This is a genomic window from Actinosynnema sp. NPDC023587, assembly GCF_040640215.1.
Classification (GTDB): Bacteria; Actinomycetota; Actinomycetes; order Mycobacteriales; family Pseudonocardiaceae; genus Actinosynnema.
In genome coordinates this window covers 1-230,686 of the sequence record NZ_JBFABG010000011.1, presented here as the reverse complement: position 1 = coordinate 230,686, position 230,686 = coordinate 1, and the positions used below count along the sequence as shown (strand labels likewise).

Sequence of the window (230,686 nt, the reverse complement as noted above, 5' to 3'; positions counted from 1 at the left end):
GTTCCAGGGCGTCGTCGGAGCGGCGGGCGTCCTTCGTGCCCCGCTGGAACGCCGACAGGTCCTCCCGGACCCGTTCGGCGGACTGCTCGACGTCGCCCTCGGCGAGCGGTTCGGGCGTGGGGTGGAAATCGTTGCGCACCAACTGCGGCGCGAGGTTCTGCTGTCTGCGTCGGCGGGGCAGCTCCGGCCGGTCCCCGACGCCGGCGGCCGGGTCGTCCGCCGGCCAGTCGGTCGTCCGCTTGCGCTGCGGGAGGTGGAGGTCGCCGCTGTGCTGCGGCAGGTCGGCGTCGTCGTCCGCCCGGTCGGCCGGGCGCTCCTTCGGCCGGCTCGCGGGCCGGCCGTTCGGCCGGTCCCCGGGCCGGTCCTCCGGCCGGTCGATCAGTCGGTCGTCCGCTGGAAGGGAATTCTGGTTGGCCGCGGCCTCGGCCTGCGCCCAGAAGCCTTCCAGGTCTCGGGAAGTATCGGGAAACCTGGCGTCTCGCACTGAGTCGTCGCCCTGCTCCGGGATCACGTGGTCGTCTGGGAAGGTGCGGCGCGGCAGCTCCCGGGTCTCGGCCGGTTCGACGGCGGAGTTGGGCCCCGCCACGATCGCGGACGGGATGAGCACCAGGGCCAGCGTGCCACCGTAGGGCGAGTCGCGCAGCTCGACGTGGATGCCCCGGCGAGCGGCCAGCCGGGCGACCACGAACAGGCCCAGCCGGGACTCGCCGCGCAGCCGCATGGCGTCGAACTCGGGTGGATCGGCGAGCATCGCGTTGTGCTGCTCGCGGTCTTCGGGGTTGATGCCCAGGCCGTGGTCCTCGATCTCGACCACGACGCCCTGCGGCACCTCGCTCGCGTGCACCTGGACCTGGGAGCGCGGCGAGGAGAACGCGGTCGCGTTGTCCACCAGCTCGGCCACCAGGTGGATGGTGTCGGCGACGGCCGCGCCCACCAGCGCGGTCTCCGGCACCGGGTTCACCTTGACCCGGACGTACTGCTCCGTCTCGGCCACCGCCGCGCGCAGCACGTCCAGCAGCCGCACCGGTTTGCGCCACTGCCGCCCCGGCTGCTCGCCCGCGAGGATGATCAGGTTCTCCGCGTTGCGCCGGGCCCGGGTCGCCAGGTGGTCGAGCTGGAACAGCGCGTCGAGCTGCTCGGGGTTCTCCTCCTCGCGCTCCAGCTTGTCCAGGATCTTGAGCTGGCGGTGCACCAGGCCCTGGTTGCGGTGCGCGATGTCGAGGAAGACCCGGTTCACGCCCTCGCGCGCCTGGCTCTCCTTCACCGCGGCGGCGACGGCGGTGTACTGGGCGGCGTTGAACGCGTCGGCCACCTGGCCGATCTCGTCGCTGCCGTAGTCCAGCGGCGGCACCTCGACCTCGACGTCCACGTGCTTGCCCTCGCGCAGCCGGTTCACGATGTCGGGCAGCCGCTCGTGCGCCAGGTTCAGCGAGTCCTTCTTCAGCGCGGCGAGCCGGGTGATCAGCGCCCGGTTGACCAGCCGGTTGGAGATGCGGACCGCGAACACGATGCCGCCGAGCACCACGACCAGCGCGACGAGCGCGCCGATCAGGACGGTGACGAACCGGTTGTTGCCGCGTTCCAGGCCGACGTCGGCGGCGCTGGAGGCCTGGTCGGTGGCGAGGTCCACGAGACGTTCGGACACCGGTCCGGCGGCGGACTGCCACTCCTCCAGCGCGACGGTCGCGTCGGGGGTGGCGATCAGCTCGTTCTCCAGGCCGGAGAGCGTGCGCCAGGTGTCCGACTCGACCAGCGCCCGGTAGTCGTGGCGGACCTGCTCGTCGGCGTAGGGCGTGGTGGTGGCGAGCTGGGAGCGGTAGGAACCGACCAGGTGCACGAACTCCAGCAGGTCCTCGGCGGACGGCCGGCCGGAGGTGAGCGCGCCGGAGGCGATGGACGAGGCGCGGGACATCCAGTCGGCGGCCCGGAACAGGTCCGTCGCGTTGAGACCGCCCTGGGAGGCCACCGCGTCCGGGACGACCCGGGCCTGCGTGCCGAACAGCGCGGTGCCCGCGTCGACCACGCTGTTGTAGTAGCGGTAGACCGCGGCCTTCTCGGTCTTGCCGGACTCGACGCCGGCCCGGCGCTGCGGCAGCTCGCCGATCAGCGCGTTCAACTCCGCGATCTTGGTGATGACCTCGTCCGGGGCGTTGCCGGAAGCCTCGTCGAACGCGGCCCTCATGGTGCGGGTCGTCTCGTCGACCACGCGCTGCTGCTCGTGCAGGGCGCTCAGGTCCGGGTTGCGCCGGCTCAGGGCCGTCATCGCGAGCTGGCGCTCCCGCTGGATGGCGACGAACGCGTTGACCGCGGGGATGGAGGCGCTCTTGACGCTGACCGCCACGGCACGGGTGTAGAAGCCGTCGAACACGGTGTAAGACGAGAACGCCAACCACATCACCAGCAGAACCACGCTCGGCACCACCACCACGCCGGTGAGCCGAGAGCGGATCGTCTTCTGGTTGGTCTCCGCCTTGTTCTTCTGCTTCACAGTGCTCCGCAGCCTCGTGAACTTGGTCCGCCTGGTCGGCGCAGCACTAGGAGCGCTGCCTCCTCTTCACCCGATCGGCCACGGAACGGTAACACTAGAAGATCATCATTACGAAGAGACAGCGATCACTTGCACGGCGCAACGGTGAGGTTACCCAGTCGAGTGATGCCCCGAACAGGGGGCCGATGTGAACTTTGCAGCGATCGACCCCCCGCGTTTCACCTGTTGGGCACGGCGATCACCTGATAAGCGGTCGTCGGGGTAGGCGGTGTGCTGAACCGCGCGTTGGGCAGGTACAGCCGATTGCCGAACGCGGCCACCGTGGTCGGTACGTCAAATCGTGGATCGGTGATCTTCGTCACCAGCTTTCCGCTGGTCCCGGCCCTGTTCAAGGTGAAAACGGCCACCGAGTCGAGCGCGTTCTGCACGACGTAGAGCGTGCGTCCGCGCACCAGCAGGCCGTCACCGGCGGTGAGCACCTCGCCGCCGAGGTCGACGACCTCCGTGACCCCGTCGACGGTCCGGTGCAACTGCCCGGTGCTGCTCTGCACCACGAGCAGGGCTTTCCGGTCCGGGGTCTCGGCGATCCCGTTGCCGTTGAAGCCGGGCGTGGGCACGAAATCGCCGGTCAGCGGCACCGTCGAGAAGGTGTCGGGCAGCTTCCCGTGCCGACCGAACGCGATCTTGTAGAGCACCGGTTTGCTGGAATCGGTGAAGTACGCGGCGTCGTCGGTGATCACCACGTCGTTGACGAAGGCACCGGACTCCGCGAATTGGTAGGACTTGAGGATCGCTCCATTCCGGGAGTCCACGACCCGGGCGTCGCCGGCCGTTCCGCCGGCCACGAACAGCCGTCCCCGGTCGTCGATCTTCAATCCGACCGAGGGCGTGCCGGGCCCTTGGCTGAACACCTCGCCCCGGCCGGTCCTGAGGTTCAGCCGGAACAGGTCGCCGTCGGCGAGGGAACCGAGGTACGCGGTGGGCGTGTCGCCGATGGCGATGCCTTCGGGGCGGAAGCCGTCGGGCAACGAGAACTCGGTGGGGAACGGGTGTGCTCTCTCAGCGGTGGCGGGCGCGGCGGTGACGAGCGAAAGCCCGACCACCACCGCGACCAGCACACCGGACATGCGAGCCATGACCAACTCCTTACGTTGTCCGTTTCGCGAGTCTTCCGCTGATGGACCTCGTCGGGAAGCATCCACAGTCAACGGAGGAGACCGCCGCCGCTCCGGTCGCAATACCACCGCACGAAGTGGTATTGCCCTTTCCCGGGCGATGCGCACCGAATGCGGAATAGCCGGGCGAACCGTTCCGCGCGCTCCGGAGAGCGTCCACAGAGGACGTGACGAGCGCGAGCGGGTCAGGGGATGGCCAGACCGGCGTCCCGCAACGACTCCTCGACCCGCAGGCGTTCGATCTCGCGGTCGAGGCCCTCCGGGACGACGTCGAGCCGGTGGGTCACCCCGACCGCCGCGCAGGCCAGGGTCAGCAGGACGTCGTACGCCTGCCGCACCCCCGCGCGGCGGGCGTGCGGCGTGCCCGGCTCGACCTGCGCGAGCGCCCGGCGCACCCGTCCGAGGTCGGCCGCCGGCCGCTCGACGGGGAGTCCCTGCGGCGCGGGGCGTTCCCGGCGCGGTCGGCGCAGGTGCCCGGGGATGCGGAGCGCAGCCCAGCAGAGCGCGGACGGCGCGAGCGCGGCGACCGCGTACAGCGCCACGGTGGTCCACGGCGCGGAGGCCATGGACCCAGTATCACCCCGACCGCAGGGCCGGTACAGGTCGACGCGGGCACCGAGTTCCACCAGTTCCACGCCCGACACCCACGCCCGACACCCACGCCCGACAGCAGGTCGAGCCGTGGTGCCGGCATCCGCAGCGGGCCGCGCACCGGCGGCACGCGCGTCTCCCCCGTCGTCCGGGTGATCAAGTTTCGTCCGATCGTGTTCGCGGGAAAGCACGAATGCCCTCACCGGAGGAGCCTGGGACTCATCCGCGCCGCCGTGGCCGGGCGGCGGCCCGCTCCGCGCACCGGCTCACGCACCGAGGGAGGACCAGTGACGATCAGCACCCACGTGCTCGACGCCGGGCGCGGCCGGCCCGCCCCGGGCCTGCGGGTCCGGCTGGAGCACGGCGGCGCGACCGTCGCGGAGGGCACCACCGGGCCGGACGGCCGGATCGCGGGCTGGCCGTGCGACACCGCCGGGGTCTACCGGCTGGTGTTCGACACCGGCGAGGTGGCCCCGTTCTTCCCGGAGGTGGTGCTGACCTTCCGGGTCACCGAGCCCGGCGAGCACCACCACGTGCCGCTGCTGCTGTCCCCGTTCGCGTACTCCACCTACCGAGGCGGCTGATGGACTTCCTCCGACCCGACACCCTCGCCGAGGCGCTGGCGCTCAAGGCCGACCGGCCCTCGGCCCTGCCGCTCGCGGGCGGTACGGACGTGATGGTGGAGCTCAACTTCGACCACCGCCGCCCGGACGCGCTGCTGGACCTGACCCGGATCGCCGAGCTGCGCGAGTGGTCGGTGTCCGGCGGCGTGGTGCGCCTGGGCGCGGGGGTGCCGTACAGCCGCGTCGTCGCCGAGCTCGGCGACCGGCTGCCGGGGCTGGCGATGGCGTCCCGCACGGTCGGCTCGCCGCAGATCCGCAACCGCGGCACGGTCGGCGGCAACCTCGGCGCGGCCTCGCCCGCCGGCGACGCCCACCCCGTGCTGCTGGCCTCCGACGCCGTGGTCGAAGCCGTGTCCGCGCGCGGCTCGCGGATGATCCCGGCCACCGCCTTCTACCTCGGGGTCAAGCGCAACGCGCTGGCACCGGACGAGTTGATCGCGGCCGTCCACCTGCCCGTGACCGGTGCCCCGCAGCAGTTCGCCAAGGTGGGCACGCGCAACGCGATGGTGATCGCGGTGTGCTCCTTCGCGGTCGCGCTGCACCCCGGCGAGGGCCGGGTCGGGGCGGCCGTGGGCAGTGCCGCGCCGACGCCGCGCCGGGCCGTCGAGGCCGAGGAGTTCCTCTCCGGCGAGCTGACCGCGACCGACCAGTGGCGAGCGCCGACGCCGCTGCGGGACTCGGTGGCCCAGCGGTTCGGGGAGCTCGTCGCGCTGGCCGCGAGCCCGGTCGACGACGTGCGCGGGACCGCCGCGTACCGCAAGCACGCCCTGTCCGTGCTGGCCCGCCGCACGCTGGGCTGGGCGTGGCGGGACTACACCCGGGAAGGTCGCCTGAGGTCATGCGCGTGCACCTGACGGTCAACGGGGAGCGGCTCCGGGCCGACGACGTCTGGGAGGGCGAGAGCCTGCTGTTCGTGCTGCGCGAGCGGCTCGGCCTGCCCGGTTCCAAGAACGCCTGCGAGCAGGGCGAGTGCGGCTCGTGCACGGTCTACCTGGACGGCGTCCCGGTGTGCGCCTGCCTGGTCGCCGCCGGCCAGGCGCAGGACCGCGAGGTGCGCACGGTCGAGGGTCTCGCCCGGGGCGCGGAGCTGGACCCCGTGCAGGAGGCGTTCGTCGAGGCGGGCGCGGTGCAGTGCGGGTTCTGCACGCCCGGCCTGGTGGTCGCCGCGCACGACCTGCTGACCCGGGTGCCGGAGCCGAGTGACCCGGAGATCCGGGAGGCGCTCGCCGGGAACCTGTGCCGCTGCACCGGGTACGAGAAGATCCTGGACGCGGTGCGGCTCGCGGCCCGCAAGGCGCGGCGGTGACGCCCGCCGTGGTCGACGAACCGCGCGGCGCGGACCTGGCCCGCGCGCTGCGGGCCGCGAACACCCGACTGGAGGAGGCCCGATGAGCTTGGCCCCGGCCGTCCTCACCTCCTCAGTGTCCGGCGGCATCGGCACGAGCCCGCAGCGCCCCGACGGCACCCTGAAGGTGCGCGGCGAGTACGCCTACGCCTCAGACCTGTGGCACGAGGACATGATCTGGGGCGCGACCCTGCGCAGCCCGCACCCGCACGCCCGGATCGTCTCGGTGGACCTGTCCGGGGCGCTGGCGGTGCCCGGGGTGCACGCGGTGCTGACCCACCAGGACGTGCCGGGGCGCAACCTGTACGGCCTGGAGCGCCAGGACCAGCCGGTGCTGGCCGTGGACGTCGTGCGCTACCAGGGCGAACCGGTCGCGCTGGTCGGCGCGGACCACCCGGAGACGGCGTTGCGCGCGGTGAAGCGCATCAAGGTCGAGTACGAGGTGCGCACGCCGGTCGTGGACATGGAGACCGCGCTGGAGGACACCCCGCTGCACCCCGGCGGGAACCTCGTGCGGCACGTGCCGGTCCGGCGCGGCGACACCTCGGCGACGGCGGACGTCGTCGTCACCGGCCGGTACGAGGTCGGGATGCAGGACCAGGCATTCCTCGGGCCGGAGTCCGGGTTGGCGGTGCCCGCCGAGGACGGCGGCGTGGACCTGTACGTCGCCACCCAGTGGCTGCACGTCGACCAGGCGCAGGTGGCGTCCGCGCTGGGGGTGCCGGTCGAGCGGGTGCGGTTGACGCTGTCCGGTGTCGGCGGGGCGTTCGGCGGGCGCGAGGACCTGTCGATGCAGGTGCACGCGTGCCTGCTCGCGCTGCACACCGGCAAGCCGACCAAGATGGTCTACAACCGCGAGGAGTCGTTCTACGGGCACGTCCACCGGCACCCGGCGGTGCTGTACTACGAGCACGGCGCGGACCGCACCGGGAAACTGGTGTACGTCAAGGCGAAGGTGTACCTCGACGGCGGCGCGTACACGTCCAGCACGCCCGCCGTGGTGGCGAACGCGGCGACGCTCGGCGTCGGCCCGTACGACGTGCCCAACGTGGAGATCGACGCGTGGGGCGTGTTCACCAACAACCCCCCGTGCGGCGCGATGCGCGGGTTCGGGGCGGTGCAGGCGGCTTTCGCCTACGAGTCCCAGATGGACGGGCTGGCCGAGGCGCTGGGCGTCGACCCGGTCGACGTGCGGATCGCGAACGCGATGGCGGAGGGCTCGGTGTTGCCGACCGGGCAGGTGGTCGACTCGCCCGCACCCGTGGCGCGGTTGCTGGAACTGGTGCGGGACCGGCCGTTGCCGCCGCCGGCGTCCGTCCTGGACCTGCGGGACATGCCCGGTGGCGTCGGCAACACCACGCACGGCGAAGGCGTCGTGCGCGGCGTCGGGTTCGCCGTGGGGATGAAGAACATCTGCTTCTCCGAGGGCTACGACGACTACTCCACGGCCCGCGTGCGGCTCCAGGTCGTCAACGGCGAACCCGCCGCGCTCGCGCACGTCGCGGCGTGCGAGGTCGGCCAGGGGCTGGTGACCGTCGTGCAGCAGATCGTGCGCACCGAACTGGGCGTCGGACGGGTGACGATCCTGCCCATGGACACCAGCATCGGCAACGGCGGTTCCACCTCGGCGTCCCGGCAGACCTACGTCACCGGCGGCGCGGTGAAGGCCGCGTGCGCGGCGGTGCGGGACAGGCTCGCCGAGCTGGCCGGCGGGCGGGACACCACCGACCTCGTCGCGGTCCTCGGCGACCAGGTGGTCGACGAGACCGCGGAGTGGCGGCACCGGGCGACCGAGCCGATCGACCCGGTGACCGGCCAGGGCAACGCGCACGTCCAGTACGGGTTCGCCGCGCACCGCGCGGTGGTCGACGTGGACGTGGAGCTCGGGCTGGTGAAGGTGGTCGGGCTGGACTGCGCGCAGGACGTCGGCAAGGCGCTCAACCCGCAGGCCGTGCTGGGCCAGATCCAGGGCGGCTCGGCGCAGGGCCTCGGCCTGGCCGTGATGGAGGAGATCCGGACCGAGGACGGGCGGGTGCGCAACCCGTCGTTCACCGACTACCTGATCCCGACCGCGCTCGACGTGCCGCCCATGGGCATCGACGTGCTGGAGCTGGCCGACCCGCACGCCCCGTACGGTGTGCGGGGTGTGGGCGAGCCGCCCACCATCTCGTCCACCCCGGCGGTCGTGGCGGCCATCCGCGCCGCCACCGGCCTCGCCCTGACCCGCGTGCCGGTCCGGCCGGAGCACCTCACCGGCACCTGAGCCGGTACGTCCGAGGAGCAACGACCGTGACCACGTCCCCCGACCACGCCTGGCTGATGGCGTCCATCGACCTGGCCACCCGCAACGTCGCCGCCGGCGGCGGCCCGTTCGGCGCGGTGATCGTCCGGGCCGGTGAGGTGATCGCCACCGGCACCAACCAGGTCACGTCCGCGGTCGACCCGACCGCGCACGCCGAGGTGGTCGCGATCCGCGCGGCCTGCCGGGAGATCGGCGACTTCAAGCTGGTCGGCTGCGTGCTGGTGGCGTCCTGCGAGCCGTGCCCGCTGTGCCTGGCCGCCGCGCTGTGGGCGCGGGTGGACCGGGTCGTCTACGCCGCCGACCGGGACGACGCCGCAGCGGCAGGGTTCGACGACCGCGAGTTCCACGAGCTGTTCGGCAAGCCCCGCGCGGAGTGGAGCCTGCCGGTGGAGCAGGTGACGACCGACCAGGACAACGCGCCGTTCTCGGCGTGGCTGTCCCGGCCCGATCGGGTCGACTACTAGCAACCGGATCTCGTGGTGGGCTGGGCGGTTCGGGGTAGCGGCTGAGTGCGCGGCCCCGGTCGCCTGGGTCCGGGGTGGATGTCCGCGTGACGACCAAGTCCCTCACCCAGCGTCCCGCGACCGCTCGGCCTCGGCGGGGCGTTCGTCCGGGCAGCGATCTCCTCGTACCGCGACATCCGGGTTCAGCCGGCCCGAGGCGCGCAGGTGGTCGGGTGACGACTCGTGCGGTTTTCGGGCCGGCGGCACGGAGTAACCCCCGGCCCCGGTGCCCGCCGTGGCGAGGTCACGGTCTTCGGCTGGAGTACCGGGTTCCGACACTTCTCGGGTCCGGCCCGGCCATTCGGTGGCTTGCCCTCGTGGCCCGCACAGCGCGAAGCTGCTGTGGTCCGTGGAAAAACGGCCGGACGGGGCGGACACGTGGACGAACTGGAAACCCTCGACGATCTCCGTGCCCGCCACGGGCCGATCTTCCGGCGCGGGCCGGGCGTGCTCTACGTGGGCGAACCGGCTGAGGCGAAAGCCGTTCTGGCCGACACCGGGTCGCGCTACCGGGAGCACTCGGACTTCTTCCAGACCGGCAAGGGCCTCTTCGGGCCGCGTTCGGCGCAGCAGGAGGTCGGCCGGGCGGCGCGGAACCTGCTGCGCGACCACTGGACCGCCCGGTCGGACCGGCTGGCGGCGATCGTCGCGCGGGAGATCGGGCCGGACAGCCGATGGCCGGACGCGGGGAACCTGTTGCTGTACACGTGTTTCCGCGACGTGCTGGTACCGGAAGGCGAACTGCGCCGACTCGTCGACCAGGTGGTCCGGCACGCGGTGCTGGCCGGCGCGCGAGAACGGCGGCCGGTGCTGTTGCGGGCCGCGCTGCGGTACAGGGTCCGCCGCGCGCTGGTGGCCGAGCTGTCCCGCCGGCGCACCCGGGACGTGCGGGCACCGGCCGACCTGCTGGACGTCCTCGCCGCCGCCGCGCCGGACGACTCCTCGCGGACGGCGCTGGTGCGGTTGGCGGAGGTGTTCCTGTCGTTCCTGTTCGCGGTCGTGGGTTCGACGGGGTTCCTGCTGGGCTGGTCGGTCTACCTGCGGGCCACCGCACCCGGAGCGGGCGGCGACCTGGCCGGTGTGGTGCGCGAGGCGTTGCGGCTCCGGCCGGTGGCCTGGAACTTCGGCCGTTTCCCCGCCGAACCCCACCGGCTGGCCGGAACCGAGGTGACGACCTCCGACGAGGTCGTGGTGTGCAGCTACCTCGTGCACCGGGACAGCCGCTTCTGGCCCGACGCCGACGAGTTCCGCCCGCAGCGGTGGTCGGCCGGCATGCCGCCGGGCGGTGCGGAGGCGTACATCCCGTTCGGCTGGGGCACCCACACCTGCGTGGCGGCGGGCTTCGCCGTGCAGGTGGTCGAGGACGTGCTGGGGCTGCTGCCCCCGGCCGGGCAGTGGCGGGTCGAGGCCCGCCGGCACCGGCCGCACGTCGCGGCGGCGCTCGCACCACCGACCTTCACCCTGCGCACGAACGGTGCCCGCACGGGAGAGGGAGGTGAACATGGCCAGGATCATCCACGCCGCACTGGTGGCGCTCAACATCCGCAAGAGTGATGCCGAGTACCGCTGGTACGTCTACCACCACATCTGACCGGTCGGGGTGGGGAGCGTGGCCACACGCTCCCCACCCCCTTGGGGAGGCACACGATGACCGGTCGCGACGACCCGGACCTGCTGGCGAACCTGCGCGCCCCCAACGCCGAGCACGACGGGGTGTTCTGGCACGGCGACCGGCGGCTGATGGTGTTCGACGCCGACGCGGCGAGCCGGGCCAACGCCGAGAACTTCGCCGACCTGACGCTGCCCGACCGGTTCGTCGACCGGATTCGCGGCCGGCGCAGCCCGGTCGTGTCGTGGCGGCAGGTGCGTTCGCTGTGGCTGGCCCGGATGCGGGTGCTCAGCGGGGAGGACCAGTTGCGCGCGCTGGCCGACCGCATGGCCGGGGTGCTGGCCGGCCGCCGTGACCAGCACGTGGATTTCGGGTGGCTGTCCCACGAGGTGGTGTTCCGCTCCCTGGTCCCCGCGGTGCTCGACGGACTGTCCACTTCGGACCAGGCCTGGCTCGCCCGTGACGCGATCGCGAAGCTGACCCGGCTGGACGCGGGCCCCGGTGGCCAGACCCGCCGGCAGCGGTGGCAGGCCGTCGTCGCCCAGGTGCACACCGGTCGGGTGGTGCGCAAGGAGATCCGCCGCCGGGCGCGCGGCGGGCGCACCCGCGACGACCTCACCCAGCCGATCGTGGACCGCCTGCTGCCCTCCCTCGGCCCGGACCGGGCGGTGGAGGCGGTGACGACGGTCCTGACCGCGATCGCCGGGCCACCCGGTGCGGTGGCCGGCTGCCTGATGTACGAACTGGCGAAGCGCCCCGAGTGGGCGGCCACCCTGACCGAGGAGTTCGCGGCCGGTTCCGCCGAGCGGCTCTACCGGACCGGCACCAGGTCCGCGCCGATCGCGCACCAGTTCGTGAAGGAGGTCCTGCGGATGTGGTCGGCACCGCTGCTGATGACCCGCAGCGCCCGGGTGCCCCTGACGGTCCGCGCGCACCGGCTCGCGGTGGGCCGGCACTACCTGGTGAGCCCCTACCTGGTCAACCACGACGAGCGGCACTGGTCCGACCCGGACACGTTCGACCCGCACCGGTGGTCGGCCGGGGCGGCCCGGCGTCCGCCCGGCGGGCACTACTACGTGCCGTTCGGGTGGGCACCCACCGCGTGCATCGGTGCCGGGCTGGGAAGTGCCCAGCTCGTGCTGCTGACTCATCTGCTGTGCACCCGCTTCCGGCTGGAGTCGCGCGCGCCCGATGCCGCCCGGGTCGTGCTGGGGGCGGTGCCGCGTCCTCTGGACTTCGACGGGTGGGTCCGGTCGCGCGGCCCCTCCGAAGCAGACGCCGGGTAACGGCGATGATCGCCGTGCACGGGCGTCACCCCGCCTGTGGAACGCCCTGCGCCGGCCTCTGTGATGTGCGCAATGCGGGTAAACGACCGTATGAGTCCACTTGATACCGTCCCCGGCATGAGATTTGGGGGGATTGTTTTCGCACTGGTGGTGCTGGCCGCGTGCTCGCCCGCACCCGCCGCTTCGCCGACGACGCCGCCGTCGAGCTCCTCCGCGACGGCCACCACGACCACCACGTCCGCCGCGCCCGACATCGCCGCCGTGCAGCGGCGCGTCACCGCGGGCCGGGTGCCGGACGACCTGATCGGCAGGCTCGGCTTCCGGTTCGACACCGACAAGATGGAGATGGGCAAGTACACGACCGTGGCGTGCCCGGAGGACCTGGCCACGGACGGTGCGATGTCCACCATCCGGGACTACTACCGGTGGACCGGCCCGGCGGAGAACTCGGTGCTCGTCCAACGGGTGTTCTGGTACAAGCGCGCGGCGGCGGCGGCCGAGACGGTGGAGCTGGCCAAGCAGTCGCTGAACTGCGGCACGTTCACCATCGGCGACTCCTCGTTCACCGTGGACGGTGAACTCGCCCTGCCGCCGCTCGGCGGTGACGCGCAGTTCGCGGTGTGCTACGAGGTGGGCCGCATGATCGACTGCGAACTCGTGCTCAGCAAAGGCGACCTGTTGACCACCGTGGCGTACTCCGGCCCGAGCCGCGACACCGCCGCCGCCCACCTGGAAGAGGTCGGTCGCACCGTCGCGGGTCTGCTCAAGCCCTAGCAACAGTCCGGAGGTGGGCGGCGGGGGACGCTCTCGGCGGCTGTGCCCGGCTGGGCAGCCGAACCCGATCACGGCACGCGTCACGGACCTCCCAGCAGACCCCGTTCGTACGCCGCCGCCACCGCCGACGCGCGGTCCTTCACGCCGAGCTTCGCGTAGACGTGCACCAGGTGCGTCTTCACCGTCGCCTCGCTGATGAACAGCCGCGCCGCCGCCTCGCGGTTCGCGCAGCCGCGCGCGATCAGGCCGAGCACCTCGATCTCCCGCTCGCTCAACGGTTCCGCCGCCGGCGTCCGCACCTGCCCGACCAGTTTCGTGGCCACCGACGGCGACAGCACGGCCTCACCGCGCGCGGCCGACCGCACGGCCCGGAACAGCTCGTCGCGCGGCGTGTCCTTGAGCAGGTAGCCGGTCGCGCCGGCCTTGATCGCGGGCAGCACGTCGCTGTCCGTGTCGTAGGTGGTGAGCACCAGCACCCGGGCCGGGAAGTCGCGCAGCCGCCCGATCGCCGTCACCCCGTCCACGCCCGGCATCCGCAGGTCCATCAGCACGACGTCGGGGTTCTCGGCGCGCACCACCGCCTCGGCTTCCGCGCCGTCGGCCGCCTCGCCGACCACGTCCACGTCGCCGGCCGCCGCGAGCATGCCGCGCAACCCGTCGCGGACCACCGGGTGGTCGTCGACGATCACCACGCGGATCACCGGGTCACCTCCGCCGGGATCGCGGGCACCGACGCCGACACCGCCGTGCCCCCGCCGGGCTCCGACTCGACCGCCAGCGAACCCGCCAGCCGGGACACCCGCTGCCGCATCCCCACCAGGCCGTAGCCGGCGGTCCGGTCGCCGGGGTCGAAGCCGGCACCGTCGTCGCGCACGTCCAGCGTCACCACGTCCTCCATGTAGGACAACGTGAGCCCCACCCGCTTCGCGGACGCGTGCTTGGCCACGTTGGACAGCGCCTCCTGCGCCGTGCGCAACAGCGCCACCTCGACCTCGGGGTGCAGCGGGCGCGCCGCGCCGGTCGTGGCCACGGCGGCGGGCACGCCCGTCTGGTCCGTCCAGCCCGCCGCGACCTCGGCGAGCGCGTCCGGCAGGTTCGCGTCCTCCAGCGGGGGCGGGCGCAGGGCGTGCACCGAGCGGCGCGCCTCGGCGAGGTTCTCCCGGGCCAGCCGCAGCGCGGTGTCCACCCGCCGGGACGGCTCGTCCACGGCCTGGAGCTGGGTGATGATGCCGGTCAACCCCTGGGCCAGCGTGTCGTGGATCTCCCCGGCCAGCCGCTGCCGCTCGTCCAGCACGCCCGCCTCCCGCGCCTGGATCAGCAACTGGGCGTGCAGACCGGCGTTCTCCTCCATCATCGCCGCCATCTCCACGACCATCTCCTTGCGCCGCCGCGACTGCTCGGAGGTGATGAACCCGAGCAGGGTGAAGGTCATCGCGACGGTCACGATGAACAGGGTGATCACGCCGTAGACCAGGATCGCCAGCGGGTCGGCCGGCGGCAGTCCGCCGTAGAGCGACGCGGAGGCGATCAGCGCGTTGAGCAGCACCCCGACGAACTTCAGCCGGCCGCGCAGGCAGTCGATCGCGTACACGTACCCGGCGAAGGAGTAGAACCCGTACATCGGGTCGCGCAGGCCCAGCACCGCGTAGAAGACCAGGATGCCGGCGAAGAACACCAGCATCAGCCCGGAGCGCTGCCGCCACGCGGGGTGCAGCGTGTGCCACCACATCATCCAGCAGAACGCGCCCGCGACGACCACCAGCGTCACCAGGCGGCGCTCCGCCGGTTCCGGGACGGCGAGCACGGAGATCAGCGTCGGCAGCAGCAGCGCGCAGTACGGGATCAGGTTCGCGAGGACGCCCAAGCGCCGTTCCCACACGTCGAGCCGGTCTTCCACGATGCCCACCCACTCCCCGCGCGGAACGGCCGCTACTCCCAGCGGAACGACTTCGCCGCGACGGTACCCGCCACCAGTGCGGTCACCGCGAGGATGGCCAGGTGCACGGCGCTCGGCGCGGTGCCCAGCCACGCGTCCTGCAACGCGCCCACCCCCGGCGGCAGGTGCTCGCCGATGCGGACCAGGAGGTCGGGCATCAGGAACCTCGGCAGGTAGGCCCCGCCGAAGAACATGACCAGCATGAACACCACCGTCGCCCAGCCGCCGGCGGACGCCGCCGACGGTGCCCAGGCCGCGACCAGCAGGCCGAGCGCGGACAGCGACAGCATCCCGAGCAGGCTCGCGGCGAGGAACCCGAGCGGGCTGTGCGGCAGGTCGATGTCGAACACCGCCTTGCCCACCACCATCAGCAGCCCGATCGACAGCACGCCCGCCATGAGGTTCACCGCGACCTGTGCGACGAGCAGGCGCGCCGGGTGGACCGGCGTGGTGGAGAACCGGCGCAGCACGCCCTTCTCGCGGTACGAGGCGATTGCGGCGGGCAGCCGGTTGAGGCCCAGGAACGCCAGCGCCATCACGACGAGCGTGGAGACGTAGGCGTCGATGAACCGCAGTCCGCCGAAGTTCGGGTCGGGCGTGCGCAGCGCCGGGAGCGCGCCGAGCACCAGCAGCAGCGCGGTCGGGAAGAAGACCGCGAACACCACCATCGTGGGCTCGCGCAGGAACAGCTTCCACTCGGTCGAGATGATCTTCGTCATGGCGGTCACCCCGAAAGCGCTTTGCCGGTCAGTCGGATGAAGGCGTCGTCCAGCCCGGCCTGCTCGATGCGCAGGTCGGCGGCGACGATCTGGTTGCGCGCCAGCGCGGACGTGACCGCGTGCACCAGGTTCCCGGTGCCGGTGACCACGATCTGCGGCCCGCGCCGGTCGACCGCGGAGACCTCGGGCAGCACGTCGAGCAGCGCCGTGTCGAGGGGGGAGGTCGGCCGGAACCGCACGGTCTGCTCGCCGCCCAGCCGCGCGACCAGCCCGGCCGGGCTGTCCAGCGCGACCAGCCGCCCGGCGTCGATCAGCGCGAGCCGGTCGCACAACCGCTCGGCCTCTTCCATGAAGTGCGTGACCAGGACGACCGTCACGCCGGACTCGCGGACCCGCTCGACCAGGCTCCAGGTGTCCCGCCGGGCCTGCGGGTCGAGGCCGGTGGTCAGCTCGTCGAGCACGGCGATCTTCGGCTGCCCCACCAGGGCGAGCGCGATGGAGACGCGCTGCTTCTGCCCGCCGGACAGCTTCCGGTACTGGGTGCCGGCCCGGTCGGCGATCCCGAGCAGGCCGAGCAGCTCCCGCCAGTCGGCGGGCCGGCGGTAGAACGAGGCGTAGAGCTCCAGCACCTCCCCCACCCGGATGCGGTCGGGCAGCTCGCTCTGCTGCAACTGCGCCCCGAGGATCTCCTTGACCCGCGCCCGGTCCCGCCGGGGGTCGAGCCCTGCGACCCGGATCGTCCCCGAATCCGCCGCGCGCAACCCCTCGACGCATTCGACGGTCGTCGTCTTGCCCGCCCCGTTCGGGCCGAGGATGCCGAAGATCTCCCCCTCGTCGACGGTGAACGACACCCCGTCCACCGCGACCTTCTCGTCGTAGGACTTGACGAGGTCGACCACCTCGATGACTGCCATGCGCCCAGGCTCGCGGGTTCACCCGGTCGGGGGATCACACAGCGGGCCAGACCCCGGGTCAACCGATCGGTTGACCGGCGGTCAACCGCCGGTCAGGCCGGGCCGCTGCCCAGCCCGTACAGCGTCTGCTCCAGCAACGCCCGGAGCACGTTCTCGCCCTGCTCCGCGTCCCCCGGTCGCACCGTCCGCGCCGCGGTCTCCACCGACCCGTGGATGAGCAGCGCCCGCAGGCCCGGTTGCGGCACCCCGGCCTCGACCAGCACGCCCACCAGCGGCGCGAGCAGCTTCTCGTGCTCGGCGCGGATCTGGCGGCGGCTCGCCTCGGGCAGGGCGTGCACCGAGAGCGCCACCACCGCGCCGTGGCTGCCGTCGACGATGATCTCCAGCACGGTTCTCAGGTACGCCTCGACCTTGGCCGGCACGCTGTCGACCGCGTGCACCGCCTCGGCCAGACGACGGGCCTGATCAGGCAGTTCGTCGGTCACGATGGCCGCGACGAGTTCCTCGCGCGACCGGAAGTACTCGTAGAGCGACGGGCGGGACAGCCCGACCCGGCGGGCCAGGGCGGCCAGCGTCAGGGCGTCGGGCCCCTCCTGCGCCACGATCGCGCGGCCGGCGGCGAGCAGGTCGCGCAGCCGGTTCGCGCGGTGTTGCGCGACCGTGTCGGCGCTGATCCTCGGCACCCGTCGATGGTAGCCCCTTGCTTTCCCGACGCCGCGTTGGAATAGTTCCCTACGTAGCGTCGGGAACCTGGAGGCACCGCATGTTCGTCGCGACCAACCGCCTGTTCGTGCCGGAAGACCGCGCCGAGGAGTTCGAGGTGCACTTCCGCGAGAACATGCGCACCTACCTGCCGGGCGTCCCCGGTCTGCGCCGCAGCACGCTGCTCCGGCCCACCCGTCCGGACCAGCCCTACGTCTCGATGAACGAGTTCGATACCGAGGAGGACTTCCGGGCGTGGGTCCGCTCCGACTCGTTCAAGGAAGCGCACAAGCGCAACGCGGGCATCGCCCGGCACGTCACCGGCAACGCCGTCGAGACGTTCCAGCCGACCGAGGACCTCGTTCTCATCGCCTCCTGACGCCGATCACGGGATCGAGATCGCCCTCATCCGGGCGATCTCGTCCGATTGGGTCGCGACGACGTCGTTGGCCATCTCCTCGACGCGCACGTCCGCACCCGCCGACAACAGGTCGACCGCCATCTTCAGCGCCCCGTCGTGGTGCGCGATCATCAAGTCCAGGAACAGCCGGTCGAAGTCCGCGCCGGTCGCGGCGGTCAGCGCCGCCAGTTGCTCGGCGGTCGCCATCCCGGGCATCGACCCGTGGTCCACGTCCGGCAGGTTCCCGTCGTGGCCGTGCGCCGGCGCGTTCTCGGCGAACTGGCGCTGCCACTGCTCCATCGCGCCGATCTCCGGCCCCTGGGTGTCGTGGATGCGCGACGCCAGGCCCTTCACCGTCTCGTCCCGCGCCCGCTCCGGGGCCAGCGCCGACATGTCCAGAGCCTGCCGGTGGTGCACGATCATGCTCGCCACGTACGTCAGGTCCGCCTCGTTGGGTGCCACCCAGCGGTCCGTGCCGACGTCGCCGGGTGCCATCGTCTCGGCCTGCTCACCGGGACCCTTGGGCACGATGACCGGCGGTGCGCCTTCCGGTTGCGCCGTGCACGCGGCCAGAAAAGCGGCGAAGACCGCGAGGAACAAGATCCGCATACGACACAACCCCCTCGATCCGGCAGGACCGCGGCCAGACTTCCCACCAGCCGGAACAACCACCTTACCGACGAACGGGGCTGGTGGTTAGCCTTGCGAAGGGGCAATACTGCGGTCACTGCTACAGGTTGGAAGGGGAGACCTGAAGTGACTGCACGCGATTCGGCGCGACGGCGGAGAACCGTCGCGGCCATGGGGGCGTTCGCACTCGCGCTCTCGACCCTGGCGTGGGTACCGCAGGCGGCGGCGGAACCCGACGCGGACGCAGACCTGGCCGGGCTGTCGGAAGCCCAGCTCGTCGCACCCGAACAGCCGGGCACGGGCCTTCCGGGTGTGGACGAGATCCGCAACAGCCGCAACGTGAAGCACCTCGCGAACCTGCCGAAGCCGGCCCCGTTCACCGAGTCCTCCACGTGGACGGACCTCGCCTTCCAGGGCGGCTACGCCTTCGACGGGAACTACGACGGGTTCGTCGTCTACGACATCCGCGACCCGCGCAAGCCGAAGATCGTGAGCACCGTGCTCTGCCCCGGCTCGCAGAACGACATCTCGGTCCGCGGCAACCTGCTCTTCCTCTCGACGGACTCCTCCCGCAGCGACAACTCGTGCTCCAGCACGCCGCTGCCGGCCACCAACAAGAACGCCTGGGAAGGCGTCAAGGTCTTCGACATCAGCGACAAGCGCAACCCGCGCTACATCGCGGCCGTCGAGACCAAGTGCGGTTCCCACACCCACACGCTGGTGCCGGACAAGAAGGGCAAGGACGTCTATTTGTACGTGTCGTCCTACAGCCCGAACGCCACCTTCCCGGACTGCCAGCCGCCGCACGACCTGATCTCGATCGTCAAGGTGCCGTTGAAGAACCCGGCGGCGGCCAGTCTCCTCTCGGAGAGGGTGCTGTTCCCGGACGGCGGCAACGCCGGCAAGCCCGGCTCCGTGCCGGACGGCTACGTCACCGCGACGTCGGGCTGCCACGACATCACCGTGTACCCGTCCAAGGACCTCGCGGCGGGCGCGTGCATGGGCGACGGCGTCCTGTGGGACATCTCCGACCGGGAGAGGCCCCGCGAGATCAGCCGCGTGCAGGACGACAAGAACTTCGCGTTCTGGCACTCGGCGACGTTCAACAACGCCGGCACCAAGGTCGTCTTCACCGACGAGCTCGGCGGCGGCGGCGCGGCGACCTGCAACGAGACCATCGGCAAGACCCGGGGCGCGGACGGCATCTACGACATCACCGGTCGTGGTGACCGGCGCGAGCTGGAGTTCCGGTCCTACTACAAGATCTCCCGGACGCAGGGCGACACCGAGAACTGCGTGGCGCACAACGGTTCGCTGATCCCCGTGCAGGGGCGCGACATCATGGTGCAGGCGTGGTACCAGGGCGGCATCTCGATCTGGGACTTCACCGACTCCCGCAACCCCAAGGAGATCGGCTGGTTCGAGCGCGGCCCGCTGCCGAACGGCAAGGGCGGCGGCGCGTGGTCGTCGTACTACTACAACGGCTACATCTACTCCTCGGACCTCGCGAAGGGCTTCGACGTCCTGGAGATCCGGGACCCGCGCGTGCTCACCGCGAAGTTCATCCGCGTGGGTGAGCTGAACGTGCAGACCCAGGGCCACTACCGGGAGCTGTTCCCGAGGTAGTCCCGGCGGTCGCGGAGGGCCTGTCCGGCACGCCCGGTCAGGCCCTCCCCCACCGGGCCGGGCCCGACCCCGCGTGATCACCGAGCGGTGTCAGTCCTCGACCACCATCAGCCTGCTCGCCACGAGGTCCAGCGCCACCGCCGTGCCCGGCGGGAAGTCCGCGGCCCGGCTGGACGGCTGGTCCACGCGCACCACCTGCTCACCGCCGGCCAGGCGCACCGACAGGCGGGTCACCGGCCCCAGGAAGCTCTGGGTGAGGACGCTGCCCACCAGCGCGCCGTTGTCCTGGCCGCTGTGCTGCGCGATGCCGATGTCCTCCGGCCGCACGATGACCTGCACGTCCGCCCCGGCCGCGATGCCCTCGGCCGCGCCGGTCGCCAGCCGGTACGCGCCCAGCCGCACGCCACCGGCCTCGGCGGTGCCGGAGACCGCGTTGGTCACGCCCACGAACCGCGCCACGAACGCCGACGCGGGCTGCCGGTAGACCACGGCGGGCGTGTCCAACTGCTCCAGCCGCCCCTGCGACATCACGCCGACCCGGTCGGAGACGGCCAGCGCCTCCTCCTGGTCGTGCGTGACGAACAGCGTGGTCGTGCCCAGTTCGGTCTGGATGCGCCGGATCTCCTCCCGCAGCGCCACCCGGACCTTGGCGTCCAGCGCGGACAGCGGCTCGTCCAGCAGCAGCACGCGCGGCTGGATCGCCAGCGCCCTCGCCAGCGCGACCCGCTGCTGCTGACCGCCGGAGAGCTGGTGCGGGTACCGCTTGCCCAGGTGCTCCAGCCCGACCAGCTCCAGCAACTCGGCGGTGCGCCGGGCGCGCCCGGGTGCCTTGCGCAGCCGCAGGCCGAACGCGACGTTCTGCGCGGCGGTCAGGTTCGGGAACAGGCTGTAGGACTGGAACACCATGCCCATGTCCCGCTTGTTCGCGGGCACGCCGGTGATGTCGCGCCCGTCCACCCGGACGACCCCGTCGTCGGCGGTCTCGAACCCGGCCACGATGCGCAGCGCGGTGGTCTTGCCGCAGCCGCTCGGGCCGAGCAGGCTGACCAGCTCGCCCCGCGCCAGGTCGAGGTCCAGGCCGGCCAGCGCGGGCTGCCCGCCGAAGGACTTGCGCAGCCCGTGCAACTCCAGGTAACCCATCTCAGCCTTCCTCCTCGGCGGTGTTCCGCCGCCGCCCGCCGACGAACGAGAGCAGGAACAGCAGCACGAACGCGAACAGCAGGCTCAGCAGCGACACCGCGATGGACACGCCCGCGTTCCGCTTGCCCAGCAGGTTCACCCGCACCTGCACCGTGTCGAAGTTCAGCAGGGACGCGATGGTGAACTCGCCCAGCACCAGCGCGACCGACAGCAGCGCCGCGCCGAGCAGCGCGGTCCGGATGTTGGGCACCACGACCCGGAGCAGCACCGTGCCCCAGGACGCGCCGAGGCCGCGCGCCGCCTCGGCCAGCGTCTTGAGGTCGATGGCGGACAGTCCCGCGTCGATCGCCCGGTACGCGAAGGGCAGCACCAGCACCGCGTAGGCGAAGGTGAGCGTCAGCGGCGAGTCGCCCAGGAAGTAGTCCACCCAGGCGTAGAGCGGGGCCAGGCCGACCACCAGCACGATGGCCGGGATCGTGATCGGCAGCAGGCACAGGAACTCCACCGGGCGGCGCAGCTTCGGCAGCCGCAGCCGGACCCACGTCATCGTCGGCACCAGCAGGACCAGCATCACCAGCGAACTGGCCACCGCGAGCTGCACGGACACCAGGACCGACTCGACCAGGTCCGGGTCGGAGACGATGCCCGACCACGAGTCGAGGCCGCGCTCGCCGTTCCGGCCGCGCGTGGAGAACTCCGCCATCGCCAGCAGCGGCACCAGGAAGAACGTCCCGAGCACGCCGAGCACCAGCCACCGCACGACCTTCACCGCCATCGCGCGAACCTCCGTTGCAGCAGCGCGTAGAGGCCCATGGCCACCGCGACCACGACGACCATGCCCAGCCCCAGCGCCTTGCCGAGGTTCTCCCGGCCCAGCAGGACTTCCCCGGTCAGCGCGCCGCGGATGTGCAGCGGCACGATGGGGCTGCCCTGCGAGACCAGGGCGGCGGCCGTGGCGTAGGCGGAGAAGGCGTTGGCGAACAGCAACAGCAGCGCGCCGAGGAACGCGGGCAGCAGGATCGGCCCGCCGACGTGCCGCCAGTAGGTCCACGCGGTGCCGCCGAGGCTGTCCACCGCTTCCCTCCACTGTGGACGGAGTCCGTCCAGGGCGGGCAGGAACACGATGAGCATCAACGGGATCTGGAAGAACGTGTAGACCAGCGTCAGGCCGGGCAGCTCGAACAGCCACGCGCCGCCCGCGAACAGGTCGACCCCGAACCGGTCGTCGAGGAACCGCGTGACGAACCCCTGGAACCCCACGGTGGCCAGGAACGCGAAGGCCAGCGGCACGCCGCCGAACTGCGCCAGCACACCGGAACCCGCCACGACGACCCGCCGCAGCAGCCCGGTCGGCTCGCCCACCGCCACCGCCCACGACAGCAGGGCCCCGAGCACCGCGCCCAGCAGCGCGGTCAGCGCCGAGAGCTCGACGCTGCGCAGGAACGCCTGGAGGTAGACGCCTTCACCGAGGGCCACCAGGTTCGCCGCGGTGAACGCGCCGTTCGCGTCCTGGAACGCGCCGGCGAGCACCAGGACCGTCGGGTACACCAGGAAGACGCCGACGTAGACCAGGAACGGCACGACGACGAGCCAGGCGAGCCACGGCTTGGCGGCGGGACCCCGGCCGGGCGCGGCGGTGGGGCCGCCCCCGGCCGGGGAGGTGACGGGTGCGACCACCGGTCAGCCCACCGCCTGGGCCCACGTCTCGGAGAGCACCTTCTTGGCCGCGTCCGCCTGGTCCTGGGTCAGGAACACCGCGTCGCCCCCGGTCTCGGGCAGCTTGGCGTTCGCCTCCGCGTCCACCTCGCCGGACTTGGTCAGCGCCTCCAGCCGCACCGGCCGGGACAGGCCCTTGAGGTAGAGGTTCTGGCCCTTGTCGGAGAAGAGGAACTCCTGCCACAGCCGGGCGGCGGCCGGGTGCGGGGCGTCCTTGTTGACGGCCTGGTTGTAGTACGCGCCGACCTGCGCGCCCGGCGGCACCACGACCTTCCAGTCCGCCTTGCCGGCGAGCTTCGCGGTCTGCGCGGCGTTGGTGTAGTCCCAGTCGACGACCACCGGCGTCTGGCCGGATTCGATGGTCGCGGGCGACGGGTCGACCGGCAGGAAGTTGCCGGCGGCCTTGAGCTGCTTGAAGAACTCCACGCCGGGCTTGACGTCGTCGGCGGAGCCGCCGTTGCCCAGCGCGGCCATCACGACGCCGGAGAACGCCGCGCCGGCCTGCGTCGGGTCGCCGTTGAGCGCGACCTTGCCCTGGTACTCGGGCTTGAGCAGGTCCTTGACCGAGGTCGGGGCGGGCACCTTGCCGGCGTCGTAGCCGATCGACATGAAGCCGCCGTAGTCGCCGCAGTAGAGGCCGTCGGGGTCCTTGAGCTCGGCGGGGATGTCGTCCCAGCTCCGCACCCGGTAGGGCGCGAAGAGGTCCTTGCTCGCCACGGCCACGTTCAGGCCGAGGTCGAACACGTCCGGCGCGCGGTCACCGCCCTTGAGCTGGTTGGCGGCGTTGATCTCCTCCTGGCTGGAGGCGTCGGGCTGCGCGGAGTCGACCTCGATGCCGTACTCGGCCTCGAACGCCTCGATGATCTCGCCGTAGTTGGCCCAGTCCGGGGGCAGCGCGATGACGTTGAGCCTGCCCTCCTTCTTCGCGGCCTCGACGAGCGCGTCGAAGCCGCCGAGGTCGGCGGCGGACTTGGCGGTGGCGGCGGAGGAGTTGTCCGCCGCGCCCTCCTTGGCGGGCGGTGCGCCGCACGCGGCGACCAGCGCCAGCGCGATCGCGCCGACACCGACCGCGCGGAGGACTCGGGTGTGGGTCACGGGTCGAACCTTCCTCGTGGGCAAGGGGTTTCCGATCGACCGGAACGTTCGGACGTGCGGAGGATTCGTGACGTTCCGCGTGCTTGTCAAGCTGACCGGCCCCGGTGAGACCCGTTCGACCAGCCGGGTGAATTCCCGGTGGTTCCCCCGTGTCCGGGGCATTGACAGGTGGTCTACAAGAGCGCGGCCGAACGCCCGCCGGTCGACCCGTGGACCGGTCGGGGCGACGGCGGCGCGGCGGTCACGCCGAGTTCCGCGGTCGCGCCAGGGACGTCCCGGTGTCGCCCGGTCGCCGTACTATAGGTAGTAGAGCTACATGTAGGGGGACGACATGTCGAGGAAACTGCTGGTCTGGCTGCACGTCATCACCTCCACGGGCTGGATGTGCATGGCGTTGGCGTTGTTCGTGGTGGTGACCCACGCCCTCGGCGTGACCGGCCCGGCCCGGACCGCCACGTTCGACGTGGCGGTGCTGATCGACACCGACGTGCTCCAGTTCATGGCGACCACCTCGGCGTTCACCGGCCTGGTGCTGTCCGGCCTGACGCCGTGGGGCTACTTCCGCCACTGGTGGGTGGCGGCGAAGTTCGTGATCACCTTCAGCCAACTCTCCGTCGGGATCTTCGTGCTCAGCCCGCAACTCCACCAGGACGGCTCGTCGGTGCTGATGCGGGTGGGTTCGCTGCTGATGGCGGGTGCGCTCGCGGGCCAGGTGTGGTTATCGGTGGCGAAGCCGTTCAAGCGGACGCCTTGGGCGCGGCCGGGCAAGCCGCCCACCGCACCGGGGTGGGCTTTCATGGCGTGCGTGGCGGTGCCCGCCGTCGACTACCTCGTGGGCGAATTCCTGTTTGGACAGAACATTCCGTTGCTGTCCATGGTGATCGTGGTGGTGCACCCGGTCGTCCGGGCGGTGTCGCGTCGTCGACAGGCGTCGATCCGGGCGGCGCGGGCCCCGGCCGGCGGCGGACGATGACCGGCTCGCGGGCCGTGCGCCGGGCGAGCGGCACCCCTACCCGGTCGGTCCCGGGCGCTCGCGGTGTGGTGCCCGGCGGGCCACCGCCACGGCCTCGACCTCGACCAACTGGTCCCGGTACCCGAGCGCGGCGACGCCCAGCAGCGTGCTCGGCGGCCGGTGCCCGTCGAACCGGTCCCGGACCACCTCCCACACCGCGACCAGGTCGTCCTGCCTGCCCGACGCCACGTAGACCGTGGTCCTGACCACCTCGGCCAGACCGGAGCCCGAAGCCGCCAGCGCCTTCTCCAGGTTGGTCATCACCTGGTGCGCCTGCCCCACCGGGTCACCCGGGCACACGGTGCCCCCCTCCTCGTCCAGCGGGCACGCGCCCGCCGTGAGGATCAGGCGGGTGGGCATCTCGATCGACGCCGCGTAGGCGTACTCGACGACCTCGGACAGGCTGGGGACGGGGACGAACCGCACGTTCTCCGACACCGGCCGAACGTAGCGGACTTCCCGGCGTCCGCCATCTGGTTTTGCCGCCGACGGGCACCGGCCTGCCCGGAGACAGGTCGGTGCGGCACCCGCTGAACGGTCCGCGAGGTGCCGCACCGGTGATCGGCCTGTCCGCACCGACAGGCCGCCCCGTCCTCAGGTGGCGATGTGCCAGCTTCGGGCGTGCTCGTACTGGCTGTGCAGGCGGCTGTAAGGACCTTCCGCGGCGAGGAGGTCGCGCGGCCGGCCCACTTCGGCGACCCGTCCCCCGTCCAGCGCCACCACGAAGTCCGCCGCCGCCAGGGTGGCCGGTCGGTGGGCGATCACGACCACCGTGCGCTCCGGGTCCTGGCCCAGCGCCTCGATCGCCGCGCTGATCGCGCCCTCGTTCTCCGGGTCGAGCGCCGAACCCGCCTCGTCCAGCAGCACGATCCGCGCCCGCTTCAGGAACGCGCGCGCGATCGACACCCGCTGCCGCTCACCGCCCGACAGTTGCGCGCCGCCCTCGCCGACCCGCGTCCGCCAGCCCTGCGGCAGGCGGTGCACGACCTCGTCCAGCCGGGCCGAGCGCGCCGCCTCCGCCAGTTCCTCGGGCGTGGCGTCCGGGCGGGCGATGCGGACGTTCTCCTCGATCGTCGTGTCGAACAGGTACACGTCCTGGAACACGATCGCGATCTGGTCCAGCAGCACCGCGTGGTCCAGGTCGCGCACGTCGACCCCGCCGACCTTCACGCTCCCGCCGTCCACGTCGAAGAACCGGGCCACCAGGCGGGTCACCGTCGTCTTCCCCGAGCCGGACGGCCCGACCAGCGCGGTCGTCGTCCCGCGCCGGCACACGAACGACACGTCGGTCAGCGCGGGCGTGCTCCCGTAGGAGTACGACACCCCGGCGAACTCGACCGTCGAGTCCTCGACCTTCCGGACCGGCCGCGCGCTGTGCGGCAGCGCGGGCGAGTGCAGGATGTTCTCCACCCGGGTCACCGAGTTGTCCATGGCGTGCAACGTCCCCAGCAGCTCGGTCAGCGTGCCCAGCGGCTCCAGGAACCGCACCGCGAGCACGAGCAGCGCGACCGTGTCCGCCACCGCGAGGCTGCCGTTGAGCAGGAACTGGGCACCCAGCACCAGCACCCCGGCGAACCCGGCCATCACCACGGCCGCGTAGGTCAGGTCGGGGAACAGCGCCTTGCGCAGCCCCCGCCGGTACCGGTGGCGGTGGTCGGCCAGCGCGTCCCGCATCCGGACGCTGCCGGTGGAGCCGTGGCCGGCCGCCCGCAGCACGGGCTGCGCCTGGCCGAGCTCGATGGCCCGACCGGCGATCTCGACGGCGGCCTCCTCCAGGTCGCGGTCCGCCTCGGCGGTGACCCGGCCCGCGCGGCGCAGCGCTAGCAGCGCGACCGGCAGGATCGCCAGGAACAGCAGCGCGAGCCGCCAGTCCACGAAGAACGTGACGACGATGATGGTGCTCGGCACCAGCAGGCCGGTGATCGCGGGCGGGCCGAAGGTGGCGGCCAGGTGGGCGACGGCACCGGCCGACGTGGTGACCGTGCGGGACAGCCGCGCCTTCCGGTCGCCGGTGAACCACCCGAGCGGCAGCGTGGCCACGTGCCGCATCAGGTGGTGCCGCAACTGCTCGGCCAGTTCCGTGCTCGCGGCGAACCCGACGGGCGTGGCCACCACCTTGAGCACCCCGTACACCACCGCGCCGATCGCGCCGGCGATCAGCCACGGCTTCGCGGCGGCGAAATCGGGTTCGGCCCGCAACAGCGCCCGCAGGACGGGCACCAGGAGGCCCAGCAGCAGCCCCTGGAGGACGGCCAGCGCGACGTGCAGCGCGGTGAGCCGGACCAGCACGCCGGGGTGCGGCCACAGCCGGTAGAAGTGGCGGATCATGCCGCGGGGTCTCCGTTCTGCTGGGCGCGCCACATGCGGGCGAACAGGCCGTCGCGGGCCAGGAGTTCGGCGTGCGTGCCGGACTCGGCGACCCGGCCGCCGTCGAGCACCACGATGCGGTCGGCCGAGGCGATGGTGTGCAGCCGGTGCGCGATCACGATCACCGTCTTGCCCGCGATGAGCTCGGACAGGGCTCCCTGCACGGCGGACTCGCTGTCCGGGTCGAGCGCGGCGGTCGCCTCGTCCAGCACGACGACGGGCGCGCCGGAGAGGATCGCGCGGGCGATGGTGAGCCGCTGGCGCTCGCCGCCGGACAGGCCGCCGGTCCCGCCGCCCAACACCGTGTCGTAGCCCAGCGGGAGCTGTTCGAGCACGTGGTGGATCTGGGCCGCCTTCGCCGCGCGGCGGACCTCCTCGTCGGTGGCCCCGGGCCGGCCGACGCGGATGTTCTCGGTGACCGTGTCGCGCAGCAGCACGACGTCCTGGAACACCAGGGACATCGTGGAGAGCAGCCGCTCGGAGGCGATGTCCCGGACGTCGACCCCGCCGATGCGCACCGCGCCGCCGGTCACGTCGTAGAACCGGGGCAGCAGGCTGGCCAGGGTGGACTTGCCCGCGCCGGACGGGCCCACCAAGGCGGTCACCGTGCCGGGCGCGCACACCACGCTCACGTCCTCCAGCGCGTTGGTCACGCCGTCGTAGGAGAACGTCACGCGGTCGAGCTCGACGCCGTGCCCCGTCGGCACGAGCGGCGTGGCGGGCTCGGGCAGTGCCTCGCGCGCCAACAGGGTTTCGATCCGCCCGGCGGCAAGGCGCGCCTTGCGCAGGCCCTGGGCACCCTGGACGACCGGCAGGAACGAGGTGGGCAGCCCGACCCCGACCACCAGGAACGGCAGCAGGTCGGGCATCGTCAGCTCGCCCGAGCCGACGAACACCAGGCCGACCGCGAGCACCACGGCCAGCACGGTGGTCTCCGCGCCCAGCAGGTTCGACAGCGCCGAGCTGACCTTCGTCTCGGACACCCAGACCTTGAGCGCCCTGGTGTGCTCGCTCACCGCCGTGGCGAAGCGGTCCATGATCCGGCCGCCGACGCCGAAGGTCTTGACCACGGTGATGCCGTCGGCGTACTCGACGCTCGCGGTGCTGATCCGACCCTCGGCGGCGATCAGCCGGGACATGTGCTCGGGCATGGAGCGCATCGCGAACCGGTAGGCGACGATCGACAGCAGCGGCACGGCGATCGTCACCAGCGCCATCCGCCAGTCCACCAGGGCCAGGTAGCCGATGCCGACGACCAGCGCGGTCGCGCCGGCGGTCAGCTCGCCCAGGGCGTGGGCGATCAACTGGTGCATGTCCTCCAGGTCGTCGGTCATCGCCTTCTTGACCTCGCCGGAGCCCGACGAGCGGAACCAGCCGAGCGGGACCACGCCGAGCCGGCGCACGATCCGCACGCGGATGTCGCGCAGGGCGTCGGCGTCGGCCTGGTGCCCGAGGTGGGAGGACCACCCGAGCAGCGCCAGGCGCAGCAGCGCGCCGATCGCGCCGACCGCCACCCACGTCCACACGGTGCCGGCGACCGCCGCGGGCGACGGCACGGCGAGCACCGCGCGGGCGATCTCGGCGATCGCGATGTACGGGGCGAAGCCCGCCGCGGCGGCCACCGCGGAGAGCACGCCGCAGGTGATCAGCTTGGGGCGCACCGGGTGCAGCAGGCGGGCCGCGGAGCCGACGCCGGCGAGCCGGGGCGCGTCCTCCTGCCCGGGGCTCCCGGCCCGCTCGGGCACGGGTCCTTCCGGCGCGGCGGGCGCGTCCGCCCGGATCGTGTTCGTCGTCATCAGCATTCCTCGTCACTTTCCGACTGGAAATCACCATACTGACCGACGGTCAGTCACACCAGAAGGGTAGGCTACCCTAACGACTGACCGTCAGTCAGCCCGTGGTGAGCGGTGTGGGGGAAAGGCAGGGTGTGCGGTGGACGGTGTGGTTTTACACCGAGAGGTGGAGTTCGGGGACGGTGACGAGCACCCGGCAGATCCGGCCGGCCTCGGTCAGCATCCGGTCCCTCTCGTCCGGGAAGTGCACGACGTGGTCGGAGATCCCGTGCATCGCGTGGTACAGCACGACCGCCGTCGCGCGGGGGTCGGGCAGCGCCGCCCGGACCTCCCCCAGGAGGTCGGCCAGCGCGTCCACGGCGAGGTTCGGCGTCGACTGCTCGGGCCGCGCGGAGTTGTGGAACAGCAGGTCGTGCAGCCGGACGTCGGCCAGGTACTCGGTGATCCCCGCGAGGAACCAGCGCTCGACCCGCTCCACCGGGTCCCCCGCGCCGCGCGCGGCTTCCCGCTGCGCGTCCACGAAGCGGTGCACGTAGCGGTCCCGCAGGCCGCTCACCAGTTCGTTCTTGTTGGCGAAGTGCAGGTAGAAGGTGCCCTTCGCGACCCCGGCACCGGACGTGACGTCGTCCACGGTCAGCGAGTCGACGCCGGCCCGGAGGACGAGTGCCTCGGCCGCGTCGAGCAGGTCGCTGCGCCGCTCCGCGCCCGGTTTCGTCCGTGCCACCCGATTCCCCTCCGTCACCGCCCAGCCTACCGCTCCCCCACCGGCACGTCGGTCGCCCGCCCGTCCACCACCCGGTCGAGGAGCGGCCGGGGATGAGCAGGATCGGGCACGACGGTCTCAACCGCCGGCAGCGCCTCGGCGTGATCGCCGCCCTCTACCTGGTGGCCGACATCGGCTACTCGTACCTGTTCATCACGCTGGCCACCGTCCTGCTCGACCGGGGGGTCGCGCTGGGCACGGTCGCGCTGGTGAACCTGCTGGGGATGTTCTACTTCGGCCGGTTCCTGGTCGGGCCGGTGATCGACCGGATCGGCTCGGCCCGGCACGGGCACTACCGGAGCTGGCTGCTGTCCACCCAGGTGCTGCTGATCCTCGCGCTGGTCGCGCTGGCCGCCGTGGACCCGTCGGCGAACCTGCCGGTGCTGGTGGTGCTGGTGGTCGTGGTGCTCGTGCTCTCGGTGTTCCACGACACCGCCCTCAACGGGCTGGCGGTGCGCATCCTGAAGCCGGCGGACCACGGGCACGCCACCGGCATCCAGATGGCCGCCGCGAGCATGTCGCTGATCATCGGCTCCGGCGGCGCGCTGCTGCTGTACGGGAAGTGGGGCTGGGGACCGACGACGCTGTGCGTGGCCGCCGTCTACCTGATCCCGTTCGCGGTGCTGGCCAGGCTGGTCGAACCGGCCGGGCCGGAGCGCGCGCCGGGCACCTCGCTGCCGCTCTCGGAGCTGGTCAGCTTCCTCGGGCACCGGCGCACCCTGCTGTGGACGGTGGTCGCGGTGCCGGCGTTCCTGCTGGGCGACTGGCTGGTGAGCGCCCCGATGGCGGCGATGCTGCTCGACGCCGGGTGGACCACCGAGCGGATCGGGCTGGTCATGTTCACCTTCGCGGTCGTGGCCATGCTCCTCTCCTCGCTGGTGACCGGGGCGGCCATCACCCGGTGGGGCCGGTGGAAGCCGGCGGTGGTGATCGCCGCGCTGTCGACCGCGTCGATCGCGGGCGCGCTGCCGGTGGCCTCGGGCAGCCGGGACGACTGGCCGACGATCGTCGCGCTGGTCGCCATGTCGGCCTGCTACGGCGCGAAGATGACGTGGATCGCCACCGTGTCGCTGGGGCTGGCGCGCCCGGCGACGGCGGCCACGGACTACACGGTGGCGATGGCCATGACCGGCGCGGGCAAGGTCGCGCTGACCTCCGCCGGCCTCTTCTTCGCCGGTGTGATCGGCTACCCCACGCTGGTCTGGCTCGCGATCGCCTTCGCGGCGGTCGGCCTGCTGCCCGCCCTGGTGATCCGGGTGCGCCCGCAGGAGCACCCGGACGACCTGGCCGAAAGTGCGACCACCGATGCACATCGCGCGGTCTAAGCCTCTTGTACTGGAATGGGCGGCCGACTGTAATGGTGTTCCGACGGTAATTCCCGGACACCTCACCACATACTTCGTCCGCCTTTTCCCGCAGGCCCTTCCCGGTTGAAGGCGTTACCGAGAGGACAGTTGATGACGGAGTCGAGTGCGACGCGGATCGACGCGCGCCGGACGTTGATGAACGCGCTGTTCGGCACGATGATCACCCAGGTGGTCGGGGTGACCGCGCGGCTGGGGCTGGCCGACGCGATCGGGAACGACGGGCGGTCGGCCGACGACCTCGCCGAGCAGTTCGACATCGACCCGGAACGGCTCAACCGGCTGCTCCGCGCGCTGGCCTGCCTGGGCCTGTGCACCGAGCCGAAGCAGGGCACGTTCCTGCTCACCGAGGCGGGTGCCCTGCTGCGCGAGGACAACCCGCAATCGCTGCTGTCCCTCGCGCGACTGCTGACCGACAAATCCATGCAGGACGCGTGGCTGCACCTGGAAACCGGAATCCGCACCGGCCGCCCGGCGTTCACCGAGGTGTTCGGGGTGCCGGTGTTCGAGTACATGGCGGACCGGCCGGAATTGTCCGCGGTGTTCAACGCGGCGATGAGCCAGCGCACGAAGGGCGACGGCGTGGCCACGGCTCTGCCCGAGCACTACGACTTCACGACGTTCGCGAGCGTGACCGACGTGGGCGGCGGCGACGGCACGTTGCTCGCCTCCGTGCTGGAGCACCACCCCGCCCTCCGAGGCGTCGTGTTCGACACCCCGGAGGGTGTGGCGCAGGCGGCGCGGACCCTGGACGCCGCGGGCCTGGCGGGGCGCTGCGAGGTCGTGGCGGGCGACTTCTTCGATTCCGTCCCGTCCGGTTCGGACCTGCACCTGATCAAGAGTGTGATGCACAACTGGGACGACGACCAGGCGGTGCGCATCCTCACCCGCTGCCGCGAGGCGCTGCCCGACCACGGCCGGCTGCTGATCGTCGAACCGGTCCTGCCCGACACCGTCGACCCGAACGGCGACGCGCGCGAGGACCCGTACCTCAGCGACCTGAACATGCTGGTGCTGGTCGGCGGGAAGGAGCGCACCCAGGCCGATTTCGAGAAGCTCTGCGCCCGCGCCGGGTTCGAGGTGACCCGGGTGGTGGAACTGCCCCCGCACGTCGACTTCAGCGCGATCGAGGCGAAGCCCGCCTGACCGGCGGGACCGCGCGGCGCAGCCACTCGGGCGCGCCGCGCGGTCCCGGTCGGCTCAGTCGTTGCCCTCCTCCAGGGCGGCGTGGTCGAGGAGCGCGTCGTCGGCCACCTGGCCGCGCGAGGCGATGGCCTCCGCACCGCCCTCGGGCAGCGCGCCGATCAGCTCGGTCCGGGGCACCTCCGCCACGCTGATCAGCGTGGACTGCCGGCTGCCGACCATGCCGAGCCCGGCGTACTGCTCCAGCTTGGCGCGCGAGTCGGCGATGTCGAGGTTGCGCATCGTGAGCTGGCCGATCCGGTCGACCGGGCCGAAGGCCGAGTCCTCGGTCCGCTCCATCGACAACTTGTCCGGGTGGTAGCTGAACGCCGGACCGGTGGTGTCGAGGATCGAGTAGTCGTCGCCCCGGCGCAGCCTCAGCGTCACCTCGCCGGTGATCGCCATGCCGACCCAGCGTTGCAGCGACTCGCGCAGCATCAGCGACTGCGGGTCCAGCCAGCGGCCCTCGTACAGCAGCCGGCCGAGCTTGCGGCCCTCGTTGTGGTACGAGGCCAGGGTGTCCTCGTTGTGGATGGCGTTGACCAGCCGCTCGTAGGCGATGTTCAGCAGCGCCAGGCCCGGGGCCTCGTAGATGCCTCGGCTCTTGGCCTCGATGACCCGGTTCTCGATCTGGTCGGACATGCCCAGGCCGTGCCGGCCGCCGATGGCGTTGACCTCCAGCACCAGGTCGACCGGGGAGTCGAACTCCCGGCCGTTGACGGTGACCGGGCGGCCCTGCTCGTAGCCGATCGTCACGTCCTCGACGGGGATCTCGACCTCGGGGTCCCAGAACCGCACGCCCATGATCGGGTCCACGATCTCGATGCCCGCGCCGAGGTGCTCCAGCGCCTTGGCCTCGTGCGTCGCGCCCCAGATGTTGGCGTCGGTGGAGTACGCCTTCGCGGTGCTCGACCGGTACGGCAGGTCGCGGGCGAGCAGCCACTCGGACATCTCCGTGCGACCGCCGAGCTCACCGACGAAGTCGGCGTCCAGCCACGGCTTGTAGATCCGCAGCGAGGGGTTGGCCAGCAGGCCGTAGCGGTAGAACCGCTCGATGTCGTTGCCCTTGTAGGTGGAGCCGTCGCCCCAGATCTGGACGTCGTCGTCGAGCATGGCGCGCACCAGCATGGTGCCCGTCACGGCCCGGCCGAGCGGCGTGGTGTTGAAGTAGGCCCGACCCCCGGAGCGGATGTGGAACGCGCCGCAGGCCAGCGCGGCGAGGCCCTCCTCCACGAGGGCCGCGCGGCAGTCGACCAGCCGGGCGAGTTCCGCGCCGTAGGTCGTGGCCCGTCCCGGGACGGAGGCGATGTCGGGCTCGTCGTACTGCCCGATGTCCGCCGTGTACGTGCAGGGCACCGCGCCCTTCTCACGCATCCACGCGACCGCGACCGAGGTGTCGAGACCACCGGAGAAGGCGATGCCGACGCGTTCGCCGGCGGGGAGGGAAGTAAGCACCTTGGACACGGGAAGAAGTATGCACGAGGGTGCATGACGATTCACAACCGGGTCGGTGACATCACACCGGCACGCGCCGGGGTGATGCCACCAGGCCGTCACCGCCGCCTGGCCGTCACCGCCGCCGACCGGTCACTCCGGGCTCACGGCCTTGCCCTTGCCGATGGCGAACGCGCCGACCACGGTCACCAGCGACAGGATCGCGGCCATCAGGAACGCCGTGTGCATGCCGCCCATGTCGGCAGCGGTGCCCGGCCCGCCGGCCTCCGCCAACGCCGCCGTGCGGGCGCTCATCACGCTCACCAGCAGCGCCACGCCCGCTGCGGCGGCCAACTGCTGGGTGGTGCTGAAGATCGCGCTGCCGTGCGAGTAGAGCCGGGCGGGCAGCGCGCCCAGGCCGGAGGAGAACAGCGGCGTGAAGGAGAACGCCAGGCCCAGGCTCAACGCCAGGTGGAACACCAGGACCTGGGCGGTCGGCGTCGACGCGTCGAACGTGGCGGCGAACCACAGCGACCCGCTGGTCGCCACGGTGCCGACGACCAGCAGCAGGCGCGGCCCCACCCGGTCGTAGAGCCGGCCGACCACCGGCGACAGCAGCCCCATCAGCAGACCGCCCGGCAGCAGCAGGAGGCCGGTGGCCAGCGGTTCGAGCTTCAGCACGTTCTGCAGGTAGATCGGCAGGATGGTGGCCACGCCCAGCAGCAGCGCCATCATCACCATCATCAGGCCACTGCTCAGCGTGAACGTGCGGAAGCCGAACGTCCGCAGGTCCAGCAGCGCGCGTTCGTGGCGCTGCAAGGAGATCTGGCGGAACACGAACAGCCCGATGCCCAGCACACCGGCCGCGAGCGAGCCCCACGTGGTGACCGACGAGGAACCGCCGGCGTGGCCGATGCCGGACAGCCCGTAGACCAGGCCGCCGAAGCCGATCACCGAGAGCACCACGGACACGACGTCGAGCGGCGTGTCGCGGGTCTCCCCGACCCGGGTCACCCGGCGCAGGCCCAGGACCAGCGTCGCCACCGAGATCGGCAGCACCACCCAGAACATCGCCCGCCAGCCGAACAGGTCGAGCACCACGCCGGAGACCGTCGGGCCGATGGCGGGCGCGACCGAGATCACGATCGAGATGTTGCCCATCAGGGCACCGCGCCGGGCCGCCGGCACGAGCGTCATCACCGTCGTCATCAGCAGCGGGAGCATGATCGCGGTGCCGCACGCCTGCACGACGCGACCGGCGAGCAGCACCACGAAGCCCGGGGCCAGCGCGGCGATCAGGGTGCCCGTGCTGAACAGGCTCATCGCGACGCCGTAGAGCACCCGCGTGGGCACGCGCTGGATCAGGTAGCCGGTGATCGGGATGACCACGGACATGGTGAGCAGGAACCCGGCGGTGAGCCACTGCCCGACCGCCGCGGTGACGTCCAGTTCGGTCAGCAGGACCGGGAGCGCGACGCCCATGATCGTCTCGTTGAGGACGACGACGAACGTGGCGACGAGCAGCACGGCGATCACGGTGCGGTCACCGCGGCCGAGTGCGGGCGGCGACGACACGGCGTCGGCCACACCTGCGGAAGTCATGCGAAATCCCCCAGAGGAAAAACGGGCGCGAGGCAAGGACTACAACGCCCTGAACGTCCCCACCCTACCCGCGCGACGGGCGCGATCCACCTTGTTATCCGCTGTGGAGGCCCATTTCACGCCGGGCGCGAACGCGCCTGAACCGGCCCCGCGCGACAGTGCCCCGCGCGGTGCGCCGGCCCGGCGTCCCGGGGTGCCCGGCGGGGGTTCCACCAGCCGCGATGCGCCGAGCAGCGGAATGAGCCGCCGACTGCGGCGGACAGCGGCCACCGTCCCCACCGGACAATTCCCGGCGTTCCGCACCGGGCGACCGCCCGCCGTGACTCCGCCGTGGACCGTCCACAGCGACAAAATGCCGGCGGAGGTTCACCTGGTGTACCTCCGCACCCCGCCGGGCCGTCATCGGTCGCACCGGGACGGGGTGCCACGCGGTGTGGCACTACCCGATGGTGCGAATATCGCCGATACCTTGACGCGCATTGCCTTTTCGGCCACCCGCCCGCCGGCCGATCCCCGCCCCGCGTCGCCGGACGATCCCGTCGACGCCATTCCGGACATCGGCATCGCACCGGCCCCCCGGCCCCCCGGCCCTGGACTCCGCGCACCGCGCGAACACCTCGGCCGGACCGGGCGACGCCGACCCGAACCGGCGCGGAGATCACCGAGCCGCCGCCGGCCCTGACGGCGTCGCCCGCGCAATCCCCCTCGACCCGAATATTCCGCCTGAGAGGTCATCGGCAGGCCCTTTTCTAACCTCAACGGCGCATTGCCCGGACAACGCGCGCCGGTATGGTGTTCGGAGTGGCGGACCGCCTTTCTCTACCCACTCTCGTCGTGGTGCTCACCGCACTGCTGGCCGGTGCCGGATGCGTTTCGACGACTCCGGAGAACCGCAATTCACCCGATCCCCCGGCGCGGGCGGACGGCGGACTCGTCTACCAGCTCCAGAATTACTCCGACGGGCGGCTGGACACATTGGCCGACACCTCCTCGCGGTTCGTCGTGGTCGACTTGGCGCGGGACGCCGGGCACGGCTACTTCGCGGCCGACGAGATCGCCCGGCTGCGGCGGTCCGGGAAAACGGTGCTCGCCTACTTCGAAATCGGCTCGATCGAGTCGTTCCGGCCGGACTTCGCCGCGGTGGCCGCCGACCGGGCCGGGCTGCTGCTCAACGAGTGGGCCGACTGGCCCGGTGAGCACTTCGTCCGCTACTGGGAGCCGAGCTGGTGGACCCTGGCCGTCCGGCCCCGGCTGGACCGCGCGCTCGACGCCGGGTTCGACGGCGTCTACCTCGACACACCCCTGGCGTACGAGGAGATCGACCTCGACCTGGTCGGCGGTCTCGACCGGCCGGAGCTCGCCCGCCGCATGGTCGACCTGATCGCCCGGATCAGCGAGTACGCCAAGCGCCCCGACCCCGCGTTCCGGGTGTTCCCGCAGAACTCGCCGGAGCTGCGCGAGTACCCGGGCTACCTCGCCGCGGTCGACGGCATCGGGGTCGAGGAGCTGTTCTTCCAGGCCACCGACAAACCCTGTTCGGCGGACTACTGCGACACGAACCTGGCCGCCACCCGCGCGCTGCGCGAGGCCGGCAAGACGGTGCTGGCGGTGGACTACGCGACGAATCCGCACAACGTCGCGACAGCCTGCCGGCGGTACCGCGAAGAGGGGTTCGAGGGATACGTCACGGTGCGCGCGCTGGACCGGATCAGCACGCCGTGCCGGTGACCGTGGAGAGAACCGACCAGGCAAGGAGCCGAATGTGACGAACGGGTCGCGCGAACCGCGGCGGATCGGGATAGTCGGAATGGGCTACGTCGGCCTCACCCTGGCCGCCGCGATGGCCCGGCGCGGGTACGAGGTGCACGGCGTCGACAGCCAGGCCGCGGTGCTGGACTCGCTGGCCCGGGGACGCCCGCACATCTTCGAACCGGGCGTCGAGGAGGTCTTCGGCGAGTGGGTCGGCAAGCGCATCTTCCTGTCCCCGGAGCTGCCCGACAACGGCGTGGACGCGGCGGTCATCTGCGTCTCCACACCGGTGGAGCAGGCCGGGCACCGGCCGTACCTGGACAACCTGGCCGCCGCCGCCGAGCACATCGCCAAGCGGTGCTCGCCGGAGACGCTGGTGGTGGTGCGCAGCACGGTCCCGGTCGGCGCGACCCGGTCGGTGGTGCTGCCGCGCCTGGTCGACGCGTGGGGCTCGGCGCGCCTGGTGATGGCACCGGAGCGCACGATCCAGGGCCAGGCGCTGCGGGAGCTGGTCGAGCTGCCGCAGGTCGTGGGCGGGTTGGACGAGGACAGCCTGGCGCTGGGCGTCGCGCTGTTCGGCGGGCTGGCGAGCCAGGTCGTGCCGGTGTCGGACCTGGAGACCGCCGAGCTGGTCAAGCTGACCAACAACTGCCACACCGACGTCATCTACTCGTTCGGCAACGAGGTGGCCAGGCTGGCCGAGCGGTTCGGGCTGGACCCGCTGGAGGTCATCCGGGCGACCAACCTGGACTACCCGCGGCCCGACATCGCCAAGCCCGGCTACGTCGGCGGCGGCTGCCTGTCCAAGGACCCGTACATCCTGCTGTCCGCCGGGGCGGACGCGGGCTACGTCCCGCCGCTCATCCAGGCGGCGCGGCAGGTCAACGAGGACACACCGGTGCACGTCGCGGACCGGGTCGTCGAGCTGCTCGAAGAGCCCCGCGGCAAGACGCTGCTGGTGCTCGGCTGGGCCTACAAGGGCTGGCCCCCCACCGACGACATGCGCGGCACGCCGATCGCGTCGATGATGCCGGCGTTCACGGCCGCCGGCGTGCGGGTGATCGGCCACGACCCGCTGGTGGGCCCGGAGGTCATCCGGGCGCACGGCGGTGAGCCGGTCGACCTGCACGACGGGTTCACCGCGGCCGACGCGGTGCTGGTGATCACCGACCACCCCGAGTACCGCGAGCTGGACGTGGACGCGGTGCTGCCGGGCTCGAACGTGCGGCTGGTCTACGACTCGTGGCGGGTGCTGGACGGCGAGCGGGTGGCCGGGCACGGCGTCCGCTACGCGGGCCTGGGCTACCTGCGGGCCGCGCGGTGAAGGCGCTGATCCTGGGCGGCGCGGGCTTCATCGGCCTGCACCTGGCCCGCCGACTGCTCGACGACGGCCACCAGGTCGGCATCGTGGACGACTTCTCGCGCGGTCGCGACGACCCGGACCTGGCGGCGCTGGGCGTGCCGGTGTTCTCGGCCGACCTGACCGACCCGGCCGCGCTGGACGAGCTGCCCCGCGACGCCGACCACGTCTACCTGCTGGCGGCGGTGGTCGGCGTGCGCAACGTCGAGCGCGACCCGGAGCGGGTGATCCGGGTCAACACGCTGGCCGTGCTCAACACGCTGGCGTGGCTCGAACCGCACCAGAAGCTGTTCTTCGCCTCCACCAGCGAGGCGTACGCGGGCGGGGTGACCCGGGGCGTCGTGCCGGTGCCCACGCCGGAGGACGTGCCGCTGCTGGTGGAGGACGTCACCGCGCCGCGCTTCGCCTACGGCATCAGCAAGATGCTGGGCGAGGCGGCGGTGGTGCACACCGCGCGGGCCAAGGGCTTCCCGGCGGTGGTGGGCCGGTTCCACAACGTCTACGGCCCCCGGATGGGCGCGGACCACGTGATCCCGGAGCTGTGCCTGCGGGCGATCCGGCGCGAGGACCCGTTCCGGGTCTACGGTTCCGACCAGTTCCGGGCGTTCTGCCACGTGGACGACGCGGTCGAGGCGATGGTGCGGCTGATGGCGTCGGAGGAGGCCGTGGGCCGGATCGTGCACATCGGCAACGACTCGGTCGAGACCAACATCGGCGAGCTGACCGAGCTGGTGCTCAAGATCGCCGGGCACGACCCGGTGCCGGACCGGGTGCCCGCGCCGCACGGCTCGGTGCGCCGCAGGTGCCCGGACCTGGCGGTGCTGCGGGAGCTGACCGGCTTCGAGCCGGCGGTGTCCCTGGAGGACGGCGTCCGTCGGACCTTCGCGTGGTACCAGGAGCACGCGGGGTGAGCCACGGGCGGTTGGAACGGGCGGTGGCAGCCGTTCCAACCGCTCGCGGTCGTCAGCCGGCCGACGACCAGAGGTCGCGGACCGAGGCCCGCAGATCCCGTCGCGGCGACCAGTCCAGGCTCAGCCGGGCGCGGGTGAGGTCGGCCGCGATCCAGCCCACCGCACCGGATCGCGCGGGCACCGGGTCGGACTCGACGATCCGCCCGGTGAACCCGGCGGCCTCGGCGAGCAGGCCGACCGCTTCCCGGACCGGGACGGCCACCCCGCTGCCCACGTTGAGCACCGGGTCCGGCCGGACCGCCGACAGCGCGGCCTTGGCGACCGCGTCCGCGACGTCCCGCACGTCCACGAAGTCCCGGTAGGCCCCGAGCGGGCCGAGCCGGATCTCCCGGCCGGGCACGCCCAGCGCCGACCGGACGGCACTGGCCGCCCGGCCCAGGACGGTCCCGTCCGGCAGTCCCGCGCCGATCGGGTTGAACACCCGCAGCACCACGGCGTCCAGCCGTCCCGCGCCGACGGCGGCGCGCACGAGCGCCGTACCCGCCAGCTTGGTGATGCCGTACGCCGCGACCGGGTTGGCGGGCATGTCCTCGGTGACGGCCACGCCCTCGGGCACGACGCCGTACTCCGCCGCCGACCCGAGCACGACCAACCGGGCGGCCGGTGCCGCGACCGGGAGGACGTCGAGCAGGCGCGCCGTGGCCGTGACGTTGGCCGCCACGAGTTCGGCGAGGGTCCCGTCGAGCCGACCGGCACAGTTGACCACCACGTCCGGCGAGGTGGTGGTCAACAGGTCGGCCAGCTCGTCGGGGCCGCCGGTGACGAGGTCGTGGCGCACCCAGCCCGCCGCGTCCGGAGCCGACCGCCCGACCCTGACGACCGCCGCGCCGCCGGGGTGGGAGGTCAGGGCTGCGGCCACTTCGCGCCCGAGGTACCCGGACGCGCCGAACAGCAGCACCTTGCGCACCGTCACGACACGGCTCCGAGCGGGGTCTTGTCCCGCGCGCCGGGCAGCAGCACCGATCGCACCTCCCCGAAGCACCTGTTGGCCTCGTCGTAGTCGTCCGGGCGTCCGATGTCGAGCCAGTAGCCGCCGAACTCGAACGCGGCCGGGGCCTCGCCGCGCTCCAGCAGGTCGAGCACCAGGTCGTCCAAGCCGAACGGGACGTCGGCCGGGTACGGTTCCAGCGTTTCGCGCGCCATCGCGTAGACGCCCATGCTGACCCCGTAGGACAGCTCGGGCTTCTCCACGAAGTGGACGATCCGGCCGTGCTCGGTCTCCAGCGTGCCGAAGTCGATCTTCACCTTGCGCCGGTAGGTGGCCACGGTCAGCGGGGCTCCGCTGGACATGTGGTGGGCGAGCAGCGCGAGGTAGTCGAGATCGGTCAGCACGTCCCCGTTCATCACCAGGAACTGCTCGGGCAGCCGGTCCAGGAAGTTGAGCAGCGGGCCGATCGTGGACAGCGGTTTGTCCTCCTCCGCGTAGTCGACCTCGATCTCCCAGCGCGAGCCGTCGCCCACGAACGCCCGGATCAGCGACCCGAGGTGGCCGATGGCGAGCGTCACGCGGTCGAACGAGTGGGCGCGCAGTTGTTGCAGGATGATGTCCAGGATCGCGTACTCCTCGCCGATCGGGACCAAGGGCTTCGGCAACGCCGTGGTGTAGGGCCGTAGTCGCACTCCCTGACCACCGGCGAGTATCACCGCGTGCATTCGAGGTTCCCTTCTGTCAACGGTAGTGCCGTACTTGCCCGACGCTCCGGCGGAGCGCCGCGAGCAGGAGGATCGCCAAGGCCGCGCAGCAGCCCAGGAACACCGGCACGTCGCCGTACCGGGCCGGGCCGCCGGCGGTGACCTCCACCAGCACGACGTCCACCGGCAGCACGAGGGCCAGGCAGGCGGTCGCCCAGCCGGTGCCGCCGGTGCGGATCAGCACGAAACCGAGGAAGAACGCGCCGCCCAGCACGACGTGCGCGTCGATCAGCAACGCGCCGTGGACGGTCAGCGCGCCACCGGAGCGCAGCGCGGCCAGCAGCACCAGGGCCAGCCCGCCGAGCACCAGCAGGCAGGTGGCGAGCTCGCGCAGCAGCAGCCGCCACATCGCCCGGTCGAACAGGGCGGGTGACGCGCAGCGCCGCAGCAGCCCGCCGGCCTGGTCGAACAGCCGGTGCACCCGCCACTCGACCGCGCCCATGCCGACCACCAGCGGTGTCACGCCGACCGCGAGGTCGACCGGGCCCATCACGTACCGGACGTCGGTGTGCAGCAGGAAAGCCGCGCACAGCGCCGCGTAGACCGTGGTGGGCAGCGCGCCGAGCGCCAGCACGCGGGCCGGCGGGACCTTGCCGGGATCGCGGCCGGAGACCCGGCTCGTCCGGTACGCGGCGGTGAGCGCGAGCGACACCGAGACCACGCCGGCCAGCAGCACCGGCGGCACCAGCTCGTCGGCGTAGCCCGAGATCAGGTGCATCAGCCCGGCCAGCGCGGCGGGCAGCATGGCCACCAGCAGCCGGAGTTCCCGGCGGTGGAACAGCAGGATGCCGGAGGCGACCTGGAAACCGGTCTGCGCCAGCACGAACAGCACCAGCTCGACCCCGCCGCCGTACCACCGCAGGATCAGCAGCGCCCCGGCGAGGGCCAGCGCGAAACCGCCGCCGCCGAGCAGCACCAGCGTGCGCGCGGCCAGCTTGCCCGCGCCCGCGCCGGTCAGCCGGTGGGCCACCCAACTGCTGCCCGCGCCCCACACCCACCCGGCGGTCGTGGCGAAGACCAGGCCCCGCAGCATGTCCGGCCCGCCGAGGACGGCGTACACCGCCGGGTAGACGGCGCTGGGCATCAGGTAGAGCAGGCCGTGCATCACGTCCGCCCACCACGGCCGGGTCGGCGCGGGCGGTTCCGGCGCGGTGTCCGGGACCGGCGTGAGCCGCGCGTAGACGTGCTGGGCGAGCTCGAACACGTCGGCCATCCCGTACTGCTCGGACGCGCCCTCGTCGGTCACCCCCTGGCTCTCCAGGACCGCCGCCACCTGGAGCTCGTCCACGGGGTCGGGCAGCAGCGGCCGGATGTTCCCGACCAGGTCGTCCAGCGTCATCCCGACCCCCCGGTGAGCACCAGTTCCGCGTACCGGGCCTGGTAGCTGTCGTTCCAGCGCTGGAGGGTGAAGTGCTCCAGCACGCGTTGCCGCGCCAGGTCGCCCAGCCGCCGCCGCAGGCCGCTGTCGGCGAGCAGCCGGACGCAGGCGCGGGCGACCGCCTCGTGGTCGCGCGGCGGCACGACGAAACCCGCGTCCCCGACCGCCTCCGGCACTCCCCCGACGTTCGTGCAGACCGGCGGCCGGCCGGTGGACATCGCCTCCACCAACGAGAACGGGAACCCCTCCGAGATGCTGGTCAGCGCCACCACGTGACCGGCGTGGTAGGCGTCGACCTGGTTGGGCACCCGGCCCTCGAACACCGCCGAGCCGGTCAGCCCGAGCTCCTCGACCAGGCGGACGCAGCCCGCGTGGTAGGACTCGTTGGCGACGGTCACCGGGCCGAACATGCGCAGCCGGGCGTCCGGCACCTCGGCGCGGACCAGCCGGAACGCCCGGATCAGCGTGTGCAGGTCCTTGAGCGGGTCGATGCGGCCCACGAACACGATGGTCGGCACGTCCGGTTCCCCCGCCGCCTGCGGGAAGTCCTCCGGGTCGATGCCGTTGTACATGGTCCGCATCCGCGCCTCGTCGGCCCCGTTGCGCAACTGCCACCGCCGGTTGTAGCCCGAGTGCGGCGCGAGCATGTCGCAGCTCAGGTAGGCCGCGCCGGCCAACGCGCGGTGGAAGCCGAGCAGGATCTTCTTGACCCGCTGCGGCATCTCCTCCTTCACCGCGGCCAGGTAGCGCTCCCGGAGGTAGACGCCGTGCTCCGACATGAGCATGGGTGTCCCGTGGGCCCACTTCGCCGCCAGGCCGACCAGCGCGCTGAGCCCGTTCATCGCGAGGTGGCACACGTCGACCCTGATCGGCGGGTGGAACAGCGGCCGGAGCATGTGCTCCAGCAGGTCGGCCACCACGACTGCGTCCTGGAGCGGCAGCGGTTCCCCGTACGCCTCGGCGGTCACGTCGACGATCCGGGACACGGCTTCGTTCGACACCAGGGCCGGGCCGACGTCCGCCGAGCGCGCGGCGTCGAACATGGCGCGCAACGCGGCCAGGAACGCTTTCGCCGTGGTGTCGGCGTGCGGGATGAAGGAACGCAGGAACGCGTCGTGGATCTCGGCGAAGCCCTTCGGTTTCCGGCGCCCGCGGCGCCGGCGTCTCCCCCACAGCGGCAGGCTCACCACCTCCACCAGGTTCGCCGGCGCGGACCAGGTCGGGCGTTCGGTGCCGTCGACGGTCAGCGCGACGACGGTGAACGCGTGTTCGGGCATGCCGCGCACGAGCTGGTCGCACCACAGGCTCACGCCGCCCGGGTGGAAGGGGTAGGTGCCCTCCGCGACGAGCGCGATGCGGGTCCGGGTGTCCGGCAGGTGTCTCGTCGTGGTGCGCGGCCGGAGCTGGTACGTGGTCATGCGGCGGGTCTCGTCTTCAGCACGACCCGCTCGCCGCCGGTCAGCCCGACCCGGGAGACGGTGTCCGCACCGTAGGTCTCCGCCTCGTCGGCCGAGCTCTGGTCGGCTTCGGTCGCGGCCCTGGTCTCCAGACCGGTCACGAACAGCGCGCCGGACTTGGCGGGCGTGTAGGAGACCGTCCCCGCGACCCGGTTCCACACCGCGTCGTGCCGCGCGGCGAGCTCGGCGTGGTGCGCGGTCCGCGCCTCCACGTACCGGGCCAGCGTCAGCCAGTCGGGGTTCTTCAGCGGCAGGGCGAAGTGGGCCGCGTACTTCGCGACCGTCGCCTCCACCCAGTCGAACGTCAGGCTGTGGCCGGGCCGGTACTCGCGCACGTTGCCCTGGTGCAGGGTGTGCGCGTACACCGACCCGTTCATCAGGTGCAGGGCGGCGATCTCCGCCTCGGTCTCGATGATCTCCTCGTAGGTCAGGTCCCGGTCGCCGTGCTCCGGGTCGGTGCCCGCGCGGCCGTACGCGGCGTTGAACAGCGCCGTCTGCTCCTCGGGGTCGGTCGCCTCGAACGCGATCGAGGTCGGCCAGTCGGGCACCACGAACACCTCGGCGCGCAACGGGTGCGGGATGCCGCAGTTGGAGCAGGACGGGCGGTGCCCGGCGAAGGACATGTTGCCCTGCACGTAGCGCACGCCGAGGTCGCGCGCGGCGTCGAGCAGGGCCTGGTTCGACCCGCCGAGCCCGAAGTCCGTCGGCGGGCCCGTCACGTCGGCCCGGTCCGGGTGGTAGACCCCCAGCCCGGAGTACTCCGGGGTCTTGAGCACGGTCGGCGGCACCGGGAGCCCGGCCGCCGCCGCGAACTCCAGGTTCCGCTCGATCTCGGCCCGGTTGACCGCGTAGGTGGTGTCGTTCATCTGCGGGTGGTTCGCGGTGTGGTTGATCCACCGGAACTCGTCGACCAGCGAGCGGGAGCAGCCGCTGAGCGAATCCGGGCTGCCGGTGTCCTCGCACGTCGCGGGCGCGCCGGCGTCCAGGCGGCTCCCGTTGTAGGGCAGGTTGAGCTTGAAACCGGCCGCCTGCGGGAACTTCTCGGCCAGCGCGCGCTGCCCGGCGGCGGCGGCCACGGCGTCGCGGCCGTCGAGCCGGTACAGGCCGGTGCGACCGTCCGGGTAGCGCCGCATGGTCACGTTGAACCAGTCGTCGACGTCCACCGAGAACCAGTGCCGCTGCTCGCCGAGCAGCACGCCCCGGGTCGCCCAGCGGAGCAGGCCCCGGCCCAGCAGCAGTTCGGGCACCGAGCCCACGCCGGTGGAGAACGTGAGCGCGAGCCGCTCCCGGCCGTCCGGCGCGCGGACGAGCACCGCGACCGTGTCGTCCCCGGCGGTCAGCAGGGGTTGCGCGGCGCAGCCGGGTGCCACGCCGGTCCGGTACAGGTAGGACCCGGTGAGCGGGATGCGCAGGTCGGGGTTGAGGTAGTCGAACACCTCGCGCCCGACGGCGGTCCGGGTGAGCGGCACGGGGTCCGCCTCCACCGTGACCTCGCCGCGAGCGCGCAGGCAGGAGTCCTCGGGGGAGGTGCCCGGTGCGGTGTTCAGCGCGACCTGCCGGACCCGGTAGGTCCGCTCGTAGTCCCACAGGGCGTTCCACTGCGGGCCGTCGAGCGCCGGCGTGAACTCGCCGTTCGGCTCGGCGCGCAGCAACGCGTTGCTGGTCAACAGGATCGCGTTGTACCGCCCGGTGCCGTCCGGGGTGGTCAGCCGTTCGGCCGTCACCGGCTCGGTGCCCGCGAACAGCACGTCGTAGGGCGTGCCGAAGCGGTCCAGCACCGAACGCCAGGTGTCCAGCCCGAAATCCGCGGGCCCGGTGGCGATGACGAGCTGCCGCAACGCCACCAGTTCGCCCCGGCGCGCGACACCGCTGTCCGCGACCCGCACCGGGACCTCCTCCTTGACGGCGACGGGAACCGGTACGGGCACCGGTTCCGCCCCGCCCGCACCGTCGTCGATGGCCGGACTCGTCAGGGTGATCGCGCCGATCAGCAGCGCGACGACCATCAGCAGCGGTACGTGCGGAGCGGAACCGGACCGTAATCGGCTCATCGGCGCGGGACCGCCGTGGCCACGACCCGACCGCCCGCGGTGAGCGGTACCCGGGTGATGTGGTCCGTGCCGTACCTGTCGGTCTCACCCGACGGCGCGGTCGCGCCGGTCAGGAACAGCGAACCGGTGGTGGCCGCGGTGAAGGTGATGGTGTTGTCGGCCTTGTTCCACACCGGGTCCCGCTTCGCGCCGAGCTCGGCGAAGTGGTCGTTGCGCGCCTTCACGTACTTCGCCAGCGCCGGCCAGTCCGGGTTGCGCAGCGGCACCTGGTAGCGCTCGCTGTACTTGGCCACCACGACCTTCAGCCAGTCGAAGGTCAGGCTGCGGCCGGACGTGTGCTGCCGCAGGTTGCCCTGGTGCAGGGTGTGCGCGTAGGCCGAACCGGACATCACGTGGTGCAGCGCCACTTCCGCCTCGTAGTCGACCATCTCGTCGTAGGTGAGGTCGTGGTCGTGGAAGGGGAACCGGCCGTTGGGCCCGTAGTAGCTGTTGTAGAACAACGTCTGCTCGGCGGGCGCGGTGGTGTGGTAGCCGATGTTGGTCGGCCAGTCCGGCACGACGAGGATCTCCGGGCGCAGCGGGTGCTTGACGCCGCAGTTGAAGCACGTCGGGACGTGGCTGGGGAAGGACATGTTGCCGTGCAGGTACCGCACGCCCACGTCGAACGCCGCGTCGAGCATGGCCTTGTTCGACTTGGTGAGGCCGAAGTCCGTCGGCGGGTCGGTGTCCGGGGCGTCGGGGTCCGGGTTGTACACGCCCAGACCCGAGTAGGCGGGCGTCTTGAGCACGTCGGTCGGCGTGGTCAGACCCATCCGGCGGCCGATGGTGAGGTTGTCGGCGATCTCCGCGCGGCTGGTCGGGTAGTCGGTGAAGTTGAGCTCCGGGTGGTTCACCGTGTGGTTGAGCCAGCGGAAGTTGCGGGACAGGCAGCGCGAGTAGCTGGTCAGCGCGTCCGGCGTGTCGGAGTTGGAGCAGCGCGAGGCAGCTTCCTCGTCGATGCCGCTCGCGTTGTAGGGCAGGTTGAGGGTGAAGCCCGCGGCGAGCGGTGCGCGGCGCAGCGAGCGTTGCTGGGCCTCGGCGGACGCGGCGTCGGTCCCGCTCATCCGGAAACCGGGGTCGGTCTCCAGCCGCCCGTCGGGGTGGAGGTGGTCGGTGGAGTTGAACCAGTCGTCGACGTCGACGTTGATCCAGTGCCGGAACTCGCCGACCAGCACGCCCCGGGTCGCCCAGCGCAGCAGGCCGTAGCCGAGGATGTCGGTCTGCGCCAGGTACTGGTCCGAGGTGAAGGTCAGGGCGGCGCGCTCCCGCCCGTCGGTCGACGTGCTCGTGACGCCGACGACGTAGTCGCCGATCTTGAGCAGCGGTTCCGCCGCGCACCCCGGGGCCAGCGTCGAGCGGTACACGTAGGAGTCGGTGATCGGGACGGTCGCGGTCGACTTGAGGTAGTCGAACACCCGGCCGCCCGCGCCGGTCAGCTTGGCGGTGAACTTCTCCGCCGAGCCGCCCTCCACGCCGGGGCGCAGGCAGTAGTCCTCCGGGAACGTGCCCCAGGAGGTGAACAGCGAGACCTGGCGGACCCGGAAGGCCGCCTCGTAGCCCCACAGGGTCTGCCACTCGGTGGTGTCGAACGCGCTGAGGTAGTTGCCGGAGGACCCGTCCGGGTACAGCAGGGCGTTGTCGGTGAGCAGGATCGCGTTGTAGCGGCCGGTGCCGTCCGGGTTGACCAGCCGGGCGGCGGTCAGCGGCTCGGACCTGGCCAGCAGGACGTCGTAGGGGGAACCCGCCCGGTCGAGCACGGCCTTCCAGGTGGGCAGCCCGAAGTCGGTGGCGTCCAGGCCGATCACCAGCGGGCGCAGCGCGACCTTGTCGGCGGGGAGGAGGGCCGGGGCGTGGGCGGCGGGCAGCGGGCCGTCCAGCTCGGTGGTGGGGGTGGGACGGGCCGGCTTCGGGCGCGCCGGCTCGCCGAGCACGAGGCCGTGCCGGTGGTGGTGCCCTTCGGCCGCGACCGCGACCCCGGCGGTCGGGACCAGCCCGGCGGCCAAGACGACGAGCGTCGCCAGAAATGGCCCCACCCGCTTCGAACCAACAGTATTCGAAACCAAGGCATAACCCTTTCAGGTAGCACGGAATCCCGCACCGTTGCGGTTTGCCAGAAGGTCACGAGGACCCACTCGACCATCTTCTCCGGCCAACCCGCGCAGCGTGGGGGGCCAACACCGGATGTACTCCGGCGACCTTTTATGATCAACTCGGCCGCCACATTTCCGGCCCCGGCCGGGGCGGACAGGCTCCCTTCCGGGCACCTCCGCCGCACCTCGTCCGAGGAACCCGGGACATACCTCGAATAATGTAGACAGCGCCCTTCGGGCACGGGTACCGCGATTCGTGCGAAACACTTTTTGCCCAGGAGTAGCCGACCGAGCGCCGAATGGCTCACGCCACAAGAACCGCCCGGTCGTCGTCCGACGTTTTAGCCGGGTCGGCCGGAATAACCCGGCCACCTGGCCGGCCACCCCTCAAAGTGAGCGTCCCTCTACCGTTTCGGTCCGTTCTGGTACGGAAAAGACCACGATCACCGCGCCGCACAACACGGGTCCGCGCCGACCTCCGGGACCGGCCCGTCTCAATCGGCGGACCCGCCCCGCGCCGGCGTCGCGGCGCATCCGGGCGGCCGGCACCCGCGACTTGGGCCGAACGGTGGACGGGCGGTGACCGCACGATGAGGGGAAACCGGGTGCCGCTACCATTTCCGGTGATCAACAGGCTGTTCCGACCACGTTCACCACCGTTGCCGGTGACGAAGCGTAGTCGATTTTCACGACAGAGCGTAGTGCCGACCGAGATCAGCGCGCCTCCGCCCGGTGCCGGGGCGAGTGCGCGCGAGGGGGACTTCCAGGTGACGTACGCAGCCGAGATCAGCCGGGCCAACCCGGCCTGCATCGTGTTCCTCGTCGACCAGTCCGCGTCGATGAGCGACCCGATCGGGGGCGGTGCGCCGCAGCGCAAGTCCGAGGTGGTCGCCGACGCCATCAACCGGCTGCTCGCCGAGCTCAGCGTGAAGTGCGCGAAGGAGGAGGGCGTCCGCGACTACTTCCACCTCGCCGCCATCGGCTACGGGCACACCGTCGGCTCGGCCTTCACCGGGCCGCTCGCCGGCCGGGAACTGGTGCCGTTGAGCCAGGTGGCGGACCGGCCGGCCCGGGTGGAGAAGCGGGTGAAGAAGGTACCGGACGGGGCGGGCGGGCTCGTCGAGACGACCACCGGCTTCCCGGTCTGGGTGGACCCGGTGGCCCACGGCGCGACCCCGATGTGCCGGGCGCTGGCACGCGCCGAGGCACTGGTGTCGGACTGGGTGGGCCGACACCCCGACTGCTTCCCGCCGATCGTGCTCAACCTGACCGACGGCGAATCCACCGACGGCGATCCGACCAGTGCCGCCTGGTCCGTTCAGACCCACGTCAGCGCCGACGGCGCGGCGCTGCTGTTCAACCTCCACGTCTCCGCGACCAACTCGGTCCCGGTCACATTCCCGACGTCGGACGCCGCACTTCCCGACTCCTACGCGCGCACGCTGTTCGGCATGTCCAGCGTCCTGCCGCCGCACATGCGCTTCTACGCGTTGCAACAAGGGGTCGCGGCCACCGAAACGACCCGGGGGTTCGTCTACAACGCCGACATCACCTCGATCGTCCAATTCCTGGACATCGGCACCCGCGCCACGGACCTGCGCTGACCAGCGGTATGTACACCTCCTCCCTCCGGGCACCCAAACAGGGCAACTCACCGCGGGAATGCGAGGACGCCCACCTCGTCCTGCCCCGGTGCGAACCCGACGACTGGCTCACCGGACCGGTGTGCGCGGCGGTGGCGGACGGCGCGTCGGAGAGCCTGCTGGCGGGTGAGTGGGCGACCCTGCTGGCGACGTCCGCCACCGGTGCCGCGCGGGAGGACGAGGACGTGCTCCGGGACGGGGAGCGCTTCGCGGCGGCCCTGGTCGACGCCGGGGAGGCGTGGCGGGAGTGGCTGGTCGGGTACGTGGCCGCGCGGGAGGCCGACGACCGCCCGATCGCCTGGTACGAGCAACCCAAGCTGGATCGCGGACCGCACTCGACGGTGCTCGCCGCGCGGTTCGCCGGCGGGCCGTCCGCGACGACCCGGTGGGACGCCGCCGCCCTGGGCGACAGTTGCCTGTTCCACATCCGGGACGACCGGCTGCTGCGCGCGTTCCCGGTCGAGTCGTCGGCGGCTTTCGACAACTCGCCGGGGCTGGTCAACGCGTTCGAGCGGGACCTCGCGCTGCTGGCGCGGCACGTGCGCACCGCGTCGGGCGAAGCGGAGCAGGGCGACCAGGTCTTCCTGTGCACCGACGCGCTCGCCGCGTGGTTCCTGCACGAGACCGAGCGCGGGCAACGGCCCTGGCAGGTGCTGGGCGAGTTCACCCCCCACGGCGACCTCGACGGTTTCTCGGCGTGGTTGGAGCGGGTGCGCGCGGAGGGGGCGATGCGCAATGACGACGTCACCGTCGTCCACGTGGACCTCGGCTGAGGAACCGGGCCGCGCCTTCCCGTCCGGTGCGACCTACGTCGAGGCGTTGCAGACCACCGCGCTGTGCTTCCGGGGCACCGACCTGGCCGGCGCGGAGGTCCGCGTCGACGCGCTGGGCCGCCCGCGCGCGATCTCCGGGAACTTCGCCGGCGTCTTCTCGGTGACCGCCGCCGGGGGAACCCGTTACGCCGTCAAGTGCTTCACCCGCGAGGTGCGCGAGCAGGCGGCCCGGTACCGCGCCATCGGCGACCACCTGGCCCGCCTGGACGACGGGTGGACGGTCGGTTTCGACTACCTCGACCACGGCGTCATGGTCGAGGGCACCTGGTACCCGGTGCTGCGGATGGAATGGGTGGAGGGCCTGGGCCTGATCCGCTGGATCGAGCGGAACGCCGCCGACCCGGTGGCGCTGTCGGGGGTGGCCGACCGGTTCGCGGCCCTGGTGGCGGACCTCGCGGCGGCGGGCGTCGGGCACGGCGACCTCCAGCACGGCAACATCCTCGTGGACGGGGACGGCGCGCTGCGGCTGGTCGACTACGACGGCGTGTACGTGCCGGCGCTGGCCGGTCTGCCGGCGGTCGAGACCGGGCACCGCAACTACCAGTCGCCCGACCGGACGGCCGCCGACTTCGGCCCGGAGATCGACCGGTTCTCGTCCTGGGTGGTCTACCTGTCGCTGGTGGCGCTGGCGGTCGACCCCTCGCTGTGGCGGCAGTTGCGCGACGAGGACGCCGAGAACCTCCTCCTCGCGGAGTCCGATTTCACCGATCCGGCGAACTCGTTCCGGCTCGCCACCCTGACCGGCCACCCGGACCCGCGCCTGCGCGGCCTGGCCGCGCGCTTCCACGACATCCTGCTGCACCACCGCGCTGCTCCCCCGCCGCTGGAGCCGCTCGACCCGGTCGGCACCACCGCGCCGGTCGGGAGCGCGGCCGGGAGCGCGGTCGCGGTCAGCGCCGCGCTGCCGTCCTGGATGGCCGAACGCGTGCGGGACCACGTGCCCGCCCCGACACCGCCGGTGCGGTTCGACCGGCGGCCCCCGCTGCCCGCCGCGTTGACGTGGTTGTTGTCGGTGCTGCTGCCCCTGGGCGTGCCGATGGCGCTCTTCGTGGACCCGGCGGTCGCCGTCCTGGACGCGTCGGCGATCCTCGCGTGGGCCGCGGCGACGTCGTCGGACTACCTCCGGCGTCCCGAGCGCACCCCGGCGCGCGCGGCCCGCGCGGAGCACAAGCGGCTCCTCCGCGCCCGCGAGGCCGCCGTGGCCCGGACCAACTGGCTGGCCTGGGAGACCAGGCGGCTGGCGCGGGCCGGCGACGAGCTCAAGGCCGACCAGGACCACCGGCGACGAACCCTCCAGCAGCGCCACAACGAGCGCACCGGCGCGCAGCACCAGGCCGTGCGGCAGCGCCTGGACCGGATCGACCGCGAGCGGCAGGCGTCGGCGACCCGGCTGCACCTGGAAGAGCAACGGCTCCTCGCGCTGCGGCAGAAGGACCACCTCCGCGCGTACCTGGCGAGGTTCCCGGTCCGCAACGCGGGCATCGACGGCATCGGCCGGGCGCTGTCGGCCAACCTGGAGGCGATCGGCATCCGGACCGCCGCGGACTTCGTCGGCGTCAGCTACGCCGTGCGGGGTGCCAACCGGGTGGCGGTCTTCGTCCTGGCGAACGGGCAGGGCGTGCGCGCCTCCGGGGTCGGCGAGGTCAAGGCGGGTCGCCTCGACCAGTGGCGGGCGAACCTGACCACGATCGCCAACGGCAACCGACCGACCGAGCTGGACCCCGCCGAGCTGCGGCAGCTCCGGGACCGCTCCACCGCCGAGCGGGCCGCGCTGGACGCCGAGCACCGGGCGGTCCGGGACCAGGCCGACGCGGCGGCCCGGGAGTTGCAGGCCGAACAGCGCGCCGAGCAGGCCGCGCTGGCCGAACACCGGAAAGCCGCCAACTCGGCCACGGCCCACACCCGGGTGGAGCACGACCGCGCCGTGGCCGAAGCCGCCGTCGTCCTGGAACGCGCCCACCAGGCCGTGCTCGACAGCACGGCGGTGACCGACGTGCACCGCTCCATCACCTACGCGCGCTACCTCCGGTTCCTGCTCACCGGCAAGACCTGACCGACAGGCCGGTCGAGCGCGCGCATGATCGTGCGGCAAGTCCGATCAGGACTGTCCACTGTGGACTGTTATTGCACCGGGGTTCATCGCTGCGCAGGGGGCATGAGGTCTCGCAGGTCCGTCATCGCGGAGACCCCGGGGCAGCCGCGCGGCCGGCACCGACGACGCACCGGCTAACGCGCCGACGTGCCCGCCCTGTTGCGCCCGCGGATGACGTCCTCGCGCGGAACATCCCGCGCCCGGACCTGTCGGCGGCGCACCACCCAGGCCAGGCCGAGCACCTGCGCGACCACCAGGCAGCCACCGGCCACCCACCAGGCCCAGACGACCGCGTCCGACACCGCCACGACCAGATTCGTCACCGCGGCCATCACCAGGCCCGCCAACGAAAACCGCATCACCGAGTCTTCGCCGCTCTCCGTTCCACCCACCGCGCCCCCATCCCATCACCGGCTGTATCGGCGGACAGGACCAACCGGTTACACCGGGGGTCGACCGAAGGGCCCACCGGTACGCCGGGCCGGCCGCACCCTCCCGGCCCTGCCGCGACCGGCCTCGGCGGAGCAGGGTGGCGGACATGGACAACCTGGTCATCTCCCCCGCTCCCCCGGTGGTCGTGGCGACCGGGCGCACCGACCCCGACGACCCCGCGCGGCACTGGGCCGCCGAGCACGCCCGCTACACCGGCGCGCCGGTCGAGGTGCACCCGACCCCGGCGGGCGTGCCGCGCCGGGCCGGGCTGCTGGTGCTCGCCCAGGCCGGCAGCGGTCCGACGACCGTGCGCCGGCACGTGCTGGCGCTGGTGGACCACGCGACGTGCGACGTCGTGGTGGTGCGCGGCGTGGTGCCGACCACCCACCACCGGGTCACCGCCCTGATCACCGGTTCGGACGACGACCGGGTGGTGACGCGCGCCGCCAACCTGGCCGGGCAGCGCGGTGCGGCGCTGCGCGTCCTGCACGCGAGCCCGCCCCTGTCCGTCCGGGCCGACCACCCGGAGTGGCCGCTCGCCCACGCCGACCACGTCCTGCGGGGAATCCGGCACACGTCGGTGCTGGCCCGCATGCACCCGCACGAGGCGATCACCCGCTACGCCGACACGGACCTCCTGGTCGTGGCCGACTCCGGCCCCACCACCCGCGCCGCGCTGCACCACGCCCGGTGCCCGGTGTTCGTGACTCGCCGCGCACCCTCCGACACACTCGGCGGACACATCCCCTCACCCCGCAACCCCGTCGGCGGCACGCGCTGACCGCCGGTCGCGGAGCCGTGCGATCTCCGGAGCGGCGAAGACCCCGGCGATGACCTCGGCGATGACGGAGTCGGAGGTCTCGGTCAGCCGAGCGTGACCGCCGCCGTGAGGGCCGCCGATCTGCGCCGCGACCAGTCGCCGGAGCTCGACGGGTCGCCGGTCACCGCGCCTCCGGTGAGATAATGAGCATTATTCGGATAGTGGGTACTGCGGTAGAGGCCCTCCTGACCGGCCGCGTCGCGCCGACGCCTGCGCCGCGCCGGCCGCGCTCGCCCGTCCCGCGCCGTCCCCGACGTCGCCCAACGGGGGCCGAGGTCGCGACCAGTGGCGGAAACTTCCCCCTGCCCCGGATGAGCGCCCGCCCCTACCGTCCCGGTATGGGCATCTGGAGACCGGGGCGCGCGGAGTTGCCGCAGCCCGTGCGCGGACCGGCGACCCCGGACGACGAGGGCCGGCCGCCGGGCGAGGGTGCCGCGCCGTTCGACTGGCTCGGCACCGCGGAGCCCCGCGCCGGCCTGCGCAAGGAGTTCTGGTGGTCGTTCGCGGTGACGGCGGGCTGCGCGGCGCTCGGCCTCGCCCATCCCGTCGGCTTCTTCCTCGCGGTCGGGATGTCACCCATCGTGCTCCCCCTCGGACTGCTCATGCGGTCCCGGGCGCGGGGGCTGGTGCGCGTCCACGTCGAGCCCGGCCCGGCGGGGACGATCACGCTGGTGCGCACGAGCGGCAGGCCGGTCACCCGCCCGCTGGACAGGGTCACCGCGCTCCGCCCCCTGCTGCTCGGCTACACCGGCGGCGAGACCAACGGCTGGCACGTGGTGGAAATCCGCTTCTCCCGCCGGAAATACCGCACCAGCGCCTGGGGCCCCCGACCCGGGCACGATCCCGGTGATCTGCTGACTGCCCTGCGCAAAGCCTGTCCGACCGCGAAAGTCCTGCCGTTCCGCGATAAACGCCACCGCCTCACACCGGACTGATCACCGGTGCCCGGCGGAGGCACACCCGAGGCGCACCCGAGGCACACCAACACCCTCTGTGCTGGGACGATTCCGATCAGCAGCCCACCGCGCGGCCAGGACTTCCGGCGCACCCCACCGGAGACGAGAGAATTTCTCGGGTACTTCCGCGAGGTCGCGACCCGATCATTCCCGGTCCCTCCCCCATCGCGGGCGCTATTCACTCTTGACCCAACTCGAATCACGCACTCGTCCCGACAAAGGTGGCTCCACCGGTGTTTGTCGGTTCCCCCACCGGGGCAACCGGGGAGCAAGCCGCCAAACTCGACGGGAGGTGTGACGGTGTCACGGTCGCTCGACACGGACCTGTTGGCAGGCCGGTACCGGCTGCTCGAACCGATCGGCGCGGGTGACACCGTGAGAGCCCACCGGGCCTGGGACGAGCTGCTGCGGCGGCACGTGGCGGTCAAGGTGTTCGCACCGATGACCGATCCGGCGGCGGGCAGGCGCTTCGACGAGGAGGTCGGTGCCCTGGCCCGGCTGTCCCACCCGAGCCTCGCCTCGATCTACGACACCGACGTGCACGAGGGCTCCAGGTTCATCGTCCTGCGCCTCGTCGAGGGCCCCACCCTGCGGGAGCTGGTTGACCAGGGCCCGCTGCCGGTGGACCAGGTGTGCCGGCTCGGCACCGAGCTCGCCGACGCGCTGGACCACGTGCACTCCCACCGGCTGGTGCACGGCGAAGTGCGCGCGACCAACATCCTGGTGGACGACGAGGGCGTGGCGTGCCTGGCCGATTTCAGCCTCGGGCACCCGGCCCGCGCGGTACCGCAGCCCCGGGCGGGCTCCCCCGAGCAGCCGCCCAGCGGCGCGACCGACGTGCACGCCCTCGGCGTGATCCTGCTGGAGTGCCTCGCCGGCCGCGACCCGGCGGGCCGGCCGGCCGAGGTCCCCGGTGACCTGCCCCCCAGGCTTCAGGACCTGCTGTCGCGGATGACCTCCCCGGTACCGCAGGACCGGCCGCCGGCCCGCGCCTGCGCGCACGTCCTGGGCGAGATCCAGCCCGCCGTCACGGCCCCGGTCCCGCTCGTCCTCCCGTTCGCCGTCCCGGCTCCGCAGCGGGTGGAGGTCCACCAGGGGACCACGAGGCACGTCGTGCCCCGCCCGTCGCCGGCCCACGCCGCGCCCCGGTCGTTGAAGGTGCTCGCCGCGTCGGCGGGCCTGCTCGTCGGCGCGCTGGCCATCACCTTCGCCACGAGTTCGGTGCTGACCCCGGCGTCGTCCACGCCCACCGGTCCGGCCACGCAGCCCGCCCCGCCCCAGGCGTCGGCGGACGCCCCCCAGGAGGAGGCACGGCCGCAGCTCGTCGGGGTCACGCGCTCGACGGACCTCCCCCAGCCCACCACGTCGACCACCGAGCCCGCCGCCCAGGAGCCCGCGCCGGTGCCGGACACCACGGTCGCCCCCACGAGCATCCCGACGACCGTCGTCACCACCACCACGGCTTCCACCGCGCCGGAGACGTCCGATTCGCCGGCCCCCACGACCGAGACGTCCGCGAGCAGCCCCGCGCCCGGCACGTCGACGCTGCCGCCGGACGAGGTGGAGGACTGAGCGAGGCCGATCCGCCCACTGTCCTCAGAGGACGGTGACCGGCCGGGAGCCCGCACTCCGGCGGCCGGATGCCCGGCGGCGAACCTCTCGGGACGCACCCGGGTTCGTCCATGTCGAGGCCCCGACGGCTCGATCGGCCCAGTGGCACGGCCGCGTGCGGCACCGGGGGTGAGCGTCGCCAGGACCGTTCGGGTGCCATGCCCACGACGCACCCGACAGCGAAGATCCCCTATGGCACAGTGGCTCACCGAACGTCCGGGCTACCGACGCGGGAGGCCAGATGCCGGATCTCGTCGACCGGGTGCGCGCGCTCGTCCCGCTGCTCCGGGCCAACGCCGCGCGGTGCACCGAGGACCGCCGCGTCCCCCGCGAGAACCTCGACGCGCTGCGTGAAGCGGGCCTCTACCGCGCGGGCCTGCCCCGGCACTTCGGCGGTCTCGAAAGCGACATGCGCACGAAGTTCGCGGCCCTCGTGGAGGTCGCGCGCGGCTGCGGTTCCACCGCCTGGGTCTCGACCATCTACACCGACGCCGTCTTCCTGCTCGCCAAGTTCCCCGACGAGGTGCAGGAGGAGGTCTACGCCGATCCCGAGGCGTTCCACTGCGCCACCCTCGCCCTGCCCGGCCGGGCGGTGCCCGTCGACGGCGGCTACGCCGTGTCCGGCCGCTGGCCGTTCAACAGCGGTTGCCTGGACGCCTCGTACCTGCTGCAACCCGCCGTGGTCGAGGGCGGTGAACTGACCCACTTCCTGCTCTCCGCACCGGACGTGACCATCGAGGACGACTGGTACGTCAGCGGCATGGAGGGCACCGGCAGCAACACCGTGTCCGGCCAGGACGTCTTCGTCCCGCACCGGCACGCCATCCCGACGATGCGGTTGCTCGACCAGACCCACCGCAGCGAGCGCAACGCGGACTCCCCCGTCTTCCGCCACCCGCCGCTGCCCTACCTGCTCACCAGCGGCGTCGCGTCGTTCGTCGGCATGGCGGAAACCGCGTACGAGCTGTACCTGGCACGTCTCCCGCGTCGCGGTCAGGTCGCCTACACCGGCTACGCCCACCACCGCGACGCCCCGATCACCCACCACCAGGTCGCCGAGACCCGGTTCAAGATCGACTCGGCCCGCCTGCTGGCCGAGCAGGCCGCCGACCTCCTCGACGAGCGCATCGCCGCGGGGGTGCTGTGCGACGAAGAAGACCGGGCGCGGGTGTGGGGCCTGGCGGGTTACGCGTCACGGCTCTGCACCGAGGCGGTGGAAGTGCTGCGGCTGGCCTCGGGAGCCTCGGGCATCGCCACGAAGAACCCGATCCACCAGATCTCCCGGGACGTCCAGGCGTTGGCGACGCACGCGATCATGGTCCCCACCACCGGCATCGAGCACTACGGCCGGGCGCTGTGCGGCGTCGCACCGAGCACGCCCCTGCTGTAGCGGTCGACCTCCACCTGGTCGAGCAGCTCCCACGCCACCTCGTAGGCGCGCTGCACGAACGAGCTGCCGACGGTCGGCCCGGCGTTGGCCAGGGCCGCGAACGCGAACCCGGCCCCCGGGCTGAACGCGGCGAACGACGTGCAGCCCCGGGTGGCCCCGGAGTGGAACAGCAGCTCGCGGCCCGCCCGCCGGCGCAGGTTCCAGACCAGGCACACCTCGTGGTCACCGGCCGTCACCCGGGGCCGGGCGACGGCGGCCAGGGCCTCCCCCAGCGCGGTCGTGCCCAGCGCGGTCGTGCCCGGCGTCAGGTGCGCGGTCAGGTAGCGCAGCAGGTCGACCGCCGAGGAGCGCAGGGCCCCCGCCCCGGGCATCCCCGGCATGGTCCACGGTGGGCGCGGCCGGCCCCGCAGGTACCCGGTGACCTGGGGTTGCGCCCCGAACCCGGTGTCGACCAGGCCCAGCGGGCGCACCACGCGGTCGACCAGCAGGTCCTCGAACGGCCGGCCGCCCGCGCGGGCCAGCAGCCCGCCCAGCAGCGCCGCGCCGAAGTTCGAGTAGCGGAACCGGCCCGGCGGCCCGGGGTGGGTGCGGCGCAGCGCGGCGGCCAGGTCGGCGGGGCCGTAATCGCGGTAGGGGTCGGTCCGCCAGCGCGGCAGCGCCCGCCACCACAGGCCGGGCGGCAGGTGCGGCAGGCCGGAGGTGTGCGTGGCCAGGGTCTCCAGGGTGACCTCGCGGCTCATCCCGGGTGCCGCGCCCGGCGGCAGCAGCCGCCGGACGGGGTCGGTCAGGCGCACCTCGCCCCGCTCGGCCATCTCGGCCAGCAGCAGCCCGGTGAACGTCTTGGTCAGCGAGCCGATCTCGAAGCGGGTGCGCCCGGTCACCGGGCGCGATCGCCCCCGGTCCGTCGTGCCGCCGACCAGGACCCGCTCCCGGCCGCGATCGAGCACGGCGACGGCGACACCGGTCGCGCCGCCCGCCGCCGCCGGGAGTCCTCGGAGGAGTTCCTTCACCCATCCCTGCCGAGCAGCCGGGACAGCGCGACCGTGCCCGCGACCGCCGCCACCACCGACGTGTGCTGGTGGTCGGCGTAGCGCTGGCGCTCGTCGTCGGAGATCGGGTCGGCGTCCCGGGGCATGAACCCGTCCTCGTGCTGGAGTTTCGCGAACAGCTCCCACTCGGCCTCGACGCACCTCGGCTCGGGCAGGCAGGCGCTCACGATCAGCAACTCGCCGATCAGGTCCCACTGCCCCGCCTCGGCCCACACGTCGAACCACACCGGCAGCCAGGTTTCCAGGTACTCGGCGACGTCCGCCGGCAGGCCGTCGGGGATCGCGCCCCAGTCGGTGATGTGGAAGACCGAGTGGGTCATCTGGTAGGCGGTGTACCAGTCCAGCACCCACGGCTGCGGCGTCCGGCCCAGCCACGTCTGCCGGAACATCGCCGGGAGGTCGTCGTCCCGGGGCACGTCCAGCACGCGGTGGGCGTTGGCCACCGCCAGCCGGCGGTTGGGCAGCACCTCGGTCATCGAGTCGGCGGCCGAGCCCAGCGCGATGGCCTCCTCCAGCACCTCGTGGCGGAAACCGCTGCGCCCGTGGTGGGAGTAGGTCTCCAGCGGGTCGGTCAGCAGCGGGTGCCGCAGTTGGCGCTCGTAGAGCAGGTCGCCGTCGCGCAACTGCCGCCAGGTGAACTCCAGCAGCTCGCGCGCCGCGCGCAGCTCGGCGGTGCCGGCCACGCCGTCGCGCAGGACCAGCGACGCGGCCAGGGCCAGCTCGCACAGCGGCTTGTAGACGTCGTCCGGGTCGTTGATGTCGGAATTGGTCTCGTCCTCGAACGCGCCGAACCGGCGGTTGGCGTGCAGCCAGACGAGAGCACCTCCCGTGACGTCGTGGGCGAGACGGGCCACGGTGGTCATGCGACCTCCACGAGGTGTCGGGCGACGGCGAGGTCGAGCAGTCGGCGCGGCTCCGCGCCGACGCGCAGTCCGATGTGCCCGACCAGCAGGGCCGGGTCGAGCGGCAGCGGGATGCCGGCGGCGTGCAGGAAGGCGACCCAGCGGGCCAGCCGGCTCGCGGTGCCGAAGTCCCGGCGCAGCACCGTCCGCACGGCACCTCGGCACAGGGCCACCGGTTGCGCCCGCACGGCCTCCACCACGGGGCCGGCCGCTCCGGGGTAGGCCAGGGACGAGAGCTGGGCGACCGCGATCGACCAGCGCGCCCACTCCCGCACCGGACCGAGCACGGCGACCGGGTCCTCCGGCGTCGCGACGGGCGCGTCGCCGGAGAGGCGGGCCAGCTCCCGCGTGGTCGACCAGTCGCACCACGCCATCACCCGCTGCTCGTGGGTGGCCGGCGCGACCACCGGCGGGAACACCTCGAAGGACGCCGCGACGACCTCCGCGTCCTGGCTGCTCAAGGGGCGGTCCAGTACGACGTGCGGCAGAAAGACGTCGCCACCCACCAACCGGACCGCCCCCAAGCCGCTGGTCGGGTCGGCGCACGAGTCCAGGAACTCGGCCAGACCCACGCCGCCACTGCCTCGCAGCGCGCCCAGCACACGATCGGCCAGGTGCGCTGCACCACGCACACAGGACGATGAGTCCACGAACCCCTCCTAGCGTCGACCGATCAGCCACTGACGAGATCCCGGGGCACGAGGCCCCGGGCACTGCCTACTTGCGCGGTTCCTTCGGTGTCCCCGGCGACAGCGCCAGGAGCAGGCCGAGCAGGAGCGCGCCGGCGGCGTTCGGCTCGGGCAGCGGCGGGTCCGCCACGGCGGACTCCGACTCCACCATCAACGTGCTGAGCTCCGCGATGTCCGTCGGCGCTGCCACCGGGCGGATCAAGGTACGAACGGTCATGAAAGTCTCCCTCTCCGGTTGGGGCACCGAAACGCTCGGCGTCCCGGTGCCCCGTGTGCCTTGCCAATCGAGTGCAGCACAGCTCGGCGCATCCGTCCCGCCCGCACCGCCGATTCCGGCCCCTACCACCCGTGCAGGTGACACCGAGCTACCCGAAGGAGATTCACAGCACCGAAAAACTCACGCTCCGACACCAATCGCGGTGGGTCGCACCCGCCTGGCGCAGCGGTCGGCCGGAGCCGGGTCCGGTAGTTCGCCGGACACCGGACGAGCGCCCGTTCCACAAGCGACGAACAGCACCGGCGGGGCGCGGAAAATAGTGCACAGAAGGCGAAGCAGCAAGAGCGGAGGTTTCGTCGGCGGCGAGTTCCGGACCGCCGGACGGGGTGCGCCGAGAGCACTCGGCAGGCGCTCCGCACACCGCCCGACCGTCCACACGGTTACCCGACACCCCCGCGAGCGGTCCCGGACGGGCACGCTGGACATCACGCACCGTAGCCAGCGGCGGGGAGCCGATCCCCGCCTACCCGGCACCGACTCTATTGCCGCACAAGGGTTTCCGGATAGCGCCATCACTCTTCCGGTTGCACGCCAACGACTAGTTGCCGGTGAGACCGGATTCGGTGACGCCGCGGACGAGGTGCCGCTGGAGCAGGACGAAGACGAGCACGATCGGCAGGATGGACACGGCCGCCGCCGCGAAGAGGAGCTCCACCTCCGGGTTCTGGGCGGTGAGCAGGCTCGACAACGCCACCTGCACGGTCCAGGAGGACGAGTCCTGCGCGATGACGAGGGGCCACAGGAACTGGTTCCAGCTCCCGATGAAGTCGATGACCGCGATCGCGGCGAAGATCCCCGTCGAGTTCGGGACCACCACGCGCCGGAAGACGCCCCACCGGGACAGGCCGTCCAGCCGGCCCGCGTCCTCCAACGCGACCGGGAAGTCCAGGAAGTACTGGCGGAACAGGAACACGTTCACCGCGCTGAACAGGCCCGGCACCACCAGCCCGCGCAGGTCCGACACCCAGCCGAGGCTCGACACCACCACGAAGGACGGCACGAACGTGACGGCGGTCGGCACCAGCAGCGTCGCCACGACCGCGTACCGCACCGCCGGTTCGCCCCGGAACGGAATCCGCGCCAGGCCGTAGCCGGCCGTCGAGCACAGCAGCAGTTGGCCCAGGGTCTGCGACACCGCCACCGCGGTCGAGTTGACGAGGCTGCGGGCGAACGGGACCTCGTCGTCGGCGAACACCCTCGGCAGCGCGGCCACGCCGTCCCGGACCAGGACGACGAACGGCATTAGGAACAGCGCCGCCGTGACCACCAGCGCCACCCCGCGCGCGACCGTCCGCAAAGGACTCCGGTACCCGATCGGCCGCATCAGCCCGCCCTCCGGAACACCTTGCCGGACAACAGGGTCGCCAAGGCGATCACCAGCGCCAGCACCACCGCGCCCGCGCTGCCCCGCCCGAGGTCCTGGCCGCCCGACCCGAGCGCGGTGTGGTAGAGGTAGACCAGGGGCGGGCGCGCGAACGGCGGGTAGCCGCGCGAGTCGCCGAGGATGTTGTAGAACTCGTCGAACGCCTGGTACGCGTTGATCAGGTTCAGCACGAGCACGGCGACCAGCACCCCGCGCAGGCCGGGCAGCGTGACGTGCCGGAACGTCTGCCACCCCGGCGACGCGCCGTCGATCCACGCGGCCTCGTAGCGGTGGGCCGGAATCCGTTGCAGCGCCGCGAGGAACAGCACCAGGTAGAAGCCGAGTTGCAGCCACAGCCGGGCGGTGACGAGCACGACCCAGTACAGCGGCGGGTCGACCGTGCCGATCCACGCCTGCGGGTCGACGCCGAACCAGCCGAGCGCGGTGTTCACCTCCCCGCTGCCCAGCCCGGAGAACAGCGAGGACTTCCACACCAGCGCCGCCACCACGTAGGAGCACGCGAACGGCAGGAAGAACACCGACCGGAAGAAGGTCTTCGCGATCCGGACCTGGTCCACCAGCAGCGCGAGCGCCAGCGACAGGACCACCGTGACCGGGATGACGAGCGCCGCGAACGCGGTGAACGTGCCGATGCTGTCCAGAAAAGCCCGGTCGGTGAGCACGTCGACGTAGTTCGCGAGACCCACGAACTCCGTCGGCGTCACGGTGTTGTGCGCGTCGAAGAAGCTCAGGTAGGCGCTCCAGCCGATCGGCACGTACGTGAAGACCAGCAACCCCAGGGCGAACGGTCCGACGAACCCCCAGAACGCGAGCGCGGAGCGCCGCCCGCTCACCGGTCGAGCCGCGCGAGCTCGGTCCGCGCCACGTCGAGCGCCGCGCGGAGTTCCGCCGGGGCGTCGGCACCCTGCCGCGCGATCCTGGACACCGCGTCGGACAGCGCCGTGTTCGACCGCGCCGACCAGCGCGCGGGTGCGGCGATGCGCCCGCCGGCCGTGACGAACCCGGCGATGTCGCGGCCGGGGCCCGAGTCGAACCGCGGTGCGCGTTCCGCCAGGCTCCGGCGCGCCGGCAGGTGGGCACCGAACGCGGTGGCGAACTCGGCCTGGTGGTCGGTCTTGTCCACCCACAGCCACTTGACGTAGTCCTTGGCCGCGTCGACGTCGGCGCTGCGCGCGTTCACCATCGCGCTGTACGCCCCGACCGGCACCGAGTCCGCCCCGTCCGCGTCCAAGCTCGGGAAGGCGAGCACGCCGACGTCGTCGCCGTGCGCCGCCACGATCTTCGGCAGGTTCCACAGCCCGGTCCACTGCATGGCGACGAGCCCGTCCACGAACGCGCCGGGGTCGGCCCAGTCGGTGGGCGCGCCGAGCAGCAGGCCGCCGCCCCGGTTCAGGTCGCGGAGCTTGCCGAACGCCACCGCCGCGCGCGGGTCGTCGAAACCGGGTGCCCTGCCGTCCGGGGACAGGAGGTCCAGCCCCGCCGACCACAGCAGCGGTGCGGTGAGCACGGCGACTCCGCCGTCGTTGCCGGCGAACAGGCCGCGCACTCCCCCGGTGGTGAGCCGCCGCGCGGCGTCCAGCAGCTCGTCGACGGTGGTGGGCGGGGCGATGCCGGCCTCGCGGAGCAGGCTCGGCCGGTAGTACAGCACCTGGGTGTCGATGGCCTGCGGGATGCCGTAGAGGTGGCCGTCGACGGTCTGGGAGTCCAGCAGCGCGCGGACGAAGTCGTCCCCGGCGTCACCGAGCAGGCCGTCCAGCGGCACGACCTGCCGCTGCCGCACCCAGTCGACCTTGAGCTGCGCCTCGAACACGTCGGGCACCGCGCTGTTCTGGAGCGCGGTGACGATCTTGGAGTCGTAATCGCCGGGATTCCACTGCACCTCGACTTTCGCGTTCGGGTACCCGGCCGCGTAGCGGCGCACCGCGTCCTGCACGCCGTCCTCGCCGTACGCGTGGTACCAGTGCTTCAACGTACCGTCGGCCGATCCGCCCCGACCTGTGTCCGACCCGCACGCCGCGAGCCCCAGCATGCCCGCGACCAGCAAGAACGATCGACGACCCAGTTCCGCGCCCATCACACACCCCCGATTAGGACCTGACCGGATTATCGAAGCACGACGATCACGTGTCGATCCGGTTCCACTCGGGGGACACCCTTGCGCCTCGACCGGCCCCGTGCATCACCGACGGTGGCGGCCCGCGCTCACGGCCGGCGCACCCCGCCCTCCCCGGGAACCGGGCCGAGGCCCCCGTGCGGTTCACCCGGCTCCCGGGGAGACCGCCGGAAGTCCACCGCGACCACGCCGGGACGGCCCGCCCACTGCCGCGCCGCCGACAGGTAGGTGCCGGCCATCAGCGCCGAGCTCCGGCGGTGGGTGGGCAGCTCGGAGGCCATGCTCGCGCGGTCCCGCTTGCCGTTGAGGAACTCCAGGAACTCGTGGACCGCGCGCCTGCGGCTCGCCGACTGGGACGGCTCGCCGTGCCCGCCGGCGGCCCGCTCCACCGCGTCGCGGTCGAGGCCCTCGTAGCGCCGCCACCCCGGGTTGAAGGCGTCGTTGCGGAAGACGTGCAGGGACACGTGGCCCTTCTCCCCGATGTCGTGCCCGCCGCGCGTGCCCGCCCCGCCGTGGTCGTCGTCCAGGGACTGGAGCGAGTGGAAGTGGATCGCCTGGAACGGGCCCTGCTCGACGATGTGCGTCTCGTGCCGCACCCGGCCGTTGCCCTTGTAGAGGTCGGCGCTGTTGGGCAGGAAGCTGCCCCGCTGCGAGAACCCGTTGTGCACCAGGTTGATGCTGCCCAGCGTCACGGTCCGCCCGGTCGACTTGAAGGCGAGCGAGACGAAGGCGTCCACCTCGCCGAAGCCCGCCACGGCGGCGCGCAACTCGTCCTCCGGGTAGCGGACCGCCTCGGCGAAGCCGGGGAAGAGCCGGTCGTAGTCGGTGTGCGTGAGCTGGGCCAGCAGGTCCACCGGTCGCGTCGAGTTGACGTGCACCTCGACCGAGTCGAGTGCCTTCCCGGGACGTTCGCCCGCCTCGATCAACCACGGCACGATGTCGAAGAAGTGGTACCCCGAGTGCGCGGCCTTGCCGTACCCCCGGTCGAACGAGTGGTAGCCGATGTCGAGGAGCTCGTCGGGCAGCCGCCACTGGCCGTCGCTGTGGAAGGACTGCACGGAGGTCACCGGGCAGTTGGTGTAGGCGGCGACCTCCGCGACGAGGTCCCGCATCACGAGGAACGCGGGGTGGTACCGGCGCTGGCACTGCACCGAGACGACGACGTCCGCGTCCTCCCGCCGCGCCGCGTCGTACGCCCGCGCCAGGTCGTCGAAGTCGGTCTGGATGCGCGCGGCCCGCGCGGGGTCGGTCGAGCTGTCGGCGTGCACGCTCAGCGGTTTGTCCAGGAGCACGCTCAACCCCGCCCCCAGCGCCCATTTGCTGTACACCACGTGGAACGAGGGCTCTGTCGCGACCAGCACCGCGTCGACCGAGTGCTCCCGGACGACCCGGTCCAGCAGGGCGCGCACCTCCCCGGGCAAGGTGTCCTCGGTGGCGCTGAAGGACTCCACGTAGTGCATGACGACCTCGCCGACCGGGCCGGTGGCGCGGTGGCCCTCCACGACGGCCTCGGCCTCCAGCAGGTCCACTCCGACCACGGTGGACACGAGGCCGTCCCGGCGGGCGTCGAGGAGAGCGGGCAGGTGGTTGCGCCGCGCGTGCGGGCCCACCCCGATCAACAGGATGTTCTTCAACTGCTCTTCCCCCTCGGTGTCGGTGCCGGGTGCCGGGAGGCGCGCCCTCCACGTCGGGGGGCCGCCGGGTCACCGGGCCGATGCCAGCACGCGCCGGGACAGCGCCGAGAACGCGATCCCGAAGACGAGCAGCACCACCAGGTCGAGCCAGAGCCCGTCGGTCGGCTGCCCGAAGAACGCGGCCCGCACCGCCGAGCTCGCGTAGGTCGACGGGCTCGCGTGGCTGAGCGCGGTCAGCCAGTCCGGCAGCCGGTCCGCCGGGATGTAGACGGGCCCCAGGAACAGCAGGGCCATCGACGTCGCGAGCGACACCGAGCTGGACGTCTCGGGGCTGCGGCACAGCGCGCCGATCGCCGCGCCCAGACCGGCCAGCGCCCAGGCGGCCAGCAGCAGCACCGGTACGGCCACCAGGCCCGGCCGCACGTCGACGTCCAGGAACAGCCGGGCCACGAGCAGCGTGGCGACCACGCCGGGCAACGACAGGAAGAAGAACGACGTCACCGTGGCGTAGGTCAGCGCGTTCAGGCTGACCGGCATCGTCCGGAACAGGTCGAGCGTGCCCATCGCCTTCATGTAGGCGAAGTTCTGGGCCACCCGGTTGGTGTTCTGGAACATCAGCGTGAGCGTGATCGCCCCGCCCGCGATGTGGACCGCGTCGTCGCCGCCGCGATCACCCGACAGGGCGGCGAGCGCGAACATGATCAAGGCGGGTGTCGCGATGCCCATGACCAGCATGGGTTTCCACGTCCACCGCCAGTTCCGCAGTTGCACCAGGCAGAGGATGGACAGTTGGTCAAGGTAGCGCCGGGTTCTGGACATAGCTCTTGTACAAGTCCTCGATGGTCTCGGTCCGCACCAGCAGGTCCGTCACGTCGTCGCCGACGAGGGAGCCCGCGATGGCGGGAAGGTCTTCGATGTCGGCCGCGTACCGCTGCCAGGACAGGCCGCCGCCCGCCGACCGGTCGCGGTAGGCGACCCTGATCCGCCGCCCCTGCTCCCGCCGGAGCTCGTGGGGCTCGCCCAGCGCCAGAATCCGCCCGCCGCGCATGATCGCGACGCGGTCGATGATCTTCTCGGCTTCCACCGCGTCGTGGGTGATGAAGAAGACGGTCGTCCCGAGGTCGCGGTTGAGGGCGCTCAGCGTGGCCCACACGTGCTCGCGGTTGAGCGGGTCGAGGTCGTTCGTCGGTTCGTCCAGCACCAGCACGGGCAGCCGACCGGTGGTCGCGATGGCCAGTTGGAGGAGGCGGCGCTGTCCCCCGCTGAGCTTCACCGCCTCCGTCGACGCCGACTCGCCCAAGCGCCACGTCTCCAACTGGGAGGTGGTCTCCGACCGCGCCGCGACGCGGCCGGCTCCCCGCAGCCGTGCGATGTAGTACAGCGATTCCCGCACGGTGAGGCGGTTCATGGCGTCGCTGGACTGGGGCATGAAGCTGACCGTCGTGCGCAGGCGCGGCAAATCCTGCCGGATGTCGCGCCCGAAGAGCTCGACGGAACCCGAATCGGGCGCGGTCAACCCGACCATCTGCCGTACCAGGGTGGTCTTGCCCGCGCCGTTGTCGCCCAGTACGCCGAAGATCTCGCCCCGGACGACGTCGAACGTCAGGTCGTCGTTCGCCCTGGTACCCCTCGCCGCGTACGACTTGGTGAGGTTCCGCACCGAAAACACCACGTCCGCCATCCGACCCGATCACATCCCCCGTCGTCGTGCCCGCTGTTCGGTTCCCGCTGTTCGGTTCCCGCTGTCAGGTTCCCGCTGCCGAATTCCCGCTGTCCGCTAGAACTGGTCCGCGAGCCAGACCTCCTGCGCGCTGGTCAACGCGACGAACTCCGCCACCGCCTCCCGGGACCGGGACCCGTCGGACGCGATCCCGTCGAGCAGCGCCGATTCCGCGGAGCGGTAGCCCCCGGCGTACCAGCACGACAACTGCCGCCAGGTCAGCGCGAAGTCGGCCGGGCGGCGGGTGGTCGACACCTCGGCCCGCCCGTTCGCGAACTCCAGCAGGTACGTGACCGGGGGCGCGCCCCCGAAGTCCTCGACCTCCAGCGCCAGCGCGGTGTCCACGTGCTCGGGCCAGCCCCGCAGACCGAGTGCGGCCCGCACGTCCAGCACCCGGAACATCCACGGGTTGTGCGCCTCCGCACGCGCCCGGAACCGGCTGAGGTTGTGCAGCAGCAGCGGTGCGGGCGGCAGGGCGGCCCGGCGGAAGGCCACCCAGTCGGCCCGGCTGTTGTGCCGGCTGAGGAACTCGAACATGGTCGACGCGACCGACGGGTTCTCCGCGATGAAGTCGTGCACCCGCAACTCGGTCCGCTCGGCCCTGGTCACCCCCGCGACCGACAGCACCCCCTGCACGTCCCCGCCGCCGCCCCGGAACTCGTAGGTGTCCAACGAGAAGCGCCGGGTCTTCCAGTCGCTCCACCAGGCCGGGCGCTGGAACGAGCCGTTCCACCGCCGCGCCACCGCGTTGATCAGCTCCTCGCCCTCGTCGGTGCGGCCGTGGGTCACCCGGTGGTCGTGCCGGGGGAACGCGCGGCGCAGGTCGTCGGTCCACACCGTCCACGAGTGCACGGTGGTCGGTGCCTCCCAGCCGAGGGCCCGCCCGTACTCGTTCGACCTGGTCCACGCGCAGGCCACGACGGCTCCGGCCGCGTAGAGGACCTTGAGCCGCTCGGCCAGGGCCTGGACGGCCAGCCGCCTGCCCCGCAGTTCCGGGGCGAGGCAGCCCGCGGCCAGCAGGGCGCTGGGCACCGGCCGGCCGCCGAAGAACTGGCCGACGACCATGCCCAACCCGCCGCCGACCACCTCCCCGGACCGGATCGCCACCCGCCGGTCGGCCACGTCCCGCAGGAGTGCCGCGTCCTCGACGTCGTAGCCGTAGCCGCGCCGGGCCAGGGCCAGGAAGTCGTCCCACTCGCCGTCGGACGCTTCCTTGATCAGGAGATCGCTCATGCTGGTCCTCGCTCGTCCGGGTCAGTACGCGAAGAGGTCGCGCAGCGCATCGGTGTCGGTCGGCACGACGAACGTCCGCTCGAAGCTCAGCGCTTCCCGCTCCGCGACGAAACCGGACGTGCGCAGGGACACGATCCCCAGGTGCGGCTTGGACTTCGAGCGGCGCACACCGGTGACGGTGCTCACCGCGTACAGGGTGTCGCCGGCGAACACCGGCGCGCTGAACCTAGCGTTGTCCAGCGACAGGTTCGCCACCGTCATGCCGCTGAACGTCCGGGTCGTCATGCCGACCGCGATGCCGAGCGTGATCGTGCCGCACACCAGCGGTCGTCGGTGCGGGGACCGCCCGGCGAACTCCGCGTCGGTGTGGATCGGCGCGACGTTGCCCGTCAGCGCGCAGAGCAGGACGTTGTCGTACTCGGTGATCGTGCGGCCGGGGCGGTGCTCGACCACCATGCCCTCGTGCAGGTCGTCGAAGCCGAGTCCCACGACCTCGCGGTACCGGCCTCCCTCGACGTCGCGGAACCCTTGCGGGGCAGCGCTCTCGCGCACCGGGATGCCGGTCATGCCCGCTCCTTCCCGAAGCGCTCGACCAGGCGCACCGCGGCCTCGACGAACGGTGGTCCGATCATGCGGCCGTTCAGCTCCAGCACCCCGACCTCGCGCGCGTCGCTGTCGACGATGGCGCGCGCGAAGTCCAGTTCCTCCGGGGTCGGCGCGAACGCCTCGTTGATCTTCTTGACGTGGTCGGTGTGGATCGCGCCCTTGCCCTCGAACCCCACGGCCTTGGCGGTGGCGCACTCGTCGAGCAGCACCTCGTCGCCGTCCAGCGCGAAGCACGGCGAGTCGATCGCGATCTTGCCGTGCCGGCGCGCCGCGTTGGCGATGAGCAGGCGGACGGTCAGCATCGACGGCGAGCGCACGCTCGCGCCGGTGGTGATGGCGTAGTCGGCGGCACCGAAGGCCACCCCGGCGACCCTGGGGTGGGCGGCGATCGCCGAGACCTCCTCGACCGCGCGGGCCGATTCCACCAGGGCGTACAGCTCGGGCGTGTAGTTCTCGTCGTCCAGGATCTCGGCGAGGACGTCGAAATCGCGCGGCGAGTCGGCCTTGGGCAGCAGGATGCCCTGCGGCCGGGTCTCCCACCGGCTGATCTCCACGACGTCCTGGAGGCCGAAGCCGGTGGTGAGCGGGTTGATCCGCACGCCCCGGAGGGTCTTCGACGCGGCCGGCGCGGTGAAGAAGTCGCGCGCCAGCCGACGCCCCTCCTCCTTCTTCGCGGGGATGACCGAATCCTCCAGGTCGACCAGGGCGACGGTCGCGCCGCAGGTCAACGCGCTCAGGTAGCGATCGGTGCGCAACGCCGGGGTCAGCAGGCAACTGCGCCGGTCGCGGTGGACGGTTGTCGGTGTCGGTGTCGGTGTCGGTGTCGGTGTCGGTGTCGGTGTCGATGGCATGGACGGTGGCACCCCTCATTCGGCACGAGCGGTCAGGACGCGGTCTTGCGCACGCGGCCGGCGGCCTCCGGGATCAGGTCCTCCTGGCCGGCGATGGCCTGCATGCGCCCCAGTTCGAAGAAGATGTCCCACGGGCTCACCCCGTAGTCGTCCGCCGCTTTCAGGACTTTCCGCTTGAACCCCGAGAACACCCCGGCGAGCCCGCTCACCAGGCTCACCGAGTCGATCAGCGGGAACGACTCCACCAGCTCGGCCGCGGCGAGCTCCGAGGCGGTGAGGTACCGGTTGAGGTCCACGCCGGTGCGCTTGCCGAGGCGCTGCGCGACCGCGCAGACGACTTCGAGCTGCGCGTTCCCGGCACCCGCGCCGAACCCCCGGGCGCTCGCGTCGACGATCGTCGCGCCGGCCTCGATCGCGGCCATCGAGTTGGCCGTGGCCAGGCCGAGGTTGTTGTGAGCGTGGAAGGAGATCGCCGCGTTCGGCGCGGCGCGCGCCATCGCCGCGATCCGCTCGCCCACCTCGTGCGGGAGCAGGTACCCGGCGCTGTCCATGATCCCGATCGCGGTGCACCCGTAGCCGGCCAGCAGGGCGGTGCTGCGGGCGAGGCGGTCCGCGCTCGCCATGTGGCTCATGAGCATCACGGCGTGGCAGTCGAGCCCGCTCTGGAGGATCTTCTCCACGTAGCTCTCGGAGAAGTCGACCAGGGTGGAGTGCACGCCCAGCCGCAGGACGTCGACCCCGCACTCCCGCGCCAGGTCCACGTCGCCGAACGTGCCCAGGCCGGGGCACAGGAACGCGGCGAGCTTCGCACCGGTGAGCGCGCGCCGCGCCGTCTCCAGCATCGCGCGGTCGGTCGTCAGCGCCCGCCCGATCTGCAACGAGGACGCGCCGAGACCGTTGCCGTGCCCCACTTCGACGACGGGCACGCCGGCCCGGTCCGCTGCGGCGGCGTAGCGGAAGATCTGCTCTTCGTTCAACTGGTGGGCGACGGCGTGCTGACCGTCGCGCAACGTGACGTCGTACAGGGTGATGTCCAGCCCGATCGCCGGGGCACCGTTCATGACCGATCGCTCCTCGCTGTCGGGATCCGCTTGCCGCGCCCGGGTTCCGGCGGTGCGCGGGAGGGGGCGTCAGCGCGCCGGGCTCTCCGCTCCGCGCCGGGACAGGCTCCGGTAGAGCCGGACGACCTGGAGCGCGGCTCCGTTGGTGATCTCCAGGTTCCCCGCGTAGCCCGGCAGGGTCGGCGCGACCGCCCGCACCCGCACGTCGACGGTGACGACGTCCCCGTCGTTGTCCACCACTCGCGCCGCGTACCCCGGCGCGTAGGCGCGCACGGTGTCCTGGGTGGACTCGACGAGGGCGGCCAGCTCCGCGTCCGAGGCCGGCCGCCGGACGCCGGCCAGCGACACGCTGAGGCGGAAGTCCGGTGCGGGCCTGGCCGGGCTCACGCCCGCGATGAACTTGGCGATCGGCACGCCGGTCAGCTCCCGGATCACGTCCCGGGTGCTCTCGACGAACTCGTTGGCGTTGCGCCGGGTTCCGGGGCCGAAGCTCGAACTCGCCACCGTGGCGTTCACCTCGACGTAGTCCGGGCCCAGGCGCGCGGCCAGCGCGTGCAGGACCGGGATCGACGCCTGTCCGGCGCAGCTCACCATGCTGATGTTCCCGCTGCGCCCCACCTGGTCGATGTTGACCACCGGGACGACCGGGGTGCCCACGTGGCTCGGCGTGAGGTCGACCATCAGCGCGTTCGTCCCGCGCACCCGCGCCCAGTGGTCGACGTGCGACCGCGCGTCGGTGGCGTCGAAGACGACGTCGAATTCGGCACCGTCGTCGAGCTCCTTGACCAGGCCCCGTTCCGAGACCCGGTACCCGTCCGCCGCCAGCCGGTCGAGCCGCTTGCCGGGGGAGCGCCCGATGACCATGCCCACCCGGATGCCGTCGTCCTCGCGAATGCGGTGGAACAGGTCCATGCCGATGAGTCCGGCACCGACTATCGCAACGCTCAATGCCCGCATAGCCCTCTCCTGGGGTTGGGTGGTGGCGAGTGCCCGGAGCCCGGACCCGCGGAACGCGGGCCGCTACCCGAGTCGGACGCCGACGTCCTCGTGCTCCCCCGACCGCGCCCGCACCTCGGACGCACCGTCGAGGCCGACGCTGGCGTGCACCGCGCCGGTGATGACCAGGTCGCCCCGGTGCAGGCCCAGGCCCGAGCGGCGGAGGCGCTCCGCGAGCCAGACCACCGACCGGATCGGGTCGCCGAGGACCGCCTCCCCCGCACCGCCGGCCACCTCGACCCCGTCGACCAGGAGGTCGATCCGCAGGTCCTTGAGCCGGTCGGCCGGCACCGCGCCGGTCACCGGCCCGGTCACCACCGAGGCGCACGAGGCGTTGTCGGCGATGCTCTTCCACAGCGTGATCAGCCAGCTCGGGTAGCGCGTGTCGAGGATCTCCAGCGCCAGGAACGTCCCCGAGAGGTGCTCGCGCACCCCTGCCTCGTCCCAGGGGCCGTCGTCGGCGGCGAGGTCGGTCCCCACCACGACGCCGAACTCCGCTTCGACCCGCGCCTGGAACAGCGAGCCGGCGGCCACGGTCGCGTGGTTCGGGATCAGCATCCGGTCGAGCAGGATGCCGGAATCGGGCTCGGTCACGCCCAACTGCTCCTGCATCGCCTTCGAGGTCAACCCGACCTTGTGGCCGCGCACGACCGCGCCCGCGTCGATCCGCCGCCGGATGTTCAGGTGCTGCACCGCGTACGCCCCGTCGAGTCCGGCGGCGTCGAGTCCGGGACCGTCGAACTTCGCCAGGTCGTCCGCCTCGACCTGCGTGCCGTTGACCCCCGCCTCGTGCAGGAGGTCGGCGGCTTCGGCGAGTTGCGGTGACACAGCACCCCGGGCGTCGAAAGCCCGGCGGAACGAGGTGGTCGAAATGTTCTCCATGGAACAGGTCACTTCCTTCGCCTGGCGATCGGGACCACGCCCCGCATTTCCCCTGGAACGCACGTCGAACAGCCGCCCGCTCCCCCGGAAATTCTTTGCGGCAATGGGAATCCGTACGTGGATGACTCAGTCTGGCATGGCGATTCGGCCGTGTCATTGACCGGACGCGACGCGAACGTTGGCTTACGGCGCGCTTGTCGCAGGGGGTCGACCAGGTGGCGCGGAGGCAGCGCGCGTGGCGGTGAGCAGCGTCGGAGCCGGCCGGCCACGGGGCGCGGCGGTTTGTTCAACTGCGGCAACCCGTTCACTCGAACAGACCTCAGACGGTGCGCCCGGGTGGTGCTAACTTCGGGCCGTACGCGTGTGAGTTGACGCGCGTCACCAAGGGGGAAGTGACGTACCGGCTCCTTTGTCCGGACGTCGGAAATGTTCTTGCCGCGCCACGACGTACGGGCCGGCGACGCCGCACCGGCTTCACGGTGAGCGCGCGACACGGGGGAAGGTCGCACGGGCGATCCTGTGGTGGAAATGCCGCGCACGGGTGGACGGCATTTCCGCTTCACCCGTGTACACCGGCTCTCCTGAGCGATCGCACCGCCGGCGGGCGACAGTGAGCGGGGGAGGTTCGTTGATGGCAGTGGATGTCGGGGGGACATCGGCGGGGAACCGGGTCCAGCCGCGCGGGAGGGCGGGCGCGGGCGACGCGGTGGTCCGGATGCCCAGTCCCCGCACGGGTTCGGGCCCCGTGCGGGCTCGTCGTGCCGAACCTCGGGTGCGGACTACCGAGCTGGGTGACGTCATCGTGCACGAAGTCGTTTTCCGCGCTCCCTGGGGGAATCCGCACGTGCTGGGGGCCCGACCGGGGCACCGCGCCTTCGTGCTGGGCCTGCGCGGTGTGCTCTCGGCCGGGCGCGGGGGCCGCGCCGTCCTGGTGGGCACCGAGGAGCTCGCGCTGTGCGACGCCGCACACCCACTGGTGCTCCGGCCGTGCTCGGGTGACCGCGAGGTCGTCGCGCTCGTGATGGTGTTCCCGGACCCGACGTCGCCGGCGCTCGTCGAGGAGGACCGCCCCGGGCTCGGCGAGGCCACCGGAACCGGTGCCCTGCTGCGCGACCTCCTCGTCGAGGCCACCACGCGGGCACCGGGGTTGAGCGCGTCGGAAGCCACCCGGACCGGTGAAGCCGCGCTGCACCTGGCCGCCGCCGTGCTGGAGCGGCACTTCCCGGTGCCCGGAGCCGATCCGGCCGCGCGGCAGCACGAGTTGGCCGCGCGGATCAGGGCCTACATCGACCGCCACCTGGGCAGCTCCGCGCTGTCGCCGAGCCGGGTCGCGGCGAGGCACCACATCTCGGTGCGCCACCTCCAGCGGCTGTTCCGCGTCGAGGGCAGCACGCCGTCGACGTGGATTCGCCACCGCAGGCTGGAGAACGCCGAGCGGGACCTGCGCGACGCGGCGCTGCGGTCGTGGCCGATCCGGAAGATCGGTCAGCGCAACGGTTTCGCGCAGGCGTCGATCTTCAGCCGGGCGTTCAGCGCGCGGTACGGCCGCCCGCCGGGGAAGTTCCGCGACGACTGGTTCCGCGACGTGCGGAGCTGACCCGGCGGTCCCCCGGGATCACGGTCGCCGCTCGGCGTCGGCGACGACCTCCAGCGTGAACTCGCCCGCCAGCCGGAGGAGGTCACCGGGTGCCGGCGGGTCGGGCACCGGCGGGCCGCCGCGCTGGGCGAGGGCCGCGCGGACGAGGGGCTGCCAGCGGTGCCCGAAGGTGTCGAGCGCGTACTCGGCGGCGGCCTCCTTCGAGATCACCTCGCCGGTGACGACCGTGTGGTGCAGCCGGGGCGGGCCGAGGACCCGGGAGACGGCCAGCCGGTGGGCCGGCACCAGCGGTTTGCGCCGCGGTTGGCCGGACAGGAGCCGGTTCGCCCAGGACCGCCAGTGGCCGCGTAGCTGGTCGAGGTTCCACGCGCGCAGCCGGTCCGGTTCCGGGTCGAGCCCGAGGCCCGCCGGTGCCGGTCCGCGCAGCGCGATCCCGCCGTCCCGCAGCACCTTCCACACCACCGGGTTCACCTCGAACGCGCGACCGCGGTGGAAGGACCAGCCGCTGTGCGACGCCAGCGGGTCGATCCGGGTCACCGGCTCGGCGAGGTCGGCCGCCGAGACGAACGCGCCGTTCACCGTGCCGGGGAGGGTCGGGTCGATCCTCGCGATCGAGCGCCCGGCCGCCGGCGCGTTGCCGAGCAGGTGCAGGGCGCGCAGCCGGCGCACCTGCCCGTCGTCGAGGCCGCCGGCCACCACGGCGATGAAGTCGACGTCGCTGCACCTCGGCTGCCAGGCACCCAGGGCGGCCGAGCCGACGACGTAGAACCCGGTGATCTTCTTCGGCAACAACCGATCGGCGACGGCGAGGTAGTGCGCTGTGGCGCGGGCCGCGTCGTGGGGAAGCATCCACCCAGTCTGGCACCGCGATCGCATCGCCCCTGCGCGGGGAGCGCCCGCTTCGGACGCTCCCCGCGTCAGCGGATCAGCTCTCGAACGGGGTGGTGCCGCCGTAGTTGCACATGGTCGGTGCCATCACTTCCTGGGGACTGCCCCAGCCCGCGCACTGGTGGCCGGAGTGGCCGTACCAGTCGTGGCCGAACTCGTGGGCCGCCAGCAGGGCGTCGTCGTTCACGCCGCCCATGTAGAGGGCGATCCGCTGGCCCTGGCCCCAGTTGCAGCCGACCACCCGGCCACCGCCGCCGCAGTCGGCGATGTAGCCGTTGCGGCACTCGACCGGGGTGCCGCCGGCGCTCTCGGTCATCCCGTTCCAGGCCCGCGCGCCCTGACGGATGGCCGCCGCGTACGGCGAGCAGGAGCTGAGGATGCGGTAGGTCCGGGCGCGCGGCACGGGCCACCCCGCCGCCGGGGCGGCGGACAGCAGCCCCGAGGGCGCTCCCGCGACCTCGGCGGCGCTGGTCGCGTGACCTTCCACGACGAACGAGCCGTGGGAGTTCGGTGCGACGAGAACGGCGACCACCATCGCCAGCAGGGCGGGTATCAAGAACAACTTCTTCACGTTGCTCTTCCTTTCATTGCAGGGACCCGACGCGTTGCAGGGCACGCCGGGCGCATTCGACGCTAGCGAATCGCCCGGACCCCGCTCAACAGGCGTCGGCCGGCCCGCCCTCCGGGCATGATGATCAGGTCGGGAGACGTGACCAGGGACTATGCGGGCCAGCGCGCCCGGCCGCGCTCACCAGGTGTTAATTTAATCAGCCGAGCGGCCGAACGCGGCTCTGCGCGAATACGCACCGGTGGCCTTTTCACCCCGTACCGCGGCCGTTATCGACAGGTGGTGCCGGCCGTTGCGGTAGGTACCCCCGTTCGCCCGGTCGACGCCTTTCGGCGTCGACCGGGAAATCGAACAATGCTCTGCTGCGGGTTACCGGCGGCGGGTGGCCCGCACGACGACGTCGTGGAGAGGGGTCTCCCCGCCCTTGCCGTCGGCCAGGGTCCGCCGACCCTCCTCGGCGGTGACGATCTCCCAGACCTCCTCGTCCAGTCGCGCCGTGATGGCCGCAGCGGTGACCGACGCCTCGGCGGGCGGGTGCTGGCCGCCGTGCCCGTGCCCATGGCCGTGGCCGTGGCCGTGGCCGTGGCCGTGCTGACCGGTGGCGCGGTCGTGCTGGAGGTGGCCGACGATCAGCAGGGTGCCGCCGGGAACGACCCACCCGGCGATGCGGTCGTAGAACTCCAACTGCGGCATCGCCGGGTGGGCGTAGTGGGTGGTCACCAGGTCGAACGGGGTGGCCGGGTGCCAGACGCCCAGGTCGGCCTCCACCCACCGCAGCCGGTCGCCCGCGCCGACGGCCCCCGCGCGCTCGGCGGCGTGCGCGAGCACCTCCGACGAGATGTCGGCCGCCGTCACCCGCCACCCCCGCGAAGCGAGCCAGATCGCCTCGGCCCCCGCGCCGCACCCGGCGTCCAGCGCCGTGCCCGGCACCAGCTCGCCGAGCTCGCGCGCGAGGTACGGGTTCGGCGGCGGCCCGCCCGCGGTCCCCGGTCCGCCGGCGCTCCCCCGCCAGTGCCGCTCCCAGTACTCCTTGTCGAACCCGTGGGTCATCGGTCGTCCTCCCCGTCGCTCGGCCGACCCCGATGGTGACCCCGGGAGGAGCGTTCCGGCAAAACTTGTTGCCGAATGGCAAGCTGGGGCCATGGACGAGGCCGTGGACCGCACGCTCGACGCCGTCGGACCGAGGTTGAAGCGGCTGCGGCAGCGCCGCGACAACACCCTGGCCGACCTCGCGGCGGCGACGGGCATCTCCGCCAGCACCCTCTCCCGCCTGGAAGCCGGCCTGCGGCGGCCCACGCTCGAACAGCTCCTGCCCCTCGCCCGCGCCCACGGGGTGACCCTCGACGAACTCGTCGACGCGCCGCCCACCGGCGACCCCCGGATCAGCCTGCGCCCCATCGCCTGCGGTGACGGGGTGACCGTCCTGCCGCTGACCCGCAGGCCCGGTGGCATCCAGGCCTACAAGTTCGTCCTCCCGAGGGGCGACGACGCGGCCGAACCCGACCTGCGCACCCACGAGGGGCACGACTGGGCGTACGTCCTCAACGGCACGCTCCGGCTGGTCCTCGGTGACCAGGACCTGATCCTGAGCCCCGGCGAGGTGGCCGAGTTCGACACCCGCACCCCGCACTGGTTCGGTGCCACGAGCGCCGGCCCCGTCGAGTACCTGAGCCTCATCGGCCGGCAGGGCGAGCGCGTGCACGTGCGCGCGGTGTCCCCGGCCCGGCCGGCGGGGTAGCCGGGCCGCGACTCCCCCGCCTGCCCCCGCCTTCGCACCGCGACGGGCTCACGCGGGTTCGACGGCCAGCCACAGCTCGCAGGTGGCGGTGCTGAAGTCGTCCGCGCGTTCGAGGACGGCGACGATCGAGGGCCCCGGCCGCAGCCGCCACGGGTTGGCGGGGAACCACTCGGTGGCGGTGGCGGCCCAGGTCTCCTGGAGGGTCCTCGGGTACGGCCCGGAGGCGCGGAAGACCGCCCACCGGCCGGCCGGCACCTCGATGGCGTCGAGGTCGCCGGGGGACGCCGTGCCCCCGGACACCGCGACCCCGTGCAGGTAGGTCAGCTCACTGCCCTCGGTGCTGTCCGGGTCGAGGTCGTCGCAGACCTGCAACAGCCCCGGGGGTTCGGTGTCGCCGAGGGCTTTGAGCCGGAGGTGCTCCTCCGGCGGCAGGGCCGTGATGTGCCGCTGGATGTGCGGGTTGACGCCCTGGTGGACGAGCGGGACCCGGGCCGCGTGCCCGATGAGCCGGAACGCGGGGCGGTCGACGATGCGGGTGTCCATGGGGACCTTCCCTTCGACGGTCAGGCGGAACCTGAGTTGCGGTTGGGTGCGAAGGGGGCCTCCGGTGCGGCGGACGTCACCGGGACCGGTGCCGTGCACCGCCCGGAACGCGCGGCCGAACGCCTCGGTCGAGCCGTACCCGTACCGGACGGCGATGCCCAGCAGGTCGTCCCGACCCCGGACCACGTCCGCCGCGGCGACGGTCATGCGCCGCCGGCGCACGTACTCCGACAGGGGCATGCCCGCCAACGACGAGAACATCCGGCGCAGGTGGTGACCGGTCGTGCCGACCGCCGCCGCCAGCCCGTCGACGTCCGTCTCCTCGCCGAGGTGCTCTTCGACCAGGTCGACGAGCCGGTTGAGTGCCGAGATCACGAGGCCTCCTTCGACGTCGACTCTGGCGGACGGCACCCCCACCGCGCCCGATCGTCGCGGTCCGGTCCGGTCATCCGACCACGCCCCGGTGACCGTCCGACGCCGCGGCTCAGTCCACGGGCACGATCTCGGCCGCCACCAACCGGCCGCCCTCGACGGTGAGCAGCCCGAGCGTGCCGTGCGGTTGCCGCCGGCGGTCCGTCGGCGAGCCGGGGTTGAAGATCCGCACGCCCGCCTCGGTGAGGTCGAGCGGGATGTGCGAGTGGCCGAACACCACCAGGTCCGCGTCCGGGAACCTCCGGCGCAGCCGGGCCGCCCGGCCGTCCTTCCGGCCGCTGTCGTGGATCATCGCGACCCGCAGTCCCGCCAGGTCCAGTTCCACCGTCTCCGGAGCACCCCACGCGACGACATCGGGACCGTCGTTGTTGCCGCACACCGCGTGCACCGGGGCGTAGGCCGACAGCTCGTCCAGCACAGCGGGCACGCACACGTCACCGGCGTGCAGGATCAGGTCGGCACCCGCCAGGTGTTCGGCCACCTTCGGCGGGCACGCCTTCCACCTGCGCGGCGCGTGGGTGTCGGACAGGACCACGACTCGCACCGCACCATCATGCCCGTCACCGGCGACGTCGTCAGAACAGGGCACCGCCGGTCACCTGAGGACCGCGCACCCGTTCCGGGTCAGGCCCTCCAGGACGTGCCGGGCGGGGTTCGACCTCGTTCCAGCGGAGGTCCAGCTTCGCTAACGCGGGCATGCGGACTCTCGGTCAGCGCGTTCTCGCGGAGGTCGAGGTGCCGCGGTTCGACCAGTCGCCGGTGGACTCCGGGAGCCGGGTCGGGGCGTTCTCGCCGACGTTGCGGTAGCGCGGGCCGCTCAGCCCTCCCCGCGATTCGGGCAACGCGCTCAACCGGTTGTCGTGCGGGTAGAGGAAGTCGGTGAGCGACGGCAGGTCGACCCGCTGCCAGACGTCCCCCGGGACCTGCCCGACACCGGAGCGCCAGAGGTCGAGCACCTTCGCCACGCCGTCCCCCGTTCCGGTCCCGCTCGTCCTGGTCGGACGTCGGGCAGGGTCATGCTCGTGGAGCGCGTCGCCCGGCCGAGGGGTTGCCGGCCGGCGGCTTCCGCTGCCACGTCGGCAATTACCCGCGCGCCCGCAGGCGTCGAGGCCGAACCCGTCGTGCGGGGCCGGCCCCGGGAACCGCGTGGCGTGCGGCCGGTCAGCCGGTGCAGCCGGGGACCGCAGGGGTGCTGCCGACGCAGTTGTTCGGGGTGTTGGCGCTGATGGGCGCACTGGTGGTGGTCATCGTGCCGCCCTGGCGGTGGACGCCGCCGGAGTGACCCAGGAGCAGCAGCGCGTGGTTGTTCGTCACGGCGGTCTGCGTGAGCGTCGTGGCGGTGGAACCGAGCGAGGCGATACCGCCGCCCCGGCCGGCGGAGTTGCCCGTGATGAACAACGGGCTCCCGGAGACGCCGGTGACGGTCAGCGTGCCGCGCAGCCCGTTGTAGAGACCGCCACCGTCGCCGAGCAGGGTGGTGTTGCCGGTCACCGGGCTGTTGGTGAACGTCGCGGCGGGTGCGGTGCCGGACGGGGTGTCGGCGTTGGCGAGCCCGCCGCCGTCACCCGAGGCGGTGTTGCCGGCCAGGGTGCTCCCGGTCAAGGTGACCGCGCCCCGGTTGAGGATGCCGCCGCCGTCACCGAGCACGTTCCCCCGGGTGAAGGCGACGCCGGTGGTGAGCGTCAGGCTGCCGGTCCGGCCGACCTCGGCGATCCGGAACAGCCCGAGGCCCAGCAACGAGGCGTTGGTGACGGTGGCCGGTCCGACCATCTCGATCGGGGTCGTGATCACCGGCAGCGCGTTCGACGCGCCACCGTGCCCGGTGGTCATGCGGTAGGTGCAGCCGCGCGCGAGCACGAGGGTGTCCGCCGTGGGGGTGGTGTTGGCCAGTCTCACCGCCGCGACCAGGGCGTTCTCGCCGCACGCCACCGGGATGGTGATGGCCTGGGCCGCCGGCGGGAGGGCGATCAGCCCTCCGGTCAGCACGGTGGCACCGAGCAGGGTGCGGACGATCGTGCGGGTGTGGCTCATGACGACTTCTTTTCCTGGTGATAGGGGATGAGCTGCGCGGAAAACCCGGGAAGAATTCGGACCGGAGCCGCCGGCGATTCAGGCGACGAGCACGGTCGACCCGACCGGAAGACCTCGGCCGCTCTTTCTCGCATCCGAAACGAGAAAATGTCGCGCCACCGGGGTATTGGGTTACCACCGCCAACCTATACCTTCGGCGGATTGCCCGACACCGCCGTCGCCCGAATGGCCGCAAAACCTGCGCCGGTCGGTCGGAAACGGCACCCGGAACACCGGGAAATCCCCTCCCGACACCGTCACGCGGCGGTGACGCCGCCCGGACCACCCTGTGGGCATCCGATTTTCCGGCAACGAAACGGAGGACGAAGTGCGAAGTCGACAGCTCTACCCCGTGCTGGCCGCGGGCATCATGGTCGTGGGCGGTTTCGTGGGTGCCGGGTCCGCCTCGGCGGCGGTCCCGTGCACCGTCGGCCCCAACGTGACGCAGACCGACACCGCCGTGTTCGGGTCCGGCGGGAACGACACGATCGACTGCACCAGCGCCGAACCCGCCAAGACCGTCTACGGCGGCGGCGGGAACGACACGATCACGGGCACCGCGTACGCCGACACCCTCCACGGCGGCGACGGCAACGACACGCTCACCGGGCAGGCGGGCGACGACAGCCTCCACGGCGACCTGGGAACGGACACGCTCAACGGTTCCGCGGGCAACGACGTGCTCCGAGGCCCCGGCACCGATTCCGCCCAGGACACCCTCAACGGTGGCGGCGACACGGACTCGTGCGGGCCCGTCGGCGTGCCCCCCGATCTCCGCAGTAGCTGCGAATCGTAGGACCGCGACACCGGCCGGGGACGACCTGGCCGACGCGAAGACGAGCGACGACCCGGCCCCTCGAAGGGGACCGGGTCGTTCCGCACGTCCGCTCCCGGTACCGAGTCGACCCGAACGGATGGTTTGACCGGTGGTGCGCCCGGGACGCACGCGTGGCGGATCGGAGTCGGCGAAAACCCCGCGAAAGGCTCACCGGTCGCCACACCCGCACTGGTAGCGTGACCACAGCAGTTCAGCCGACCGGCCGGACGCCGCCGACGATCGATTCGGCCGTGGCCGCGCGCCCGCGCAGAACGTGCGGACGAAGTCGAAAGGCTTTCGTGATAATTCTTCCGATTTTACTCGAAACAAGCTCGACACCGGACTCATGACCTCGCTCGCGGTGTCGAAGACGGACCCGGCGCGACACCGGGGATTGCGCGTCGCGCTGCTCGACGGGTTCCGGCTCACCGGGGGAACCGACGCCATCCCCCTTCCCGGCGGGGCCGAGCGGCTGCTCGCGTTCCTGGCGATGCGCCACCGGGCGGCCGGGCGGCTGCTCGTCGCGGGTTCCCTGTGGGCCGACGCGACCGGCGGTCACGCCTACGCCGCCCTGCGGTCGACGTTGGCCCGCCTGACCCCGGCCTGCCGGGCGGCGCTGCTGGTCACGCCGTCCAGCCTGGAACTCGCGCCCGGTGTGTCGGTCGACCTGCACGACGCCCAGGCGCTCGCCCACCGCTTGCTGGAGGCCGGTCCGCCGGCGGTGGCGGACCTGAGCCGGCAGGCGGTCGCCACCCTGTCGGCGGAACTCCTGCCGTGCTGGTACGAGGAGTGGGCCCTCGTCGAGGGCGAGGACTGGCGGCAACTCCGGCTGCACGCGCTGGAGGCGGTGGTGGCCGGACTGGTCCGGGCGAGGCGGTTCGGCGACGCCACGGCGGCGGCGGGCGTGGTCGTGCGCGCCGACCCGCTGCGGGAGAGCGCTCAGACCGCCCTCATCCGGGTGCACCTGGCCGAGGGCAACCGCTCCGAGGCGGTGTACGCGTTCGACCGGTTCAGCCGCCTGCTCCGGGTGGACCTGGGCCTGGCACCCACCCCGGAGCTCCGGGAGCTGGTCGGCCGGTCCGCCGACCGCACGACGGGTTCCGCCGCGAGGTGAGCAGGCCCCACCCGGTGCCGACGTCGCACGCTCACGGGGAGCGGCGCTCGGCAGGCTCGGGGTAGACGTCGTTGATCCCGTCGAGGGCTTCGTACATGTCGTCGAGCGAGAGCCGGGGCGCGTTGGGCGTCGGCGTCCAGGTGTGCGTGGCCACGTAGTAGCCGGACGACTCCCCGTCCGCCTCGCCGGTGACTCGCCGGGACGGCAACAGATCGGATAAGTGAACCATTTTCCCTCTTCTCGTCTCGACGCCCGACGAACCGGCTCCCCCGGAATCGACCGCTCTGCCCATCGGTTCGCCCGTCCGCGTCATGATCACATTTGTGACACATCCACGGCGGATGGTAGCACGCGAAAAAAAGCTTGTACACGCTAGTTCACATTCTTCGTCAGAAGGTATGAATACTCCCCCGTACGAATGAAGCATTGGTAACAAATACGCGTGGCGTTCAGCAGCGCGACCGCCACCGTGATCGCCCATCCGAGATCGGTGACCCCGAGCAGGGAATGACCGCCGGGGACCCGGGGCCACCCGTACCCCTCCGCCGCGGTCTTGTGCAGCAGGAACAGCGCGCTGCCGACCAGGGACAGCACGGCGGACGCGATGAGGCAGACGCGCGCCGACAGCGTGCCCTCCAGCAGTTTCCGGGACGGCGCGTCGAACCCGAGCCACGTCGCGGCCAGGGCGGGGAAGGCGAGGAGGAACGCGGGCGCGTCGGTGTCCGGCGCGGCGGTCCGCGAATTCACGTAGCCGACCAGCCAGAGGATCGCGAACGCGGCGAGGGCCGTCACCGTCGCGCGCATCACCGTCCCCGGCGGCACCTCGAAGAACCGCAACCGGAGCAACGGCCGCTCGCCGTCCTCCAGCGCCGGCAGGTACCGGCAGTAGAAGTGCGCGTGGGGTTGGCCCAGACGCCTGCGGAAACGGCAGTGGGGCAACGTGGGTGCCTTTTCCGCCTGGCGCAGCAGCACGCGGTCGAGACCGATGGTCTCCTGGCGGGCGAGGTAGAGGTCGTCCGGTGCGTGGACGTGCAGGTGGTAGCTCTCGCAGGTGGCCGCGTTGGCGATGTCGAGGTGCAGCGCGACCGGCCGGGCACCGACGAGCAACCGCAGGTAGCCCGCCGGTGACCGGTTCCGCCGGGCGGCCGACCCGCTCAGCCTCACCTCGGGCGTCAACGTCAGCCGGTACTTGAACCGGTGGCGCTTGGCGACCGGGCCGTCGACCGACGCCACGATGGCGAAGTTCCTGCTCAACTGCCGCACGAACAGGCCCGCCAGGTCGCGCGCGCCGGGGTTGGTGACCGCCAGCCGCTCGATCGCCTCGGCCCCGCTGAAGTCGGGCGCGGCCGGGCTCCGCGTGTCGTGCCGGTGCACGATGCACTGGAGCGCCAGCAGTTCCGCTTCCCCCGTGCTCACCGGCAGGTCGGTGCCGCGCGGCAGCCGGTGCGCGCTGAGCAGCAGGACGTGCAGCACCTCGGCGGTCAGGCTGAGGTACTGCCGGTAGGAGAGCCACTGCGTTTCGTCGCTGTTGCTCTCGTAGATGTGGAAGTCGTCGAGCAGGTCGCCCTTCTTGTTGATCACGACCGGCAGGTACACGTGCTCCTTGTTGTTCTTCCCCACCAGGCGCTTGGGGATGTCGATGTCGACCGTGGTCGACTTCTCCAGGGTCCGGCGTCCCGGCGTGTACTCCTCCACGATCCTGCGGCGGAACTGCTCGGGCCGCACCACGGCGGCGGCGAAGATCATCGCTTCGTGGGGTTTCAGGTCGTCGGACTTCCGCACCTCCTCGCGCAACGACCCGGCCCGGTCGGCGGGCACCTGGTGGAACTCGAACGGGTTCGCGGGCTTGGCCAGGAACGGCCCCCGGTGGAAGGTCCGGGTGTACACGCGGAGCACGACGTAGGTGCAGATCAACAACAGGGCGAGTACCGGCCATCCGCTGCCCGCGTTCGCCGTCACCGAGGAAACGGCCACCGCGTCGCCGATGGCCAAGAATAAGAGGAGCAGCACCGTCATCGTTTTCAGCACGTTTCTCACACGCCCTCACCCCGATCGGTCGCAGCGGCCGTTCCATTCGGCTGCATGTCGTCCCGCGATTCGGCCCTGTTAGCCGGGCAGCCGCCCGCCACCTGAGTGGAGCAGCGGACTTGAGGGCTTGTGCCGAGTCGTGGCCGTTTCGACTCGCGATGGTGACCGGATACCGACATTCGCGCGGCCGGCCCCGCGCATTGCGGTTCAATTTCCGAGTCTTTCTCAATAGCTGTCCGGGGACGGTGATCACCGCCGCCCCCGGCGACCGGACGGGGGGACGCCCGGAGGCACCGCGCGTCCGCAGGACCGCCTCGGACGGACGAAGCAAGGTAGTTGAGGAATCAATCAGCGGCGCGGGGCGTTCCCCCCGGTGTGAAGAAGATCGGATTCCTGTCCTTCGGGCACTGGTCGGACAGCCCGCACTCGCGGACCAGGACGGCCTCGGACGTGCTGCTGCAATCGATCGACCTGGCCGTCGCCGCCGAGGAACTCGGCGCGGACGGTGCCTACTTCCGGGTGCACCACTTCGCGCGGCAGCTCGCCTCGCCGTTCCCGCTGCTGGCCGCGATCGGGGCCCGGACCGAGCGCGTCGAGATCGGTACCGGCGTGATCGACATGCGGTACGAGAACCCGATGTACACGGCCGAGGACGCCGGGGCCGCCGACCTCATCGCCGGCGGCAGGCTCCAGCTCGGCCTGTCCCGGGGGTCGCCGGAGCAGGTGATCGACGGCTGGCGCTACTTCGGCCACCGGCCGGACGAGGGCGACACGGACGCCGACATGGCCCGCGCGCACACCGAGGCGCTGCTGACCGTGCTGGAGGGCGAGGGCTTCGCCCCGCCCAACCCGCGTCCGATGTTCCCCAACCCGCCGGGACTGCTGCGCGTCGAACCGCACTCGCCGGGGCTGCGGGACCGGATCTGGTGGGGTGCCGGCTCCAACTCCACCGCCGTCTGGGCGGCCGAGCGCGGCATGCACCTGATGAGCTCGACGCTGAAGAACGACGAGGGCGGGGCACCGTTCCACGTGCAGCAGGCCGAGCAGATCCGGGCGTTCCGGAAGGCCTGGTCGGCGGCCGGGTGGTCGCACGAGCCCCGCGTCTCGGTCTCGCGCAGCATCTTCGCGCTGACCACGGACCTCGACCGCGCCTACTTCGGCCACGACGGCGGCAGCACCGACAAGATCGGCTACATCGACGCCGACACCAGGGCCGTGTTCGGCCGCACCTACGCCGCCGAACCCGACGTGCTGGCCGAACAGCTCGCCGGGGACGAGGCGATCGCCGAGGCCGACACGCTGCTGCTGACCGTGCCCAACCAGCTCGGCGTCGACTACAACACCCACGTGCTCGACAACATCCTCACCCACTTGGCCCCGGCCCTCGGCTGGCGCTGACCGGGGAGGCGGGCGCGAGTCCGGGTCGGCCCTGGTGGTGCGCGTCACCCGTGACGAGATTGCCTGGTCGGGCTCCTGCGGGTGAAATACCCCCAGGGGGCCGGTCATCCCTCGGATGACGACCACAGGTGATCGAGGAGTGCGCGCGTGCTGATCCTGGACGAGAAGTTGGGCGACATCTACGACGAGGTGCTGCGGCGGAACCCCGGCGAGGATGAGTTCCACCAGGCGGTGCGCGAGGTGCTGGACAGCCTCGGACCGGTCGCCGCCAAGCACCCGGAGTACGCCGACGGCGCGGTCATCCGCCGGCTGTGCGAGCCCGAGCGGCAGATCATCTTCCGGGTCTCCTGGGTGGACGACTCCGGGGCCGTCCAGATCAACCGGGGCTTCCGGGTGGAGTTCAACTCCGCGCTCGGGCCGTACAAGGGCGGTCTGCGGTTTCACCCGACCGTGTACCTCGGGATCGTCAAGTTCCTGGGCTTCGAGCAGATCTTCAAGAACTCGCTGACCGGGATGCCCATCGGCGGCGGCAAGGGCGGCTCGGACTTCGACCCCAAGGGGCGGTCCGACGGCGAGGTCATGCGCTTCTGCCAGGCGTTCATGACCGAGCTGTACCGGCACATCGGCGAGCACACCGACGTGCCCGCCGGGGACATCGGGGTCGGTGGCCGGGAGATCGGCTACATGTTCGGCCAGTACAAGCGCATCACCAACCGGTACGAGTCCGGCGTGCTCACCGGCAAGGGGCTGACCTGGGGCGGCTCGCAGGTGCGCACCGAGGCCACCGGCTACGGCACGGTGTTCTTCGTCGAGGAGATGCTCAAGGTGCGCGGCGACTCGTTCGACGGCAAGAAGGTGGTGGTCTCCGGTTCCGGCAACGTCGCCATCTACGCCGCCGAGAAGGTCGAGCGGCTCGGCGGCACGGTGATCGCCTGCTCGGACTCCAACGGGTACGTGGTCGACGAGGCCGGGATCGACCTCGACCTGCTCAAGGAGATCAAGGAGAAGCGCCGGGCCCGCATCTCCACCTACGCGGAAGCGCGATCCGGTGCCCGGTACGTCGAGGGCGGGTCGGTGTGGGACGTCGCCTGCGACGTCGCGCTGCCCTGCGCCACCCAGAACGAGCTGAACGGCCGCGACGCCGCCACCCTGGTGAAGAACGGGTGCGCCATCGTCGCCGAGGGTGCCAACATGCCGTGCACCCCGGACGCCGTCCGCCTGTTCGCCGACGCCGGGGTCCTGTTCGCACCGGGCAAGGCGGCCAACGCGGGCGGTGTCGCCACCAGCGCCTTGGAGATGCAGCAGAACGCGTCCCGGGACTCGTGGAGCTTCGACCACACCGAACGGCGGCTCGCGGACATCATGCACGGCATCCACGACCGCTGCCTGGAAGCGGCGGACCTGTACGGCAAGCCCGGCGACTACCTGGCCGGTGCGAACATCGCCGGCTTCATCCAGGTCGCGAACGCGATGCTCGCCCTGGGTGTGATCTGAGCCGCCCACCGGGTGGTGGCTCTCCCGGTCCGGCGAGCCGGGTGACCCGGCTCGCCGGACCGCACCGGTGTCCCCGGACGGGGTGCGCGACCGCGCGCCGGGCCGGAGATCAGCCGTTGGCCAGTTTCAGGGCGATGCCCGCCCGGCTGGTCAGGTCCAGCTTGCGCAGCACCCGGCCGATGTGGTCCTCCACCGTCCTCGGGCTCAGGAACAGCTCGGTCGCGATCTGCTTGGTGGCCAGGCCGCGCACCACCAGGTCCGCGACCTGCCGCTCGCGCCGGGACAGGCCACTCGGCGTGGTCTGGCGGCCCGCCAGACCCCGTTGCGCGCTGGTGGTCTCGCGCAGCAGGGCGTGCGCGCCGGCGGCGTGGAACAGTTCGCGGGCCCGGCCGATGTCGCGGGTCGCCCCGTCGAAGTCGCCCGCCCGCCCCGCCGCCACCGCGGCGGCCAGGATGGCGCGGCCCCGGTGCAGGGGCATGGACGCGGTGGCGTACGCCGTGGCCGCCGAGGTGGCCTCGGCGGCGGCTCGCCGGTAGTCGCCACCGGCCAGCGCGCAGGCCGCGCGCACCAGCAGGGCCGCGGCGAGTCGGCCGCACAGCCCGGTGCGCACCGCCTCCTCCACGGCCTCGGCCGCGCGGTCCTCGGCCACCGCGACCTCTCCCCTGGCCAGGGCCGCCTGCGCCAGGTGGACCGGGTGGACGGGCAGCGCCGCGCCGGTGTCCCGCTCCGGCGGGCACTCGGCGGGCGGTCGCAGGTTCAGGTCGAGCGCGGCTTCCGCCAGGTGCTCCTCGACCATCCGGCACCACCAGCGCACGGACGGGCGGGGCACCCCGTCCACGGCGTGCCACGAGGCCACCGCGTCCGCGCGGTCCCCGGTGACCAACCGCACCCGCAACCGGATCGCGCGCGCCAGCGGGAGGAGGTCGCGGCGGCCGGAGTCGCGGGCGGTGTCCTCGGCCTCCGTTGCCGCGACGGCGGCGGCGTCGAGGTGGCCGAGCTTCCACAGCACGTGGGCGTGCGCGGTGTGCAGGTGCGGTAACGCCTGGGTCCGGCCGGACGCGCGGGCGACGTGCAGCGCCCGTTCGACCCGGGCGGCTCCGCGCCGGTCGTCGTCGAGCAGGTGGGCGCTCCAGTGCAGGGCGGCGGTGAGGTCGAGCACGTCGCGCAGCGCTTCGTCGGCGAGCAGGTCGAAGCAGTCGGCGGCGGTGCGGTGGCCGGTGCGGGCGTCGGCGACGCGACCGAGGAAGAGCAGGGCGAGGGTGCGCAGGGCGTGCGCGGCGGCGGCGTGGGCGGGTGCGGGTGTCGCGCGCAGGAGCAGTTCGACGCCTTCCAGCGCGCCGCCCGGGTCGCCGTCCGCCAGGCGCAGGGAGGCCAGTTCCAGGTGCAGCGCGGGGTCGCCGGCGGTGACGTGGGTGCGGGCGGCCTCTTCGAGCACGGCCCGCGCCCGCCGGGGTCTGCCCAGGTCGTGCTCGCACCGGGCGAGCAGCGACAGCACCCGGGGGTCGCCCGGCCGCAGCCACGGCATCAGCTCGGCCAGCCGCTCCCGGGCCTGCTCGGACCGGCCCGACACCGCCAGGGCGCGCGCGTGCAGCAGGGAGGCGTCGACGTGCTCCGGCCCGCCGCGCAGGCGCTCCGGCAGGTCGCGCAGCGCGGCTCCGAGCCAGCGGGCGCTCGTGGCGGGGCGGGTCGCCATGACGGCTTCGGCCGCCCCCACCAGTTCGCGCACCGCCGGCAGGTCGTGGTGGCGGTGCGACTTCTCCAGGTGGTACGCCCGGACCCGCAGCGGGGCGTCCCGCCCCCGCAGGTACCGCGCGGCGCGGTGGTGCGCGCCGACCTCGCGGGACGCCGGTGCGAGGCGGTGCGCGGCGGCGTGCACGAGCGGGTGCCGGAACCCCAGTCCGGTGTCGTCGGACACGAGGATGTCGCGGCGCAGCAGGCTTTCCAGCAGGTCGGTCACCTCGGCCTCGGGCCGGTCGCTGAGCACGCGCACGAGGTCCACGTCCACGGTGGTGCCGCAGTGCGCGGCGGCGCGGACGGCGGCGCGCTCCGCTTCGGGCAGGCCGGCCAGCTCGGCCAGGATCGGGCGCTCCTCGACCGCCATCGGCCGGTCGGGGTCGTCACCGGGACCGGGGTCGGCCGACGGCCAGGTGTGGGGCGGCAGTTCGGCCAGGGCGAGCAGGTAGCGCGGGATGCCCGCGCCCGCCGCCGCGATCCGGCCGCGCAGCACCGACCCGGTGCCGGGCAGCAGCTCGGTGATCTCGCCGTCGGTCATCGGCGGCACCGGCACGTACCGCGCCGCCGGGCCGGCCGCGAGCAGGGCGTGCACCAGCTCGGACGGGCAGCGACCGGCGCGCGCGGACAGCAGCAGGCGCAGCCGGCCGGGTCGGGCGCGGACCACGTCGGCGAGCAGCCGCCGGGTGGCCGGGTCCGCCAGGTGCACGTCGTCCACCACGAGCACACCGCCCTCGGCGGCCGAGAGCCGGACCGCCTCCGCGCCGACCGCGCCGCCCTCGGCGAACCGCGCGGGGACCGCGCTCCTGGCCGCGACCTCCGCCAGCAGCCGGGTGCGGCCGACACCGGGCGGCCCGGCGACCAGCACCACCCACGCGGGGTCCCCGACGAGGCAGTCCGCCACCTGGGCGGACCTGCCCACGAATCCACGACCGACCACAGCACAGCCCTCCCACCGATACCGTGTTTTCCCGGATGCTCGCCGCCCCCGCACCTGGTTGATTGACACCCGCACAGTACTGGGGGAAATAGCACGCGGCCCGGCCAGATTACTGGCGGGAATGTCTCGCGACCATCCGTGGACGGCCGCAGGGGCGTGCTCCATTCAGCCCAGATAGGCAGCAAATATAATGAGGGGGATCGGTGCACGCGGTCGACGCCACCCGTGTGGATGGCCCGCGACGCCAAGACAATGCCTGGTCAAGGCCTGTCCAGCGCGTCCGGCAACCGGAACTCCCAGCACCCGCGGGGCACCCTCGCCGGCTCCGCGAGGGCGCTCCTGACATTGGGTTTCCCTATCGCGGTACCCGTTCCGTCCGTTTTGCCGAACAGGCCGCAGAAGTGGTTCGGACGACTTTCGGCCGACCCCACCGGAAACTGCCGGAGAGAATAGTCTCAGGCTGTAACGGAAGGTGTGCGGAGGACGACGTGCGCGCGGGGCGGGTCCGATGAGCGCCGCCCGGCACGTCGTGGTGGTCGGGGCCGGCCTGGCGGGCACGCTCACCGCCGTGCACCTGGCCCGGCTGGGCCACCGGGTCGACGTCTACGAGCGGCTGCCCGACCCGCGCGAGACCGCGCGCGCCGGCGGCCGGTCGATCAACCTGGGCCTGTCCCAGCGGGGCATCGCCGCGCTGGCCGAGGTCGGGGTGCTCGCCGACGTGCTGCGCGTCGCCGTGCCCATGCGCGGCCGGGTCGTGCACCGGCACGGCGGGCAGCTCGCGTTCCAGCCCTACGGCACGGCCGAGGACCAGGTGCTGCGGTCGGTGCTGCGCGAGGACCTGGGCGACGCGCTGCTGACCGAGGCGGTGTCGCACCCCGAGGTGCGGGTGCACTTCGGCGTCCGCCTGACCGCGCTGGACCGGGGCGGCCACGACCGGCGGCCGGTGTGCCGGTTCACCGACGCGCAGGGCGTGGAGCTGGTCACCGAGTCGGACCTCGTGGTGGGGGCCGACGGCGCGTTCTCGGCGACCCGCGCGCACCTGGTGCGCGGCCTGCCCGCCGACCTCCACCAGAAGGCGTTGCCCTGGGGCTACAAGGAGTTCGCCATCCCGGCGGGACGTCCCGGCGACCTGCGCTGCGCGCCCGACGCGCTGCACGTGTGGCCCGGCGACGACGGCCTGGTGGTGGCGCACCCGAACATCAACGGGTCGCTGACGGCCACGGCGTTCCTCCCGCTGTCCGGTCCCGGGAGCATCGCGGAGCTGACCACGGAGGCGGCGGTCCGCGAGCTGTTCGACACGAAGTTCCCGGACGTGCGGGACCTCGTGCCGGACGTGGTCGAGCAGTTCCTGTCCCACCCGACCGGGCACCTGGTGACGGTGCGGGTCTCGCCCTGGCAGCACGAAGGCCGGGTCGTGCTCGTCGGCGACGCCGCGCACGCGGTCTACCCGTTCTACGGGCAGGGCATGAACTCCGCGCTGGAGGACTGCTCGCTGCTGCGCCGGTGCCTGGTCGGCCCGGACTGGGCGGCGGGGTTGCGGGAGTTCGAGCGGCTGCGCAAGCCGCACACCGACGTGCTCGCCGACCTGTCCGAGGAGAACTTCGACGAGTTGCGCGCCAAGGTCGCGTCCCCGCTGTTCCTGGCGCGCAAGAAGGCGGACCTGCTGCTGAGCCGGTTGTTCCCGGGCCGGTGGGTACCGCTCTACACCATGATCTCGCACACCGACACCCCTTACGCGGACGCACTGCGCCGCGCGTCGCGGCAGAAGGCCGCGCTGGGGTGGGCGGGTTCGCTGGCCGCGCTGGGCGCGGTCGTGACCGGGCTGGCCGCCGCGCGGCGTGGCCGTCGAAGAGGAGGCCGAGGCCGATGCTGACCCATCCGAGCGATCCCCGTCGCGTGCTCGTGGAGCGGAGCGACCTCGACCCGATCTCGCTGCCGCCGGAGCTGAGCCGGTACGAGATCCACCTCCGGGCGACGTTCGACTGGGGTCGGGCCTACCTGACCAACCCGCACCCGGACCTGGGCCGGCCGGGCAGCGTGTGCCCGTTCGCGTCCGCGTCGCTGACCCGCGACCGGTTCTTCCTGGCGGTGCAGCCGGGCAGCCCGACCGATCCCCTGGAGCCGGTCGAGACGCTGCGGTTCTTCCGCGACTGGTTCCTCGACCTCGCGCCGAGGTCCCAGCCGTCGGCGCAGATCACCTCGATCATGGTGCTGTTCCCCGACGTCCCGCAGCACGCGGCCGAGTCGCTGGTGGACGGCGTGCAGGCGCTGCTCAAGCCCGAGTACGTGAAGCAGGGCCTGATGATCGGCGAGTTCCACAACGGCCCGCCGGCCAAGGGCGGGCTGTGGAACGAGGACTTCCGGCCGCTGCGCAGCCCGGTCCCGATGCTCGCGCTGCGGCACATGGTCCCGACCGACTACCCGTTCCTGCGCGACGACCCCGAGCAGGTGCGGGTGTACCTGGAGCTGTTCGGCGACCAGGTGCCTGCGCAGTTGCGCGACCAGGTCGAGCGGGAACGGGTGGTGGGCGCGCCGTGACCACCTTCCCCTGCTCCCCGGGCCAGGAGCGGCTGTGGCTGCTCGACCGGCTCGAACCGGGCTCGCCCGCCTACAACGTGCCGGCCGCGCTGCGGCTGACCGGACCGCTGGACGTCGACCGGCTGCGGTCGGCGTTCGAGGCGGTGGTGCGCCGCCACGCCGCCCTGCGGACCGTGCTGCGCGAGCACGACGGCGTCCCGGTGCAGGTGGTGCGGGACGAACCGGTGTTCGGGTTCGCCTGCCGGCCGGTGGCGGCCGACGTCCTCGCCGAGGTCGACGCCGAGATCCGCGCGCCGTTCGACCTGGCGGCGGGGCCGCTGCTGCGCGTGCTGCTGCTGCGCGAGGACGCGCGGTCGCACGTGCTGGTGGTGACGGTGCACCACGCGGTGTCCGACGGCTGGTCGATGTCGTTGCTGCTGGACGAGCTGAGCCTGGTCTACGGCGGCGGGCAGCCGGCCGAGCTGCCCTCGCAGTACGCGGACTTCGTGGCGTGGCAGCGCGACCACCTGGCCGGCCCGGAGGGCGTCGAGCTGCTGGAGCAGGTCGTCGCCGCGTTGCGCGGCGCGCCGGACTTGATCCTCCTGCCCACCGACCGGCCTCGGCCGGAGGTGGCGACCGCCGCCGGCGGGCTGCACGAGTTCGACTTCCCCGCCGAGCTGACGTCGGCGGTGCGGGAGCTGGGCGACAAGGTCGGCGCGACGGTGTTCATGACGGTCCTGGCCGCCTACCAGGCCCTGCTGTGCCGCTACAGCGGGCAGGACGACGTGGTGGTGGGCACCGTCGTCGGCCAGCGGTCCCAGGTGGACACCGAGCGGTTGATCGGGTTCTTCGTCAACACCGTCCCGGTGCGGGTCGGGCTCGACGACGACCCCGCGTTCGCCGAGCTCCTGGAACGCGTGGTCGACGCGCTGGTCGACGCGCTCGGCGCGGCCGAGGTTCCGTTCGAGCGGGTGGTGGAGGCGGTCCGCCCCGAGCGCAGCCTGGCGCACTCCCCCGTCTACCAGGTGGGGTTCAACGGGCACGGCGCGGGCGGCGGTCCGCCCCGGCTGGCCGGGCTCGACGTCACCGGGTTCGACGGTGCCCACACCGGCACCGCCAAGCTCGACCTCATGCTCGGCGTGCGCGAGGAAGACGGCGTGCTGCGGGCCTACCTCGAATACCGCACGGACCTGTTCGACGCCTCGACCGTCGCCGGCTTCGCCGCGAACCTGGTGGCGTTCCTGACCGCGGTGACGGCCGACTTCCAGCTCCGGGTGGGCGAAGTGCCGCTGCCCGCGCCGGCGTGGACCGACGCGGTGCTGGAACTGCCCGACGTGGTCACCGCCGCCGAGCTGGTGCGCTGCTCCGACCGGCCCGCCGTGGACGGCACGACCTACCGCGAGCTGAACGCGCGGGCCAACCGCCTGGCGCACGCGCTGCGCGCGGCCGGTGTCGGCCCCGACGTGCCGGTGGGGCTGTGCGTGCGGCGGTCGGTGGAGACCGTCGTGGCGCTGCTGGCGGTGTGGCGGGCGGGCGGCGCGTACGTGCCGCTGGACCCGGAGTGGCCGGCCGAGCGGCTGGCGCACGTCGTGGCCGACGCCGGGGTGCGCCTGGCGGTCGTGGACCGCGAGCACCCCGTGCCGGGCGTGGCGACCGTGGACGTCGACGGGGACCACCCCGGGCCGGACACCGCGCCGGAGGTCGACCTCGCGCCGGACAACCTGGCGTACGTCATCTACACGTCCGGCTCGACGGGACGGCCCAAGGGCGTGGCGGTGCCGCACCGGGGCGCGCTGAACGCGCTGTGCGGGTTCGCCGACCGGCTGGGTGTCACCGAGGACGACGTGTGGGCCGCCGTCACCGCGCTGTCGTTCGACATGTCCGTGCGCGAGCTGCTCGTGCCGCTGATCCGGGGCGCGCGGGTGGCCGTGGTGGGCGGTGACGACCTGGTCGAGCCGGCCCGGCTGTCCGCGCGGCTGGCGCGGGTCGGTGCCACGATCGTCCAGGCCACGCCGACGCGCTGGCGGATGCTGCTGGTGTCGGGCGGGGTGCCCGCGTGCGTGCGCGAGCGGCTGTCCGGCGGCGAGGCCCTGGACCGCGGGCTGGTCCGGGCGCTGTCGGCCGGCGGTGCCCGGGTGTGGAACGTCTACGGCCCCACCGAGGGCACGATGATCGTCTCGGCGCACGCCGTGCCGCCGGGCGACGGTCCGCCGGCGCTGGGTCCGGCACTGCCCAACACCCGGCTGCGGGTGCTGGACCGGGCGCTGAACCCGGTGCCGCCCGGTGTCGTCGGGCAGGTGCACATCGGCGGCCCCGGTGTGACGCGCGGCTACGCGCACCGGCCCGCGCTCACGGCGGGCGCGTTCGTGCCCGAGCCGGGCGGCGGGCGGCTCTACGCCACCGGTGACCTGGCCCGCCGGCGGCCCGACGGGCTGCTGGAGTTCCTCGGCCGCGCCGACCACCAGGTCAAGGTGCGCGGGCTGCGGGTGGAGCCGGGCGAGGTCGAGGCGGCGTTGCGCACCGCGCCGGGCGTCGCCGACGCGGCCGTGGTGGCGTGGCCGGTGAGCGCGGACGACCTGCGCCTGGTCGCCTACGTCGTCGGACCGGCGGAACCGGAGTGGCCCCGCCTGCGGGAGCACCTCGCGGCCCGGCTGCCCGCCGCGATGGTGCCGGAGGTGGCGGTGTTCCTCGCGGCGCTGCCGCTGACCAGGACCGGCAAGGTGGACCGCCGGGCGCTGCCCGCGCCGGACCCGGCGGCCGGCCGGGTCGTGGACCGGGTCGCCCCGCGCGACGAGGTGGAGCGCGTGCTGGCCGGGCTGTGGGCGGACGTGCTCGGGCTCGACGACATCGGTGCGCACGACGACTTCTTCGCCCTCGGCGGGCACTCGCTGCTGGCCGCGCGGCTGGTGGCCAGGGTGCGCGAGCGCTTCGCCGCCGACCTGTCGCTGCGCGCCCTGTTCCAGGCGCGCACGGTCGCCCGCCTCGCCGACGTGGTGCGCGCCGCCGACCGGGTCGCCGCCGTGGCGGTGCCGCGACGGGCGGGCGGCGGACCGCTGCCGCTGCTCGCCGCCCAGCGCCAGCTCTGGTTCCTGGACCGGCTCGGCGCGCGGGACGGCGTCTACACGATCTCCCAGTCGTGGCGGTTGACCGGTGTGCTGGACCTCGACCGGTTCCGGGCCGCCCTCGGCGCGGTGGTGGACCGGCACGAGGCGCTGCGGGCGGGCTTCCCCGAGGTCGACGGCGAGCCGGTGCAGGTCGTCGCCGAACCCGGTGTGCCGCCCGAGGTGTCGCTGGTGGACCTGCGCCGCGACGACCGGATCGGCCTGCGGGCCGACGCGGCGGTGGCCGCCGAGCTGCGGCGGCCGTTCGACCTGGCCGCGCCGCCGCTGGTGCGCGCGCTCGTGGTCCGCACGGCCGACACCGAATCGCTGCTCGTGCTGACGCTGCACCACATCGTGGCCGACGCGGTGTCGGTGGGCGTGCTGCTGCGCGAGCTGGGCCGGTGCTACCGGGGCGAGGAGCTGCCGGACCCGCCCGTGCAGTACGGCGACTACGCGGTGTGGCACGCCGCGCAGCCGTTGGAGGCCGGCGAGCGGTACTGGCGCGACCGGCTCGGTGACGCGCCCGCGCTGCTGGAGCTGCCGACCGACCGGCCCCGGCCGCCCGCCGAGTCCTTCCGGGGCGACGGGTTCCCGTTCCGCCTGTCGCGCGAGCGCGCCGACGAGGTGGCCGCGTTCTGCCAGGCCCGGGGGCTCACCGCGAACACGGTGCTGCTCACGGCGTTCACGCTGCTGCTGGCCCGCTACTCCGGGCAGGACGACATCGTCGTCGGCACCCCGATGCGCGACGAGTCGGTCCCGGGGGTGGAGCGCTCGGTCGGCATGTACGCCAACACCGTGGCGGTGCGCACCCGGCTGGCCGGCGACCCGACCGCCGCCGAGGTGCTCGGCGCGGTGCAGGACGCGTGCGTCGGCGCGATGGAGCACCAGCGCTACCCGTGGGAGCTGGTGGCGCGCGCGCTGCGGCCCGCGCGGGACCTGAGCCACAACCCGGTGTTCCAGGTGATGTTCGTGCTCAACACCGCGGGCGACGGTCTGGACCTGCCCGGTGTGCGCGCGGACTGGCTCGACGTCCCGGTGTCCACCGCCCGGTTCGACCTGACCCTGGCCCTGGCGACCGCGCCGGACGGCATCGAGGGGCGGCTGGACTACGCCACCGACCTGTTCGACCGGGCGACGGCGGCGCGGCTGGCCGGGCACTACGACCGGCTGCTGGGCGAGCTGCTCGCCGGGGCGGACCGCCCGGCCGGCGAGCTGTCCCCGCTGACCGGGGAGGACCTGCGGTGGCTGCACGGCGGTGGCCACCCGGGACCGGTCGCGCCGCTCACCGACGGCACCCCCGTGCACCGGTCGATCACCGCCCAGGCGCGGCGGACGCCGGACGCTCCCGCGATCGGCGACCTGTCCTACCGGGACCTCGTGCGCGGGGCCAACGGTGTGGCGCTGGCGCTGCGCGACCGGGGCGTGCGGCGGGGTGACGTCGTCGCGCTCGGCCTGCCGCTGGGCGAACACGCCGTGGTGGGCCTGCTCGGCGTGCTGCTCGCGGGAGCGGCGTACCTGCCGCTGGACCCGGGGCACCCGGCCGCGCGGCTGGCGGCGCTGCTCGCCGACGCGCGGCCCGCCGCCCTGGTGACGTCGAAGGCGCACGCCGCCGCGTTCGAGGCGTCCGCGCTGCTGGTGGACGACGTCGCGCCCGCCGACGACGCGCCGGAGGCGCGGGTCGGACCGGACGACATCGCCTACGTCATCTACACCTCGGGCTCGACCGGCGCGGCGAAGGCCGTCGCCGTGCGCCACGGACCGGTGGCCGAGCTCGCCGAGTCGTTCCGCCGCCTGCACGGGTTCGGCCCCGGTGAGCGGGTGCTGGTGCTCCCGCCGCTGACGTTCGACGCCGCCGCGGGCGACATCTTCCCCGCCCTGGTCTCCGGGGCGGCGCTGCTGCCGTGGGCCGACCCGGCGGCGCTGACCGGGCCGGGCGTCGTGGAGCTGTGCCGCGAGCGCGGCGTGACCATGGTGGACGCCGCGTCGGCGCTGTGGCAGAAGTGGACCGCCGAGCTGGTCGCCGAGGACGTCCGCGTCGATGGACCGCTGCGGGTGATGATGGTCGGCGGGGAGGGCGTGCCGCTCGCCGCCGTGCGCGCGTGGGCCGGGCTGACCGACGGCCGGGTGGAGCTGCACAACCACTACGGCCCCACCGAGGCCACGGTGTGCGCGACGACCTACCGCACGGTGGACGGTGCGGAGCTCGGCGATCGCACGCACCTGCCGATCGGGCTGCCGCTGCCCCACGCCCGCACGTACGTCGTGGACGCGGCGCTGCGCCCGGTGCCGGCCGGGGTGCCGGGTGAGCTGTGCCTGGGCGGCGACACCCCCGCGCGCGGCTACCTCGGCAGGCCCGGGATGACCGCGGAGCGGTTCGTGCCCGACCCGTTCTCCCCGACGCCGGGCGCGCTGATGTACCGGACCGGGGACCTGGTGCTGCGCCGGGAGGACGGCGCGCTGGAGTTCCTGGGACGGGTGGACCGGCAGTTGAAGCTGCGCGGCCACCGCATCGAGCCCGCCGAGGTGGAGACCGCGTGCCGCCGGTGCCCCGGGGTGCGCGACGCCCTGGTCGTCGCCCGCGACGGGCGGCTGGTGGCCTACCTGGTCGGCGACTCCGGGACCGACCGCGCGGCGGTGCGCGCGGCCCTGCGGTCGGCGCTGCCCGGCTACCTCGTGCCCGACGCGCTCGTCGTGGTGGCGGAGTTGCCGTTGACCGGCAACGGCAAGGTCGACCACGCGGCGCTGCCCGCTCCCGAGGAGCGGGCCGACGGCGCGGTGCACACCCCGCCCGAGCCCGGCACCGAGGAGGCCGTGGCCGCGATCTGGTCGGCCGTGCTGGGCCGCGACGGGATCGGCCGCGACGACGACTTCTTCGCCCTCGGCGGCCACTCCCTGCTGGCGGGGTCGGTGACGGCCGGGGTGCGCGCGCGGTTCGGCGTCGAGCTGCCGGTGCGGGTGCTGTTCGAGGCGACGACCCTGGCCGCGTTCTCGGCGGCGGTCGAGGTGCGGTTCGACCCGGCCCACGTCGAGGACGGCCACGGCCCGGACCTGGCGTCCGAGGCGGCGCTGCCCGCCGACATCCGGCCCCGCGCCACCCCCGACGAGGTGGTCGCGGCGGTCGGGCGGGCGGTGCGCGCGCGGACCGCGTTCCTGGTCGGCGCGACGGGCTTCCTCGGCGGGCACCTGCTGGCCGACCTGCTGCGCCACTCCCCCGACCTGGTGGTGCGCTGCCTGGTGCGGTCCGGCGGCCTGGACCGGATCGAAGCCAACCTGCGTTCGCACGAGCTGTGGCAGGACGGGTTCGCCGACCGGGTCGTCCCGGTCGCGGGCGACCTGTCGGAGGAGCGCTTCGGGCTGTCGGAACGGGGTTTCGCGGCCCTGGCCGAGGGGCTCGACGTGATCTTCCACTGCGGCGGCGAGGCGAACTTCGTGCGCCCCTACGCCCACCTGAGGCCGGGCAACGTGCTGGGCACGATCGACGTGCTGCGCCTGGCGTGCCTGGGCGGCGCGGTGCCGACGCACCTGGTGTCGACGCTGGGCACCTACCCGCTGGACCGGCCCGCCGTGGTCACCGAGCGCGACGCCCCGGACGACCCCGTCGGCCTGACCCGGGGGTACGAGCGCAGCAAGTGGGTGTCGGACCGGTTGGCCCGCCTCGCCCGCGCGGCGGGGCTGCCGGTGACGGTGCACCGGCCGGCCCGGGTCACCGGGGACAGCCGGACCGGGATCGGCCCGGTGGGCGACCGGTTCGCCAACATGCTGCGCACCGTGGTCGTGCTCGGGTCCGCGCCGGTGGAGGACTTCGCCGACGAGGAGGACATGGCCCCGGTGGACCACGTGGCCGCCGCCATCGGCTCCCTGTCGCGCACCCGCGCCGGGTACGGGGCGGACTTCCACTTCTACAACCCGCGCACCATCCGGTTCGGCGAGGTCGTGGCCGTGCTGCGGGACTTCGGCTACCCGGTGCGCGAGGTGCCGTTCGAGCGGTGGCACCGGGAGCTGACCGACGCGGTGGCCCGCGACGGCGACCCGGCGCTGGGTGCCATCGCGGCCGTGGTCGACCCCGACCCGACACCGCGCCGCACGGTCTTCGACTGCTCGCACACCGAGGCGGTGGTCGGGCGGCCGTGCCCGCCGGCCGACGCCGCGCTGCTGCGCCGGTACCTGGGCCACTACGTCCGCACCGGCCACCTGCCCGAACCTGAGCCCCGGGAGGGCCGATGAACAAGACGATGGGCATCCGCGGGTTCGCCCTGCTGTGGACGGCGCAGTTGATCTCGATCGTGGGGTCCGCGCTGACCGGGTTCGTACTCGGCGTGTGGACCTACGAGCGCAGCGGCTCGGCCACCCAGTTCGCCCTGATCATGCTGTCGGGCGCGGTGCCGGCGGTGCTGATCGCGCCGTTCGCCGGGGCGATCACCGACCGGTTCCACCGCCGCCACGTGCTGGTCGCGGCGGACGTCGTGGCCCTGGCCTCGGTCGGCGCGCTGGCGGCGCTGATCGGCACGGGCGGCATGCAGGTCTGGCACATCTACGTCGTCACCGCGCTCACCGCGATGTGCGGCACGGTCCACCAGATCACCTTCGGCGCGATGATCCCGCTGCTGGTGCCCAAGGAGCACCTGGGCCGCGCCAACGGCCTGTCGCAGGTGGTGTTCAGCGCGCAGATCGCCGCGCCGATCGCGGCGGGCGGGCTGCTGGCGTTCGCCGGGCTGCACGGGGTGATCCTGGTCGACGTGGTGACGTTCGGCGCTTCGCTGCTGGTCGTGCTGCTGGTGCCGCTGCCCGCCGGTGCGGTGCGGGCGGCCGGGGTGGAGCCGGGCGGGCCGTCGATCTGGCGGCAGGTGCCGGCGGGCTGGGCGGAGCTGCGCCGCCGGCCGGGCATGACCGGGCTGATCGCGGTGCTGGGCGGCTTCTACTTCTGCTTCGGCCTGGCGGGCACGCTGATCCGGCCGCTGGTGCTGTCCTTCGCCAGTCCCGCCGAGCTGGGCTTCCAGGTGTTCGCGGGCGGGGCCGGGCTGTTCCTCGGCAGCCTGGTGATGGGCGCGTGGGGCGGGCCGAAGCGCCGGATGCGCGGGATCGCGCTGTTCATGGTCGCCGGCGGGATCGGCATGGCCGTGCACGGCCTGGCACCGTCGCTGGCGCTGGTGATCGCGGTGGGCCCGTTCTTCCTGTTCACCCTGCCGGTGATCACGGGCACGGCGCAGACGCTGCTCCAGACCAAGTCGGACCCGGCGAACCTCGGCAAGGTGCTGGCCACGTCGCGGGCGGTCTCCCAGGCCGCCGGCCCGCTGGCCTACATCACCGCCGGCCCGCTGGCGGACGGCGTCTTCGAGCCGTTGATGCGGGCGGACGGCGCGCTGGCCGGGTCGGTCGGCGCGCTCATCGGCACCGGACCCGGTCGCGGCATGGCGCTGATGTTCCTCCTGTCGGGCGCGCTGCTGGTCGTCCTCGGCGCGATCGCGGCCCGGCCGGGCCTGCGGCGCGTGGAGGACCTGCCCGACCTGGTGGCCGAGGGCGAGCCGGAGGCTTCCCGGCAGGACACCCCCGGAGAAGACATCGCAGGAGAAGACATCGCACGAGAAGACATCGCAGGAAAAGGCACCGCAGAAGGCACCGCAGGAGACACCGCGGGGAAGGGCACCGCGCCGGTCGCGGTGGAGGAGCCGGTGGCCGCCGCCGCCGGTGGAGAGGAGCGCCGCAAGTGACGACCTTGGAGACGGCCGTCCACGTCCGCGTGGTGGCCGCCGACCCGTTCCTGAGAGCCGGGCTCGAAGCCGCCCTCTCGACCGCACCGGGGCTGGCCCTGGCACCGGGCGGGATCACCGTCCTGGCGTCCGACGACATCGACGGCGACGCGCTGCGCGCGATCGAGTCCGCCGAGGGCGCGGTGGTGCTGGTGACCCGGCAGCGCGACGCGGCGGCGGCGGTCCGCGCGCTGGGCGCGGGCGCGTGCGCCGTCCTGCACCGCGACCGGACCGGCCCGGACACGCTGGTCGCGGCGGTCCGCGCCGCCGCCACCGGCCACGGGACGCTGCCGCCGGGCCTGCTGGACGACCTGGTGCGGATGCGCGCCGAGACGCCCTCGCTCGACCCGCGCGAGCAGGCGGTGCTGCGGATGGTGGCCGACGGCCACGAAACCGCCGAGATCGCCACGGCGCTGTCGTACTCGTCGCGCACCGTCAGCGCGATCGTGCACGACATCACCCACCGGCTGCGCCTGAAGAACCGGGCGCACGCGGTGGCCTACGCGCTGCGCCAAGGGCTCATCTGACCCACCGGTGCGGCGGCCCGCTCTAGATGAACCCGTTGCGCACGGCGTACGCGGCGGCGTGCGCGCGGTTGCGCACGCCGAGCCTGGTCATCAGGTCGTGCAGCGTGTTGCGCACGGTGTGCTCGGACCACCCCGTCTCGGCGGCGATCTCCGCGTTGCTGTGGCCGTCGGCGACGAGGGCGAGCACCCGGATGTCCCGGTCCGACAGGTCGGGCGTGGCGGCCATGCCGCCGAGTCTACGAGGGGCCCGCGCCCACCTCCCCGGCGCTTTCGCGGACGAGGTCGGCGAACCCGCGCGCGAGGTCCGCCGCCGCGCCCTCGGTGTAGAGCGCGCGGTCGTAGTGCAGCGTGCCCGCGACGCCCTCGGCCGCGTCGCGCACGGTGACCATCAGGTCGAACGGGTTGCCGCCCTGCCCGACCCGCCACGGCGTCACCGCGACGCCGGGCAGCACCAGCCGGTCGGCGAGCGAGCCGAGGGTCTGGAAGGCGACCTGGGCGACCGGGTTGCGGGTGAGGTCGCGGGGCGGGCGCACGGCGGTGACGATCCGGTCGAAGGGGGTGTCCTGGTGGCGCAGCGCCCCCAGGACGGCGTCCCGGACGACGGGCAGCGCGTCCGCGTACCGCTCCCCCGGCAGGTCGAAGCGCAGTGGCAGCGTGTTGACGAACAGGCCGATCGCGTCCTCCGCCGCCACCGAGGGCCGGTTCCCGGTGAACGTCGCGACCACCAGGTCCCGCCGGCCGGTGAGCCGCCGCAGGTACCGGGCGAACACCGCGAGCAGCGCCGTGTAGTCGGTCACCCCGGCCGCGCGCGCACCGGCCCGCAGGCGTTCGACCACGTCCGCCGACAGCGCGAACTCCGCGGTGCCCTCGGTGGTCTCCCGTCGAGTGGGCCGGGGCAGGTCGCCGGGCACCTCCAGCACCGGGGGCGCGCCCGCGAGCCGGTCCCGCCAGTACGCGGGCCCCGCCGGGTCGGGCCGTTCCGGGGGCACCGGCGGCAGCGGCGGCGGGGTTTCGCCCCGGTACAGCGCCGCCAGGTCGCGCCACAGGACGGCCATCGACGTGTCGTCGGCGGTGATGTGGTGGATCACCGCGAGCAGCACGGACCGGCCCGGGGCGGTGCGGACCAGGCTCAGCCGCACCACCGGGCCGTGCGCCAGGTCGAACGGCCGGACGACCTCGCGGGCGAGGAACTCCTCCGCCGGACCGTCCACGACGGTCAGCTCCAGGTCGGACCCGCCGACCTCGGGGCTGGGCACGCCGCGCTCGGCGCGGTAGGTCGTGCGCAGCGTCGCGTGCCGCCGGCCGAGCGCCACGACGGCGGCGCGCAGGGCTTCGACGTCGATGTCGCCGGCGCACCGGTACGCCTCGTGCATCGAGTACTCGGGCGACGGCCCGGAGAGCTGGTCGAGGAACCACATCCGCTGCTGGGCCGCCGACAGGCCGGGTTCGGCGACGGCGGTGGCCACGGCGGGCAGGTCCCCGGTGACGAGCTCGGCCAACGCCTCCACGGTGGGCGCGGTGAACAGGTCGGCGACGGTCACGCGGCGGCCGAACGCCTCGGTGAGGCGGGCGCACACCCTGGTCGCGGCCAGGGACTGGCCGCCGAGGTCGAGGAACGGGTCGTGGACGCCGACCGGCCGCACCCCCAGCACCTCGGACCAGGTGGCGGCCACGGTGCGTTCGGCGTCGTCGCGCGGGAGGACGAGGGGGACGGCCAGGTCGGGGCGTCGGCCGTCCGGGTCGGGCAGGGCGTTGCGGTCGGTCTTGCCGCTGGTGGTCAGCGGCAGCGCGGCCAGCGGCACCCACGCGGTGGGGAGCACCGCCTCCGGCAGGGTGGTCGCCAGGTGGGCGCGGAGCTCGGTGCCGCGTGGCGGTTCCCCGGCGGGCACGAAGTAGGCCACGAGCCGGTCGTCGCGGACGGCCGCGACCGCCGCGCGCACGCCGGGGTGGGTGAGCAGGGCGGCTTCGACCTCGCCGAGCTCGATGCGGTTGCCGTGCAGCTTCACCTGGTGGTCCAGGCGGCCGTGGTAGTCGATCGTGCCGTCCGGCAGCCACGAGGCCAGGTCGCCGGAGTGGTAGAGGCGCTCTCCCGGCGACTGGGCGAACGGGTTGGGCACGAACCGCTCGGCGGTCAGCCCCGGCCTCCCGAGGTAGCCGCGCGCGAGTTGCACGCCGGCGATCATCAATTCGCCTCGGCCGTCGGTCTCGCGGAAGTCGTTGTCCACCACGTGCAGCCGGGTGTTGGCCACCGGGCGGCCGATCGTGACCCTCTCGCCCGGCAGGCACCGCACGGCCGACACGTCCACCGCCGCCTCGGTCGGCCCGTACAGGTTGTGCAACTCACAACCCACAAGCCGATGGAACGACTCCGCAAGATCGTCCGGCAACGCCTCACCACTGCACAACACCCGCCGCAACGGCAACCCCGGCAACACCCCACCCAAAAACACCCGCAACATCGACGGCACAAAATGCGCCGTCGTCACACCCCGCTCAACAATCACCCGCACCAAATACGCCGGATCACGATGACCACCCGGCTCCGCCACCACCAACGTCGCACCAACCGACAACGTCCAAAAAAACTCCCACACCGACACATCAAAACCACACGGCGTCTTCTGCAACACCCGATCCGACGAATCCAAACCATACTCCGCCTGCGCCCACCGCAGACGATTCACCACCGCCCGATGCTCCACCACCACACCCTTCGGACGACCCGTCGAACCCGACGTATACATCACATACGCCGCATTCCCCGGCCCCACACCCGACTCCACCGGACTCCCCGATGTGCCGGTCTCGGCGACGAAATCCCGGGTGATCACCAGCTCGGCCGAGGAGTCCTCGACCATGAACCTCAAGCGTTCTTCGGGCAGCTCCGGGTCCAGCGGCAGGTAAGCGCCACCCGCCTTCAGCACCCCCAGCAGAGCCACGACCAATTCCGCGCACCGGGGCATCCGCACGCCCACGACCGACTCCGGGCCGACGCCGAGCGAGCGCAGCCTGGCGGCGAGCGCGTCGGCACGAGCGTGCAGTTCCGCGTGGGTCAGCACCACGTCGTCCGCGACGACGGCGACGTCGCCGATGCGCGCGCCCTCGGCCACCAGCTCCGGCAGGGTGGTCATGCGTCCTCGCCCACCTTCGCGCGGCGGCGGGCCGCGAGGATCGGTGCCTGGCGGGGGTAGCCGGCCAGCGCGGCGGACAGCGCCTCGACGGTGGGGTGGTCGAACAGCGCCCGCACGGGCACCGCCACCCCGAGCGCGGACCGCAGCCGCATGGCGATCCGGTTGGCCAGCAACGAGTGCCCGCCCTGGTCGAAGAAGTCGTCGCGCACGCCGACCCGGTCCACGCCGAGCGCGGCGGCCCACACCCCGGCCACCACGTCCTCCTCCGGGGTGCGCGGTGCGACGTAGACCGCCCGGGGTGCCGCGTCCGGCGCGGGCAGCGCGGCGCGGTCCAGCTTGCCCGCCGGGGTCAGCGGGAAGGCGTCGAGGACGAGCAGCGAACTGGGCACCAGGTGGTCGGGCAGCGTCCCGGCCGCCGAGCGCCGCAGGTCGGCGGCCGTGACGTCGCCGACGACGTACCCGGCCAGTTCGAGCCCGCCGGACGCGGCGGTGAACGGCAGCACGACCGCGTCCCGCACCCCGGGTTGGGCCAGCAACACCGCCTCGACCTCGCCGGGTTCGATGCGGTGGCCCCGCACCTTCACCTGGTGGTCCACCCGGCCGAGGATCTCGACGTGCCCGTCCGGCCGCCGCCGGGCGAGGTCGCCCGTGCGGTACAGCCGCGCTCCCGGCACCGGCGAGTGCGGGTCCGGCACGAACCGCTCGGCGGTCAGCGCGGGACGGCCGAGGTAGCCGCGCGCCAGCCCGGCACCGCCCAGCCACACCTCGCCCACCACGCCCGGCGGCGCGGGTTCGCCGCGCCAGTCGAGCAGCCGCACGTCGGTGCCCGCCACCGGTTCCCACACCTGCGCGACCCCGTCGGACACGCCGGCGACGGTGGACCAGACGGTCGTCTCGGTGGGCCCGTAGAGGTCCCACAGCACGGCTCCGCCGGCGGTCAGCGCGCGGGCCAGGTCGGCGGTCAGCTTCTCCCCGCCGGCGAACACGGTCAGCCCCCGGGGCGGCACCCAGCCGGAGTCGAGCAGCACCCGCAGCCGGGACGGGGTCGCCTGCACCACCGACACCCCGGCCCGGTGCACCAGGTCGGCCTGCCGGTGCGGGTCCTCGGCGTCGCCGCCGGTGGCGATCACGGTCCGGCCGCCGACCAGCAGCGGCAGGTACAGCTCCAGCGCGGAGATGTCGAACGAGACCGTGGTCAGCGCGAGCACCGCAGCGCCGGGTGCCAGGCCGGGGCGGTCCCGCATGGAGAGCAGGAAGTTGCCCAGCGCGCCGTGGCCGACCATCACGCCCTTGGGACGCCCGGTCGAACCGGAGGTGTAGATGACGTACGCGAGGTCGTCGGCCTCCGGTTCCCGCGCCTCGACCGCCGGACCCGTCTCGCCGGCGAGGACGACGTGGGCGGTCGTGTCGCCGAGCAGTCCGGTCAGCAGCGGTTCGGTGATCACGGCGTCGGCCCGGGAGTCGGCCAGCACGTACGCCACGCGCTGCGCCGGGTAGTCCGGGTCCACCGGCAGGTACGCCGCGCCCGCGCGGTGCACGGCCAGCGGCGCGACCAGGGTGTCGACGCCCCGGTGCAGCAGGAGCGCCACCAGCGAGCCCCGGCCGACCCCGACCGCGCGCAGCCGGCCCGCGAGGGCGGCGACGCGGGCGTCGAGCTCCCGGTAGGTCAGTTCGTCGTCGCCGGCGACGACGGCGACGGCGTCCGGGTGCGCGCGGACCGCGCGGGCGACCAGGCCCGGCAGGGTCGCGGGCAGCGCCGGGGGCGCGGGCGTGCCCCGCAGCGCCTCGGCGCGGTCGGCGGCGGGCAGGCCGGTGGACCGGGGGTCGCCGCCCGCGCACGCGCTCTCCAGGGCGTGCCGGTAGACCCGCGCCAGCAGGTCCAGGTGCCCGGCGCTCACCTTGTGCGTGAACGCCTCCAGCACGAACGCGCCCGGCGTCGTGGAGACCGAGAGCCCGAACTCGTTGGGGGTGCTGTCCTCCACGCCGTCGAGCGCGACCACGTCCGGGTCGAGCACGTGCATGTCGGTGTGGTTGAAGAAGACGTCGACCAGCGGCGTCGCCCCGCCCCACGCGGCCTGCATCTCGGGCAGCGGGAAGTGCCGGTGGGGCCACAGCGCGGTCTCCGCGGCGAACACCTCGCGCGCCAGGTCGGCCCACGTCCCGGCGGTGGAGCGCACCAGCAGCGGCACGGTGTTGAGGAACATGCCGCGCACCAGCTCGCCGTCCACCCGCTCCAGCCGGCCGTTGGTGACGTACCCGGTGTGGAAGACCGGGTCGCCGTCGGTGGCTCCGGACACCGTGCGCAGCGCCGTGAGGTGGGCGGCCAGCAGCAGGCTCTTGAGCGGCACCCCGGCGTCCGCCGCGACGGCGTCCAGGGGCAGGTCGCCGTGGGGCACGCGCGCGGTGCGGTAGACGCCGTCGTCCTCGCCCGCCCACGCGGCCGGGACGGTGAACCCGGCGATCCCCTCGACCTGGGCGGCCCAGAAGGCGCGGTCCGGCGCGGATTCCAGCGCGAGCAGCTCGCGGGCCACGGTGTCGGCGAAGCGGACGGCGGGCGGTGCCGCGGGCCACGCCCGCCCGGCGCGGACCGCGCGGTAGGCGTCCAGCAGCTCGGCGACGAGGGAGTTCTGGCTCCAGCCGTCGAGGATGGCGTGCACGTAGACGAACGTCAGCCGCCACTCGTGGTCGCCGAACCGGTGCACGTGCAGGCGCAGCAGGCAGGGCCGCGTCAGGTCGAACGGGCGGGGACGGTCGGCGTCGAGGAACGCGCGCAGCCGGGCCGCCCGCGCCTCGCGGTCCAGCCCGCGCAGGTCGGTGCAGGTCATCTCGACCTCGGCGGCGGCGTGGACGCGCTGGAGGGGCGTGCCGCCGTCGGCCAGGTCGATCGAGGTGCGCAGGATCTCGTGCTTGGCGGCGAGCAGCCGTGCGGCCTCGTGCAGCGCGGGGAGGCTGAACTCGCCGTCGTCGTGGACGGGGTAGCCGAGCGCGTTGACGTACAGGCCGCGATCGGTGCCCGCCAGCATGAGGTGCACCATGCCCGCCTGCGCCTGGGTGAGCGGGTAGGCGTCCACCACGTCGGCGGGCAGCGCGGCCCGCTGCTCCGCGCCGATCAGCGCGAACGGGGCGGTGCCGGCCTCCGGGGCGGACATGGCGGTGGTGAGCCCGGCGGCGAGGTCGGCCACCTTCGGGCGGCGGAACAGGTCCTGGACGCCGACGTCGACGCCCTGCGCCCGGAGCAGGCCCACCGCGCGGATGGCGCGCAGCGAGTCGCCGCCGAGTTCGAAGAAGCCGCTCTCCGCGCCGACCCGGTCGGCTCCGGTCGCTTCGGCGAACACCCGGGCGACCAGGATTTCGGCGGGGGTGCGGGGCGCGACGTACCCGGCGGCGGCGCGGCGGGCTCCGGGGGCGGGCAGGGCGTTGCGGTCGGTCTTGCCGCTGGCGGTCAGCGGCAGCGCGGCCAGCACCGTCCACACGACGGGGATCATCACGTCGGGCAGGGTGGTGGCGAGGTGGGCGCGCAGGTCGGACGGCGGCGCGCCGACCGGGACGACGTAGCCGACCAGCCGGTTGTCGTGCACGGCGACGGCGGCGGCCCGGACGTCGGGGTGGGTGAGCAGGGCGGCTTCGACCTCGCCGAGCTCGATGCGGTTGCCGTGCAGCTTCACCTGGTGGTCCAGGCGGCCGAGGTAGTCGATCGTGCCGTCCGGCAGGAGGCGGACGAGGTCCCCGGTGCGGTAGAGCCGTTCTCCCGGCGACCGGGCGAACGGGTCGGGCACAAACCGCTCGGCGGTCAGCCCCGGCCGTCCCAGGTAGCCGCGCGCCAACTGCACACCGGCGATCACCAGTTCACCGGGGACACCCACCGGCACGAGTCGCAGGTCGTCGTTCACCACGTGCAGCCGGGTGTTGGCCACCGGGCGGCCGATCGTGACCCTCTCCCCCGGCAGGCACCGGGTAGCGGACACGTCCACCGCCGCCTCCGTCGGCCCGTACAGGTTGTGCAACTCACAACCCACAAGCCGATGGAACGACTCCGCAAGATCGTCCGGCAACGCCTCACCACTGCACAACACCCGCCGCAACGGCAACCCCGGCAACACCCCACCCAAAAACACCCGCAACATCGACGGCACAAAATGCGCCGTCGTCACACCCCGCTCAACAATCACCCGCACCAAATACGCCGGATCACGATGACCACCCGGCTCCGCCACCACCAACGTCGCACCAACCGACAACGTCCAAAAAAACTCCCACACCGACACATCAAAACCACACGGCGTCTTCTGCAACACCCGATCCGACGAATCCAAACCATACTCCGCCTGCGCCCACCGCAGACGATTCACCACCGCCCGATGCTCCACCACCACACCCTTCGGACGACCCGTCGAACCCGACGTATACATCACATACGCCGCATTCCCCGGCCCCACACCCGACTCCACGGGGCCGTCGGGCTCGTCCAAGTCGACGAGGTCACCGGGCGTGATCACGATCCGCGCGCCGGAGTCCTCGACCATGAACCTCAGGCGCTCCTCGGGCAGCTCCGGGTCCAACGGCAGGTAAGCGCCACCCGCCTTCAGCACCCCCAGCAGAGCCACGACCAGTTCCACGCCGCGTTCCAGCCGCACGCCCACGACCGTTTCCGGGCCGACGCCGAGCGACCGCAGCCGGTGCGCCGCCCGGTCGGACCGGGAGGCCAGCTCGGCGGCGGTGAGCTCGACGTCCCCGGCCACCAGCGGACCGAGGTCGCCCAGCAGGTCGACCAGCGTGCCGCCGGGGTAGTCGGCCCGGTGGTCGGACCAGCGTTCGAGCTGCGCCACCTCGGCCCCGGTGAGCCACGGCAGGTCGGCGACCCGGGAGGCGGGGTCGTCGGCGATGCCGCCCAGCAGCGTCCGGAAGTGGCCCGCCACCCGCTCGACGGTGGTCCGGTCGAACAGCGCGACCGGGTACTCCAGCACCCCGGCGAAGGTGCCGTCCGGCTGCTCGGTGACCTCCAGCGTCAGGTCGAACTTGGCGCTGTGCCACGGGGAGTGCACCGGTTCGGCGTGCAGCCCGGCCGAGGTGAACTCGGCCCGTTCGGTGTTCTGGAAGACGAACATGGCCTGGAACAGCGGCGAGCGCGACAGGTCGCGGTCCGGGGCCAGCACGTCCACCAGCCGTTCGAAGGGCGCTTCCTGGTGGGACAGGCCGTCGAGCACGTCGAGCCGCACCCGGTCGAGGAAGTCGGCGAACGGGGCCGAGGGGTCCACGTCGGCCCGCAGCACCAGCGTGTTGAGGAACAGGCCCGCCATGTCGTGGGTCTCGGCGCGCATCCGCCCGGCGACCGGCGTGCCCACCGTGAGGTCGCGTTGCCCGGCGTAGCGGGACAGCAGCACCTGGTAGGCGGCGAGCAGCACGGTGAACACCGTCGCGCGGCGCTGCGCGGCCAGCGCGGTCAGGCGGGCGGCGACCCCGGCGTCGACGGTGAACCGGACGATGTCGCCGCGCGGGTCGTGCACGGGCGGCCTCGGCCGGTCGGTGGGCAGGTCCAGCACCGGAGCGCCCGCGAGCCGGGTGCGCCAGAAGTCGAGCTGCCGGGTGACCGACGGCCCCCGCGCGTGTTCCCGGTGCCAGGCGGCGAAATCCGCGTACTGGGCCCGCAGCGGGGGCCGGTCGCGGTGGTCGTAGAAGGCGGCGAGGTCCTTGGCGACGGCGGAGGCGGACCAGCCGTCCCAGGCGATGTGGTGGGCCACGACCAGCAGCACGTGGCCGCCGTCGGGCAGCCGCAGGAGCCGCACCCGGAGCGGGGCGCGGGCGGCCAGGTCGAACGGAACGGACGCCTCGGCGAGGGTCGTCGCCGCCACGTCGTCGGTGTGCACCACCCGGAAGTCGACCTCGACCGGCCCGACGACCTGCGCCGGGGTCCCGTCGTGCTCGACGTAGGTGGTGCGCAGCACCTCGTGCCGCCGCACGACCTCCAGCCACGCGGCGCGCAGCCGTTCGACGTCGGGGTCGCCGTCGAGCCGCCACGCCGAGGTCACCGCGTACTCGGTGCCGCCGGGCCGCAACCGGTCCAGGAACCACATCCGCCGTTGCGCGGCGGACAGCTCCAGCGGGCGGGTCCGGTCCACGGCGGGTATCGCGTTGTCCGCCTTCGCGGGCACGGTCCCCCGGAGGTACCGCTCCAGCAACTCCTGCCGCCGTGCGGCCGTGTTCTCGCCCATGACCTCGTCCCCCGCTGACCCGTCCCCCGTGGCCGTCGTCGCCGACGGCGTGTTCCGCCGCGTCAGGCGGTCGCGTCGGCCGCCATGCGTTGGCGCAGGCTCAGCGGGCGCATGTCGGTCCACACCTGGTCGATGTGGTCCAGGCACGTCTGCTTGGGGCCTTGGACGCCTTCGTAGCGCCAGCCGGAGGGCAGTTCGCGGTCCACGGGCCAGATCGAGTACTGCTCCTCGTGGTTGACCACCACGCCGTAAGTGCGCTCGTCGTCGCTCATGTGTCCTCCCCAGTCGGTCGGACGCCGAGCGTGCACGCACGCGGGCGTGCGGACAAGGAACAAACACGCAGCAACGCTCACGCGGTGCCGTCCCTGTGCCGCGCGACGCGCGGCCGTCACCCTGACGACCATGAGCCTGCCGCTGTCCTTCCCGCAGGAGCGCCTGTGGTTCCTCGACGCGCTGCGCCCCGGCGGGAACGAGTACCTGCTCCCCCTGGTGCTGCGCCTCGGCGGCGACCTGGACGTGCCCGCGCTCGCCGGCGCGCTGGACTCCCTGGTCGACCGCCACGAGGTGCTGCGCACCCGCTACCGGGATCGCGGTGGCGCGCCGGAGCAGGTGGTGGACGAGCCGGCACCCGTTCCGCTGCCGGTGCTCGACGTCGCCGGGCACGAGGTGGACGCGCTGGTCGCGGCGGAACTGGCGGCGGGGTTCGACCTGGCGGCGCAGTGGCCGCTGCGGGCCCGGCTGCTGCGGCTCTCCCCGGTCGACCACGTGCTGGTGGTCGTGGTGCACCACATCGCGTTCGACGGGTGGTCGTGGGACGTGTTCGCCCGCGACCTGGCCGCCGGCTACGGCGGCGCGGCGCTGCCCGAGCCGCCCGTGCAGTACGCGGACTTCGCGGCATGGCAACGGGAGTCGGCGGCGGGCCTGGAGGCGCAGCTCGACTTCTGGCGCGCGCGGCTGGCGGGCCTGGCCCCGCTGGAGCTGCCCACCGACCGGCCGCGCCCGCCGTCGTGGGACCCGACCGGCGCGGCCGTGCGGGTGGAGGTGCCCGCCGCGCTGGCCGGCCGGCTGGCGGAACTGGGCCGGTCGCGGCGGGCCACGCCGTTCATGGTGCTGCTGGCGGTGTACCTGGTGTTCCTGCGCCGGCACGCCGGGACGACCGACATCGCGGTCGGGTGCCCGGTGGCGGGCCGCCCGCTGGCCGAGGTGGAGGACCTGGTGGGGTTCTTCGTCAACACGCTGGTGCTGCGCACGGACCTGGGCGGCGACCCGAGCTTCGAGGGGCTGCTGGACCGGGTCGCGGAGACGGCGCTGGCCGCGTTCGACCACCAGGACGTGCAATTCGAGCGGCTGGTCGCGGAGTTCGAGCCCGACCGGGACCTCTCGCGCAACCCGCTGGTCCAGGTGGCCTTCGGGCTCAACGAGATCGCCGAGGACCGGTTCGCCCTGCCCGGCCTGTCCGTGGCGGAGGTCGACGTCGGGTGGGCGTCCGCCACGTTCGACCTCGGCCTCCAGTTCGAGCGCCGCCCCGACGGCGCGCTGACCGGGACCCTGACCTACCCGACCGCGCTGTTCGACGCCGGCACCGCCGAGCGGATGGCGCGCCGGTACGTGCGGTTGCTGGAGAGCGTCGTCGACGCCCCCGGTCGACCGGTCTGCGAGCTGGAGGTGCTGCCCGACGACGAGTTCCGGCTCCTGGTGGACGAGTGGGGCACCGTGCCGGGCGGCGGCGGGGCACCGGCGTGCTTCCCCGACCTGTTCGCCGCCCGCGCCGCCGCGCGGCCGGACGCGCCGGCCGTGCTGTTCGGCGACGACGAGATGACCTACGGCGAACTGGACGCCCGGTCCACCCGGCTGGCCCGGCTCCTGCGGTCGCGGGGCCTGGGCCGGGGTGCCGCCGTCGGGGTGTGCCTGGAACGCGGTTTCGACGCCGTGGTGTCCCTGGTCGGGGTGCTCAAGTCGGGGGCGGCCTACGTGCCGTTCGACCCGGCGCACCCCGCCGACCGGCTGGCCTTCCTGGTCGCGGACGCGCGGGTGGGCGCGGTGGTGACCCGGGCGGGCACGGCCGCGCTGTTCCCCGGCGGCCCGGTGATCGTCCCGGACGACGCGGCGGGCCAGTCCTGCGACCGTCCGGAGTGGACGGTGGACGCGGGCGACCCCGCCTACGTGATCTACACCTCCGGGTCGACCGGGCGGCCGAAGGGGGTGCTGGTCGAGCACGGGGCCTACGCGGAGCACGCCGTGGTGATCGCCGGCGAGTACGGGACCACCGCCGAGGACCGGGTGCTCTCGCTCGCGTCCCTGGCCTTCGACACGTCGTTGGAGCAGATCGGCGCGTCGCTGCTGGCCGGTGCGGCGGTGCTGCTGAGCGACCCGCTGTTCTGGACGCCGGAGGAGTTGGCCGAGCGGCTGCGGCGGTTCCGGATCACCGCCGTGAACATCACCCCGCACTACTACCGCGAGCTGATGTCCGTGATCTCCCCCGACGACGTCCGGTCGCTGCGGCTGGTGAACGTCGGCGCGGACGTGGTGACCGCCGACGACGCCCGCCGCTGGCACGACCTGGCCGTCCCGGGGCGCTTCGTGGCCTGCTACGGCCCGACGGAGGCGACGATCACCAGCCTCCTGCACCGGGCGGTGGGGGCGGACCTGGCCGCGCCGTCGCTGCCCATCGGCCGGCCGGTGCCGGGGACCGGCGCGTACGTGCTCGACGACCGAGGACGCCCCGCGCCCGTCGGCGTGCCCGGCGAACTGCACCTGGGCGGGTCGCGGGTGGCCCGGGAGTACCTGCGGCGTCCGGCGCTGACGGCCGACCGGTTCGTGCCCGACCCGTTCTCCGGCGTGCCCGGGGCCCGCCTGTACCGGACCGGCGACCTGGCCAGGGTGCGCGCGGACGGCGCGGTGGAGTTCCTGGGCCGCGTGGACGACCAGGTGAAGGTCCGGGGCTTCCGGGTCGAGCTGGGCGAGGTCGAGGCGGTGCTGGCCGCGCAGCCGGGGGTGCGGGCGGCGGCCGTGGTCACCAAGGACCTGCCCGACCCGCAACTGGTCGCCTACGTCGTGCCCGCCGGGGACGACGTGGACACCGACGTGCTGCGGGACGCGCTGCGCGCGCACCTGCCGGAGTACATGGTGCCCGGCCTGTGGGTGGCGCTGCCCGAGCTGCCGCTCACCCCGAGCCGGAAGGTGGACCGCGCCGCGCTCCCCGTCCCGGCCCCGGTCTCCGCGCCGCCGACGGCCCCGGAGTCCGAGGTGGAGAGCGCCATCCGCTCGATCTGGCGGGAAGTGCTGCCCCACGGCGACTTCGGCACCCACGACGACTTCTTCCGCCTGGGCGGCCACTCGCTGCTGGCGACCCGGGTCCTCTCGCGGCTGCGCAAGCGGTTCGACGTCCGCATCACCCTGCGCCACCTGTTCACCGCGCGCACCGTCGCCGCGCTGGCCGTGGTGGTCGAGGAGGCCACGGCGGGCAAGTCCTGAACGACACCGCGGGGCGGGCGGGGGCGACCGCCGCTCCCGCCCGCCCCGGTCGGTCTCAGACCGGGACGGCGGCCACGTCGTCGTCGGAGAGCCCGTCGACGTGCGCGACGACCGCGTCGTGGATGTGGGCCGCCGCCCCTTCCACGGTCGGGAAGTCGAACAGGCTGCGCACGGGCAGCTCGACCGGGAACCGCTCGGCGACCAGGGCCACGAACCGGGTGGCCAGCAGCGAGTGCCCGCCCAGGTCGGCGAAGAAGTCGTCGTGCACGCCGATCCGCTCCACGCCGAGCAGCTCGCACCAGATCTCGGTGACGACCTCCTCGACCGGGGTGCGCGGCGCGACGTAGGTGCCGGTCGCGGCGACGGGCACGGTGAGGGCCGCCCGGTCGACCTTGCCGTTCGGGGTGACGGGCAGGCCGGCCAGGAACGACCACAGGCCGGGCACCATGTGGTCGGGCAGCCGCTCGGACAGGAAGGCGTGCAGCTCGTCGGCGGCGGCGTCGCCGACGACGTGGGCGACCAGCACGCGGTCGGACCCGTCGCGGTCGTGGGCGGTCACCACGGCGGTGCGCACGGCCGGGTGGGCGACCAGCGCCGTCTCCACCTCGCCCAGCTCCACCCGGAACCCCCGGATCTTGACCTGGTCGTCCAGCCGGCCGAAGAACTCGACCACCCCGTCGGCGCGGACCCGGGCCTCGTCCCCGGTGCGGTAGACGCGCTCCCCGTCGCCGGTCGGGTCCGGGACGAAGCGCTCCGCCGTCAGCGCCGGCCGGTCGCGGTACCCCCGGGCCACGCCGGGGCCGCCCAGCAGCAGCTCGCCGCGTCCGCCCCGGGCCAGCGGCAGGCCGGACGCGTCGGCGACGAACGCGCGGGTGTTGGCGATCGGGGTGCCGATCGGGACGGCACCCAGGGTGTCGGCGACGGTCATGCCGCGCAGGGCGCAGGCGAACGTCGTGCACTCGGTGGGGCCGTAGCCGTTGCTCATCTCCGCGCCGAGCTCCTCGACGACCCGCCGCGCCTGCACCGGCGGCACCACGTCGCCGCCCGCGATCACGTGCCGCACACCGGCCAGCGCCCCGATCCGGGTGTCCACGACGTGGGCGAACAGGCCGGAGCTGAGCCACAGGGTGCTGACCCCGTGCCGGCGCACGGCGGCCTCGACCGCCTCGGCCGTCGGAGGACCCGGCGGGAGCACGGCGAGGACCGCGCCGTTCGCCAGCGCCCCCCACAGCTCGAACGTCGACACGTCGAAGCACAGGGAGGTCAGCAGCAGGAACACCTGGTCGGCGTCGAAGTCCGCGAAGTCCGAGCCGTGCACGAGCCGCAGGACGCCCCGGTGCGTGACCTGGACGCCCTTGGGCCGGCCCGTCGACCCGGAGGTGTACATCGTGTAGATCAGGTTGTCCGGGAAGACCGCGACGTCCGGCGCGCCGGTCGGACCGGTGCTCAGGTCCGTCTCGTCCACGACGACGACCGACCCCGCCGAGGCGACCCGCCCGACCAGCGACCGCTGCGTGACCACGACACCGGCACCCGAGTCCGCGACCATGTGGTCCAGGCGGGCGGCGGGGTAGTCGGGGTCCAGCGGGACGTAGTACCCGCCCGCCTTGAGGATGCCGAGCATCGCCACGAGCAGGTCCGGTCCGCGTTCGAGGCACAGCGCCACCGCGACCTCGGGTCCCACCCCGTGCGCGCGCAGCACGTGCGCGAAGCGGTTGGCGCGCAGCTCCAGTTCCCCGTAGGCGAGCTCGCCGCCGTCCCACCGGACCGCGACGGCGTCCGGACGTGCCGACGCGTGCTCGGCGAACGACTCGTGCACGCACCGGTCCGGCAGCGGCACTTCAAGGCCACGCAGCAGATCAGTCACGGCCGCAGTATCCGGCCGCGATCCCGGGCGACGGCAGAGACGAACCCGCACACTTTCCGGCCGCCCGCCGCCACGCCCGGCGAGCGCACCCCCTGCCGCCGTCAGCGCGTCACCCGGGCTCGACTCCCCGGAGCCACCGGCCCGCGTTCACCATCGAAGGCGTGGTCGCCCGGAGGAGGGCGGTTGGGTGGTGCGGGCCGCCGGCCGGGAGTCCACCGACGTCCTCGGCGGGCTGTCCGAGCGGTGGGAGAACCTGACGAACATCAGGGATCAGGTGGCCACCCACCGGGCCGAACTGTTCCTCGCGCACGCCAAGGACCTCGTCGACGGGCGTTGATCGTCCAACGCGGGCAGAAGTCGGTCCTGATGTGGATGGTCTACGGCGTGGTCGCGCCATTCGCGCCGGTGATCGTGTTCCACGTCTCCGCGACGGTCGTCACGGGGGTGCTCTCGGCCGTCGAGCCGACCGCCTGACCGCCCGGCCCCGCACCTCGCGGGCCGTGCTGACGGCCTGCGGCGGCCTGTCGGCGATGACCGACACGGCCCTGCGCGACGCGATCCGGGGCCGGGTGCCGGAAAGTGGTCGGCGCTGCCCGCTCATCCCCGGCACAGCGCACGCCCCGGTCGTCACGCGCCGGTCAAGGACGACCACGCCATCGACGCGCTCACCGCGGCCGCCGCACTCGGCCGTCGACCCCCGAGTCGCCCACGCCACCGGTTTATTCCACACTGGAAGTATCTCTTGTCGTTGCGGCACAAGAGATCCATGGTGACCGGGTCGCGGTCGACGCCGCCCGGACCGCCGGGCGGACACCGTCCACAGTGGCCGGACACCTCGTGGCCGGCCCACCCGCGCCGACCGGTCCGATTATTCCACCCGACCGGTCATTTATTTCAGCGCATTATTTAAATCACCCCCTTGAAAAGGGGTTGCGACCTTGCCCACAAAGGGTCCCTTCGGACTCGCGCATACGTTCTCCCAATCCCTGAGAAGGGATCGAATGAGGTGTTCCCGGGCCTAACATGGGGCAGGTGAACACATCCGAAGAGTGACCTTTGTCCGCATCGGTCACCGGCGCGCGGTAGGCATTACCTGGTCGACGACGACCAGGCCGCCAATCCACTGCCGCCGGTACCGGCTCGACTCCCGGCGTACCGGTCCTGGAATCCCACGCCGATGGAGAGCGCGGACCAGCGCGAATCCACCGAAGCCGTGACAGCCACCCTGCCACTGCTTCGGCGCGCCGAAAAACCGAAGCCGCAGCGTCGCGGTACCGATCAACACCGCGGGCCGCCGCGCGATCCGCGCCGGCGACTCGAAAACACCAGTCGGGGGCCTAGACACGTGCGTGCTGACAACGTTGATGTGACCTTGCTCGACGAACGCCCGGTGGACGTGACCGTGCTCGACGAGCGTCCGACCAGCGGGGTTCCCGGTGGGACCGCAGCGGCCCGGCTGTGGCGGCGGCGGCTCATCGAGGCCGAGGCGGGGCTCACCCGGTTCATCGTGGACGGCCGGGCCGGGGCGCAGTTGAACGGATTGCTGGAAACGAAGCGCGCCATCTTCGCGGAGATCCCGGACGGGCACGACGAGGACGAGTGGAAAACCGCTTTCTTCCGGGCCCAGGCGCTCATGGAGAAGTTCGTCGTCACCCACTTCGGCCTCGACCACCTCTCCTCGTGGGCCGCGATGAACAGTTCCGTCTACGCCGCCGTCGACGCCGAGCCCAAGCACGACGCGACGGTGCCGCTGCAACGGCTGAAGAACCAGGCGGGCCTGTACCGGTCGGCCGCCCAGTGGGTCGAGCAGGAATCCGGGCGGGCGGTGCTGCGGATCGGTCACTGCGCGATCTGGGACTACCGGGAACTCGCTCGCCGGCGCGGGGTGGAACTCACGCTCGACGCGCCGTGCGAGTACTGCGTTCCCGCCACCACGGCGATGATCACCAACAAGGGCCTCAACGCCGACTACGAGCTCACCGAGGACGAAACGGGTCACGGTTGTGTCTGGACCGCCTCCCACTGACAGCCGCCTTCCGGATCGGCTGACGGTTGCCCGCGTGACAGGTCGACACGATGAGGAACGGACATGAACGAACTCACGCTCGGTACTCCCGCACCCACCAGGGACCACACCAGGGACCACACCACGGGGTTCCGCGACCTCCCGGCCCACCAGCAACCCGACTGGCCCGACGCCGAGGCGCTGGCCGCCGTCCTGCGCGGATTACCGCCGGAGGACCTGGTGGACCGCGCTTCCGCGACTGAGCTGAAGGCGCGGTTGGCCGGCCTGGAGAGCTCCGGTGCCGTGGTGCTCCAGCTCGGGGACTGCGTGGAGGACATCGACCTCGACGTCGCGGCGGACACGGCGGACAAGCTCGCGTTCATCGACGCGAACCGCGTGCGGTTCGGCGCGCACACCGGACGCCCGGTCGTGGCGGTCGGCCGGATCGCCGGCCAGTACGCGAAACCGCGGTCGAGCAGCCACGAGGTCGTGGCCGGCACGCTGCTGCCCAGCTACCGGGGCCCGATCGTCAACTCACCGGCGGCGAGCGCCGAGGCGCGGCAGGCGACGCCGGGACGGGTCGCGACCGCGCACGCGGCGGCCCGCACGGCGGCCGAGGTGGTCCGGTCCTTCAACCGGTCCCGGTACCGGGACGAGGTCGTATGGACCAGCCACGAGATGCTGCTGCTCGACTACGAGCTGCACTTCCTGCGCGAAGGGGCGATCGACCACCACCTGGCGACGACGCACTGGCCGTGGATCGGCGCGCGCACCCGGCAGTTGGACTCGGCGCACGTCGCGGTCGCGGCAACCCTGACCAACCCGGTGAGCGTGAAGATCGGGCCGGACACGTCACCGGACGAGGCCGTCGAGATCGCGCTGGCGCTGAACCCCTACGACGAGCCGGGAAAGCTGGCGTTCATCGTCCGCATGGGGCACGAGTCCATCCACCTGCTGCGCCCCATCGCGCGCCGCGTGCGGCAGCGGGTGCGCAACCTGCACTGGATCACCGACCCGATGCACGGGAACACGGTGAAGGCGGCCGGCGGCCTGAAGACGCGCCACCTCGACCACGTCATCTCCGAGGTGCGGCACTTCCAGCGCATCCTGCTCGACGAAGGGTTGCGGCCGGCCGGGTTGCACCTGGAGGCCACGCCCGACGACGTCTACGAGTGCGCGGACAACTTCCAGGACCCTTACGACACAACGCGTTACACGTCGCTGCTCGACCCTCGGCTGAACCCCGAGCAGACCGCCCGCGTCCTCGACGCGTGGATCGCCTGACACCCGTTTCCTCCCCCCGCGACCGCGAGGTAGTTGGACGACCATGACTTCTTCGTTCCCCCGACTGGAAGATTCACCGACCACCGATCCCGAGGAGTACCTCCACGCCGCGCTGCGCTGGCACTTCTCCCCGGAGACCGGGTCGCCGCTGTGGCTCGGCATCGCCGCCGAGCTGGACTTCGACCCGGTGCGCGACATCCGGTCGTTCGCCGACCTCGGGCGCTTCCCGGACATCGCCGAGCACCTGCGGGACCGCCCGGTGGCGGACCTGCTGCCGCGCGGGCTCTCCGGGCACCCGGCCCCGTACGTCTTCGAGACGGGCGGCACGACGGGTTCGCCGAAACGGCTGCTCTACACCGAGCGCTGGATCAACCGGTGCCTCGACTGGAAGACCGACGAGCTGCGGGCGGCGGGGTTCCCGACCGGCGACCCGTGGCTGGTCGCGATGCCGTCCGGGCCGCACGCGTTCGGGCACACCACCCGGCTCCAGGCGCGGGCGCTGGGTTCCGTGCTGCACACCGTCGACCTGGACCCGCGCTGGGTGAAGAAGCAGGTGCTGGCGGGCCACCGGCCCGACGCGTACGTGGAGCACCTGATCGACCAGATCTCGCACATCGTGCGCACGCAGGACATCGCCGCGGTGACGACGACGCCCCCGATCCTCGCCGAGCTGGTGTTGCGCGACGACCTGGTCGACCGCCTGCGCCGGACGCTGAAGTACGTCTCCCTCGCCGGGGCGCAACTCGGTGACGACACGTTCGACCTGTTCGTCGAAGCGCTGCCCGGAACGGTGATCCAGAACGTCTACGGCAGCACGATGGTCCTGACCACCGCGAAGATCCGGAACCCGGCGGACCCGGCGGCGGCCACCGTGTACGACGGCTACCCGCCGTTCGTCACGTTCGCCGTCGTGGACCAGGAGACCCACCGGCCCGTCGAGTACGGGCAGCGCGGTCAGGTGCGGATGACCCACATCAGCAGCGCCGTGTTCATCCCGAACAACCTGGAGCGCGACTCGGCGATCCGTCTGCCGGGCCCGGCCGGGGCGGTCGGGGACGCGCTGCGCTCGCCGCAGCCGCTGGAGACCTTCGACGGCGAGCGCGTGATCGAGGGGGTGTACTGATGACCGGGGTCGTTTCCGGGGTCACTTCCGGGGCCGTTCCCGGGGTCACCGTCGCGGCCGTCCGGGACGGGGCAGCCGACCTGCCGGTGCTCCCGCTGCTGACCCACCGGGGCCGGCAGCTCGCGCACGCCCGCGAGGTCGTGACCGGGGTGGACGGCACCCCGGTCGCCTCGTTGTCGCTCGCGCCCGACCTCCTGGTGGCCCAAACGCTGGCGGCGCAGCGGAAAGCGCTGCCGCTGCCCCCGGAGGAGCGCGCCGAGCGCTTGGCGGACGCGGCGCGCCGGTTCGTCGACGAGACCTTCGGCGGGCTCACCTTCGCCGAGCACTCGGCGCGCGTGGCCGCCGTGTCGGGACACAACCGGGCGTTGATCGAGACGTTGGGGCTGGCGGTCGCCCGGTCCATCGCGGACGCGCCGACCCGCGCCGACCAGGGTCGTCCGACCGGGTCCGCGCGGTCGTGGCGGGTCGCGGCGGCCGGCTCCGGCCAGGGGGTGTGGACCCGGCGCGGGGAGACGCTCGGCGCGATCCTCTCCGGGAACCTGCCGACCATCCAGAACGGGTGGTTGCAGGCGCTCGCGCTGGGCTACCGCGTCGTGGTGCGGCCCTCGCGCCGGGAGCCGTTCACCGCGTACCGGGTGATCGAGGCGTTGCGCGCGGCGGGGTTCCGCGACCTCGACGCGGCGTTCCTGCCGACGTCGAGGCAGGGCGTGTCGACCATCGTGCGCCGGGCCCACCTCGGGTTGATGTACGGCGGCGACGACGTGCAGTCCGAGTACGGGTCGTCGCCCGACATCAAGGTCGGGGGCCCCGGCCGGTCCAAGACGCTGGTCGGGCGCGACCACGCGGGTCCGGCGGCGGTGGAACTGGTCGCCGACTCGGTCACCGCCCTGTCGGGTGCCGCGTGCGTCAACACGACCGCCGTGCTGGTGGAGGGCGACCACGCCGCGTTCGCCCGCGACCTGGCGGCGGTCCTCGCGGACCGCACGCGCGGGCGGCAGACCGGTGACGAGCACGTGGGCCCCCGGTTCCCGGTGGACTCCGCGCGTGCGCTGGTGGACCACCTGCGGCACGCCGCCGCGCGCGCCCACGCCGTCATCCCGTGGGACGACGTGGCGACGCCGCACCCCGACGGGGGCGTGGTCCTCGGTCCGGCGGTGTTCACCGTGGCCGACCCGCGGGACGGCCTGCTCGGCAAGGAGCTGCCCTTCCCGTGCGTGTGGGTCGCGCCGTGGCAGCGCTCGGACGGGGCCGAGCCGCTGCGGAACTCGTTGGTGGTCAACGCCATCACCGACGACGACGAACTGGTCGAAGCCCTGCTGCGGGACCCGACCGTGCAGAACGTCCACGTAGGAGCGCCCACCGTGCACAGCGACGGCAACCTCCCGCACGAGGGGTACCTGGGCGATTTCCTCATGCGCAGCAAGGCGGTGGTGTCGACCTGAGGCACCGCAGCGGGACGCCCCCGCCCACCACAGGCCAACGACGCAGGACACGCAGCGCGCAGGAGGAACGTTTTGTGCGGAATTGCCGGATGGGTCGACTTCGCCGGGCTCGGCCCGGAAGCACCCACCATCGCGGCGCGGATGAACGACGCGCAGTCCCACCGGGGCCCGGACGGGTCGGGCGTCTGGAGCTCCCGGCACGCCGTGCTCGCCCACCGGCGGCTCGCGGTCATCGACCTCGACGGCGGCGCGCAGCCGATGGCGCTGCACGCGGGTCCGGGCACGCCCGACCGCCTCGTCCTGACCTACAACGGCGAGCTCTACAACTACCGGGAGCTGCGCACCGAGCTGATCGCGCGCGGCCACGTGTTCCGGACGGTCGGTGACACCGAGGTCGTCCTCGCGGCCTGGGACCAGTGGGGACCGCGCGCGGTCGAGCGGTTCAACGGCATCTACGCCTTCGCGATCTGGAGCAGCGCCGAGGAGACGCTGTGGCTGGTGCGCGACCGGCTGGGCGTCAAACCCCTGCACTACCACCACGAGGGGTCCCGGCTGCTGTTCGGCTCGGAGGCGAAGGCGATCCTGGCGCACCCGGCCGTGCCCACCGCCGTGGACGAGGACGGCCTGCGGCAGCTCGTGCTGTCGCTGGTCAAGTTCCCCGGCCTGAACCCCTACCGGGGGATCTCCGAGGTGTTGCCCGGACAGGTGGTCGCGTTCTCCCGCAACGGTGTGCGCACCACCCGGTACTGGGACCTCAAGGAGGTCATCGGCCGCAGGGCGGAGACCTCGGACGTCGCCGACTCCGCCGAGCGCCTGCGCGCCCTGCTGGACGACGCGGTGGGGCGGCAGACCATCTCGGACGTGCCGCTGTGCACGCTGCTGTCCGGCGGACTGGACTCCTCGGCCGTCACCGCGATCGCCGGGCGGCTGCCCGGACACGACGGGGTGCGGTCGTTCTCGGTCGACTTCACCGACACGTCGGACTCGACCGGCTCGCGATCGGCGCAGGACCGCCGGTACGCCCGCGACGCGGCCGACTTCATCGGCTCGCGGCACGCCAACATCGTGCTGGACAGCGGGCTGCTGGCGGACAGCGCGGTGCGGGACGCCACGATCCGCGCGCGCGACCTGCCCAACGGTTTCGGCGACCTGGACACCAGCCTCCTGCTGCTGTGCCGGGAGATCCGCCGGCACGCGACCGTCGCGCTGTCCGGCGAGGCCGCCGACGAGATCCTGGGCGGCTACAAGTGGTTCCACGACCCGGCGGCGGTGTGGTCGGACACGTTCCCGTGGATCGCCGACAGCCCGGCGCACGGCCACCTGCACCAGAAGGTCCTCGGCACGATCGACCCGGGCCTGCTGGCGAGCCTGCGGGTGGACGAGTTCCTGCGGGAGCAGTACGCCGACGCGCTGGACGGCCTGGTCTTCGAGGAGGACCTGACCAGGGAGGAGCGGCGGCACCGCGAGATCATCCACCTGGCCACCTCGTACTTCCTGCCCATGCTGCTGGACCGCAACGACCGGCTGAGCATGGCCGGCGGCCTGGAGGTGCGCGTCCCGTTCTGCGACCACCGGATCGTGGAGCACGTGGTGCGGCTGCCGCAGGGCGTCCACAACTCGGGCGGGCGGGAGAAGGGCGTCCTGCGCACGGCGGTGCGGGACCTGCTGCCGACGAACGTGCTGGAGCGCACCAAGTCGCCGTACCCGTCCACCCCGGACCCCGAGTACTCCAAGCGCATCGGCGAGCACATCGCGGAGGTCACCGCGAACCCGCCGGACCACCTCCGCGACATCTTCGACCGGAAGGTGCTCGACCCGCACAACATCGCGGGCACGGCGAAGTCCGACGGGCTGGTCAGCAACTACGAGGGCGAAGTGGTCCTGAACTTCGCGTCGTGGCTGCGGCAGTACAACCCGAGCATCACGACCTGACCGCCACCCGCACACCCCACCCCCACCAACCGAACGGAGGACCAGATGTCGGACGACGTCCGGGCGCAGGCCCGCGACCACCTCTGGTTGCACTTCACCAACCACGCGGGCATCGCCGCGGGCGCGGAACTGCCGGTCATCACCCGCGCCGAGGGCGCGTACCTGTGGGACGACAAGGGCCGCAGGTTCCTCGACGGCCTCTCGGGCCTGTTCACGGCGAACGTCGGCCACGGCCGGCCGGAGCTGGCGGACGCGGCGGCGAAGCAGATCCGCGAACTCGACTTCGTGCCGATCTGGGGCCGCGTCCACCCGCGCGCCGCCGAACTGGCCGAGGCGCTCGCGGCGCGGGCACCGGGCGACCTCAACCGCGTGTTCTTCACCAACAGCGGCAGTGAGAGCGTCGAGTCGGCGTGGAAGATCGCCAAGCAGTACTTCAAGGCGATCGGACAGCCGGGCCGTTACAAGGTCGTCAGCCGGAACCTGGCCTACCACGGCACGACGCACGGCGCGCTGGCCATCACGTCGCTGCCGCCGGTCCGGGCACAGTTCGAGCCGCTGGTGCCCGGCGCGGTCAAGGTGCCGCACACGGACCTCTACCGCGCTCCAGAACACCTGGGCGACGAGGAGGCGTACGGGCGCTGGGCGGCGGACCGGATCGCGGAGGCCATCGAGCTGGAGGGCCCCGAGTCGGTCGCGGCGATCTTCCTGGAACCGGTGCAGAACTCCGGCGGGGTCCTCCCGCCGCCGCGCGGCTACCTGGAGCGGGTGCGCGAGATCGCCGACCGGTACGGCGTGCTGCTGGTGGCGGACGAGGTCACCGCGGGCTTCGGCCGCGTGGGCGACTTCTTCTCGATCAACCGGTACGGGGTCGTGCCGGACATCATCACCGCCGCCAAGGGCATCACCTCCGGCTACATCCCGATCGGCGCGACCATCGTCAGCGACCGGGTGTTCGAGCCCTTCAAGAAGAAGGAGAACACCTTCGCCCACGGGCACACGTTCGCCGGCCACCCGGTGGCGGCGGCGGTGGCGCTGGAGAACCTGGCGATCTTCGAGCGCGAGAAGCTCAACGAACGCGTGCGGGACAACGAGGGCGCGTTCCGCGCCACGCTGGAGAAGCTGCACGACCTGCCGATCGTCGGCGACGTGCGCGGCCTGGGCTACTTCTGGGGCATCGCGCTGGTCAAGGACAAGGAGACCAAGGAGGCGTTCGGCGCGCGGGAGCGGCGCGGCCTGATCGACCAGGTCCTCGCCCCGGCGCTGCTCGACGAGGGGCTGCACGCCCGCATCGACGAGCGCGGCGACGTCGTGGTGCTGCTGGCACCGCCGACGATCATCGGGCAGGAGGAGTTCGACTTCATCGAGCAGGCGGTGCGCGCGGCGCTCACCGAGGTGTCGGGGCAGGGGTATGGCCGCGACTGACCTCGACCCGGGCGCGCCGCCGGGACGGACCTGGTCGCTCCCGGCGGTCGCGCTCCACCTGGCGGGCCGGCTCGGCTACTTCGCGGTGGTGGTGCTGGCCGTCTACACGCTGTCCTTCGTGCTGGTGTACGCCCTGCCGAGCGATCCGGTCGCGTTGATGCTGGACCGGCGGTCGTCCGGGGCGGGCGGCAGCACGCAGGCGCAGATCGAGGCGCTGCGGCAGCGCTACGGCCTCGACCACAGCCTTCCCGCGCGGTACCTGGACATGCTCGGGCAGTTGGTCACCGGCGACCTGGGCACGTCGTTCCGGTCCGGCACGCCGGTGGCGACGGTGCTCGCGGCCGTCGCGCCCAACACGCTGGCGCTGGCGGGCACGGCGTTGCTGATCGCGCTGCCGTTCTCGTTCCTGCTGGCGCTGGCCACGTCGTGGCACCCCGGCAGCACCGCGCACCGGCTGCTCGTCAACGTCCCGCCGCTCGTCGCGGCGGTCCCGGCGTTCCTGCTGGGGCTGCTGCTGCAACAGCTCTTCTCGTTCACGTTGCGGTGGGTGCCCTCCACCGGAGGAAGTGGTCTGGTGCTCCCCGCGATCGCCCTCGCGCTGCCGGTGTCGGCATCGCTCACCGCCGTGCTGGTGCGCAGCCTCGACGACGTGCTGCGCTCGTCGTTCGTGGAACTCCTGCGGGCGCGGGGGTTGCCCTGGCGGCGCGTGTACCTCGCGCACGTCGTGCGCAACGCGCTGCTCCCGTTCGTCACCATCGCCGGCCTGACCGTGGGCGGTGTGCTGGTGGGCACGGTGGTCACGGAGACCGTCTTCGCCCGCGCGGGCCTGGGCAGGCTGCTCGTGTCCTCCGTGGAGACGCAGGACGCTCCGGTGGTGATGGCGATCGCGGTGTTCGCCGCGGTGGTGTTCGCCGGCGCGAACCTGCTGGTGGACCTGCTCTACCCCGTCCTGGACCCGAGGCTGAGGCACCGGATCGCGGGAGGCCGGGCATGACGCGGTCCCTTCCCGTGCTCCCCGCCGTCCGGCGGAACCGGCGGCACCCGACGTGGGTCGCGCCGGCCGTGCTCGGCCTGGTCGTGCTGGCGGCCCTGCTGCCCGATCTTCTCTCGACGCACGACCCGTTGGCGGAGAACGTGTCGCGGCGCTTGTCGTCACCTTCCGCCGCGCACCTGTTCGGGACCGACGAGCTGGGGCGCGACCTGTTCAGCCGGGTCGTGCACGGCACCCGGGCGACGCTGCTGACGGCGTTGCTGGCGCTGCTGCTCGCGTTCGGGGCGAGCGTCGTCATCGGGCTGGTGGCGGGCTACCTGCGCGGTGCGGTCGACCGGGTGCTGATGGCCGGGGTCGACGTGCTGCTGGCCGTGCCCGCGCTGCTGCTGTCGCTGCTGATCGTCTCGGGCCTGGGTGCCGGGCCGGTGAACCTGGCCGTCGCGGTGGGCCTCGCCTCGGTGCCCGCGTTCGCCCGGGTCACCCGCGCCGAGGTGCTGCGGGTCAGCTCCCAGCCGTTCGTGGAGGCGGCGGCGGGCTTCGGGGTCGCGCGGCACCGCATCCTGCTGCGGCACGTGCTGCCGCACGCACGCGGGCCGATCACCGCGCTGGCCGCCCTGGAGCTGGCGACGATGGTGTTGTCGGTGTCGACGCTGAGCTTCCTGGGGTACGGCACCCAACCGCCGACACCGGAGTGGGGCAACCTCATCGCGGGCGGGCAGGACTACTTCCGGACCGCGTGGTGGTTGACGGCGCTGCCGGGCGTGGTGCTGGCGTGCGTCGTGCTGGCCCTGCACCGCGTGGGCCGCAACCTCGGAGCTTCGGAAGTGAGCCTGGTATGAGCGTGGAGAACAGCGGCGGGTTCGCGTTGAGGGTCGAAGGACTCCGGGTGGCGTACCCGAAGGGCGACGGCGAAGCCGTCGTCGTGGACGACCTCTCGTTCACCGTCCCGAGAGGACGGACGGTGGCGATCGTCGGCGAGTCGGGCTCCGGGAAGTCCACGACCCTGCACGCGCTGCTCGGCCTGAACCCGCGCGCGGCGCGGGTGGACTACCGGGCCTTGGAGGTCCGCGACCACTCCGGCGCGGTCGCGCGGGTCGACGACCCCCGCGCGCTGCGCGGCCGGTCGGTCGGGCTGGTCCCGCAGGACCCGACCCGCGCGCTCGACCCGCTGGTGCGCATCGGAAAGCACTTCGCCGAGCTGCACCGGCACTTCCTGGGCGTCACCGACCGGGACGAGAGCGCGCGGCGCACGGTCGCGGCCCTGGAATCGGTCGGCGTGAGCCGGCCCGCGCTGCGGCTGCGCCAGTACCCCCACGAGCTCTCCGGGGGCCTGTGCCAGCGCGTCCTGATCGCCCTCGCGCTGGTCGGCGAGCCGGAGCTGATCCTCGCCGACGAGCCCACCTCCAACCTCGACGCCACCGCGCAGCGCCAGGTGCTCGACCTGCTCGACCGGCTCCGCGCGGAACGCGGCCTGTCCGTCCTCCTGGTCACCCACGACATCGCCGTGGCCGGGGAGCGGGCCGATCGGCTCCTCGTCCTGCGCGAGGGCCGGCTCGTGGAGTCCGGTGCCGCCCGGACGCTGCTCGCCGCGCCTCGGGAGCCCTACACCACGCGGCTGCTGACCTCGTTGCCGGGCAACCTCCCGGAGCGTCCCGCGCTGCCCGCCGACGACCCGGCGCGGGTCGTGCTCGAAGCACGCGGCGTGGGCAAGACCTTCGGCGGGCGCACGGGCGAGCGGGTCGACGCGGTCCGCGACGTCGACCTCACCCTGCGCCGGGGCCGCACGGTGGCACTCGTCGGCGAGTCCGGCGCGGGCAAGTCCACGCTGCTGCGGCTGATCACCGGACTGGAACGGCCGGACAGCGGGACGATCCTGCTGGACGGCCGGCACGAGCACACCACCAGGGCCGGGCGCGCCGCGTTCGCCCGGCGCGTCCAACTCGTCTACCAGAACCCCTCGGCGAGCCTGAACCCCGCGCTGACCATCGACCGGATCGTCGCCGAACCCCTGGAGGCGCACCGGATCGGCACGCGCGCCGAGCGGGCGCGACGCGTGCGGGAACTGCTCGACAGCGTGGAACTGCCCGCCGACGTGGCGCACCGACGTCCGCCGCAGCTCTCCGGCGGCCAGTTGCAGCGGGTGGCGATCGCCCGCGCGCTGGCCCTGGAACCGGACGTGGTGGTGCTGGACGAACCGGTCTCCGCGCTGGACCAGACGGTGCAGTTCACCCTGCTGCAACTGCTGCGGCGCTTGCAGGACCGGCTCGCCGTGGCCTACCTGTTCGTCTCCCACGACCTCGGCGTGGTCCGGGCGGTCGCCGACGAGGTCCTGGTCATGCACGGCGGACGGGTGGAGGAGCGCGGTCCCACCCGGACCGTGTTCACCACGCCGGCCGGCCCCCGCACCCGCGCTCTGCTCGACGCGGTACCCGAGCTGAGCGCCGCTCCTCCCCCTTCACCACTAGTCAGGACGGCAAGACGATGACCCGTGCCCCATCCAGAGGGTTGGCCGCGGTCGCGGCAGCGGCCCTGCTCGCGAGCTGCGGCAGCGGCCCCGAGCCGGTCGACCCGACCCACCTCCGCATCGCCTACGGCTGGTACCCGACGTGCTTCGACTACGCGCAGTCGAACCCGTTCGCGATCTTCGGCCGGCAGGTGCTGGACACGCTGCTGAGCAAGAACCCCGACACCGGTGCGCTGGAGCCCTACCTGGCGGAGTCGTGGAAGACGCTGGACGACGGGCGGACCTACGAGTTCACCGTTCGCGACGGCGTGACGTTCAGCAACGGCGAGGCGCTGACCGCCCGCGTCGTCGCCGACAACTTCGAGAAGCTGTGGGAGCTCGCGGGGCAGGGCGTCTCGCCCACGGCCGGCGCGTACCTGCGCGGCTACGAACGCGCCGAGGCGGTCGACGACCGGACCGTCCGGGTCCGCTTCACCCAGGCCAACGCCGGGTTCCCGCAGGCCAACACCGAGGGCCAGTTCGGCATCATCGCGCCGGCCTCGCTCGCGCGGACCCCGGAGGAGCGCTGCGCGCAGGGCACCGTCGGGTCGGGGCCGTACGTGCTGGACGAGGCCGTGCAGGACGAGCGCGTGGAGTACGTCAAGCGGCAGGGGTACGACTGGGCCCCGGCCGCCTTCAGCCACGCCGGCGAGGCCGCCCTGGACCGGGTGACGATCCGCATCGTGCCCGAGGAGAACGTGCGCGCCTCGGGCGTGCTCGCCGGTGAGCACGACGTCGCCTACTCGATGACCGAGACCGGTCTGGCCCAGGCCCGGGGATCGGACTCGGTGGCGACCGTGGTGGCTCCGGGCATCGGCGTGGTGAACAGCTTCCTGGTCAACACCGCGCACCCCGTCCTCGCCGACCCGGCGGTCCGCCGCGCGCTCCAGCACGGCATCGACCGCGAGGAGTACGCGAAGACGTTCTACGGCGAGGGCGTGGAGGCCGCCACGGACGTCGTGTCGCGCGCCCACCCGTACTACCGGGACCGCAGCGCCCTGCTGGCCCACGACCCGGCGCTGAGCCGCGACCTGCTCGACGAGGCGGGCTGGGTCCCCGGCGACGGGGGTGTCCGCGTCAAGGACGGCGTCCGGCTGGAGCTGGAGCTCACCTACTCCAGCGGCGACATCGGCACCGCCCGGTCCGGGTGGGAGTACGTCCAGAGCCGGCTGGCCGAGATCGGCATCGCGCTGCGCCTGAGCCCGGTGTCCGACGCCGAGCAGCTCGACCGCCGGAACGCCGGGACGTGGCAGCTCGCGGTGGGCCAGGGTGCCAGCCGGGGTGACGCGGACGGCATCGCCGCGTTCTACCACACCGGTCTGACCACCTGGAAGTCCCAGCAGGCCCGGCCCGAGGTGGACGAGCCGCTCGACCGGCAGGCCCGGACGGTGGACCCGGAGGAGCGCCGCCGGATCGTCGACCAGGCGGTCACCACCATCCTCGACCAGGGGTACGGCATCCCGCTGTTCGACTCGTCGCAGGTGATCCTGGTGAGCGGCTCCGTGCGAGACCTGACGTTCCCGGTCAGCCCCTGGGAACCGATCCTCTACCGCGCCAAGAAGGGCTGAGGGCGCGCCGCCGCCGTCCCCGGTTCGCGCCGCGAACCGGGGTTCAGGCGATGGCGATCTCCGGCCGCGCGACCGGGAGGCCGGCCGTGAATTCCTCGTCCAGCAGCCGCGCCAGGGCCGTGAGCTGCGGCGTGGTGCGGTCGGTTCGCCAGATCAGGCCGAGCTGCGAGGCACCGCCGAGCCCGGCGACCGGGATGTGGCGCACGTCGCGCCGGTTGCTGCGCTCGACGAACGGGCGGCACACCAGCATCGCGTGGTCGCTGCCCGCGACCAGCGCCAGCCCCTCCTCCAGCGTCGTCACCCTGGTCGTGGACCGCAGCGCCGCGCCGGACGGCGTCGACGGGGGCACCTGGGCGTCGACCCAGTAGCCGGGCGCGTCACCCGCCGGGGCCAGCAGGTCCACCGCCGCCAGCTCCTCGACGTCGAGCGCGTCGCGGTCGGCGAACGGGTGGTCGGTGGCCACCGCCAGCAACTGGTCCTGCGCCGGGAAGCGGAATCCCACGGTCAACCGGTCGTCCCGGACCGGGAGTTGCACGACGGCGCAATCGACCACCCCGTCCAGGACCACCGAAAAAGGTGAACCGAGAGGGATTTCGGTGACCACCACGGAAACCGGGAATTGCCGGCGGAAACGCCGCAGCGCTTCGGTGACCTGTTCGTAGACGCTGCCCTGGAAACCGATGCGCACCTCGCGCAGACCACCTCGCCGGGCCCGCTCCGCGGCGTGCGCGACCACCCCGACCAACTGCTCGTAGGCGGGCCGCACCTCGGTCAGGAACTCGGTGCCGAACCTGGTCAGCGCCACGCGGCGGCTGGTCCGCTCGACCAGGCGCGCGCCCACCCGGCGTTCCAGCGCGGCCACCAGCTGGCTGACCCGGCTCTGCGAATACCCCAGCCGGGCGGCGGTCCGCCCGAAATGCAGTTCCTCCGAAAGCACGAGCAAGCACTCGATACCCTGAACGGGCAACTGGCCCATCAGTACCTCCACGACGTCCGCACCGATCAGCCTAGCTCATCGGTCGTGCAGCGAATCGCTGTTGTTCCACGGGGTGGACGTTGTTCGAATTACCCCATGAACGCCCCCGCTCCCGCACGCGCCGAACCGGACCCGTCCGGCAGCACGGCGCGGCAATGGCTGTCCGTCGCGGTCCTGGTGCTGAGCACCTTCGTCGTCGTGACCTCGGAGATGCTGCCGGTCGGGGTGCTGACCCCGATGGCCGACGGCCTCGACATCGCGCCGGGCACGGCCGGGTTCAGCCTCACCATCACCGGCCTGGTGACCGCCGTGACGGCACCGCTGGTCCCCCGCCTGCTCGGCGACCTCGACCGCCGCGCGGTGGTCGCCGCCGCGATGGTCGTCCTCGCCGCCGGCAACGCCCTGACGGCGGTGGCACCGGGCTTCACCGTGCTCGTCGTGTCCCGCGTCGTGCTCGGCCTCGCGATGGGCGTGGTGTGGTCGCTGGCGTCGGTGGTCGCGCCCCGGCTCGTCGCGCCCCGCCACGCCGCCCTGGCGATCTCCTTCGCGGTCAGCGGCGTGGCGGCGGCCTCGGTCATCGGCGTCCCGCTGGGCACGATCGTCGGCGACGCGTTCGGCTGGCGCAGCGCCTTCGGCGCGCTGGCCGCGTCCTCGCTGGTGCTGACCGCCTGCCTGCGCTTCGCCCTGCCGCCGCTGCCGAAGCCGGCGGCCGGTGCCACGGCGGCCCGGACCGCCGGCCGACCGCTGCTGCGCACGCCGGCGGTCGTCAGCGGCCTGGTGGTGGTCGTGTTCCTGGTGACCGCCCACTTCGCGGCCTACACCTACATCCGGCCCGTGCTGGAGCAGGGCGCGGGCTTCAGCCCGCCGGTCATCGCGGCGGTCCTGCTCGCCTACGGCGTGGCCGGTCTCGTCGGCAACTTCGCCGCCGGCGCGACCGCCGCCCGCCGCTCGCGCGCCACCGTCCTGGGGCTGGCGGCCGGCATCGCCGCCTCGATCACCGCGCTGGCCCTGTTCGGCACCGCCGCCGCCGTCGTGGTCGCCGGGACCGTCCTGTGGGGCCTGGCCTACGGCGGGCTCTCGGTCGGCGGCCAGATCTGGATGACGCAGGCCGGGAAGGGCCGCGAGGAACACGTCACCGGGCTCTACGTCGGGGTGTTCACCGCGTCCATCGCGCTCGGCGCGCTCCTCGGCGGCACCGTGTTCGAAGCCGCCGGCCCGACGCCCCTGCTGTGGACGGCGGCGGCCCTGGCGCTCGTCGCGCTCGCGGCGGGCGCGCTGGGACCCGGCCCCACGCCCACGCCGTCCCGACAGCGGGACGACACCGCACAGACGAGTGAGAAGACCCGATGAGCACCACACCACCCCCCGGCCGGTCCGGCCCCACCCTCCTGCTCAACGCGCAGTACCTGCCCTCCAGCCGGGACTGGCGCACCCCGCAGGGCCGTGCCGACTCCCCGTTCGACATCGGGACCTTCATCCGCGCGGCGCAGCACGCGGAAGCCGCCGGGTTCCACGCGTTCTTCCAGGCCGACTTCTCCGGGGTCGACCGGGCGAGCGTGCGCACCGGCCCGCCGATCAACGCCTTCGAGCCGTTCCAGCTCGCGGCCATCCTGGCGAGCGCCACGTCCACCATCGCGGTGATGCCCACCGCGTCCACGCTCTACAACCACCCCTTCGCCTTCGCCCGCAGCCTGGCCAGCCTCGACCGGATCGCCCGGGGGCGCGCCTGGATCAACGTCGTCTCGTCGTTCCGCTCCGGCACGGCCATCGGCATGACCCGCGACGTGCCCCGGGAGAAGCGCCACCTCCAGACCGAGGAGTTCCTGTCCGTGGCGAGGGAGCTGTGGGCGAGCTGGCCGCCCGGGGCCACCGTCCCCGATCCCGCCGGCGACCGGTTCGTCCGCGACGACCTGATCGTCGACGTCGACCACCGGGGCGAGTTCTACGAGCAGTCGGGGCCGATCGACATGGCCCCCTACTCCGCCGAGTTCCCCTACACGCTCCAGGCCACGTCGTCCCTGGAGGGTCTGCGCCTGGCGGCCCGCACCGCCGACGGCGTCTTCGCGGGCACGCCCACGCTCGGTTCCGCCCGGCAACTGCGGCGGCTGCTGCGCGCGGAGGCCACGCGCGCCGGGCGCGCCCCGGACGCCGTGGAACTGCTGCCGGGTGCGTTCGTCCACATCACCGACACGCCGGGCACGGCGCAGCGGCTGGAGGAGGCGCGCGAGCGGTACGCGGGCAATCCCGTCATCGGCACGTCCGCGCTGCGGCAACTGCGCGACAAGTTCCCCGCCCTGCCGCTGGACGGTCTGGACGCGAGCGACCCGCTGCCCGCCGGCGTGCTCCCGGACGACCCCGAGGAGGTGTTCACCACCTGCGGTTCCCGGTACCTGCCGCTGTGGGACCTGGCCCTGTCGGGCCGGCAGACCGCCGGGGCGTTCGCCGTGCGGGCGGTCGCGCTGGGCGAGCACGCGCAGTTCGTCGGCACGGCCGAGGAAGTCGGCGACGAACTGCGCCGCTGGTACGAGGAGGGCGGCGTGGACGGGTTCCAGATCATCCTGGGCAACGACTTCGAGGCGTTGGTGGAGCGCACCGTGCCACGGCTGCTCACCAGCCGCACGCCGGTTGCCTGACCGGAAACCCGCCCGGGCGGCACATCGGTGCCGCCCGCGCGGGGCCCGGTCGCGGGCTACGGCGAGACCGGCCCGAGGAGGTGGTTGCCCGGCGCGTCCGGGTCGGCGCTGAGGTAGAAGTCGGAGATGGCCTGGCGGAACTCGGCGTGGCTGATCACGCCGTCGCCGTCCAGGTCCAGCCTGACGAACGCCTGGCCGGAGTTCTCGCGGGTGACGCCGAGCACCTCGTACAGGCGCACGTACTCGTCCTGGCTCAGGACGCCGTCGCGGTCGGTGTCCACGGCGTTGATCACCGCGTCCGCGATGGCCATGACCGCGCCCTGGAAGTGCTGCGGAGCGGTGACCTCGGACTGCATGAGCGCGACGAACTCCTCACGCGAGATCTTCCCGTCGCCGCCGGTGTCCCCGTGCCCGAGCAGCAGCCGCCACCACGCGTCGAAGGCGTCGTCGAGGGCGTCGACGGTGGCGCTGTCGCCCCGGGGCGCGACCTGGGCGAACATCCGGGCCATGGCCTGGAAGTCGTCCTGGGTGAGCCGACCGTCGCCGTTCTGGTCGAACCAGTCGAAGAGGATGCTGAACTTCTGGAACTTCAGGACGCTGGTCATCGCGTGGCGACCCCTGTTCGTAGGACGCGCGCCGCACGGTGGCCGGCGCGATCGCGACGAACTTTACGAACCTCCGCCCGCCCCGGGCGCGCACATCGAACCGGTTCACCACACCGGGTGAATCCCGGCGGTCGGAGCACGGCACCTCAAGGTGAGGACAGGTGCGGAATCCACCGGACGTCCACCGCCTGCCGGTCCGACCGTCCCGGACTGCGGGCTACGTGTTGCAGTCGAACTGGTCCGGGTAGACGTTCTGGGTGTTCGTCCCGACGCCGGTGGCCCGGTCCTGCCCCTCTCCTTCCAGGCAGAAGAAGTACACCGGTTCGGTGTCGACCTCCCGCCGCTGCACGAGGACGAGCTCGGAGAACGGCTGCCGGAACCCGTTGAGGCGCAGGACGGCCAGCGCCTTCTCCTCGACCATGGTGAACGGGTCCACCAGCCCGTACATCCCGACCGGAATCCAGTCCTCGGTCCGCCGGTAGCCGCCGTCGACGTCGTAGACGTAGGTGAAGCCGTTGGTCTGCTGGTGCACGGTGAAGTGCACCCGCCAGCCCCGGATGCCGTCGACCTCGGTGACCGGGGGCTGGTCCAGTTCGGCCGCCACCCCGTAGAAACCGGCGTCGGGGTGTTCCGCCCCGGCTTTGGCCTTGGCCGCGTCGACGACGGCGGGCAGGCCCACCCCGATGTCCCGGGCGGGTGCGGCGGTGGCCGCGCCGGTCGCGGTGAGCAGGCTCGCGACGAGCGCCAGGGCCGCCGCCAGGGCGGTGGTGCGCGGTGTCATCTGCTTGTCTCCCATCAGGTCGACGATGGTCTCTGCGATGGTTACCCGAAGGTACTCCTGTGGTCGAGGCAACCGAGAGCGGTCCGTTCCGCCAACAACCTTCACCCCACGGAGGTGGCCACTCACCCGGCCACCGGGCGACCCCCGGCTGTCCGGAGCGAACGCGGGGACGCCGCACGCACCTGGGCCGAGCCGCCCGGACTCAACCCCGGCGGGCCGACGCCTGGTCGATCTGCTCGCGCAGGATGTCGCCGTGCCCCGCGTGCCGCGCGAACTCCTCGATCATGGCGAGCAGGGTCCAGCGCATGCTGACCGTTCCTTCGCGGGGGTTGTCCTTGGTGTCGTCGAGGGTGAAGCGGGCGGCGATCTCCCGCGATCGTCGGCTCGCGCGCTCGAACTCGGCGATCACGTCGGCCAAGGACTCGTCGTCCGCGACGGTGAAGGTGCCCTCGTCGCGGTTCGAGTACCCGTCGCACCCGGTCGCGTCCAGGCCCGCCCAGAACCGCTGGAACCAGATCCGTTCGGCGGCTGCGGCGTGTTTGATCAACGAGATCGGTGTCGTCAGCGAGGCGACGAGCCGACGTCGGGCGTCGACTTCGGAGAGGCCGCGCGCGGTCTCGATCAGGGCTTCGCGGTTGCGGTCGAGCATGTTCTCGATGACCGCTCGTTCGTCGCCGTCGGTCAGTCTGGTGGTACTCATGGGTTTTCACTCCGTTCGGGTGCGTGGCGGGACAACCCACGACGCGGGGGGTGGGGACAGGGCGTCCCGGAACTGGGACGAGTCATGAACGTCAGGGCGTTCGATGCGCTCCACCGCTTCGAGGCGCGGTGAGCGTGCCGGCGCGGGCGGGACTGGAACACCGCAGCCGTGGTCGGTCACCGGGAAGATCCGGTGCACACCGACGACACCACCCTACCGCGTCCTCGCGGGTGACCCGTCCGCCCGGACCCTGAGCAGTCGTCAGGTGTTGTCGGCCGGCGACGATCCCGTTGCGAGAGAACCTCATCTCGGCCGCCTCTCCAGCCGGTCATCCTGACCCGGAGGTAGGTTGCACGCCTGTCGGCTCCACGAAGGGGAACAGGTGACGGACTCGTCGACGCGGCCACGACCGGATCCGGCCGGGCAGCGCGCACCAGAGCACAAACCCGTGTCGCAGCGGTTGTGGCTGATCGGGATCATCGCCGACGTCGCGGCGGTGGCGGCTGTACTCGCGGGTTCCGCGCTGAACATCGCCGTGGTGGTCGGTGCGGTGGCGCTGCTGCTCGGCGGGGTGCAGCTCGTGACCAGCCTCGGGAAACCGGTGGACCGGTGGGTGCTGCTGGCGGTCGCGGGAATCGTCGCCGGCGCGGTGACGATCACCCTCGTGGTCACCCGCTCGCTGGACGACCCCGCCCAGGCGGGCAGCACGACGGCCGGCACGACGACCACGAGCGCAGCGGCGGGACCGACCACGGAGGCGACGCAGCAGAGCACACAGCAGAGCACGCAGAAGAACACGCGGGTGGAGCCCGCCCCCGCGACGCCCGAGATCAGCCGGATGAGCGGCGACCACCCGATTCACCTGACCGATGACTACGCGCTGGACCTGGATTCCCAGGAGTCGGTCTGGATAGCCCAACCGAACGAGGGGACCGGGTCGGGGCAGGACCTCAAATACGACGCGAGCTACCTGTGGGCATCCGCTGGCATCGCACCCGCGAAGGCCGAGTCGACTTTCGAGGAGTGCCTGCGCGCGGGGTACGTGGGCTACATCGGGGCGGAGGACCTCGTCACCGACGCCGCGTTCTGCGTGAAGACGAATACCGGTGCCCACGCGCGGATCGTCATCCGCGCCATGAAAGACCAGCAGATGACGCTGGACGTCGTCGTGTGGCAGAAGCCGACCGGGTAGACCAGCCCCCGAGTCCCCTTCGCCGCCGTCACCGGTGGCTGGTCAGAGGTGGGGTGCTCGGCGGTGGCCGGCGGTGGTGCGTCGCCTGCTCGTAGTCGAACCCGAGCCCGAGCAGGGTCGGTTCGCTGAACGGCGCGCCCAGCAGCTCGACCCCCACCGGCAGGCCGTCCGGGGTGAAGCCGGCGGGCACGGTCAGGGCCGGGAAACCGGTGTTGGCGGCCAGGGCGCAGGCCCGGCCCCCTTCCTCCCGCTGCCCGATCAACGCGGCCGGTCGCGGGACCGTCGGGTAGACCAGCGCGTCGAGGTCGTTGTCGGCCATCAGCGCCCGCAGCAGTTCCCGCGCTTCCGCCCGCCGGGCCAACCGCTGGTGGTAGTCGTCCTGCGGACCGGTCGAGCGACCCAGCCGGGTCTTGAGCCGCTCCAGCACGGTCGGCGTGACCTGGCCGGAGGTGACGATGTCGGCCAGGGTCACCCGGTCCGCCGGCGGTTCCAGCCGGGCCAGCGAGCGCGGGTACCGCGAGCCCGGTGCCGCCAGGTAGCGGTCGAGGTCGCGCTCGTGCTCGTCGTTGATCAACCAGGAGGCGTCCACGGCGGCCATCAGCGCGGGCTGGGGCGGCAGGTCGACGACGGTCGCGCCCCGGCCCGCCATGGTCCGGACCGCCGCCCGGACCAGCTCCGTGGTCGTCCGCTCCGGGGCCGACGTGCCCAGGTAGTCGGTGAGCACCCCGATGCGGGCGTCGTCCAGCGCGGTGTCGTCCAGCGCGGCGGTGTAGGTGGGCGGTACCCGTCCGATGGACGCGGTCGTGGACGGGTCGTCCGGGTCGTACCCGGCGGTGGCGTCCAGGACCAGCGCGATGTCGCGGACCGACTTGGCCAGGGGACCGCCGACGTCCTGGGTGTCCGAGAGGGGCGCGATGCCGTCCCGGCTGGACAGCCCCAGGCTGGGCCGCAGCCCGACCAGGCTGTTGTGCGCCGCCGGGTTGCGGACCGAACCGCAGGTGTCCGAGCCCAGGCCGACCGCGCCGAAGGCCGCCGCGAGGCCGGCACCCGTGCCGCCGCTGGAGCCGCCGGGGTGGCGGGCCTGGTCGTAGGGGTTGCGGGTCTGCCCGCCGAGCGAGCTGACGGTCTCGATGCCGCTGGCGAACTCGTGCAGGTTGGTCTTGGCGACGACGATCGCGCCGGCCTCGCGCAGCCGCGCCACCTGCTCGGCGTCATCGGCGGTGCGCCAGTGCCGCAACGCCAGCGAGCCGTTCGACGTGGGCAGGTTCGCGGTGTCGTAGTTGTCCTTGAGCAGGATCGGGATGCCGTGCAGCGGACCCCGGACGTGCCCGCGACGGCGTTCGGCGTCGAGCCCGGCCGCGACGGCGAGCGCCCCGGGGTCCTCGCGGATGACCGCGTTGACACCGGGCTGGTCGGCGTAAGCCTGCTCGTAGGAGTCGATCCGCGCCTGGTACGCCCTGACCAACCCGACCGAGGTGACCCGGCCGTCGGCCAGCAGTTCGCCCAGTCCGGTGGCGTCGGCGTCCACCACCCACCGGGCGATCCGGCCCGCCGCCACCCGATCACCGTCCGCGCTGCCGCCACCCGTCGCCGTGACGACCGGAAGGAGGTGCGTGGCCAGGACGACGCCCACCGCGAGTGTCGCCGTCCGGTTGCGCAGGCTGTGCGATCGACGCGCCATGCCGGTCCCCCCCACCACCACACACACACCGCCGCGAGGCCCTCGTACCAGTCGATTCTGGACCGGTGCGCGCCGTGGCGACTATCCGTCGAACGGGGTGCGTCGGGCCGACCCCGTCACCGACCACGAACGAGTGATTCGCCACCGATGCGTCGGAGGCCGCCGCACCGGTGTGCGACGGCCTCCGAACGGGTGCTGCCCGCTGAACGGTCAGTGCTGGGCGGGGCGGTCGACGTTCCCGCGCCACTCGCCGGTCTCCTGACCGTCGCGGTGCTCGATGAAGGTCTTGAACCTCTGCATGTCGCCCTTGACCTTGCGGTCCAGGATGCCGAGCTTGTCGGCGACGTTCTCCACGAACCCGTCGGGGTCGATGTCCATCTGCGCGGTCACCCGCGTGGTGGTGTCGTCGATGCGGTGGAACGTGATCACCCCGGCGTGGGTGGGCCCGGCGTCGGAGGTCCACGCGACCCGCTCGTCGGGGTGCTGCTCGGTGATCGTCGCGTCGAACTCCTTGGTCACCCCGGCGACGGAGATCTTCCAGTGGGTGTGGACGTCGTCGACCTGACGGACCTCCTCCACGCCGTCCATGAACCGGGGGAAGGACTCGAACTGGGTCCACTGGTTGTACACGGCGGAGACGGTGGCCTTCACGTCGACGGACTCGGTGATGGTGCTCATCGAACGAAACTCCCGTTCATGTCGGACGCTAAGGGTTTTCAGGACGGCAGGTCGGTCACCCGAGGGATGATCGACCCTGGCACACCGAGACTTACCCGCTCCCGTCGGCGTGAAACAGCGACCGCGCGACGAACACCCGATCAGGGGGTGTCGACCACCGCCGTGGATGAGCGCGTGAAAACGCGGGCAGCGGGTAACCGCGACGACGCGGGACCTGTCGACGAACGGTTCGTGGTCGTGCGGCCACCCAGGTCCGCCGGCTCAGCCGCACAACGGCGAGGAGGTCGCGGTGGCCAGGCAGGACGGCCCGGTGCAGAAGACCGATGACGGGCACTTCGTCGTCATCTCCGGACGCCGCTGGCGCGCCACCGACCCGGAGATCCCGGAGGACGTGGGCGCGGTGCTGCGCACCGCGCTCATGGCCGCGCGGCGCGATGTCGGCCGGGCGCTGCGCTCCGGTGACGACCCGGCGGCGGCGCGGGCACGTGTGCAAGTCGCGAAGGTGGCCCTCGGTGAACGCGGTACGCCGTGGTGGGAGCAGACGCCCGAGCAGCGGCGGCAACGCTGGGAGCACGGCCTGGCCGAGCTCGGGGAGCGGAACCGGTCGACGGCGCGCCCCGACCGACCGCCGCCGTAACCGGACCTTCAGCCGGTCAACGGGTACGAGCCGAACTCGGGGCAGGCGGAATCCCCAACCCGGACAACACCAACGGGTTTTCGCCCCTGTCCCGTGCCGCCGTCCGCTCGGCCGACCACGACTCCCCGGCCGGAGGCAGCTCGCCGTCGCGCCAAGCCTTGTACACCAACCCATCGGGCCCCGGAAGACCGTAGGCGTCCCGCAACGCCACCACGCAGCGTTCCGCCAACGCGGAATACTCGTCAGACGATGCGGGAAGCGGCAACGAGAAGGACCAGTTCGGCGGGTCGATGCCCACCGACGGTGCCGCCCAACCCGCCTCGGTCATACCGCTGAAATCCGCCGACGGCACCACCTCGGGCCCCGACGCCTGCGCGAGCAACTCGTGCGCACCACCGGCGAACTGCACGTACATGCGCCGATTCGCCTGCCAGAAGACGACCAGGAAAACCCGGTCACCCACGTCCCGCAACGTCCCGGCGAGACGTCCGCCGAACTCCGCCCAATCCGACATCTTCAGCAACCCGCCTTCCGATCGGCTTCGACCGCCACGGGGTGCGGAATCCGACCGTCGTCAATTCCGTCCCAGGATAACGGAAACCGGGGAAACCACGGACAGGTGCCAGGTCGCCAGGTCCCGCACCGACCTGTCTCAAGGACGTCCCACCGGGTTGCCTCTCCCCTGCGGTGCGAACGGTGACGTGCGGTGGTCGTCGGGAACCTGCCGACCGATCCTCGATACCCTGGGGTATGCCCATCGACACCGTCACGACGATCGGCTTCATCGGGGTCGGCAACTTCGGCCGCAGCGTCGCCCGCCTCGCCCATGACCACGGCTACACCGTCGTCCTGTCCGACGCCAACGGTCCCGAAACCCTCCAGGACCTGGTCACCGAGCTCGGCGACCGCGCCCGCGCCGCCTCCGTGACCGAAGCGGCCACGGCCGGGGGCGTCGTGGTCCTGGCGGTCCCGTTCCGGGGCGTCGACGACCTGCCCGCCGCCGAGCTGAACGGCAAGGTCGTCATCGACACCTGCAACTACTACCCCGACCGCGACGGCCACATCGCCGCCCTCGACGAAGGGCGAACCACCACGTCGCAGGTGGTCCAGGCGGCGTTGCCGGGGGCCCGGGTCGTCAAGGCGCTCAACCATATCCTCGACGCCCACCTCCCGCTCGACGCCCGCCCGGCCGGAGAGGACCGGCGCGCCGCGATCGTGGCCGGCGACGACCCCTCGGCCAAGGACCTGGTCGCCGCGCTGATCGAGGACCTCGGCTACGACGTGCTCGACATCGGCGACCTCACCGAAACGTGGCGCATCCAGCACGGCACCCCCGGCTACAGCGCCCGCATGCGCCGCGACGAGATGATCACCGCGCTCGCCACCGCCACCCGGCCCGCCGGCCTGGGCTGAGCCCACATCTCATTCGGGGTTGTGGTGGGTCGACAACTCCAGCTTGACGGCTCGGCGGAAGCAGATCACCGCGCAGGCCGGCCGCGCGAAGGCCGTGAAGTGGGTGGCCTTGCGCTCGTAGCGGCGCGCCAGGCGTCGGAACCGGGAAACCCACTCCAGGGTGCGTTCGATGACGCACCGGTGACGCCCCCACCGCCTGGCCGATTCGATGCCACGGCGGACGATCCGGGCGGTAACGCCCCTTCGACGCCGAGGCCGCCCGGCAGGACCCCCGACCGGCCCGACAGCGTCGACCACGAGCACGTGGTGCGACCACCCCGGTCACGCGATGCCCACCTCGCGCGTCCGGGCGTTGCGCGTATCGAAGATCATGTACAGCGCCACGCCGGCGATGATGCACAAGCAGCCGCCCACTTCTCCCGCAGTGGGCATCCGGTGCTCCCAGAACAGGCTCAGCACAGCCCCGAAGACCGCTTCGGTGGCCAGCAGGGGTCCGGCCAGCGGAGCCGGTATCCCCCGGGCCGCGCGCACCCAGATCAAGGTCCCGTACCAGGAACTCACGACTCCCAGGAAGACGCACCACCCGATCAACGTGACGAGGGGCTGCGGGGAGAACGTCTCCGACGGCGTGGTGGCGACGGCGAACGGCAGCAGGACGACCGATCCCAGACCGGCCCCGATCCCGATCAGCGCCGACCAGATGCGCGGGTCGGGTTTGTCGGCCCACGTTCGCTGGGACCGGGCGTTGACCACGACGAAGTAGGCCCAGAGGACGCTCGCGAGCAGCGACAGCCCGATCGCCAGGAGGGAAGCCCCGACGGCGTCCTCCGCGCCGCCCCGGAAGAGTTCATCCGCACCGAGCAGCACCACACCGGCCAGCGTGCAGACGATCGGGGCCGCGAGCTGACGCCACCGCAACCGCTTCTCCACGACGTTCCCGAAGATCGCTATGGTGACCGGCGAGGCCCCGACGACGAGGGCCGTGATGAAGCCGCTCCCGGCGTTCACCGAATACGCGATGCAGAGGTAGAACAGGAAGTAGCCCACCACCCCGAGGTGCAGGCCGAAGAGGATTCGCCGGACCGGCATCCGGGCGACCTCCCGCCGGCTCACCCAGACGACGTACAGGCCGCACAGGATGAACAGCGAGTACCGCCCGGCCACCAGGAGCAGCTCACCGGCCGGCTTGACGGCGGACGGACCGATGTACGCGCAGGCCCAGAGGAACGACGCGACCAGCGCGGCCACGACGTCGCGATTCGCACGCCCGGTCATGTCGGGTCCTCCCCGGTTCGACCCGCCGTTGGTCGAGGCCGACCTGGTACCGGTCTACCCGCGCGACGGGATCGTGGGCCGGGCGCAAGCGCCGCCACCGGACCGGTTCCCGGCCACGACGTCGTCCCGGTCCACGCTCGGGGCCGGCCGCACCAGGTTCGGGGACGGGCGAGCGGAGATCCGTGCCGCCAACTCGCCGACCGGCACCCGCGCGGCCTCCACGGCGGGTCGGACGATCACGCACTCGGCGTGGAACCAGCCGGAGTCCTCCTTGCCGGCCGCGTCGACGCGCCGGTCGGCCAGGTCCCGCAGAGCCGAGTCCCGCTCGGCCGCGTTGGCGAACCGGCGCTGCGGGAAGGTGACGCCCGGCAGCCTTTCCGCGACCAGGTCCCGTTCGGCGAATGCCCGGACGATCTCCGCGTAGTCGAACACCCGGAGGACGAACAGGACCGCGCGCAGGTTCGCCGGGTCCGGGTGGACGTCGAGAATCCGGCGGAACGTGGCGGCACCGACGTAGCCGACGCCTCCCGTGCACGTGATCGTGCGGACACCGGCGAGGCCCGCGACCAGCGCGGCCGACGGCTCCGAGCGTTCGAGGTCCTCCGCCCACCCGTCCGCCATCAGTCCGACGTTCAGCGCGTACCGGATGGCGGGCGTGGACGCGTCCAACCCGACGACGCGCACGTCACGCCGTTGTTCCCGCGCAGCGAAGAACTTCCGGTCGGCGGCGACGAGCGCCCGGGGATCGAGGGTCGCCAAAGCCGGGTCCCGGTAGCGGACGGTGAGGTCGGCGATGGAGAGGGTGTAGCGGAGTTGAGCTGCGCCGACTCCGTAGGAGCAACACACGTCGAGCACCGTTCCCCCGGTGTGCACGTGCGCGATGACGGGCATGGCGAACTCGGGTATCCGGTAGTCGAGCGTGCGCAGACTCGTGTAGAGACGCCGTGGATCAGGCTGCACGTAGAGATCGTCGAAGTTGGCCTTGCTTCTTTCCGTGCGAACGGTCGACATCAAGTCCCCCGTGTTTCACCTGCACAGGCGGGACGCTTCCGACCCGGTGACGCGTCACGTCGTCAGCGGTCGAGAACGCGTGTTTCGTTGCTCAGTCCAGCAGTCCGTCCGCCCGCTGGGCGGCCTTCTCCGTCGCCACGTGCGTGGGCGTCACCCGGCCGTAGATCTGCCGGGCCCGCTCGGGGCTGCTCACCACGCCCGGCTGTTCGCCGTACGCGAAGACCGCGGTGTGGCGGGCGCGAGAGCCGTGCACCGTGCTGACCCGGTGCAGTGCGTGCCGGCCCCGGAAGAGCTGCAAATCACCCAACCGCAGTTCCACGGCGTGGATGAGGTGGTCCGCCTTGCCGGTGAGGACCGCCTTGACGTCGCTCAGGCGCTCGTTCTTCGGAGACCTGATGTCGGGGCAGTACTGGAACTCCCCGCCGGAGTCCGGTTTCTGCGTCATGATCGTCAAGGCGACCTGGCAGACGTCGAAGTGCCACGGGTGCGACTTGCCGGGTTGGATCACGTTCAGGGTGAGGCCGGCGAGCGGATCGGCCAACTCGTACACGGCGGGCATGCCGCACGCCGCGGCGATGAAGTCCTTGAAGCGCGGGTCCGCGTACAACTGCTGGATGATCGTGCTCTCGGGGATTTGATCACGCGTGACGAACGCGTTGCCCCGCGACATGGTGACGCGCGCCGGGTGATCCTCCGGCAACGACGGGTCGACGCCCCGGTTGTAGACGTTGACCTCCTGCGCCTCGTAGTACGCGAGCGGCGCGACCTGCTCGCCTTCCGCACGCAACCGCTCGTGCAGCTCAGGCCGGATGAAATCCCGCAGGACGCGGAAGCCGTGATTCTCGATCTCGGCACGCGTGAGGTCCACTTCGGCCTGCCAGGCCGCGCTGGTGGGATCGTCGATCGCATAGCGTTCGGTGTTGATCCAATCGGTCAACGACTCGACGCCCCCGACCACCGCGGTCTCTCCAGTCCGTACATCCTTCATCATCTGGTCCCTGCCTCGAATCGGGAGAACCGTTCTCGAACGCTCGTCGGATCCCCCTCCCGCCCACCGCGGAAACACGGTGGGGCGAGCCGTCGCCCAATAGGCCCAGGCCATTCGTGGCAAGGCGATGGCGAGCCCCGTGCCGCCCGTGCCGGTGATCTCGCCGATGTCCTGGCCCGGCCGACGTCAAGCCGGGTGGATCAGGCGGCTTTCATGGGCGAAGACCACGGCCTGTACGCGATCGCGGAGTCCGAGCTTGGGCAGTATTCGCCCCAAGTGGGATTTCACGGTGGCTTCCGCGAGGAACAGGGTGGCCGCGATCTCGGTGTTGGACAGGCCGCGACCCACCTGGACGAGCACTTCGCGCTCACGCGCGCTGAGCCGGCTCAGCCGTTCGTCGTGCTCGGCGCTGCGGCCGTCGGCAATGTGCGGGCGGAATTTCTCCAGCAGGCGGCGGGTGATTCGCGGGGACACCACCGCGTCGCCCGCCGCCACACTGCGTATCGCGGTGAGCAGTTCTTCGGGCCTGGTGTTCTTCAGCAGAAAACCCGAAGCCCCGGCGTCGAGTCCGGCGAAGGCGTAGGCGTCCAGGTCGAAGGTGGTGAGGATCAGCACCCTGGTCTGCGGGGACATCCGCACGACCTGCCGGGTCGCCTCGATCCCGTCGGTCCCCGGCATCCGGACGTCCATGAGCACGACGTCGGGGCGCAGTTCCCGGGCCAGCCGCACGGCCTCGCCGCCGTCTGCGGCTTCACCGACCGGTGTCATGTCCTGCTGGGCCTCAAGAACCGTGCTGAAGGCCATGCGGAGCAGCGCTTCGTCGTCGGCGATCAGGATGCGGATCGTCATGCGGACACCGCTCCCCCACTGCCGAGGAAGAGTCGCGTGTGGACTGTCCAGCCGCCGTCCGGAAGCGGTCCCGCCTGCAACTCGCCCCCGTAGGCGGCCGAGCGCTCGCGCATGCCGGGGATGCCGTGACCGGCTGGTGCGGCACCGGTATCCGGCCGTGGCGGGCCGTTGTCGGTGACGTCCACCGTGACGGTCTCCGTCGAGCACCGGAGGCGGACCTCGGCGTGCGTGCCGGTCGGTGTGTGCTTCAGGGTGTTGGTCAAGGCTTCCTGCACCAGGCGGTAGACGGTCAGTTGCGCGGTGGCGGGTATGTGGGTGTGGCCGCCATCGACCTCCAGGCGGGTGGCCAACCCGGCGGCGCACATCTGGTCGACGAGGGTCGCCAGTTGTGCGATGCCGGGCAGCGGGTGGCGTTCCGCGTCCGGTTCGTCGGTTCGCAGGACGCCCAGGGACCGCCGCATGTCGGTCAGGGCCTGCCGACCGGTCTCGGAGATCTGGAGCATGGCGGTGGTGGCCTTGTCGGGCGACCGGTGCTGCGCGTAGACGGCGGCGTCGGTGAGCGCGACCATGACGGACAGGTTGTGGGTGACGATGTCGTGCATCTCCCGGGTGATACGTGCCCTTTCCTCGGCGACGGCCACCCGCGCCTGCTGCTCCTGCTCCTGTTCCAGGCGCACGGCCCGGTCCTCCAGGGCCGCGAGGTAGGCGCGCGTGGTCCACACGTTCACCCCGAGGACGGCGGTGGCGACGGTCATCGCGGTGACCGCGACGAACGGGGTCAGGAACGCGCCGTCGGTCGTCCAGCGCAGGCAGGCCAGCAGGACCCCTGCCTCCACGACGGCACCGGCGACGAGCGCACCGCGCCGGCCCGAGCTCGCGGCCACCGCGTAAAGAGCCACCAGCAGCGCGATGTCCGCCGGGAGCTGGACGTCCACCAACCACTGCACGAACGCTGCGGCTACCACCGCGCCGAACACCGCGAGCGGGGCCCTGCGCCGCCACAGCAGGGGCAGCGAGAGGGCGGCGGTGAGGACCACGGCCACCGGCAACTCGTTCGGCGGGTAGGTGGTCAGGACGTTGAGGAGGAGAAGCGCCGGCAGCAGCGCGTCCCACACCACGGCAGGCAGCACGGAACCCCGCCGCACGACGGCTCTCACCAGGCGCGCCGCTCGTGCGGAGGCCAGATCGGCGTACCTCGTCAGCAGCACGGCCGTTTTCTCCCCCCGCACCCGGTCCCGGCCCCTGACACGGTAGGCCGCGAGCCCGCCGAGCACATGAGACCCACGTCTGACGGCACCGTGCCCGCGTACGACCGCAGGAGGAGCCCCATACCGCCTGGGGTCGCAGGCCGGCCGCTGTTCCGGCACTCGTGGTTGCCACTCCGAACGCACCGGCACCTGCCTCGGATCGCGACCCCGGTGGCAATCCGAGGGCGACCCGGGATCGATGCGGCGGCACCCACCCGACGCCGACCATTGCCGGGTGACCGAGACCATCACGGGACCGCACCTGTCCCCCCTGGAAATCCTCGCCCTGCTGGGCGCGATCGCGCTGGTGGTGGCGCGTTGGCTGCCCCCCACCGCCCGCCCCCGCGTCACGATCGCGGCGGCGGCGCTTTTCGTGCTGTCCGCGATCGTGCTGGGGGTGACGGGGATTCGCTGGCAGGTGTTGCCGGTACTGGCAGGCGCTGCCCTCGCGTTGCCATTCGCCCTGTCCCCTCTGCTGGCACGCCGTACCGGCCGGGTGCCGCGACGGGCCCACTGGGGGCTGGCGTTGCCGGGATCGATCGCCTGCGTCGGTCTGATCACCACGGGCCCGGTGGCCGCCTGGGCCTTTCCCGTACCCGTGTTCCCCGAGCCCTCGGGCACGTTCGCGGTCGGCACCCGCGTGGTGCAGTGGACCGACCCGGACCGCCCCGAGACCTTCACCGCCGATCCGGACGACCGGCGCACGGTCGTGGTCCAGCTCTGGTACCCCGCGCGGAACAGCCCGGCGGCCGGGCAGGCGGCCCAGTACCTCGGGCGCACGGAGCACGAGGCGCGCACCGTCTCCGAGGCCCTGGCCGGCGGAGTCGGTCTGCCGGCTTTCCTGATCGACGGTGTCGCGCGGGCCCGCACCCACTCGACCTTCGACGCCCCCGTGGCCGACGAGGGGGGACGGTTCCCGGTCGTGCTGTTCTCCCCCGGGTCGGGCGGGGTGCGCACCCAGAACACCGCCTGGGCGGAGGAAGTGGCCAGCCACGGCTACGTGGTCGCCGCCCTCGACCACCCGTACGACTCCGCTGCCGTCGTCCTCGCCGACGGCCGGACGATCACCACCGCGACCACCGCCACCGGCGACCCGGCCGAGGACGACGAACTGGCGGCCGGCTGGACGGCGATCCGCGCCGCCGACCTCGGCTTCGTCCTCACCCGGTTGGAGACGTCGCAGTTGGTGACTTCGCAGTCGGAGACCTCGGACCGGGCGGGGAGCGCCGACCCGCTGGCCGGACGCCTGGACACCAGCCGGGTCGCGGTGACCGGCCACTCCATGGGCGGCGCTGCCGCGTTGCAGGCCGCGCGGCACGATCACCGGTTCGACGCCGTCATCGACCTGGACGGCTACCCCCACGGTGCCGACTCGCCCTCGCTCGACCAGCCGACGCTCGCGCTCACCCAGGCCATCACCCCGGCAACCGACCCGCACTACCTGCCCCGCCTCACCGAGGTTCTCGAACGGAGCACCTCGACGAGTTACCGGCTCACCATCCCCGGAGCCGCACACCTCACCTTCATGGACGGCCCCCTGTACCTGCCGCCCGTGCCGTCGATCGTCGGCTCCCTCGGGCGCACCGGGAGTCCCCACGTCGTCGCCACCACCACCCTCGCCTTCCTGGACACCTTCCTGCGCGACAAACCTGACGACCTGGCCGGTGTGCTGTCGGCCTACGGGGAGCTCGGCGTCCACCGCCCCCGCTGAAGCACGTCCGGTCCCTGGTAAGCGGTGCCGGGGCTGGGATGATGGCGTCATGGTTGACCAGGGAAAGCGCGGGGAACCGGCCTCGGGCAGCGTGTTCGACTACGACGCTGAGCTGCGGCACTATCAGCGGCGGTTGCGCGAAGCCGTCGACGTGCGACCGGGCGACACCGTCCTCGACATCGGCTGCGGTGCCGGGCAGACCACCCGCGAGGCCGCCGGGATCGCGATCAGGGGCAGTGCGCTCGGCGTTGACACGTCCCCGGTGATGGTGGCGCGCGCTCGCCGGCTCAGCGCGGCCGAGGAGGTCCACAACGTGCGCTTCGAGCAGGCCGATGCGCAGGTTCACCCCTTCCCGGCACAGCACTTCAGCCTCGGGATCAGCCGGTTCGGCACGATGTTCTTCGCCGATCCGGTCGAGGCGTTCACCAACGTCGGACGCGCGCTGCTGCCCGGGTCGCGGCTGGTCCACCTGGTCTGGCAGGACAGCGGCCGGCAGGAGTGGGTGACCTCGATACGCCGGGCACTGGCCGGCGGCGACCCGCCGCCGGTCCCCGCCGCAGGCGCGTTCTCCCTGTCCGAACCGACCACAGTGGACGGTGTCCTGACAGCGGCCGGGTTCGCCGACGTGAACATCACCGCCGTGAGCGAGCCCGTCTACTACGGCGCTAATCCCGACGCCGCCGTCGATGCCGTGCTCGTGCTGCGCATGGCGAGCGAGCTGCTCGCGGGACTCGATGCGGACGAGACCGAGCGGGCACTCGACCGGCTGCGCTCCAGCATGGCCGCGCACAACACCACCGACGGCGTGTGGTTCGACTCGCACGCCTGGCTCATCACCGCCCGCCGCTAGCGCGTGTTTCAGATGTGGCGTAGCCAGATGTTGATGGCGGTGATGTGGACGGTGGCCTGGTAGCGGATGGCGAGTTTGTCGTAGCGGGTGGCCACCGCGCGGTACTGTTTGAGCAGGTTGATGCCGCACTCGACGGCATGGCGCTGTTTGTGGATCTCCCGGTCGATCGTCGGTGGACACCCACCCGCAGAGCCTTTGGCCTTGCGGCGGGGGCCTGGTCACGGGGCTGGTCGATGGTCACCTTGATCCCACGTTGCCGCAGCTAGGCCCGGTTGGCCTTGGAGTTGTGGGCCTTGTCCGCCAGAACCGGGCCGGCCGGGTGCGTGGTCGCCCGCCGTCCGGGCGAGGTACCCGGATCGCCTCGATCACCGGCACGAACTGCGGGCTGTCGCCGCGTTGCCCGGCGGTGACCAGCCGCGACAACGACCGCCGCCGTTGTTCGCAGACCAGGTGCAGCCTGCCGGCCCACCCGCCTCTCGACCGCCCCAACCCGTGATCGTCCGGCTCGGTCCCGCCCTCGTCAATATCGGGCGGTTCGACCTGTAAATCCCCCTTTTACGCGCACCGCCGGCATGCCGGCGCGCCCGCATGATCGTAGAATCCACGCTCACGTCCCACACGATCGACCCGGCGGCGTACGCATGGGTCTGCAACGCGGCCAGGATCGCCCGCCAGATCCCGGCACGCTGCCACCGCCGGAACAACCCGTAGACGGTCTGCCAAGGTCCGTACTCGGGTGGGAGATCCCGCCATGGGGCACCCACCCGCACCCGCCACCGGACGCCGTCGATCAACTGCCGCCTACTCCACGTCCCGGCCACCGGCACGCCGCCGGTCACCTCACCTGTGAAACACGCGCTAGACGGGCCATTCACTGCTTCGCCCTAGGGTCGGTCGTCCCAGGGCGAGGTGCAGGTCTCGTCCCAGTCGTCCTCCACCGGTCGGCGTCGGGCCTTCGGCGGTGGGGGTGGTTCAGGCGGGTCGAGGAGATCGGCGATCGCGTCGGCGGACTCCCGCGCTTGGCGGTGTTCTTCCGGGGACAGGGAGTCCAGCGCGGGTCGGATGTCCCGCGCCGCCGCCGCGAAGGTCTCCGCGTAGGCGAGGCTGCGGGTGGCCTCGTGCAGCGTCATCCGACCGGACAGCACCTCGCGCGCCATCTCGCCGACCGCCGCCGACGGCGGGTGTCGTGCCAGCGAGCGCAACAGGGCTTGGCCCAGGCGGTCCGGCAGTGGTCCGGTCACCGCGACTGCCTCTGCACGATCGGTGCCTTCATCCTGGTGTACTCGAAGGTGTGGCCGGCCGCGTCGAACACGTCGAGCGCAGTCTGAAAAGTCTCGTAACCGTCCTTCAGCCGCTTCGCCAGGAGAACCACCCGGCTCGTGGCCAGCGCCAGCGCGATCCTCGCCGCGATGCGGGTCGCCGGGTGCGGCACGAACCGCGCCAGCATCGCCCCGCTCGCGATGGCCGCAGCGGTGACCAGCTCGGACAGGACCCCCGAGGCGAGTTCGTTGAACGCGCGCGCCGCCTCCACCGCACTGCGGTAGTGGCCCACCAGCGTCCGGCAGTAGTCCCCGAAACCCGCCGTCGCCCCCGCCAACTCGTGCAGGTACCACTGGGCGGCAACGGCCTCGCGGCCGGTCCACACCGCCGGCAGGTCCTCTGCCGCCCGCGCCAGGTTCCGCGCGACCCGATCGCCGACCGCGCCCATCTGCACCCACGTGAACAGCACGCGTTCGAACGCGGTCCAGTCGCCGGACAGCCACTCCACCGACTGCTCGAACGGGTCCCACCCCACCAGCTCCTGGACGGTCTCGCGCACCCACGACGCCGGGTTGAACCAGTCCGTCGACCGCGGGTCGAAATCCCACAGGGGTTGCTGCTGCCCGATGTTCGGGTCGCGCAGCACCTCCGTCGGCTCCACCGGATCGGTGAACCGCGCGCCTCGGGCGTAGAGCCCGGAGCGCCGGACACCCGGCGTCCGCGCACCCCGTCCCATCAACGCGGTCAGGTCGTCGAACCGGCGACCGGCCTCGTCATCGGCCGTCCGGTAGTCCAGGACGCTCTCGGCGATGCCCTCCACCACGAACTTCGTCCGCTCGACCAAGCCGTCCAGCCCGTCGCACACCGACGTCACCGCCCGGTCGTGCGACCCGATCACGGTCAGCAGGAGGCCACTCTCGCCGAACGACATCACGGCGTACTTCTCGACGTGCTTCTTGGCGGTCTCCGCGTCCACCCGCGCCCGATCGACCTGGCCGGACAACTCGGCGACGCCCTGGTCGACCATCCAGAACCCGTTCACCACCCCACTACCCCACCACTCGGCGGTGATCGACACGACCTGCCAGGGAACGAAACCAGCTACGCCATCTGCCCGGCTTCCGTTCGGTATCGTCCCCGCTTCCCGCCGAACTGCGCGATATCAGCGGAGCGACCTGTGCGGGTAGTCGTCGGACGTCCGATCAGCGGCACTTTTCAGCACTCAGGTCGACGGGTGCGGCCGGTGAGCCGTCAGGGTCCGCTCGACGTACCTGTGGTGGTCGGGCCGGCCGCTGGGTGTGGCCGGCCCGGCCGGGCCGTCACTTGGGCACCTTCGGTATCGTCCGGGTCGGGCTCTCGTCGGGCGGCGGGTTGTCGTCCTTCTTGTCTCCCAAGGTGATCACCTCCCTTCCTGCGTATCGGGGTGCGGGATGACGACGACGGTGATGTCGTCGGCGCTGTGCTTGCGGGAAGCGGTGACCAGCCGCTCGGCGCAGGTCTGCGGTTCGTGGCCGTGGTCGGCGAGCAGCGCGAGGAACTCGTCGTCGGGCAGGGTCAGGCCGTCGGAGGCCAGGACCAGCAGGCGCGCCACGGCCTCGGTGGCCTCGACGCCGCCGACCGGCACCCCGCCGAGGCTGTGCAGGAGTTGGTGATCGTGCCCGCGCGCCTCCTGCTCGTCGGCACCCTGGTCGCGCAGCAGTTGCCCCTGGGTGTGCGGAGTGGTGAAGCGGTGCAGCGTGCCGTCGTCCTTGAGGCCGTAGGCGGCGCTGTCGCCCGCCCACGCGATCCGCCAGTACCGACCGGCCGCAGCGGCGGCGACCACGATCGCGCCATCGGGTCGGGCGCTGCCCGCGACCGGGTCCCCGTAGACCTCGCCCGCCGCGACCACGCCCAGAACCGGGGAGAAGCGCCGGGCGGCGACGCCGACGGCGACGGTCGCCGCCACCCGGGCGAAGTCGGCCACCTCGGGTGTGGAGCCGGTGCCGTCCACGACGGCCACGGCGGTCACCCCGCCGTGCACGGCGAGCGCGTGGGCGTCGGCGTTGACCTCGCGGCGCGGACCTCGGGACGTGGCGGTGCCCACGGCACCCTGGATGACGGTCATGGCCGTCATCCTCGCGCCCACGACATCGTCCCCGCACGGCGGGGCGGACGGACACCACAGCACACCGACAACAACCCCACCCCTTGGCGCACAGAGGAAACAGCGAACCCTGACCAGACGCTACCGGTCCACAGGACACGGCGATGCGCCCGAACAGGCAACAACCGCCCCACGATCGTGCGACTACGACCCCCACGGACTGTCACTTCCACCCCCTCACCGATGCGCGTCGCCTTGGCCCCGGGCACGGCGACCACACCCATCCGTGGTCGCCGACCAAGCACCACATACACGTCTAACCCGCACCACACCCACAAGACCCGGCTCATCGAGCACCGTCGGCCGCGATTTTTGGGATGTCATAGACGTCTACTCCCCCGCCACCCAACCCTTGATCGCCGCTGTGCCGCCGCACGTGGCCGAAGTCGTCCGCGCTCCAACGGTGTGGGCCGTCCGTCCGCTTTCAGCGGCGTGACCGCGCCTCGGCCAACAACTGCCGGCTCTGCTCTTCGAATCGGCGGCAGCCGGTCTCCGCGTGGATGATCCGCGCCCGGGTGGCGTCCTCGATCGCGGCCCGGGGGTCGTCGTCAGCGAGGTGGACCGCTGCCCGTGCCGCGAGCGCACGTCCCTCGTGGGTGCGCAGCCCGCCGGCGCGGGAGCGGTCGAGCACGGTGTTGGCGTGGTCGGCGGCACGGCCCAGTTCGCCCTGCGCGCGGCACACCTCCGACAGTCCCAGCAGCGCGTCGAGCTGCCCCCGCAGGTAGTGCGACCGGTCGGCGGCGTCCAGCGCCTGTTCGAACAGCGCCCGCGCCTCGGGTAACCGGTGCCGCAGGCAGTCGACCTCCCCCGCCGTGTTGAGCGTGTCCGTCTCCACGAAGTGGTGCCCCTCGGCGAGGTCCGCCGCCTGTGACACGAGGTCGTGCGCCAGCAGGTGCTCGCCGTCCAGGAGTGCCAGGCGGGCCCTCAGGTCCAGGCATCGCGCCAGTTCGTGGTCCACCCGGTGGTCGCGGCTGTGCGCGGCGGCGGACTCGGCCAGGTCGGCCGCCTGCCCGAGGTCGCCCAGGTGGTAGTGGGCCTCGGCCAGGAGCCGCAGCGCCGCGCCCCGGCCACGGTCGTGCCCGGTCCGGGACTGGACGGACAGAGCCCGGGTGACGTGGTCCACCGCCTCGGCGGGGCGGCCGAGGTCGAGCGCGGTGGCCCCGAGGTTGAGCCGGATGGCACCGGCGTGGACCAGGCAGGTGGCCTCGGTGGTGGCGAGCGCGTCGGCCCGGCTCAGGTGGTCGAACGCCACCGCCAGGTGACCGGTGAAGTAGTGCAGCAGGCCCAGGTTGGACAGCGCGGTGACCACCCCGAGGTGCCACCCGCCGGCGGTGGCCGCCCGCAGCGACTCGGTGAAGTGGTCGATCGCGGTGGTGTAGTCACCCTCGGTCAGTCCCAGCACGCCCCTGCTGTTGTGCATGGCCGCCACGGCGGTCGTGTCACCGTCCGCAGCCCGCAAGCCCCGGTCCACGACGGAGCGCCAGTGCGCCGTGTTGCCGCGCAGGAAGTAGCCCTTCATCGACTCGGCGACGCCCCAGGCGATCCAGTGCGGACCGGTGTCGGCGGCCACCCGTGCCACCGCGGCGAGGTTGGGGGCCTCGGCGGTGAACCAGTCGAGCGCGCTGTCGGCGTCCACAAACACCTGCCCGCCCTCTCCCCTGGGTGCCAGGCCGGGCAGTCGGGTCCGGCCCGGGTCCAGCGCGTCGGCGGCGTGGTCGGCGGCGGTCGCGTACCAGTCCAGCAACCGGTCGAGCGGGGCACGCCCGTCCTCGACCGCGCGGCCGGCGGCGTAGAGGCGGAGCAACTCGTGCAGGGCGTGCCGGCCGGGCGTGCGCTCCTCGACCAGGTTCGCCGCGACGAGCGTGCGCAACCCGCGTTGGGCCGAGGTCAGGTCGATGTCGGCGAGCGCCGCCGCGACGGGTGCGGTCACGTCCGGTCCGGGCACGAGGCCGAGCAGGCGGAACAACCGGCGGGTCTCGAAGTCCTGCGCGGCGTAGGACAGGTCGAGCGCGGCCTTCACCGCGGACTCCGGGTCTCCCTGCGGTTCCAGGGCGGCGAGGCGGTCGCCGGTGCGCAACTCGGTCACGTAGTCGCCGATCGCCTGGCTCGGACGCGCCGCCAGGTGCGCGGCGGCGATGCGGAGGGCCAGGGGCAGTCCCCCGCACAGCTCCACCAGTTCCCGTGCCTCCCGCTCCTCGCGGACCACCCGTTTCCCGCCGACCGTCGCACCGAGCACCGCCAGCGCGTCGTCGGTGTCCAACACGTCCAGCCGCACCTGCCGCGCACCCTCGCGGACGACCAGTCCGTCGAGCCGGTTGCGGCTGGTGACCACGACCGCGCTGCCGTCCGCGCCGGGCAGCAGGGGGCGGACCTGCTCCACGTCCGCCGCGTCGTCCAGCACCACCAGCACCGGTCGGTCCGCCAGCGCCGACCGGTAGACGGCGGCGGCGGCGGCCACGCTGCCCGGCCGGTCGGTCTGGTCGACGTCGAGGGCCTGCAACACCTCGTCGAGGGCCTGCCGGGGCGTCAACGGCGGGTCGGCCCGGTGCCCGCGCAGGTCCAGGAACAGTTGTCCCGCGGGGAAACGCGACCGGACCGAGTGCGCCCAGTGCAGGGCCAGGGCCGTCTTGCCCACCCCCGCCGCACCGGTGACCACGCACAGCGCGGGGCCCGTGCCGGGGTCGTCCAGGAGCTGGTCCAGGGTGCGCACGACGTCGTGCCGCCCCACGAAACCACTTGGCGCGCGGGGTAATTGCGCGACGACGGTGTTCGGCGCGGGCGGGCGGACTTCGTCGTCACCGAGGATCGTGGCGTGCGCGCGACGCAGTTCCGGGCCGGGCAGCACCCCCAACTCCCGGTCCAGCAGCGCTCGGGTGCGCTCGTAGTGCCGCAGCGCTTCCGCCGACCTCCCGGCGCGGTGGAGGGCGGTCATCAACGTGCCTTGGAGGTGCTCGTGGAACGGGTGCCCGGCGGCGGGACCGGTCAGCGCCGCCACGGCCTCGTCGGCACGATCGGCCGCCACCAGGGCACGCGCCAGGTGTTCGTGGGCCACCAACCGCTGTCCCGCCACCCTGGCCCGCACCGCCTCGGCGGTCGGCCCGGTCACCTCCGGGAAGGGCTCACCTCGCCACAACGCCAGCGCCCGCGCCAAAACCCCCGCCGCGCGTTCCGCGTCCCCGTCACCCCAGGCCCGGCAACCGGCCGAAACCTGGTCCTCGAAGGCGAATACGTCCACGTCGGCGGGATTCGCCTGGATGCGGTAGCCGTCCCGATCACTGACGACCCGCACGTCCCCGTCGGGTCGTTGGTCGAGCAGCAGCCGCCGGAGCGTCGACGCGTAGGTCTTGATGTTCCCCAGCGCCGACGCCGGCGGTCGATCGCCCCACAGCGCGTCGACCAGCCGGTCGGTACTGACCACCCGGTCGGGTGCCAGCAGGAGCGATGCCAGCAACAGCCGCACTTTTCGGGCCGGGATGGCCACGCGGGTGCCGTCGACGGACACCAGCGCCATCGTGCCGAAAGCCTCGAAGAGCACCGACCACCCCCTTTCGACAAGGTATCGCAGCGGTCCGCCCGCCACTGGACCGCGCGTGGACCGGCGCTGAACCGGGCGACCGCACACTTCACCCGGTCGGCCCGCGGAGGGGTCGGGCCGACCGCCCCCGGCCTGTCGTCCGCACTCCGCGAGAGCCGGACCCACCACTGTCGACCGATTGTTGGAGCAGAGATGAAGAAGATCACCGGCGGGCTCGTGGCCCTGCTGACCGGCTTGCTGATGGTGCCCGCGCTCGCGCAGCCGGCGTCGGCGGCGGTGCGGAGTTGGGCGACGCCGGTCGCGTACCCGTACCCGGGCAACTGGCACTGCACCGAGCGCGACAGCTCGACCCACAGCGTCGACGTCTGCCTGATCAACTCCCACAACGGCGTCGAGCCGGTCTACAAGGCCGTGATGATCGCGTGGAACCACCGGGAAGCCGGCTTCCAGATGCGGGCGGCGGTGATCAACATGTGGGCGCAGCCGAGCCCGTCCAAGCAGGTCCGCGACGACGCGTGCCTCGACAGCGGCCTCTCCGGCGGCTACCGCGCGGCCTGCTACGGCTCGGCGATCACCCTGTCCGCGGTGTGCGCCGCGAAGCCGAACGCCACGACGGTGACGGCCAACGGGGCGATCGACATCCCGGCGGTGAGCACGACCCGCATCACCGTGGCCGGCCCGCGCGTGGCGGTGAACTGCTGACGCGACCCTGGTCGAGAGGTCTTCCGAGGCCGGCCATCCGGGTCAAGCGCACCCGGATGGCCGGCCCGACCCGGTATGACGGCGGTCGGCGGTACAGCGCCTCGGCACGTCCGCCAAGCCTCGTCCCCTCAGCCGTGGGTCGACCGACCGACAGCGGACACGAAGATCCGGGCGAGTCTCCCCGTCTTCCACTGCAAGCCGAGTCGGTGCTCGGCGAGGTCGTAGTTGACGGTGACCTCGCCGAGGGCGGGGTTCTCCCAACTGTTGTGCACAACGGCACCGCGCTCCCGCACGTAGGCGTCGACCGGAACGCGTTGCCCGTCGAGGTCGAGCCCGGAGATCACGCGGTCGGCGGTCGGGCAGAGCGCGACGTCGACGGTGATCTTCTTCACCAGCCCGTCGAGCAACGCGATGTCGACGCCGCCGGGACTCCGGTCCACCGGGTCCAGCGCGCCGGGCCGGACGGTCGAGTCGGGGAAGAGCCCGCGCAGTGCCGCGTACGGCGCAGAGCTCTCGGACGCGCCCAGAGCGGCGTACATCGTCGCGATGACGCCGGTCAACGACGTCCCGGGCACAGCGGGCAGGTCGGTCGGGGCAGCCTCGGTCCGCCGCGGTGCCGGTCGCGGGTCCCGACCCCCGAAGGCGGCCACCCGGTCCCAGACCCAGTCGGCCATCGACTCGGCGACGGGCTCGTCGGGATGTCCGGGTCGACGCTTGACCAGCGCCCCGAGCGCGACGGCGACCAGGTACGCCCCGGCGTCGTCGGTCATCACCTGTTCCCAGACCTCGTTCTCGGGCCAGTCCGGGTGCGCCGCCGGGTCGGCCTCGATCTCGGCGTTCATGGCGATGATCTCGGCCGCCGACATCAGGCGGAACGGCTCGGCCAACCCCCAGGCGGCCCCGGAGCCGGGCCGCTGGCCGTCGTGCCAGGCCACCAGGTGCTCCGCGACCAGGGAGCCGAGCTCGTCGCTCTCGGGCACCTCGGAGATCGGAGTTCCCGGTCGCAGCTCGGCGCGCAGTCCGGCGGGCAGCACGTCGTCCAACGCCGCCAGCGCGGAGGGCAGGTCGGTGCCGAGCATCTGGTCGCGGAGTTGCCGCCACCCCAGCTCGATGACCCCGGTGCGGCGGATGTCCTCCAGCGTGATGTCCTGGGCGTGGGCGTTCTCGACGATCCGCAGCATCGTCCGAGCCGTCCCCATCAAACCCTGGAGCAGCTCCTCGGTCGGGTCCTCGCGCAGCAGCCGCAGACCGAGTTGCTCGGCGTCGGCGAACCGGTACCGCACCAGGTAGGACCAGCCGAGCATCAGGGCGACCCAGGAGTTCGCCGCATCGGCCCGGATGGCCTCCTCGGCCGTGGGGATGAACCGGTCGAGCGGTGCGAAGCTCCCCAGCAGGTACGCCGCGCGTTGCCCGAGCGCGCGGGGGAGTTCGTCCGGTTTCGTCCGGGAGCACAGCGCCACCGCCTCGTCGAGCTGGTGCCACCCGTCCTCGTGCTCACCGCAGAGCGCCTGGGCGAAACCGAGCTCCATCCAGTCGGCCCACTCCTCGTGCTCCTCGCCCAGCACCGCGCGCGCCCACCGCAGCGCCTCGGGGTGGTCGTGCTCGGCCAGCGCCAGGTGTCGGAGGGCACGAGCCGCGTTGGTGAACTGGCGGTCGCGGCGACCGGCCACCTGGAGGTAGAGCCGCCGCGCTTCGCCGACCTCGCCGCAGACCTCGCGGTGGTTGGCGAGCAGCAGCGACACGCTGCTGCGCTCCGGCTGGGCCGCGAGCACCCGCAACGCCAGCTCGGCGACCCTGGGATGCGCCGGCTGTGCCGCGAAGAGCTCCCAGGCCAGGTCCAGGCTTCGCTCCACGGCATCTACGTCGCCGGGAACCGTGCGGTCGAAGTTCGTCATCGCATGCCTCGCTTGACCCGGTACGTCCGGAGTTGGTCGAAGGTGCCGTCGTCGACGCCGTACTCCAGCACCGGTGCCACCTGGTCGAACCAGGACCTCGTGGACGGGGTGACGCCGCCGACGGCGGCCAGCATCGCGTCGGTGGTCACCGGCACCAGCGCACCGCTGCTCATCGACTCGACCATGGCCTCTTGCAGCACGGTGGTCGTCAGGTGGCCGAGGTCGGCTCCGGAGAACCCCTCCGTGGCCTCCGCGACGGCGACGACGTCCACGTCGTCGGCGGGCTTGCCCTCCAGCGCGCCCTGGACGATCGCCGCCCTGGCGACCTCGTCCGGTGGCAGCACCAGCACCGTCTTGTCGATCCGGCCCGGTCGGCGCAGCGCGGAGTCGATGTCCCACGGCCGGTTCGTGGCGGCCAGGAAGTAGACCCCGTCGTTCACGCTCGCCACGCCGTCGAGCTCCTCCAGCAACTGGGTGACGAGCATCCGCATCGTCTGGGACCCGCCGCCGCCGGAGGTGCGCCGTCCGCCGAGCGCGTCGAACTCGTCGAAGAAGATCACGCACGGCGCTGCCGCGCGTGCGTCGCGGAACACGCTCTGGATCGCCTTCTCGCTCTCCCCGACCCACTGGCCGAGCAGGTCAGCGAGGGTCACGTGGATGAAGGACGCGCCGAGGTCGCCGGCGATCGCCTTGGCGATGAACGTCTTGCCGCACCCGGGTGGGCCGTACATCAGCAGCGACCCGCCCGGCTTCTGCCCGAACGCCGCCGCCATCTCGGGATTGCGCAGCGGAGCCAGGAAAGCGATGTCCAGGTGCCGTTTGACCTCGGCGAGGCCCGCGACGTCGGCCAGCGTCACCGCCGGGCGTTCGGCGTCCCACAGCGACGCCGACGCGGCGGCACTGCTGTCCCGGCGGTCCTCGTCGGTCGGGGCCGGAATCCGTTTCGGCGCGCTTCCCCCGGGCCGTGCCGTCGGCGCGGACGACGCGGCGGGAGGTGCCGCGGTCTCGGTGGCCGGCGGCGGGTTCGAGGTCCGCAACCGCGCCGCCATCAGCCGCGCGCGCATCAGGCGGACCCGTGCCGGATCACCGCCGAGCGCCTCGAACGCCTTCATCTCGGCGGCGGCGCGGTCCGGGTCCCGCTCCAGCAGCAGCGTGATGAAGTCCTCACGCAACGTCAGGTTGCCGGGATCGGCCTCCACCTCGCGCGCGATCACCTCGACGAAGCTGTCCCCCGGATCGGCACCGTTCACCGCCCCGCCCCTTCGATCCAGCCCTTGAGCAGGGTCAGGTTCGCCAGCGGGATGTAGTGACCGAGGCGCGGGTGGTCCAGCGTCACACCGAAGACGCCGGCCTCGCCGAACGAGGCGACGTAGTCGATCGCAGCCGACGTCGGCACGCCGAACAGCGGTGCCGCGCCACTCCCCGGGTCGACCAGTCCGAGGGCGTGGGCGGCTTCACCCGCCCGAGCGGCGCTGCTGTAGAGGCAGATCATCGGCCCCTGCTCGGCCGCCGCCGCATAGGGACGGGGTTGGTCGGCCGAGCCCCGCGCGAGGAAGAACCAGTGCTCCAACGCGGTCACCTGCCGCCACAGCGCGATCTGCGCCGTCGTGTCCCCCGCCGGCGCTGCCCTGACCGCCGCGTCGAGGCGGTCCAGCTCGGCGACCGCCTCGGGGTTGTTGTCTCTGGTCATCCGGTTCTCTCTCGTCTGCTCGGCTGTCCACAGTGGCGGTCACGACCTCGAACGCGCGCACCCGTCCGGTGTCAATACCAGCATGCCCTCGATCCCGGCGGACATGCGGTCGGACCTGTCACCGTCGACCCGGTTTCTTCTCGTCTCGACCAAATCGACCCCACCGACCGTGTCACCCGTCGTCGCAGTCGGCAGATTCTTGTGCTTGCGGAACCCCTACATCCCAGAGCACCCGCATGGTGTCGTCGGAAAACCGGTTGATGTTCTGCTCACCTCGGACGTGGGCCGTGATGATGTCGCTGCCGTCCGTGACGGCGAGGGTCGTCACTGCGGAGCCGGACAGGGGTGTTTGTGGACAGTCGACCTCGATGTCGCGACCGACATGCTATTCGAGTGACGAACGGGCCGCATCGGTCGTTCGCACCACACCCGCCGGTCAATATTCCCGCGTGCCTGTCACCGTCGCCCGCACGGGCGGGTTGGCGGGTTCTTCGGCTGCTGCTGCGCCGCCTGACTGCGGCAACGCCGGGTAGCGGCGTCGGCGGCGAGGGACGCCCGGGTGCGCGGCGAGCCGAACACCCGGGCGTGGCAGGCAGAGCGACGGGAGCAGGGCTACATGGTCATCGAGACGTCGAAGTTCGCCGCGATGATCCGGGTGAACCGCTCCCGAAGGGCGGGCAAGCGCTCGTCCCCGCTCTTGATCTTCGGTTCCAGGGAGGAGGTCCAGTACCGCTCGGCCTCGGACCGCTCCTGCACGCCCGCCGTCCTGAGCAGGCCGGTGACCTGGTCCTCGTCCTTCTTCTCCGCCGCTCTCTCGGGTTTCCTCCCGATGCGGTCGAGGTAGTTGAGGATCAGCTCGTCGCGCGGCACCAATCCACCGGAGTCCACCGCCCCCACGTCGACCTGCATGGACTCAAGGGCCTCGTACGGCGTGTTGAAATCCGGGTGCGTTTCGCTCACGACGTCGAAGTGGTAGTCCGGGTAGTTGGCGTGCACGGCGGTGATGGCCAGGACCCTGTCGTCAGTGGCGGCCAGCGGCTCGCCGGACCAGCCGCTGCCCGCAGCGCGCATCTGGTTGAGCATGTCGTTCATGTTGTCCCGGTTCGACACCTCGACGTCGATGTCCATCGGTCGTCTGGGAGCCCCTTGCATGCGCGCGCTCAGGCTGCCGCCGAACCGGTAGTTGATGTGCATTCCCTGCATCCACCTGTCGAACTCCCGGAGCACCACCGAGAGCCGTAAGAAGTCCTGCTGCTGCCGTTCAGCTTCGGCCGGGTCGTCGGCCCGGATCTGGTTCAACAACGCTTCCAGTGAGCGCGTGGTGTCGTCGATCGCGCGCTGGAGCACCGGCGGTTCGTCGCCGGGGGCGTGCGCCTTCGGCCTGGCGTGACCGTGCGCCGCCTCGTCCGGTGTGCGCTGCACGGAAACGTCCTTGGCCATGGCCCGCTGGGCGTTCGCCTCGGCGGCGCGCTCGAACCGGTCGTCGGGGTGGGACACCTTCGTGCCATCGCCGGTATCGGTGCCGGAGACCGGTCCCTCGCGCTGCTGGATCACGTGACCCAGCTCGTGGGCCAGCAGCCGCTTGCCCGCCGAGGACGACGTGTCGTAGCTGTCGCGCTGGAACACTATGTGCGAGCCGGTGGTGAAGGCGGTCGCCCGCACGGACTCCGCCGCCGCGTGCGCGGTCGAGTCGGTGTGCAGCCGCACGTCGGAGAAGTCCGCGTCGAGGCGGGCCTCCATCTCTTCGCGCACCGGTTCGTCCAGCGGCCGGCCGGAGGTGCGCAACGCGTTGTGCACCTCCGAGCGCTGCACGGTCGTCTGCCGGGAAGCCACCGCCTGTGCCACTGCGGCGTTGCCGACGGCCCGTTGCAGTGCCGCCACCACCTCCGGCGTGACAGGGCCCGCCAGGTTCGGAATGCCCGACGCGGCCGGGGCGACGTGGCGGCTCGCCCGGCTGGGGCGGTCGTGTTCGGCGTGGTGCCGTTCGTGCTCGTGGTGGGCGTGCGCCATGGCCTCTCCCTCTACCGTGGACCGATCCGGTCCCAGGGTTCCCACCGCGTTCGGGATTCGACAAGCGGTGCCGAGGCAGACCCACTGCCCGGAAGGGCAGCCGGTTGGCGACTGCGTGGCGCAGCGTTCAGGCTTCTCCTGGAGCAGCAGCATCGTTCCCCGCTGATTCCTGGGCGTGACGACATGCTGATCTGTTCCTCGAAGGTCCCCTGGGGCACGGTGCCCGGGATCGATCGGAGCCGGACACCGTGCCTGGTCCTGGGATCAGTGAATGTGGCGCATGGTCTTCTCCTCTCCTCGGCCTGGTCTCTGCTTCGGTGTCAACCCCGACCCAGGTCGAGCCGGTGCAGGCCGCGCAGCGTGACGTTGCGGCGAAAGACCGGTTCGCCCAGCAGCCGGGGCGGTCGGTGTCGACGGGCCAGCGCGCCGAGGGCGGTGCGTGTCAGCAGCAGGGCCAGCGGTGCGCCGAGGCAGGCGTGGGGACCGCGACCGAAGCCCAGGTGCGGGTTCGGGTGGCGGTCCAGCCGCAGGGTGTCCGGGTCGTCGAAGACCCGCTCGTCCCGGTTGGCCGCCGCGACCAGGACGGTGACGATCTCGCCGCGACGGACCGGGTGCCCGTTGACGTCGGTGTCCCGCACGCAGCCTCGGGCTTCGGCCTGGACCGGTCCGGCGCAGCGCACCAACTCCTGGAGCGCCGCGTCGGTCACGCCGTCGGCCAGTGCGTCCAGCGTGCCGGGCGAGCGCAGGCACGCCAGCACGGCGTTGCCGAGCAACCGGCTCGCCGACTCGTAACCGGAGTGCAGGACGACGCGCAGCGAGTTGCGCAGCACGGTCTCGGACACGTCGTCGGTCGCGCGGCGGGAGGCGGCCAGTCGGCCCACCAGACCGCGTTCGCCAGGTCCGGGCGTGCGCTCGCCGAGCCACCGGCCCGCCAGCTCGGCCAGTTCGCCGCGTGCGGCGCGCCCCGGTTCGACCGTCTCCGGGCGCAGCGCGTAGTCCATGGAGTCGACGATGTCCGCCGAGATCGCGACGAACCGGCTCTCGTCCGGCAGGCCGACCCCGAGGACGCCGGTGATGGTGTCCAGTGCCAGCGGTCCGGCGAACTCGCTCATGAAGTCGAACGACGGGCGGTCCGCCAGCGCCGCGAGCCGGCGCTCGGCGTTGTCGGCCGTCGAGCGCCGCAGGTCGTCCCAGCCCAGGGAGCGGAACGCGTGGACCAGCAGCGCCCGCACCGCCGTGTGCTCGGGCGGGTCGAGGGTCTGGACGCTCAGCGCGGAAACCGGGGTGTCCTCCCCGAGCCGCCGCCAGTCCGAGCAGAACCGGTCGGCGTCCGACAGCACGGTCGAGCAGTCGCTCAGCGAGGCCGCCACCCAGGAGTCGAGGGTCTCGCTCCACCACAAACCCCCACGACTCCTGAACGGCTCCCACGCCGAAGCCGGGTCGCTCAACGCTCGCGGTGTGATCAGGTTCCTGATCGGATCACCGACCGGTGCCTCGATCACCGAGACCTCCAGTGCTCGAAAGAAACCACCTGACTCACCAACACACCACAAGCGGCGCGAACCCGGCAACCGGTGGGCCGCAGGTCCACCCGTTCGCGGACCCGGCTGTCCACCACGGCACGTATTGCCCTCGTCGGTGACGTAGCCGAGGTCCAGCCCCAGACGGTCATCATGCTGCGCCGCAGGCCGAAAGCGGTCGTGAACAGCGTCGCGTCGCGGAACGCCGGCAGCCGGCCTTGCCGCCGAACACCCGGATGCGCGCGACCTGGCCGTCAGCTCGGAGCCGCGTGCCCGGCCCCGCCGGGAATCCCGCACCGGGCTGAACGGGCGGGCGGTCTGCCGGGGCGGGCGGCGTCGGACGGAGGAAAGTCGTCGGGAGGTGTGCTACCTCCCGACGCCGCTGTAGCGGATGGCACGAACGGCGTCACGGATTTCCTGAACGGCCATGTGAACATTCGCGGCTTTCGCGTCCGTGCTGTTCGACGCGGCCTCGCCGGCGTCGTCGCCTTCGGCCTCCGGGCTGGGACAGTCGTCGCATGACCGACATCGACCAAGCCGTCGTGCTGCCGCCGCGAATTCGTTCCGGTGATCGTGTTCGCCTGGTGTCGCCGGCCAGCTTTCCCGATGACGAACTGCTCGCGGAGTCCTTACGGACACTGAAGAGTTGGGGGCTGATCGTGGAAGTCGGGGAGCACGCGCTCGACCGTCACGGCTACCTCGCCGGTCGGGACGAGGACCGGCTGGCCGACCTCAACGACGCCTACCGCGATCGCGGGGTGCGGGCCGTGGTCGCGACACGAGGTGGCGCGGGCGCGTACCGCATCGCCGACGGCATCGACTTCGCCGCCGTGCGGGCCGATCCCAAGCCGCTCATCGGGTTCAGCGACATCACCAACCTGCACCTCGCCCTGTGGCGGCACTGCCGGGTCGCCGGAATCCACGGGAGCCTCTACGGTGCCCGCTCCGCGCGGGCCACGCGGCGACTGCTGCTGGACAGCGAAACCAGCACCCTCCACCAGGACGCGGAAGCGCTCACGGCAGCCGCCGACGTCCCCGGCACGGCTGTGGGGCACCTCGTCGGCGGGAACCTCGGTGCCGTCGTCGGCTTCATCGGTGCCGGGCTGCCCAGCCTCGACGGCGCGATCCTGCTCCTCGAAACCGCCCGCGACATCGGGCTGGGGCAGGTCGACCGGCACCTGACCCACCTCATGCGGTCCGGCTCCCTGCACGGCCTGCGCGGGGTCGTGCTCGGCCGTTTCCCCGGTTTCGAGCACTACACCGACCGAGGCTGGACCCTGATCGACGTGCTACAGGACCGGCTGGGAGCGCTGGGCGTCCCGGTACTCGGCGGCATCGACGTCGGCCACGGTGACGACCCGTTGCCCGTGCCGCTGGGACCGGTCGCGGAACTGGACACGACCACGCGCACGCTCACCGTCGGGCCTGCGGTCCACTGACCCCGCTCGCGACAGCGAAGCAGCAGAACAAGGACGATCACACACCACTCGGCAACAACACCCGCCCATGCCGATCAGCGAGCGGCGGGACAGTCCGTTGTGGACGGCCGAGGCCCCGCTCCCTACGTGGGAGCGGGGCCTCGGACCGGGTCCGGTGGGGCTCAGGAGACCTCGAACACCGCGTACATGCCCTTCTTCAGCAGCATGATCGCGTCATCGGCGTCCTTCATCCAGCAGATCGCGATGTAGCGGCCGGGGTGCAGCGGGGGTGTGGCGGTGACCGACTGGCCCGGGGAGAGGGGCAGCAGGCCGGCGGGCTCCGGGTCGGCGAACGGCGGCGGGTCGGTGGGCCACTCGCCGTGGTCGCCGAACTTGGCGACCCAGGCGGTCAGGTCGGCGTCGGTGACCCCGGGTGCCAGCGGGAACAGGATGGCCTCGTTGGCCTGGCCCGGCATGGCGTTGACGAACTTGAGCGGTTGCCCCGCAGTCGGGGTGCCGGTCACCACGAAGCGCGGACCCACACCGCTGACGTCCTTGGCGGTCAGCGTGCCCGCCGCGGCCGGAACGGTGCCGTACGGCGTGCCCCAGACCGTCAGCACCTCGTGCCGGGGCTGGGCCACGCCGTAGCGGAAGTCCATGTGGTCGAACAGGACGTACTCGCCCGGCGCGAGCGACCGGACGAACGTGCCCGGCTCCCCCACCTTGGTCTGCACCCCGCCCAGCAGGGTCACGTCGGCCTGCACCCGCGTGCTGCCGTCGAGGATGGCGGCGGGGTCGGTGGAGGCCAGCTTGCGGTAGTTGTCCCGGAACGACTCCCAGGTCACCCCCTGGTGCAGCTTGACCACGCCGATCCAGCCGGACTGGGCGTCGGTGGTGGACACCTGGAACGTGACCGCTCCCGCCCGCACCGCCGGCTGGACGATCAGGTCGCCCGGGACCGACTGCACGGGCACGGTGCGCGAGTGGGCGGCGGCCACCTCGGCGGACGCCGCGGCGTACCCGGCGGCGGACGCCGCTGTGGCTGGTGCGGCGACGCCGAGCGTCGCCGCGACCGTGACGGTCAGGCCCACCAGCAGCCGGACCGGATTCCCGGTGATCGTCATCGTTTCCTCCCCCACACCGAGAACAGCAGCACAGCCACGTCACGGCCTTCCGGCCGGTCGAGGTTGGCGGTGAACTCGGCGATGTCTTCTTCGGTGGCCAAACCGCTGTCGATCAGCGGTTGGCCCTGGAGCCGCAGGCGGGTCGCGATGAGCTCGTTCTCCTGCGGGGACTGGCCAGGGCCGAGCGGCGTGACCCGGGCACTGATGTCCGCCAACCCGACCCTGGCCAGGGTGGCGGTGAGCCGACGTGCCCACCGCACGTCGACCCCGCCGGTCCGGAACCCTTCGAGGTACGCCCGCAGGACCGTTCTGGCGGCCTCCGACGGGGCGTCCTCCAAGGGCAGGTAGTAGAAGTCCTCGACGAGCAGCGTGCCGCCCGGGGCCAGCCAGCGCGCCGCCGCGGCGACCGCCGCGTCCGGGTCCGGCACCGACGACAGCACCGCCCTGGCGAGCACCAGGTCGAACGAGCCGGGCGCGAAGTCGGCCTCGGTGAGGTCGCCCCGCACGACGGTCAGGTTCGGCGACCGGGCGGGGTCGATCTGCGACACGTCGGTGTCCAGGGCGGTGACCGATCCGCGCGGGACGCGCTCGGCCAGCCAGTGGGACATGCCGCCGCCTCCCGCGCCCAGGTCCAGGCAGCGCGCGTCGTCGGCGAGGTCGAAACCGGAGATGATCCCGCCGGTGTGCGGGAGGTAGTTGCGCTCCCATATGCTCGTCAGCAGCGCGGTGCCGCTTTGCTCCACTGTGGACATCTTGACCCTCCCGGTCAGAACGCGTACGGGTTCTTCGCCCGCGCCTCGCGCAGCGCTTCGCCCCACCAGACGAGCTGGTCGATGAGGTCCTTGGCGACCTGGTCGCTGCCCGCGGGGCTGACCTCGGTGCCGTCGGCGTCGAAGTCGCCCCAGGCGTTGTGGAAGCTGATCATGTTGCGCACGGTGGTGGCGTGCAGCTCGGCGAACACCTGGCGGAGGTGCCCGGCCGCGCGCAGGCCGCCACCCATGCCCCCGTAGGAGATCAGGCCGACCGGCTTGGCCTTCCACTCGTCGAGGTACCAGTCGATGGCGTTCTTCAGCGACGCCGGGACGGCGTGGTTGTACTCCGGGGTGATCACCGCGTACGCCTCGGCGTCGCCGATCCGCTTGCCGAGAGCGGTGCGGACCGCCTCGACCTCGGGCTCGGCCGGCTGGCCGAAGGCGGGCAGTTGCAGCGGCAGCGGGTAGTCGGCCAGGTCGATGACGTCGACCTCGACCCCTCCGTGGGCGACGGCCTGCTTGGTGAACCAGGAGGCCACGGTGGGGCCGAAGCGGCCGGTCCGGACGCTGCCGATGATGACCGCGAGTTTGAGGGGGGTGTTCGACATGATGTGCCCTTTTCCTCTGCTTCAGGTTGGCGGGTGCTTCTTCGGTGGGTTGTGGTGCTGCCCGGGGCGGCCGGTGGGACCGGTCCGGGCGGTGGCCACCCGCCTGGTGTTCAGCCTGGTGGGTGGCCGCCCGCCGGGCCCGTCCACCGCGACTCGGGAACGCGGGAGCCGGTGACCCGGTGCGGTCCGGCGCGGTGGGGGGCGGGCGGGGGTGTGGGGGCCGGCCGCGAGGCGCTCATCGGCTCGGTCCGAACCAGCGGGTGAGCGCCATGGGCAGGTCGGCGTGGCTGCCGGGGGCGGCCCAGGCGACGTACCCGTCCGGCCGGACGAGCAGGGCCGAGGTGCCCGCGACCGGGCTGTCGGCGGCCACCGCGTGCGGCTCGGCGGTGATCACGTCGACCCGGTCGGTCCACCCGGCCGCGCGCGAGCGCAGGACCGCGCTGTCGGTCAGGTCGAGCAGCACGCCCCTGGCGGGGTGCAGGAGCTCGGTCACCGTGGTCTTGCGGTGCTCGCCGACGAGGTCCAGGTGCGGCATCCGCCGGCCCAGCAGCGGGTGCGCCCCGGTGTCGACCGGGTAGCGGATCTCCAGGCCGCTGACCATGCCGGCCAGGTGCTTGGCGACGTCCTGGTAGCCGATCAGCTCGGTGAGCACGTCGCGCAGCGGCTGCACCTCGTCGCCGCTGAGGAACAGCAGGCCCTGGGCCCGGGTGTTCATCAGCAGCCGCTGCCCGACCGGGTGACGCTCGTCGTGGTAGGTGTCCAGCAGCGCGGCGGGCGCTCCGCCGGTGACCACCGCGCCGAGCTTCCAGCCGAGGTTCACCGCGTCCTGGATGCTGGTGTTCATGCCCTGCCCGCCCGCCGGCAGGTGGGTGTGGGCGGCGTCGCCGGCGAGCAGCACCCGGCCTCGGCGGTACTCGGTGACCTGGCGGGTCGCGTCGCCGAACGAGCTGACCCACACCGGCTCGGCGTGCTTGATGTCCTCACCGGTGACCCGCTGCCACCCCGCGGCGACCTCGGCGAACTCCGGCGGGCTGGTGCGCTTCCTCGGCGGGACGCCGCGCTCGCACAGGATCAGCCGGGTGGTCCCGTCGCCGAGCGGGCCGACCATCACCATGCCGCCGGGGAAGGTCTCGCCGATCATGCGCGGGGCCAGGTCGATGCCGCGCACGTCGGCCAGGAACATCTCCAGGGTGGCGGCGGTGCCGGGGAAGTCGAACCCGACGGCCTTGCGGACCAGGCTGCGCCCGCCGTCGCAGCCGACGAGCCACGAGCAGGTCAGCACGTCCTCGCCCGCCCCGGTGTCGACGCGCACCTCGACCCGGTCGCCGTGGTCGGTGACGGCGGTGAGCGCGTGGCCTCGGCGCAGGTCCGCGCCCAGCTCTACCGCCCACTGCTCCAGCACCGCCTCGGTGACCGACTGCGGGACGGTCTTGGCGGCCTGGTGGGCACCGTCGAGCACGCCGAAGTCCACCGGCAGGCCGCCGAAGTGGCCCTGGTCGCTGAAGGTGACGTCGCCGAAGCGGGGCAGCAGCCCGCGCTGGTCGAACACCTCCATGGTGCGGGCGGTGAAGCCCAGCCCACGGGACTCGCCCGTCCTGGCCGGCAACCTCTCCAGGACGATGACGTCGGCCCCGGCGAGCCGGAGCTCGGCGGCCAGCGCCAAGCCGGCCGGGCCCGCGCCGGCGACGATCACTGCGGCGTCCATGTGCCTCTCCTTGCCGTGGTCGGGGGAACGGGCAGGTCGCTCCGAAGTGGACAGACCTGGCACCGCGTCGTGACATGGTCGTGCCACCGGGTTTTCCACCTCCAACCTGTTCGATCCCGACCGCGAATTCAAGGCTCCTACATGCAGACCTGTGTCAAATCGCGTCAGGTCTTCCCGGGATCGGCACCGGGTGCGCCCACCCGGTCCACCGACAGCGGGAAGAACAGCAGCGTCGTCACCGCCAGGGCGGCCAGGCCCGCCGAGATCCCGAAGCCGATCGGGATCGACGTGGCCGCGATCAGCGGGCCCAGCAGCAGCGGGGACAGGAACTGGCCCAGGAACGTGGTGGTGCCCGACAGCGACGTGGCCTGGCCGCGCAGGTCGGCGGGCGCTCCTTCCCCCACCAGGACCGTCAGCGCGGGCAGTGCGATGCCCTGTCCCAGGCCCAGCAGCACCGGGGCGAGCAGCAGCACGATCGGTTGGGAGATCAGGGCGAGCAGCACGAAGGAGGCCGTCCAGCAGCTCAGCGCGATCACCAGGAGCCGCTGGTAGGTGCGGCCCCGGCGGAGGCGGGCGTAGAACACCCCGACCAGGCTCATCGCCGCGGCCATGACCACGGTGTAGAGCGCGACCAGGATCGGGCGCTCCACCCCGAGCTGGGTCAGCCGCTGCGGCAGGAACACGACCAGGGCGTACATGAGGATCGAACCCAGGGCCTGCAACCCGTAGTAGCCCAGCAGGGCCGGGTGGTCCCGGACCAGGCGCAGCACGCCCTTGCGCGGGCGGCCGGAGGCCGCGCCCCTGCCGCCGGTGCGCGGCAGGACCAGCAGCGTGGCGATGCCCAGCGGGATGCCGAGCAGGTAGACGCCGAACGGGCCGTGCCACGACAACCCGCCGAGCACGCCGCCGACCAGCGGCCACACCACCCCGCCGAGGCTGGTCGCGGTGCCCCGGTAGCCCATGACCCGGTCGCGCTCGGCACCCTGGCGGTAGAGCTCCAGCATGGCCACGGTCGTGCCGCTGAACACGGCGGCGGCTCCGATGCCGAAGAGGAATCGGCTGGCGATCAGCGCGGGGTAGCTGTCGAGCACCAGCCCCAGCCCGCCCGCCGCGCCGTAGAGGACCAGTCCCGCGCCGAGCGGGACGCGCACGCCCCAGCGGTCGATCATCCAGCCGACCACCGGGCTCGACACCGCGATGGCCAGCCCGTGGGCGGTGATGATGAGCCCGGCCGCGGTGCCGGTGACCCCCAGGTCGCCCCGGATCACCTCCAGCACCGGGGTGATGATCGAACCGGCCATGACGGTCAGGGTGGAGGCCAGCAGCAGCACCCACAGGGTGCTCGGCCCGGCACCGGGCAGGGTGTCCCCGCCCGCCGCGCTGGTCCCCGTGGTGGTGCTCACGCCGTCACCGCGGACGTCACCGGTGCGGGCGTCTTGATGCCCCGGTTGGGGATGTGCAGGAGCTTGCCGTTGGCGGCCATGAACGGCTGGATCAGCCCGTCGACGAAGACGAGGAAGGCCAGCGTCCCGATGCCGACCGGGCCGCCCAGCAGGAAGCCCGCGGTGAGCAGCACGGCTTCCACCGAGACCTTGGCCGCCCAGAACGGCCACCGCCAGCGCTGGGTCATGCTGATCACGATGAGGTCCATCGCCCGGATGCCGGTGCCGCTCATGATGATCAGCGACGAGCCGTAGGCGCACAGCAGCACGCCCAGCCCCAGCGACAAGACGCCGGGCAGCGGGGACAGGTCCAGCAGGCGCAGCAGGTCGATCAGGCTGCCGCACAGGAAGAAGGTGATCAGCGGCGCGAGCACCGGCCTGCGCCGGTTCCACAGCGACCAGATCGCGATGCACACCACCGCGATCGAGGCCTGCGCGATGCCGATGGTGATGGGGAGGTGGTCCAGCAGGCCGAGCGAGAGCACGTCGAGCGGGTCGACGCCGAGCCCGGAGTGGATGAACAGGGTCGCCCCCGCCGAGAAGATCAAACATCCCAGCAGGTAGATGGCGTAACGCGGCAGCTTCGCCCGCAGGGCTCCCGCGGGGCGCGCCGCGACGGTGTCGGACACGGTGGTTTCCTTTGCGCTGGTGGCTTTGCCCGGGGGGCCGCGCGGAGCGGGCAGGGGGTGACCCGCCCCGCGCGGGGCTGTGAGGCGCAGCTCAGGCGTTGACGAAGATGATCCGGTTGCCCTCGGGGTCGACGATCTCGAAGCGCTCACCGGTCTTGTGCGGGATGAGGTCCGTGGTCGCCACGTCCGCCAGGGCCTCGTGCGCGGCCGGGATGTCGACAGCCGTGAAGGCCATGCTCAGCGGTGCCTTGTAACCGTGCGACTCCACGACCAGTTCGCCGCCGTTGCCGGTGTCGAAGACGGTGTGGCCCTCGCCCTGGTCCAGCACCTTCAGACCCAGGCGATCGCGGTAGAACTCGGTCATCGCCGCGACGTCCTTGCAGTCGATGAGCGTCACGGTCAGGTTCCCGAACATCATGTGGTCCTTTCGACAGGGGAAGATGGGTGCTTGTGCACCAGGCGATCGGGTGGATGGCCCGCGGTTGCGCCGCCGGGTCCGTTCTCCCCCGCCCACTAGGTACACTACACGGGGTAGGGCAATAGGTAAACCGGGTAGTGCAAGTTGAAGGGAAATGCCATGTCACCTGAGCCGACCGGCACGTCGCGGCAGCGCGGCGGCCTGCCCGAGAAGCGCAAGGCCATCGCCGCGGCGGCGCGCGCCGTGTTCGCCAGGGAGGGCTACACCCGGGCCAGCGTCGACGCCATCGCCGCCGAGGCGGGCGTCTCCAAGCGCACGATCTACAACCACTACCGGGACAAAGAGCAGTTGTTCCTGCTCACGATCCAGGAGAGCGCGGTGTCCGTGGCCGCCGCGCACCTGGACCTGATCCGGCACGGGCTGTGCGACCTCAAGGACCTGGAGGAGGACCTGGTCGCCTTCGGCCGCGCCTGGGTGGTGCCGCAACCCGACTTCGAGGACCACTTCGCCCTCGTCCGCGTGATCATCGCCGAGGCGGCCAGGCTGCCGGAGGCGGTCTTGCAGGGCTGGCTGGAGGCGGGTCCGCGCCCGGTCACCGCCGGGCTGACCAAGTCCATCGGCGAACTGGTCGACCGGGGCCTGCTCGTCACCGACGACCTCGACGAGACCGTGCGCCACTTCGTGCTGCTGGTCAACACCGAGGTGCTGGAGCAGTCCTTCCACCACGCCATCCCGCTGCCCGCCGCCGACCTCGACCGCCTGGTCCGCTCGGGCGTGCGCACCTTCCTGCGCCTCTACCGGCCCTGACCGGCGACCCCCGCCAGGCACTCCTCCAGGAACGCCAGCGCGCGCAGGTGGTAGGCGCGCGCGGCCCACCCGAGGCCGACGTTGTGGCCCGCACCGGCCAGCCGGTCCACCACCACCCTGGCCGAACCCAGCCCGGCCGCCAGGTCGGCCAGGGTGGCCTCGTCGTGGTGCCACCAGTGCTCGTGCTCGGCGAAGGTCAGCCGGACCGGTGCCCGGACCCGGGCCGCCACCTCGGCGAAGCGGTGCGGCCAGCGGAGCGCCTCGGCCCGCTCCTCGGCGGGCAGCGGGGCGACCAGGGCGGCGCTGCGGCGCAGCGTGCCCGGCGGGTAGAGGCCGAGCAGCCCCCAGTTGAGCCGCCAGCCGCCGCCGCGCGCGGTGGCGTCCGCGTCCGGCACGACGGCGTAGCGGTGCCCGCAGCCGGAGATGTCCAGGCCGATCACGTCGAGCCCGCCGGACGCCAGCACCAGGGCGAGCTTGCCGCCGTAGGAGTGGGCGACGACGCCGATCCCGCCGCCGGTGTCGTGGCGGGCGGCGAAGTCGGCGACGGCGGCGCGGACCACGGCGGCCTGCGCGTCCAGGCCCAGACCGGCCGGGAACGCCTCGGCGGACCGCCCGTACCCGGGGCGGTCCACGGCCAGCACCGTCCAGCCCACGGCCGGGCCGAGGGTGGTCAGCGCGTCGGCCCGGTCACCGACGCCCGCGAAGTACCCGGCGCGCATCCCGCTGCCGTGCAGGGCGAGCACCACCCCGCGCGGCGGGTGGTCGGCGGGCTCGGCCAGCAGCGCCGAGACGGGGACCCCGCCCGCGTCCAGCTCGACCTCCCGGGTGGTGGGTCGTGCTCCGGTGTGCGCCACGGTGTCCCCGTCCGACTCGGGTCACCGCGAGGCGGCGACCTGCTGCTCCAGTGCTTCGGTGTAGGTCTGCTCGGTCTGCGCGCCGACCATCGGCCGCCCGCCCGCGACGCGGACCCGAGGCACGGCGTGCACGCCCTCCGCGCGGACCCGCTCCAGCGCCGCGCGCAGCTCGTCGTCCCCGCCCTCCGGCGGGGTGACGCCGACCTCGGCGGCGATCCGGGCGAGCGCGCCGGGATCGCCGATGTTGATCCCGTCGGTGAGGTAGGCGCGGAACAGCCGCTCGACGGCGGCCTCTCCCGCGCCCTGCGCCGACGCGGCGGCCACGAGGCGGTGGGCGCGGAAGGTGTTGGCGTGCACGGCGCGGTCGAAGTTGAACTCCAGCCCGTCCCGGGCACCCACCTCGGCCATGGAACCGGTGGCCTCGGCGACCTTCCAGCGGCTGCCGAAGAACCGCTCGTGCACGGCGCTCAGCGGCTCGCCCTCCTCCGGGGCGTCGGAGCTGACCTGGAACGGGTGGAACCGCACCGACACGGCCACGCCGCGCTCGCGCAGGCGGGCCGCGGCCCGCTCGAACCTGGTGAAGCCCAGGTAGGAGTGGACGCAGGTGAGGTCGAGGGTGAAGTCGACCGGCACCGTCGTGGTCTCTGACATGTCGTTGGCCCTTCAGATCGGGGCCGTCCGCGGGCGCGACCACACCCGGCCCGCCGCTACCCGGTCGGCTCCGCGGTGATGCCGGCGACGACGGTGCAGCGCAGGTACTCCGGTGGCGCGGTCTCCCAGTGGGCTATTTCCCCCTGCCCCTCGGTGATCCGCGGGTCGCGCACCCAGGCGGCGTAGGCGGTCTCGCTGTCCCACTTGGGGTGGTTCACGAACAGTGTGCCACCACGGTTGACGAACGGTGTGGCCGAGATGAATCCCGGGAAGGTCCTCTTCCACCCCGCGCTCTCGCGCAGCAGGTCGAGCACCCGGTCGGCGGTGCCCTCCGCGAGGTGGCGGATGGCCACGACGACCACCGCGGGGTCCGCGCCGGCGGCCGGGCCCTCGATGCCGGGCTCGGCGCGACCGGCGAACACGGTGCCGACCTCCACCCCCGGCCAGTCGCCGATGCCGCGCAGCCGCTCGCAGTCGGGGTTGTCCACAAAGGACCGCCGGTAGTCCGCCTCGCCCGTCCACTCGCCCTGGTCGACCAGGGTGGTGCCGTCGTCGGCGAGGTGCAGGTGGGCGGCCAGGAAGCCGGGCGCGCGCCGCAGGTGCGCGCGGACCTCCTCGGTCCAGGTGCGGGCCAGGCGGTCGGCGGTGGCCCTGCCGTCGGTGCGCAGGACGCCGAAGGTGGTGTGCCCGGCCGGGCTGCTCGGTGCCATCGGTGCCGTGTCCTCTCGGTGATCAGCGGAAGGCGTCCACCCGCTCGTGGACCCAGTCCCGGAAGGTGCCGGCGGGGCGGCCGGTCACCTCGGCCACGACGTCGGACCCGACTTCCGGCTCCTCGGTCAGCGTGGCGAAGTACTCCAGCGCGCCGTCGGCGTAGGAGGGCGGCCACCCCGCGTCGACCATGGCACGGCGGGCAGCGTCGTGCTCGACGTCGACCCACCCGACGGGCCTGCCGAGGACCTCGCCGATGATCGCCACCTGGCGGGCCTGCGACAACCGCTCGGGGCCGGACACCAGCAGCGCCCGCCCGCCGAGGCCACCGGAGACCAGTGCCTCGGCCCCCACCGCCGCGAGGTCGCGCTCGTGCACGGAGGTGCGGGTGGCCGCACCGTAGGGGAAGCGGACCACGTCGCCGCCGCGCACCTGGCCGGCGAAGCCCATCGCGTTGGCGAAGAACCCGGTGGTGCGCAGGAAGGTCCATTCCAGGTCGGTGGGGATCAGCAGCGACTCCAGGTAGGCGTGGCAGTTGTTGTCCACCGGTTCGAGTCCGATGTGGACACCGACGGAGGACACCAGCGCCACCCGCCGGGGCACCGAGGCGATCTTGGCCACCACGGCGGGGGCGGTGGTGGTGTCCAGGGTGAAGAACGGCCACATCAGGAACACCCCGTCGACGCCGTCCAGGGCCGGGTCGACGCTGTCGGGGTCGCCGAGGTCGCCGCGGAACACCTCGACCTCGGCGGGCAGCCGCCCGACGGCCGGGTCGTCGGGCAGCACGAGGGCGCGCACCCGCGCGCCCCTGGCCAGCAGCTCGGCCGCGGCGTGCGGGCCGACGTTGCCGGTGGCGGCGGTGATCAGGACGGTGGGCTGGTCGGACACGGTTCTGCCTCTCCTCGTGCGGTGGTGGTGCCTGGTCACGGCTGTGCGCGGTCGCCACCGATGTGGCGACGGCCGGTCGCGGCGGCGGCTGCCGCGCCCGCGTCCGGGCGGGGTGGCGCGGGGCCGGCTGCTGATCCCCGCGAGAGCAGTCCGGCCAGGCCGGCCGCCGCACCCACCGCCGCGACGGCGGTGAGCACGGCGACCGCGCCGTCCCCGGCGGTGACGACCAGGGCGGGGACGACGACCGCCCCGGACTGCACCGCGGTCTGGTAGGCCCCTCCGGTCGCGGCCCGCTCGGCGGGGCCGGCCCCGGACAGGGCGGTGGCGTTGAGCGCGGCGAAGGCGAGCACGAAGCCCGCCGCCACCAGCAGCAGCGCGGGCAGCACGCCGAAGGGGTAGTCCGCCACCGCACCGGGGCGCAGCAGCAGGGCGCAGCCCACGGCGGGCGCGAGCGCGCCGGCGGCGATCAGCCGCCGGGTGCCGACCCGGCGGACCAGGCGGCCGGAGAACGGTGCGGCGACGACGAGTGGCAGGCCGGCGGGCAGCAGGGCCAGGGCGGTGGTCAGCGGTGACCAGCCCTCGCCCTGCCAGCGCAGGGACAGCAGCAGCAGGAGTCCGACGTTGACGCCGTTCATCGCGGCGGCGGCGATCGCCGCCCGGACCAGGGCCCGGTCGCGCAGCACGGCGAGCGGGACCAGCGGGTGCGCCGCGCGGCGCTCCACGACGGCGAACCCGGCGGCGAGCACCAGCGCGGCGGACAACCAGGGCAGCGGCAGCGCCGACCCGACGCCCACCGCGAGCGCGGTCAGCGCGCCGGCCAGCAGCAGCGACCCCGGCAGGTCGGACCGGCCGTCGGCGGGCTCGTCCGCCGGGATCAGCCGGGCACCCGCGACGGCCAGCACCAGCACGACCGGGGCCGGGGCGGCGAGCGCCCACCGCCAGTCCGCAGTGGACAGCACGCCGGAGAGCAGCAGCCCGGCGGCGAAGCCCGCGCCGCCGCAGAGCGCGTAGACCGAGACCGCGCGGTCCCGGGCGGGGCCCGCCGGGAAGGCCGCGCCGAGGATGGCCAGGCCGGTGGGCGCGGTGAGCGCGGCGCAGGCCCCCTTGACCACCCGGGCCGCGACCAGGGTCGCCGGGTCGCCGGCCAGCGCGGCCACCACCGAGGCGGCGGCGAACACGGCCAGGGCACCCAGGTAGACCCGTCGCCTGCCCAGCAGCGCCACCGCCCGGCCGCCCGCCAGCAGCAGGCCGCCGAAGCCGAGGGCGAAGCCGGTGACCGGCCAGTGCGCCGCGTCCGGTGCCAGGCCCACCCCCGCCGCGACCGGCGGCGCGGCCACGATGAGCGCCGAGACCTCGATCGCGTCGATGAGCATGTTGGCCGCCAGCACCAGCAGCAGCCCCCACCCCGCCGAGGGCGGCACGCCCGGCCGCCGGCCGGTCCGGTGTGGTGTGGTCACGGCGTCCCCTCCCTCGGTCGGTGGCTGGTCGGACCGGTCAGCCGAGGAGGCTGCCGCCGGAGGCGTCGACGAAGGTCCCGGTGATCCAGCGGGCCTCCTCCGACACCAGGAACGCCACCACGTCGGCGACGTCCTCGGGCTCGCCGACCCGGCCCAGCGCCGACAACTGCGCCATCTGCTCCACCACCTGCGGCATGTCGAACACCGGGTTGCTGTTGCGGGTGATGCCCGGGGCCACCGAGTTCACCGTGATGCCGCGCGGGCCGAGGTGCTTGGCGAAGTGCCTGGCGAGCTGCTCGACCGCGCCCTTGCTCATCGCGTAGGCGATCTCCTGCGGGTTGGCGACCCTGGTCAGGCCCGAGGAGATGTTCACGATCCGACCGCCGTCGGGCATGATCCGCAGCGCGCGCTGGATGGTGAAGAACGGTGCCTTGGCGTTGACGGCGAAGATCCGGTCGAACTGGTCGGGGGTCGTGGCCTCCGGTTCCACCCCGCCCATGGTGCCCGCGTTGTTGACCAGGATGTCGAGCACGGCCACCCCGGTGCGCTCCTTGAGCCCCCGCTCGACGCCGAGGAACAGCTCGTGCACGTCGCCGGGCACGCCCAGTTCCGCCCGCACGGCGAAGGCCCGTCCGCCCTCGCGCTCGACGCTCTCCACGGTGTCCTTGGCGGCCACGTCGTCGCGGGTGTAGTGGACGGCGACCAGCGCGCCCTCCCTGGCCAGCCGGAGGGCGGTCGCCCGCCCCATGCCCCGGCTGGAACCGGTGACCAGTGCCGTCTTGCCGGTGAACCTGCCCATCGTCTGCCGCTCCCTGTCCTCGGTGTGCCGCGCGTCCCCGGGGGTCGCGCGGCCGTGGGTGGTGCCCGGTCTGGTGGCCGGTCTGGTGGCCGGTCGTGTGGTGCCGGGCCACTCGGTCCCCGGCCCGCCGCGCTCCGCGTCGGGGACGCCGAACCAGCGGCGGAGCGCCGGCTCCGGGTCGCCCTCGCCCGCCCACACCACGTGCCCGTCGGGTCGCACCAGCAGCGCCGGGGCCGGGGCGTCCCGGACCTGGCCGGCCACGGTGACGACCCGGTCCGCCCACGGGTGCGCGGCGGCGCGCAGCCGCTCGGCGGCTCCCGCCCCACCGGTCGGCACCAGCAGCAGCCCGTGGCCGCCGCGCAGCAGCTCGGCGACGGTGCGCTCGCCGGGTCGACCGGTGACCGCGAGCCGGAGGGGCGGGACCGGCGCGCCGAGCAGCGGGTGGTCGCCGGGGCCGACGTCGTAACGCGTGCCGAGCCCGCTGATCGCCCCCGCCAGGTGCTCGCGCGCCTCCCGGTGGGCCATGAGCTCGGCGACGACGTCGCGCAGCGGCTCGACCTCCGGGCCGCCGAACAGCAGCAGCGCCTGCGCGGCGATGTTGGCCAGGGTGCGCGCGCCCACCGCGCGGCGCTCGGCGTGGTAGCTGTCGAGCAGCCCCGGCCCGGCGAGCCCCCGGACCTGGGCGGCCAGCTTCCAGCCCAGGTTCACCGCGTCCTGAAGGCCCAGGTTGAGCGCCTGCCCGCCCACCGGGAGCTGCCGGTGGGCGGCGTCGCCCGCGAGCAGCACCCGGCCGTCGCGGTAGCGCTCGGCCTGGCGGTTGGTGTCGTCGAACCGGTTGAGCCACAGCGGCCGGCCGTGCCCGATGTCCTCGCCGGTGACCCGCCGCCAGGTGTCGACCACCTCGGCGAAGGCCGGTTCGCCGAGGTCGGGGGCGGGCGGGCGGCCGAACTCGTGGACCATGATCCGGGTGACGCCGTCACCGCGCCGGGCGGCGACGGCGAACCCCTTCGCCAGCCGCTGGAACCGCCGGTCGGGGACGTCGATGCCCGCGACGTCCGCGCGCACCAGCCCCCGCACCGCCCCGGTGCCGGGGAAGCCGATGCCCGCCAGCGCGCGGACGGTGCTGTCCTGGCCGTCGCAGCCGACCACGCACAGCGCCCGCAGCCGGACCCGCCCGCGCGGGCCGTCGGCGTCGACCTCGACGTGGTCGGCACCGGCGGTCAACCCGCGCAGCGCGTGCCCCCGGCGCAGGTCGGTGCCGAGGCCGACCGCCCAGTCCCGCAACACCCGTTCGGTGGTGGTCTGCGGCACCTTCCACTGGCCGGGGTGCGCACCGGGCAGGGTGAGGTCGAGCGGGATGCCGCCGAAGTGGCCCCTCGGCTCCTTCGGCGGGTCGCCCAGCGCCTCGACCAGGCCCCGGCTGTCGAGCACGTCCACGGTCCTGGCGTGCAGCGTGGAGGCGCGGGACTCGGTGGTCGGCTCGGCCAGCCGCTCCAGCACGACCACCTCCGCCCCGGCCAGGCGCAGTTCACCGGCGAGCAGCAGCCCGACCGGACCCGCCCCGACGACGACCACCTGCGTGTCGTGCCCACCGGTCGTCGCCACGGCGCTCACCCCCGCCGCTGCTCGGCGTGGGCCTTGGCGTGGCCCAGGGTGGCCAGGCTGTTGGTGCTCAGCGCCGTGGTCACGTACTCCCTGGCCCGCGCCACGGTCGCGTCCGCGCCGAGCACCGCCGCGATGTTCTCCGTGCGCAGCACCACGGTGTGCTGGGAGGTGGCGGTGGTGACCCCGTCCTGCTCGGTGAACGTCCACACCCCGGTGTGCAGGTCCATCAGCGCGGGCAGGGTCACCTGCTTGTAGGCGATCCGGTGGTGCGGCAGGCACACCCGGTAGGACTCGGTGGTGTGCGTCGACCCGTCCTTGGCGCGGGTGTCCATCCGCAGGTTCTGCAAGCCGGGCGCGGGCTCCTCCAGCCGCACCTCGGCCACGTGCGGCAGCCGGAGCGCCCACAGGTCGGCCCGGTCGATGAAGTCGTAGACGTCGTGGGCCGAACCGTCCACTTCGACGCTGTCCTCGAACGAGAACGTCCACTCGCGGGCCGCGTACAGCGATTCCACCGTGGACTTCAGCGCCGCCAGTTCGGTGCGCGAGTTGCGGTCGACCGCCTCGTCGATCCAGGCCAGGCCCACGGGGTCGTCGTCGACCGCGCGGTAGTCGTGCCGCAGCCGGACCCGGGCACCCTCGGGGTGCCGCTCGACGATCCAGGTGCCGCCCATCCGCGCCACTGGCGGTGTCGAGACCTGCTGGCGGAACTCGATGCGCAGGGCCGCCGGGTCCAGGGTGCGCCGCGAGGTCCAGTGCTTGGGCTCCCCGTTGGCGGTGGCCCAGATCCGGATGAGCTCGGCCTGGTCGTCCAGCTCCTCCCGCTCGACGAAGATCGTCGGCGGGAACAGCCGAGGCCAGTTCTCGACGTCGGCCAGCAACCGGTAGACCTCCTCGGCGGGGGCGGCGACGGTGATCTCGTGCTCGACCTCGGTGAGGTCGGGTGACTCGGCCCGGGTGGACATGGGTGTCCCTCCTGTCTTCGGGTGGGTCAGAAGTTGCCCAGGCCGCCGCAGACGTTCATGGCCTGCGCGGTGATGGAGGCGGCGGTGTCGGACACCAGGTAGCCGACCAGGCCCGCCACCTCCTCGGGGGTGGAGTAGCGGCCCAGCGGGATCTTCGCCTGGAACTTCGCCAGGATGGCGTCCTCGCTGGTGCCGTAGGCCTCGGCGTAGCCGGCGCGCACCCTGGCCGCCATCGGGGTCTCCACGTACCCGGGGCACACCGCGTTGACGGTGATCCCGGTGGGTGCCAACTCGTTGCCCAGCGCCTTGGTGAAGCCGACGACGCCGTGCTTGGACGCCGAGTACGGCGCGCCGAGCACCACGCCCTGCTTGCCCGCGGTGGAGGCGATGTTGACGATCCGGCCGCGCGCCTTCTCCCTCATGCCGCCGGCGGTCAGCACCTCCCTGGTCATCCGGAAGACGCTGCCGAGGTTGGTCTCGATCACGTCGTCCCACAGCTCGTCGGCGATCTCGGCGGTGACCCCGCCCCCGCTGCGGCCCGCGTTGTTGACCAGCACGTCGACCGGTCCGTAGCGGTCGACGGCGGCCCGCACGAAGTCCTTGACCGCGGTCCCCGACCGCACGTCCACCGTGGTCCCGTCGACGTCGTGGCCCTCGGCGCGCAACTCGGCCGCGGTGGCCGCCACGGCATCGGCACCGCGAGCACCGATGAAGACCGCGTGCCCGGTGGTGCCCAGCAGCCGCGCGACGGCCAAGCCGATGCCACTGGTGGCTCCGGTGACCAGCGCGACCGGCTTGTCCTGCGTCATGCCCAGTCCTCCTCGTGTTGTCGCCAGGTGTCCGCGCCGCCCGTCAGACGGTGGCGGCCAGCTTGGCGTTGACCGCGTCGACCATGGCGCGCGGCGTCCGGTGCTCGGTGATGGTGTCGTCGTCGAGGGTGATGCCGAACTCCCGCTCGATCAGGCCGCAGGTCTCCAGCAGCGCCAGCGACTCGTAGCCCAGCTTCTCGAAGTCGGAGTCCAGGATGTCGCCGCCGAGGTCGACGGTCTCGTCGGTGCCCGCCCCGTCGGCCAGAATGCGGGTCAGGTCGTTCACGGTGAACCTCTGTTCGGACATGGCTTTCCCCTCGCGTTTCGAAGTCGTCAAGTCTGCTGCGGACAGTCCACAAAGGACCGTGAGGTCCGCGACCCCCGCGCGGTGCGGTGCCGCGCGGCGCGGGGTCAGCGGACGGCGCGCACGACCACGGCCGAGTTGAACCCGCCGTAGCCCCTGGCCAGCACCAGGGCGGTGTGCACGGAGGCGGGCCTGGGCTGGTGCAGCACCAGGTCGAGTTCCAGCCCCGGGTCGGGCGAGGTGTTGGTGGTGGGCGGGATGATGCCTTCCTCGATGGCCAGCAGCGCGGTGGCCACGTCGAGCGGGGCCGCTCCCGAGCAGAGCCTGCCGATCATGGTCTTGGGCGCGGTGACCGGCACCCCGCGCGGGCCGAACAGGTCGACGATCACCCCCGCCTCGACCCGGTCGAGCTCGGGCACCCCGGCCGCGTCGGCGAACACCGCGTCGACCTCGTCGGCGGCCACCCCCGCGTCGGCCAGGGCCAGCTCCGCCGCGCGGCGCAGTCCCGGTTCCCGACCGGAGCCGGGCGCGGGGTCGAAGGTGGCCCCGTAGCCCGCCAGCTCGCCGTAGGCGCGGGCACCGCGCTCGGCGGCCCGGTCGGCGTCCTCCAGCACCAGCATCGCCCCACCCTCCCCCGGCACGTGCCCGGCGGCGGCCCGGTCGAACGGCACGAACGCGCGCTCGGGGTCCTCGACGGTGCTGAGCCGGCCGCCCGCGAGCTGCGCCACCCAGCCCCACGGGCAGATCGGGGCGTCGATGCTGCCGGAGAGGATGAGCCGGGTGCCCTTGCGGATCTGCCTGCGCGCCTGGGCCAGGGCGTCCAGCCCGCCGGCCTGGTCGCTGACCACCACCCCGCTGGGGCCCTTCATGCCGTTGCGGATGGAGATCTGCCCGCTGTTGACCGCGTAGAACCAGGCGAACGCCTGGTAGGCGCTGACGTGCTGGCTGCCCATGCTCCACAGCTTGCGCAACTCGTTCTCGCCGAACTCGAACCCGCCCGAGGAGCTGGCGGTGATCACGCCCATGTCGTAGGGGTCGAAGGAGGACGGGTCGACCTTGGCGTCGGTGAGCGCCCAGTCGGCGGCGGCCAGGGCGATCCTGGTCATCCGGTCGGTCTGCGGCAGCAGCCTGCTCGGCAGGTGGTCGGCCGCGGTGAAACCGGTGATCTCCCCGGCCAGCCGCGCCGGGTAGGCCGTCGGGTCGAACCGGGTGACCCGGCCGATGGCGTTGCGGCCGACCCTGGTGGCCGACCAGTAGTCGTGGGTGCCGAGGCCGTTGGGCGCGGCGGCACCGATGCCGGTGACGACGACCTTCGGTTTCCCGGCGGTGGCGGTGGTCATGCCGCCCTCCGATCGGGTCGGGCGAGCACGATGGCGCTCTGGAAGCCGCCGAAGCCGCTGCCGACGCTCAGCACGGTGTCGGTGCGGTGCTGCCGGGCGGTGACCGGGACGTAGTCCAGGTCGCACTCCGGGTCCGGGGTGTGCAGGTTGGCCGTGGGCGGGACCACGCCGTGCTCCATCGCCAGCGCCGAGGCGGCGATCTCGATGGAGCCGATGGCACCCAGGGAGTGGCCCACCATCGACTTGATGGAGCTGATCGGGGTGCGCCGGGCGTGCTCGCCGAGGGCGCGCTTGAACGCGGCGGTCTCGTGCAGGTCGTTCTGCTTGGTGCCGGAGCCGTGCGCGTTGATGTAGTCGACCGCCGTGGGGTCCACCCGGGCCTCGTCGAGGGCGACCCGGATCGCCTCGGCCATCTCCGTCCCGTCGGGGCGCAGACCGGTCATGTGGAAGGCGTTGCAGCGCGTGGCGTAGCCGGCGACCTCGGCGTAGACGTGCGCGCCCCGGCGCTGCGCCGCGCCCAGCTCCTCCAGCACGAACACCGCCGAGCCCTCACCGAGGACGAAACCGTTGCGGGACCGGTCGAACGGCCGCGACGCGGTGTCCGGTTCGTCGTTGCGCGGGGTGGTGGCCTTGATCGCGTCGAAGCAGGCCAGGGTGATCGGCGAGATCGGTGCGTCGGTGGCACCGGCCACCACCACGTCGGCGCTGCCCTCGCGGATCAGGTCGACCGCGTGCCCCACCGCGTCGATGCCCGAGGTGCAGCCGGTGGAGACGACCGACGCGGGGCCCTCCGCGCCGACCTCCCAGGCCACCTCGGCGGCGAACGAGCTGGGCACGAAGTGGTCGTAGAGGTGCTGGACCGCGTACCGGTGGTCGACCAGCTCCAACCTGCCGCCGTCGGAGACCACCCGGTACTCCTGGTCCAGCCCCATGGTGGCACCGACCGCGCTGCCGATGGTGACCCCGATCCGGTGCGGGTCGAGGTCGACGAAGACCAGTCCGGAGTCCGTCATCGCCTCCCGCGCCGAGACCACGGCCAGTTGGGCGGCCCGGTCCATCCGCCGGACCTGCTGCGGCGACAGGCCGCTGCGCTCGGCGTCGAAGTCGATCTCCGCGGCGATCCTGGAGCGGAAGCCGGTCGCGTCGAAGGTGCTGATCAGCCGGGTCGCGGTGCGGCCGGCGGTGAGCAGGTCCCAGAACGCCTTGGTGCCGATCCCGCCCGGCGCGGTCACGCCGATGCCGGTGATCACCACTCGCCGGCCGCTCACCTGCTGCCTTCCCAGGCGTAGAAGCGCTGCGCCATGGCGTCCTTGGGCGAGCGCCAGGTGATCGGGTCGTAGGCTTCGATGAACGGCTTGAGGCCCTCGCTGATGCCGACGAACCCCGGGTCGGACTTGGCTTCCTCGATCAGCTCGCCGCCGTTGTCGGAGTCGAAGTCCTGCAAGTGGAAGTACAGGCCCCGGTAGGAGAAGAGCTGGCGTCTGCGGGTGCCCATGCGGTGCGGCACGTCGGTGGCGTCGAAATCGCCGAACAGCCGTGCCACGTCCGCGCCGGACCCCGGGTCCATCCTGGCTACGATCAAGGTGCTGTGCATCCGTGCATCCCCCAATACGTCGCACACGAATTCGGTGCCGACGACGCTGTCGGCGACTTCCACCGGGAACGCGGGAGCAACCGCTTATTCCCCGCTCGCAAGGCATCCGGTGGACCTGTTCTCATCGTCGGCCGCCGGGCTCCGACCGGTCAAGGCGCTGCGGTACAGAGCTGTGTCAACTCCCGTCACGACTCGTCAAAGCCGGCGGTCGCGTGGTCCGCGGAGCCCATCCGGAACCCGACGCCGCGCACGGTGATGATCCAGTCCCGCGACCCGAGCTTGCTGCGCAGGCTGCTGACGTGGGTGTCTATCGTGCGCGCGGACTCCATCCACGTCTCCGCCCACACCCGCGACATCAACTGCTTGCGGGAGACCACGATGTCCGGTTGGGACGCCAACAGGAACAGCAGGTCGAATTCCTTGCGGGTCACCACCACCCGCTTGTCGCCCAGGCGCACCTCCCTGGTGTGGCCGTCGATGCGCAACCGCCCGCGCGAAACCTGCTTCGGCACCGACGGGGCGGGCCGCGTCCTGCGCAGCACCGCGTCCATCCTGGCCAGCAGCTCGCGGAAGCCGTACGGCTTGGCCAAGTAGTCGTCGGCACCCGCCTGGAGGCCGAGCACCCGGTCCAACTCGGTGTCGCGCCGGGTCACCGCGATGACCGGCAGGTCGCCGGCCGCGCGGATGCTGCGGCACACCTCCAGCCCGTCGATGTCGGGCAGTTCCAGGCTCAGCAAGACGAATTCCGCCTGGTGGAACGCCTTGAGCGCCGCGGCACCGGTGCTCGCCACGGACACCTCGTACCCGTGCCGCGACATCCCGCTCGCCAGGGACGCCGCCTCGGCCCGGTCGTTCTCGATCACAAGAATGCGCACTGCTGGCTCCTCAGTCGGTCATGGAGCCGGAAGACCCGCTGAACCACCAGCCCCCCCCATGGTCGCTCACCTGCGGTGTGCGCGAACCCGGGCCGCCCATTGCACTGCACTGTGCAGGGCAAACCGGTGTCCGCGCAATGGCACCCGTCAAGTGCCGAGTGCGGTTGGAGGTGGCCACGGCACCACGCCGGTCAATCGGGACGGGCTACCGCCCTCGGCCCACGCCGTGCTCGCACGCCGCCGATCGGTACCGCGTCGAAACCGTTTTCCCCCAGTCCCACCATTTCCGAGTGTGGACCACAAGTTTCCCCGACGAACACCCATTGTGATTTTGATCACTTCGCCTTCGCCAACTTACCCGGGAGAACGCGGAGCGACTTCGGGGAATGCGGAAACCTCACCGGAAAAGGTGAGCGACAATGCATATTTGCCATGTTTGCGCAGCTCAGAGGCCCTGCCCGAAAGGGCAAGGTACCGTAGAGCCCGACTGACCGCACTGGGGCGAAGCGGCCACAAGGCGATCACCGGCCGCCAATCGAGAGGCTCTCGCAGGTCGGTCCATTAAGGAGCTGGAAACCATTACCACGTACGGCTCCGACACGGTAGCGGGTCCACACAACCCGCAGGTTCCACCCCGGGTCACGGGTTCCACCCGGCATCCGAGCCGCGCGGAGCCCCCACCCACGCCGAACCACGATCACCCGTCACGGCGCGATGTCCCGACCACCGCTCCCCGCTCGGCCGGTCATCCCGGTACGCGCGACGCGCCCTTTTCCGGTCGTCGTCACGAATACGGGAGATCGCAGTCCCTCCGCACCGCGACCACACCGCCACCGTTGGCGCGGGCACCCTGCGGCACAAGGGAACAGTCGTCCCGCCGCAGTGAGAACGAACGCTTGACCACGGCAGAGCCGGCCTCACCGCCATGGTGCCCAACCTGCACGACCACTTCCGCGAGCACAACGCTTTTTCCCGCGAGCACAACGCCGTTCACCCTGTCCGGTGACACTGCTCGCCGGTCGAGTCGAGTTCGACTCAGCGCCGGACCGCGACACGGCAGTGGTCCGCCAGAGGCGCGGCGGCCTCCGCTACCGCGATCCGCTCGCGCCGGTCCCGCTCGGCACGGCGGGTGGCAGCGCCGACTTCTCCACGTCGGCCACGCGCCGGGGCCCGGAACCGCTCGTGGCCGCGATCCTCGGCGGCGCACCTGCCGCCGAGACCCCCGGACAGGCGCTTCCGGCGAGGTCGCGCGGCCACGGTCATCGCGGCGGCTTTCCTCTGCCCACCGCAGGTCACCTGCGGCTCACCTGCCGGTCGACTCCGCCGCCGACCCCACGGAATCCCGCGACGGCCCGAACAACCCGTCGAAGTTGTGCCAGCACACCGCCCGCAGCCAGTCCTCGTCCACGCCGAGTCGCGCGAGCCCCGCCACCTGGTCGGCGTACGTCCAGGGGAAGTTCGGGAAGTCGCTGCCCAGCAGCACCTTGCCGGCCATGCCGAGGTCGTGCAGCCTGGGGAGCAGCTCGCGCGGGAACGGGATGAGCTCCTCGAAGAACGAGGTGAACGCCATCGTGGTGTCCAGCGCGACCCGCTCGTACTCCTCGGCCATGCGCAGGAAGGGTTCGTAGTCGGGCATGCCCATGTGCGCCACGACCACCGCGAGCCGGGGGTGCCGGGCCAGCAGCGCGCCGAGCGGGTCCGGCCCGGTGTGCTCGTTCCCGATCGGCACGTGGCCCGCGTGCACCACGATCGGCACGCCCGCCTCGGCCAGCAGGCCCCACACCGGGTCCAGCTCGGGCGCGTTCGGCCCGAACCGGCCGACCTGGAGGTGCACCTTGAAGACCTCGGCACCCGATTCCAGTGCGTCGGACACGTAGTCCACGACACCGGGTTCGGGGAAGAAGGTCGCCGACCGCAGGCAGCCGGGCGTCGCGCGGGCGAACTCGTGCGCCCACTCGTTGAGCTCGACGGCCAGACCGGGCCGGTGGGCGTAGGACAGGGCGCTGAACCGGCGCACGCCGAGCTGGCGCAGGTACGCCACCCGCTCGTCGTCGGGCCAGCGGTAGCGCACCGGCCACTCGCGGCCGACCAGCGGCCCCGCCTTGTCGAAGTGCGCCCACACCCGCTGCATCAGCCAGTCGGGCATGAAGTGCACGTGCACGTCGGCGAGCCCCGGCAGGCCGAGCGACCGCCAGAAGGACGGGACCTCGGTGTCGTCCACGGGCACCGGCACCGCGTGCTCGGCACCGTCGTCCCAGTTGTCATCCGCGCTCATAGGACCAATCCTCCCGCAACTTCGACAACCTGCCCGGTGATGTAGCGGGCCCGGTCGGAAGCGAGGAAGCAGATCGCGTGCGCGACGTCCACCGGCGTCCCCAGCCGCCCGGTGGGGATGCGCGCCTTGACCTCGTCGAGGCGCTCGGCCGGGAGGTCCGCCGTCATGTCGGTCTCGACCAGGCCCGGTGCCACCGCGTTCACGGTGACGCCGAACCGGCTGATCTCCTTGGACAGCGCCTTGGTGAACCCGATGACCCCCGCCTTGGACGCGGCGTACCCGACCTGCCCCGACGCGCCGTGCACACCGACCACCGAGCTGACGTTGACGACCGCGCCGTGGCGCTGCTTCACCATCGGCATCACCAACGGCTGGGTGACGGTGAACAGACCGCCCAGGTTGGTCTCGATCATGTCGTCCCAGTGGTGCCGCGACAGGCGGGCGAACGCGTGGTCGTGGACGACTCCGGCGTTGTTGACCAGCACGTCCAGCGTCCCGAGCGCCTCCAGCGCGGCGTCCGCGAACGCCGCGACCGCGTGCTGGTCGGTCACCTCGGCGGGCAGGGCGAGGCAGTTCCGGTCCGGGTGGTCGCGGTTCAGCTCCGCGCACAGCGCCCTGGCCGCGTCGACGCTGTGGCGGTAGCTGAAGACCACGTCCGCGCCCTGCTCCACGGCGAGCCGCACGACCGCGGCACCGATACCGCGGGCACCGCCGGTGACCACCAGCCGCTTGCCCGCCAGCGGGAGGTCACCGGTGCGCCGCACTTCCGCCGCGATCGCGTCGCTCACTCGGCCGTCCCCGCTGCCGCACGCGCGAGCGGTCGCGGAGAGGCGAGGTCGAGCACCACCTTGTCACCGGAGTCGACCGGTTTCGTGCTGATCTCGCGTTCGCGCAGCACCCGGTACCGCTCCTCGGCGAGCAGCCCCTGGATCATCGGCGTGTAGAACGGGCCGTCGTCGACGAGCGTGATCGCCTCCGGAGTGACCTCGACGAGTTCCCGCTCGCCGAGCGCGTCCCAGATCGTCCGGTACTCCTCGTACACGTCCGCGCCGAACGCCTCGCGGTACCCGGTGCGGCTGACACTGAGCCCGAGCAGGTTGCGGAACAGCATCGCGAGGCCCCAGTCCTGCCTGGTGTGCCCGAAACCCTGCTCGATCGGGAACTCACCCTCGTCGATCATCTCCTTGTAGCGACCGAGGTCGCGCTGGTTGATGAACGACCACGACCGGCCGTCCTCCAGCGCCGTGTCGCCGAAGAACGAGATCGCCGCGTAGCCGAGCCCGACGGAGTCGAGGTTGTCCAGCCGGGGCACGACGCCTTCCTCGTAGTCGCGGCCGACCGGGTCGCCGGGCTTGCGGAAGTTGTAGGCGGTGAGCTGCTCGTAGCCGTGCGACTTGAGCAGGTCGCGGGCCACGCGGTACATCTCCAGGTTGCCCAGCGGCGACGGCAACTCGTGGAACCGGTTGAGCGCGAAGTCCGTCGGGCCGCCCACGTTGAGCTCGTAGTGGGTGAGGTCGTGGACTCCCCACGAGACGACCTGCTCCAGGTCCTCGACCATGGTGCGGACCGTCTGCTGCGGCCAGCCGAAGATGAGGTCGAGGTTGGCCGCGAGACCGAACTCCCGCGCCCACTCCAGGCTCTGGACGGTGTGCTTGAGCGTCTGCTTGCGCCCGCTGAGCTTGTTGAGCCGCTCGTTGATCTGCTGCACGCCCATGCTGATCCGGTTCATCCCGGCGTCGCGGATCGCCTCGACCTTGCTGCGGGAGAACAACTGCGGAATGCCCTCCAGGGTGAGGTCGGCGTCCGGAGCGATGGTGGGGAACAGGTCCCGCACGAGGTCCATCAGCCTGGGGTACATCGGTTCCTTGTACAGGTTCGACGTTCCGCCGCCGAAGTACACGCCGCCGAGCGTCGCCCCCTCGAACGCGCTCCGGTACATCGCGGCTTCGCGCCGGAGGTAGTCGAAGTAGGTTTCCAGCGCTTCGTTGCCCTGGAACTCCTCGACCGGGAACAGGCAGTAGCCGCACTTGCCCGGGTTGGTCTTGATGCAGTACGGCACACCGACGTAGAGGTTCAGCGGTGTGGAGCGGCCCGCGTCCCGGATTCGGTGCCGGTCCTCGGCGATGCCCGCCACCGGGACGGACTGCTCGGTCCAGTAGCGCGGCGACGGGAAGCTGTGCTGGACCTTGTTGACCTGACGCTTGTCCAGGTGCGAGTCGATGTGGTCGTTGACGAACTTGGAGTCGAGCACGGTGGCGCGCTCCCCTCTCCTTGCCGGTGGTGGATGGCGTCAGTCGTTCGAGGCGGGCGCGACCACGAGCACGTTGTCGAGGATGTACTCGGCGAGGTCGGCCATGCTCTGGTACTCGACGGCTTCCATGGCCTTGAAGCGGAAGTCGAGCTTCTCCTGGATGCGGCGCTGGAAGTCGGTGATCATCAGCGAGTCGAGGCCGATCTCCAGCAGTGCCGACGACGGGTCGAGGCTGCTCACGTCGAGCTCGTACTCGTACTCGGCGGCGAGCCTGCCCAAGGTTTCCCTCACCTCGTCGACGACCCACGCCGTCACGACGGTGAGCTGCTTGTCCCTGGTGAGCGAGCCGAGCGTGTCCACGAGCCGCACGCGGGCGTCCCCCGCCCGCCGCAACGCGCCGGGCAGCGCCGCCCCGTCGCCGGACAGCGCCGAGACGTGCCGGACTTCGGCGTCGTCCAGTGCCACCAGCACGACGCCCTCGTCGTCGACCACCCGCACGGTGGCCACGGCGACCGTGCCGGCGTCGTCGAGCCGCACGCTCGCGTGGCTCCACACCTGGGCGGGCAGCGGACCGGCCAGCGCGAGACGACCCAGCCGAGCCGGGACGTAGGCCCCGTCCAGCGCCTGCGAGGCCAGCGTGCCGACCGCCGCCGCCACCACGTGCAGCGCGCCGTCGAGCATGGTGCTGAGCCGGTGCTCGTGCTCCTCGGCGGGTGCGCCGTCGGGCACCACCGTGATCCGGCCGAGCGCCTCCCCGCTGCCCTCCTCGCCGGTCCACAGCTCGCGCACGGTGGAGAAGCCGGCACCGTACTCCAGGCCCGCTTCGCGCAGCCGGCTGTAGAAGCGGCCGGCGGCGAGGCCGGTCACCAGCCGCGTGCGCAGGTCGTCGAGCCGCACCGGCGTGCCGTCGACGGCGGCTCCGGCGGGTTCGAGCGTGCCTCGGCAGTGCTCGACCACCTCGTCCTCGCCGCCGCGCCGGCCGACGACGAACCGCGCGCCGTCCCGCGCCGCGTCCAGGGTGACCTCGACGCCCACCTTCTTCCGGGGTGCCAGCACGAGCGGGCGGACGAAGACGACGTCACGCAGCACGATCGGGCGCGGCACCCCGTCGAGCGCGGCGCGGACGGCGAGCTCCAGGTACCCGCTCGCGGGGAACACCGTCTTGCCGAGGACGCGGTGGTCGACCCACGGCGTGGTCGTGCCCAGCGTCGTGGCGAGGGCGAGCCGGGCGGTGCCGGCGGGCACCTCGGGCTCCGTGGCCACGGCCCGCTCCGGGACCTCCGCCCCGGACGGCGCGGAAGAGGTGGTCCTGGGCCCGTTCGGCGAGAACCAGTAGCGGTCCCGGCGGAACGGGTACAGCGGTGCCGTCAACCGCCGGCGCGGCGAGTCCCCGAACAGCCGGGCGGGCTCCAGCGGGACGCCCGTGACGAACAGCTCCCCCGCCGTCCGCAGCAGGTTGGCGACGTCCCGGCGATCGCGACGCAGGGTCGTGACGAACCGGGTGTCGGTGGCACCGAAGGCTCCCGCGATGACCGGCGACAGCGTCGGGTGCGGGCCGATCTCGACCAGCGCCGGGCAGTCGAACCCGACCACCGCCCGCATTCCGTCGTAGAAGCGCACCGCCTCCCGGGCCTGCCTGCTCCAGTACTCCGGACCTTCGTCACCGGTCATGGCCCGGCCGGTGAGGGTCGAGACGATCGGGATGCGGGGCCGGCCGGTGCGGAGCGTGGCGGCGAACTCCTCCAGCTCGGCGAGCACCGGCTCCATCAAGGGCGAGTGGAAGGCGTGCGAGACCTTCAGCGCCGTGGTCCGCACCCCCCGTTCCCCGGCCAGCCGGGCGATCTCGCCGACCGCGTCCACCGCACCGGACACGACCACGCTGAGCGGGCCGTTGACGCCGGAGATGACGACGTCCCCCCGGCCCGCCACCCACTCCCCCACGACGTCCTCGGCGGCGGCGACGGCGAGCATCCCGCCCTGGCGGGGCAGCGCGCCCATCAGCCTGCCGCGCACCACGCTGAACCGGGCCGCGTCCTCGAACTCCAGCAGGCCGCTGACGCACGCGGCGGCGACCTCGCCGACGCTGTGCCCGATCACCACGGCGGGCTCGACCCCCCACGACCGCAGCAGTTCCGCGAGCGCGTACTCGATCGCGAACAGCGCGGGCTGCGCGAACGTGGTGTCGTCGGGACCGGAACCGCCGAGCTCGCCGAAGAGGACGTCCGCCAGCGGCTCGCCGAGTTCGGAATCCATCACCGCGGCGCACCGGTCGATCGCCGAGGCGAACACCGGCTCGCGGTCGTACAGCTCGCGCCCCATGCCCTGGTACTGGGAACCCTGGCCGGTGAACACGAAGGCCACCTTGGCGTTCTTGCGCGCCCGCCCGTCCACGACGGAGGCGCTGCCGCGCCGGACGCCCCAGCGCCGCAGGCTCTCGGCGACGCCCGCCGCTCCGGTGCCGACCACCGCGACGCGGTGCCGCAGCAGGGCACGGCCCGCCGCAGCGGTGAAGGCCGCTTCGGCCAGGGCCGGGGAGTCGGCGGCGGACAGGAAGTCGGCCCAGCGGCCCGCGAGCTCGCCCAAGCCCTCCTCCGACTTCGCCGACAGCACGAGCAGCTCGTGCGTCCGCTCCTCGGCCTCGGGAGGCCGCGCGGGCGCTTCGCGCAGGATCACGCACGCGTTGGTGCCGCTGTAGCCGAAGGAGTTCACGCAGGCGAGCCGGGGCCGGTCGTCGCGCGGCCACGCGACCGGCGCGGTCGGGACCGCGATGTCGGCACCGCGCAGGTCGATCTTCGGGTTCCACCGCTCGAAGTGCAGGCTCGGGAAGATGGTCTCGTGGTCCAGCGACAGCGCGGCCTTGACCAGGCCGAGCAGGCCCGCGCCCGCTTCGAGGTGGCCGAAGTTGCTCTTCGCCGAGCCGACGTGCAGCGGCTGCCCGACCGGCCGGGACTCGCCGTACACCGCGACGATCGAGCTCATCTCCACCGGGTCGCCGACCGGCGTGCCGGTGCCGTGGGCGTCGAGGTAGCCGATCTGGGCCGGCCGCACGCCCGCCCGGGTCAGCGCCGTGCGCATCACCCGTTCCTGGGCCTTGCCGTCGGGGGCGGTGATGCCGATCGAGCGACCGTGGTGGTTGACCGCGGTGCCGAGGACGCTCGCGACGATCCGGTCACCGCGTTCGATCGCCGACGACTCGCGGCGCAGCAGCACCGCCACGCAGCCCTCGCTGCGCACGTAGCCGTCAGCGGAGGCGTCGAAGGCCGCGCAGCGCCCGGTCGGTGAGAGCAGGCCCCCCTTGGAGAACGCGATGTGCACGTCCGGGAACAGCAGCACGTTGATGCCGACGACGATCGCCGTGTCGCACTCGCCGCTCAGGAGGCTCTGCCGGGCGAGGTGGAGGCCGACCAGCGAACCGGAACAGGCCGTGTCCACCGTCAGGCACGGACCCCGCAGCCCGAGGAAGCTCGCCAGCCTGCCCGCGATCACGCTGATCGCGTCGCTGGTCGTGTCGTAGCCGGTGAGGCCGGCGAGGCCGTCCTCGTGCAGCTTGCGCGAGAAGTGGCTGTTGGTGTTCGACGCGCCGACGAACACGGCCGCGTCACTGCCCTTGAGCTCTTCCGGGCTCTGCCCGGCGTGCTCCAGCGCCTGCCAGACGGTCTGCAACACCAGTCGCTGCTGCGGGTCCATCCGCGCGGCCTCGGCACCGGAGATGCCGAAGAAGCCGGCGTCGAACTCGTCGACACCGCTGACGAAACCCCCGTGCCGCGCGATCGTCTTCCCCGGCCGCACGGAGTCCGGGGAGTAGAACGCCTCGACGTCCCAGCGCTCAGGGGGGATCTCGGTGACGCAGTCGCGGCCGTCCCGCAGGGCGGCCACCAGATCCGGCGCGCTGGACACCCCACCGGGCAGCGCGCAGCCGACTCCGACGACCGCGACAGGCTCGACAGTCATGAACCCCCCAATTGCAAGTTTTCGACGTGGTGCGCCGCCGGCGCACTTAGACTCCCGCAGGAAAGGGCAGCGGGAAATCCGCGGTTCCCGAATCGCAGCACAGGAAACATCGTCACCAGGACGTCAACAGATCAGGACGGACCGCAATGTTTCCCCCCGTGCAACGGATTCGCCCCAGGTCGGCCTTCCCCAAGGCCGGGGCTGATGATCCGGTGATCTTGCGATGCAGATCACTTTTCCACGAGGATGCCAGCCGTCCGACGGACTGTCAAGGAAGCCGCAGAAGTAGTAGCGAGACCGGGTGAACACGTCGATGCATTACGCATCGACCCCCCACACCCCCGGCTGGAGTGCGCTTTCCGTGACGGAAGGCGAGACCGATCCCACTGGAAGATCGATTTAGAACGTGAAGATCAGTTCGGTTTCCGACTCCGTTCAGGAGTCGGTTCCGCGAGCCGTGAACTGCCTGTCGCCGATCCCAAAGTGATCGTTTTCTTCCGCATTGATCGTCCGAGGACGAGGCCCGGTGAGGTGCCACAACTCCGCGCCGGCGCACTGATCCGCGGCGATCGCGCACGGCGCGCGCACCGTTGGCGACATCGACGCCTCCTGGCGGGATTTCTGCGCACGCGGGCCCTGCGCCCGGCGGCCCGCGACTTCGTCCACGGCGACCGTGCCGACGACTCCTTGAGATCGGTGCCGCACCCCACAGGCGCGGTGCAGACGCCCGATGGGCGCGACCAGGCGACGCACGGCATCAGTCGCCGAAGGCCGCCCGGTGGGCCGCCCCGCAGGTGGACGGGAGATCGTCCGGGACGGCGACGCTGCCGACGACCGTCGTGCGCGGCGCGAGCGGGATCGCGCGCACCCGGGTCGACCGGATCTCGGCCACCTGATCGGCGAGCAGCACCGTCCAGCCGCGCGGGTCGGAGCCGACCTCGACGATCGTGTCCTGCACGGTCCCCGCCCGGTGGCCCGGCCGCACCTGGACCCCGGCCTCCCGCAGCGCGGTGAGCACGGCCAGGTCGTGGTCCTGGGAAGCCCGGAAGGGGTCGGCGGCCAGCTCCGCCACGCCGACGACCGCACCACCGGCGGCGGGATGCCGCGCGGACACCACCGCGAACAGGGACTCGGTCCACGCCGGCAGCACCCGCACCCCCGGTGCCGAACGCACCCCGCGCGTCAGCGCCAGGTCGATCTCCCCCTGCCGCAGGGCGTCCAGGCGCGCGGGCAACGGCAGGTGGACGAGCACGACGTCGAGCGCGGCGGCCCGCTCCCGCAACGCGTCGATCCCCCGTTCCAGGCGGGCGGTGAACTGCCCGGCACCCGTCCCGATGCGCATGACACCGGCCTGCTCACGCGCCACGGCCCGGACCCGGTCGGCGGCGGCGAGCGCCTCCCGCGCCGCGTCGAGCACCCGGTGCCCGGCCGCCGTCAGCCGGACCCGCTGCGGTGAGCGGTCGAACAGCCGGACACCCAGCTCGCGCTCCAGCCGCGCGATCTGCCTGCTCACCGCCGGCTGGGCGATGTGCAGCCGGTCGGCCGCCCGGCCGAAGTGCAGCTCGTCGGCGACCGTGGCGAAGTACCGCAACGCCCGTAGTTCCACCGGCCCTCCCCTGCGATGATGCCGTCAGGTTATCGCCGCGCGTCAGCCCTGGTCCTGGCCCGCCTCGGGCCGTCGTGCTGGAGTCGGGGGCATGAACATCGACCTCGGCCTGCTCGGCGTCCACCTGCGCGCGCACGAAGCCACCCCGGAAGGTGCGTCGGAACTCGAACGAGCCGGTTACGGCACGCTCTGGCTGGACGCCTCGCCACCGGCCGACCTCGCCTTCGCGGAGCGGTTGCTCGACGCGACCACCCGAATGGCCGTCGGAACGAGCGTGGTGAACATCTGGACCGCCGACGCGGACACCGTCGCCGCCTCGTACCACCGGATCGAAGCGAGGCACCCCGGCCGGTTCCTGCTCGGTGTCGGGGTCGGGCACCGCGAGGTCGACGCCGGGTACACCTCGCCGTACGCCACGCTGGTGTCCTACTTGGACCGGCTCGCCCAGGCGGGCGTCCCGGCCGACCGCACGGTGGTGGCCGCGCTCGGGCCGAAGATGCTGCGCCTGGCCCGTGACCGCACCGCCGGGACCATTCCGTGCCTGGTGCCCCCCGAGCACACCCGGCAGGCGCGCTCGATCCTCGGTGCGGGTGCACTGCTGCTGCCCGGTCATTTCGCCCTCGTCGAGCCCGACGCCGGGCGGGCCCGTGCGATCGCCCGGTCCGGACCGGGCGGAGCCGCGCTGGGCATCACCAACTACGCGGCCAACCTCCACCGGCTCGGCTTCACCGACGACGACCTCTCCCACGGCGGTAGCGACCGCCTCATCGACGCGCTCGTCGCCCACGGCGACCCGGCCACTGTCGCGGCGCGGTTGCTGGCCCACCGGGACGCCGGCGCGGACCACGTCGGCGTCTTCCCGCTCGGCGACGACCTGATCGCGACGCTCCGCACGGTCGCCGAAGCGGTGCACGCGGCCCAAGCCGGGTGACGTGCCGCCCGGTCCGCGCGCCACTTCGCAATGGCCGGTACGACGCGACGACCCACCACCTCGATTCCGGTGGAACGGGTACTTCCCCCGGGGCACGTACGGCATCCACAAACGCGGCGTGCCGTGGTTCGCGCCGTCAGCGAGCGGAACGTGTCCGGTTCGCCCCCCGTGGTGGCCGTTGATGTCCTCCACACGAACACCCGCCGGGCGGTGAACTGGTTCTCGTTCGTCAGACGTCAATTCGGGAAGGCCATCGGGGGAACCGCGACATCTCCACAACGCCGGGCCGCTCCCGTCATCGGTGCCGATCCCGACTGACGACGAGCCGGCGCGGGATGCGTCGACGGTGCCACTGCCCGAATCACGGAGGAGAAATGGCGAAGATCGCCCCAGGAAGGGTTACGCATCAGTACGACGGTGAGCTGGTGGTGTTCCACATCGGTATGACGTTCAACCAGTGGTGGCGGCCTGATCTCTGCCTGCCGGTCTTCTTCGCCATGCCGGCGATGATGCGCGAGCTCGCCGACGACCCGGACTCGGGACTGCTCGGCTACGAGTTCCTGGTCAACCGCAAAGGGCCGTTCGCCGTGCAGTACTGGTCCTCGGTCGACAAGCTCTACGCCTACGCGTCCGCCGGGTCGCTGAGTCATCGACCGGCGTGGACGAGGTTCAACGCGATGGCGAAGGAGCACCCCGAGGCGGTCGGGGTTTGGCACGAGACCTTCATCGTCGAGCGCGCCGAGAGCATGTTCGTCGGGACGCCGGCCATGGGGCTGCCCAAGGCGACGAAGGCCGTACCCGTCGAGAAGCGCTACCACCGCGCCCGTGCGCGCTTGGCGGACGGTGCCACCACGTTGCCCGCGAGTCCGGAGGACCCGAGCCGTCCGACCGCCGAGTCGGACTGATCACGGCTGTCCTGCTCGTGCGACGGCGACGTCCCGGTGCGGGACGCGAGTCACCGCACTGGCCGTGGTCTCGCGGAGTGCGGCTACCCGCCGCCGGAGGTGCGGGCGGCAAGGGGCGTCCGGCCGGTCCAACGCCGATGGGCGCGGCGGAACTCGCGCCCATCGCTGAAGCCGACTTCGGCGGCCACCGCCAAGATCGCCAGGGTGGAGTGCCGGAGCAGCGCGGTCGCGCGTCGCTCGCGGACGCGGTCGCGGATGGCACCGAAGTGGTCGTCCGCCTCGGCGAGCCGCCGGCGCGACGTGCGCTCGCTGATGTGCATCCGCGCGGCGATCTCGGTCATGGTAAGTGGGCGCTGGAGGTGCGCGTTCAGCAGCGCCTCCACGGCGGCGACGACGCCGGGTCTGGTCCGCGCGGGGCTGATCAGGTTCCCGCACACCGCGAGAACGGGAGCAGGACGGGGTCCGGCCGGCGCTCTCGAAGGTGCAGTTCGCACTCGTCCCCGTCCAGACCTTCCGCGGTGAAGTCGGCAAGGCTGCCGGAAGCCCGGTGCACTTCGTCGACGACCCCGAACGCGTCATGGGCTCCGACCTCGATGCCGAGAGGTCGACCGGGCAGCGCCGCGACGGCTCTGCGCAGCACTGTCCTGGCTTGGTCCAAGGACACGCGGACATGGACGTCGTGGAGGAGTCCGGGATCGAGTCCCGTCCCCGAGAACCAGGCCGAGACCGACAGCCCGGCCTGACGGCCGATCGTCACGACCGCGTTCAGCAGCGTCGGGGGAATGGCCGCGGTAGAGGGTGTTGTCATCGACGAGTCGTCCGGTGGTGGCCGCCGGGGATTCAGAGCAGCCGTCGTTGTACGACATCGGCGACGATGGTGGTGACGACCTCGCCGACAGCTCCGGCAGCCGGCGGGGTGCCGTCCCGGGCGGTGAACAGCAGGTGCCCGGCCCCGATCAGGGCGAGCGCGAGCGAGTCGGTGTCGGCATCGGTCGCGATGCGGCCCATCTCGCACTCGTCGGTGAGGTAGCGGGCGATCATGGCACGGGCCTCCGCCAGGACCGGGATGCTGTGCGGCGGCCTGGTTCGGCGCAGTCGGGCGCGCAACTCGTCCCGGAAGATGATCAGGCTGACGACCGCCACGGTGACCGGGTCGAACAGGTCGATCAGCGCGCCGGTGAGGTTGTCGGCCACGCCGCCGGTCCCGGCGGACCGGCGCAGGGCGGTGGCCTGGTCCTCGATCCGGGCGACGCGGTCGTCGACGAGCTCGGCGAGGAAAGCGTCGAAATCGGCGAAACGCTTGTGCAGCACGCCCTTGGCGCAGCCCGCCTCGGTGGTGACCGCACGGCTGGTCAGCGCGCTCGGCCCGTCCCGGAGCAAGATGCGCTCGGCGGCGTCGAGCAACTGCCGACGCGCGTCACGGATCTGTGTCCCGGTCGGCATACCGCGCACTCTCCTCACCACGAACCACTGCCCGGTTGTCAAGTGGGCACATGCCCACTACGGTGGGCATGTGCCCACATTACCGCAGGAGCAAGCACTTCCGCCCCGGCCCGAGCCTCATCAGGCCAGGCAGGTCGCCGAGTCCTTCGGTGCGGACGCCAACCGCTACGACCGGGCCCGGCCCCGTTATCCCGATGCCCTGGTGGACCGGATCGTCGCCGCCAGTCCCGGGCTGGACGTCCTCGACGTCGGCTGCGGCACCGGCATCGAAGCCCGCCAGTTCCAGTCGGCCGGCTGCACGGTGCTGGGCGTCGACCCGGACGCGCGGATGGCCGAATTCGCGCGCCGCAGCGGGGTAGCGGTCGAGGTGGCGACGTTCGAGGACTGGAATCCCGCCGGCCGGGTCTTCGACGCGGTTGTCGCGGGGCAGGCGTGGCACTGGGTGGACCCGGTCGCGGGTGCGGCCAAAGCCGCGCGGGTACTGCGTCCCGGAGGGCTTCTGGCGGTGTTCGCGCACGTGTTCGAGCCTCCGTCCGGGGTGGCGGACGCCTTCGCCGTGGCCTACCGACGAGTGGTGCCCGACTCGCCGTTCACCGTACGGCCGACGACAAACGGTGTGGACCTCTACCAGGCGATGTTCGCCAAGTTCGCCGAGGGAATCCGGGAAGCGGGCGGGTTCGGCGAACCGGAGCAGTGGCGGTTCGACTGGGAGCAGTCCTACACCCGCGACGAGTGGCTGGACCTGCTGCCCACCACCGGAGGTCTCACGCGGCTCCCGCCGGACGAGCTGACCCAGGTGCTGGAGGAGGTCGGGGCCGCCCTCGACAAGATCGGGGGCGGCTTCACCATGCCGTACACCACATTGGCACTCGCCGCGACGCGAAAGCACGCCACCTGACCAGATAGAGCACATGACCTCTGAGCGACTGCGGCGCAGTCCGCTCATGCCACCGACAACGCGTTCTCCCGACGCTCGGCAGCCGGTAGTCGACCTTGGTCGAGGTACGCGCGTCAGTTGCCCGGTGTTCGACAGCTTGTTGATCTGCTGCCGTCCCGGCCGCCGTGGGAGTTTGGCGGCGGACAGTAGCCGTGTCGGCCAAGCCGCCGGTGCGATGGGCAGGTCTGATCGAACGACGAGGACGTAGACGCTTGGCCGGGCCTGGACGAGCGCGAGCCACGGCCGGTTGGACCGACTTCGCGTGAAACTCCGACAGCGACCCGGAACTCCCACTGTCACCAGACTACGCCGCACTCCCCACGATCAAGTTCGACCTCGTGAAGTACGAGACCGTGCTCCGCCGGTCGTTGCCCTGACACCGAACCCACGGCACCAAGCCCGGCACCGCAGTCTCCGGAGCAAGTCGGCCCGATCACCTCCGGTCCTTCAGACGACGCAGCTTGCGGTCGAGCTTTCCGACCCTCTTCTCCACGTCCTCCAGTCCGCTCAGGCAGAACGCCAGCAAGTGCGTCCGGTTCCGATCGGACTGCTTTTCCCAGGTCTGGAACTCCTCGGCGAGGTCCCGGAGCATCCGGCGGATTTCCCTCAGTTCGGACCGCACCTCCTTGGCGGTCTCCAGGAAGCGCTCCGCGGCTTTGCGGACCTCCCGGTCCCGGCTGGTGAGCTGCGGCGATTTCTTCAGTTCCTCCACCTGTTGCCCGGAGTCCTCGTACACCTGCCGCGTGGTGTCCCGAACGGCATCCAGCTTCGCGGGCATCTCTTTGACGATCCGGTCGACCTCGATCATGGGGAGAGACTTGGTCTGGTCGTCGACGTGGTAGGGCACGCCGAAGTTCTGGGCGATGTCCATGACCTCGTGCAGGGTGTGGTAGGCGAATTTGGTGGTGTGGTCGAAATCCACCCGCCAGAACGAGAATATACCCCAGGCGACCGCCGCGATCTCCTCCTTGCTCGCTCCGACCTCGTCAGCCATCTTGAACATCCGAGCCGCCGTGTACGACTGCCCCGCCCAGACCGGCAGACGCCTGGAGCGGGCGAGCTCGGTGGTCGGCGACTTCTCGTTCCGCGTGGAGGGGTGGCCGGCCTGTCCCCGGTCCTTGCCCGTGATGCGCGCTCCGTCCTCCCCGTAGCCCACGGTGCTCTGCTTGTCCTTGTCGTCGATCTCCTGTACCAGCTCCTTGCCCATGGTGGGCGGGGTGTGCCGGGAGTGGCCGAAGTACTCCGAGAGGTCGTGCAGGGCGATCAGCTTGTCCCGGAACGCGAAGTTATGCGGCTTCATCAGCAGCTTCCAGATGCCGCCCTCGTCGATCAGGCTGCTGCGCAGGTGGCTGCCCTTGAACTCGGGGTTCAGGGCGAAGTGGGCCAGGTACGACCCGATGGGCTTCCCGGCCTCCTCGGGGTCGTGCTTGCCGATGCCGAACTTCCCGGGGATCTTCGGCTGGGAAGAGAGATGGGCGCGCCCGGTGGTCAACTCCTCCTTCATGATGTCGAACTCCTTCGAGGACAGCTTCTTCTTTCGGACCTCGACCTTCTTGTCGCCGATTTCTTCGATCCGGCGGCGGATGCGGCGGAAGAGCACGTTCAGCATCTGCTCGACCTCGCCCTCGCTCTTGATCCGGTTCGCCAGGACCTTCTCTTCGTGGCGCTTCTCCTTCGCGTACACCCAGCCCATGAGGTTCCGCGCCAGGTCCGTGTAGTCGGCGACCCGGATGTCGTGGTTCTTCGCACCGAAATCCGGGTGCGTGCCGACCGGGTTGTCGAGCACCGGGTGCTGCCCCTGGTGCCCCACCGGGGACACGATGGCCTTCTCCAGTTGCTGCCGGATTCGGTGGCGTTCCTTGGTAAACGCCTCGCGTTCCTCCGGCGAGAATTTCCCGGCCGCCTCCTTGTAGAACTGGACGAAGACCTCCTTCACCATCTCGTCGAGCTGTTTCCGCTGCTGTGCGGGGGTGAGCTTGGCCGTTTTCTCCTGGTACCTCCGGGCCAGGTCGTCCTTGCCCACGGTGAGGGCCCGTTGCACCAAGCCGGCCGGTGGCGCGGCGGAGTCGGCCGTCCGTCCGGTGCCGTCCGCCGCGACGTCGGGAGCCGGCTGGGCCAGGCTCCTCCGGGCGTTGTCCTCGGCGGCGCGCTCGAACCGGTCGGAGGGGTCGCTGACCCGCAGCCCGGCACCGTTGTCGATGCCCGACACCGGACCCTGGCGCTGTTGGATCACGTGGGTGAGCTCATGGGCCAGGGTGTGCCGGTCCCCGCCGCCCTTGCCGATGACGATGTGATCGCCCGAGGTGAAGGCACGCGCGCCGACTCCGGCAGCCGCTTCCCGCGCCGCGGAGTCGTCGTGCACCTGCACGGACCCGAAGTCCGCACCGAGCCGCGCCTCCATCTCCTGCCGCACCGGCGGAGCCAGCGGCCGGCCCGGAGCGCGCAGCACGTTCAACGTCGTGGAAAGCGTTGTCCCGCCAGGGGGGTCGGCGTCGTGGGAATGGCTGTGCGGTCCGTCGTGCGACCGCGCCACCACGGGCTCGCCGGCGGCCGGGACGCTGCGGGCGAGCCGGTCGCCCACCATCCTGGCCACGACCTCGTTGCCGACACTGCGCTGTAGCGCCAACAACATGCCCGGTGACAGGCTCTCCGGGTACGAGGTCGTCGACGTGGCCGGGTGCGCTCCACCTGCCGGATCTGCGGTACGAAGCGGGCCGGCCCCGGTGCGATGCTTCCGCTCCGGCTCGTCATGTGTTCGCATGTTCCTCCTCGGCTCGCGATGGCGAGGTTCACACTGCGGTCGACTCGATGTTGGCTCGGCGAGTCCCGCGTCGGAGAGACCCGTGAGGGCAACGACGTGGCAGGGATGTGCCCGTAGGAGCAGCCCGCCCAATCGTGGACGGCGGCACCGGTCGGTCGGGCACGGCCGTGCGGAGGATGGCGGGCCACGTGGCCGGGTCGCCGTCGAGTTCGTCCAGGCGGTCCCGACCGTCCACGATCAGCAGGAACTCCGGATTCCGCTCATCGAGCCGGTTCTCGCCACCGGGGCCGAGGGAGATCCGCAGGGCAGGAACGCGGTTTCGTCGGTAACGGTCGACCGGGTGGAGACCGCGGGGGCGTCGCGGTACTCGTCCAAGACCGTTGCACAGGCTCGGCTGGTCCGGACGTCGAGGTGGCCGGGCAAGGCCGCTCCGATACGGGTTCGGGGCGCACTTCGCGGCCGGCCCGCAGCCCTCCGGGCACGCGACCGGTTGTCGTCGAGGCCACCGCACCGTCATCCGGCGACTGCCGAGCCGGCCGGGGAGAGCCGCACCGGCTGGTTCGCCCGCCGCTCCCTCGACTGGCTCGGGATCGCCTGGGCGGGTGCGTCGGCGACGAAAGCGGACTCCCTGGCCACCGCGCGTTGCAGGTCGTGGAGGTGGTAGCGGTGCGGGCTGGGCTGGGTGAGGACGTTCGCCAGGACGAGGCGGCCCAGGACGAGGCGCAGCACGGCGGTGTCGCCGCCGGTGATCCGGGCGGCGGTGTCCAGGTCGAACTCGCGGTCGACGGTGAAGGAGAGCCGGTGCAGCAGGTTGGCTTCGGTCGGGCGCAGCAGGCGCTGGGGGCGGCTCAACGCCGTGCGCACGCTGGCCTCGTCGTCGTCCCCGGTCTCCAGCAGGTCCAACCGGGTGTCGTCGGCCCGCAACTCCTCGACCAGGGTGGCCAGGCTGAGCCTGGGCACCCGGGAGACCTTCTCCACCGCGATGCGCAGCGCGAGGGGCAGTCCCGCGCACAGCTCCACCAGCTCGGCCACCGCCGCCGGGTCGGCGCGCGCCCGCTCGGGGCCCGCGATGGCCGCGACCAGGTCGTGGCCCTCCTCCGGCGTCAGCCGCCCGACGCTCAGCCGGTCCGCCCCGTCGCGCGCCACGAGTCCCCGTAGCTGCGACTGGCTGGTGACGAGGGTGAACCCGGCCGGGCCGGGTAACAGGGGGCGCACCTGTCCCACGTCGTGCGCGTTGTCCAGCACCACCACCATCGGCCGCCGGGCGACCGCCTCGCGGAACGCCGCGACGCGGGCCCTGGGGTCGTCCGGCACCTCGTCCTCGCCGACGCCCGCGCCCAGGAGCAGCGCGCCGAGCGCTTCGTGGGGGGTGAGCGGCGCGGACGGGTGCACGCCGCACAGGTCCACCGCCACGTGGCCGCCGGGGAACCGGCGACCGGCCCGCTGCGCCCAGTGCAGCGCCAGCGCGGTCTTGCCCATCCCGGCGGGTCCGTCGATCACCACGATCCGCGCGCCGGTGTCCTGGGCGGCGATCCGGCCGAGGGCCGTCAGGTGATCGCGCCGGCCGACGAGGCCGAGCGATCCGGCCGCCTCGCCCTCGTGCCGCCGAACGGCGGTGTCGGCGCAGTCGGCGTTGTCGGCGCTGTCGGCGGTCCCGGTGGTGGGCACGGCGGTCGGGGGTTCGTCCTGCGACAGGATTCGCTGGTGCAGCTCGCGCAGCGGCCCGGACGGCGCGACACCGAGCCGGTCGGCCAGCAGCAGCCGCACCTTCTCGTAGGCGAGCAGCGCCTCCGCGCTGCGCCCGCCGTGGTGCATCGCCTGGATCAACTTGCACCACAAGGATTCCCGCAGCGGGTGTGCGGCCAGCGCGGACTGCAACGCCACCGCCGCGGTGTCCGCCGAGTGGGTCGCGATCAACAGGTCGCTGTGCCTTTCCAGCGCCTGCAACCACTCCTCGGTCAACCCCGACGAAGCCTCCTCGACCCAGCGCGCGCACTCCAGCCCGTCCAGCGGCCTGTCCCGCCACAACCGCATCGCCGAGCCCAGGGCGGCCAGCTCCGCGCGCGGGTCGGCCAGCGTCCGCGCTTCGCGGACCAACCGGCGGAACCGGTGCACGTCCACCTCGTCCTCGGTCGCGCTCAGCCGGTAGCCGCCGGCCACCGATTCGATCACCGGCCGCCCGCCCGCGACGCGCAGCCGCGTGCGCAACCGCTTGACGTAACCCCGCAGCGTGGTCCGCGCGGAACGCGGTGAGCCGTCCTCCCACAGCAGCTCGACCAGCGCGTCCGCGCCCACCGCCTGTCCCCGGCGCAGGGCCAGCGCCGTCAGCAGCAGCCGCTGCTTGCCCCGGGGCACCGCCACCCGGCGGTCGTCGACCCACACCTGCATGTCCCCGAGCACCTTCACGAAAAGCACAGCGACTCCCGGTGGACCTCGGCGTCCGGACCGGGCCGACGCTAACGCCGCCCCGTCCTCCCCGCTGTGGGTCGTTCGTCCGACAGCGGGAATTCACTTCGGGAACCAGAAATTCCCCGCTACGTGTACTAAACGCCGGTCAGTCGATGTGGCGCGCGAGTGGTCGCGCGTGGCGCGCGGGGGTCGCGCACGGCCACGGCCGCGCCACGCCGGTGCCATGCCGCGGTGTGACTGTGGTCGGGCGGCGGTCGACACCGCCGCGAACGGTGAACGACGAGAGGAGTTGGTCCACGTGACCGACGACACGACCGTGTACGAGCCGCCCGCCTTCGTCGAGGTCGGCGACTTCGAGAAGGTCACCCTCGGCCCGCGCGGCTGGGGCTTCGAGTTCGACGTGCGCTGCCTCGTCTGGTGCGACTGACCACTCCCGGTCCGTCCACACAGGACACACCCCTTCCCCGAAACCCCAGGAGGAAAAGATGATCGAGGACGCGAGCACCTACGAGCCGCCCACCATGTCCGACGCGGGCGAGTTCGACGAGGTCACCCTCGGCGGCGGCGGCCGTGGCTACGACTACGACAAGGAGTGCTGGATCTTCTGCTGATCCGGCTCGCGGTACGGGGCCGCGCGGCGCTGAGGCGCGCGGCCCCGCCCGGCCCGGTCCCGATCGCACGTGGTGGAGGGTGACGTGGAGTTCCTGGTTCTTCCCGACAGCGCGGCGGGTGCCCGCATCGCGGAGTCGGTCGGCACGGCCTCGGGCGAACGGGTGATCGCGCACCCGTCCGGCCGGCCCTGGATCGTGGGCTCGTGGCGGCCCGACGAGGTGGTGACCGCCGCCGCCGGGACGCGCTCGCTGGTCCTGCTGGGCTACTCGGCGGCCACGGCGGCGGTCCTGCTCGCCGAGCTCGACCGGCTCTCCGGGCTGGGCGGCCTCGACGCCGTGCCCCGCCGGATCGCGGGCAGCTACCACCTGCTGGCGTCGTTCGACGGCCGGCTGCGCGCGCAGGGCACGATCTCCTCGGCGTGCCAGGTGTTCCGCACCAGGGCGGGCGGCACGACGGTCCTGGCCGACCGGCCGCAGACCCTCGCCGCGCTCGTCGACGCCGGACTGGACGAGACCCACGTCGCCCGCCACCTGATGGCACCCTCCGCGCCGTGGCCGCTCGCCGACCGCTGCGCCTGGACGGGCGTCGTGCGGGTCGAGCCCGACAGCCACGTCGTGGTGCACCCCGACGGCACGCACACCACCACCCGCTGGTGGACGCCGCCGAAGGCGGAACTGCCCCTGCGCGAAGGCGCGGAACGGGTGCGCGACGCCCTGCGGGCCGCCGTCGCCGTCCGCGCCTCCCAGCCGGGCCGCACCAGCTCCGACCTGTCCGGCGGCATGGACTCGACCAGCCTGAGCTTCCTGCTCGCCGAGCGGAACCCGGACCTGGTCACCACCCGGCTGGAGGCGGTCGACCCGGCCAACGACGACGCCCGTTGGGCCACCCGGGCCGCCGTGGACCTGCCCGGGGCCGACCACGTGGTGATCCCCCGGGGCGACGCGCCGCTGAACTTCACGGGCGCGCTGCACCCCGATCCCGACGCGGAGGGCCCCTTCGCCTGGCTGCGCACCAAGGGCGTGCTGACGCACCACGCGCGGCTGCTCGCGGACAAGGGCGTCACCCGGCACCTGACCGGGCACGGCGGTGACGAGCTGTTCTACGTCATGCCCTCGCACGACCACAGCGCGGTGCGCGCCGACCCGCTGGGCTACCTGCCCTACCTGCGGCCCAACCGCAGCCTGCGCCGGTGGAGCCTGGGGCAGGCGCTGCGCTTCCTCGCCGACCGGACCAGCTACGCGTCCTGGCTCGACGCCGCGTCCCGCACGCTCACCGCCGGGCTGGGCCACACCTCGCACCCCAGCATGGGGTGGGGCGAGCCGCCCCGGCTGCCCGCGTGGGCCACGCCGCACGCGGTCGAGGTCAACCGGGCGCTGCTGCGCGAGGCCGCCGCCGACGCGCCCGAGCCGCTCTCGCCGCTCCGCGCCCAGCACGCCACCCTCGACATGGCGCGCACCTGCGGCGACGGGTTGCGCCGCGCCACCCGCGTCACCTCCCGCCACGGCGTGAGCTGGCACGCGCCGTTCGTCGACGACCACGTCGTCGAGGCGGCCCTGTCGATCCGGCTGCGCGACCGCGCGGAGGCCAACCGCTACAAGCCGGTCCTCGCCGCCGCCATGCGCGGCTCGGTGCCCGACCACGTCCTGGGCCGCCCGACCAAGGGCGAGTTCAGCGCCGACGTCTACGCGGGCCTCGACCACCACAAGCGGGAACTGCTCGCGCGGTGCGCCGACCTCGAACTGGAGCGGCTGGGCCTGGTCGACGGCGACGCGTTCCGGCGCGCGCTGGTCACCCCGCACCCGGCGGCCCGCACGCTGATCCCCGTGATCACCACGCTGGCGTGCGAATCGTGGCTGCGGTCCGTCGCCGCCGCGCGGACCACCGCACCCGTGTCCGCCACCTCCGGAGGAGCCCGATGACCTTCACCCTGGCCCGCCACGTCAGCGTGACCGACACCGACAGCGGCATGGTGCTGCTGGACCAGAAGTCGGGGCGCTACTGGCAGCTCAACGGAACGGCGGCGGCCGTGGTGCGCGGCCTGGTCGAGCGCACGCGGCCCGAGGACGTGGTCCGGGCGCTGAGCCTGGCGCACCCGGAGCAGGCGGGGCGGGTGGCGTCCGACGTGGCGGCGTTCCTCGGCTCGCTGCGCGAGGCGAAGCTGGTGACCTCGTGAGCATGCCGATCACGCTCGAATCCGCCGGCCGGGTGCGGTGGCCGCTCCGGGTCGCGGCGCTCGTGGCCGTCGGCGTCGCCCGGGGGCTGACCCGGTTGTCCCCGTGGCGGTTGCGGCGCATCCTGGAGGTCGTGCGGCGCGGTGCGCGACCGGCCACCACCGGCCGCGCGCTCGCCTCCCGCAGCGCCGTGGTCTCGGTCAGCACCCGCTGCGCGGGCCAGCAGTGCCTGCAACGGGCCGTCGCCACCGCGCTGCTGTGCCGGATGACCGGCAGTTGGCCGGACTGGCGCACGGGGGTGCGCACCGAGCCGTTCCGCGCGCACGCTTGGGTCGAGGTCGACGGGAAGCCCGTCGGCGAGAACGAGGACATCGCGCTGTACCGGGTCGTGTTCTCCGTGCCGGCGTCGGTGTGAAGGAGGAGCGGTGGACGCGCGTTTCGGTGTTCTGCTGAGTTCACGGCGCGACGGCGGGCAGTCCGACGCCGACGTGCTCGACCGCACGGTGTCGCTGGCCCGCCAGGCCGACGCCCTCGGCCTGGACGACGTCTGGGTCACCGAGCACCACTTCCTCGACCAGGTGGTCGCGCCGTCCGCGCTCGCGCTGGCGGCTTACCTGCTGGGCGCGACGCGACGGGTGAACGTCGGCACGGCGGTCACGCTGCTGCCGCTGCACTCGCCCACGCACGTCGCGGAGCAGGCCGCGCTGCTCGACCACGTCTCCGGGGGCCGCTTCACCCTCGGCGTCGGCCGGGGCCAGCCGCTGGCCGAGTACGAGGTGATCGGGCGGGGCGTCGACCGCTGGCGCACCGGTCTGACCGGGGCCGTCGAGGAGCTGCTGACGGCGCTGCGCGGCGGGCCCGTCGCGGAGGACCTGGTGATCACGCCCGGCCCGCGCACGGCGGGCGGACCGGGCGTCCACGTCGCCGCCAACTCGGAGGAGTCGGTCCACCTGGCGGCGGCCCACGGCCTGCCGATGCTGCTGTACTTCGACAAGGACACGACCGCGAAGAGCGAGATGATCGCCGAGTACCGCCGGGTGGGCGGGCCGGTGGACGCCGACCACGCCTTCGCCGTCTTCCTGGCCGTCACCGAGTCCGAGGCCGAGGCCCGAGCGCTGATGCGGGACCGCGCCCGCACGGTGGTGGGTGCCGTCAACCGGTCGCGCCACCTGGTGCCGGTGTCCCGCACGCCGCCCACCGGTGCCGCGCTGGAGGCGGTGCTGGACACCGTCACCGACCGGTTGTCGAGCGCGCACCCGGTCGGCACCCTCGACGTCTGCGTCGAACGCCTCGCCGGGGAGATCGCCGCCTCCGGCTGCACCCGGGTCCTGTGCCAGGTGGAGTCGCCCGGGAACACCGCCGACGCGGAGCGCCAGTTGCGGCTGCTGGCCGAGGCCGTCATCCCCCGCGTCCGCGCCGCCCTCGCCACCGCGCACGACCGGCCGGCACCCGCCCTGCGCTGACCCGACCGCTGTGACACCACCCCGAGGAAGGACGGCACATGCGGTTCGACGGGCGGTTGCTGCTCACCGCCGGCAAGGCGAGCGGGTGGTACGGCGTGGGGATCGCGGTGGCCGCCGTGGTCGAGGCCGGGGCGGCGCTGACGCTGCCCGCGGCGGTGGCGCGGGCCGTGGACGGGGTGATCGCGGGCGCGCCGGTGTCGGTGTGGCCCATCGTCGTGGCGCTGGCGCTCGTCACGGTCGCCGAGGCGGCGGCCGTCGTGTTCGAGCGGCGGGCCGAGGCGCGGGGCGCGTGGCGGCTGCGGCGGACGGTGCTGCGGCACCTCCTCGCGCTCGACGTCGCGGCGACGCGGCGGTGGACCACCGGGGAGCTGCTCGGCCGCGTCCTCCAGTCGACCACCGCCGCCGCGTCCGTCACCAGCGCCGCGATCGGGCTCGTGGTCTCCCTGCTCACCTCGCTCGGCGGCGTGGTCGCCCTCGTGGTGGTGGACGTCTGGCTCGGGGTGGCCGTGCTCGCCGCCGCACCGGTGGTGCTGTGGCTGTTCCGCTGGCTCACCCGGCAGGTCAGCGCCAACACCGGTGACTACCAGGACGCCTTCGCCGACCTGGTCACCCGCTTCGGCGACGCCGTGAGCGGTGCCCGGACCATCCGGGCGAACGGGACGCTGGACCGCGAGACCGCGCGCGTGCTCGACGTCGTCCCGAGGCTGAGCGCGGCCGGCACGCGGTTCTGGCGCATCCAGCGGACGGCCGTGTGGCGCTCCGGCCTGGTCATGCCCACGTTGCAGGTCGCGGTGCTGGCCGTCGCGTGCGCGCGGCTGGTGGCCGGCCACCTCAGCGTCGGCGAACTGCTCGCCGTGCAGGCGTACTTCGGTTACGCGACAGGTCTTTTCCGGCAGAACGTCCTGCTGAGCAGGGTCGCCCGCGCGCACGGCTCGGCCGAGCGGGTGGCCGAGGTCCTGGCGGAACCGCTGCCGCCGTCCGGGAGCGCGTCCCTGCCGGCGGGCGGCGGTGCGGTGGAGTTGACCGACGTCGGCGTCGTTCGCGGCGGGCGGGTCCTGCTCGACCGGATCACCCTGCGGGTCCGCGCCGGGCAGACGGTGGCGATCGTCGGCGGCACGGGGTCCGGCAAGTCGACCCTCGCCGAGGTCGCGGGCGGGCTCAGCCACCCGGACACCGGGCGCGTGCTGCTCGACGGCGCGGACCTCGCCGCGCTGCGGGTGTCGGAGCTGCGGGCGGCGGTCACCTACGCGTTCGAGCGGCCCGCCCTGCTCGGTGCGACCGTCGCCGACGCGATCGGCTACTCGGACCGGCCGGCCTCCTCCGCGCGCGTCACCGCCGCGCTGCGCGCCGCCGTGGCCGAGGACTTCGTGCGCCGGCTGCCGCTCGGGGCCGACACCCCGCTCGGCGACCTGCGGCTGTCCGGCGGTGAACTGCAACGCCTGGGCCTGGCGCGGGCGCTGTGGCGCGATGCCCGCCTGGTCGTCCTGGACGACGCCACGTCCAATGTGGACGTGGTGACCGAGGAGCGGATCACCACCGCGCTCGGCGCGGCGATGCGCACGAGGACGCGGCTCGTGGTCGCCCACCGGATCGCCACCGCCCGCGCCGCCGACCTCGTGATCTGGCTGGAGGGCGGGCGGGTCCGCGCCACCGCACCGCACGCCGACCTCGCCGTCGACCCCGACTACCTGGCGGTGTTCACCGCGCCCGACCTCGCCGCGCCCGACCTCGCCGAGCCCGAACCCGCCGAGCCCGAGCCCGCCGGCTTCGACCGCGTCCGGAGCGTGTGACGTGGCGGGCTCGCACCTGCTGCGCCCGGTGGTGGTCCGGCACCGGGCGGCACTGCTCGGTGTCGTGGGCTGGTCGTCGGTGGCGGCGTTGCCCGCCTTGTCCTCGGGCCGGTTGATCGCGCTCGCGCTCGACGACGGGTTCCTCGCCGGGCGCGTGCCCCTCGGGTTCGCCCTGCTCGCGGTCTACGCCGCCACGCTGGTGTTCGGCGCGTTCGCGGTGCGCCAGGCGATGCGCCCCATGGGCGAGTTCACCGAGGCGGCGCGTGACCACCTGGTGCGGACCGTCGTGCGCGGCGGGCTGGGCGAGGCGGTCGCGGGCGGCCGGGGCGGGTCCGGGGTCCAGGCGCGGCTCGTCGGCCAGGTGGAGACGGCCCGGCAGATCGTGTCGAACCTGGTCATGTCGGTCACCTCAGCCGGGTTGATGGTGCTCGCCGCCGCCGTCGGGTTGATCGCGCTGGCCCCGGTCGCGCTCGTGGCCCTGGTGCCGCTCGCCCTGGTCGCCGGGGCGGCGCTGGCCGTGCTCACCCGGTTCTGGCGTCGCCGCTACCGGACCGCGCTCGCCCGGGAAGAGGCGCTGACGGGCGAGGTCGACGCCGTGCTGCGCGGTGTGCGCGACGTGGCCGCGTGCGCCGCCGCCGGCCGGGCCACCGCCGACCTGGACCGCGTGCTGGAGGGGTACGCGACGGCGGTCGGGCGGGCGGCGGACCTCGGCGGGGCGCGGATCGCGGTGATCGGGCTGGCCGCCCGCCTGCCGCTGCTGTTGCTGCTGCTGCTCGCCCCGGGCCTGCTCGCCGGCGGCACGCTCACCCCGGGCGAACTCGTCGGTGCGGTCGTCTACGTCGTCTCCGGCCTCGAACCCGCCTGGCGGGCGGTCGCGGAGATCCTGGGCAACCAGGGCGTCGAACTGGGCACCGTGCTCGCGCGGCTGGCCCGGCACTCGACGGTCCCGCCGCCGCCCGCGCCGGGCGTCCGGCCCCCCGCGCGCGGCGCGTTGGCGTTGCGCGCGGCGACCTTCCGCTACGGCGAGCACTCCGACCCGGTCCTCGACCGCGCCGACCTGGTGATCGAGGACGGGGAGTGGGTCGTGGTGCTCGGGCCGAGCGGTATCGGCAAGTCGACGCTCGCGACCGTCCTGACCGGGCTGGAACGGCCCGAGTCCGGCTCGGTGGAGTTCGCCGGGCTCGACGTGTCCCGCTACCAGGCGGCGGAACTGCGCCACCGCATGGCGTTGATCCCGCAGGAGGCGTACGTGTTCTCCGGCACCGTCCGGGAGAACCTGGTGCCGCTGGCCCCGGACGCCGACGACGCCACGATCGACGCCACGATCCGCGCGGTGGGGCTGGAGGAGTTGGTGGCCCGCCACGGCGGGCTCGACGGACCGGTCGTCCCGCAGACGCTCTCGGCGGGCGAACGCCAGCTCATCGCACTCGGCCGGGTCCACCTCTCCCCCGCCCGCGTCGTCGTCCTGGACGAGGCGACCTGCCACCTCGACCCCGCCGCCGAGGCCCGCGCCGAAAACGCTTTCCACCGCCGTGGTGGCACCCTGGTGGTCATCGCCCACCGCGCCACCTCGGCGGCCCGCGCCCACCGCGTCCTCGTGCTCGACGAAACCGGCCTGCACGACCACGCCACGACGTCCGGTCGAAGTCTGCGGTGAACTCGACGATCACCTTCTTCGGTGCCCGGGGCCGCTGTCGACCAGCGGCCTGACCCTGGAGCCGCAGTCCGGTCACGATGAGCCGTACCGGGAGTCGCTGTGAGCTGCGACCATGTCCAGCACAACTCCAAGGAGGAGTGCACCGGATGACTGTCGTTCCCCCCGCGAACATCGCGGAGCACATGACCACCGAGCTGGACGGGCGCTCGTCGTCCGTGTTCTTCGTCCTCTCCGGCCCCGGCGGGACCGGGAAGAGCACGTTGATCCGGAAGTGGCTCAAGGCCGACCCCGACATCGGGTACGTCAAGAACGTCACGACCCGCAACCGCCGCCCACCCGACCCGACCTCGGGGGTCGACGACGACGACTTCTTCGACTTCGTCTCGCGCGCGCGGTTCCGGGAACTCGTGGAGACCGACCGGCTCGCACAGTGGGTCAACCCCCAGGAGGGCTACTACAGCGGCACTCCACGCCAACCGCTCCTTGACGCCATCGAACAACGCCGCGACCTGGTGTTCGACTACACACCACAGCTCTACCTGAACCTCCAACGCGCATTCCCCGACCAGGTCGTCGGCGTGTTCGTCGCACCACCCTCGATGGACGTGCTGCGCGACCGGCTGGCAGGCCGCTCCTCCGAGCACGCCGACAAGCTCCAGTTGAAATTCGCCATGGGCGTGCAGGACCTGTCCTATGTGGACCTGCACCACTACCACGTGACCAACCACGACCTGGACGAAACCCTGGAAACACTGCGCAGCATCCTGCGCGCGGAAAAACAGCGACTGGACCGGCTGCCCGAACTGCGCGCACTGTACGAATCGCTGAAGGACCGCCGCCAGATGCTCTTCTACTACGACCCCGCCGGGAGCCGAATTGCCGACATCTGACCACACCGGCGGGCAGACCTGCGACTGGGCCGAAGTTGACGTCAAACATTTGACGTACTCAGTGCGTTATTCAGAAATCCTTCTTCACCAGCCCAGGCGGTATAATTCCAGGGCGACGACGACTTTGACGACGCTTGGGTGCAGGGAGAAAAGATGACGATGCGCGTCAAGGCCGCGAGCGTGCAGTTCTGCCACCGCGCGGGGGACAAGGAGTACAACCTCGCCACGATCGCCCGTTATGTGCGGGAGGCGGCGTCCCGAGGTGTGCAGCTGATCGTGTTCCCGGAGATGTGCATCACCGGCTACTGGCACGTCGTGGGCATGGACCGGGCGGGCATCGCCGCCCTGGCCGAGCCGGTGCCCGACGGCCCGAGTGTCACCGCGCTGCTCGCGCTGGCCCGCGAGCACGGCGTGGTGCTGGGCGCGGGCCTGATCGAGGTCGACGGCGACACCCTGCACAACAGCTACGTCGTGGCCGAGCCGGACGGCAGTTGGCACGTCCACCGCAAGATCCACGCGTTCGAAAGCGAGCACATCACCCCGGGCGAGGACTACACCGTGTTCGCCTCCACGCTCGGCTGCACACTGGGCGTGCTGACCTGCTACGACAACAACATCGTCGAGAACGCCCGGATGACCGCGCTGCTCGGTGCCGACATCCTCCTCGCACCCCACCAGACCGGCGGGGTGGCCTCGCGCAGCCCGCACGCCATGGGCACGATCGACCCCGCCCTGTGGGCAGCCAGGGACACCGACCCACAGGCCATCGAGGCGGAGTTCCACGGCGACAAGGGTCGCGGCTGGCTGATGCGGTGGCTGCCGTCCCGGGCGCACGACAACGGCATGTTCCTGGTGTTCGCCAACGGGGTCGGCCTCGACCACGGCGAGGTCCGCACCGGCAACGCGATGCTCATCGACTGCTACGGCCGGATCATCGCCGAGACCTGGCGGGCCCGCGACGAGATGGTCGTCGGCGAACTGGACCTGTCCCTGCTGGCCCGCAGCACCGGCCGCCGGTGGCTGCGGGGACGACGTCCCGAGCTCTACCGAGCTCTGACGGAACCGACCGGCCGGGAAATGGCACCCCTCGAAGCCCGCTTCTCCCCCGAGCCGACCTGACCGCCCGCCGCGCCACCGTCTCCGCGAGCGATCCCGGGCCCTCGCCGCCCCCTGGCCGGACCGGGAATTCCGGCGCAGTGCTGTTCGACCTCGCGAGTACGTACGGGCGGGCACCGCTCAGGGTGGAGGTCTCGAAGAAGTCGCCTGCCAGCAGGGCTTCGGCCCAGGAGTGGAGGAAGGTCGGCCGGGGCGCTCGGGGCGGGATCTCGCCGCGTGGTGTCGTGCGAGGAGGCCCCGGTGCCACCGCAGCACTGATCGCCGGTGGAGAACTGCGTTCTGGCACTGCCCAGTTGACGTCCCAGGACGGTGATCCGGTGCCGTAGCGCCAGTATCTCCACGGCCTTGCCCCGATCGCTCATGAGCGGCAGACGCAGCAAGGCGAACACATCGGTCACGCCGGGGTAGGCCAATCGGAGCAGCATGGCCGGTCGTCATGCCGCGCCGTCAACGAGGCCGTGAACGCGATCTCTTCCACGGCTGTTCCGATCTCTTGTCCTGCTCACACCTCTCGCCGGCATGGATGAGGTCATCGGCGGGCACAGGGCCAGCGGCGCTGCGATGTCGTCGGTGCCGCCGCTTGACATTGTTTGTAATACCACCCATACTGATTGTAGTTGGTAATACAAACTACTTCTACGTGCCCGGAAGGTCCCCATGCGAAAAAGCACCGAAGTCACACTGGCCGCTGCCGTGGCCCTCACCGCCGTGCTGGGTTCGACGGTCGGCTCACCCCTGGCAGAAGCCGACGACAGGAACCCCGCACCCGCGAGGACGGTTGCCGCCGGCGGGATTCCGGCACTGGTGCACCCGGCCGCCGATCTCGGTGCCAAGACGCCGGGTCCGGAGGACGACTGGGCCGACTCGATCTACTTCACCAGCCGGGTGAACGCCGGGGGCCACGACCTAGGTCTGCTGGTGCACACCGTGCGCATTCCGAAGGGGCCGGGCAACCTGCTGCTGTTCTCCGTCCACGACGCGACCACCGGCTGGTACAAGAGCCACGCCACCAGGGTCGACGCGAGCGACTACGCCTGGAGCACGACGGGCCTCGACATCACGGCACCCGGTCTGAAGTGGACAGGGGACGCCCAGCGGATGTCCGTCTCCCTCGACGTGCCGTGGGGCTCCCTCGACGTCGTGCTCCAAGCGCGCGGACCGGCCCTGAACTACGGCGGCACCGGAGCGTTCTCCCTCTTCGACCGGACCAACTACGAGTTCGCCCTTCCCGACCTGCGGACAACCGGCACCCTCACCCTCGACGGGCACCCCCGGCAGATCACCGGCCAGTCCTGGCTGGACCGGCAGTGGGGACCGACCGACGGGGCACCGGGCAATCACTGGAGCTGGATGAACCTCACCATGCCCAACGGTGATGCGGTGGCCGTCTGGGACGCCGTCCGAGCCGACGGTGAGACGCACACCTGGGCAACGGTGTTGCGCAAGGACGGTTCCTACGAGGTGGCGTCCGTCGTGCCGCTCGCCGACGACGCGGGTGAGCACTGGACCAGCCCCACGACCGGACAGAGGTACCCGACCCGGTGGATCGTCAGCATCCCGGCGCTGAAGACCCGTCTCACGGTGCGAGTCACCGGCAACCCGGGACAGGAGATCATCCTCGGCGGCAACGGGCGGCTGGAGGCCACCGCCGCGTTCGCAGGGACCTACCACGGTGCCGGGGTCACCGGTAAGAACTTCGTCGAGATGTTCGGCGACTGGCACTCCTGAACCTCCTGCGGTGCCGGGCGCTCTCTGCTGTCCTGGGGCTCGACAAGTCCACGTTGTCCGGCCTCGGCGAACGGGCCGGGTGCCGCAGACTCGCGGACGGTCCGGGACTGCCCCGGCGTGCCGCCCGGCCCCGGGAGGGAGTGGGCCCACGGTCTCTCAGCGGAGCGCCGCGTCGAGCGAGACGGCGGCGGGAGGGGGCAGCGGTGCGCCGCCGTCGGCCCGGAACGCCTGCAACAGGTAGGCGACCAGGCGGCGGGAGGCGGCATTGGTCGCCTCCGGTGTGTCGCCCCGGACACCGCTGTTGGCCAGCAGGACAACGGTCAGGTCGGTCAGGTCGAAGTCCCGGCGCAGCGCACCGGCGGCCTGCGCGCGCTCCACCAGTTCCGCGAACCCCCGCTCGGCCCGCTCGCGCGACGCCCGGAACTGCGCGGTGTTGGGGAAGGCCGTAACGCACGCCTTGGAGAATCCCCGGTCCTGCGCCTGCATCGCGCACATCTGCCCGATCACCTGGCAGAAGGCGTGCCACGGGTCGGGGTCGGAGAGCGCAACGTCGAGCAGGTCGCCGCATTCGACCATCTGCTCGGAGAACACCGCCGCGACCAGGTCCTCCTTGGTCGGGAACCGGCGGTAGAGGGTGGCGACGCCGAGCCCGGCGCGGCGCGCGATCTCGCTCATGGGGACGCCCAGCCCCTCCGTCGCGAACACCTCCCACGCCGTGTCGAGGATCTTGGTCCGGTTGACGGCCGCGTCCGTGCGCAAGCGGGGTGATGTCGTCGGCACGTCTCTCACTTTAGGCGAAGCGGAAGCCCCCGTCCGGTTCCGCTTGCTAGAAGTGGAGCATGTCTTCCACTTCGATGCGCCTGGCCACCTTCGACCGCTACGGACCGCCCGAGGTCCTGTCCGTGACCACCGGGCCGGTGCCGCGCCCTCGCGCGGGCGAGGTCCTGGTGCGAGTGCGGGCGGTGTCGGTCAACGGAGGCGAACTCGCTCTGCGCGCCGGGCGGCTGCGCCCCTTCAGCGGCAAGCGGTTCCCGAAAGGGGTGGGGATCGACCTGGTCGGCGAGGTCGTCACCGCGTCCGGCAGGTTCGCGGCGGGCGACCTCGTGTGGGGGTTGTTCGGGCGGCGGGCGGGGTCGGCCGCCGAGTACGCCGCCGTGCGCGCGGATCGGCTCGACCACGTCCCCGCCGGGCTCGACGCGGTGCAGGCCGCCGCGCTGCCCGCCGGGACCACGGCGATCACCGCGCTGCGCGACGTCGCCGCCCTCGCGCCCGGCGAGCGCCTGCTGGTCCGTGGCGCGACCGGCGGCGTCGGGTACGTCGCCGTGCAGTTGGGCAAGGCGATGGGGGCGCACGTCACCGGACTGGCCGGCGCGCACAACCTGGACCTGGCAAAGGAACTCGGCGCGGACGACGTGCTCGACTACCGCGCCCCCGGCGACCTGGGCCGCTTCGACGTCGTCCTGGACACCGTCGGCACCGACCTGCCGGCTTTACGCCGCCTACTCACCCCGCGCGGACGTGTCGTCACGATCGCGTTCGACCTCGACCACCCGGTCCGCTCACTGGCCTACATCGCCGCCCACTCGGTCCACCGTCGCCGCTGGGTGCGCGCTTTCAGCGGCAACCCGACCGCTCCGCTGTTCGCCGAACTCGGCCGTTGGGTCACGTCCGGGGCGATCCGCCCGCAGGTGGACCGGGTGTTTCCCCTGGAGCAGATCGCGGGCGCGCACCGCGCGCTGGAGCAGGGCGGTGTCCGGGGCAAGATCGTCGTGCGGATCGACTGACACCCCTTCGCCGTCCGTGCGTCCGACCGACTTCGGGTGACCAGAACCCGAATCGTCAGCAGGCCGCCCGTTCGGCCGCGTGGCGACGGCGCAACGCCGGGTCTTGGAGAGCCGGTGGGACGTAGGAGATGTCGAGCGGGCCGAGGTCGGTGCCCGGCGGCACGATACCGTCGATCCGGTCGAGCACCTCGTCGTCCAGGATGGTGGTGGCACCGGCCAACAGGTCTTCGAGCTGCTGCACGGTTCGCGGGCCGATGATCGCGGAGGTGACGCCGGGGTGGGTCACGGCGAAGGCCATCGCCAGGTGGGTCAACGAGAGTCCGGCTTCCCGGGCCAGCGGGAGCAGTTCCTCCACCGCGTCGCGCTTGCGCTCGTCGGTCATGTGCCGGGGCACCCAGTGCATCTTGCGCGGGTCCCGCACCGGGTCGCCCTTGCGGTAGCGGCCGGTGAGCAGCCCCATCCCCAGCGGGCTCCACACCAGCACGCCCATGCCGAAGCGCACGCAGGTGGGCAGGATCTCGCGCTCGATGCCCCGGTTGAGGACGGAGTACGTCGGCTGCTCGGTGCGGAAGCGCTGCAACCCGCGCCGGTCCGCGACCCACTGCGCCTCGACGATCTCCGAGGCCGGCAGGTTGGAGGAACCGATGGCGCGGACCTTGCCGCTGCGGACCAGGTCGGTCAACGCGGACAGGGTTTCCTCGACATCGGTGTGCGGGTCGGGGTGGTGGACCTGGTAGAGGTCGATGTGGTCGGTTCGCAGGCGTCGCAACGAGTGCTCGACCTCGCTGATGATCCAGCGGCGGGAGCTGCCTCGGCGGTTGGGATCGTCTCCCATCGGGCCGTTGACCTTCGTGGCCAGCACCACGTCATCGCGACGTCCCTGAAGCGCGGTGCCCACGATCTCCTCGGAGACCCCGTGGGGGCCGTAGACGTCGGCGGTGTCGATGAAGTTGATTCCCGCGTCCAACGCCCGGTGGACGATCCGGGCGCAGTCGTCGCGGTCGGGGTTGCCGATGCCGAAGTTCATGGTGCCGAGGCAGTAGGGGCTGACCTGGATTCCGGTGCGGCCGAGTGGGCGCGTCCTCATTGCGGTGGTGTCCTGTCACGTGTGGGCGATGACCGTGGCCCGGGAAGACCACGTGCGAGCGAGGGCGGACCCCGCTCCGTTCGCCCACTGTCGCAGGGGAAGCGGCCGGTTTACGTCCTCCACCCCGGCGCGCGATCAACGAGCGGAGCGGCCGACATGGCCACAGGCGCTCCTCCCCCGCGAGCACCGCTGCCGGGTACGAGGTGCGAACTCGAAGCCCCAGTCGCCGGACCGGATCAAGGGGTTCCCCCGGCGCGTGCGGCGCGACGGCCCAGCTCAGTGAAAGCGTTCCGCAGAGGAGGCGGGCCGACCACCTCGATCTCGGTGTCGAAGCGTGCCAGCCGCACCGCGAGCGCGGGCCAGGACCAGGAACCGGTTTTCAGCCTGGTCCTCGTGGGACCGACCTCTTCGGCGACACCGTCTCCGGCGAACGGAGCCACCTCGGCGAGGGGGAGCCCGAGGATCACCTCCCCCTGGCACGGCCAGGCGTCGACGCTGTCGGAACCCTTGAACCGCGCGGAAAGGAAGGTGACGACGTCCCCGCCGGGCACCCGCCGTGCGGTGAAGCGCGGCCCGTTGGGCACGCGGAGCGTCATCCGGTCCACGCGGTGGACGCGCCAGTCCTCGCGCTCGGCGCTCCACCCGACGAGGTACCAGCGACCGGCCCGGACCACCAGGTGGTGCGGCTGCGTCCGGCGGGGCTCCTGCGGGCCGCCGACTTCGCCGCCGCCCGGTGAGCGGTAGTCGAACCGCAACTCTTCGCGGGCCCGGATGGCATCACTCACCGCCAGCAGCAGGTCGACGTCCACCTGCGGGTCGCCGCCGCGCCCGGTCGATTCGGCGGCGGTGATGTCGAGGGTGTCGACACGATGGCGCAGCCGGGACGGCAAGACCTGCCGCACAGTCCCGAGAGCCCGTACGGCGGCCTCCTCGATGCCCGCACCCGTTGCCGCCGCGATCCGCAGTGCCACGGCGATCGCGATCGCCTGCTCCTCGTCGAACAGCAGCGGCGGCACCTGACTGCCCGCGTCCAGCCGGTAACCGCCGTCCGGACCTTTCACCGCACGGATGAGGTAACCGAGCTCGCGCAACCGGTCCACGTCGCGGCGCACGGTCCGTTCGCTGACACCCAGCCGCTGGGCGAGCAGTGGTCCGGACCAGTCGCGGCGCACCTGCAACATCGACAACAACGCGAGCAACCGGGCGGACGTGGTCGTCGACGACGAGATCGGCATGGCCCCCATGGTGGCACCAGTAGCGGACATTCCTTGTCCGCTACCTCCGTCACGATGGTGTCGCCGCCGGGAATCACCGACGGCGAACACCACTTCTCGAAGGACCACACATCATGTCGATCAACGCTGTCGCACACCTGAACTTCCACGGCCAGGCCAGGGAAGCCCTGGAGTTCTACCGGTCGGTGTTCGACGGGAAGGCCACCGTCGCCACCTACGGCGACTTCGGGATGCCCGCCGGGCTGCCCGACGCCGAGAAGGTGGTGTTCGGTCAGGTCGTCGCCGACAACGGCTTCCGGGTCATGGCCTACGACGTGCCGGGAGAGAGCACCCCCGTGGCCGGTGGCGCGCCCACCACGCGTCGGGAGAACGGCACCACGATCACCGAGGAGCCCTTCTTCCTCTCCGTCCGCGGGGAGACGGTCGACGAGGTCACCGAGTACTGGAACCGCCTCGCCGAAGGCGCGACGGTCGTCGAGGCCTTCGGCCCCGCACCGTGGGCACCCGCCTTCGGGATGCTGACCGACCGCTTCGGCGTCACCTGGATTCTCGACGTGGCGGCCGGTTACGGCCAGTCCTGAGGTGACGGTGCCGAGGAGCGGCCGTGCCGCCCGCTCCTCGGCACCGCAGGCGCGACCCGGCGGCCGATACCGTGGTCGATAGCGGCGATGGCAGGGCGTTGATGTCGGATCAGGACACCACCGTCGCGATCCGCTGGAGGATCGCCGCGTTGGTCCTGGGCGCGTTCGCGGGGGTGCTCAGGTCCTTGAGGCGCTCGTCCGCCTCGAAGACGGCCGGGTCGGCGTTGGGTTCGTGGTAGAAGAACCGCCGCACGCCGGCCTTGGTCGTCAGGTAGCCGGAGCCGCTCATTGTGCCCACCCACACGACCTCGGTGAACCCGCGATGCCCGATGTCGCCCGCGCGCAGTGTGGTAATCACTTGGTGGATCGCCTGGACTCCGGCGTCGAGGGTGTGGAGCCGACTGGGAGGCAAGGTGCTTCGGCGCGGCCGGCAGAGTTCGCCGTACACGTGAGCCTTGCCGACCCGCGCGACCGAGACCGGAACCCGCACGCCACAACAGCGCGCATCACGGTATCCATCCTGCACAACGCTCGTGTTGCGCTGCGAGGTGGCGTAGGGAGGCTGGGCCACGACCATGGTCAGGGGTCGGGCAGTTGCGGGAATCGCGCCTAATTTATGGCCCACGCCACGAGGAGCCGGCGCTTCCACCGCGTCAGGGGCCGCGCCGACGTGGTTCTCCTCGGCACCGGACGCGGCCACCACCGCTGCGAGCAGCCCTCGGCGGTAGAACACCTCGGCCGACCCGGCGGTCAGACCGCGCAACCCGAGCGGGAGCGCCTTGAACGGCGACCCGGACTCCTGGTCCCGTTCGAGGACCAGCACCGAACAGCCGGTCAGGGCGAGTTCGCCCGCCAGGAACAGGCCGACCGGACCGCCGCCGACGATCAACACGTCGTGCACGGGAATTCCCCCTCGTGAGAAGACCGATGGGCGAACCCGGTCGGGTGGGTCAGCGCAGACGGGCCAGGCCGTCGAGCACGATGGCGATGCCAGCGAGGAACTGCTCGCGGTCGTCGTGTCCCCTGTCCTGGTCCACGATGGTGCGCAGGAACGGGTAGTTCTCGGCGTCGAGTTCCCGCCACGTCGTCGAGAGCACGTCGAAGAACTCTTCACGGTCCACATCGGACGGCCCGCCCGCGGTGTCCCCGTCGAGACGGGCGTGCTGGCCGACCGCTCCGAGGATGTAGTGCACGAGTGTCGACGTCGCGTTGAACCAGGAGGCTCGCGGGACGCCCAACGCGCCCACCTGGCTGCCGATCCTCTCGAAGACCTCGACCGTCACCGGCCCGGCCGGGTCGGGTCGCGGACAACCTGGAGGGTCAGCCGCGTGGCGAGCCACCGGTGTTCGGCTATCGCGTCGAACAGGGCCAGCGCGACCGCGCGGATCTCCTCCTCGGGCGCGGCACCCGCCCGAGGAGGCTCGGTCGCGAGAGCCGCCGTGACGATCGTTTCCGTTGCCGCGTCGAGCAGTTCGTTCCTGGTGCCCACGTGGTGGTAGACCGCCCCGGACCCGGTCGCCAGCCGCTCGGTCATCGCCCGGACCGTCAGCGCGCCCTCGCTGCCCGAATCGAGCAGGTCGATCGCGGTATCGAGGACCTGCTCCCGGGAGAGCACCTGGTTACGCCGCCGAGGTTGGCGGGCTCGTGCGGTCACCGGCCCACCGCAACAGGTTTTGGAGCGCTGCACCAAGTTGGTGCAGCGCTCCAAAACACGACGCGTGGCGATGAGTAAGCCGATCGAAGGCTCGTAGGGTCAGCGCCGGGCGCTGGGTGGTGTCCGTCCCCGCCTACTCGGTGAACATGGTGAACGACAGCGTGCGGTCGAAGCGCTTGTCGGCGAGATCGTCGCGACTGATCAGGAAGCACCCGTGGTGGACCTCGCTCCGGGTGCCGAACTGGGCGAGCGGCAACCATTCACGAGTCAGCCGGTACTTCTCCACCTCGCCCGGGTAGAACCGTTCCGATCCCGGGAAGTCCGAGTCGTCACGCCGGCTCGTGATGCCGGCGCGCGCCATCTGCGTCCACGGGTCGTCCTGGCCGCCGATCTCCGAGCAGTACCCGCCGATGGTGATCACAAGGTTTCCGTCGGCATCCGGCCAGAGCTCGTCGACCAGCTCGCACAGGTCCTCGACGTGCTCCAGCTCGTCGAGTAGCTGCTCCTCGATCGCCGAGTCCAACTCGTCGAAGTCGTAGTCGTCCTCTTCGATCCACTCCGGCAACTCCGGCTGGACCCAAGCGGAAAGCGGGCCTTCGGGGGCGAGGAAGGGGATGTTCTCGTGGAAGGGCGTCGTGCTGTCGTGGCCGGGCGGCGGTGACGCCACCGCCGTCTCCGCACCCGCCGGGACGTGCACGACGCGAGCGAACTCCGGCACGTCCGTGCCGAGAGGAGCCAGCAGGTCGTCCTCGTGGTGCAGGAAGAAGAGCAGCGAGCCGTCCTCGGGCAGGGGAAGCCTCCCGACCCTCGGGAGGACCGCACAGTCGACGGAGGCGATGAACGGCAACGGGTTTCCTCTTTTATCACTCGGCCACTCCGCACCCACCGGCAACCGGGGAAGCCCTCCCCGCTGACCGACGACCTGCTCGTCGTGGCCGGGAGAACCCAAGCAGATCGCGAATCGGAGGTGATCCGTGAACTTGTCGATCTCGTCGTTCGAGATGCCCCGATCGATCGCCGCACGACGGAACTGCTCGTAATGATCCATGGTGCGGCATGATCGCAGACGGCCGGAGGTCCCTCAAGCCGGACCGTTTAAGGCCGGTTTTCCCAGAACCTGTTCAGCCACAGGCATGTGCCGACGTCCCGCAAGGCATGGGCCGCGAGTTCCCTACCGCGACCTGGCCCGCGTTCGACCGCGCCGACGTGCCGTGCACTGGTTGCACGACAGAGGTTTCCGGTCGGCTGCCGCGCCCTTCACATTGGTGTTGAACGGTTCTACGGACCGTTGACGGGCAAGGTGCCGGTCACGCCCCTCGTGTCCGCTGTTCCCCCACCGGAGAGGGAGTCGAGCAGACCGGTGAGCAGCCGGCGTTCGTCCGCGCGCAGTCGATCGAGGAGCGGCGCGAGTGTCGCGCGGACCTCTTCCTGCACCCGTTCCGCCAGTTCGTGTCCCGCAGGTGTGATGAAGACGTCGACCGCACGGCGGTCTTCCGCCGACTTGCCCCGGGCCACGAGACCCCGTCGCTCGGCCCGTTCGACGAGTCCGGACATCGTGGACTTGTCCAGACCCAGGAACGCCGCCAGCTCGGTCATGCGCGGCCGGCGGTCGCGCAGGAGACCGAGCACCCGCAACTGGGTCAGGGACAGGTCGTGCTCGGAGCCGATGCGGGTGAGCACGGCCATCACCCGGAAGGACGTCCGGACCAGAGCGTCCTCAAGCGCAACGTCAGATCTCATGTCCCGATCCTACTTGACATAGTTTGCCTTGCCAACCAAACTCAAAGTAGTGGGCAATGCAAACCAAACCTGAGGGGGTGCCGACACGGTTGTCCACTCCCCCTCCTGCACGACGTGCAGGCCCGCAAGGCACCGGTCCACCAGCCCCCGTCCCAAGGAGAGCCATGCCCGCCACCAGCCAGAAGCGTTGTCTCGTCGTCGGTTCCGGCATCAGCGGTCTGGCCACCGCGATCCGCCTGCGCCAGATCGGCTGGGAACCGGTGATCGTGGAGCGAGCACCCGACCGCCGGTCGGGCGGCTACTTCGTCGCCCTCTTCGGTGCCGGTCGGGCCGCCGCACGACGACTCGGCTTCGACGACGCCATCCCCGACCGGTCCGTACGCGACGGCAGGACCTACGTCGTCGACCGGGCCGGCCACCGCAGACCAGGTCTGGGATTCGGAGACCTCCCCGGTGACCAGCGCATGATGCTGCGCGGTGACGTCGAGACCGCCGCGTTCGACGCACTTCCCGGCCACGTGGAGATCCGCTTCGCTACCCGACCCACGAGGATCGAGCAGGACGAGTCCGGTGTGGACGTGACCCTCGACCACGACGGGGTGACCACCACGGAACGGTTCGACCTCGTCGTGGGCGCTGACGGCCTGCGCTCCACCGTCCGGCAGCTCGTCTTCGGCCCGCACGAGCACCACCTCCACCGGCTCGGCCACATGATCGCCGCCCTCGCCCTGCCGGACCCGCTCGACGGCGTCCCTGCGCGCGACGGCATCAGCCTGTTCGAACCAGGCCGCGCGATGTGGCTCTTCCCCTTCGCCGACCGGCCGCACAGCCTGCTCTTCTCCTACCGCACCGATGACGTCGACGGGCAGTTCACCGGACGACCCGCCGACCGGGTCCGCGCCGCCTTCGGTCCGGAACCGGCCGGTCCGCTGCTCGGACCGGCACTGGACGCGCTCGACGACACCGGCGACTTCCTGTTCGACACCGTGGAGCAGACCCGGATGGACACCTGGTCACGCGGCCGGGTGGTGCTGGTCGGCGACTCCGCCTGGTGCGTCAGCCTCTACGCCGGCATGGGCGTCTCCGCCGGACTGGCCGGAGCCGACCTGCTCGGCACCGTGCTGCACCACCACTCCGGTGACATCCCCGCCGCACTCAAGTCTTGGGAAGCCCGTCTGCGGCCCCACCTCACCGTCTACCAGCAGGCGGGCTTGAGCGGACAGTCCTTCTTCACACCCGACAACCAACGGCAGATCGCACTTCGGCCGATCATCGCGCGCAGCACCCGGCTCCCGCTGATCGGCGACGCCCTGCGATTCCTCCAGGCCAACAGCAAGATCAACCGAGAAAGGGGACTCGACATCGCCCACGATTCCGTTGTGCCGCCCGGACGTGCGAACCACCGGCACCAAGCCCGCTCGTCTGCGTGAAGGTCCAGAAGATACCGGGCAGTCAGCCTTCAAGCCGCGAACTCGTCGCCCGCACTCACGGCGGCACCGCTTGACGGTGTCGTCCACTCAACACACAAGGGGAAGATCAATGCCCACAAACCAGACCAGACGCCGAGCGGTGGCCCTCGTCGCCGCAGCGGTGACTGTGGCATTCGGTGTGCCGATCGGCTCTTCCGTCCAGGCCGCCCCCTCCGAGGCGTCCACCCCCCGCCCGACCACGTCGGGCATCCCGGCCATCGTCAATCCCGCGACCGACCTGGGCCGGCACGCGCCGGGGCCCCAGCCGACCTGGTTCGACTCGGTCTACTTCACCAGTTCGGTGCGGGCGAACGGTCAGGAGTTCGGCCTACAGGTCCACACCCGCATCCTGCCGAACAGGGGCGAAGCCGCGTACCGCTGGACGTTCTCGGTGATCAACAAGACCACCGGGTGGTACAAGGACCACGCCGTGATGGTCGAGCCGGAGGACTACCGGTGGAGCCAGGGCAAGCTCGACATCCACACGCCGGGACTGAGCTGGACCGGTGACACCACCCGCCAGTCGGTGCAGGTCCAGACGCCCTGGGGATCGCTCGACGTCCAACTGTCACCCACCGGCCCCGCCCTGAACTACGCGTCGACCGGATTTTTCAACCTGGCCGACGGCGTGCCCAACTACCAGTTCGCGCTCCCGGCGATGCGGACGTCCGGAACGCTCGTCGTCGAGGGCAGGAAGCACCAGGTCGTGGGCACCTCCTGGCTGGACAGGCAGTGGGGCGAGATGCCCACGTCGCTCGTCCGGTGGACGTGGATGAACCTCGGCATGCCCAACGGTGACAAGGTCGCCATCTGGGACACGATCGGCACCGAAACCAAGAACAGTTGGGCGACGGTCCTGCACCCGGACGGCTCCTACGACGTGGTCGCCGTCGAACCCCTCGCCCAGGGCGTCTCCCGGCAGTGGACCAGCCCGGCCACCGGCCAGACGTACCCCACCCGGTGGCGCATCCGGATTCCCGCCCTGCGGTCCGAACTCGACGTGCAGGTCACCGGAAACCCGGACCAGGAGATCGAAACCCCCGACGGGAGCGGTTACCTGGAAGCCACGGCGGCGTTCACCGGCAAGTACGACGGCAAGAACGTTCGCGGCGAGAACTACGTCGAGATGACCGGCGAGTGGTAACCCTGACCACCACCAAAACCGTTCGCACCTGACACGAACCCAGGCAGACTCCCCGGAGTCGCGAATCGGCGTGGCGCGTGGACAGTTCCCGGAACCGCTCGAAGCGGTCGGAGCAACGGTTTCACACCGGCAGCCCGGTATCGAAGTCAAGTTTCGGGCTGTCCACGTGCGAGTAGCAATGCCCCAGGTGGGGGCGGGGCTCCGTCCCGTCCCCACCTGGGGCACGGCCGGTCGACCGCAGGCCGGTGTCCCCCGTGAGGACTACAGAGAAGTGTCCCCACCAAGGGGATTCGCGGTGTCGCAGTCCCCCATAGGTTTTGCCGAAGACGGCGTCAGTGCGTCACGGCACGCCGAGAAACTGGAGGGCAAGCGCGTTGAAGACAATGCAACGGTCAGCGGGAACCGATATCACCCGGAGGTTCACCGGCGTGGTGATCGCGGTGGCGCTCACCGTCTCAGCGGCGGCCTGCGACTCCGACCCGGAAGGAAACGCGACGAGCGAGGACGCACCACCGGCCGTCACCGAGGTGGTCACCACGCCGCACATCACCTGGGGCACGTGCCCGGCGTTGGCCGAGGGTGCCAGTCGCGACCCCCTGCTCACCTGCGGAACGGTGAAGGTCCCGCTCGACCACCGGAACCCCGGTGGCGAGCAGATCGAGGTGGCCGTCTCGAAGCTGCCGGCGGCGAAGGCCGGCGACCGCCGTGGTGTGCTGCTGCTGAACCCGGGCGGCCCGGCGTTGCCCGGCCTGGACACACCGGGTGTCGTGGCACCGACCCTGCCGCCGTCGGTGTTGGCGGCCTACGACCTGATCGGCTTCGACCCGCGCGGGGTCCAGCACAGCACCCCGCAGAGCTGCGGTCTCGACGACCCGTCTCTCGTCGGCCTCTTCCCGTACCCGGCTGCGGACGGCTCGATCACCGCGAACGTCGACCACGCCCGCACCAACGCCGAACGGTGCACGACGAAGGCCGGTGCGAAGCTCCGGCACTTCACCACCGCCAACACGGCCCGCGACATGGACCTCATCCGCGCGGCGCTCGGTGAGAAGAAGATCTCCTACTGGGGCCAGTCCTACGGCACGTACCTCGGCACCGTCTACGAGTCGCTGTTCCCGGAGCGCGCCGACCGGGTGGTCCTCGAAGGCAACGTCGACCCCACGAAGGTCTGGGCCAACGCGAAGGACAACTGGGGCAAGGCCATGTCGGAACGCTTCCCCGACGCGGCAAGGGTCGCCGCGGCGCAGCACGCCACGCTCGGCCTGGGCGGCACCGTCGACGAGGTGACCCGGAAGTACCTCGCACTCGCCGACCGCCTCGACCGCACCCCCGCGCCCGTCCCCGGCACCCCGCTGGCCCTGACGGGTGCGATGCTGCGCACCGTCACCTACAGCCTTCTGCTGAACAACGAGACCCTCCCGGTGCTCGCGCAGTTCTGGAAGGCCGCCGTCGGGCTGACCGATGGCCCGCTCACCGAGGCGGACCGCCAGGTGCTGCAACAGGTGTTCACCGCGCCGCCGCCGACCCCGGGCGTGCCGGTCGACAACCAGGCCACCATGTTCCTGGCACTGACCTGTGGTGACGCGCAGTGGCCCGGCGACGTCGACGAGTACGCCCGCCGCACTGCCGAGGACCGCGCGGCCTGGCCGCTCACCGCCGGGATGCCCGCCAACATCTGGGCGTGCGCGTTCTGGCCGAAGCCGATCGAAGAGCCCGTCCGCGTGACCGACAAGGGGCCGCGCAACACGCTGATCCTCCAGAACCGCAGGGACAACGCCACGCCGTGGGAGGACGGCCTCGGGCTGTACGAGGTCCTCGGCAAGCGAGCGGCTTTCGTCGGCGCGGACAACGGCGGTCACTACGTCTACAACCAGGGCTCCACGTGCGTGGACGAGGCGACGGTGACGTTCCTGATCACCGGCCGGCTGCCGGACGACAAGGTCCACTGCACCGACATCACCCCGCAGTGACCGCAATTGCCAGCGGTAGGTATTGGTAGACCAGAAACTCCTGGTGGCGCGGCCGGACACCGGAAACCGCACCTCGACGGTCTGCACCGGGGCCGCCCGCAGCGCCGCCACGTGCTGGTCCGGGTCACCGGTGGTGGCCGTG

General features: G+C 72.4%; 194 protein-coding genes and 2 pseudogenes (1 of these 196 cut by a window edge). 76 read left to right on the top strand and 120 right to left on the bottom strand.

Features of this window, described 5'->3' with window-relative positions:
• The 3 genes from AB0G01_RS26475 to AB0G01_RS26465 all read right to left on the bottom strand — a co-directional run.
• Nucleotides 1-2,488, bottom strand: partial view of a nitrate- and nitrite sensing domain-containing protein gene (locus tag AB0G01_RS26475; RefSeq protein ID WP_360950308.1) — the 5' portion only. The gene continues 5 nt to the left of window position 1, outside the view; only the first 2,488 of its 2,493 coding nucleotides appear in the window; the start codon lies at nt 2,486-2,488; its stop codon lies beyond the left edge, outside the window.
• A gap of 218 nt (nt 2,489-2,706) precedes the next feature.
• On the bottom strand, nt 2,707-3,624 hold the full coding sequence (locus AB0G01_RS26470; RefSeq protein ID WP_360950305.1) for a superoxide dismutase: 918 nt from the start codon (nt 3,622-3,624) through the stop codon (nt 2,707-2,709).
• 224 nt (nt 3,625-3,848) lie between these two features.
• Complete coding sequence (locus AB0G01_RS26465; protein WP_360950302.1) at nt 3,849-4,229, bottom strand: hypothetical protein; 381 nt, start codon at nt 4,227-4,229, stop codon at nt 3,849-3,851.
• A gap of 312 nt (nt 4,230-4,541) precedes the next feature.
• Here AB0G01_RS26465 and uraH point away from each other — a divergent pair, with 312 nt between their 5' ends.
• From uraH to AB0G01_RS26425, 8 genes are all read left to right on the top strand, one after another.
• Nucleotides 4,542-4,838, top strand: coding sequence for a hydroxyisourate hydrolase (gene uraH / locus AB0G01_RS26460; RefSeq protein WP_360950299.1), 297 nt, complete (start codon nt 4,542-4,544; stop codon nt 4,836-4,838).
• Nucleotides 4,838-5,731 carry an FAD binding domain-containing protein gene (locus tag AB0G01_RS26455; RefSeq protein WP_360950296.1) on the top strand — a complete coding sequence of 298 codons (894 nt, stop codon included), beginning with the start codon at nt 4,838-4,840 and terminating at the stop codon, nt 5,729-5,731. The genes uraH and AB0G01_RS26455 overlap by 1 nt, the downstream gene beginning before the upstream one ends.
• Nucleotides 5,716-6,183, top strand: coding sequence for a (2Fe-2S)-binding protein (locus AB0G01_RS26450; protein WP_360950293.1), 468 nt, complete (start codon nt 5,716-5,718; stop codon nt 6,181-6,183). The genes AB0G01_RS26455 and AB0G01_RS26450 overlap by 16 nt, the downstream gene beginning before the upstream one ends.
• A gap of 82 nt (nt 6,184-6,265) precedes the next feature.
• A complete protein-coding gene (locus AB0G01_RS26445) occupies nt 6,266-8,485 on the top strand; it encodes a molybdopterin cofactor-binding domain-containing protein (RefSeq protein WP_360950290.1) in 2,220 nt (739 codons plus the stop codon).
• A gap of 26 nt (nt 8,486-8,511) precedes the next feature.
• Nucleotides 8,512-8,988, top strand: a complete 477-nt coding sequence (locus AB0G01_RS26440; protein ID WP_360950287.1) for a nucleoside deaminase — start codon at nt 8,512-8,514, stop codon at nt 8,986-8,988.
• 417 nt (nt 8,989-9,405) lie between these two features.
• Entirely contained in the window at nt 9,406-10,581 is a 1,176-nt protein-coding gene (locus AB0G01_RS26435) for a cytochrome P450 (RefSeq protein ID WP_360950284.1), read from the top strand.
• Nucleotides 10,582-10,674: 93 nt separating this feature from the next.
• Nucleotides 10,675-11,922, top strand: coding sequence for a cytochrome P450 (locus tag AB0G01_RS26430; RefSeq protein ID WP_360950281.1), 1,248 nt, complete (start codon nt 10,675-10,677; stop codon nt 11,920-11,922).
• A 117-nt stretch (nt 11,923-12,039) separates the two neighbouring features.
• Nucleotides 12,040-12,696 (top strand): hypothetical protein, encoded by a 657-nt coding sequence (locus AB0G01_RS26425; RefSeq protein WP_360950278.1) that lies wholly within the window; start codon nt 12,040-12,042, stop codon nt 12,694-12,696.
• An 80-nt stretch (nt 12,697-12,776) separates the two neighbouring features.
• Here AB0G01_RS26425 and AB0G01_RS26420 read toward each other — a convergent pair whose 3' ends face one another.
• The 5 genes from AB0G01_RS26420 to AB0G01_RS26400 all read right to left on the bottom strand — a co-directional run bounded on the left by AB0G01_RS26420 (nt 12,777) and on the right by AB0G01_RS26400 (nt 16,948).
• Nucleotides 12,777-13,397, bottom strand: coding sequence for a response regulator transcription factor (locus AB0G01_RS26420; protein WP_360950275.1), 621 nt, complete (start codon nt 13,395-13,397; stop codon nt 12,777-12,779).
• On the bottom strand, nt 13,394-14,602 hold the full coding sequence (locus tag AB0G01_RS26415; RefSeq protein WP_360950272.1) for a sensor histidine kinase: 1,209 nt from the start codon (nt 14,600-14,602) through the stop codon (nt 13,394-13,396). Before AB0G01_RS26415 ends, AB0G01_RS26420 begins: the two co-directional genes overlap by 4 nt.
• 23 nt (nt 14,603-14,625) lie before the next feature.
• Nucleotides 14,626-15,351 carry an ABC transporter permease gene (locus AB0G01_RS26410; RefSeq protein WP_360950269.1) on the bottom strand — a complete coding sequence of 242 codons (726 nt, stop codon included), beginning with the start codon at nt 15,349-15,351 and terminating at the stop codon, nt 14,626-14,628.
• A 5-nt stretch (nt 15,352-15,356) separates the two neighbouring features.
• A complete protein-coding gene (locus AB0G01_RS26405) occupies nt 15,357-16,265 on the bottom strand; it encodes an ABC transporter ATP-binding protein (protein ID WP_360950266.1) in 909 nt (302 codons plus the stop codon).
• Nucleotides 16,266-16,357: 92 nt separating this feature from the next.
• Nucleotides 16,358-16,948 (bottom strand): helix-turn-helix domain-containing protein, encoded by a 591-nt coding sequence (locus AB0G01_RS26400; RefSeq protein WP_360950263.1) that lies wholly within the window; start codon nt 16,946-16,948, stop codon nt 16,358-16,360.
• An 80-nt stretch (nt 16,949-17,028) separates the two neighbouring features.
• Here AB0G01_RS26400 and AB0G01_RS26395 point away from each other — a divergent pair, with 80 nt between their 5' ends.
• Nucleotides 17,029-17,346 (top strand): antibiotic biosynthesis monooxygenase, encoded by a 318-nt coding sequence (locus AB0G01_RS26395; RefSeq protein WP_360950260.1) that lies wholly within the window; start codon nt 17,029-17,031, stop codon nt 17,344-17,346.
• A gap of 6 nt (nt 17,347-17,352) precedes the next feature.
• On the opposite strand, the gene AB0G01_RS26390 is transcribed toward AB0G01_RS26395, so the two are convergent.
• Entirely contained in the window at nt 17,353-17,976 is a 624-nt protein-coding gene (locus AB0G01_RS26390) for a DUF305 domain-containing protein (RefSeq protein ID WP_360950257.1), read from the bottom strand.
• Nucleotides 17,977-18,168: 192 nt separating this feature from the next.
• On the opposite strand from AB0G01_RS26390, the gene AB0G01_RS26385 reads away from it, so the two are divergent.
• Nucleotides 18,169-19,623 carry a hypothetical protein gene (locus tag AB0G01_RS26385; RefSeq protein ID WP_360950254.1) on the top strand — a complete coding sequence of 485 codons (1,455 nt, stop codon included), beginning with the start codon at nt 18,169-18,171 and terminating at the stop codon, nt 19,621-19,623.
• A gap of 90 nt (nt 19,624-19,713) precedes the next feature.
• On the opposite strand, the gene AB0G01_RS26380 is transcribed toward AB0G01_RS26385, so the two are convergent.
• From AB0G01_RS26380 to AB0G01_RS26365, 4 genes are read right to left on the bottom strand one after another with little or no spacing between them, the layout of a single operon-like run.
• The gene (locus AB0G01_RS26380) at nt 19,714-20,763 is read right to left on the bottom strand and encodes an ABC transporter ATP-binding protein (RefSeq protein ID WP_360950251.1); all 1,050 of its coding nucleotides are present in this window, start codon (nt 20,761-20,763) and stop codon (nt 19,714-19,716) included.
• A gap of 1 nt (nt 20,764) precedes the next feature.
• A complete protein-coding gene (locus tag AB0G01_RS26375; RefSeq protein WP_360950248.1) occupies nt 20,765-21,538 on the bottom strand; it encodes an ABC transporter permease subunit in 774 nt (257 codons plus the stop codon).
• Nucleotides 21,529-22,440 (bottom strand): ABC transporter permease, encoded by a 912-nt coding sequence (locus AB0G01_RS26370; RefSeq protein ID WP_360950245.1) that lies wholly within the window; start codon nt 22,438-22,440, stop codon nt 21,529-21,531. The genes AB0G01_RS26375 and AB0G01_RS26370 overlap by 10 nt, the downstream gene beginning before the upstream one ends.
• A gap of 3 nt (nt 22,441-22,443) precedes the next feature.
• Nucleotides 22,444-23,574, bottom strand: coding sequence for an ABC transporter substrate-binding protein (locus tag AB0G01_RS26365; RefSeq protein WP_360950242.1), 1,131 nt, complete (start codon nt 23,572-23,574; stop codon nt 22,444-22,446).
• A 331-nt stretch (nt 23,575-23,905) separates the two neighbouring features.
• Between AB0G01_RS26365 and AB0G01_RS26360 the strand changes: the two genes are divergently transcribed.
• Complete coding sequence (locus tag AB0G01_RS26360) at nt 23,906-24,547, top strand: hypothetical protein (protein ID WP_360950239.1); 642 nt, start codon at nt 23,906-23,908, stop codon at nt 24,545-24,547.
• A 36-nt stretch (nt 24,548-24,583) separates the two neighbouring features.
• On the opposite strand, the gene AB0G01_RS26355 is transcribed toward AB0G01_RS26360, so the two are convergent.
• The 4 genes from AB0G01_RS26355 to AB0G01_RS26340 all read right to left on the bottom strand — a co-directional run bounded on the left by AB0G01_RS26355 (nt 24,584) and on the right by AB0G01_RS26340 (nt 29,470).
• On the bottom strand, nt 24,584-25,024 hold the full coding sequence (locus AB0G01_RS26355) for a RidA family protein (RefSeq protein ID WP_360950236.1): 441 nt from the start codon (nt 25,022-25,024) through the stop codon (nt 24,584-24,586).
• Nucleotides 25,025-25,180: 156 nt separating this feature from the next.
• Nucleotides 25,181-26,914 carry an ABC transporter ATP-binding protein gene (locus AB0G01_RS26350; protein ID WP_360950233.1) on the bottom strand — a complete coding sequence of 578 codons (1,734 nt, stop codon included), beginning with the start codon at nt 26,912-26,914 and terminating at the stop codon, nt 25,181-25,183.
• Nucleotides 26,911-28,749, bottom strand: coding sequence for an ABC transporter ATP-binding protein (locus tag AB0G01_RS26345; protein WP_360950230.1), 1,839 nt, complete (start codon nt 28,747-28,749; stop codon nt 26,911-26,913). Before AB0G01_RS26345 ends, AB0G01_RS26350 begins: the two co-directional genes overlap by 4 nt.
• 151 nt (nt 28,750-28,900) lie before the next feature.
• A complete protein-coding gene (locus AB0G01_RS26340; protein ID WP_360950227.1) occupies nt 28,901-29,470 on the bottom strand; it encodes a TetR/AcrR family transcriptional regulator in 570 nt (189 codons plus the stop codon).
• Between the two features lie 92 nt (nt 29,471-29,562).
• On the opposite strand from AB0G01_RS26340, the gene AB0G01_RS26335 reads away from it, so the two are divergent.
• Nucleotides 29,563-30,834 carry an MFS transporter gene (locus tag AB0G01_RS26335; protein WP_360950224.1) on the top strand — a complete coding sequence of 424 codons (1,272 nt, stop codon included), beginning with the start codon at nt 29,563-29,565 and terminating at the stop codon, nt 30,832-30,834.
• 132 nt (nt 30,835-30,966) lie between these two features.
• A complete protein-coding gene (locus AB0G01_RS26330) occupies nt 30,967-32,019 on the top strand; it encodes a methyltransferase (protein ID WP_360950221.1) in 1,053 nt (350 codons plus the stop codon).
• 54 nt (nt 32,020-32,073) lie between these two features.
• Here AB0G01_RS26330 and argG read toward each other — a convergent pair whose 3' ends face one another.
• Together argG and AB0G01_RS26320 are read right to left on the bottom strand one after the other, a co-directional pair.
• Nucleotides 32,074-33,519, bottom strand: coding sequence for an argininosuccinate synthase (gene argG, locus AB0G01_RS26325; RefSeq protein WP_360950218.1), 1,446 nt, complete (start codon nt 33,517-33,519; stop codon nt 32,074-32,076).
• A 123-nt stretch (nt 33,520-33,642) separates the two neighbouring features.
• Entirely contained in the window at nt 33,643-35,091 is a 1,449-nt protein-coding gene (locus tag AB0G01_RS26320) for a DHA2 family efflux MFS transporter permease subunit (RefSeq protein WP_360950215.1), read from the bottom strand.
• Between the two features lie 837 nt (nt 35,092-35,928).
• On the opposite strand from AB0G01_RS26320, the gene AB0G01_RS26315 reads away from it, so the two are divergent.
• From AB0G01_RS26315 to AB0G01_RS26305, 3 genes are read left to right on the top strand one after another with little or no spacing between them, the layout of a single operon-like run.
• Complete coding sequence (locus AB0G01_RS26315; RefSeq protein ID WP_360950212.1) at nt 35,929-36,819, top strand: endo alpha-1,4 polygalactosaminidase; 891 nt, start codon at nt 35,929-35,931, stop codon at nt 36,817-36,819.
• 34 nt (nt 36,820-36,853) lie between these two features.
• Nucleotides 36,854-38,164, top strand: a complete 1,311-nt coding sequence (locus AB0G01_RS26310) for a nucleotide sugar dehydrogenase (protein ID WP_360950209.1) — start codon at nt 36,854-36,856, stop codon at nt 38,162-38,164.
• Nucleotides 38,161-39,111, top strand: coding sequence for an NAD-dependent epimerase/dehydratase family protein (locus AB0G01_RS26305; RefSeq protein WP_360950206.1), 951 nt, complete (start codon nt 38,161-38,163; stop codon nt 39,109-39,111). The genes AB0G01_RS26310 and AB0G01_RS26305 overlap by 4 nt, the downstream gene beginning before the upstream one ends.
• A 52-nt stretch (nt 39,112-39,163) precedes the next feature.
• Here the strand turns inward: AB0G01_RS26305 and AB0G01_RS26300 are convergent, their stop codons facing one another.
• Genes AB0G01_RS26300 through AB0G01_RS26275 form a run of 6 tightly spaced genes read right to left on the bottom strand, consistent with a single transcriptional unit; the run spans nt 39,164 to nt 47,821 of the window.
• A complete protein-coding gene (locus tag AB0G01_RS26300; RefSeq protein WP_360950203.1) occupies nt 39,164-40,084 on the bottom strand; it encodes an NAD(P)-dependent oxidoreductase in 921 nt (306 codons plus the stop codon).
• Nucleotides 40,081-40,824 (bottom strand): sugar phosphate nucleotidyltransferase, encoded by a 744-nt coding sequence (locus tag AB0G01_RS26295; RefSeq protein WP_360950200.1) that lies wholly within the window; start codon nt 40,822-40,824, stop codon nt 40,081-40,083. Before AB0G01_RS26295 ends, AB0G01_RS26300 begins: the two co-directional genes overlap by 4 nt.
• Nucleotides 40,825-40,840: 16 nt before the next feature.
• A complete protein-coding gene (locus AB0G01_RS26290) occupies nt 40,841-42,202 on the bottom strand; it encodes a hypothetical protein (RefSeq protein ID WP_360950197.1) in 1,362 nt (453 codons plus the stop codon).
• Nucleotides 42,199-43,659, bottom strand: coding sequence for a GT4 family glycosyltransferase PelF (pelF, locus tag AB0G01_RS26285; RefSeq protein ID WP_360950194.1), 1,461 nt, complete (start codon nt 43,657-43,659; stop codon nt 42,199-42,201). The genes AB0G01_RS26290 and pelF overlap by 4 nt, the downstream gene beginning before the upstream one ends.
• The gene (locus tag AB0G01_RS26280; RefSeq protein WP_360950191.1) at nt 43,656-45,749 is read right to left on the bottom strand and encodes a hypothetical protein; all 2,094 of its coding nucleotides are present in this window, start codon (nt 45,747-45,749) and stop codon (nt 43,656-43,658) included. The genes pelF and AB0G01_RS26280 overlap by 4 nt, the downstream gene beginning before the upstream one ends.
• Nucleotides 45,746-47,821 carry a hypothetical protein gene (locus tag AB0G01_RS26275; protein ID WP_360950188.1) on the bottom strand — a complete coding sequence of 692 codons (2,076 nt, stop codon included), beginning with the start codon at nt 47,819-47,821 and terminating at the stop codon, nt 45,746-45,748. The genes AB0G01_RS26280 and AB0G01_RS26275 overlap by 4 nt, the downstream gene beginning before the upstream one ends.
• A gap of 824 nt (nt 47,822-48,645) precedes the next feature.
• Between AB0G01_RS26275 and AB0G01_RS26270 the strand changes: the two genes are divergently transcribed.
• Genes AB0G01_RS26270 through AB0G01_RS26260 form a run of 3 tightly spaced genes read left to right on the top strand, consistent with a single transcriptional unit; the run spans nt 48,646 to nt 52,407 of the window.
• The gene (locus AB0G01_RS26270; protein ID WP_360950185.1) at nt 48,646-49,482 is read left to right on the top strand and encodes a vWA domain-containing protein; all 837 of its coding nucleotides are present in this window, start codon (nt 48,646-48,648) and stop codon (nt 49,480-49,482) included.
• A gap of 8 nt (nt 49,483-49,490) precedes the next feature.
• Nucleotides 49,491-50,294 (top strand): protein phosphatase 2C domain-containing protein, encoded by an 804-nt coding sequence (locus tag AB0G01_RS26265; RefSeq protein ID WP_360950182.1) that lies wholly within the window; start codon nt 49,491-49,493, stop codon nt 50,292-50,294.
• Complete coding sequence (locus AB0G01_RS26260) at nt 50,257-52,407, top strand: hypothetical protein (protein WP_360950179.1); 2,151 nt, start codon at nt 50,257-50,259, stop codon at nt 52,405-52,407. The genes AB0G01_RS26265 and AB0G01_RS26260 overlap by 38 nt, the downstream gene beginning before the upstream one ends.
• Before the next feature lie 173 nt (nt 52,408-52,580).
• On the opposite strand, the gene AB0G01_RS26255 is transcribed toward AB0G01_RS26260, so the two are convergent.
• Nucleotides 52,581-52,805 (bottom strand): hypothetical protein, encoded by a 225-nt coding sequence (locus tag AB0G01_RS26255; RefSeq protein ID WP_360950176.1) that lies wholly within the window; start codon nt 52,803-52,805, stop codon nt 52,581-52,583.
• 179 nt (nt 52,806-52,984) lie between these two features.
• On the opposite strand from AB0G01_RS26255, the gene AB0G01_RS26250 reads away from it, so the two are divergent.
• The 4 genes from AB0G01_RS26250 (at nt 52,985) to AB0G01_RS26235 (ending at nt 57,655) form a co-directional block, all read left to right on the top strand.
• A complete protein-coding gene (locus tag AB0G01_RS26250) occupies nt 52,985-53,659 on the top strand; it encodes a universal stress protein (protein WP_360950173.1) in 675 nt (224 codons plus the stop codon).
• Nucleotides 53,660-54,036: 377 nt separating this feature from the next.
• Nucleotides 54,037-54,633: a hypothetical protein gene (locus tag AB0G01_RS26245; RefSeq protein ID WP_360950170.1), complete on the top strand. Its 597-nt coding sequence runs from the start codon at nt 54,037-54,039 to the stop codon at nt 54,631-54,633.
• A gap of 321 nt (nt 54,634-54,954) precedes the next feature.
• Nucleotides 54,955-56,226: a protein kinase gene (locus AB0G01_RS26240; RefSeq protein ID WP_360950167.1), complete on the top strand. Its 1,272-nt coding sequence runs from the start codon at nt 54,955-54,957 to the stop codon at nt 56,224-56,226.
• A gap of 280 nt (nt 56,227-56,506) precedes the next feature.
• Complete coding sequence (locus tag AB0G01_RS26235) at nt 56,507-57,655, top strand: acyl-CoA dehydrogenase family protein (RefSeq protein ID WP_360950164.1); 1,149 nt, start codon at nt 56,507-56,509, stop codon at nt 57,653-57,655.
• Here the strand turns inward: AB0G01_RS26235 and AB0G01_RS26230 are convergent.
• The 16 genes from AB0G01_RS26230 to AB0G01_RS26155 form a co-directional block, all read right to left on the bottom strand.
• On the bottom strand, nt 57,607-58,665 hold the full coding sequence (locus AB0G01_RS26230) for a serine hydrolase domain-containing protein (RefSeq protein ID WP_360950162.1): 1,059 nt from the start codon (nt 58,663-58,665) through the stop codon (nt 57,607-57,609). The two genes, AB0G01_RS26235 and AB0G01_RS26230, sit on opposite strands and share 49 nt — an antisense overlap.
• The gene (locus AB0G01_RS26225) at nt 58,662-59,567 is read right to left on the bottom strand and encodes a hypothetical protein (protein WP_360950160.1); all 906 of its coding nucleotides are present in this window, start codon (nt 59,565-59,567) and stop codon (nt 58,662-58,664) included. Before AB0G01_RS26225 ends, AB0G01_RS26230 begins: the two co-directional genes overlap by 4 nt.
• The gene (locus AB0G01_RS26220; RefSeq protein WP_360950158.1) at nt 59,564-60,238 is read right to left on the bottom strand and encodes a hypothetical protein; all 675 of its coding nucleotides are present in this window, start codon (nt 60,236-60,238) and stop codon (nt 59,564-59,566) included. The genes AB0G01_RS26225 and AB0G01_RS26220 overlap by 4 nt, the downstream gene beginning before the upstream one ends.
• A gap of 85 nt (nt 60,239-60,323) precedes the next feature.
• Nucleotides 60,324-60,512 (bottom strand): hypothetical protein, encoded by a 189-nt coding sequence (locus tag AB0G01_RS26215; protein ID WP_360950156.1) that lies wholly within the window; start codon nt 60,510-60,512, stop codon nt 60,324-60,326.
• A gap of 598 nt (nt 60,513-61,110) precedes the next feature.
• On the bottom strand, nt 61,111-61,896 hold the full coding sequence (locus AB0G01_RS26210; RefSeq protein ID WP_360950153.1) for a carbohydrate ABC transporter permease: 786 nt from the start codon (nt 61,894-61,896) through the stop codon (nt 61,111-61,113).
• Nucleotides 61,896-62,789, bottom strand: coding sequence for a sugar ABC transporter permease (locus tag AB0G01_RS26205; protein WP_360950150.1), 894 nt, complete (start codon nt 62,787-62,789; stop codon nt 61,896-61,898). The genes AB0G01_RS26210 and AB0G01_RS26205 overlap by 1 nt, the downstream gene beginning before the upstream one ends.
• Nucleotides 62,786-64,030 carry an extracellular solute-binding protein gene (locus AB0G01_RS26200; RefSeq protein ID WP_360950147.1) on the bottom strand — a complete coding sequence of 415 codons (1,245 nt, stop codon included), beginning with the start codon at nt 64,028-64,030 and terminating at the stop codon, nt 62,786-62,788. The genes AB0G01_RS26205 and AB0G01_RS26200 overlap by 4 nt, the downstream gene beginning before the upstream one ends.
• A 128-nt stretch (nt 64,031-64,158) precedes the next feature.
• Nucleotides 64,159-65,703 (bottom strand): Gfo/Idh/MocA family oxidoreductase, encoded by a 1,545-nt coding sequence (locus AB0G01_RS26195; RefSeq protein ID WP_360950144.1) that lies wholly within the window; start codon nt 65,701-65,703, stop codon nt 64,159-64,161.
• 69 nt (nt 65,704-65,772) lie between these two features.
• Nucleotides 65,773-66,522 (bottom strand): ABC transporter permease, encoded by a 750-nt coding sequence (locus tag AB0G01_RS26190; RefSeq protein ID WP_360950141.1) that lies wholly within the window; start codon nt 66,520-66,522, stop codon nt 65,773-65,775.
• Nucleotides 66,497-67,384 carry an ABC transporter ATP-binding protein gene (locus tag AB0G01_RS26185; protein ID WP_360950138.1) on the bottom strand — a complete coding sequence of 296 codons (888 nt, stop codon included), beginning with the start codon at nt 67,382-67,384 and terminating at the stop codon, nt 66,497-66,499. The genes AB0G01_RS26190 and AB0G01_RS26185 overlap by 26 nt, the downstream gene beginning before the upstream one ends.
• A 96-nt stretch (nt 67,385-67,480) precedes the next feature.
• Complete coding sequence (locus AB0G01_RS26180) at nt 67,481-68,656, bottom strand: GNAT family N-acetyltransferase (protein ID WP_360950135.1); 1,176 nt, start codon at nt 68,654-68,656, stop codon at nt 67,481-67,483.
• 21 nt (nt 68,657-68,677) lie between these two features.
• Nucleotides 68,678-69,223 (bottom strand): MaoC family dehydratase, encoded by a 546-nt coding sequence (locus AB0G01_RS26175; protein WP_360950132.1) that lies wholly within the window; start codon nt 69,221-69,223, stop codon nt 68,678-68,680.
• A complete protein-coding gene (locus tag AB0G01_RS26170; RefSeq protein ID WP_360950129.1) occupies nt 69,220-70,017 on the bottom strand; it encodes a CoA ester lyase in 798 nt (265 codons plus the stop codon). Before AB0G01_RS26170 ends, AB0G01_RS26175 begins: the two co-directional genes overlap by 4 nt.
• 128 nt (nt 70,018-70,145) lie before the next feature.
• Nucleotides 70,146-71,174, bottom strand: a complete 1,029-nt coding sequence (dmpG, locus tag AB0G01_RS26165) for a 4-hydroxy-2-oxovalerate aldolase (RefSeq protein ID WP_360950126.1) — start codon at nt 71,172-71,174, stop codon at nt 70,146-70,148.
• A 69-nt stretch (nt 71,175-71,243) separates the two neighbouring features.
• The gene (locus AB0G01_RS26160) at nt 71,244-72,131 is read right to left on the bottom strand and encodes a hypothetical protein (RefSeq protein ID WP_360950124.1); all 888 of its coding nucleotides are present in this window, start codon (nt 72,129-72,131) and stop codon (nt 71,244-71,246) included.
• A gap of 63 nt (nt 72,132-72,194) precedes the next feature.
• Entirely contained in the window at nt 72,195-73,052 is an 858-nt protein-coding gene (locus AB0G01_RS26155) for a fumarylacetoacetate hydrolase family protein (protein ID WP_360950121.1), read from the bottom strand.
• Nucleotides 73,053-73,896: 844 nt separating this feature from the next.
• Here AB0G01_RS26155 and AB0G01_RS26150 point away from each other — a divergent pair.
• Nucleotides 73,897-74,649, top strand: a complete 753-nt coding sequence (locus tag AB0G01_RS26150; protein WP_360950118.1) for a helix-turn-helix domain-containing protein — start codon at nt 73,897-73,899, stop codon at nt 74,647-74,649.
• A gap of 18 nt (nt 74,650-74,667) precedes the next feature.
• On the opposite strand, the gene AB0G01_RS26145 is transcribed toward AB0G01_RS26150, so the two are convergent.
• From AB0G01_RS26145 to AB0G01_RS26135, 3 genes are all read right to left on the bottom strand, one after another.
• Nucleotides 74,668-75,498, bottom strand: a complete 831-nt coding sequence (locus AB0G01_RS26145) for an aminoglycoside adenylyltransferase domain-containing protein (protein WP_360950115.1) — start codon at nt 75,496-75,498, stop codon at nt 74,668-74,670.
• Nucleotides 75,499-75,574: 76 nt separating this feature from the next.
• Nucleotides 75,575-76,108: a hypothetical protein gene (locus tag AB0G01_RS26140; protein ID WP_360950112.1), complete on the bottom strand. Its 534-nt coding sequence runs from the start codon at nt 76,106-76,108 to the stop codon at nt 75,575-75,577.
• A gap of 366 nt (nt 76,109-76,474) precedes the next feature.
• Nucleotides 76,475-77,155, bottom strand: a complete 681-nt coding sequence (locus AB0G01_RS26135) for a class I SAM-dependent methyltransferase (RefSeq protein WP_360950109.1) — start codon at nt 77,153-77,155, stop codon at nt 76,475-76,477.
• A gap of 91 nt (nt 77,156-77,246) precedes the next feature.
• On the opposite strand from AB0G01_RS26135, the gene AB0G01_RS26130 reads away from it, so the two are divergent.
• Nucleotides 77,247-77,843 carry an XRE family transcriptional regulator gene (locus AB0G01_RS26130; protein ID WP_360950106.1) on the top strand — a complete coding sequence of 199 codons (597 nt, stop codon included), beginning with the start codon at nt 77,247-77,249 and terminating at the stop codon, nt 77,841-77,843.
• 48 nt (nt 77,844-77,891) lie between these two features.
• Here the strand turns inward: AB0G01_RS26130 and AB0G01_RS26125 are convergent, their stop codons facing one another.
• From AB0G01_RS26125 to AB0G01_RS26110, 4 genes are all read right to left on the bottom strand, one after another.
• Complete coding sequence (locus AB0G01_RS26125; protein ID WP_360950103.1) at nt 77,892-78,761, bottom strand: AraC family transcriptional regulator; 870 nt, start codon at nt 78,759-78,761, stop codon at nt 77,892-77,894.
• 109 nt (nt 78,762-78,870) lie between these two features.
• Complete coding sequence (locus AB0G01_RS26120) at nt 78,871-79,362, bottom strand: metallophosphoesterase family protein (RefSeq protein ID WP_360950100.1); 492 nt, start codon at nt 79,360-79,362, stop codon at nt 78,871-78,873.
• Nucleotides 79,363-79,528: 166 nt separating this feature from the next.
• Nucleotides 79,529-79,783, bottom strand: a complete 255-nt coding sequence (locus tag AB0G01_RS26115; protein WP_360950097.1) for a hypothetical protein — start codon at nt 79,781-79,783, stop codon at nt 79,529-79,531.
• 196 nt (nt 79,784-79,979) lie between these two features.
• Entirely contained in the window at nt 79,980-80,849 is an 870-nt protein-coding gene (locus AB0G01_RS26110) for a hypothetical protein (RefSeq protein WP_360950094.1), read from the bottom strand.
• 367 nt (nt 80,850-81,216) lie between these two features.
• Between AB0G01_RS26110 and AB0G01_RS26105 the strand changes: the two genes are divergently transcribed.
• On the top strand, nt 81,217-81,684 hold the full coding sequence (locus AB0G01_RS26105) for a hypothetical protein (RefSeq protein WP_360950091.1): 468 nt from the start codon (nt 81,217-81,219) through the stop codon (nt 81,682-81,684).
• A 367-nt stretch (nt 81,685-82,051) separates the two neighbouring features.
• A complete protein-coding gene (locus AB0G01_RS26100) occupies nt 82,052-82,819 on the top strand; it encodes a BTAD domain-containing putative transcriptional regulator (RefSeq protein ID WP_360950088.1) in 768 nt (255 codons plus the stop codon).
• A 31-nt stretch (nt 82,820-82,850) separates the two neighbouring features.
• Here AB0G01_RS26100 and AB0G01_RS26095 read toward each other — a convergent pair whose 3' ends face one another.
• Both AB0G01_RS26095 and AB0G01_RS26090 read right to left on the bottom strand, forming a co-directional pair.
• Nucleotides 82,851-83,048, bottom strand: a complete 198-nt coding sequence (locus AB0G01_RS26095) for a hypothetical protein (RefSeq protein ID WP_360950085.1) — start codon at nt 83,046-83,048, stop codon at nt 82,851-82,853.
• A 143-nt stretch (nt 83,049-83,191) separates the two neighbouring features.
• Nucleotides 83,192-84,835, bottom strand: coding sequence for a hypothetical protein (locus AB0G01_RS26090; protein WP_360950082.1), 1,644 nt, complete (start codon nt 84,833-84,835; stop codon nt 83,192-83,194).
• A gap of 387 nt (nt 84,836-85,222) precedes the next feature.
• Here AB0G01_RS26090 and AB0G01_RS26085 point away from each other — a divergent pair, with 387 nt between their 5' ends.
• Together AB0G01_RS26085 and gdhA are read left to right on the top strand one after the other, a co-directional pair.
• Nucleotides 85,223-86,245, top strand: coding sequence for an LLM class flavin-dependent oxidoreductase (locus AB0G01_RS26085; RefSeq protein ID WP_360950079.1), 1,023 nt, complete (start codon nt 85,223-85,225; stop codon nt 86,243-86,245).
• A 150-nt stretch (nt 86,246-86,395) separates the two neighbouring features.
• Nucleotides 86,396-87,739: an NADP-specific glutamate dehydrogenase gene (gene gdhA, locus AB0G01_RS26080; RefSeq protein WP_360950432.1), complete on the top strand. Its 1,344-nt coding sequence runs from the start codon at nt 86,396-86,398 to the stop codon at nt 87,737-87,739.
• 109 nt (nt 87,740-87,848) lie between these two features.
• Here gdhA and AB0G01_RS26075 read toward each other — a convergent pair whose 3' ends face one another.
• Nucleotides 87,849-90,392, bottom strand: a complete 2,544-nt coding sequence (locus tag AB0G01_RS26075; RefSeq protein ID WP_360950076.1) for a LuxR C-terminal-related transcriptional regulator — start codon at nt 90,390-90,392, stop codon at nt 87,849-87,851.
• Nucleotides 90,393-90,918: 526 nt separating this feature from the next.
• Between AB0G01_RS26075 and AB0G01_RS26070 the strand changes: the two genes are divergently transcribed.
• Genes AB0G01_RS26070 through AB0G01_RS26050 form a run of 5 tightly spaced genes read left to right on the top strand, consistent with a single transcriptional unit; the run spans nt 90,919 to nt 102,302 of the window.
• Nucleotides 90,919-92,283 carry an NAD(P)/FAD-dependent oxidoreductase gene (locus tag AB0G01_RS26070; RefSeq protein WP_360950073.1) on the top strand — a complete coding sequence of 455 codons (1,365 nt, stop codon included), beginning with the start codon at nt 90,919-90,921 and terminating at the stop codon, nt 92,281-92,283.
• Nucleotides 92,277-92,948 (top strand): DUF6875 domain-containing protein, encoded by a 672-nt coding sequence (locus AB0G01_RS26065; protein WP_360950070.1) that lies wholly within the window; start codon nt 92,277-92,279, stop codon nt 92,946-92,948. Before AB0G01_RS26070 ends, AB0G01_RS26065 begins: the two co-directional genes overlap by 7 nt.
• Nucleotides 92,945-100,252, top strand: coding sequence for an amino acid adenylation domain-containing protein (locus AB0G01_RS26060; RefSeq protein ID WP_360950067.1), 7,308 nt, complete (start codon nt 92,945-92,947; stop codon nt 100,250-100,252). The genes AB0G01_RS26065 and AB0G01_RS26060 overlap by 4 nt, the downstream gene beginning before the upstream one ends.
• Entirely contained in the window at nt 100,249-101,736 is a 1,488-nt protein-coding gene (locus tag AB0G01_RS26055) for an MFS transporter (protein WP_360950064.1), read from the top strand. The genes AB0G01_RS26060 and AB0G01_RS26055 overlap by 4 nt, the downstream gene beginning before the upstream one ends.
• Nucleotides 101,733-102,302, top strand: coding sequence for a LuxR C-terminal-related transcriptional regulator (locus AB0G01_RS26050; protein ID WP_360950061.1), 570 nt, complete (start codon nt 101,733-101,735; stop codon nt 102,300-102,302). Before AB0G01_RS26055 ends, AB0G01_RS26050 begins: the two co-directional genes overlap by 4 nt.
• A 22-nt stretch (nt 102,303-102,324) precedes the next feature.
• Here the strand turns inward: AB0G01_RS26050 and AB0G01_RS26045 are convergent, their stop codons facing one another.
• The 4 genes from AB0G01_RS26045 to AB0G01_RS26030 all read right to left on the bottom strand — a co-directional run bounded on the left by AB0G01_RS26045 (nt 102,325) and on the right by AB0G01_RS26030 (nt 111,914).
• Nucleotides 102,325-102,528 carry a helix-turn-helix transcriptional regulator gene (locus tag AB0G01_RS26045; protein WP_360950058.1) on the bottom strand — a complete coding sequence of 68 codons (204 nt, stop codon included), beginning with the start codon at nt 102,526-102,528 and terminating at the stop codon, nt 102,325-102,327.
• A 10-nt stretch (nt 102,529-102,538) separates the two neighbouring features.
• A complete protein-coding gene (locus AB0G01_RS26040) occupies nt 102,539-105,433 on the bottom strand; it encodes an amino acid adenylation domain-containing protein (protein WP_360950055.1) in 2,895 nt (964 codons plus the stop codon).
• A complete protein-coding gene (locus AB0G01_RS26035; RefSeq protein ID WP_360950052.1) occupies nt 105,430-111,642 on the bottom strand; it encodes an amino acid adenylation domain-containing protein in 6,213 nt (2,070 codons plus the stop codon). The genes AB0G01_RS26040 and AB0G01_RS26035 overlap by 4 nt, the downstream gene beginning before the upstream one ends.
• A gap of 62 nt (nt 111,643-111,704) precedes the next feature.
• The gene (locus tag AB0G01_RS26030) at nt 111,705-111,914 is read right to left on the bottom strand and encodes an MbtH family NRPS accessory protein (RefSeq protein WP_360950049.1); all 210 of its coding nucleotides are present in this window, start codon (nt 111,912-111,914) and stop codon (nt 111,705-111,707) included.
• Between the two features lie 130 nt (nt 111,915-112,044).
• Between AB0G01_RS26030 and AB0G01_RS26025 the strand changes: the two genes are divergently transcribed.
• Complete coding sequence (locus AB0G01_RS26025) at nt 112,045-115,116, top strand: amino acid adenylation domain-containing protein (RefSeq protein ID WP_360950046.1); 3,072 nt, start codon at nt 112,045-112,047, stop codon at nt 115,114-115,116.
• 55 nt (nt 115,117-115,171) lie between these two features.
• Here AB0G01_RS26025 and AB0G01_RS26020 read toward each other — a convergent pair whose 3' ends face one another.
• Nucleotides 115,172-116,983 (bottom strand): non-ribosomal peptide synthetase, encoded by a 1,812-nt coding sequence (locus AB0G01_RS26020; RefSeq protein WP_360950043.1) that lies wholly within the window; start codon nt 116,981-116,983, stop codon nt 115,172-115,174.
• A 187-nt stretch (nt 116,984-117,170) separates the two neighbouring features.
• On the opposite strand from AB0G01_RS26020, the gene AB0G01_RS26015 reads away from it, so the two are divergent.
• From AB0G01_RS26015 to AB0G01_RS25960, 12 genes are all read left to right on the top strand, one after another.
• Entirely contained in the window at nt 117,171-117,320 is a 150-nt protein-coding gene (locus AB0G01_RS26015) for a hypothetical protein (RefSeq protein WP_360950040.1), read from the top strand.
• Nucleotides 117,317-117,457, top strand: a complete 141-nt coding sequence (locus AB0G01_RS26010; protein ID WP_360950037.1) for a hypothetical protein — start codon at nt 117,317-117,319, stop codon at nt 117,455-117,457. Before AB0G01_RS26015 ends, AB0G01_RS26010 begins: the two co-directional genes overlap by 4 nt.
• An 892-nt stretch (nt 117,458-118,349) precedes the next feature.
• Nucleotides 118,350-119,009 (top strand): hypothetical protein, encoded by a 660-nt coding sequence (locus tag AB0G01_RS26005; RefSeq protein WP_360950034.1) that lies wholly within the window; start codon nt 118,350-118,352, stop codon nt 119,007-119,009.
• Between the two features lie 63 nt (nt 119,010-119,072).
• On the top strand, nt 119,073-120,272 hold the full coding sequence (locus AB0G01_RS26000; RefSeq protein ID WP_360950031.1) for a 3-deoxy-7-phosphoheptulonate synthase: 1,200 nt from the start codon (nt 119,073-119,075) through the stop codon (nt 120,270-120,272).
• A 43-nt stretch (nt 120,273-120,315) separates the two neighbouring features.
• Entirely contained in the window at nt 120,316-121,395 is a 1,080-nt protein-coding gene (locus AB0G01_RS25995) for an AMP-binding protein (RefSeq protein WP_360950028.1), read from the top strand.
• Entirely contained in the window at nt 121,395-122,837 is a 1,443-nt protein-coding gene (locus tag AB0G01_RS25990; protein WP_360950025.1) for an aldehyde dehydrogenase family protein, read from the top strand. The genes AB0G01_RS25995 and AB0G01_RS25990 overlap by 1 nt, the downstream gene beginning before the upstream one ends.
• A gap of 72 nt (nt 122,838-122,909) precedes the next feature.
• Nucleotides 122,910-124,769, top strand: coding sequence for an asparagine synthase (glutamine-hydrolyzing) (gene asnB, locus AB0G01_RS25985; protein WP_360950022.1), 1,860 nt, complete (start codon nt 122,910-122,912; stop codon nt 124,767-124,769).
• 45 nt (nt 124,770-124,814) lie between these two features.
• Complete coding sequence (locus tag AB0G01_RS25980; RefSeq protein ID WP_360950019.1) at nt 124,815-126,191, top strand: aspartate aminotransferase family protein; 1,377 nt, start codon at nt 124,815-124,817, stop codon at nt 126,189-126,191.
• Nucleotides 126,178-127,185 (top strand): ABC transporter permease, encoded by a 1,008-nt coding sequence (locus AB0G01_RS25975; RefSeq protein WP_360950016.1) that lies wholly within the window; start codon nt 126,178-126,180, stop codon nt 127,183-127,185. The genes AB0G01_RS25980 and AB0G01_RS25975 overlap by 14 nt, the downstream gene beginning before the upstream one ends.
• Nucleotides 127,182-128,021 (top strand): ABC transporter permease, encoded by an 840-nt coding sequence (locus tag AB0G01_RS25970; protein WP_360950013.1) that lies wholly within the window; start codon nt 127,182-127,184, stop codon nt 128,019-128,021. Before AB0G01_RS25975 ends, AB0G01_RS25970 begins: the two co-directional genes overlap by 4 nt.
• Complete coding sequence (locus tag AB0G01_RS25965) at nt 128,018-129,667, top strand: ABC transporter ATP-binding protein (RefSeq protein ID WP_360950010.1); 1,650 nt, start codon at nt 128,018-128,020, stop codon at nt 129,665-129,667. The genes AB0G01_RS25970 and AB0G01_RS25965 overlap by 4 nt, the downstream gene beginning before the upstream one ends.
• On the top strand, nt 129,664-131,253 hold the full coding sequence (locus AB0G01_RS25960) for an ABC transporter substrate-binding protein (RefSeq protein WP_360950007.1): 1,590 nt from the start codon (nt 129,664-129,666) through the stop codon (nt 131,251-131,253). Before AB0G01_RS25965 ends, AB0G01_RS25960 begins: the two co-directional genes overlap by 4 nt.
• 43 nt (nt 131,254-131,296) lie before the next feature.
• Here the strand turns inward: AB0G01_RS25960 and AB0G01_RS25955 are convergent, their stop codons facing one another.
• Entirely contained in the window at nt 131,297-132,196 is a 900-nt protein-coding gene (locus AB0G01_RS25955; protein ID WP_360950004.1) for a LysR family transcriptional regulator, read from the bottom strand.
• A gap of 129 nt (nt 132,197-132,325) precedes the next feature.
• On the opposite strand from AB0G01_RS25955, the gene AB0G01_RS25950 reads away from it, so the two are divergent.
• Together AB0G01_RS25950 and AB0G01_RS25945 are read left to right on the top strand one after the other, a co-directional pair.
• The gene (locus tag AB0G01_RS25950) at nt 132,326-133,579 is read left to right on the top strand and encodes an MFS transporter (protein WP_360950001.1); all 1,254 of its coding nucleotides are present in this window, start codon (nt 132,326-132,328) and stop codon (nt 133,577-133,579) included.
• Complete coding sequence (locus AB0G01_RS25945; RefSeq protein WP_360949998.1) at nt 133,576-134,862, top strand: LLM class flavin-dependent oxidoreductase; 1,287 nt, start codon at nt 133,576-133,578, stop codon at nt 134,860-134,862. Before AB0G01_RS25950 ends, AB0G01_RS25945 begins: the two co-directional genes overlap by 4 nt.
• A 56-nt stretch (nt 134,863-134,918) precedes the next feature.
• Here the strand turns inward: AB0G01_RS25945 and AB0G01_RS25940 are convergent, their stop codons facing one another.
• The 3 genes from AB0G01_RS25940 to AB0G01_RS25930 form a co-directional block, all read right to left on the bottom strand.
• Nucleotides 134,919-135,467, bottom strand: a complete 549-nt coding sequence (locus AB0G01_RS25940; protein WP_360949996.1) for an EF-hand domain-containing protein — start codon at nt 135,465-135,467, stop codon at nt 134,919-134,921.
• 217 nt (nt 135,468-135,684) lie between these two features.
• Nucleotides 135,685-136,263 carry a hypothetical protein gene (locus AB0G01_RS25935; RefSeq protein WP_360949993.1) on the bottom strand — a complete coding sequence of 193 codons (579 nt, stop codon included), beginning with the start codon at nt 136,261-136,263 and terminating at the stop codon, nt 135,685-135,687.
• Between the two features lie 187 nt (nt 136,264-136,450).
• The gene (locus AB0G01_RS25930; protein WP_360949990.1) at nt 136,451-136,948 is read right to left on the bottom strand and encodes a DinB family protein; all 498 of its coding nucleotides are present in this window, start codon (nt 136,946-136,948) and stop codon (nt 136,451-136,453) included.
• Between the two features lie 448 nt (nt 136,949-137,396).
• Here AB0G01_RS25930 and AB0G01_RS25925 point away from each other — a divergent pair, with 448 nt between their 5' ends.
• On the top strand, nt 137,397-138,140 hold the full coding sequence (locus AB0G01_RS25925; protein WP_360949987.1) for a hypothetical protein: 744 nt from the start codon (nt 137,397-137,399) through the stop codon (nt 138,138-138,140).
• A 28-nt stretch (nt 138,141-138,168) separates the two neighbouring features.
• Here AB0G01_RS25925 and AB0G01_RS25920 read toward each other — a convergent pair whose 3' ends face one another.
• Nucleotides 138,169-139,821 (bottom strand): amidase family protein, encoded by a 1,653-nt coding sequence (locus AB0G01_RS25920; RefSeq protein WP_360949984.1) that lies wholly within the window; start codon nt 139,819-139,821, stop codon nt 138,169-138,171.
• A gap of 210 nt (nt 139,822-140,031) precedes the next feature.
• Nucleotides 140,032-140,499, bottom strand: coding sequence for an SRPBCC family protein (locus tag AB0G01_RS25915; RefSeq protein WP_360949981.1), 468 nt, complete (start codon nt 140,497-140,499; stop codon nt 140,032-140,034).
• A gap of 289 nt (nt 140,500-140,788) precedes the next feature.
• Between AB0G01_RS25915 and AB0G01_RS25910 the strand changes: the two genes are divergently transcribed.
• Nucleotides 140,789-141,136, top strand: a complete 348-nt coding sequence (locus tag AB0G01_RS25910; RefSeq protein ID WP_360949978.1) for a hypothetical protein — start codon at nt 140,789-140,791, stop codon at nt 141,134-141,136.
• A 16-nt stretch (nt 141,137-141,152) separates the two neighbouring features.
• On the opposite strand, the gene AB0G01_RS25905 is transcribed toward AB0G01_RS25910, so the two are convergent.
• Nucleotides 141,153-141,659, bottom strand: coding sequence for a hypothetical protein (locus AB0G01_RS25905; protein ID WP_360949975.1), 507 nt, complete (start codon nt 141,657-141,659; stop codon nt 141,153-141,155).
• 227 nt (nt 141,660-141,886) lie between these two features.
• On the opposite strand from AB0G01_RS25905, the gene AB0G01_RS25900 reads away from it, so the two are divergent.
• The gene (locus tag AB0G01_RS25900) at nt 141,887-142,549 is read left to right on the top strand and encodes an NAD(P)-binding domain-containing protein (protein WP_360949972.1); all 663 of its coding nucleotides are present in this window, start codon (nt 141,887-141,889) and stop codon (nt 142,547-142,549) included.
• Nucleotides 142,550-142,654: 105 nt separating this feature from the next.
• Here AB0G01_RS25900 and AB0G01_RS25895 read toward each other — a convergent pair.
• The 6 genes and pseudogenes from AB0G01_RS25895 to AB0G01_RS25870 form a co-directional block, all read right to left on the bottom strand.
• Nucleotides 142,655-142,843: pseudogene (locus AB0G01_RS25895) on the bottom strand (IS5/IS1182 family transposase); the annotation flags it as partial.
• A 27-nt stretch (nt 142,844-142,870) separates the two neighbouring features.
• Nucleotides 142,871-143,824, bottom strand: a complete 954-nt coding sequence (locus tag AB0G01_RS25890) for a DMT family transporter (RefSeq protein WP_360949969.1) — start codon at nt 143,822-143,824, stop codon at nt 142,871-142,873.
• A gap of 54 nt (nt 143,825-143,878) precedes the next feature.
• Entirely contained in the window at nt 143,879-144,784 is a 906-nt protein-coding gene (locus tag AB0G01_RS25885; protein WP_360949966.1) for a hypothetical protein, read from the bottom strand.
• Nucleotides 144,785-144,926: 142 nt separating this feature from the next.
• The gene (locus AB0G01_RS25880; RefSeq protein ID WP_360949964.1) at nt 144,927-145,826 is read right to left on the bottom strand and encodes an arpA protein; all 900 of its coding nucleotides are present in this window, start codon (nt 145,824-145,826) and stop codon (nt 144,927-144,929) included.
• 183 nt (nt 145,827-146,009) lie between these two features.
• Entirely contained in the window at nt 146,010-146,672 is a 663-nt protein-coding gene (locus tag AB0G01_RS25875) for a response regulator transcription factor (protein WP_360949961.1), read from the bottom strand.
• Complete coding sequence (locus AB0G01_RS25870; RefSeq protein ID WP_360949958.1) at nt 146,669-147,880, bottom strand: histidine kinase; 1,212 nt, start codon at nt 147,878-147,880, stop codon at nt 146,669-146,671. The genes AB0G01_RS25875 and AB0G01_RS25870 overlap by 4 nt, the downstream gene beginning before the upstream one ends.
• Before the next feature lie 274 nt (nt 147,881-148,154).
• Between AB0G01_RS25870 and AB0G01_RS25865 the strand changes: the two genes are divergently transcribed.
• Together AB0G01_RS25865 and AB0G01_RS25860 are read left to right on the top strand one after the other, a co-directional pair.
• On the top strand, nt 148,155-149,630 hold the full coding sequence (locus tag AB0G01_RS25865) for a dienelactone hydrolase family protein (protein WP_360949955.1): 1,476 nt from the start codon (nt 148,155-148,157) through the stop codon (nt 149,628-149,630).
• Nucleotides 149,631-149,679: 49 nt separating this feature from the next.
• Entirely contained in the window at nt 149,680-150,480 is an 801-nt protein-coding gene (locus tag AB0G01_RS25860; RefSeq protein WP_360949952.1) for a methyltransferase domain-containing protein, read from the top strand.
• Nucleotides 150,481-150,488: 8 nt separating this feature from the next.
• Here AB0G01_RS25860 and AB0G01_RS25855 read toward each other — a convergent pair whose 3' ends face one another.
• From AB0G01_RS25855 to AB0G01_RS25830, 6 genes are all read right to left on the bottom strand, one after another.
• A complete protein-coding gene (locus tag AB0G01_RS25855; protein ID WP_360950429.1) occupies nt 150,489-150,647 on the bottom strand; it encodes a transposase in 159 nt (52 codons plus the stop codon).
• Nucleotides 150,648-150,845: 198 nt separating this feature from the next.
• Nucleotides 150,846-151,301 carry a transposase gene (locus tag AB0G01_RS25850; protein WP_360950426.1) on the bottom strand — a complete coding sequence of 152 codons (456 nt, stop codon included), beginning with the start codon at nt 151,299-151,301 and terminating at the stop codon, nt 150,846-150,848.
• Between the two features lie 63 nt (nt 151,302-151,364).
• Nucleotides 151,365-151,721 carry a hypothetical protein gene (locus AB0G01_RS25845; RefSeq protein ID WP_360949949.1) on the bottom strand — a complete coding sequence of 119 codons (357 nt, stop codon included), beginning with the start codon at nt 151,719-151,721 and terminating at the stop codon, nt 151,365-151,367.
• A complete protein-coding gene (locus tag AB0G01_RS25840; RefSeq protein WP_360949946.1) occupies nt 151,718-152,818 on the bottom strand; it encodes a hypothetical protein in 1,101 nt (366 codons plus the stop codon). Before AB0G01_RS25840 ends, AB0G01_RS25845 begins: the two co-directional genes overlap by 4 nt.
• A gap of 321 nt (nt 152,819-153,139) precedes the next feature.
• Nucleotides 153,140-153,844 (bottom strand): hypothetical protein, encoded by a 705-nt coding sequence (locus AB0G01_RS25835; protein WP_360949943.1) that lies wholly within the window; start codon nt 153,842-153,844, stop codon nt 153,140-153,142.
• Between the two features lie 463 nt (nt 153,845-154,307).
• A complete protein-coding gene (locus tag AB0G01_RS25830; RefSeq protein ID WP_360949940.1) occupies nt 154,308-157,418 on the bottom strand; it encodes a BTAD domain-containing putative transcriptional regulator in 3,111 nt (1,036 codons plus the stop codon).
• A gap of 192 nt (nt 157,419-157,610) precedes the next feature.
• Here AB0G01_RS25830 and AB0G01_RS25825 point away from each other — a divergent pair, with 192 nt between their 5' ends.
• Nucleotides 157,611-158,120 carry a hypothetical protein gene (locus AB0G01_RS25825; RefSeq protein ID WP_360949937.1) on the top strand — a complete coding sequence of 170 codons (510 nt, stop codon included), beginning with the start codon at nt 157,611-157,613 and terminating at the stop codon, nt 158,118-158,120.
• 128 nt (nt 158,121-158,248) lie between these two features.
• Here the strand turns inward: AB0G01_RS25825 and AB0G01_RS25820 are convergent, their stop codons facing one another.
• From AB0G01_RS25820 to AB0G01_RS25800, 5 genes are all read right to left on the bottom strand, one after another.
• Nucleotides 158,249-160,015, bottom strand: coding sequence for a tetratricopeptide repeat protein (locus AB0G01_RS25820; RefSeq protein WP_360949934.1), 1,767 nt, complete (start codon nt 160,013-160,015; stop codon nt 158,249-158,251).
• Complete coding sequence (locus tag AB0G01_RS25815) at nt 160,012-161,265, bottom strand: ATP-binding protein (RefSeq protein ID WP_360949931.1); 1,254 nt, start codon at nt 161,263-161,265, stop codon at nt 160,012-160,014. The genes AB0G01_RS25820 and AB0G01_RS25815 overlap by 4 nt, the downstream gene beginning before the upstream one ends.
• Nucleotides 161,262-161,705 carry a hypothetical protein gene (locus tag AB0G01_RS25810; RefSeq protein WP_360949928.1) on the bottom strand — a complete coding sequence of 148 codons (444 nt, stop codon included), beginning with the start codon at nt 161,703-161,705 and terminating at the stop codon, nt 161,262-161,264. Before AB0G01_RS25810 ends, AB0G01_RS25815 begins: the two co-directional genes overlap by 4 nt.
• 612 nt (nt 161,706-162,317) lie before the next feature.
• Nucleotides 162,318-163,715 carry a DUF4157 domain-containing protein gene (locus AB0G01_RS25805; protein WP_360949925.1) on the bottom strand — a complete coding sequence of 466 codons (1,398 nt, stop codon included), beginning with the start codon at nt 163,713-163,715 and terminating at the stop codon, nt 162,318-162,320.
• Between the two features lie 320 nt (nt 163,716-164,035).
• Nucleotides 164,036-165,217, bottom strand: coding sequence for a cytochrome P450 (locus tag AB0G01_RS25800; RefSeq protein ID WP_360949922.1), 1,182 nt, complete (start codon nt 165,215-165,217; stop codon nt 164,036-164,038).
• A 536-nt stretch (nt 165,218-165,753) separates the two neighbouring features.
• Here AB0G01_RS25800 and AB0G01_RS25795 point away from each other — a divergent pair.
• Nucleotides 165,754-166,674, top strand: coding sequence for an LD-carboxypeptidase (locus tag AB0G01_RS25795; RefSeq protein ID WP_360949919.1), 921 nt, complete (start codon nt 165,754-165,756; stop codon nt 166,672-166,674).
• 161 nt (nt 166,675-166,835) lie between these two features.
• Here AB0G01_RS25795 and AB0G01_RS25790 read toward each other — a convergent pair whose 3' ends face one another.
• The 7 genes from AB0G01_RS25790 to AB0G01_RS25760 all read right to left on the bottom strand — a co-directional run bounded on the left by AB0G01_RS25790 (nt 166,836) and on the right by AB0G01_RS25760 (nt 173,328).
• A complete protein-coding gene (locus AB0G01_RS25790; RefSeq protein WP_360949916.1) occupies nt 166,836-167,777 on the bottom strand; it encodes a hypothetical protein in 942 nt (313 codons plus the stop codon).
• Nucleotides 167,774-168,529 (bottom strand): class I SAM-dependent methyltransferase, encoded by a 756-nt coding sequence (locus tag AB0G01_RS25785; protein ID WP_360949913.1) that lies wholly within the window; start codon nt 168,527-168,529, stop codon nt 167,774-167,776. The genes AB0G01_RS25790 and AB0G01_RS25785 overlap by 4 nt, the downstream gene beginning before the upstream one ends.
• Before the next feature lie 14 nt (nt 168,530-168,543).
• Nucleotides 168,544-169,137, bottom strand: coding sequence for an NAD(P)H-dependent oxidoreductase (locus AB0G01_RS25780; protein WP_360949910.1), 594 nt, complete (start codon nt 169,135-169,137; stop codon nt 168,544-168,546).
• Between the two features lie 235 nt (nt 169,138-169,372).
• Nucleotides 169,373-170,842, bottom strand: coding sequence for an FAD-dependent monooxygenase (locus AB0G01_RS25775; RefSeq protein WP_360949907.1), 1,470 nt, complete (start codon nt 170,840-170,842; stop codon nt 169,373-169,375).
• Between the two features lie 164 nt (nt 170,843-171,006).
• Nucleotides 171,007-172,245, bottom strand: a complete 1,239-nt coding sequence (locus AB0G01_RS25770; protein WP_360949904.1) for an MFS transporter — start codon at nt 172,243-172,245, stop codon at nt 171,007-171,009.
• Nucleotides 172,242-172,913 carry a hypothetical protein gene (locus tag AB0G01_RS25765; RefSeq protein ID WP_360949901.1) on the bottom strand — a complete coding sequence of 224 codons (672 nt, stop codon included), beginning with the start codon at nt 172,911-172,913 and terminating at the stop codon, nt 172,242-172,244. The genes AB0G01_RS25770 and AB0G01_RS25765 overlap by 4 nt, the downstream gene beginning before the upstream one ends.
• A 91-nt stretch (nt 172,914-173,004) precedes the next feature.
• Nucleotides 173,005-173,328, bottom strand: coding sequence for a VOC family protein (locus AB0G01_RS25760; RefSeq protein ID WP_360949898.1), 324 nt, complete (start codon nt 173,326-173,328; stop codon nt 173,005-173,007).
• A gap of 162 nt (nt 173,329-173,490) precedes the next feature.
• Here AB0G01_RS25760 and AB0G01_RS25755 point away from each other — a divergent pair, with 162 nt between their 5' ends.
• Nucleotides 173,491-174,138 carry a TetR/AcrR family transcriptional regulator gene (locus tag AB0G01_RS25755; protein ID WP_360949895.1) on the top strand — a complete coding sequence of 216 codons (648 nt, stop codon included), beginning with the start codon at nt 173,491-173,493 and terminating at the stop codon, nt 174,136-174,138.
• On the opposite strand, the gene AB0G01_RS25750 is transcribed toward AB0G01_RS25755, so the two are convergent.
• The 19 genes from AB0G01_RS25750 to AB0G01_RS25660 form a co-directional block, all read right to left on the bottom strand.
• Nucleotides 174,126-174,992, bottom strand: a complete 867-nt coding sequence (locus tag AB0G01_RS25750) for an alpha/beta fold hydrolase (protein WP_360949892.1) — start codon at nt 174,990-174,992, stop codon at nt 174,126-174,128. The two genes, AB0G01_RS25755 and AB0G01_RS25750, sit on opposite strands and share 13 nt — an antisense overlap.
• A 21-nt stretch (nt 174,993-175,013) precedes the next feature.
• A complete protein-coding gene (locus AB0G01_RS25745; RefSeq protein WP_360949889.1) occupies nt 175,014-175,643 on the bottom strand; it encodes a DsbA family oxidoreductase in 630 nt (209 codons plus the stop codon).
• A gap of 56 nt (nt 175,644-175,699) precedes the next feature.
• On the bottom strand, nt 175,700-176,353 hold the full coding sequence (locus AB0G01_RS25740; RefSeq protein WP_360949886.1) for an antibiotic biosynthesis monooxygenase: 654 nt from the start codon (nt 176,351-176,353) through the stop codon (nt 175,700-175,702).
• A gap of 22 nt (nt 176,354-176,375) precedes the next feature.
• Nucleotides 176,376-177,239 (bottom strand): NAD(P)H-binding protein, encoded by an 864-nt coding sequence (locus AB0G01_RS25735; protein WP_360949883.1) that lies wholly within the window; start codon nt 177,237-177,239, stop codon nt 176,376-176,378.
• A 35-nt stretch (nt 177,240-177,274) separates the two neighbouring features.
• Nucleotides 177,275-178,696 (bottom strand): MFS transporter, encoded by a 1,422-nt coding sequence (locus tag AB0G01_RS25730; RefSeq protein ID WP_360949880.1) that lies wholly within the window; start codon nt 178,694-178,696, stop codon nt 177,275-177,277.
• A 37-nt stretch (nt 178,697-178,733) separates the two neighbouring features.
• Nucleotides 178,734-181,100 (bottom strand): SDR family oxidoreductase, encoded by a 2,367-nt coding sequence (locus AB0G01_RS25725; RefSeq protein ID WP_360949877.1) that lies wholly within the window; start codon nt 181,098-181,100, stop codon nt 178,734-178,736.
• Nucleotides 181,101-181,105: 5 nt separating this feature from the next.
• Nucleotides 181,106-182,062 carry an aromatase/cyclase gene (locus AB0G01_RS25720; protein WP_360949874.1) on the bottom strand — a complete coding sequence of 319 codons (957 nt, stop codon included), beginning with the start codon at nt 182,060-182,062 and terminating at the stop codon, nt 181,106-181,108.
• Nucleotides 182,063-182,088: 26 nt separating this feature from the next.
• Nucleotides 182,089-182,871 (bottom strand): SDR family NAD(P)-dependent oxidoreductase, encoded by a 783-nt coding sequence (locus AB0G01_RS25715; RefSeq protein WP_360949871.1) that lies wholly within the window; start codon nt 182,869-182,871, stop codon nt 182,089-182,091.
• A 43-nt stretch (nt 182,872-182,914) separates the two neighbouring features.
• Nucleotides 182,915-183,178 (bottom strand): acyl carrier protein, encoded by a 264-nt coding sequence (locus AB0G01_RS25710; RefSeq protein ID WP_360949868.1) that lies wholly within the window; start codon nt 183,176-183,178, stop codon nt 182,915-182,917.
• Nucleotides 183,179-183,282: 104 nt separating this feature from the next.
• Nucleotides 183,283-184,515: a ketosynthase chain-length factor gene (locus tag AB0G01_RS25705; protein ID WP_360949865.1), complete on the bottom strand. Its 1,233-nt coding sequence runs from the start codon at nt 184,513-184,515 to the stop codon at nt 183,283-183,285.
• Nucleotides 184,512-185,783 (bottom strand): beta-ketoacyl-[acyl-carrier-protein] synthase family protein, encoded by a 1,272-nt coding sequence (locus AB0G01_RS25700; RefSeq protein WP_360949862.1) that lies wholly within the window; start codon nt 185,781-185,783, stop codon nt 184,512-184,514. The genes AB0G01_RS25705 and AB0G01_RS25700 overlap by 4 nt, the downstream gene beginning before the upstream one ends.
• A complete protein-coding gene (locus AB0G01_RS25695) occupies nt 185,780-186,109 on the bottom strand; it encodes a TcmI family type II polyketide cyclase (protein ID WP_360949859.1) in 330 nt (109 codons plus the stop codon). The genes AB0G01_RS25700 and AB0G01_RS25695 overlap by 4 nt, the downstream gene beginning before the upstream one ends.
• A 185-nt stretch (nt 186,110-186,294) precedes the next feature.
• Entirely contained in the window at nt 186,295-186,984 is a 690-nt protein-coding gene (locus AB0G01_RS25690; RefSeq protein ID WP_360949856.1) for a response regulator transcription factor, read from the bottom strand.
• Nucleotides 186,985-188,287: 1,303 nt separating this feature from the next.
• On the bottom strand, nt 188,288-189,259 hold the full coding sequence (locus AB0G01_RS25685) for an amidohydrolase family protein (RefSeq protein ID WP_360949853.1): 972 nt from the start codon (nt 189,257-189,259) through the stop codon (nt 188,288-188,290).
• The gene (fabG, locus tag AB0G01_RS25680) at nt 189,256-190,047 is read right to left on the bottom strand and encodes a 3-oxoacyl-ACP reductase FabG (RefSeq protein ID WP_360949850.1); all 792 of its coding nucleotides are present in this window, start codon (nt 190,045-190,047) and stop codon (nt 189,256-189,258) included. The genes AB0G01_RS25685 and fabG overlap by 4 nt, the downstream gene beginning before the upstream one ends.
• Entirely contained in the window at nt 190,044-191,510 is a 1,467-nt protein-coding gene (locus AB0G01_RS25675; RefSeq protein ID WP_360949847.1) for a radical SAM protein, read from the bottom strand. The genes fabG and AB0G01_RS25675 overlap by 4 nt, the downstream gene beginning before the upstream one ends.
• Before the next feature lie 39 nt (nt 191,511-191,549).
• Nucleotides 191,550-195,461, bottom strand: a complete 3,912-nt coding sequence (locus AB0G01_RS25670) for a beta-ketoacyl synthase N-terminal-like domain-containing protein (protein WP_360949844.1) — start codon at nt 195,459-195,461, stop codon at nt 191,550-191,552.
• A gap of 435 nt (nt 195,462-195,896) precedes the next feature.
• Nucleotides 195,897-196,127: a hypothetical protein gene (locus AB0G01_RS25665; RefSeq protein ID WP_360949841.1), complete on the bottom strand. Its 231-nt coding sequence runs from the start codon at nt 196,125-196,127 to the stop codon at nt 195,897-195,899.
• A gap of 91 nt (nt 196,128-196,218) precedes the next feature.
• Complete coding sequence (locus AB0G01_RS25660) at nt 196,219-197,067, bottom strand: LysR family transcriptional regulator (protein WP_360949838.1); 849 nt, start codon at nt 197,065-197,067, stop codon at nt 196,219-196,221.
• A gap of 91 nt (nt 197,068-197,158) precedes the next feature.
• On the opposite strand from AB0G01_RS25660, the gene AB0G01_RS25655 reads away from it, so the two are divergent.
• Both AB0G01_RS25655 and AB0G01_RS25650 read left to right on the top strand, forming a co-directional pair.
• A complete protein-coding gene (locus tag AB0G01_RS25655; protein ID WP_360949835.1) occupies nt 197,159-197,998 on the top strand; it encodes a TIGR03620 family F420-dependent LLM class oxidoreductase in 840 nt (279 codons plus the stop codon).
• A gap of 374 nt (nt 197,999-198,372) precedes the next feature.
• Nucleotides 198,373-198,903, top strand: a complete 531-nt coding sequence (locus AB0G01_RS25650) for a DUF4188 domain-containing protein (RefSeq protein WP_360949832.1) — start codon at nt 198,373-198,375, stop codon at nt 198,901-198,903.
• Between the two features lie 83 nt (nt 198,904-198,986).
• On the opposite strand, the gene AB0G01_RS25645 is transcribed toward AB0G01_RS25650, so the two are convergent.
• The 3 genes from AB0G01_RS25645 to AB0G01_RS25635 are packed head-to-tail and all read right to left on the bottom strand — an operon-like array spanning nt 198,987 to nt 200,346.
• Nucleotides 198,987-199,340 (bottom strand): helix-turn-helix domain-containing protein, encoded by a 354-nt coding sequence (locus AB0G01_RS25645; protein ID WP_360949829.1) that lies wholly within the window; start codon nt 199,338-199,340, stop codon nt 198,987-198,989.
• On the bottom strand, nt 199,325-199,711 hold the full coding sequence (locus AB0G01_RS25640; protein ID WP_360949826.1) for an AraC family transcriptional regulator ligand-binding domain-containing protein: 387 nt from the start codon (nt 199,709-199,711) through the stop codon (nt 199,325-199,327). The genes AB0G01_RS25645 and AB0G01_RS25640 overlap by 16 nt, the downstream gene beginning before the upstream one ends.
• Nucleotides 199,712-199,743: 32 nt before the next feature.
• Nucleotides 199,744-200,346: a TetR/AcrR family transcriptional regulator gene (locus AB0G01_RS25635; RefSeq protein WP_360949823.1), complete on the bottom strand. Its 603-nt coding sequence runs from the start codon at nt 200,344-200,346 to the stop codon at nt 199,744-199,746.
• A 70-nt stretch (nt 200,347-200,416) separates the two neighbouring features.
• Between AB0G01_RS25635 and AB0G01_RS25630 the strand changes: the two genes are divergently transcribed.
• Complete coding sequence (locus AB0G01_RS25630; RefSeq protein ID WP_360949820.1) at nt 200,417-201,244, top strand: class I SAM-dependent methyltransferase; 828 nt, start codon at nt 200,417-200,419, stop codon at nt 201,242-201,244.
• A 472-nt stretch (nt 201,245-201,716) separates the two neighbouring features.
• Here the strand turns inward: AB0G01_RS25630 and AB0G01_RS25625 are convergent, their stop codons facing one another.
• Nucleotides 201,717-203,915: a DUF4157 domain-containing protein gene (locus AB0G01_RS25625; protein ID WP_360949817.1), complete on the bottom strand. Its 2,199-nt coding sequence runs from the start codon at nt 203,913-203,915 to the stop codon at nt 201,717-201,719.
• Between the two features lie 642 nt (nt 203,916-204,557).
• Nucleotides 204,558-206,459, bottom strand: coding sequence for a BTAD domain-containing putative transcriptional regulator (locus tag AB0G01_RS25620; protein WP_360949814.1), 1,902 nt, complete (start codon nt 206,457-206,459; stop codon nt 204,558-204,560).
• 292 nt (nt 206,460-206,751) lie between these two features.
• Here AB0G01_RS25620 and AB0G01_RS25615 point away from each other — a divergent pair, with 292 nt between their 5' ends.
• The 11 genes from AB0G01_RS25615 (at nt 206,752) to AB0G01_RS25565 (ending at nt 217,880) form a co-directional block, all read left to right on the top strand.
• On the top strand, nt 206,752-206,880 hold the full coding sequence (locus AB0G01_RS25615) for a lasso RiPP family leader peptide-containing protein (RefSeq protein WP_360949811.1): 129 nt from the start codon (nt 206,752-206,754) through the stop codon (nt 206,878-206,880).
• Nucleotides 206,881-206,938: 58 nt separating this feature from the next.
• Entirely contained in the window at nt 206,939-207,064 is a 126-nt protein-coding gene (locus AB0G01_RS25610; RefSeq protein WP_360949808.1) for a lasso RiPP family leader peptide-containing protein, read from the top strand.
• Between the two features lie 84 nt (nt 207,065-207,148).
• Nucleotides 207,149-208,984 carry an asparagine synthase-related protein gene (locus tag AB0G01_RS25605; RefSeq protein WP_360949805.1) on the top strand — a complete coding sequence of 612 codons (1,836 nt, stop codon included), beginning with the start codon at nt 207,149-207,151 and terminating at the stop codon, nt 208,982-208,984.
• The gene (locus tag AB0G01_RS25600; protein WP_360949802.1) at nt 208,981-209,238 is read left to right on the top strand and encodes a lasso peptide biosynthesis PqqD family chaperone; all 258 of its coding nucleotides are present in this window, start codon (nt 208,981-208,983) and stop codon (nt 209,236-209,238) included. The genes AB0G01_RS25605 and AB0G01_RS25600 overlap by 4 nt, the downstream gene beginning before the upstream one ends.
• Before the next feature lie 2 nt (nt 209,239-209,240).
• Nucleotides 209,241-209,651 carry a lasso peptide biosynthesis B2 protein gene (locus tag AB0G01_RS25595; RefSeq protein ID WP_360950423.1) on the top strand — a complete coding sequence of 137 codons (411 nt, stop codon included), beginning with the start codon at nt 209,241-209,243 and terminating at the stop codon, nt 209,649-209,651.
• A gap of 10 nt (nt 209,652-209,661) precedes the next feature.
• Nucleotides 209,662-210,699: an LLM class flavin-dependent oxidoreductase gene (locus tag AB0G01_RS25590; RefSeq protein ID WP_360949799.1), complete on the top strand. Its 1,038-nt coding sequence runs from the start codon at nt 209,662-209,664 to the stop codon at nt 210,697-210,699.
• Between the two features lie 38 nt (nt 210,700-210,737).
• The gene (locus tag AB0G01_RS25585) at nt 210,738-212,489 is read left to right on the top strand and encodes an ABC transporter ATP-binding protein (protein ID WP_360949796.1); all 1,752 of its coding nucleotides are present in this window, start codon (nt 210,738-210,740) and stop codon (nt 212,487-212,489) included.
• Between the two features lies 1 nt (nt 212,490).
• Nucleotides 212,491-214,146, top strand: coding sequence for an ABC transporter ATP-binding protein (locus AB0G01_RS25580; RefSeq protein ID WP_360949793.1), 1,656 nt, complete (start codon nt 212,491-212,493; stop codon nt 214,144-214,146).
• 146 nt (nt 214,147-214,292) lie between these two features.
• The gene (locus AB0G01_RS25575; protein ID WP_360949790.1) at nt 214,293-215,036 is read left to right on the top strand and encodes a hypothetical protein; all 744 of its coding nucleotides are present in this window, start codon (nt 214,293-214,295) and stop codon (nt 215,034-215,036) included.
• A gap of 153 nt (nt 215,037-215,189) precedes the next feature.
• Nucleotides 215,190-216,155: a nitrilase family protein gene (locus tag AB0G01_RS25570; RefSeq protein ID WP_360949787.1), complete on the top strand. Its 966-nt coding sequence runs from the start codon at nt 215,190-215,192 to the stop codon at nt 216,153-216,155.
• A 654-nt stretch (nt 216,156-216,809) separates the two neighbouring features.
• Nucleotides 216,810-217,880, top strand: a complete 1,071-nt coding sequence (locus tag AB0G01_RS25565) for a lipocalin family protein (RefSeq protein ID WP_360949784.1) — start codon at nt 216,810-216,812, stop codon at nt 217,878-217,880.
• Between the two features lie 156 nt (nt 217,881-218,036).
• Here the strand turns inward: AB0G01_RS25565 and AB0G01_RS25560 are convergent, their stop codons facing one another.
• Nucleotides 218,037-218,660: a helix-turn-helix domain-containing protein gene (locus AB0G01_RS25560; protein ID WP_360949781.1), complete on the bottom strand. Its 624-nt coding sequence runs from the start codon at nt 218,658-218,660 to the stop codon at nt 218,037-218,039.
• 59 nt (nt 218,661-218,719) lie between these two features.
• On the opposite strand from AB0G01_RS25560, the gene AB0G01_RS25555 reads away from it, so the two are divergent.
• Complete coding sequence (locus AB0G01_RS25555) at nt 218,720-219,664, top strand: NAD(P)-dependent alcohol dehydrogenase (protein ID WP_360949778.1); 945 nt, start codon at nt 218,720-218,722, stop codon at nt 219,662-219,664.
• Nucleotides 219,665-219,719: 55 nt separating this feature from the next.
• Here AB0G01_RS25555 and AB0G01_RS25550 read toward each other — a convergent pair whose 3' ends face one another.
• Nucleotides 219,720-220,751, bottom strand: coding sequence for an aldo/keto reductase (locus AB0G01_RS25550; protein WP_360949775.1), 1,032 nt, complete (start codon nt 220,749-220,751; stop codon nt 219,720-219,722).
• A gap of 236 nt (nt 220,752-220,987) precedes the next feature.
• Entirely contained in the window at nt 220,988-221,986 is a 999-nt protein-coding gene (locus tag AB0G01_RS25545) for a WYL domain-containing protein (protein ID WP_360949772.1), read from the bottom strand.
• Between the two features lie 113 nt (nt 221,987-222,099).
• Here AB0G01_RS25545 and AB0G01_RS25540 point away from each other — a divergent pair, with 113 nt between their 5' ends.
• Nucleotides 222,100-222,567 carry a VOC family protein gene (locus tag AB0G01_RS25540; protein ID WP_360949769.1) on the top strand — a complete coding sequence of 156 codons (468 nt, stop codon included), beginning with the start codon at nt 222,100-222,102 and terminating at the stop codon, nt 222,565-222,567.
• Nucleotides 222,568-223,243: 676 nt separating this feature from the next.
• On the opposite strand, the pseudogene AB0G01_RS25535 reads toward AB0G01_RS25540, so the two are convergent.
• The 5 genes and pseudogenes from AB0G01_RS25535 to AB0G01_RS25515 all read right to left on the bottom strand — a co-directional run.
• Nucleotides 223,244-223,468 (bottom strand): annotated as a pseudogene (locus AB0G01_RS25535) (FAD-dependent oxidoreductase); the annotation flags it as partial.
• A gap of 49 nt (nt 223,469-223,517) precedes the next feature.
• A complete protein-coding gene (locus AB0G01_RS25530) occupies nt 223,518-223,850 on the bottom strand; it encodes a TetR/AcrR family transcriptional regulator C-terminal domain-containing protein (protein WP_360949766.1) in 333 nt (110 codons plus the stop codon).
• Nucleotides 223,847-224,221 carry a hypothetical protein gene (locus AB0G01_RS25525; RefSeq protein WP_360949763.1) on the bottom strand — a complete coding sequence of 125 codons (375 nt, stop codon included), beginning with the start codon at nt 224,219-224,221 and terminating at the stop codon, nt 223,847-223,849. The genes AB0G01_RS25530 and AB0G01_RS25525 overlap by 4 nt, the downstream gene beginning before the upstream one ends.
• Nucleotides 224,222-224,354: 133 nt before the next feature.
• Nucleotides 224,355-225,269 (bottom strand): YwqG family protein, encoded by a 915-nt coding sequence (locus tag AB0G01_RS25520; protein ID WP_360949760.1) that lies wholly within the window; start codon nt 225,267-225,269, stop codon nt 224,355-224,357.
• A gap of 230 nt (nt 225,270-225,499) precedes the next feature.
• A complete protein-coding gene (locus AB0G01_RS25515; RefSeq protein ID WP_360949757.1) occupies nt 225,500-225,961 on the bottom strand; it encodes a MarR family transcriptional regulator in 462 nt (153 codons plus the stop codon).
• 164 nt (nt 225,962-226,125) lie between these two features.
• Between AB0G01_RS25515 and AB0G01_RS25510 the strand changes: the two genes are divergently transcribed.
• The 3 genes from AB0G01_RS25510 to AB0G01_RS25500 all read left to right on the top strand — a co-directional run bounded on the left by AB0G01_RS25510 (nt 226,126) and on the right by AB0G01_RS25500 (nt 230,544).
• Complete coding sequence (locus AB0G01_RS25510) at nt 226,126-227,391, top strand: FAD-dependent monooxygenase (protein WP_360949754.1); 1,266 nt, start codon at nt 226,126-226,128, stop codon at nt 227,389-227,391.
• Nucleotides 227,392-227,569: 178 nt separating this feature from the next.
• Complete coding sequence (locus AB0G01_RS25505; protein WP_360949751.1) at nt 227,570-228,574, top strand: lipocalin family protein; 1,005 nt, start codon at nt 227,570-227,572, stop codon at nt 228,572-228,574.
• Between the two features lie 428 nt (nt 228,575-229,002).
• Nucleotides 229,003-230,544, top strand: coding sequence for an alpha/beta hydrolase (locus AB0G01_RS25500; RefSeq protein ID WP_360949748.1), 1,542 nt, complete (start codon nt 229,003-229,005; stop codon nt 230,542-230,544).
• The last annotated feature ends 142 nt before the right edge of the window (nt 230,545-230,686 follow it).

What these genes read in the sequence shown, in the direction of transcription:
- AB0G01_RS25565 (WP_360949784.1), top strand. Translation starts at nt 216,810, where the DNA reads ATGCGAAAAAGCACCGAAGTCACACTGGCCGCTGCCGTGGCCCTCACC.
- AB0G01_RS26265 (WP_360950182.1), top strand. Translation starts at nt 49,491, where the DNA reads ATGTACACCTCCTCCCTCCGGGCACCCAAACAGGGCAACTCACCGCGG.
- AB0G01_RS26185 (WP_360950138.1), bottom strand. Translation starts at nt 67,384, where the DNA reads ATGGCGGACGTGGTGTTTTCGGTGCGGAACCTCACCAAGTCGTACGCG.
- AB0G01_RS25600 (WP_360949802.1), top strand. Translation starts at nt 208,981, where the DNA reads ATGACCTTCACCCTGGCCCGCCACGTCAGCGTGACCGACACCGACAGC.
- AB0G01_RS25635 (WP_360949823.1), bottom strand. Translation starts at nt 200,346, where the DNA reads ATGCCGACCGGGACACAGATCCGTGACGCGCGTCGGCAGTTGCTCGAC.
- AB0G01_RS25670 (WP_360949844.1), bottom strand. Translation starts at nt 195,461, where the DNA reads ATGACTGTCGAGCCTGTCGCGGTCGTCGGAGTCGGCTGCGCGCTGCCC.
- AB0G01_RS25650 (WP_360949832.1), top strand. Translation starts at nt 198,373, where the DNA reads ATGGCGAAGATCGCCCCAGGAAGGGTTACGCATCAGTACGACGGTGAG.
- AB0G01_RS26280 (WP_360950191.1), bottom strand. Translation starts at nt 45,749, where the DNA reads ATGAGCCGATTACGGTCCGGTTCCGCTCCGCACGTACCGCTGCTGATG.
- AB0G01_RS26470 (WP_360950305.1), bottom strand. Translation starts at nt 3,624, where the DNA reads ATGGCTCGCATGTCCGGTGTGCTGGTCGCGGTGGTGGTCGGGCTTTCG.
- AB0G01_RS25685 (WP_360949853.1), bottom strand. Translation starts at nt 189,259, where the DNA reads ATGAGCGCGGATGACAACTGGGACGACGGTGCCGAGCACGCGGTGCCG.
- AB0G01_RS25920 (WP_360949984.1), bottom strand. Translation starts at nt 139,821, where the DNA reads ATGGCGCGTCGATCGCACAGCCTGCGCAACCGGACGGCGACACTCGCG.
- AB0G01_RS26410 (WP_360950269.1), bottom strand. Translation starts at nt 15,351, where the DNA reads ATGACGAAGATCATCTCGACCGAGTGGAAGCTGTTCCTGCGCGAGCCC.
- AB0G01_RS25610 (WP_360949808.1), top strand. Translation starts at nt 206,939, where the DNA reads ATGATCGAGGACGCGAGCACCTACGAGCCGCCCACCATGTCCGACGCG.
- AB0G01_RS26145 (WP_360950115.1), bottom strand. Translation starts at nt 75,498, where the DNA reads ATGCTTCCCCACGACGCGGCCCGCGCCACAGCGCACTACCTCGCCGTC.
- AB0G01_RS25545 (WP_360949772.1), bottom strand. Translation starts at nt 221,986, where the DNA reads ATGCCGATCTCGTCGTCGACGACCACGTCCGCCCGGTTGCTCGCGTTG.
- AB0G01_RS26295 (WP_360950200.1), bottom strand. Translation starts at nt 40,824, where the DNA reads ATGCACGCGGTGATACTCGCCGGTGGTCAGGGAGTGCGACTACGGCCC.
- AB0G01_RS25780 (WP_360949910.1), bottom strand. Translation starts at nt 169,137, where the DNA reads ATGTCGAACACCCCCCTCAAACTCGCGGTCATCATCGGCAGCGTCCGG.
- AB0G01_RS25930 (WP_360949990.1), bottom strand. Translation starts at nt 136,948, where the DNA reads ATGAGTACCACCAGACTGACCGACGGCGACGAACGAGCGGTCATCGAG.
- AB0G01_RS26350 (WP_360950233.1), bottom strand. Translation starts at nt 26,914, where the DNA reads ATGATCCGCCACTTCTACCGGCTGTGGCCGCACCCCGGCGTGCTGGTC.
- AB0G01_RS26135 (WP_360950109.1), bottom strand. Translation starts at nt 77,155, where the DNA reads ATGACCCACGGGTTCGACAAGGAGTACTGGGAGCGGCACTGGCGGGGG.
- AB0G01_RS26260 (WP_360950179.1), top strand. Translation starts at nt 50,257, where the DNA reads ATGACGACGTCACCGTCGTCCACGTGGACCTCGGCTGAGGAACCGGGC.
- AB0G01_RS26360 (WP_360950239.1), top strand. Translation starts at nt 23,906, where the DNA reads ATGTCGAGGAAACTGCTGGTCTGGCTGCACGTCATCACCTCCACGGGC.
- AB0G01_RS26160 (WP_360950124.1), bottom strand. Translation starts at nt 72,131, where the DNA reads ATGCGGGCATTGAGCGTTGCGATAGTCGGTGCCGGACTCATCGGCATG.
- AB0G01_RS25720 (WP_360949874.1), bottom strand. Translation starts at nt 182,062, where the DNA reads ATGTCCACCCGGGCCGAGTCACCCGACCTCACCGAGGTCGAGCACGAG.
- AB0G01_RS26095 (WP_360950085.1), bottom strand. Translation starts at nt 83,048, where the DNA reads ATGGTTCACTTATCCGATCTGTTGCCGTCCCGGCGAGTCACCGGCGAG.
- AB0G01_RS26425 (WP_360950278.1), top strand. Translation starts at nt 12,040, where the DNA reads ATGAGATTTGGGGGGATTGTTTTCGCACTGGTGGTGCTGGCCGCGTGC.
- AB0G01_RS25515 (WP_360949757.1), bottom strand. Translation starts at nt 225,961, where the DNA reads ATGAGATCTGACGTTGCGCTTGAGGACGCTCTGGTCCGGACGTCCTTC.
- AB0G01_RS25940 (WP_360949996.1), bottom strand. Translation starts at nt 135,467, where the DNA reads ATGACCAGCGTCCTGAAGTTCCAGAAGTTCAGCATCCTCTTCGACTGG.
- AB0G01_RS26465 (WP_360950302.1), bottom strand. Translation starts at nt 4,229, where the DNA reads ATGGCCTCCGCGCCGTGGACCACCGTGGCGCTGTACGCGGTCGCCGCG.
- AB0G01_RS26040 (WP_360950055.1), bottom strand. Translation starts at nt 105,433, where the DNA reads ATGACCACCCTGCCGGAGCTGGTGGCCGAGGGCGCGCGCATCGGCGAC.
- AB0G01_RS25795 (WP_360949919.1), top strand. Translation starts at nt 165,754, where the DNA reads ATGACCGACATCGACCAAGCCGTCGTGCTGCCGCCGCGAATTCGTTCC.
- AB0G01_RS25755 (WP_360949895.1), top strand. Translation starts at nt 173,491, where the DNA reads ATGTCACCTGAGCCGACCGGCACGTCGCGGCAGCGCGGCGGCCTGCCC.
- AB0G01_RS25995 (WP_360950028.1), top strand. Translation starts at nt 120,316, where the DNA reads ATGACTTCTTCGTTCCCCCGACTGGAAGATTCACCGACCACCGATCCC.
- AB0G01_RS25945 (WP_360949998.1), top strand. Translation starts at nt 133,576, where the DNA reads ATGAGCACCACACCACCCCCCGGCCGGTCCGGCCCCACCCTCCTGCTC.
- AB0G01_RS26210 (WP_360950153.1), bottom strand. Translation starts at nt 61,896, where the DNA reads ATGCGGCCGATCGGGTACCGGAGTCCTTTGCGGACGGTCGCGCGCGGG.
- AB0G01_RS25960 (WP_360950007.1), top strand. Translation starts at nt 129,664, where the DNA reads ATGACCCGTGCCCCATCCAGAGGGTTGGCCGCGGTCGCGGCAGCGGCC.
- dmpG (WP_360950126.1), bottom strand. Translation starts at nt 71,174, where the DNA reads ATGAACGGTGCCCCGGCGATCGGGCTGGACATCACCCTGTACGACGTC.
- AB0G01_RS26345 (WP_360950230.1), bottom strand. Translation starts at nt 28,749, where the DNA reads ATGACGACGAACACGATCCGGGCGGACGCGCCCGCCGCGCCGGAAGGA.
- AB0G01_RS25835 (WP_360949943.1), bottom strand. Translation starts at nt 153,844, where the DNA reads ATGACCGTCATCCAGGGTGCCGTGGGCACCGCCACGTCCCGAGGTCCG.
- AB0G01_RS26235 (WP_360950164.1), top strand. Translation starts at nt 56,507, where the DNA reads ATGCCGGATCTCGTCGACCGGGTGCGCGCGCTCGTCCCGCTGCTCCGG.
- AB0G01_RS25575 (WP_360949790.1), top strand. Translation starts at nt 214,293, where the DNA reads ATGACTGTCGTTCCCCCCGCGAACATCGCGGAGCACATGACCACCGAG.
- AB0G01_RS26225 (WP_360950160.1), bottom strand. Translation starts at nt 59,567, where the DNA reads ATGACCACCGTGGCCCGTCTCGCCCACGACGTCACGGGAGGTGCTCTC.
- AB0G01_RS26445 (WP_360950290.1), top strand. Translation starts at nt 6,266, where the DNA reads ATGAGCTTGGCCCCGGCCGTCCTCACCTCCTCAGTGTCCGGCGGCATC.
- AB0G01_RS26090 (WP_360950082.1), bottom strand. Translation starts at nt 84,835, where the DNA reads ATGACGGTGCTGCTCCTCTTATTCTTGGCCATCGGCGACGCGGTGGCC.
- AB0G01_RS25935 (WP_360949993.1), bottom strand. Translation starts at nt 136,263, where the DNA reads ATGGGAGACAAGCAGATGACACCGCGCACCACCGCCCTGGCGGCGGCC.
- AB0G01_RS25520 (WP_360949760.1), bottom strand. Translation starts at nt 225,269, where the DNA reads ATGGATCATTACGAGCAGTTCCGTCGTGCGGCGATCGATCGGGGCATC.
- AB0G01_RS25640 (WP_360949826.1), bottom strand. Translation starts at nt 199,711, where the DNA reads ATGACAACACCCTCTACCGCGGCCATTCCCCCGACGCTGCTGAACGCG.
- AB0G01_RS26395 (WP_360950260.1), top strand. Translation starts at nt 17,029, where the DNA reads ATGTTCGTCGCGACCAACCGCCTGTTCGTGCCGGAAGACCGCGCCGAG.
- AB0G01_RS25810 (WP_360949928.1), bottom strand. Translation starts at nt 161,705, where the DNA reads ATGACCAGAGACAACAACCCCGAGGCGGTCGCCGAGCTGGACCGCCTC.
- AB0G01_RS26215 (WP_360950156.1), bottom strand. Translation starts at nt 60,512, where the DNA reads ATGACCGTTCGTACCTTGATCCGCCCGGTGGCAGCGCCGACGGACATC.
- AB0G01_RS25970 (WP_360950013.1), top strand. Translation starts at nt 127,182, where the DNA reads ATGACGCGGTCCCTTCCCGTGCTCCCCGCCGTCCGGCGGAACCGGCGG.
- AB0G01_RS25890 (WP_360949969.1), bottom strand. Translation starts at nt 143,824, where the DNA reads ATGACCGGGCGTGCGAATCGCGACGTCGTGGCCGCGCTGGTCGCGTCG.
- AB0G01_RS25595 (WP_360950423.1), top strand. Translation starts at nt 209,241, where the DNA reads ATGCCGATCACGCTCGAATCCGCCGGCCGGGTGCGGTGGCCGCTCCGG.
- AB0G01_RS25805 (WP_360949925.1), bottom strand. Translation starts at nt 163,715, where the DNA reads ATGGCGCACGCCCACCACGAGCACGAACGGCACCACGCCGAACACGAC.
- AB0G01_RS26130 (WP_360950106.1), top strand. Translation starts at nt 77,247, where the DNA reads ATGGACGAGGCCGTGGACCGCACGCTCGACGCCGTCGGACCGAGGTTG.
- AB0G01_RS26155 (WP_360950121.1), bottom strand. Translation starts at nt 73,052, where the DNA reads ATGGAGAACATTTCGACCACCTCGTTCCGCCGGGCTTTCGACGCCCGG.
- AB0G01_RS26055 (WP_360950064.1), top strand. Translation starts at nt 100,249, where the DNA reads ATGAACAAGACGATGGGCATCCGCGGGTTCGCCCTGCTGTGGACGGCG.
- AB0G01_RS26045 (WP_360950058.1), bottom strand. Translation starts at nt 102,528, where the DNA reads ATGGCCGCCACGCCCGACCTGTCGGACCGGGACATCCGGGTGCTCGCC.
- AB0G01_RS25880 (WP_360949964.1), bottom strand. Translation starts at nt 145,826, where the DNA reads ATGATGAAGGATGTACGGACTGGAGAGACCGCGGTGGTCGGGGGCGTC.
- AB0G01_RS26200 (WP_360950147.1), bottom strand. Translation starts at nt 64,030, where the DNA reads ATGGGCGCGGAACTGGGTCGTCGATCGTTCTTGCTGGTCGCGGGCATG.
- AB0G01_RS25775 (WP_360949907.1), bottom strand. Translation starts at nt 170,842, where the DNA reads ATGGACGCCGCAGTGATCGTCGCCGGCGCGGGCCCGGCCGGCTTGGCG.
- AB0G01_RS25965 (WP_360950010.1), top strand. Translation starts at nt 128,018, where the DNA reads ATGAGCGTGGAGAACAGCGGCGGGTTCGCGTTGAGGGTCGAAGGACTC.
- AB0G01_RS26255 (WP_360950176.1), bottom strand. Translation starts at nt 52,805, where the DNA reads ATGCGGTTTTCGTTGGCGGGCCTGGTGATGGCCGCGGTGACGAATCTG.
- AB0G01_RS25760 (WP_360949898.1), bottom strand. Translation starts at nt 173,328, where the DNA reads ATGTTCGGGAACCTGACCGTGACGCTCATCGACTGCAAGGACGTCGCG.
- AB0G01_RS25695 (WP_360949859.1), bottom strand. Translation starts at nt 186,109, where the DNA reads ATGCACAGCACCTTGATCGTAGCCAGGATGGACCCGGGGTCCGGCGCG.
- AB0G01_RS25915 (WP_360949981.1), bottom strand. Translation starts at nt 140,499, where the DNA reads ATGAGCACCATCACCGAGTCCGTCGACGTGAAGGCCACCGTCTCCGCC.
- AB0G01_RS26385 (WP_360950254.1), top strand. Translation starts at nt 18,169, where the DNA reads ATGGGGGCGTTCGCACTCGCGCTCTCGACCCTGGCGTGGGTACCGCAG.
- AB0G01_RS25990 (WP_360950025.1), top strand. Translation starts at nt 121,395, where the DNA reads ATGACCGGGGTCGTTTCCGGGGTCACTTCCGGGGCCGTTCCCGGGGTC.
- AB0G01_RS25625 (WP_360949817.1), bottom strand. Translation starts at nt 203,915, where the DNA reads ATGTTGTTGGCGCTACAGCGCAGTGTCGGCAACGAGGTCGTGGCCAGG.
- AB0G01_RS25900 (WP_360949972.1), top strand. Translation starts at nt 141,887, where the DNA reads ATGCCCATCGACACCGTCACGACGATCGGCTTCATCGGGGTCGGCAAC.
- AB0G01_RS25820 (WP_360949934.1), bottom strand. Translation starts at nt 160,015, where the DNA reads ATGACGAACTTCGACCGCACGGTTCCCGGCGACGTAGATGCCGTGGAG.
- AB0G01_RS26455 (WP_360950296.1), top strand. Translation starts at nt 4,838, where the DNA reads ATGGACTTCCTCCGACCCGACACCCTCGCCGAGGCGCTGGCGCTCAAG.
- AB0G01_RS25980 (WP_360950019.1), top strand. Translation starts at nt 124,815, where the DNA reads ATGTCGGACGACGTCCGGGCGCAGGCCCGCGACCACCTCTGGTTGCAC.
- AB0G01_RS26030 (WP_360950049.1), bottom strand. Translation starts at nt 111,914, where the DNA reads ATGAGCGACGACGAGCGCACTTACGGCGTGGTGGTCAACCACGAGGAG.
- AB0G01_RS25715 (WP_360949871.1), bottom strand. Translation starts at nt 182,871, where the DNA reads ATGACGCAGGACAAGCCGGTCGCGCTGGTCACCGGAGCCACCAGTGGC.
- AB0G01_RS26000 (WP_360950031.1), top strand. Translation starts at nt 119,073, where the DNA reads ATGAACGAACTCACGCTCGGTACTCCCGCACCCACCAGGGACCACACC.
- AB0G01_RS26100 (WP_360950088.1), top strand. Translation starts at nt 82,052, where the DNA reads ATGACCTCGCTCGCGGTGTCGAAGACGGACCCGGCGCGACACCGGGGA.
- AB0G01_RS26330 (WP_360950221.1), top strand. Translation starts at nt 30,967, where the DNA reads ATGACGGAGTCGAGTGCGACGCGGATCGACGCGCGCCGGACGTTGATG.
- AB0G01_RS26375 (WP_360950248.1), bottom strand. Translation starts at nt 21,538, where the DNA reads ATGGCGGTGAAGGTCGTGCGGTGGCTGGTGCTCGGCGTGCTCGGGACG.
- AB0G01_RS26065 (WP_360950070.1), top strand. Translation starts at nt 92,277, where the DNA reads ATGCTGACCCATCCGAGCGATCCCCGTCGCGTGCTCGTGGAGCGGAGC.
- AB0G01_RS26070 (WP_360950073.1), top strand. Translation starts at nt 90,919, where the DNA reads ATGAGCGCCGCCCGGCACGTCGTGGTGGTCGGGGCCGGCCTGGCGGGC.
- AB0G01_RS25540 (WP_360949769.1), top strand. Translation starts at nt 222,100, where the DNA reads ATGTCGATCAACGCTGTCGCACACCTGAACTTCCACGGCCAGGCCAGG.
- AB0G01_RS26335 (WP_360950224.1), top strand. Translation starts at nt 29,563, where the DNA reads ATGAGCAGGATCGGGCACGACGGTCTCAACCGCCGGCAGCGCCTCGGC.
- AB0G01_RS25710 (WP_360949868.1), bottom strand. Translation starts at nt 183,178, where the DNA reads ATGTCCGAACAGAGGTTCACCGTGAACGACCTGACCCGCATTCTGGCC.
- AB0G01_RS26190 (WP_360950141.1), bottom strand. Translation starts at nt 66,522, where the DNA reads ATGTCCAGAACCCGGCGCTACCTTGACCAACTGTCCATCCTCTGCCTG.
- AB0G01_RS25550 (WP_360949775.1), bottom strand. Translation starts at nt 220,751, where the DNA reads ATGAGGACGCGCCCACTCGGCCGCACCGGAATCCAGGTCAGCCCCTAC.
- AB0G01_RS26290 (WP_360950197.1), bottom strand. Translation starts at nt 42,202, where the DNA reads ATGACGCTGGACGACCTGGTCGGGAACATCCGGCCGCTGCTGCCCGAC.
- AB0G01_RS26390 (WP_360950257.1), bottom strand. Translation starts at nt 17,976, where the DNA reads ATGCGGATCTTGTTCCTCGCGGTCTTCGCCGCTTTTCTGGCCGCGTGC.
- AB0G01_RS25785 (WP_360949913.1), bottom strand. Translation starts at nt 168,529, where the DNA reads ATGTCCACAGTGGAGCAAAGCGGCACCGCGCTGCTGACGAGCATATGG.
- AB0G01_RS25875 (WP_360949961.1), bottom strand. Translation starts at nt 146,672, where the DNA reads ATGACGATCCGCATCCTGATCGCCGACGACGAAGCGCTGCTCCGCATG.
- AB0G01_RS25790 (WP_360949916.1), bottom strand. Translation starts at nt 167,777, where the DNA reads ATGACGATCACCGGGAATCCGGTCCGGCTGCTGGTGGGCCTGACCGTC.
- AB0G01_RS25585 (WP_360949796.1), top strand. Translation starts at nt 210,738, where the DNA reads ATGCGGTTCGACGGGCGGTTGCTGCTCACCGCCGGCAAGGCGAGCGGG.
- AB0G01_RS26175 (WP_360950132.1), bottom strand. Translation starts at nt 69,223, where the DNA reads ATGACCGGCATCCCGGTGCGCGAGAGCGCTGCCCCGCAAGGGTTCCGC.
- AB0G01_RS26430 (WP_360950281.1), top strand. Translation starts at nt 10,675, where the DNA reads ATGACCGGTCGCGACGACCCGGACCTGCTGGCGAACCTGCGCGCCCCC.
- AB0G01_RS25555 (WP_360949778.1), top strand. Translation starts at nt 218,720, where the DNA reads ATGTCTTCCACTTCGATGCGCCTGGCCACCTTCGACCGCTACGGACCG.
- AB0G01_RS26380 (WP_360950251.1), bottom strand. Translation starts at nt 20,763, where the DNA reads ATGGGTTACCTGGAGTTGCACGGGCTGCGCAAGTCCTTCGGCGGGCAG.
- AB0G01_RS25825 (WP_360949937.1), top strand. Translation starts at nt 157,611, where the DNA reads ATGAAGAAGATCACCGGCGGGCTCGTGGCCCTGCTGACCGGCTTGCTG.
- AB0G01_RS25740 (WP_360949886.1), bottom strand. Translation starts at nt 176,353, where the DNA reads ATGGCACCGAGCAGCCCGGCCGGGCACACCACCTTCGGCGTCCTGCGC.
- AB0G01_RS25510 (WP_360949754.1), top strand. Translation starts at nt 226,126, where the DNA reads ATGCCCGCCACCAGCCAGAAGCGTTGTCTCGTCGTCGGTTCCGGCATC.
- pelF (WP_360950194.1), bottom strand. Translation starts at nt 43,659, where the DNA reads ATGACCACGTACCAGCTCCGGCCGCGCACCACGACGAGACACCTGCCG.
- AB0G01_RS26405 (WP_360950266.1), bottom strand. Translation starts at nt 16,265, where the DNA reads ATGGCAGTCATCGAGGTGGTCGACCTCGTCAAGTCCTACGACGAGAAG.
- AB0G01_RS26035 (WP_360950052.1), bottom strand. Translation starts at nt 111,642, where the DNA reads ATGGGCGAGAACACGGCCGCACGGCGGCAGGAGTTGCTGGAGCGGTAC.
- AB0G01_RS26025 (WP_360950046.1), top strand. Translation starts at nt 112,045, where the DNA reads ATGAGCCTGCCGCTGTCCTTCCCGCAGGAGCGCCTGTGGTTCCTCGAC.
- AB0G01_RS25745 (WP_360949889.1), bottom strand. Translation starts at nt 175,643, where the DNA reads ATGTCAGAGACCACGACGGTGCCGGTCGACTTCACCCTCGACCTCACC.
- AB0G01_RS26320 (WP_360950215.1), bottom strand. Translation starts at nt 35,091, where the DNA reads ATGACTTCCGCAGGTGTGGCCGACGCCGTGTCGTCGCCGCCCGCACTC.
- AB0G01_RS26180 (WP_360950135.1), bottom strand. Translation starts at nt 68,656, where the DNA reads ATGAGCGATCTCCTGATCAAGGAAGCGTCCGACGGCGAGTGGGACGAC.
- AB0G01_RS26250 (WP_360950173.1), top strand. Translation starts at nt 52,985, where the DNA reads ATGGACAACCTGGTCATCTCCCCCGCTCCCCCGGTGGTCGTGGCGACC.
- AB0G01_RS25570 (WP_360949787.1), top strand. Translation starts at nt 215,190, where the DNA reads ATGACGATGCGCGTCAAGGCCGCGAGCGTGCAGTTCTGCCACCGCGCG.
- AB0G01_RS26450 (WP_360950293.1), top strand. Translation starts at nt 5,716, where the DNA reads ATGCGCGTGCACCTGACGGTCAACGGGGAGCGGCTCCGGGCCGACGAC.
- AB0G01_RS25655 (WP_360949835.1), top strand. Translation starts at nt 197,159, where the DNA reads ATGAACATCGACCTCGGCCTGCTCGGCGTCCACCTGCGCGCGCACGAA.
- AB0G01_RS25860 (WP_360949952.1), top strand. Translation starts at nt 149,680, where the DNA reads ATGGTTGACCAGGGAAAGCGCGGGGAACCGGCCTCGGGCAGCGTGTTC.
- AB0G01_RS26245 (WP_360950170.1), top strand. Translation starts at nt 54,037, where the DNA reads ATGGGCATCTGGAGACCGGGGCGCGCGGAGTTGCCGCAGCCCGTGCGC.
- AB0G01_RS25705 (WP_360949865.1), bottom strand. Translation starts at nt 184,515, where the DNA reads ATGACCACCGCCACCGCCGGGAAACCGAAGGTCGTCGTCACCGGCATC.
- AB0G01_RS26110 (WP_360950094.1), bottom strand. Translation starts at nt 80,849, where the DNA reads ATGAGCCACACCCGCACGATCGTCCGCACCCTGCTCGGTGCCACCGTG.
- AB0G01_RS25975 (WP_360950016.1), top strand. Translation starts at nt 126,178, where the DNA reads ATGGCCGCGACTGACCTCGACCCGGGCGCGCCGCCGGGACGGACCTGG.
- AB0G01_RS25950 (WP_360950001.1), top strand. Translation starts at nt 132,326, where the DNA reads ATGAACGCCCCCGCTCCCGCACGCGCCGAACCGGACCCGTCCGGCAGC.